This window comes from Alteraurantiacibacter palmitatis (assembly GCF_037154115.1).
Classification (GTDB): domain Bacteria; phylum Pseudomonadota; class Alphaproteobacteria; order Sphingomonadales; family Sphingomonadaceae; genus Alteraurantiacibacter; species Alteraurantiacibacter palmitatis.
The window spans coordinates 115,343-342,044 of the sequence record NZ_JBANRO010000001.1; the positions used below are offsets into that span (position 1 = coordinate 115,343).

Consider the following 226,702-nt stretch of genomic DNA (forward strand, 5'->3'; position numbering starts at 1 on the left):
GGAGCTGCCCTGGCCGTCGCCGCCGGGCCAAGAGGTCAGCGTGGGAAACCAGACGCGCAGATTGGTGCTGTTGTCGATCGTGAACGACAGGTTCTGGCCATAGAGCGCGCAGTCGTTGTTCGACATGACCGTGCCGGTGGCAGTCACCGCCACATTCGGTTCGCGCGAAGCGTTGTTGCCGGACACGAAATTCTGGTCGAACGATGTCGGCGTGGAATTGGGATCCTGTATCCAGTTGCCGGTGTAGGGCGTGTTGAAATTGGCCACGCGCGATTGCACCGTCATCGTGTTGATCAGATGCGTCACGGGCAATTGGCCCAATGTCGTGAAATTCGGGTTGGTGACGAACAGTTCCGATCCGTTCACCGTCTGGCTGTAGGGCACAAAACCATAGCGCACGCGTGTGCGCGTGTTGCCGGCCATGGCCGCTGCAATCGCATCATAGAAATCGATCGTTGCCGCCCGCAGCGAGACAATCTTCTGCACGCCGCCGATCGTTTCGGTCATCGACCCGGTTACGTCGAGCACGAAGACCACGTCGATATTGGGCACCTGGATATCGGCGCTGCAATTGACAGTAATCTGCTTGTCGCCAAATCCCAGAAAATCCATCACGATCATCGGGATGGTCGTGCGCGCGGTGCCGTCCAGTTTGCCTTCGGCGTCCGCCTGCGCGCTGAACTGCGTGCCGGTGGCCTGGTAATCTTCCGGATCGAAATTGAAATTGAACATCGCCTCTGCCCGGGCACGGGCGGTGGAGGTGTAGGTCACCGTCGTCATCGCCTTGCGACCGGCGAGCACGCCAGAATCGCAGGCGGCCTGAAGCCGGCTCTTGGCGAGGTAAACGCGGCTGATGTCGATGCCGCTGCCGGCAATGGTGATCATGGGAATGATCGCAGCCGCCGTCACGGCAAGCATATTGCCGCGCCTGTCGCGCAGCAGGCGGTTCAGAAAGCGGGATTGTGTGCGGGAACCAACAGACAAGCTCGCCTAACTCCCCAAGGTTGTTGCCAAGCCAGCCCGAAATTTGCGCAATCGGCGGCTCATTAGTGGGGATATCGGATTAGGTGGTTGATATTTCGTAAATTGCCCAAGCCGGAACCACCATTTCGCCGGAAGTACTCCTTAGTTTTCCAGAATTTCCAGAAATTGCGTAACACCACCTAATGATTGCGCTATCATCAGAAATTTGCATTTATTTTCAACGGCTCGGATGCTTGGTTAGCTGAACTTAAGCATCAGCGTCAGCCTTTCGTTAGGATTCCGCTGGCATGATCATGGTCATGCGCAATCGGTCTTTTATCAACGGGATAGCTCGCTCCATATTGCGGGATACCACCGCAGGGGTGACGACCATCGCCACGCTGGCCCTGCCGGTCGTGGTGGGGTCAGCCGGGCTCGTTTTCGATCTCAACCGGGGATACCAGGCGCGGATGATCGCGCAGCGCACCGCCGATCTGGCCGCGCTGGGCGCAGCAATGGCCTACAAGACCGGCAATAATGTGCAGATTCTGACGCCTACTGCGCGCGACATCACCCGCGCCAACGGGATTAAAGGCGCGACGGTCAATGCTGTGCTGGTGGACAATTATCCCACGCCGAACAAGCAGTCGGTCAAGGTCACCATCGACCAGGAGCTGAAGTATTATCTTGCTTCGGTGTTGGGCTTTTCCGGCACATTTGGCGTTTCGGTCGAGGCCTATGCGGGCCTTTCGGGCGGGGTGAATGTGGCCGCTCCGTGCTATCTGGCCCTGTCCAGCGGGGCTTCCGCCTTGCGGGTGGAAGGCGGCGCCACGATCACCGCGCCAAACTGCACCGTGGCGGCCGTGGGCGGCATTCAGCAGATGGGCACCAAGATCGAGGCTGCGGATGTGGTTTCGGGCACGGGGAATATCACGGTCGACTGGGGCAGCCTGATCGTCAATTCCATCCGCTATGCCGGCAGTTTCAGCGCGCCGGTCTGGAACGCGAATGTGCCGCCGGCGTCCAAACGCATCAACCAGCCCACCACGCTGCTCGACCCATGGGCCAACCATACCGAGCGGGTCGCGGCGGTGGGGCAGCTGGGCTATACCGATCCGATCCCGAACCTGACCAATCCCACCACGCCGGGCGGGCCGACGTGGAACATGACCTACAGCCCCAACAGCCCGGCATCCGCCTACCGGGTGGGGACGACGAACAACTATGTCGTTCCGCCGGGCAACTACACGATCGGGCAGCTCAATGTGGCGGGCGGCATAAATGTGACGTTCCAGAACGGATCGAACATCACCGTTGCCAATGGCGTGAACATCGGCGGCGGCTCCACGGTCAATTTCGGCAATTCCAACCTCTATGTGAATGGCGGCTTCAACAGCGGGTCGAACGGCGTGACCATCGGCAATGGCGATCTGTGGATCGGCAGCGGCACGGTGATCTTCGAAGGCACCAATGTGAAGGGCGATGGCAATGTGGTGATCAACTCCACCATCTCCATGGGCGGCGGGCAGAGCATGACGATGGGCCGGGGTGATCACCGTTTCCGCCGCGTCACTCTGGCTGGCGGCGGCCGGATGCGGCTGGGCGCCGGGGATTTTCAGGCGAACCAGGGCGTGTTCATCGATGGCGACAGCGAGCTGGCCTTGCTGGGCGATGGCAATATCCTGATCGGCCCGCACACCGATGGCAATGCCATAAAGATGAACGGATCGGCCCGCTTTTTCATGGGCAACGGCACATTCAGCGCCAACGGCCATATCGATACGCAGGGCGGCAGCCGGCTGGTGTTCGGCACAACGACCAACCATTACATCAACGGCAATCTGCTGGTGCGCGGATCGGTGCTGTTCGGAAAGGGCCGCTACACCATCAACGGCCGGTTCGAAAACGGCACGGGCGGCACTGTGTGGCCCTATACCTCCGCCTGGGCGAGCCGCACCTATGGCAATACGTTGCAGGGCGAAAGCGTGTCGGGCTTCGACATGGCGGGCATTGATGTGACGATGATCCTCAATGGCGCCCTCAATCTGGGCGGCGGGGCCAAGACCAAGATGTTCGCGCCTACTTCCGCCACGGCAACGCCCGGCGGCGGGATCGCCGAATTGCTGCTGAGCAGCCCCACCAACCAGCCAACCAACTGGGTGGCGGGTTCCAGCTTCCTGCTGGCGGGCGTGGTGCATCTGCCCAATTCGGCCGTGACGATGAGCGGCGGAAACACCACGCTTTCGGGCAGCCGGTGCTTCTCGCTGATCGCGCTCACGATCCTTGTCAGCGGGGGATCGCAGACGGGCACGGCCTGCACCATCATGAACAATTCGGTCGAAGGGCTGGTGGGCTAGACGAGGGATTGCCGCATCCACCCCAATTCAGGGCAAGGGAAAGGAAATACTAACCATCCATCGGTTAGAAATCGCCGTATGTTCAAGCGTTTCCTCTCCTGCCTGCGCAAGGATCAACGCGGTGTCGCCGCGGTTGAATTTGCCTTGTGGACGACCCTGTTCTTCTTTGCGGTGATGGTGGCGCTGGATTTTGGCAGCTATTATATGCACCGCGGCAAGCTGAGCACGGCGGTGGGGGCGGCGGCGGTTTCGGCCTATAACCAGCCCAACAATGTCGCGTTCAATTCGATGCAGGGCTATGTCCGCTCGCTCAGCGGGTTCGCCGATGCCACGGTGACGAACAGCTGCAACGGCGTGGCGGGAAGCTGCACCAATCTCAACCGCACCTGCGCCTGCCTCAAGAACGACGGCACCTTTGTCGCGGCGGCGTGCAACACCAGTTGCAGCGGCAGCGGGGTCACCGCGGGATCGCGGGCGGGCTATTACTACACCATCACCGCCAGCGCGCCCTTCAGCCCGATGATCATTCCCGACAGCGTGCTTGACGGCAGCACGATGTCGCAGCGCGCCACTGTCAGGTTGAACTGAGATGCTGCGCGCGCTTCTTCGCAACGATACCGCGGCCACGCTCACCGAATTTGCGCTGCTGGCGCCGGTGTTCTTCGTGTTCCTGTTCGGCACGATCGAGGGAAGCCGCCTGTTGTGGATGCAGCAGACGCTGGAAACCGTTGCCTATTCCACCGCCCGCTGCGCCTCGGTCAGCGCCACCTGCGGGGCGGTGCAGGGGGCCAAGCAGTTTGCCGTGGCCCGCGCCGCCGGTTACGGGGTGACGATTACGGCCGCCGATGTGACGGTGCAGAATAATGTGACCTGCCGCGGCTTTCCCGCGTCGAACCGCACCAGCATTACCATTCCGATGAATTCGGTGATGGCATCGCTTGTGCCGGTATTCCCCGAAAGCATCACTGCCGAAAGCTGCTATCCGGTGCTGACCCCGCCCGCGTGATTTGCGCGATTACGCCCCGCTCTGAACAGGCGAGGCGATCAGCAGGCGCGCACCCTCGCGCACATCCACATCCTCCAGCCGTTGCGCCAGCGCACATTGGCCGGGCTGCACCGAGGCACCCGCCACGCTGACCATCCCCGCCAGCGGAATGACGAGCAGTTTGCCCTTGTGCCGGTCGGCAATCCCTGCGGCGGGCTGCCCTTCCATCAGGTCAAGCCGGAAATGCGGCCCGTCCACCAGCGCGGCGCTGCCGTTGCGCGGAACGCGGCGACGCAAGGCCGGATCGTGCCGCGTCCCATGCGCCACCGCGATGCCTGCATCCAGATGCAATTCGCGCGGACGCCCGTAATCGAACAGGCGATAGGTGATATCCGAGTTTTGCTGAATCTCGACAATGCCAACCCCGGCACCGATCGCATGGACGGTGCCAGCGGGAATGTAGAAAAAGTCGCCGGGCGCGACATCATGCCAGGTCAGCAAGTGCTCGATCGATCCGTCAAGCGCAGCGGCACGCATGGCCTCGGCATCAAGCGGGGCATCAAAACCCACGCCCAGTTGCGCACCGGGCTGCGCGTCGATCACCAGCCAGCATTCCTCTTTGCCCTGCCGCCCCAGCCCGGCCGCCTCGGCCTGATCGTCATCGGGGTGAACCTGGACCGAGAGCTTTTCGGAGGTGAAAATGTACTTCACCAGCAATTCCGGAAGATCAGACGGCGGCTGAAACCAGATTTCGCCGATGCGCTGGCCCGCCGGACTGGTGAACGGCGCGGGCAAGAGGTCGCGTCCCCAGGGCTTCTCGACCGTGATGGTGGGCAGCGTCATCGCGGGATCCTGACAGTGTCGCGTGGGATGGCAACCGGAGAGGGCCGCCCGTCCTGCGCAGTCATAGCGGATGCGAGGAGCAAACCCAAGGTTTCCCGCGCAAAATATGCAGAAAGGCCCGGCTGCGCCATGCAGGCAGCCGGGCCTTCCCATCCGCCGGTGGCGCGCACGCGATTCGCGCCATCGGCCCGCAAGCCTGTTGTCAGAACCTTTTGGTCACCCCCAGCCGCACCTGGCGCGGTTCCACGATCCGGCTGTTGATGCCTGCGACCCCCTCAGCCGGTTCGCCGGGAAAGCGCGTTTCGTAGAAATAGGTGATGTCGCGGTCCTTGCTGTCCAGCGCGTTGAGCAGTTCGGCATGGAACTCAAACCCGCCCAGCCGGCGCGGCGTCCAGGCCGCGCGCAGGTTGAGCAAGACGGTCGGATCGGAGCGCACCGAATTGTCCTCGATCAGCGCCGCCGGGCCGAGGTAACGCAGCCGCGCGGCGGCGTTGAATTCGCGGAAGATGGCCGACACGCCCAGCTCGCCCGCGCTGTCGAGCGCGCCGGGGAGGTAATTCTCGCCATCGGGCAGGCCGACAAAGCGCGCCCGGCTGCCGGTCCACACGGCATCGACCGCCAGCCAGTTGTTCGGCTTCCAGAAGGCGGTCAGCTCGTATCCGCGCCGTTTGCTGGGGTCGTTCGGCTCCACCGCACCTGCATCACCGACATAGATCAGCTCGCTTTCGATGCTGCTCCACCAATAGACCGCAGTGAAGATCAGCCCGCCGCGCTCGAACCGCAGGCCTGCTTCCTGAAAATCGCCTTCGACAAGGCCGGGGGCGGGCGTGTCGGGATTGGTCACGCCGCGCGCATCGTTGGAATGGAAGCCCTCGCCGTAATTGGCGTAGAGCGCGATGCCATCGGCAATCTCGACATTCGCGCCGATCTTCAGGCCCAGCGCGTTGTCCGACACCTTGCCATCCCAGCTGTCGGCGCCTTCCAGCGCGCGGGTCGTGAAGCCGTACCAGTCGCTGCGCACGCCGCCTATCAGCATCAGCCGTTCGACCGGCTGCCAGATCATTTCCGCATAGGTGCCCAGCGATTCCTCATCTGCGGAGAACGCGCCCACGGTGAATTCCTTCACCCCGTCAATCGTCTCGTCGAGGCCCACGCGGGCGATATCGTCATACCGCCCCTCGGCCCCCACGCGCAGCGACAGCGTGTCGGAAAGGCGCGCGGTATGTTCGATTCGCCCGCCATAGGTCCACAGATCGCTATACTGGCGCACCTGGTCGCCGTTCACCGGATCATCAAGGAAGAAGGTGAAGTTCGACAGCAATTCCCAGTCGTAGCGCTGGACATAGCCGGTGATGCGCCAACTGTCGGACTGGTAGTTGGAGGTAAGGATATAGCGGCGGGTGAAGCCGTTCTGCGTGCCATCGAGCGTGCAGTAGGAATCCTCACACAGCGGGGTGCCGATCACGCGTTCAGGGATCTGTTCGGTGGGGTTCCAGCTGGCATCGAACAGGTTCAGCGAAATCTGGAAATCACCCTTGCCCAGCGGCGCGGAATATTTGAGGAGGCCCGAATAGGCCTCGAAATCCTCGGGCAGTTCCCAGGGCCCGTCATTCAGCTTTACCTGTCCGACGGCCAGCAAATCGCCCGTGCCCAGCGATACCGATCCGCCCGCCGCCAGCCGGCGATAGCCATAGGCGCCCACCTGCAAGGTGGCGAAGGGGGCGAGCTGGTCATGCGTGGTGATGAAGCTGGAGCCGACAAAGCTGAAATCGCCGGTGTCGGCGCGGTAGGGCCCCTTGCGGTAGTCCACCCGGCGCACCGTTTCGGGGATCAGGCCGTTGACATCAAGATAGCCCTGCCCATGCCCGTGCGTGCGGAAATTGAGCGGCATATCATCGACATAGACCGAGTAATCGGTGCCGTGATCAAGGTTGTAGCCGCGCAGGAAGAACTGGTTGGCCTTGCCCCCGCCCGAATGCTGGGTGGCGATCAGGCCGGGGGTCGATTCGAGGATCTCGCCGGGTCGCAGCAGCGGCCGCACTTCCAGATCGGCCCCGGCCAGACCGCCCTCGCTGGCGGCGACGGCCTGTCCGATGCGTTTTTCGCCTCGGCCATAGACATAGATCACATCGCCGGTCACCTCGTCGCGCACAATGCCGATATTGTTGGCTTCATCTTGCTGTTCGTCCCGCCCGGTCTCCTGCGCCATGACGGAGTGGAGAGGCACGGCGCAGGAGAGGGCGGCCGCACCGGCCAGAAGCACGATGCGGAGGGAGAGTGACGAGGGATGCGGAAAGGCAAGGCTTGACAAGATTGTGTCCTGACTGATCTGCTTGGTGTTGCGAACGAATTGCAGGATGCGGTTAGGGCCGACAGGTAATTTACGGTAATCGGCCCGTTACAAGGGCGTTACACGGGCGCATCTGGAAGGATCGGGACAGGCGGGTGAGCACGACAGGCAGCGACACAGACGGAGCCGATCCCTTCTGGCGGGAAGTCGAGCGGCTGCGCGCGGCGGGCGTGGTGGGACACAGCGGCCGTCTGCGCGAAGTGTTCGATTACCTTGCCCAGCGCGGGCCCGATGCCGGTTCCGCCACGCAGGCCGAAATTGCGCAGGACGTTTTCCGGCAGGCCGAACCCGACGCCGAGGATGCCACCGTGCGCGTTTATATCCACCGCCTGCGCAAGAAGCTGGAGGATCATTACCGCACCCATCCCCCGCAGCCGGGCGCGCCGATGCTGGAGATCCCTTCGGGCATATACGCGCTGCAACTGGCCGGGGCAGAGCAGGAGCAGAGCGGGGCAGAACAGGTTTCAACGCACTTCGCCGCGCCTTCAGGAAGCGCAGGCAGCCGCGCCCTTCCGCGCTCTTGGCTGGCCTTTGCCGCGCTTGCCCTTCTTGCTGCATTTCTGGGCGGTCTGCTGCTCAGCCGCGCTTCTGCGCCAGTCCCCAATGCCTTGTGGCAACCCCTGATCGAATCCGACCGGCCCGTGCTGCTGGTGCTGGGCGACTATTATCTGTTCGGCGAGATTGACCCGGTGCGCCCCGAAGAAGGTCGCCTGATCCGCGATTTCCGCGTCAATTCGGCGGAAGATTTGCTGCGGATGCAGGAAGCCGATCCCGCGCGCTTCGGCATGGCGGAGGATGTGGGCCTCAATTACCTGCCCTTCCAGACCGCCTTCGCGCTGGAACAGGTGGCGCCGCTTCTGGCAGCTTCGCAAAAGGACGTGCGCGTGATCGCGGCAAGCGAACTGACATCGTCCATGCTGTCCAGCCACGATGTCGTCTATATTGGGCTGTTGTCAGGCATGGGGTTGCTGGAGGAAATTGCCTTTGCCGGCAGCACCTTGCGCATTGGCGACAGTTACGATGAAATCGTGGACCGCGAGACCGGACAGATCTGGACCAGCGACGAGGCGCGGCGGCTCGCCTCGCCGGCCTTCTACCGCGATTACGCCTATGTCGCGCGGCTGCGCGCGCCGGGCGGGGCGCTGGTGATGGTGGTGGCGAGCGAGCGTATCACCGGCCTTCGCGGCGTGGGCGCGATCGTTGCCGCGCAGGACATCGGGCGCGAACTTTCCGGGCCTGCCGCCGCGCCCGCCTTCGAGGCCCTGTTCCAGGTGACCGGGCAGCAGGGGGCCGACCTTTCGGACCGGTTGATCCTCGCCCGTGCGCGGCAATAATCGCCGCCGAAATCCGCCACGGCGGCTTAGGCCGTCACCCCGGCCTTTCGTTAGCTTGCCATTCACCCGGGCGATCCTACATTGGGCGTCTGAAAGGACATTCCTGAAATGAGCGACAACCGCGAACCCGACAACACCCCCAACCCCTGGATGAAGAGCCTGATGGTATGGGGCGGCATCTTTGCCGGCCTTTTGCTGCTGGTCTCGGTGTTCGGCAATTCGGGCGCGCCGGCGGGAACGCAGATCACCTATTCCGATTTCCGCGCCAAAGTTGCCGAAGGCACCGTGGACCGGGTGGAGATCGGGCCGGACAAGATCGTCGGCAATTTCGGCAATGGCGAACCGTTCACAACGGTTCCGGTGGGCAACGATCCCTCGCTCACCACGCTTCTCGATGAAAACGGCGTCGAATATTCGGGCGCCGCGGCGCAGGAAGGCAATGTCCTTCTCTATATCCTGATCCAGACGCTGCCATTCCTGCTGATCCTCGCGGTCGCCTTCTTCGCGCTGAAGCAGGTGCAGAAGGGCGGCGGTGGCGGTGCGATGGGCTTTGGCAAGTCCAAGGCCAAGCTGCTGACCGAAAAGCAGGGACGCGTGACCTTTGACGATGTCGCCGGCATTGATGAAGCGCGCGAGGAATTGCAGGAGATCGTCGAATTCCTGCGCGATCCGCAGCGATTCTCCAAGCTGGGCGGGCAAATCCCCAAGGGCGCGCTGCTGGTGGGTAGCCCCGGCACCGGCAAGACGCTGCTGGCCCGCGCCATTGCGGGCGAGGCGCGCGTGCCGTTCTTCACCATTTCGGGTTCGGACTTTGTCGAAATGTTCGTGGGCGTGGGCGCCAGCCGCGTGCGCGATATGTTCGAACAGGCCAAGAAGAACGCGCCCTGCATTGTCTTTATCGACGAAATCGACGCGGTGGGCCGCCACCGTGGCCACGGCCTTGGCAATTCGAATGACGAACGCGAGCAGACCCTCAACCAGCTGCTGGTTGAAATGGACGGGTTCGAGGCGAACGAAGGCATCATCATCATCGCTGCCACCAACCGCCCCGATGTGCTCGATCCGGCCCTGCTGCGCCCCGGCCGTTTTGACCGGCAGGTGGTGGTGCCCGTGCCCGATGTGGACGGGCGCGAGAAGATTCTGGCAGTGCACATGAAGAAGGTGCCGCTGGCCCCCGATGTGAACCCGCGCGTCATCGCGCGCGGCACGCCGGGCTTTTCCGGTGCGGACCTTGCCAATCTGGTGAACGAGGCCGCCCTGCTGGCAGCCCGCCGCAACAAGCGTCTGGTCGCCATGCAGGAGTTCGAGGACGCCAAGGACAAGGTGATGATGGGGGCCGAGCGCAAGTCCATGGTGATGACCGAGGACGAAAAGCGGATGACCGCCTATCACGAAGCCGGCCATGCCCTCGTTTCGGTGAACGAGCCGGCCTCCGACCCCATTCACAAGGCGACGATCATCCCGCGCGGCCGCGCGCTGGGCATGGTGATGCGCCTGCCGGAGCGGGATAACTATTCCTACCACCGCGACAAGATGCACGCCAATCTGGCGGTGAGCATGGGCGGGCGCGTAGCCGAGGAGATCATCTTCGGGCACGACAAGGTGTCCTCAGGCGCCTCCTCCGACATTCAGTATGCCACCAATCTGGCGCGCAACATGGTCACCCGCTGGGGTATGTCGGATGCGCTGGGCCCGCTGCTGTATGAAGAAGCGCAGGAAGGCTATCTGGGCTATGGCGGCAGCCAGCGCACCATGCATTCGGCGGAAACCAACAAGCTGATCGACGCCGAAATCCGCAAGCTGGTGGAAGGGGCCCATGCCCGCGCCACCGAGGTGCTGAAAGCGCAGGAAGACAAGCTGCATCTGCTGGCCAATGCGCTGCTCGAATACGAGACGCTGACCGGGGACGAGATCAACCAGCTGCTTGAGCATGGCAAGCTCGACCGGCCCAGCGAACCCAAGGGGCCGGCGGTGATCCAGCCGGTTCACGGCAGCGCCATCCCCAAGGCAGGCAAGCGTTTTGGCGGAGGCGAAGCTCCGGCCGGGGCGTAAAGGGCCACAGCCAGCTTCAGAAGGGAAGGCGGGCGGGGGCACACTGGTGTTTCCCGCCCGTTTCCTGTTGCACGATCACTCCGCCAGCTTGCGCTCGATCGCGGTCCACAACTGGCCGAAGGCGCGCGCGGCCGGGCTGGCGGGGGCAAAATCGCCCACGGCGCGTTGCAGCACGGCGCCCTGTTCCACCACGCTGGCCTGCGGGATGGCGGGCCATGTCGGGTTCGCCTCGCGCGCTTGCCGGTGCAGGTTTCGCCGAAGGTCGAGCATGGACAGCACGGGCAGGATCGGCGGCTGCACCTTGGCCTGCGTGCGGATCTCATGCGCCACCATATCCAGCGCGCGGGCAGAGAGCGGCGATGGCGGCAGCGGAACAATCACGACATCCGCCGCGCGCACGACCTGCGCGCTCACTTCGCTGAGCACAGGCGGGCAATCGAGAATGATGCGGTCATACCGCTTGGACAGCGCCTCGGTCAGCTTGGCCAGCCGCCGCTTCTTGCCGATGCGCGCCAGGACGCTGTCCAATTGCCGCAGGCTTTCATCGGCGGGCAACAGGTCAAGCCGGTTGACCCCCGAAGGGCGGATAAGGCGGGCCGGATCGGCATCGCGGTCGAAGATGGATTGCGCTTCCCGCCCGGCGCGCGGCTCCACGCCGAAGAGGAAGCCTGCGCCTCCTGCCGCGTCCAGATCCCACAGCAATGTGCGCCGCCGCGACACGGCTGCCGAAAACCACGCCAGATTGGCCGCGATGGTGGTTTTCCCCACCCCGCCTTTCACGCTGTAGACCGCGATCACTGCCATTGCCGTTTTCCTTGTCGTGACTGGGCCGCGTTGGGACGTCCAGACTGCCCGCGCAGGCTGGCAAGGGCAAGAACGAGCTTTACCGGCCCGTTTGCGCACACACGAAAAGGGCCGCGCCAGTGCGGCACGGCCCCTTCGAAAGTCGGATTGGCAAGTGATCAGCCGTCGTAATCGCCGCCCAGCGAACTGGTGCGCGCCGGCGCTGCCGCCGACAGGCGCATCGCCTCGGCCGACTGGCTGAGCGAGCCGATTTCGTCCGCCTCATCCTCTTCATCGGGCAGGAAGTTCTGCATCGACTGGATCAGCGATTCGCGCAGATCCTTGGGGCGGATCGTCTGTTCAGCGATTTCGCGCAGGGCCACCACGGGGTTCTTGTCGCGGTCGCGGTCAACGGTGAGTTCCGCACCGCCCGAAATTTCGCGCGCACGCTGGGCAGCCAGCAGGACGAGATCGAAACGGTTGGGAACCTTGTCGACACAATCTTCGACGGTAACGCGCGCCATGGGGGCACTCCAATTCTGAGTCAGCTTTTCGCAGGAAAGCGCGGCAGATAAGTGAGGCCGCTTTCCACGTCAAGGTTTTCCCCTTCGGCCCACCTGCTATGGACAATGTGATGGAAGAGATACAGCCAGCCAGCGGGCCGTTCCGCGACCCTTCGCCGTTCACGGTGGAGGCGGCAGGGCACAGCATCGGCTTCTATGCGGGCGGGCCAGACCGGCTGGCGCGGCTGTTGCGCCTGGTGGACGAGGCGCAGGATAGCTTGCGAATCGTCTTTTACATCTACGAGCCCGACGAATCCGGCACGCGCCTGCGCGATGCGCTGGTGGCGGCGGCGCGGCGCGGCGTGGCGGTGACGCTGATCCTCGACGGGTTCGGGGCCAGTGCCGATGCTGCCTTCTTCGCCCCGCTGACCGAGGCCGGGGGGCGTTATGTCTGTTTTCAGGCGCGCTGGTCGCGCCGCTACCTGATCCGCAACCACCAGAAAATCGTGCTGGTGGACGGACGCATCGCCATGCTGGGCGGGTTCAATATTGCCGACAGCTATTTCGCATTGCCCGAAGGCGACGCCTGGTCGGACCTTGCCTTCACCGTCGAAGGGCCGGTGGTGGCGCGCATCGCCGACTGGTTCAGCGAACTGGAAAGCTGGAGCGAGGCGGAGAAAGGCCAGTTCCGCGCCATCCGCCGATCGGTGCGTGAATGGGATGCCGGGCGCGGGCCGGTGCGCCTGCTGGTGGGCGGGCCGACACGTGGCCTGTCCAGCTGGGCGCGGGTGGTCAGCGAAGACCTGATCTATGGCAAGCAGCTCACCATGATCATGGCCTATTTCTCCCCCCCGCGCCGCCTGCTGCGCCGCATCCGCCGCATTGCGCAAACCGGCGATGTCGCGCTGCTATTCCCCGCGCGCTCGGACAATGCCGCCACTGTCGGGGCCAGCCGCCTGCTGTATCGCAAGCTGATCCGCGCAGGCGCGCGCATAACGGAATTTACGCCGTGCAAGCTGCATTCCAAACTGATCGTTCTGGATGATGCGGTTTATCTGGGCAGCGCCAATCTCGATATGCGCAGCCTCTATCTCAATCTGGAAATCGTGTTGCGGATTGACGATGCGGCGCTGGCAAAGCGGATGCGCGCATTCGCGGCCCATTACATCAAGGCTGGGCAGGAGATTACGGCCCAGGTCCACCGCGCGCAGGGCGGCTGGTTCACCCGGCTGCGCTGGCTGGCAAGCTGGCTGCTGGTGGCGGTGATCGATTATTCGGTGACGCGAAAGCTCAATCTGGGGCTGGCCCCCAAAGGCGGCGATCAGCCGTAATCGTCCGCGCCGTAGTCGCCTTCGGCAAGGTCGGAGAAGCGGGTGATCTTGGCTTCGAACTTCAGCCGCACGCGCCCGGTGGAACCGTGGCGCTGTTTCGCCACGATCAGTTCGGCCAGACCGAAGATCTGGTCCATCTTGGCGCGCCATTCATTATATTTGGCCTCGTCGCTCGCATCCGGCTCGCGGTTGCCGAGGTAATAATCCTCGCGGTAGATGAACCAGACCATGTCGGCATCCTGCTCGATCGAGCCGGATTCGCGCAGGTCGGACAGCATGGGGCGCTTGTCGTCGCGCTGTTCGACCGCGCGGGACAGCTGCGAGAGCGCGATCACCGGCACGTTCAGTTCCTTGGCCAGCGTTTTCAGGCCGCGGCTGATTTCCGAGATTTCGTTGACGCGGTTGTCCTGGCTGCGCTGCGAGCCTTGCAGCAATTGCAGATAGTCCACCACGATCAGGCCGATATCGTGCCGCCGTTTCAGCCGCCGCGCGCGGGTGCGCAGGGCGGAGATGGAGAGCGCTGCCGAATCGTCAATGAACAACGGCAGATCGTTCAGCCGCTGGCTGGCGCGCGAAAGTTCGAGGAAATCCTCGCGGCTGATCTTGCCCATGCGCAAGGCTTCGGAGGGGATGCCCGATTGTTCGGCCAGGATGCGCGTGGCGAGCTGGTCCTTGCTCATTTCCAGGCTGAACACCGCCACGCCCGCGCCGGTGGATTTGGCGATCCCGTCCTCGCGGTCGCGCTTGAGCCGGGCGGCGCAGTTATAGGCGATATTCATGGCGAGCGAGGATTTGCCCATGCCGGGGCGGCCCGCCAGGATGATGAGATCCGAATCGTGCAGCCCGCCGCATTTGGCATTGATCGAATCAAAGCCGGTGGTCTTGCCCGCCACATGGCCGCCCGAATTGATCGCGGCTTCGATCAGGCCCAGCGCCTGCCGGCTGGCGACGCCAAAGGCTTCCGCCTCGTTCCCGCCCGATGCGCCTTCGGCCACGCGATACAGCGCCGCCTCGGCCTGTTCGATCTGGCGCATCGGTTCCACCTCGTCCGAGGTGTCGAGCGCATTTTCCACCAGTTCGCGCCCCACGCTGACCAGTTCGCGCAGCAGCGCCAGATCATAGATTTGCTGCGCCAGTTCGCGCGCGGCCAGCAGGCCCTGCCCATCGGCCGTAAGCCGGGCGAGATAAGCGGTGCCGCCCAGCTGCTTCAGCGCCTCGTCTGTCTCGAAATAGGGTTTGAGCGTGACCGGGGTGACCACCATCTGCCGGTCCACCAGCGCCAGCACGCGGTCGAAAATGCGCGCGTGGACGGGGGCGAAGAAGTGATCGGGGCGCAGGGCCACGCTCAGTTCCTCCAGCACGCGGTTGTCGATCAGCACCGCGCCCAGAAAGGCGGCCTCTGCCTCCAGATTGGCGGGGAGCGCGCGCCCCGTGGGTTGCGCATCATTGCCAGTGTCGGCCGCGTGCGGGCGGATCAGCAGATCTTCATCGGTCATGTTTTACTGATGCGCCTGCTGCCCGCGCATCGCAAGGTGCCAGCAGGCATCGGGCGCGCGCTGCCCCTGTGGATAGCGGGGATGAGCGAACGCATGACAGGTGCATTTCGCGTTTGCAGCAAGGCAGGCGGTCTGCGAAAAGTTCGGGGCCATGACCGCCCCTTCACCCAACCGCATTGCTGCCATCACGCTGGACGAGGCGACGATCCTTGTCCGCAGCGATCTGGTGGAGAGTGAACGCGAAGTGGCGCTGCGCGATCTGGTGGAGGCCAATGCCTTTGCCCCCTTGCGCGCCCTTTCGCGCGGGCATCAGGGGCCGTGGCGCCTGCATCTGTCGGTGATCGATGGCAAGCTGGCGCTGGGCATCAGCGATGGCGCGGGCGCGGATGCGGGCACGATCGGGCTGGGCCTTGCCCGGCTGAAGCGGGTGATCCGCGAATATTTCGCCATCTGCGATTCGTATTACAAGGCGCTGCGCAAGGCGACTGCGAGCGAGATCGAGACGCTCGACATGGCGCGCCGGGCGATTCACGACCGGGGCACGCGGCAATTGCTCGAAATCCTTGAAGACAAGGTCGAAACCGATTTCGATACGGCAAGACGCCTGTTTACCTTGATCTGCGTGCTGCATATCAGGGCGTGATTGCGGGCGGGTGGGCGCGCGGGCGGGAAGGGCGCAGGTCTTACAAGAGATATGGGCAGGAAAAGGGTATTCCCCTGGCGCTGGCGCCTTGCCGCCATGGTGCTGCTGGTTCTGGCCGGCGGCGGCATCTGGCTGTGGTGGCAGGCGCAGCACTGGACGCCTTCGCGCAATGACTTTCCCACGCAGGGCGTGCTGGTGGGCGCAGGTGATGGGCCGGTGGATTTTGCCTCGCTGGCGGCGGTGGGCGCCAATTTCGCCTATATCGAGGCGAGCCGCGGAGCCGAGGCACGCGATGCAATGCTGTCGGCCAATCTGCGCAGCCTGATGGCGGGCGCATTGCCGTTTGGGGTGGTGCACCATTACGACCCCTGCGTTCCGGCCGAGCGGCAGGCCGCCAATTTCGTGACCGTGGTGCCGCGCGATGGCCGAATGCTGCCGCCGGCCATCGCGCTCGACAAGCCCGCGCGCAGTTGCGACGATCCGGCCGTGGAAGCCGGGGTGGAAAGCGAGCTGACGACATTCCTCAACCAGGTTGAGGCGCATACCGGCCAGCGCGCCGTGCTGATGCTGTCCGAAGGGTTTCAGCAGGCGCATCCGATTGCCAGCCAGATCGAACGTAATCTGTGGCTGGAGCGTGCTTTCCTGCCGCCCGATTATGCGGGGCGGCCCTTCACGCTGTGGACGGCCAATCCGCGCCTGTGGACCGAAGCGAGCGCGGGGCCGCTGCGCTGGGTGGTGGTGCAGCCATGAGGGAAGATTACGCCGATCTTGTGCAGCAGGCGCAGCGCGCGGCGGAAACGGCCCATGCGCCCTATTCGCGCTTTCGCGTGGGCGCGGCGCTGCTGTTTGCCGATGGCGCGGTGGTGACCGGCGCGAATGTGGAGAACGCCAGCTATGGCCTGTCGCTGTGTGCCGAAACGGTCGCGGTGGCACGCGCGCTGAGCGAGGGGCGGCGCGGCGGGCTTGTCGCCGTGGCGGTGACCTCGCCTGATGCCGATACGATCAGCCCGTGCGGCCGCTGCCGGCAGGTGCTGAACGAACTGGCTGCGCTCGACCGCGCCGATCCGCTGGTGATCGGCGCTGGCGAAGGTGGCACGCGGCAATGGCGGCTGTCGCACCTGCTGCCCGATGCCTTCGGGCCGGATGCGCTTTCCGGAAAAGAGGGCGAGGGCTAGGCCCGCTCCTCCAGCCATTCAAGCAGCGCGCCCAGACAATCGCGGCCCAGCGCCTCGCACCTCTCCGGGCTCCATCCCTGTTCGGGATCAGGCAGCGGGGCGTGATCCTTGAACGGCATTTCCAGCGTCATTGCCACGGCACCGAAGCGCTCAGCGAGCTGGTTGGTGCTCATCGTCAGGTTCGCCTTGCCCGGCGCGGCTGTGGGATAGCCGAGCTTTGTCTGAAAATCGGGGGTGCGCCTCTCCAGGATGGCGCGGTAGCGGGCGTAGGCTGCGCCCTGCGCGTCAGTCCATGAAGGAATGCCTTCGAACCCGGCGAGGAAATTGGCGGCAATCGCCTCATCCCCGTGGACATCCATGGCGAAATCCACCCCGGTCGCGTCCATCGCCTCGCGGATCGCCAGCACTTCGGGTGAACGTTCCGCGCTGGGGCTGGCCCATTCGCGGTTGAGGTTTACCCCGGCGGCATTGGTGCGCAGATTGCCGCGCACCGACCCATCGGGGTTGCAATTGGGCACAATGTGAAAGCGGCAGAGCTGGCGCAGGCGGCGCGCCACCGGATCAGAGGCATTGCAGAGCATATCGAGCGCGCCCTGCATCCACCATTCGGCCATGCTTTCACCCGGATGCTGCCGGGCATAGAGCCAGACCTGCGTCTGGCCTTCGCCCATTTCGAGGCAATCGATCGTCCGCCCGTCAAGCGACAGGCCCAGCACGCGGTGGCTGACGCCTTCGCACAGTGCCGCTTCGGCCACCAGATCCTGATGCATCTCCCACGAAAAGGGCGCGAAATAGGCAAACCACGCCAGATCGCCCGCCGGTTGATAGCGGATGGTCAGCGTGCCGCCGTCCTCCGCTTTGTCGTATGAGGTGTCGGCGCGGCCCCAAAGGCTGCGGTCTTCGGATACGCAGGCGCGGTAACCGGGCCAGCCTTCGGGATAGGCGGACGCGGCAAGCCCGGTGATCTTCAGTTCCAGCATTCGCCCGGCGCAATTGCTGACCCGGAAATGGAACCACTGGAAAAAGTCGCTGTTGCTGTCGCGCCGGATGGAAAGGCGCGCGGCGGTGCCGGAAATGTCCTGCACCGCGATATTGCCCGAATCGAAAGCGGCGTTGATGGCGATGTCACTCACTGCACGGTCACCGTTTCGCCCGAATTGCCGGGAAATCCGGTGAACAGCGCGTCGATCGCGCGTGCGGCGGCAGCGGCGGGGTCGGCCAGCGGGCTGTTGGCGGTGGCGGTAAAACTGGCGCGGCCTTCCCACAGGTTTGCTCCGCCCGCAGCGGGGCGGATGGCAACAGAAACCAGCGTGCTCACCTCGTCCGGCTTGGGGCCGGACAGGTCGATCCCCACGCCAAGCCCCACGCCCGAGCCATACGAGCCGGTGCTCGCCCCGCCACCCACGCTGACCGGGCCGCGCCGTTGCAAAGGCTGCGCGACATTCTGGCTGAGCGAGAGGATCGCCACCTGCGTGCCGCCCTGCGCCACCACGCGGTAGCCCAATTGCTCCAGCTCGGCGGCAAGCTGGGTGCGGAACAGGCCAAATTCGAGCGATTGCGGATCGAACCCGGATGCCGGTTCAATGCTGATCGTGCCGCGGCCAAGTTCGGCCGGCGCCGTGCCGACAAAGCGCGTGACTTCCACCGGGGAGGCCCAGGGGCGGGCGGCACAGGCGCTGAGCGCCAGGGCGGCAATTGCGGCAATGCCGATGCGGATAAGGGCGGCGGTGTTTGCGTGTCTCACGGGTTAATCCTTGCTTTGCATCTTGTTGATAGTGCTCTGCCCCATGAGCACGAACCTTCCTGTCCTCGTCACCGGCGGGGCCGGCTATATCGGCAGCCACGCGGTGCTGGCGCTGCGCGACCGCGGCACGCCTGTCGCGGTAATCGATAACCTCTCCACCGGGTTCCGCTTCGCCATACCGCAAGGCGTTGCGTTCTACCAAGGGGACATTGCGGATGCCGATCTGCTGGCGCGCATTTTTGCCGAACAGAAAATCGGCGCGGTGATGCATTTTGCAGGATCCATCATCGTGCCCGAATCGGTAGAGAACCCGCTGAAATATTACCACAACAACACGGCCAAGAGCCGCGTGCTGATCGAGGCGGTGGTGAAGGCAGGCGTGCGCCACATGATCTTTTCCAGCACGGCGGCGACTTACGGGATTCCCGCCACCTCGCCGGTGCATGAAGATGTGCCCAAACAGCCGATCAACCCCTATGGCTGGTCCAAGCTGATGACCGAACAGATGCTGGCCGATACCGCCGCCGCGCACGCCTTCAATTACTGCGCGCTGCGCTACTTCAACGTGGCGGGCGCGGACCCTGCGGGGCGCAGCGGACAATCCACGGCCGGGGCCACGCATCTGATCAAGGTGGCGGTCGAGGCCGCGCTGGGGAAGCGTGACGGCGTGGCGGTGTTCGGAACCGATTACGCCACGCCCGATGGCACGGGGGTGCGCGATTACATCCATGTCAGCGATCTGGCCGCCGCACACGTGCTGGCGCTCGATGCGCTGCTGGAGCAGCCCGAGCGTTCGCTGACAATGAACTGCGGCTATGGCCGGGGGTTCTCGGTGCTCGAAGTGCTCGACGCGGTGGACCGGGTGACGGGCGGAAAGCTCACGCGCTCCATGCAGCCGCGCCGCGCGGGCGATCCCGATTCGCTGGTGTCCGACCCCTCGCGCATCAAGGCCACGCTGCCGTGGGTGCCGCGCTTTGCCGATCTGGATGTGATCGTGGCCCATGCCCTTGCATGGGAGGAGAAGCTGGGCGATCTGCGTGCCCGAGACCGGGAGCAGCAGCGCGACGCGGCGTGAGCGAAGCGCCGCCTTTGCTCGCTTGACTTTCGAAGGGTGCTTGCGTAACCGGGCGCCCAGATATCCGGCATCGGAAGCTTCTTCCGGTGCCGCTTGTTTTTCAGGAACTGAACCCATGAAGATCGTCAACAGCCTCAAGTCGCTCAAGGATCGTCACCGCGACAACCGCCTGATCCGTCGCCGCGGCCGGGTCTATGTGATCAACAAGACCAACCGCCGCTTCAAGGCCCGCCAGGGCTGATCTGGCGATGACAGGCCTGCGAATCCATCGCGGGGCCGGTCTTTCGAAAAGCCCCCGCCACCACGGGGGCTTTTTCCATGCCTGAACTGCGCCCGGTCGCTGTGGTGTGGGATGTGGGCCGCGTCCTCTATCACTGGGATCTGCGGCACCTGTTTGCCAAGCTGATTCCCGATCCGGCAGAGCTGGAATGGTTCGTGACCCATGTGGTGACGGAAGAATGGCATTTCCAAAGCGATGCGGGCCGCCCGCTGGCGGAAATGGTGCCGGAATTGAAGGGCCGCTTTCCCGAACACGCCGCGCTGATCGACGCCTACGCCACCCGTTTCGTCGAAACGCTTCCCTATGCGGTGGACGGCACACACGCGCTGGTCGAGCAACTGGCGGCGCGCGGCGTGCCGCAATTCGCGCTGTCCAATTTCGGCGCCGAGTTCTGGGCGATGTTCCGCCCCACGGCACGCGTGTTCGACCATTTCGCGCAGCTCGTCATTTCGGGTGAGGAGAAATGCGCCAAGCCCGATCCGGGCATCTATGCCGTGCTGGAGCAGCGCTGCGGTATTGACCCGGCGACGCTGCTGTTCGTGGATGACCGGGTGGACAATATTGCCGCCGCCCGCGCGCGCGGTTGGCACGGCCATGTTTTTACCCATGCCGACCCGCTTGAGGCGGAATTGCGCGCCCACGGCCTGCTGGGCTGAAAGGCGACAAGAAAAGGCCCCGGCGAGTGTGTCGCCAGGGCCAGGGAATCCGCCGTGATGGGGTGGCGGATGGAGAGAGCGGGATAGCGGTCACCCGTTGCAGCGCGCCAGATCGGCTTCGGCCAGCGGTGCGCCTTCTGCTTCGAAACGCACGATCTGGCCCATCTTGCGGTTCACCTCGCGGCAGGCGCGCAGCGCGCGGGTGCCGTTGACCGGCGCGGTGCAGCGCGTGCCCTCGCAACGCCAGACAAGCCCGCCGGCCACCACATTTGCCGATGCGGCCGGGCTGGCCAGTTCGGCCACATAGATGCGCGCGGGCGCCTGCGCTGCAATTGAAGCCGGTGCCAGCGCCGCGCCAATGGCCAGCGCCGAAAATGCCGCGATACGGGGGAGGGGGGACATGGGGGACTCTCCTGTCAAGTTGCGTTGAAAAACTGGTTTCGAATGGCTACTTAATTTGACAGGTTTTGAAACGCAACTGGAAATGCGAATATTTTTGGCATTGCCGCAGATGGCTGTAGGAAGGCGAGAGCAAGTGGGACGGATGCATGGGTGAACTGCGCGAAGAGTTGCGGGATATCAGCGATTGCGGCCTGCCGCAGGCGCTGGAAGTCATGGGCGAACGCTGGTCGTTCCTGATCCTGCGCGCCGCCTTCAACGGCTTCATCCATTTCGAGGAGTTTTCCAGCGAACTGGGCATTGCCCGCAATATCCTGTCCAACCGCCTGTCGCGGCTGGTCGAGCACGGCGTGCTGAGCCGGGAGCCCTGCGCCGCGGACAAGCGCAAGATCGAATACCGCCTGACCGAAAAGGGCATAGACCTGCTGCCCGCCATGCTGGCGCTGCGCCAATGGGGCGAGAAGCACCGCAACATTGCATCCGATCTTGTATTGGTGGATGCCCAGAACGGCCAACCGGTGGCCCCCATCGCCATCCGTGCCGCGGACGGGCGCGAACTGGGATGGCACGATCTGGCCTGGGCGCGGCGCGAGGATGTGGGCAAGGCACGGGGCGGCTGCTGTTAAACGCAGCCGCGTGCGAGCCGCTTACGCCCAGGCCATATGCTCGATCAGGATTTTCGCGCCCAGCCCTACCAGCACCACACCGCCCGCACCCTCTGCCAGATGGCCGAAGCGGCCGCCAATGCGCGACGCGAACCAGTAGGCAGGCACACAGACCGCTGCGGTCACGCAAGCAATCACCGCGCAGGACAGCCACACCGGCAGGCCGAACAGATCCAGCGTCAGCCCGGCAGCGGCAGCGTCGATACTGGTCGCAAAGGCGGCGACAAGCAGAACAACCAGATGGTTGCGCCGCTCCGCTCCGCCGTCCGAGAACGCCCCGTTCTCGTCCCCTTCCTCGTCCCCGTCCTCGCGGAAAGCGGCAAACAGCATCCGCACCCCCAGAAAGGTGAGCAGGGCAAAGGCGATCCAGTGATCGACCGCCGCGATATAGGCCATGAACAGCGCGCCCAGCGCCCATCCGGCAAGCGGCATGATCCCCTGCGCCGCGCCAAAGGCGAGACCCGTTTCCAGCGCGCGCACGAGATTGTGCGGCCCGGCCGCTCCGCGCGCGATCGAAACGGCAAAGGCATCGGCGGACAGCGCCAGCGCAAGAAGGAACAGCGGCAACATGGGCGCGGCCCTTAGCAGCTTTTACAGATTGCGATACATCACCAATGCATCGGCCATTTCGCCGTTCGGCAGGCGGAACGCGCCGGGCAGGCGGCCCACGACCTGCATCCCCACATCCTGCCACAGATGCACCGCCGCATGGTTGGTGGCGACCACCAGATTGAACTGCATTGCGGCAAAACCCATCGCCCTGGCCCGCGCAAAGCTGTCCAACGCCATGGCCCGCGCCAGCCCGCGCCCGCGCGCATCGGGGTGCACCATATATCCGGCATTGGCGACATGATCGGCGGGGCCGGTCGAATTGGCTTTAAGATAATAGGTGCCGGCCATGCGGCCATCCACTTCGGCCACGAACACCGTCTTGTCCGGCGCGAACCAATAGGCGAGGACATCGGCGCGCGAAGCTGCGGGGTCAACCGGATAGGTGCGCCCTTCGCGCACCACCGGTTCCAATATTGCCCACAAGGCGTCCTCGTCCTGCGGCAGACAGGCTAGGCGGATTGTCAACTCAGCCATGGCGCGGAGCATGGCCTGGCGGCAGGAAGAAGCCGGCAAACAGGAGGCCGAATAGAAAGCCGCCCAGATGCCCCTCCCACGCGATCAGCATCCCCGTTCCGCCGAGGAAAAAGGGGATGGCGAAAATGGCGATCAGGATCAGGTTGGCCTTCACGAAATCCCAGATGCGCCGCGCCAGCGCCCGGCTGGTGACGGGCAGGAGCGAGCCGTTCCCATCGAGCCGGGACATGAAGCCGATCATCCCCGAAATCGCCCCCGATGCGCCCACCGCCGGTATCACGCCGCCCGGATTGATGGCCACATACAGCAGCGCGCCCGCCAGCCCCGCCAACAGGTAAAAGGCATAAAAGCGCAAGGCCGCAGCCCCCAGCGGCCCGCCGGTCACCACGTCGCGCCCGCCCATTGTCAGCACCAGCAGCGGGGCAAAGCCTGCCAGCACCGCGCTGTTCATCCCGATATGCAGGATATTGGCGTGCGCAAACATATGCAGCAGCAAGGTATCCCAGCGCCCATGTGCCAGCGCCTGCGCGGAAATGCCCCATTCGCGCATATCGCCGCCCTGCGGCAGATGCCACAGCCACGCCGCCCAGATTAGCGCCAACAGCACAAACCCCGGCGCGTGGAGGCGGCGCGGCAGATTCATGCGGGGTGGGCCAATCCGCTTGCCTGCGCGCGGGACCGAGACAGTCGGGCGTTCGGAGGGCCGTTCTGATGTGTAGTGCGGATCGTCAGGCACGTGGCGCCTGCCTGCGGTAGCTCAGCGCCTCGGCCACGTGCAGCCGCGTCACCGCCTCGCTCCCCGCCAGATCGGCAATGGTGCGCGCCACGCGCAGCATCCGCGTGTAGGACCGGGCGGACAGGCGCATTGCCGCGCTGGCCTGCATCAGCAAGGCACGGCCTGCCTCGTCTGGTGTTGCGTAAGCTTCCAGCGCTTCGCCTTCCAGTTCGGCATTGGAGCGGATACCGCGCGCCGTTTGCCGCGCACGGGCAGCAGCCACGCGGGCCGCCACCTCGGCGCTGCCCTCGGCGGGCGGAGGCAGCGCCAGATCGACGGCGGAGACGGGATCGACCTCGACATGAAGATCAATCCGGTCGAGCATCGGGCCGGACACGCGCATCTGGTAATCGGCGGCGCATTTGGGCGCGCGGCTGCAGGCCAGCGCCGCATCGCCCAGATGGCCGCAGCGGCACGGATTCATCGCCGCCACCATCTGCACCCGCGCGGGGAAGGAGACGTGCGCATTGGCCCGCGCCACATCGACGCGCCCTGTCTCCAGCGGCTGGCGCAGCGAATCGAGAACGGCGCGCTGAAATTCGGGAAGTTCATCAAGGAACAGCACGCCCAGATGCGCCAGGCTCACCTCGCCCGGCCGCACCCGCAGGCCGCCGCCGGTCAGCGCGGCCATGCTGGCCGAATGGTGCGGCGCGCGGAAGGGGCGGGTGCGGCTGATCCGCCCGCCTTCCAGCGTGCCGGCAACGCTTGCCACCATGCTCACTTCCAGCGCTTCGGCGGGGCTTAGCGGGGGGAGAATGCCGGGAAGGCAGCTTGCCAGCAGGCTTTTGCCCGCACCCGGCGGCCCCACCATCAGCAGATTGTGTCCGCCCGCCGCCGCGATTTCCAATGCGCGTTTGGCGACCTCCTGCCCTTTGACCTGCTTGAGATCGGGGCCGAAGCCCGCCTCCTCCACTTCGCCAGGGGCCGGATCGGGCAGGCGCGATGTGCCTTTCAGATGGCCCAGCAGGCTGACAAGATCGGGCGCGGCCAGCACCGGCACGCCGCTGGCCCAGCGCGCCTCCGCCCCTTGCGCGGCGGGGCAGATCAGGCCGAGTTCGGCTTCTGCGGCGTGCATGGCGGCGAGCAGCACACCGGGCGAGGCGACAATGCGCCCGTCCAGCGCCAGTTCGCCCACGGCCAGAAAATCCGCGAGCTGTTCGGCATCGGCCACGCCCATCGCCGCCAGCAGCGCCAGCGCAATCGGCAGGTCGTAATGGCTGCCTTCCTTGGGCAGATCAGCAGGCGACAGGTTGATCGTGATCCGCTTGGGCGGCAGCGCCAGCCCCATTGCGGCAAGCGCGGCCTGCACCCGCTCGCGGCTTTCGCCCACCGCCTTGTCGGGAAGGCCAACGATGGCAAAGCGCGGCATCCCGGCGGCCACCTGGCACTGCACTTCCACCTCCCGCGCGTCGAGGCCCAGATAGGCAACCGTTCTGACAAGCGCGATCAAAGCCAATTCTCCTGAACTCACCTGCCTGATAGCGCGGCCAGAGGTGATGTCGAGCGCCCATGTCGCGCAGCAAGCATGGTAAATCGCGCAAAAACCGCGTTTGTTTACGCTTGCGAAGGGGCGCGGGCGCACTCGTGGTTTCATGCGCTGCCTTGTCCTCCTGCTTGCCGCCTTCGGTCTGGGTGTGCCCGCCCCTGCGGTGGCGCAAACCTATGTGTATGAGGAGGTGGTCGAGAGTTGGGTGGATGTCGCTGCATCCCGCTTTGTCTCGCCGCAATTGGCGATGGTGGAGCAAGGCGCGTTGGCTGCCTTCGGCCCTTTCCGCGTCGTGAGCGAGAGCCGGGCCGCACTGGTCGGCATTACTGACGAGAACAGCCCTGCGCAGTTTGCCGCGATGATGGCGGCCTATCCGGGGATTGTCACGCTGGACTTCATTGAATGTCCCGGCACGCATGATGACCGGGCAAATCTGGCGCTGGGCCGGATGATCCGCGCACGCGGGATCGCTGCCGTGGTGCCTGAAGGCGGATCGGTGCGGTCGGGCGCGGTGGAACTGTTTCTGGCCGGAGCCACGCGTCAGATTGCCGACGGGGCCGAATTTGCCGTTCATGCATGGCTCGATGATCGGGGGCTGGGCGCATGGGATTACGCACCCGATTCGCCGGAACACCAGAAGTATCTTGCCTATTACCGCGAAATGGGGATGGCCGCCGAAGATGCCGCGCGCTTCTATGCGATGACCAATTCGGTGCCGTTCGAAACCGCACTGTGGCTGGACGGGGTGGAAATGCGCGGCTGGATCGGAATGCCTGCGCAATCTGTGGCAGAAGCGCCGCGCCTCGCCTATGCCGATGTCCCGCTGGCCGAGCCTGTCCGGCTTGACTTGGAGATGGCTCTCAACTAATCGCGCCCGTCTGTGATGGTCGCCCGTGCCGGCGGCCCGATTTGTTTTGGATTTAAGGGAACCGACCCATGAAGCGCACTTTCCAGCCGAGCAACCTTGTGCGTGCTCGCCGTCACGGCTTCTTCGCCCGCAAGGCTACTCCGGGTGGCCGCAAGGTGCTGCGCGCCCGTCGTCGCCGCGGCCGCAAGACGCTCTGCGCCTGATTCGCGTGTCGCTTGCCCCTTTGGGCAAGTGATTCTGCGCCATTGGCCAATCATGCAAACGGGTCGCCCTGTGCGGCCCGTTTTCTTTTGTCGTGATTCTTTCGTATCCGGGGCCGCGTGACGATCAGTGTTCTCACAAGGCGGGCGGATTTCCTTGCCGCCAATCGGGGCTTGCGCAATGCGCGGCCCGGATTCGTGCTGTTGACGCGCCCGAATGACGGGCGCGGCATCCGCTTTGGCATCACCGTGACCAAGAAGATCGGCAACGCCGTGGTGCGCAACCGGATGAAGCGCCGTTTCCGCGAATTGCTGCGCGATGCGCTACCCACCGAAGGCCTGCCCGATCACGACCACGTATTGATCGGGCGCGAAGGCGGGGTCGAGCGCGATTTTGCCCGGCTGCGGCTGGAACTGCACCACGCGCTGGCCGACGCAGCGGCAGGCAAGGGTGACAAGGCGCGATCCCCGCGCCCACGCGGACAACAGGTGCGCCGGTGAAGCAGATCCTGATTCTCATCGCCCGCTTCTGGCAGCTTGGCCCCAGCCGCATCCTCCCGCCCACCTGCCGCTATCAGCCCAGTTGCAGCCAGTATGCGATCGAGGCGCTGCAAAAGCATGGTGCAATCAGGGGTGGATGGCTGGCGGTTAAGCGTCTATTGCGCTGCCACCCCTGGGGGGGGCATGGCTACGACCCGGTGCCGTGACGGCTCGGATGGATCACTAGCGGACGGAAAAGACAGACCTTGCAGAACCAGCGTAACATCATCCTCGCCGTGGTGCTGAGCCTTGCCTTGATCCTGGGATGGGATCTGGTGATGACCCGTTTCTTCCCGCCGCAGGTGGAAGCCCCCGTGCAAACGGCAACGCAAACCGTGCAGGGGCCGTCGGGCGAGCAGATCCCCGCCGATGCACCCGATCTGGTGCGCGACCTCGATGCCGCGCTGGCCAGCGCCGGCCGCATACCGATCGACGCGCCAGAGATCGCCGGCTCGATCAATCCGGTAGGCGCGCGGGTGGACGATATCGTTCTCAAGACGCACCGCACCAGTGTGGCGCGTGACAGCGGCCCCATTCGTCTGTTCGCCCCCCATGGCACGCAAAGGCAGCATTTCGCCCGCTTTGACTGGGTGGGCCAGGGCGTGAAAGTGCCCGATGCGCAGACCGAATGGACCGTGACCAGCGGCGACCGGCTGACGCAGGAAACGCCCGTCTCGCTCAGCTGGGACAACGGGCAGGGGCAGATCTTCGGCCTGACTTTCGCGATTGACGAGCATTATATGCTCACCGTCACGCAGACGCTGACCAACCGGGCAACCGGTTCGATCGCGGTGCGCCCGCGCGGCATTATCAACCGCACCAGCGTGGGCGCCGATCGCAGCACGTTCAACGTCCATTCCGGGCCGATCGCCGCGCTCGACAACACGGTGAATTTCGATTGGGATTACAGCGAAGTCACCGAAAACAACGGGCAGGTGAACCTCCCCGGCCGCCCGGACTGGGTGGGCTTTACCGACATCTACTGGATGAGCGCGCTGATCCCGCAGCCCGGCCTTGCCACGCAGGCAAGCTTTGCCGAAGCCGGGCGCGACCGCTATGCCGCCGTGCTGCTGTATGACACGGTGACAGTGCCCGAAGGGCAGATGGTCACATACACCAGCCGCCTTTTTGCCGGCGCCAAGGAAAGCAATGTCCTGCGCGCCTATGAAGCCGAAGGCGTGGCGCGCTTTGGCCTCGCAATCGACTGGGGCTGGTTCCGTTTCATCGCCTGGCCGATGTGGTGGCTGCTGACGCATCTGTTCAATCTGGTGGGCAATTTCGGTCTCGCGATCATCTGCCTCACGATCATCGTGCGCGCGATCATGTTCCCGATTGCGCAAAAGCAGTTCGCCAGCATGGCCGCGATGCGCGCGGTGCAACCCAAGATGAAGGCGCTGCAGGAACGCTACAAGGACGACAAGCCGCAGCTGCAACAGCAGATGGCCAAGCTGTACAAGGACGAGAAGATCAACCCGCTGGCCGGATGCCTGCCGATCTTCCTGCAAATCCCGATCTTCTTCGCGCTGTACAAGGTGTTGCTGCTGGCGATCGAGATGCGGCACGAGCCGTTCTATCTGTGGATCAAGGATCTGTCCGCGCCCGATCCGGCCAAGATCCTCAACCTGTTCGGCCTGTTGCCGTTTGATCCGCCGGGTTTCCTCGGCATCGGCGTTCTGGCGGTGATTCTGGGCCTGACCATGTGGTTGCAGTTCAAGCTGAACCCGGCCGCGATTGATCCGGTGCAGCAGCAGATCTTCATGATCATGCCGTGGGTGCTGATGTTCGTGATGGCACCTTTTGCCGCGGGCCTGCTGCTTTACTGGATCACCTCCAACATCCTGACGCTGGGGCAGCAGAAATATCTGTATTCCAAGCATCCGCAGCTGAAAGCGCAGGCGGAAAAGGATGCCGCCGATCGCGAGCGTGCCGCCACACGCGACAAAAAGGCGTGAGGCGGAGATTGTGAGCGAGAGTGACGATCCGCACGACGCCGATCTGACAGAAGAAGCGCGCCGTCTGTTTGCGGGCCGCGTGGAGTTCCTGCTCTCCGCTCCCTCGCTGCAATTCCTGCCCGATGCTGATTTCCCGGAAGTCGCCTTTGCCGGCCGGTCCAATGTCGGCAAAAGTTCGCTCATCAACGCGGTGACGGGGCGCAAGTCCATCGCCCGCGCCTCGGTCACGCCGGGCCGCACGCAGGAGCTGAACTTCTTCGAAGTGGGCGAGCCGACGCAGTTCCGGCTGGTGGATATGCCGGGCTACGGCTTTGCCAAGGCGCCGGTGAAAGTGGTGGAACGCTGGCGCAACATGGTGCGCACCTTCCTGCGCGGCCGGGTGCCCTTGAAGCGCGCGCTGGTGCTGGTCGACAGCCGCCACGGGCTGAAGGACACTGACCGCGAGATGATGAAGATGCTGGACGAGGCGGCGGTGGGCTATCGCCTGGTGCTGACCAAGGCGGACAAGGTGAAGGCGAGCGAGCTGGCCGCAGTGGCGCAGAAGGTGGCTGAGGAAGCGCGCAAGCATTCCGCCGCGCATCCCAATCTGCACATCACCTCTGCCGAAAAGGGCATGGGGATTGCAGAGCTGCGCGCCGCGATCCTGGCTGACATCCGCAGCTGAGCCGCGCCTGGCCGCAATGGAAAAGGGCGCCCCGAAGGACGCCCTTATCAAGAAGCCCAAAATTCAAAACTTAAGAGCGGCCGCCGAACAGCCAATCCCAGAAACCACGGCTCATTGCCCGTCTCCTTTGTTAGACGGGTTTGCAATGCATTAACCAAGTTTGTTTGTAAAGTTTAAACCATGTTCTGGCGTCGAATTTCCGGTGCAAGGCGCTGGAAATGGTCAATTTCCTCCAATGTGACGGGGCGGGATATGCCAAAGCCCTGCGCAACCACGCAGCCCATCTCGCGCAGAATCGCCAAAGTAGCCTCGTCTTCAACCCCTTCGGCCACCACGATGATTCGCATTTCCCTGCCCAGTGCCAGCACGCTGCGCAGGATGGCGGCGGCCTTGGGATCGTCCTTGATGGCCGAGGTGAACAGGCGATCCACCTTGATTTCGGTAAAGGGCAGGCGCAGCAGCGCTTCGAGGCTGGCTGCCCCCACACCGAAATCGTCCATCGAAATCTTCGCGCCCAGCGCACGCAGTTCGCCAAGGATCTCGGCGGCGCGCTCGTGATTCGAAATGCGATAGGTCTCGGTGATCTCCAGGGTCAGCAATTGCGGGTCAAAACCGGTTTCGGCGAGTGTCTCCTGCACCATGCGCACGATGTCGCGTTCATGCACCAGCGTGGCCGAGATATTCACCGCAACGGGGAGCGCGGTCCCCTGTGACGCCAACCGTGTGCCGGCAAGGCAGGCCTGCGTCAGGACATGGCGCGTCAGATGGCTCATTCGTCCGGCATTCTCGCACTGGCGGATGAAGTGATCGGGCGGGATCAGACCCTTGACCGGATCGCGCCAGCGGACCAGCGCTTCCACCCCTACCAGTTCGCCGGTCTGCACCAGCACCTTGGGCTGGAAGATCGTGTAGATCTCGCCATTGGCCAGCGCGGCATCGATCCGGGCCTGCAGCGAAATGCTCCAGATCAGATCCTCGTCGCTTGCCAGTTCGGCAATCACCACCGGTTCATAGGTTTCGGTCGTGCGCTCGGCCGCTTCCACAGCCGCTGCAAGGCGGCGGCTGACCGCAGGGCTGGGCGTGATGTCGACGCCGAAGGTGATGCCGACATCGACCTGGGTATTTCCAACCTGAAGCGGAGACGCGAACAGGGCCCGCAGGCCCTCAAGATGTTCGCGGATGAGCGCCGGTTCCTTTTCGGGGAACGTCCAGGCAATCGAATGGCCTGGCCCCAGATAGATGGTCGCGTCCTTCTTCGCCGCTTTCAGCCGGGTCACGATGCGCAGGATATACTGGGCATGGAGATCGGTCGGCAGCGTTTTGCGCACTTCTTCGAAACGGTGGATGCGGGCCACGATAATGGCTGGCACCGTGATGGCGGTGTCCTTGTTGGTTTCAAGAGCGGCAAAGGTGGGCAGGCCCGTGTCGCTGTCGACCATGCGGTAATTGCGGCGCCACTTGGCCCATATCCGCATCGCGCCAAAGAGGGCCAGCAGAACCAATCCGCCCACGATGCTCATCATGATCCCTTGCAGGGCAGCGATATACAGCGCCACCGGCAGGGAGAATATAAGTGCCGTGTAAGCAGCATAGCGAAACCGGGCCACGGAAATCTTGGCGATCAGCATTAGCAGGACGAGCACCACAAGCGCCGCGACCTGACTTTCAATATTCTGGAGGAAGCCTGATTTCAGCGTTTCGGCAGCGTAGATGTCGCCATAGGCACCGGGAACGTCGACTTCGCCGGGAATGTTGAAAGCGTGCCGGTCTTTGGGGTCGGCATTGCCGATAACCACGTCCTTGCCGGCAAGTTCAACCGGAAGTTCGCGGCGAGAACCAAGGGGCCCGGTTGCCTGGACCAGTTCGGAAAAGCGATAGCTGGGTATGGACGAGCGGCGGAAGCCGTAGTTTATGCGAAACTCGCCCTGTGTCCTGCTGATGCCGGCAAGCGACGCAGCCACACTGGGCAAACGGTATCCATTGCCTTCGAGTGAATAAGGCATATCCCAAGAAAAGCCGAGCATATTGCGCCAGCGGTCTGCTCCTACCGTGGGGACGCCCGCACCGATCGCAGAGGCCGGGGGAACAAGCGCGCGATCCCCGTCCATACCGCTTACCATCGATTCAACGATAAACGCCCGTCCCTCATACGCCCGCAGCGCCTCGTTCAGCCGGCGGTCGGCTGCGGGGGACGATGGTGCGTCGAGCTGGGTGGAAACATAGACCCGATCCACCCCGGCTTCGCGCAGACGGTCGAGCAGGCTGGCAAGTTCGGTGCGCCGGTTCGGATAGGCCGGATCGCCCAGATCAGCGGTGGAACCCACAAAGGCGATGTCGCCCGACGCATCGAATTGCGCCACGCGCGCCTGCATGGTCCAGTTGAGCTGATCGAGCGGAAGAAGCAGGGTCGACATCGCCAGCACAAGCGCAATGATCCCTGCCCAGGAGGCATGGCGGATCCGCTCCGAGGCGCTGTTGCGGTCCCTGCCGGGGGTCATGGTGTGCCTTGCGTTTACCCTTATTGCCGGTTCGCGTAGCCGGAGTTGCGCTTTTCTAGGGGCTGGATGGTAAACAAACCCCTTAACCGGGCTTGTGCGTGGAGTGACCGGTTAACCTTTGCCCAGGCTTAACCTTCGCCGTTCAGGCTCGACAGGGAATGGGTGAACGGGTAGGCCTGCCCTTCCACTAACCCGCCGGCACCGGGAACCACGCATGAAGCTGATTATCGGCAACAAGACCTATTCCAGCTGGAGCTTGCGCGGCTGGCTGGCAGCCAGGCAATCGGGCCTGCATTTTGAAGAGCTTACCGTCCATATCGACGGGGATGACTGGCAGGCGATGAAGCGCGAGCAGGGCGAATTCCGGCCCTCTGCCGGCAAGGTTCCGGTGCTGTGGGATGGCGATGTGGTGGTGTGGGACAGCATGGCCATCATGGAATATCTGAGCGACAAGGTGGGGCGTGATCGCTTCTGGCCCAAGGACGATGCCGCCCGCGCCATGGCCCGTTCGATGGTGGCGGAAATGCATTCCTCCTACCTCCCGCTGCGTCGCCAGTGCCCGATGAACATCCGCCGCCGAATCGAGATCGAGCTGAATGACGAGACGCGCGCCAATATCGTGCGCATCCTTGGCCTGTGGGCCGAGGCGCGGGCGCGCTTCGGCAAGGGCGGGCCGTTCCTGTTCGGCACTTTCTGCGCCGCCGACATCTTCTATGCGCCCGTGGTCAGCCGCTTCATCACCTATGGCATCGGTGTGCCCGGCTTTGCGCAGGCCTATATGGAAGCGATCTGGGAGCATCCCTGGATGCAGGAATGGGTGAACGGCGCGCTGGCCGAAGAATGGCAGATCGCACAATTCGAGGTGAGCGCCGACTGATGGCCGATCCGGTTGACCTGACAAAGCGGCTGATCGCGTGTGAAAGCGTGACGCCGGCCACCGGCAGCGTGTTCGATTGCCTCGAAGCCATGCTGCTCCCGCTGGGCTTTGCCGTGCATCGTTTCATCGAAGGCGTGGGCGAAGAAGCGAGCGGCGCGGGGCCGGTTGAAAACCTGTTTGCCGTGCGGCGCGGCCCTGCGGGATCGCGCCATTTCGCCTTTGCCGGGCATCTGGATGTGGTGCCGCCGGGCGAGGGATGGACGGGGGACGCCTTTGCGCCCGAAGTGCGCGGCAATCTGCTCTATGGCCGGGGCGCGGTGGACATGAAGGGGGCGATCGGCTGCATGGTTGCCGCCGTGGCGGACATTCCGGCTGACGCGGGCACGATCGGCCTGATCATCACCGGGGACGAGGAGGGCGTGGCGCTGTTCGGCACGCGCGCGCTGATGGACCGGATGGCCGAATTGGGCGAGGCGCCCGACCTCATCCTGGTGGGCGAGCCGACCAGCGTTCACCGCCTGGGCGACATGATGAAGATCGGCCGCCGGGGCTCGCTCAATTGCTGGTTCGTGGTGGAGGGGCGCGAGGGGCACGTCGCCTATCCGCATCTGGCCGACAATCCGCTGCCGCGCCTTGTCAGCCTGCTGGCCGATCTCAATGCGATGGAACTCGACGAAGGCACCGACTGGTTCCAGCCGAGCAACCTCGAAATCACCGATATTGCGGTAGGGAACAAGGCCACCAATGTGATCCCCGCCCGCGCCACGGGCCGCATCTCGATCCGTTTCAACGATCGGCATTCGGGCGCTGGCCTTGTGGCACGGCTGGAGGAGATCGCCGCACGGCACGGGGCCATCGCCCGCCCGGTCATTTCGGGCGAACCCTTCCTGACCCCGCCGGGCGACTTTTCCGCGCTGATCGCCGATGCGGTCGAGGCCGAGACCGGCATCCGCCCCGAACCTTCGACCAGCGGCGGCACTTCGGATGCCCGCTTTCTCAAGAGCATTGCGCCCGTGATCGAGTTTGGCCTGTGCAACGCGACCATGCACAAGCGCGACGAAGCGGTGGCGCTGGAGGATCTGGCCGTGCTGGCGCGCATCTACCGCCGAATCGCGCTGGCCGCGCTGGCGGCCTGAGCGGCGGGCCTACGACAGACCGCGCATGACACGATCCGCCCGCCTCTGTTAGGCTGGCGCAAACGGCCCTGACCTTGAAGGAATTGCCATGCTGCGCAAATGGTTTGCCACCCCCTTGTGGAAGCGCGTGATCGCGGCATTGGTGCTGGGCATTGCCACCGGCTTCATCTGGGGGCCGGAAGCGGAAAGCATCAAGTGGATCGGCGATGCCTTTGTGCGTGCGATCCGGATGCTGGTGGTGCCGCTGGTGTTCCTGTCGCTGGTGGCGGGCGTGGCCTCCATCGGGGACTTGCGAAAGCTGGGCGCGGTCGGCTGGCGGGCCATGCTGCTGTTCGTGGTGACGGGGCAGATCGCCGTGTGGCTGGGGCTGGGGCTGGGCACGTTGTTCGCGCCGGGCAGCGGGCTGGATACCACTGCGCTCAACCCCGGCCCGGTGCCGGAACCGGCCACCACCAGTGCGGTGGACATGGTGCTCTCGATCATTCCCGATAACCCGGTGGCGGTTATGGCGGATGGGCAGGTGCTGCCGCTGATCGTGTTTGCGCTGCTGGTGGGAATCGGCATCGTCATGGCGAAGGAGCAGGGTGAGCCGCTTGCCCGCCTGTTCGACAGCGGCGCGGTCGTGATGCAGAAGGTCACCGGCATCGTGATGGAATTGACGCCGTTTGGCGTGTTCGCGCTGATGGCGTGGGTGGCGGGCACGCTGGGGCTGGATGCACTGTCGGCGCTGGGCCAACTGGTGTTGCTCAATTATCTGGGCTGTCTGCTGATCATCGGGCTGATGTATACGGCGATTGTGCGCCTGTTGGCGGGCCTGCCGGTGATCGCCTTTTTCCGCGGCATCGTGGACGCGGCGGCGGTGGCCTATTCCACCGCATCGTCCAACGCCGCCCTGCCGGTGACCTTGCGCTGTGCGCAGCGCAATCTGGGCGTCAGCCGCCCGACATCGAGCTTCGTCATCTCGCTGGGCGCGACCATCAACATGGATGGCACCGCGATGTATCTGGGCCTTGCCACCATCTTCGGCGCACAGATTTTCGGCGTGGACCTGACTTTTGCCGATTACCTGCTGATTTCGGTGCTGGCGACGGTGGGATCGGTGGGTGCGGCGGGCATTCCGGGCACGGGCCTGATCATGATGGCGCTGGTGTTTGGCGCGGTGGGCGTGCCGCTGGAAACCATCGCCTTTGTGGCGGGCGTTGACCGGATCATGGACATGATGCGCACCGCCACCAATGTGACCGGCGACAGCGCGGTGACCGTGGCGGTTGCCACCATGACGGGCGAGATCGACCGCGCCGAGATGATCAGCGCGGACGATATCTGATCAGCGCGGCTGCCCGGTCAGTTCGATCGGCACGAAGGGGCCAAGCCCGCAGGTCACCCCGTCAATCCCGTTGCCGGTAATCACGCGGATCATATCCAGACGGCACAATTGCCCGGTCGATACCTGATAGGCAAAGCGCCGTTCAAACCCCAGCGACCCGCAGCGCGCGGGCAGGGTGTTGCGGTAAATCGTGTTGTTCCGCATATGAAAATCGATCGTGTAATCGTCATGCACCTGCGTGCGTTCGATCCGGTCAAGCGAGACGCAGTTGACCGGCTCGCCCACGACTTGCGCTTGCGGCGCGCGGATCACGTCGCGCTCATCGGCCGCCTCGCCTCTGGCGCAGGCTCCCAACGTGAGAAGGGCCAGAGCGGCCAGCGATGCAGTGGCAATGCGTGCAGTCATGTCCATGTCCTCCTATGCCCCATAGGACGGAGTCAGGGTACCGGAACCTTTGCCGCAGCTGTTCGAGGTGCGGCGGTCTTGGGCTTGTACCGGCACAGATCGGCCAGTTTGCAGCGCCAGCATTCGGGCGTGCGCGCCTTGCAGACATAGCGGCCGTGCAGGATCAGCCAGTGATGCGCGTGGAGGCGAAAGGGGGCGGGGACGCGCTTTTCCAGCTTCGCCTCCACCTGATCGGGCGTCTTCCCCCTTGCCAGCCCCGTGCGGTTGCCGACGCGGAAGATGTGAGTATCCACCGCAAAGGTTTCCTGCCCGAACCAGCAATTGAGCACGACATTGGCGGTCTTGCGGCCCACGCCGGGCAGGGTAACCAGTTCCTCGCGCGTGGAAGGCACTTCGCCGCCGAACCGCTCCACCAGCAGGCGGGCCATTTCCATCACATTCTTCGCCTTGGAATTGAACAGGCCGATGGTCTTGATGTGCTCGCGCAGCCCCTCTTCGCCCAGATCGAGCATATCCTGCGGTGTCTTTACGCACGCAAACAGCTTGGCGGTGGCCTTGTTCACCCCCACATCAGTTGCCTGCGCGGACAGGGTGACCGCGACAAGCAACTGGTAGCAATTGCCATATTCCAGCTCGGTCTGCGGCGCGGGATCATCTTCGGCCAGACGGCGGAAGAATTCGAAGATTTCGTCCCTTGTCATGGCAGCGGCTTACAGTCCCAGCACCTCGGCCATGGAATAGCGGGCCGGCGGCTTGCCAATCAGCCAGGCGGCGCCTTTCACCGCGCCATGGGCAAAGATCATGCGGTTTTCGGCGCTGTGGGAAAGGGTGATGCGTTCCTGATCGCCCGCCAGGATCACGCTGTGTTCACCCGCCACCGTGCCCCCGCGCAGCGCGGCAAAGCCGATGGCGCCCGCCGCGCGCGCGCCGGTATGGCCGTGGCGTCCGCTTGTCGTATGACTGGCCAGATCAATGCCGCGCCCGCGCGCCGCCGCCTCGCCCAGCAGGATGGCGGTGCCGCTGGGCGCGTCCACCTTCATGCGGTGATGCATCTCGACAATCTCGATATCCCAATCCGGCCCCAGCCGCGCGGCGGCTTCCTGAACCAGATGGGCGAGCAGCGTGACCCCCAGCGAGGTATTGCCCGTTTGCAGCACCGGCACTGCGCGCGCGGCGTTTTCGATGGCGGCGTGGTGGGCAGCTTCCAGCCCCGTGGTGCCGATCAGTATGGGGATGCCCGCCCCAATCGCCGCGTGCAGATTGCCTTCCAGCGCAGGCGGCGCGGAAAAATCCACCAGCACATCGCTGCCATCCGCCAGCCGCGCGACATCCTCGCCCCGGTCCACCCCGCCAGCAAGCTGGTGCCCCGCCGCCGCGATCGCATCGCGCAGCGCCTGCCCCATGCGCCCTTCGCTGCCGATAATCCCGATGCGTGCCATTTGAAAAATCCCTTTCTTCCTGCTTCATGGTGCCAATGAACGATATCCGCAACATCGTGATCCTGACCGGCGCGGGGATAAGCGCCGAAAGCGGCCTCAAGACCTTCCGCGCCGATGACGGTCTGTGGGAAGATCACCCGGTAGAGGAAGTCGCCACGCCAGCGGGTTTCGCGCGCGATCCCGATCTGGTGCAGCGCTTCTACGACGAGCGGCGCGCGCAGGTGATGGCCGCCAATCCCAATGCCGCGCATCTGGCGTTGGGGCGGCTCGACAGCGAATGGCGGCCCGAACGGCAAAGGGGCAACCTGCTGATCGTGACGCAGAATATCGACGATCTGCACGAACGCGGCGGTGCGCGCCGCGTGCTGCATATGCACGGGGAAGCGCTGTCGGCCTGGTGCACCACCTGCGATGCCCGCCACCCCTGGCGCGCGACTTTGCGCAACGGCCCCCCGTGCCCGGATTGCGGGATGGCGAGCTTGCGCCCCGACATCGTCTGGTTCGGGGAAATGCCCTATCAGATGGAGCGGATTTACCGCGCGCTTGCCGAGGCCGATCTGTTCGTCTCCATCGGCACCAGCGGCGCGGTCTATCCCGCGGCCGGTTTTGTGCAGGAGGCCGCGCGGGCGGGTGCGCGCACGCTGGAACTCAATCTGGAGGAGAGCCTGGGCAGCCGCTTCTTTGACGAGACACGGCTGGGCAAGGCCAGCGATCTGGTGCCCGCTCTGGTCGAGGAATTGCTCGCTCAAGCCTGATAGGCGGCGAGGAATGGCTCCAGATGCGCGCGATAGGGGGCTGCCGCGCCAATGCCCATCGGGCTGATCGGCTGGCGCACCTGCATCACGCTGGAGGTGGTGACGGCGCGGGTATTGCGGTGCGGGGCATAGACGGCGGGTTCGTCTGCCAGCCCGCAATGCGCCAGCAGGCGCGGGATGGTGCCCGCCGGATCGCGTGCCAGATCTTCGTAGCGCAGGACAAGCAGGCGATCCCCCAGCATATCCTGCCATCGCCGCCGCAAATCGTCCTCCAGCCGAAAGTGGTGGGCCATATCTTCCTGCCGGAAACGCCAGCGGAAATCGCCGTTGAACCAGTTGCGCAGGCACGACCAGGCGCAATCAAGCGGGTCGCGCACCAACCATACCAAAGGTGCCTGCGGCAGCAGCGCGGCGATGACGCCCATCATGCGGCTTGCTCCGATGGTTTTGTCTACCGCCCGCGCGCCGGGGGAAAAGCGTTCGTCCAGCCAGCGATGCCACAGGCGCGCCAGATCCGGCGCCGGATGCGCCTGAAGATGCGCCTTCACCGCATCGCCCGATCGGCCGCCTATATCCTGCACGAGAAGGCTCACCCGGTTGATTTCTGCCGCACCGGCAATGGTGCTGTGGCTGGTGAGGATTTGCGCTGTCAGCGTCGTGCCGCTTCGTGGCAGGCCGGTTACGAACAGGGTGCGGTCGGTCGGTTCCGTCTGCGTCCGGGCCAAGGCGGTCAGGCTGGCTGGATCAAATCCCGCAACGCTTTCGGCAGCCTCCTGCGCGGCCTGCCCGGCATCATAGGGGGCGGTGCGCCGAGCGAGTTCCGCGCTCTGGGCAAAGCAGGCAAAGGCCCGGTCATGCTCGCCCCGTTCCGCGAGCATCTTGCCCATGGCCTGAGCAAACAGGATGGCGTTGGTTTCGGAAAGGCCAGCATATTGTGCGCTTGCCATCGCAAGACGATCTGCCAGCACTTCCTCCTCGGCAAAGTTTACCAGTGTCGCCAGCGACAGCCAGCTGGGGGCCGAATGAGGGCGCAGGCGCACCGCTTCCTCCAGCAATTGGCGGGCTGTCTGCGGGTCGCCGCAATACAGCTCGGCCGTGCCGCGGCTATGCGCCAGGGCTGCCGGATCAAGCTGGCCGGCGGGAATCCCGCGCATGATGTCCAGCGCTTCGCCCCACAGGTCCATTTGGGCCAGCAGATGTGCGGCATTGTAGAGATTGGCAGCGCTGCGCCCCGTCTGGTCCAGATACAGGGCCATTAACCGCCGGGCCAGCGCGACTTCCGCCTGATTGCCCGCAATCCGCGCCAGCGCCAGCCATTGCGGTCCCATCGACGGGGCCAGGTTTTCCAGCTGGAGCAACAGCGCGACGATCCGGTCGCGTGCACCTTCAGCCAGCCTATCCCGCAAGTCGGCCAGCAGGCGCAGCGCCTGCGCCTGTTTGTCCTGTCCCGAACTGTGTTGCCTTGGCGGGGTCGGATTGCGGGAGTTGGCCAAGCGGTAAACCGGTTTCCAGTGGATCCAGATCAAGGCTCTTGCTTGCCGATAACAAGGCGGCAAGCCCGCAAATGTCGTAATTTGTCTCAACCGGTCGCAATTCCCCCTTGCACCGTTAGAAAGCTAACGGCACAATCTGACACATTGGGAAGCAAATGAGAGCACCGCGCACCAAAAGCAGCGGGCCCATTCATTCGGGGAGGGGGACAATTCGGACAGTGGTCGACAGGCGCGCCGATGGAAATGCTGTGGCGCGGCAGGGGGATTATCCCTTCGCCATAAGGGCCCAGTTCCTGCGCGAATGGCAGGACGGCGTTATGCCTGGCCAGGTGCCGGGTTTCGAGCTTATGCCGGACACTCCAGACACAGGGGAAACACCCCAGGCTCGCAAGAAGGCGTGGCGACAGGCCGATCTCAAACGCGCGATCGGTGCGGCCCGGCAGGCGGGCTTGCAGCAATACAGGGTGGAAATCGGCCCCGACGGGACGATCGCCATTGTGGTCGGGGCAGCCTCTCCCGATGGCGCGGTGGAGGCCTTCCGGCAGGATTGAACCCCCTGCCGGAAGGGCACTTGCGACGCCTTATCCGGCGTTGGCGATGAATCCGTGCATCCGCAGCCAGGCGGCGAAGGCTTCGAACCAGCCGGTGCTGGTGGTGGTCTTGGGATACATCCCGAAGCCGTGGCCGCCCTGTTCGTAATAGTGGAATTCCACCGGCCGCCCGGCATCGCGCCAGCTTTCCACCAGGCCAAACCCGGTATTGGGGAACAGCGGATCGTCCACCGCCAGCGCAATGAACAGCGGCGGCGCATCAGCGGCCACCGCCTGCGCGTTCATCGGGCCGTAGATATTGCCGAGGAATGCGGGTCGCGCCTCAGCCACACCCTCCTGTGTCGCCATGGTGAGGCGCGCACCGGCGGAAAAGCCGATCATGCCGATCTTGTCAGGATCCACGCCCCATTCGGCAGCACGTGACCGCACCAGGGCAAAGGCAGCCCGCGAATCTTCCAGCTGCGGTTGCAGGGCGGCCAGCGCCTCTGCCGGGGTGGCGGGAGCAGGGCGCGGTTCGGGCCGCCAGTTGGCAAACACCTCCAGCGCTTCCGGCGTCTGGTTGAGGCGGTATTTGAGCACGAAGGCCGCCACGCCCCGATCCGCCAGCGCGCGGGCCACGTCCCAGCCTTCATTGTCCATCGACAGCGTGCGGAAGCCGCCGCCCGGTGCGACGATCACCGCCGCGCCAGTGGCCTTTGCCGGATCGGGCAGGAAAGGGGTGAGCGTTGCCTGCACCACATTGCGGGCAAAGCGGCTGCCATATTGCATATGCCAGCTTTCCGCAGCGGCAGCGCCGGGAAGCGTGCCTGTGCCAAGCGGGATGGCGGCAGGCTGATCGGGGATGGCAATCGCGGTCATCGCGTCATCCTGCGCCGCCACGGGCGCGGCGGACAGGGCCAGCGCCAGCGGCAAGAGCGCCATTCCAGTGCGGCGCAAGGCCTTGGCAAACAGCATCGAATCCTCCCTTGTTTTCAAGCAGGAGGCAGTATTACTCCGACAAATAGCCGGGTCAACCGCTGTGCTCAGCCGTGCGGCCCGCAGGCGCGGCAGGAGGGATCCTTGGCGATGCGCAGGCTGCGCATACCCGGTTTCAGCCCGTCGAGCAGATGCAACTGCCCCCATTGCGGATCGCCCATCGGTGCATCGCCCTTGACCGCCAGCAGCACGCGGATGGCCTGCAGCGCGGCAAAGGTCGCCGTCCAGCCCGCCATGGCGCCCAGCATCCCGTCTTCGGCGCAGGTGTCGCAATCCTCCGCATCGAAAGCATCGCCGACATAGCAACGGTAGCAGGGGCTTTCGGGCAGATGGCCCGCAAAGGCGCCGACCTGCCCCTGAAAGCGCCCGACCGCAGCGGACAGCAGCGGAACCCCGGCGGTCACGCAGGCATCGGATACGGCGAGGCGGGTGGCGAAATTGTCCGTCCCGTCGAGCACCAGATCGACGCCTGCCAGCATGGCGGGCGCGCTGGCGGGCGTGATGCGCGCATCGCTGATCGTCACGTCCAGCGCGCGGTCGAACCCGGCCACCCATTGCCGCGCGACCACCGCCTTGCCGTGGCCGATATCGCGCTCGGTATAGATCGTCTGGCGTTGCAGATTGCTGGCATCGACCGCGTCATCGTCCACCAGTGTCAGCCGGCCGATCCCCGCCGCGGCGAGATATTGCAGCGCGGGCGCGCCAATCCCGCCCAGCCCCAGCAGCAGCAGGTGCGATTCCGCCAGCGCCGCCTGCCCCGCGCCGCCCAGTTCGGGCAGCACGATATGCCGGGCAAAGCGTTCCAGCCTTTCGGGCGAAAGCGGGCGGTCGGTGGGCAGATTCATGCACAGCCTGTTGGCAGGCTGTGGACGCGCTGTCGATAGCCGTGCGCGCGGGCCGTCTACTGCGGTCGGGACGCCCGATTCACACCCGGTTCGTTGACCCCGATCGGCAGACTTGGCACGACAGCGCGGTTCACGCCCGGCTCGTTCACTCCGATCGCCCCCGCTGCGGGTGGAGGGGGAGCCTCTGCCGCCTCAACCGATTCGGCCGGTGCAGCATGGCTGGTGTCCGTGGAACCGGCCTGCGCGCCGCTATCGGCCGAAAGGCGCGCAACGCCTCCCTTGCCCACCACATAGCCGCGGTTATTGCCCTGCGCCGTGCGGGGCTGTTTGGTGGTCCGCTTTCCCTCGGTTACAGGCGATTGCGCGTTTGCCGCTTGCTGTGCCGAAGCAGGAGCCGCCAGTGCCAGGCTGGCGACAAGTGCGAAAAGCGCGTGCATTCTCATCCCCAATACCTCCGCTTTACCGATTATGCCGAGACGGTGGATTTCGCCACAGATGCGCTGAATTGCAGATGAATTCCGCCCGCACAGGGAGGTGGGGAAGCGTCGGTCAGCTTTCCAGCTGGCGCAGCAGGCTGCGCACATCGCCATCCATATCGGCATCGCGCTTGCGCAGATCCTCGATCAGCCGCACTGCGTGGATCACCGTCGAATGGTCGCGCCCGCCGAACTTGCGCCCGATTTCCGGATAGCTGCGCGGGGTGAGCACCTTGGCCAGATACATCGCCACCTGCCGCGGCCGCACCACGGCGCGCGCGCGCCGCTTGGAGGACATTTCCGCCCGGTCGATCCGGTAGAAATGGCAGACCGTGCGCTGGATCTCGTCAATCGTGATCCGGCGACGGTTGGCCGACAGGATGTCGGTCAGCTGCTCCTCGGCCAGTTGCAGGCTGACTTCCTGACCCGTGAGCTGGGCATAGGCGACCAGCTTGTTGAGGCCGCCCACCAGTTCGCGCACATTGCGGTTGATGGTGCGGGCCAGGAATTCGATCACATCGCCCGGCACATCGAGCGGGGCAAAGCGCGTCAGCTTGGATTCGAGGATCTGGCGGCGCAGTTCGATATCGGCAGGCTGGATATCGGCCACCAGACCCATCGACAGGCGGGACAGCAGGCGCGGTTCCACCCCGTCCAGCGCCTGCGGCGCCCGGTCGGCGGCAAAGACCAGCCGCTTGCCTTCGGCCAGCAGCGCATCGATCGTGTAGAGCAGTTCTTCCTGCGCGCTCGCCTTGCCGATGATGAACTGGATATCGTCCACCAGCAGCAGGTCGAACCCGCGCAGGCGCGACTTGAACTCCATCATCTCGTTCGATTTCAGCGCCTGCACGAACTCGACCATGAAGCGTTCGGCGCTGCAATAGAAGATGCGCGCGCGCGGATGCGCGGCGAGGTAATCGTGGCCGATCGCGTGCAGCAGATGCGTCTTGCCTTGCCCGGTCGCGGCCTTGAGGTAGAGCGGCGAGAATTGCGGCTTTTCCGCCTTGGCCATCCGTTCGGCCGCATTCTTGGCCAGCACATTCGTCGTGCCGGTGACAAAGGCGGCAAAGGTCAGCGAAGGGTCAAGCCCGACCGACGCAGTGAAGCCATCGTCGCCAATCGATTCCATCGCCAGCGTGGCATCATTGGCCGCGCGGTGGCCGAAGCCGTCTTCGCCGCGCAGATCAAGATCGGCCAGCTTGCGGCGGCCCGGATGCACCTTGATCGCGACATGGCGCACTTCGCTGCGCGCGATTTTCCACGCCAGCGAAAGCCGGTCGTGAAAACGGTCATTCACCCAATTGGCGGAAAAATCGGTGGGCAGGAACAGTTCCAGCGTGCCGGTCGCCTTGTTGAACGAGCCCAGCTGAATCGGCCGGATCCATTGCGTGAACAGCTGGTGGCCCAGATCCTTTCGCAGCCCCTGGCTGATATCGGCCCAGTCTGCCGCCAGATCCAACGCTTCCTGTTCTTCCATCTTCAATGCTGTCCCGTCACGCTGTGTTGGATAGGCTGCCGTCTGCTGGCGCGGTTGCGCGTCCGAATCGGAGGTGGGTCCACTCATCGGTGTGCCGGCGCACCTGCCAGCCGCGATCGGGTTCGTTCCTCCCACGGGAAGCGAAGTTCCGGTTTGCGGTCCCCTGCGAATCATAGCTGCCTTCAAGCCCCCAAATTTCCCTGCGATGCACGCCTGTGCAACGCCCCCGCTGCCTGTCCAAACCGTTTGCGCCAGCGCCCGATTGGCCCCTGTGCGCAGACACAACTTTCCCGTCCCGAAACGCCGCATGGGCGCATCAGTCCATCGATCCAAAGTCTCAATTGTAGATGGCCAGAACGAAAGCGTCCGGCCGAAAGCCTGTTATGGAGCAGCCGCGAAATGGGGCAAGGGGCGTGGTGTAAAAAAAGCTAAATATAGGGAGTTGACTCGAAGCAAACCCGCAGGCGTCCGTTCAAGTGCCTGATTCAGCGCAAAAGTTTTGTGACAGTCTTGCGAATCGCGAGAATACCTAGGGTTGCCGCACTGCGAAGGCGCTGCGTGCTGCGGATGCGAAAAGGGCCGGCGGCAAAAGCCCCGGCCCTTATCGCTTGCTGTTCCGAATCTGTTCCGCCCGGACGCTGCCGGGCAGGCGAATCGGCAGCCGAATTACAGCGCGGCGATTCGCTTGGACAGGCGGCTCAGCTTGCGGGCCACCGTGTTCTTGTGCAGCACGCCCTTGGCCACGCCGCGCGCCATTTCGGGCTGCGCCGCCTTGAACGCTTCGGCAGCGGCGGTCTTGTCCCCGGCGGTGCAGGCCGCTTCCACCTTCTTCACGAAAGTGCGGATGCGGCTGATGCGCGCGCCGTTGATTTCGGCGCGCTTTTCGTTGCGACGGATGCGCTTTTTGGCTTGCGGCGTATTGGCCATGTTCGTCCTTGTGTCGGGCCGCGAGGCGCGGCCGCTGTCGTGTCTGAATGAATACGGGTTCAAGCGGTTACCCGCCCGGAAAGCGCGCGCCTTAGCCGTGAGGCGGCGAATCGTCAACTCGTTTGGGATATTCCGGCTCCGCGGGCATTGGCCCACCCTATTTTTGGCACCTGGGGCAATACCAGGTGCTGCGTCCGCCCTGCACCACGCGGCGGATGGTGCCGCCATCCCCTGTCTGGCACGGCTCACCCTCGCGGCCATAGACGGCAAAGCGCGTGGCGAAATAGCCCAGTTGCCCATCGGGCCGCGCGTAATCGCGCAAGGTGGAGCCGCCATCTGCGATCGATTGCAGCAACACGTCGCGGATCGCGGGCACCAGCCGGGACAGGCTCGCGCGGCTGACTGTGCCGCCTGCCTTGAGCGGCGAAATGCCGGCACGGAACAGCGCTTCGCACACATAGATATTGCCAAGGCCTGCCACCACGCGCTGATCGAGCAGAAGCAGCTTTATCGCCTGCTTGCGGCCCGCCAGCGCGGCGCGCAGATAATCGGCGGTGAGCGCATCGCCCAGCGGCTCGGGCCCCATCGTCGCAAAGGCAGGCCAGGCCTCCAGCCGGGCGGTCTCGACCAGATCGACATAGCCAAAACGCCGCGCATCGTTGAGCGCAAAGCGGTGCTGCGCGGTTTCGATCAGCAGGTGATCGTGCTTCTCATCCACTTCCGGGTCGATCCGCCAGCGCCCGCTCATCCCCAGATGGAAGATGAAGGTTGATCCGCGATCCGTGTGGATCAGCCCGTATTTTGCGCGGCGCGACAGGCCGGTGACCACCGCGCCCGTCAAAACCTGCCCAAGCCCGGCGGGAAAGGGAAAGCGCAGATCGGGCCGGTTCACCTGCACGCGTTCAATGCGCTGCCCATCCAGAAAGCGCGCCAGCCCGCGCACGGTGGTTTCGACTTCGGGCAATTCGGGCACGGGGCTTCCCTTGGGCGGACAGGCGGAACAGGCAGGGCGGGCGAGGGCGACCTTTATCACTCTTTGATCGCGCGGCAATTGCCCCTAAGGCACCTCTCTATGAGCACAGATGCGCCCGATACCGTGTCCTTCGGATATGAAGACATTCCCGCCGCCGAAAAGGCCGCCCGCGTGGGCGAGGTCTTTGCCAATGTGGCCGCCAAATACGACATCATGAACGATGCCATGTCCGCCGGTATGCACCGGTTGTGGAAGGACAGGTTCGTGCGCCGGGTCAAACCGCAGCCGGGCGAGGCGATCCTCGACATGGCGGGCGGCACGGGCGACATCGCCTTTCGCCTTGCCGAAGCGGGCGCCGAAGTGGTGGTGGCCGATATCAACCAGGCCATGCTGGATGTGGGGCTGGAACGCGCGATGAAGCGCGGCATCACCGATCTGGTCTGGTCGTGCCAGAACGCCGAAAGCCTTGATTACATGGACCGGCAGTTCGACGCCTACACCATCGCTTTCGGCATCCGGAACGTAACGCATATCGACAAGGCATTGGCCGAGGCGCACCGCGTGCTGAAATATGGCGGGCGCTTCTTCTGCCTCGAATTCTCCACCATGACATGGCCCGGCGCGAAGGAAGCGTATGACTTCTATTCGCACAGGATCGTGCCGCAGATCGGCAAGGCCATCGCGCAGGACGAGGACAGCTACCGCTATCTGATCGAATCGATCCGCCGCTTTCCGCCGATGGGCGAGTTCGAAGGCATGATCCGCGCCGCCGGTTTCGCCAATACGCGCGTTGAACCGATCATGGGCGGGCTGGTTGCAATCCATTCGGGGTGGAAGGTGTGAGGCAGGCCGCGCACGCATGACCCGTCCTTCCACGCATATATTGCGGCTGCTCGGCTGGGCCCGCACGCTGGCCCGGCACGGCGCGCTGCGCGGGATCGAGCGTGATCCCAACACGCCGGCCCCGGTGCGCCGCCTTGTGCGCATCGCCCGTTTCGGCACGCGCCAGCCCGCCGTGCCCGATTACGCATCGGCCTTTCGCGCCATCGGCCCTGCCGCCATCAAGCTGGGGCAGACGCTGGCCACCCGGCCCGATCTGGTGGGGGATGAAGCGGCGCGCAATCTGCTGAGCCTGCAAGACAGCCTGCCGCCCGTGCCGTTCGACCAGATCGCCGCGCAGATCGAGGCGAGCTTTCAGCGCCCGCTCACCGATCTGTTCGCGCATATCGATCCCGATCCGGTGGGCGCGGCATCGATTGCGCAGGTGCACAAGGGCGTCACCACCGATGGCCGCACCGTGGCGATCAAGGTGCTGCGCCCCGGCATCCGGGAGAAATTCGCGCGCGATATCGCCACTTACGAATGGGCCGCTGCGCATCTGGAAGCGCTGGGGGGCGAAGCGTCGCGCCTGCGCCCGCAACTCACCATTGCCAATTTCAAGCGCTGGACCAACCGTGAACTGGACTTGCGGCGCGAGGCGGCTTCGGCATCCGAACTCGCCGGGGTGATGCGCGCCATTCCCGATTACCGCGTGCCCGACATTGATTGGGATCGCACCTGCGGCAAGGTGATGACGATCGAATGGATCGACGGGGTCAAGATCAGCAATATCGACGCGCTGAAAGCCGCCGGGCACGATCTTCCCGATCTGGCGCGGCGGCTGGTGCTGGCCTTCCTGACGCAGGCGATCAGCGCCGGGTTCTTCCATGCCGATATGCATCAGGGCAATCTGTTCGTGAAGGCCGACGGCACCATCGTCGCCATCGATTTCGGCATTATGGGCCGGATCGACCGGCGCGCGCGGCAATGGCTGGCCGAGATTCTCTATGGCCTGACCACCGGCAATTACCGCCGCGTGGCCGAAATCCATTTCGAGGCGCAATATGTGCCCAGCTACCATTCGGTAGAGGAATTCGCGACCGCCCTGCGCGCCGTGGGCGAACCCATGCGCGGCAAGCCGGTGTCCGAACTCTCGGTGGGCGCGATGCTGGACGGGTTGTTTGCCATCACCCGCGATTTCGATATGCAGACCCAGCCGCATCTGCTGCTGCTGCAAAAGACGATGGTGATGGTCGAAGGGATCGCCACCCAGCTCGATCCCGACATCAATATGTGGGACGTGTCCGCCCCGTTCGTGCGCAGCTGGATCCGCGACGAATTGGGGCCGGAAGCCGCGATTGCCGACCGCATCAAGACCGATACCGAAACGCTGCTGCGCGTGCCCGCCCTGATCCGCCGGCTGGAAGAAATGTATCCGCCCAAGGGCGGCGCGCCCGAACCGCCGCCCGTGCCCGATATCGAATTGCTGTGGGAGAAGCGGCGCGTGCCGCAGCGGCGCTGGCCGGGCTATCTGCTGGCAGCGGTGCTGGGGGCAGGCGCGCTGTGGGGCGCCATGGCGCTGGGCTGGATCGCCTGATCCGGCAGCTTCGCGTGCCAAGGCAAAGGCTTGGCAAATGCCGGGGCAGGGTGCAGGAAAGCCTATCTTAACCAAGATGCGCCAAGCATCGCGCGCAGATGAAGCCGGAGGGGCCGGGTAAGGACATGGACAAGCCACGCGTGCTTCTTGTGGTGGGCGGCGGAATCGCCGCTTACAAGAGCTGCGAACTCGTGCGCCTGATCCGCCGGGGTGGGGCCGATGTCACCTGCGTGCTCACCAATGGCGGCGCGCAATTCGTGACGCCTATGGCGCTGGCTGCTCTCAGCGGCAATCAGGTGCACACCAGCCTGTGGGATCTGAAGAACGAGGCCGAAATCGGGCACATCCAGCTCTCGCGCGAGGCTGACCTTGTCGTCGTGTGCCCCGCCACCGCCGATCTGCTGGCCAAGATGGCGGCGGGCATTGCCGATGATCTGGGCACCACGCTGATATTGGCGACCGACAAGCCGGTGATGGCGGTGCCGGCCATGAATGTGCGGATGTGGCTGCACGAGGCGACGCAGCGCAATGTCGCCTGGCTGGCCGACAGCGGCGTCAAGGTCATGCTGCCCGACGAAGGCGAGATGGCCTGCGGCGAATACGGCCCCGGACGCCTGCCCGATCCGGAAATGATCTGGCTCGAAATTGCCGACATTCTGGGCCTCGATCCCGGACTTGAGCCGGGCAGCGCCAGCCACGATGCCATTGCCGCCCATTTGCGCCGTCTGGCGGAGGAAGAGGCTGCCGAGGAAGACGCGGACGAGGATTTCGCTCCCGTCGATCCGCTGGCGGATGCACCCAAGACGAAAGCGGGCGGTCTGGGCGGCCTGATCGGCAACCTGATCCAGCGTTCGACCACGCGCCGGATTGCCGAGGACGAGGCCACCTATTCCGATATGGAGGATCTGCCCGAAGCGGCGGAACTCGATCCCGACTATATCGGCCCCGATCTGCCCGAACCCGATCCGTCGCTTGGCCCGGTGCTGGCAACCAAGGGCAGCGCCGTTGCCGCGCCGCCGACCGACCGCGAGGCGATCAACCACACGGTCAATCTGCGGCAGGCCGCGCCCCAGCCTTTCGAAGGCGAGGAGGCTGCCATTCCGGTCGTGCCGCTGGCCGAAATGCCTGTTGCCGCCCCTGCGCCCGCCATGGCCAAGGCCGCGGCGGAACCCCCCGGCCTGCCCCCTGCCTTCGCCGCGCTGGCGCATCAACCGCTGAAAGGGCGGCACCTTCTCATCACTGCCGGCCCCACGCATGAGGCGATCGACCCGGTGCGCTACCTCGCCAACCGTTCCTCCGGCAGGCAGGGCTTTGCCATTGCCGCGGCGGCGGCAGCGGCAGGGGCCAGGGTGACGCTGGTATCCGGCCCGGTGCATCTGCCCACGCCCGCAGGCGTCACCCGCATTGATGTGGAGAGCGCCGAGGAGATGGCGCAGGCGGTAAAGAAGGCGCTGCCCGCCGATTGCGCGATCATGGTGGCCGCTGTCGCCGATTGGCGCCCGCGCGAATATCAGGGCGAGAAGATCAAGAAGCGCGGCAGCGCGCCGCCCGCACTGATGCTGACCGAAAATCCCGATATCCTCGCCATGGTGGCGGCCAGTTCCAAGCGTCCCGATCTCCTGATCGGCTTTGCCGCCGAAACGCAGGACGTGGTCGAAAATGCGCGCAGGAAGCGCAAGAGCAAGGGCGTGGACTGGATCGTGGCGAACGATGTGTCCGGCGAAGTGATGGGCGGCACGCGCAATGCGGTGCACATCGTGCGCGAACGCCGCGTTGAAGATTGGGAGGAAATGGACAAGGACGAGGTCGCCGGTCGCCTGATCGCCGAAGTCGCCGACCATCTGGAGGCGGTGCATGGCTGATCAGGTTCCGGTAAAGATCCGCCGCCTGCCGCACGGCCACGGCCTGCCTCTGCCCGAATATGCCACGGCCGGCGCGGCGGGAATGGATGTCGTTTCGGCAGAGGCGCTGATCCTGCGGCCCGGAATGCGCCACGCGGTCGCCACCGGCTTTGCCGTAGCCATTCCAGCGGGTTACGAGATTCAGGTGCGCCCCCGCAGCGGCCTTGCGCTGAAGCACGGCATCACCGTGCCCAACACGCCGGGCACGGTTGACAGCGATTACCGGGGCGAGGTGAAGGTGATCCTCATCAACCATTCCACCGACAATTTCCCGATTGCGCGCGGCGACCGGATTGCGCAGCTGATCGTTTCCCCCGTCACGCTGGCGCGCTGGGTGGAGGTAGAGGAACTCGACGACACCGCACGCGGGGCGGGCGGTTTCGGCTCCACCGGGGGGCATGGGGCGCTTTAGCCCCTCCTCACGCTTACAATCCGCGCATCCATCGCAGGAAGGGGCCGGACAGGCTCTCGTCCGCGCTGCCGATGCTGGCGCCTTCGGTCATGTGGTTGTGGTCTTTCAGGTAAAGCATCGTCGGGCAGTTGAGACGGCTGCCTGTAGCGCACAGCGTCTGTTCGGCATCGCGGGCAAAATCGTGGAACAGGTCGGGGTCATACTCGGCCCAACCCAGCATCAGTGGGATCGTGCTGGCGCCCAGCCGGGCCAGCACCGGGGCCGTGGTCTGCAAATCCGGATCGGTGCCGTAATAGGGGTGGGGGTTGCCCCCCATCGCGCGCGCATAGGCAGGCGAAAGGAGCAGCGCGCCTTTCACGCCTGCGGCTTCCGGCCCCTGCCGGTCGGTATGCTGCACATAATCGGCCACGATCGACGCGCCGGCCGAATGGCCCCACAGGAAGATCCGGTCGGGATCGCCGCCGTGCTGCGCGATATTGGCGCGCACCCATTGGATCGCGGCGGCCAGATCGTCGCGCGCGGCGGGCCAGGGGTTGGCAGGTGCGAGGCGATAATCGATATTGACGCCCACCATGCCGTTGCGCGCCGCCCATGCGGTGGCGCTTTGCGGGTAATAATCGCCCTGCTTGCTGCCCCCGGTAAAGCCGCCGCCGTGGACATAGATGAGGACGGGCCGCATCTCGCCCGCGGCGGCCGCGTTGAAAGTGTAGAGATCGAGCTTTTGCAGCGGATCGGGGCCATAGGCGATGTCGGTGGTCATCGTGACATCGGCGTAGGGCGGGGGCGGCACCAGAGGTGCGAAGATGGCGAAACTGGCCGGGTCAATCACCTTGCCTGCCGCGCGGATTTGCGCGGCCTGTTCTTCGGGCACGCCCGGCCACACGGTCTGCGCCTGCGGTTCCTCGCTTGCTGGCTGGCTGCACGCGGCCAGCACGGCAAAGGCTGCGGCCACGCCAATTGCCCTGATACCTTTCATCACCCGGTCTCCTTCTCTCCACCGGGCAGACTGGCGCAGTTTGCGCACAAAGGAAAGGCGGGCCTCCCCGGATAGGAAGGCCCGCCCTCGTGATTCCCAGGAGCTACCGGGAACGCGTGAAGCGCAAATGGGTCAACGGCGCTGGTCGCGCTGCACCGGCTGATCTTCGGGTGCGATCGAAATGCGCACCGTCTCGCCCGAATTGCCGGGGAAGTCGGTGAACATCGCTTCCACCAGATTGGGCACCAGATATTGCAGGCGGTTGGAGGTCGAGACCGCTTCGGCCTTGCCTTCGAACAGGCGCTGGCCGGTGGCGGCGTCGTCGATCTTCAGATCAATCCCGCTGGTATACACGGTGGTGCTTTCCACTTCGCTGTGGCCAAAGCGGCTGTCAAAGAAGGGGTCGTACCAGCCATAGCCCCAGCGGCTGTTGGGCAGGTAAGCCACGCGCGTATTGCCGAGCCGGTCGCGGTAGACGAAGGGGCGGTAGCTGAACCACGGATCGTAGAACGGATCGCGGAATGTGCTGGGGCGCGAACGGATACGCTCGCGGCCATTATCGACCCCGTAATCGAAACGCACCAGCAGGCTGGCATCTTCGGGCCGCGCGGCCTGCGCATAGCCCAGCCGCGCCATCTGCGCCTCGACATAATCGGCATAGAGCGCAAATTCCAGCCCGCCCGCCAGTGCCGGATCATCCGCCACGACATAGAAGCTCTGCCCCGCAGGTGCCGGAAGCTGTGATTCGAAGCGGCTGACATCGGCGCGGAAAGGTGTGGCACAGGCCGCCAGACTGCCCGCCATCACTGCTGCGGCGGCCAGTTTCAATCCTGTGCCCATGCCTGCCTTCAGCGTTGCGGCAAGCGGTTGAAAAAACGTCGACATGGCACCCATTCCTGTTCTTGCGAGCGGCCTTGCCTAATAGCGGCAGAACGCACGCAATTGTTCCAATATGCGCAAGCGTTTAGCAAGTGCTGGCTGAACCGCGATTGAATGGATTGCGAAACGAAACCCTTGGCCGCGCGCGGGCCTTATCCCCGAACGAGGCCAAGTGCATCGTATGCCGCTTTCAGCGTGGGCAGGCCGATTTCCCGTGCCCGCGCCGCGCCGCGCGCCAGTATGGCGTCCAGCGCCTCGCGATCAGCCTTCAGTTCCACAAAGCGGCGCTGGATCGGCCCCAGCGTTTCCACCACCAGTTCGGCCATGGCCGGCTTGAACGCGCCAAAGCCCTGCCCGCCAAAACGCGCCAGCACATCGCCCGGCGTGGAGCCTTCGAGCGCAGCATAGATCGAGACAAGGTTGAGCGCTTCGGGCCGCCCCTCCAGTCCGGCAAGTTCGGAAGGCAGCGGTTCGGGATCGGTCTTGGCCTTCTTGATCTTCTTCGCCATCTCGTCCGGATCGTCGGCCAGATTGATCCGGCTCATGTCCGATGGGTCGGACTTGCTCATCTTCGCGGTGCCATCGCGCAAGGACATGATGCGCGCGGCTTCGGGCGGGATGATCGGTTCAGGCAGGGTGAAGACGGGCGCATCTTCGGTGCAGAAATCGTTGTTGAACTTCTGCGCGATGTCGCGCGCCAGCTCCAGATGCTGCTTCTGGTCGTCGCCCACGGGCACGTGGGTCGCCTGATACAGCAGCACGTCGGCGGCTTGCAGCACCGGATAGGTGTAAAGCGCGACGCTGGCGCCTTCGCGGTTCTTGCCCGACTTGTCCTTGAACTGCGTCATCCGGTTCAGCCAGCCCATGCGCGCCGTGCCGTTGAGCAGCCATTGCAGCTCCGCATGAGCAGGCACCTGCGCCTGGTTGAACAGGACAGAGCGCGCCGGATCGATCCCGCAGGCGACCAGCGCGGCGGTCATTTCCAGCGTGGCGGCACGCAATTGTGCGGGATCGTGCGGCATGGAAATGGCGTGCAGATCCGCCAGGAAGAACAGGCACTGTTCCCCATCGGCAAGGCCATCCTGCATCGCCGCCCAATTGCGGATCGCGCCCAGATAATTCCCCAGATGGAGCGAGCCCGTGGGCTGGATACCGGATACGACGCGCATGGATTTCACCTGTCCGAAAATGCGTAAAGGGTTGCAAGCGGCCAGATCAGGCCGGACGACGCTTCAACTGGGCAATCGTCTGCTTGTCAACCACGCCCAGCAGCACGGCTGCCAGCAGATAGACAACGCCGCCCGCTGCCACCAGCGCGGCCACCGCGCCCACGCGTTCCAGCACCCCGCCCGTGTAATAGGGATCGCCCAGCGGCATGGCGAACCACAGCGCCGCGCCCATCACCGCGCTGGCCAGCGCAGTGCGGCCGATGCGGCCCAGCGAAAGCGCGGTGACCCGGTAATGCCCCTTGGTCGCCAGAATGGCGTAAAGCGCGCCCGCATTGCACCACGCGGCGAGCGATCCGGCAATCGCCAGACCCTGCACGCCCAGACGCGGCACCAGCAGGAAATTGAGCGCGATATTCACCAGCAGCGATCCGCCGGCGGTGTAAACCGGGGTGCGCGTGTCCTTGCGCGCGAAGAAGCTGGGGATCAGCACTTTCACCAGCACATAGGCCGGCAGGCCGATCACCAGCCCCGATACCACCGCGCCGGTCGCCATCGCATTGTCCAGCGTGAACGCCCCGCCCGCGTAAAAGGCGCGGGTGAAGGCGCTGCCAGCGATGAACAGCGCGACCGCGGCAGGCAGGGTGAGCAGCAGCGCCAGTTCCACCGCATTGCCTTGCAGGCGCGCGGCTTCGTCCGGCTTGTCCTGCGCGACAAAGCGGCTGAGCGAAGGGAGGATGGCGGTGCCCAGCGCGATGGCGATAATGCCCATCGGCATCTGGTTCAGCCGGTCGGCCATTGCCAGGAAGGTGTAGGACCCATCGGGCAGGGTGGCGAGGAAGAACAGGTCGATGAAGCGGCTGATCTGATACACGCCCGCCCCCAGCACGGCCGGGCCGATCAGGATGAAAAGTTCCTTCACGCCGCCGGTCATGCGCGGGCGGGCAAGGCGGATGCGAAAGCCGTGGCGCGCGGCGAACCAGCCCAGCCAGATGAGTTGCAGCAGGCCCGAAACGGTGACCGCCACGCCCAGCCACATCCCGACATTTTGCCTGAGATCGGCCGAATCCGGCTGCGCAAAGCCCCAGAGCAGCACCGTTACCATGCAGACATTGAGCAGGATCGGTGCCGCCGCGGCCGCGGCAAAGCGCGACAGCGAATTGAGCACGGCGGCAAACACCGTGGCGAGGCTCATGAAGGCGAGATAGGGGAAAGCCAGCCGCGCCATCAGCACGGCAAGGTCGAACAGTTCGGGGTCGCCCTCCATCCCCTCATTCGCGAACAGCCCCGCGATCCACGGCATCGCGATCAGCGCCAGCGCGGAAAACACGATCAGGATGGGGATCAGCACCGCCATCACCTCGTCGGCGAAGCGGCGCGCTTCGGAAAGGTCGCCATCCGCGCCCATGCGCCGGTTGAACAGCGGCACGAAGGCGCTGGCAAAGGCGCCTTCGGCAAACAGGCGGCGGAAGATGTTGGGCAATTGGAAGGCCAGCTGCCAGGCATCCGCCACGCCGCCCGCGCCCAGCACGCGGGCGAGCAGCATATCGCGCGCAAAGCCGAAGATGCGGCTGACCATGGTCAGCCCGCCGATCGTGCCGACATTGCGGACAAGGCTCATGCCTGGCGCGCCCGGCTCTGCCCGTGCCGCCTCAGGCGTTCGCGCCTGCGCCCGCTTCTGCGGCCTGCTTGGCCTGCAATTGCTGGACATACAGGCCGTTGAAATCGATGGGGTCGAGCAGCAGCGGAGCAAAGCCCGCGTCGCGCACCGCATCGGCAATCACCCGGCGGGCAAAGGGGAACAGGATGCGCGGCGCTTCGGCATAGGTGAACATATGCATCTGGTCCTCGGCCATGTTGCGCATACCCACCAGGCCGCAGAAGGCCAGGTCCACAATATAGGCGACGCCCTGTTCGGTCTTGGCGGTGGCGGTGATTTTCAGTTCCACTTCGCTCACCTCGTCGCTGATCTTGCGCGCGCCGATGTTGAACTGCACGTCCATCTGCGGGGCGCCGGTCCATTGGAAGCTTTCGGGCGCCTTGGGATTTTCCACCGACAGGTCGCGCACATACTGGCTGATGATGCCGGCCACGGGCAGCGTATCGGCGCCGTTGGGCACCGGCTGGTTGCCATCGCGGTTGGTCAGGACGTTGCCTTCTTCGGCCATGGTCGGATGCTTTCGTCAGCTGGCCGGGGACATCGGATCGCCCGGCGGGTTGAGATATCTGTCTGGGGCGCGCGCCTAGCACCGGTGCGCTGCCACCGCAACGGGGCGCGCGCGGTGCAAGGGGCAAAACCACACAAAGATAGTGCCGGATAAATGTTGCCGTGATGGGACGCACCAGCGCCAAATTCGCCCCTTTGGGCGTTGCGGATTTGTATTTCATTCCCATCTTTGCCACTATTACGGCACGCGCGGGACGGATTGATGCGCGGTGGCTGAATTGCCCCGCTCCCCCCGCTTCAGCGAAACGGGAATTGCCTGTGGTTTTTGAGATTGTCATCCTCGCCATGATCGCCGCCTTTCTGGGGCTGCGGCTCTATTCCGTGCTGGGCCGCCGGGCCGAGCATGAGGAGGAGATCGTGCCCGGCAATTTCGAACGCAGCGATGACGCGCGCCGCATGGCGCCGCCCGCCCCGCTGGCCGAAGCCCCGCGCAATGAGCGGCAATTGTCGGGCTTCCCGCCTGCGGTGGAGCGGGGCCTGCGCGAGATTGCCGCAGCCGACCGCCGGTTTGACCTGATCGGCTTCCTCGAAGGCGCGCGCGGCGCGTATCAGATGGTGCTCGAAGCCTTCTGGCGCGGCGACCGCGAGGAACTGGCCGAATTGTGCGACCGCGATGTCTATGACAGCTTCGTTGCCGCCATTGCCGAGCGCGAGGTGGCCGGACACACGCTCGACAACCGGCTGATCCGGATCGAGGACAGCGCGGTGCATTCGGCGGTGCTCGACGGAAACATCGCCCGCATCGCGGTGCGTTTCGTGGCCGATATCGCGGCTGTCACCCGCGACGCCGATGGCAATGTGGTGGCCGGTTCGCTCGATGATGCGGTGGAAAGCCGCGATGTCTGGACCTTCAGCCGCGATGTGCGCTCGTCCAGCCCCGCCTGGCTGCTGGTCGAGACCGACCAAGGCTGATCTTCAGGCAGACAGGGGGCTGGCCCGTGCCGGATACCGACCGGGATACCCACAAGGCCGTGCGTCCTTGCATCGCTGGCAGGTTCCGCTTCGGCGCGGCTGTGGCTGTGCTGGCCCTGTTGGCAGGCTGCGTCAGCGTTGGTCCATCCCCTGCGCCGCCGCCATCTGCGCCACCTGCCGCGACCGCTGCCTTACTGGGTGTCGCGCGCGGCCCCGCGATCGCCAGCTTGGGTCTGCAACCGCGCGACAGCGCCGGCGCGCTCGATGCCTTTCACCTGTCCTGCCCCGTCTTGCTGCGCCGCGCGGATGACAGCGGGCTGACCCGGCCCGAAGACTGGCGCGAGGCCTGCACCGCCGCCGCCACCTGGCCGCGCGCCGATGCCGCCCGCTTTTTCGAGGTTCATTTCGAAAGCGTGGTGGTGGGCGACGGCGCGGCCTTTGCCACGGGCTATTTCGAGCCGGAAATCGCCGGATCACGCACACGCCGCCCCGGTTTCGAGGTGCCGGTTTACGGCCTGCCGCCCGATCTGATCCGGTGCTGGCGGGACGACACGCCGCAGAGCGAACGCACAGGTCGCGCGCCTTTGGGCCGGCTGGACGAGCGGGGCATCTGCGTCCCCTATTACACCCATGCCGAGATCGCCGATGGCGCGCTGGCCGGGCGCGGGCTGGAAATCGGCTGGGCGGCCGATCCGGTGGAATTCTTCTTCCTGCAAATCCAGGGATCGGGCCGGCTGCTGACCCCCGAAGGCGAGGTGATCCGCATCGGCTATGCCGGGCAGAACGGCCATTCCTATACCGGCATTGGCGCCTTGATGCGCGAACGTGGCCTGTTGGGCAGCGGGCCGGGGCAGTATGCGGGATCGATGCAGGGCATCATGCAATATATCCGCGAAAACCCGCAACAAGGCCGCGCCCTGATGCGCGAGAACGAGAGTTTCGTGTTCTTCCGCGTGCTCGAAGGTGATGGCCCGCTGGGCAGCATCGGCGTGCCGGTGCGCGCGGAAAGCTCGGTCGCGGTCGATCCGCGCTTCGTGCCTTACGGTGCGCCGGTGTTCCTTTCCACCGACCGGCCCGAAGCGCGCGGGCTGTGGGTGGCGCAGGATACCGGCGGCGCAATCCGCGGGGCCAACCGCTTCGATACCTTCTGGGGCGCGGGCGAACGGGCGCGCGACGTGGCAGGCGGAATGAGCGCGCGGGGCCAGGCCACGCTGCTGCTGCCACGCGGCACGCTGGCGCGGCTGGGTGTCCGATGAGGGGCGTGCGATGAGCCGCGCGCCGCGCGGTCTTTCGCCGGAAGAAGCCGATCTGTGGGCGCGGCTGGCGGCAACGGTGAAGCCGCTGCATCCGCGAAAGCCCGCTCCGCACCCTCTTGCCCCGCAGCCTGCGCTTGCCGCGCCGCCGGCCAAACGGGTGAAAGGCCGTATCCCCGCGCCTCTGGTTCCGGCTGCACCAAAGCCTGCGCCGCCTGTCCTGCCGCCGCCGGGCGAAGGGCTGGATTCGCACTGGGAGCGGCGGCTGGCGCGCAATGCGATGGAGCCGGATTTCACGCTCGACCTGCATGGCCACAATCTGGAACAGGCGCATCGGCGGCTGGATGACGGATTGGTGCAGGCCAAGGCCATGGGCGCGCGGCTGGTGCTGCTGATTACCGGCAAGCCCCGGCCGGTGGACGCCGCCGACCGCGCGGAAATGCGCGGGGCGATCCGTGCCAAGGTGCTCGACTGGCTGGCCGCCGGCCCGCATGGCAGCGACATTGCCGCTGTTCGCCCCGCACAGCGCAAGCACGGCGGCGAGGGCGCGCTCTATCTGGTGCTGCGCCGCCGCCGCTGAGCGTCACGAAAAAGGCCCCCGGCATTGCTGCCAGGGGCCTCCTCAGGCAAGCGAAACGGAGCCTTTTCGCTTACTTGTGGTATTTGGCGTAAGTCAGGTCGAACCGGTCGGCATCCATCACCTTGGCGAACGCCTTGGCAAAGTCCTTCACGAACTTTTCGCGGCTGCCATCCTCGGCATAGACTTCGGCCACCGCGCGCAATTGCGAGTTGGAACCGAAGATCAGGTCCGCACGGGTGGCGCGCCACTTTTCCGCACCCGACTTGCGGTCGCGGCCGACATATTCCTCCTCGCCGCTGTCATCGACCACGCTCCAATGCGTGCCCATGTCGAGCAGGTTGACGAAGAAATCATTCGACAGCACGCCGGGGCGGTCAGTCAGCACGCCCTTGCCGCTATTGCCCGACACCGCGCCCAGCGCGCGCAGGCCGCCGACCAGCACGGTCATTTCCGGCACCGACAGGCCCATCAGATTGGCCCGGTCGATCAGCATATCCTCGGTCTTCACATCGGCCTTGGTGCGCAGATAATTGCGGAAGCCATCGGCAAAGGGTTCGAGCACTTCGAAGCTTTCCACATCGGTCTGCTCCTGCGTGGCATCGCCGCGCCCGGTGGTGACATCCACTTTCACGGCAAAGCCGCCATCGGCCGCCGCCTTTTCCACCGCTGCGGCACCGGCCAGCACGATGGCATCGGCCATCGACAGGCTGCCGCGCAGACCGTCCAGCGTGGAGAGAACCTTGTCCAGTTCCTCCGGATCGTTGACCTTCCAGCCGCGTTGCGGTTCCAGCCGCACACGCGCGCCATTGGCGCCGCCGCGGTGGTCCGAATTGCGGTAGGTCGAGGCCGAGGCCCAGGCCGCCTTCACCAGTTCGCTGACCGACAGGCCGCTGGAAAGCACCTTGGCCTTGAACGCCTCCACATCCGCTTGCGAAGGCGTGGTTCCGGCGGGCACCGGATCCTGCCAGATCAGGTCTTCGGCCGGAACTTCCGGGCCGAGGTAACGCACCTTTGGCCCCATGTCGCGGTGGCACAGCTTGAACCAGGCGCGGGCAAAGGCATCGTCGAGCGCGGCCTGATCGTCGCGGAAGCGTTCGGAAATCTTGCGGTATTCCGGATCGCGCTTCAACGCCATGTCGGCGGTGGTCATCATGGTTGGCACGCGCTTGGCAGGGTCGCGCGCGTCGGGGGCCATGTCCTCGTATTCCTGGTTGATCGGCTGCCACTGATATGCACCGGCAGGCGACTTCACCAGTTCATAGTCATACTTGAACAGCAGGCGGAAGTAATTGCCGCCCCACTGCGTGGGCGTATTCGACCATGCGCCTTCGATGCCGCTGGTGGTGATGTGGCCCTTTTCGATCTCTTCCGGATCGGTCAGCCAGCCAAAGCCCATCAGTTCGAGCGCTTCGGATTCGGGCGCGTTGCGGAAGGTGGGGGCCGGGGCCGCGCCGTGCGCCTTGCCGAAGGCGTGGCCGCCGGCGGTCAGCGCCACGGTTTCCTCGTCATTCATGGCCATGCGGGCGAAGGTTTCGCGCATATCGCGCGCCATGCCTTCCCAATCATGCGGATTGCCCTGCGGCCCTTCGGGATTGACATAGATCAGGCCCATCTGGATTGCGGCCAGCGGGTTGTCGAGCGCCTTGCCTTCCTTGGGGTTGATGCGGGTGGGAACACCTTCGTTCACCCACTGCTCTTCGGTGCCCCAATAGACGGTTTCCGGCTCGTACACATCCTTGCGGCCGCCGCCGAAGCCGAAGACCGGGCCGCCCATGCTTTCGATGGCGACATTGCCCGTCAGGATGAACAGGTCAGCCCAGCTGATGTGCTGGCCGTACTTCTTCTTGATCGGCCAGAGCAGGCGGCGCGCCTTGTCGAGATTGCCGTTATCCGGCCAGGAATTGAGCGGGGCAAAGCGCTGCTGCCCGCTGCCCGCGCCGCCGCGCCCGTCGCCCGTGCGGTAGGTGCCGGCCGCGTGCCACGCCATGCGGATGAAGAACGGGCCGTAATGGCCGTAATCGGCGGGCCACCAATCCTGGCTGTCGGTCATCAGCGCGGTGAGATCGGCCTTGAGCGCGTTGTAATCGAGCGCGTTGAACGCTTCGCAATAATCGAAATCCTCGCCCATCGGGTCAGCCGACTTGCCGCCTTGCGTCAGGATTTCCAGATTCAGCGAATCGGGCCACCAATCGCGGTTGGTGCGGCCCAGCAGGCTGCGGGTCTGGGTGCTGCCGTGGAACGGACAGCCTCCTGAAATAGAACCGGTTTTCGCGTCCATCGTGGTCTCCTCTCAACAGCGGGACTTGGCGTCCCTGAATGGGGTAGGCCACGAAGATGGCGGCTGTATGATAATCCGTCCAGTCGATTAAATGACAGACATTGATCGACTGAGCCGTTTAGTTGAGAGGTCTGGCCGATGCGCGCCGCCGCCAGACACGCGAAAACCGCAAAGGCTGCCGGGGCGGCCTTTGCGGTTCGCTGGGGTTCTGCCGGAAACGGCTGACGGGCGCGGATTATTCCGCCGCTTCGGCCAGTTCTTCCACGCTTTCGGTGCGGATCAGGTAATCGAAGGCCGACAGCGCCGCCTTCGAGCCTTCGCCCATCGCGATGATGATCTGCTTGTATGGCACGGTGGTGCAATCGCCCGCGGCAAACACGCCGGGAATGCTGGTGGCGGCCTTGTGGTCGATCTCGATTTCGCCTCGGGCCGACAGGGCAATGCCGCTGTCCCTCAACCATTCGGTATTGGGCACAAGGCCGATCTGCACGAACACGCCTTCCAGATCGATCCGGTGTTCGACGCCCGAATTGCGATCCTGATAGACAAGGCCGTTCACCCGTGCGCCGTCGCCGGTCACTTCGGTGGTCTGCGCGGATGTGAGGATGGTGACATTGGGCATTGACCGCAGCTTGGCCTGCAACACCGCATCGGCGCGAAGCGCGCTGTCAAATTCGATCAGCGTGACATGGCCGACAATTCCGGCCAGGTCGATCGCGGCCTCGACACCCGAATTGCCGCCGCCGATCACCGCCACGCGCTTGCCCTTGAACAGCGGGCCGTCGCAATGCGGGCAGTAGGCGACGCCCTTGTTCTTGTAGGTCTCCTCGCCCGGCACGCCCAGATTGCGCCAACGCGCGCCGGTGGACAGGATCAGCGTGCGCGCCTTGAGCATCGCACCGTTGGAAAATTCGACCGTGTGATAGCCGCCGGGCTGGCTGGCGGGGACGAGGCGGCTGGCGGTGACCAGCTTCATCACGTCGATAGCGTATTCGCCCACATGGGCTTCCAGCTGGGCGGCCAGTTTCGGCCCTTCGGTATAGGGGACGGAAATGAAGTTCTCGATCCCCAGCGTGTCCATCACCTGCCCGCCGAAGCGTTCCGCCGCGATGCCGGTGGCAAAGCCCTTGCGCGCGGTATAGATCGCCGCCGACGCGCCCGCCGGGCCGCCGCCCACCACCAGCACGTCCATCGGTGCCTTTTCGGCAAGCTTCGCCGCAGCGCGCGCTTCGGCGCCGGTATCCAGACGGCCAAGGATTTCCTCCACGCCCATCTTGCCGCTGGCGAACATCTCCCCGTTCAGGAAAGTGGCGGGCACGGCCATCACGCCGCGTTCCTCCACTTCGGCCTGGAACGAACCGCCTTCGATCAGCGTGGCGGAGACGCGCGGATTATACAGCGCCATCAGCGTCAGCGCCTGCACCACATCGGGGCAGTTGTGGCAGGACAGGCTGAAATACATCTCGAAAGCATAGTCGCCATCCAGCGCGGCGATCTGCTCCAGCACTTGCGGATCGACCTTGGGCGGGTGGCCGCCTGCCCACAGCAGAGCCAGCACCAGCGAAGTGAATTCGTGCCCCATCGGCAGGCCGGCAAAGCGCACCGAGCGCGACGGATCGCTGGCGCGGCGGATTTCAAAGCTGGGGCGGCGCGCATCGGTGCCGTCAAACCGCGCGGTGACAAGGTCGTGCAGGCCCGCAATCTGTTCGATCAGCGCGCGGGTGTCGGCACTGCGCTTATCGTCGCCAAGGCTGGCGACAAGCTCCACCCCCTCGCGCAAATTGCCGAGATATTGCTGCAATTGCTGGGTCATCGTCGCATCGAGCATCGCGGGTCTCCGGTCAGAAAGGGGGGGAAGGGGGTAGAACGGCCCGGAGGCATCCGGGGTGGTGGAGGGGGATAGACGCCTCCGGGCCGTTCAGGCGACCCGTCGGGGGGCGACGGGAACGCGTCAGGTGATCAAGCGCTGCGGCTTAGATCTTGCCAACCAGGTCGAGGCTGGGGGCAAGCGTTTCGGCGCCTTCTTCCCAGGCGGCCGGGCAGACCTGGCCGGGGTTGTTGCGGACATACTGCGCCGCACGGATCTTGCGGGTCAGTTCGTTGGCATTGCGGCCCACGCCTTCGCAGGTGATTTCCATGATCTGGATCACGCCATCGGGATCGACCACGAAGGTCGCACGATCAGCCAGGCCCGAATCTTCGCGCAGCACGCCAAAGTTCTTGGTCAGCACATGGTTCTGGTCGCCCAGGAAGGCGTATTGCAGCTTGCCGATCTTCTCGCTGGTGTCGTGCCACGCCTTGTGGCTGAAATGCGTGTCGGTGGATACGGCATAAACCTCCACGCCCAGCTTCTGCAGCTGTGCGTAATGTTCGCCCAGATCTTCCAGTTCGGTCGGGCAGACGAAGGTGAAGTCGGCCGGATAGAAGAAGAACACCGCCCACTTGCCGGCGATGTCGGCTTCGGTCACGTCGAAGAAGTCCTTGCCCGCCTGAAAGGCGGTGGCTTTGAACGGCTTGATGGTGCTGCCGATGATACCCATTGTTTTCGCTCCGTTTGATGGCCCGCAAATGCTGGCCGGTTACAATTCCGAAGCCGCAGATAAGCATTGATGCAGCGCAACAAAGCCGATTGATGCGATGGAGATGATCGAAATAATCGATCACCTCCGTAAAAGTTTCGAAAAGTGCAACAGGTGTTGCGTTTTTTGCAGCGCTGGCGCAGCTTCACCGCAAGGAACCGCGCACGATAGCGGTCGGGGGGAGGGGTAATGCAGCCAGCCACGGCGCTTGCGCGGCGACGCGCGGAAACACGATTCCGGCCAAGCTTTTCGCTGATCCTGATCCTTGCCATGTGCCTGTTCGTGTTCGGCGGGTTCGGGATGCATTCGGCGCTTCCTGCGCTGCGCGGCGACTTTCCGCCGGCTCCGCCCATCGTGCATCTGCACGGGGCGGTTTATGTCAGCTGGATGCTGCTGCTGGTGGTGCAATCAGCGCTGGTGAATACGGGCCGGGTGAAGCTGCACCGCGCATTGGGCCTGTGGGGCATTGCCCATGCCAGCGCGATCATGATGCTGGGCCTGTTCCTGCAACTGATCGCCAGCCGGGCAGGCATGGATGCGGGGCGCGATCCGGGGACGGATGGGCTCTATCTGGGCCTGCTCGCCTTTGCGGGCTTTTCCATCCTCTTCGCGCTGGCCATCCGCAATGCGAAGGTGAGGCCGCAGGTCCACCGCTCGCTGATCCTGCTCGCCATGCTGCCGGTGTTGCCGCCGGGCGTGAACCGCTTCTGGTTCCGCGCGCTGGAGCTTGACGATCCGATCCCGACCTTCTGGCTCTACCTCACGCTGTGGAGCATGGCGGCGGCAATCCTGTGGAACGAGCGGCGCAGCACCGGCCGCATCAGCGGGGCGACACTGTTCGGGGCAGGCTGGATAGTCGCACAAGGTGCCGTTCACGAAGCCGTGGTGGGCAGCGCATGGTTCGATGCCATTTCACGCGCCGTGCTGTCGCTGGCGGTTTACCGCTGAACCATCACCTGCCCGATCACCCGCATTGCGCGCGGTGAAGCAGCTTGTGGTCGGCCAGCACCAGCGCCATCATCGCTTCCACCACGGGCACGCCGCGAATGCCCACGCAGGGGTCATGCCGCCCCTTGGTGCGCACATCCACCGCGTCGCCCGCGCTGTTGATGCTGGGCACCGGGGTCAGGATCGAGCTGGTGGGCTTGAACGCCACACGGCAGCGCACCGGCTGGCCGGTGGAAATGCCCCCGGCAATGCCGCCCGCATGGTTGGCCAGAAACTCAGGCTTGCCATCGGCGCCGGGTCGCATCGGATCGGCATTGGCCTCGCCGCTGAGGGTGGCGGCGGCAAAGCCATCGCCGATTTCGACGCCCTTGACCGCGTTGATCCCCATCATCGCCGCCGCCAGATCGGCGTCCAGCTTGGCATAGATCGGCGCACCCCATCCGGCGGGCACGCCGGTTGCCTCAACCGTCACCACCGCGCCGATGGAGGAGCCGGCAAGCCGCGCCGCGTCCACGATGCGCGCCCATTCCTCTGCCGCGACGGGATCGGGGCAGAAAAAGGGGTTGGTGCCAATCAGGCTTTCGTCAAAGCGGGCATAATCGATGGCATGGGGGCCGATCTGTTCGACCCATGCGCGCACCCGCACTTCGGGGATGACCAGCCGCGCCACCGCTCCCGCTGCGACACGCGCCGCGGTTTCGCGCGCCGATGACCGCCCGCCGCCGCGGTAATCGCGGTGCCCGTATTTCGCGTCATAGGCGTAATCGGCATGGCCGGGGCGATAGCTCTGCGCGATTTCGCCGTAATCCTTGCTGCGCTGGTCGGTGTTCTCGATCATCAGGCTGATCGGCGTGCCGGTGGTGCGGCCTTCAAACACGCCGGACAGGATTTTCACCTGATCGGGTTCGCTCCGCTGTGTGGTGAACTTGCTGGTGCCGGGGCGGCGCGCGTCGAGGAAGGGCTGGATGTCGCTCTCGCTCAGCTTCAGACCGGGCGGGCACCCGTCCACCACCGCGCCCAGCGCGGGCCCGTGGCTTTCCCCCCAGGTGGTGAAGCGCAAGACGCGGCCAAAAGTGTTCATGCTCATGGGCATCCCCATTACCCAAACCGCGCGGCGTGTCGAGCGGGCGCTTTCCTACACTGCGCGAGAAGATGCAGGGCGATGGCGGGCAGTGGGCCTTTGCGAAACGAAGCGAACGATGCAGGTGTCAACTTCGCAAGATGAAGGGAAGTATTGGGAAAGAAATGATAAAACGCGGCAATCGGCAACCGTTACGATGTCAACTTCGTCAGCTTTGCACCGAAAGGTCGAAAAGGGTGGCACAATGCGGGCGCCCCTCTGGCAAATCGGCGCGGTTTCAGGCAGCACTGGGGGCATGATCGCAAGACTGAAAGGCGTGCTGGACGAAGCGGGGCCGGATTGGGCGGTGATCGATGTGGGCGGCGTGGGCTATCTGGTGCATTGCTCGGCGCGCACGCTCGACGCGCTGGGGCCGGTGGGCAAACCGTGCCAGATCTTCACCGAATTGCAGGTGAGCGAGAACGATATGCGCCTGCTGGGCTTTGCCAGCGCGGGGGAGCGGGACTGGTTCCGCCTGCTCACCACGGTGCAGGGGGTGGGCAGCAAGGTCGCGCTGGCGATCCTGTCCGCGCTGTCGCCGGGCGAAATCCGCGATGCCTGCGCCGCGGGCGATGCGGCGATGGTGGCCCGCGCGCAAGGTGTGGGGCCGAAGCTGGCAGGGCGCATCGTGAACGAGCTGAAGGATAAAGCGGGCGCGCTTCCGGGTGGCGGAGCCGTGGCAGGAGTGGCCGCCGCGCCCAGGGGATCGGCCAGCGCCGATGCCGTTTCCGCGCTCCAGAATCTCGGCTTCAAGCCGGGTGTCGCGGCGAGCGCGGTTGCCGCCGCGCTGTCCGAACTGGGCGAGGATGCGGGCGAAGGTGATCTGATCCGCGTGGCGCTGCGAAAGGCGGCGGGGTGATAGGCGTAACATCGCGCCGCACGGCCTAGGCCGAAATCCGCTGAAATCTGTGCACAATTAGGCCTTTAGTCCGCTTGCCGAAACAATTGGTAGCGCTATCATGGAAAATCGAATCGGGCCAACCCGATCGCGTGAGGAAGGAGCAGGATGATGACGGGTATGGATCGCCGCGGCGTGATGGCCATGGGGCTGGGGATGCTTGTGGCCGGGTGCGGCGGAAGCTCCGGAACGCCGACTCCGTCGCCCGCACCCACGCCTGCACCGACCCCGGCGCCCACGCCAACTCCCACGCCCACGCCCACGCCTGCGGTTTCGCTCGCCACGGCGGCGGTGGCGAAGGGATTGCGTTTTGGCAGCACCTTTGCCTGGTCCAATCCCGGCGCGGATGCCGGCTCCTTCGCCAATCCCAATTACGCCCGCCTGCTGGAAGCCGATTGCAACGTGCTGGTGCCCGAAAACGAGCTGAAATGGGAAGCCATCCGCCCCTCCTCCACCACCTACAATTTCACCCGCGCTGATGCCATGCTGGCCTATGCCGAATCCAAGGGCATGGCGATGCGCGGGCATACGCTGTTGTGGTATGTGGCCGAGCGATTCCCCGTCTGGCTGCGCGATTTCAATTACGGCGCCAATCCGCGGGCCGAGGCCGAGCGGCTGGTGCGCGAGCATATCGAGACTGTCTGCCGCCATTACGGCAACCGCATCACCAGCTGGGATGTGGTGAACGAGGCGATCGATCCGGCCACGGGCAATATCCGCACCAATCATGGCCTCTCGCAGGCAGTGGGCGGCGATGCCAGCCTGCTTGACCTTGCCTTCCGCACGGCGCGGGCCGAACTGCCCAATGCGGAACTGGTCTATAATGATTACATGGATTGGGGCACGCCAACGCACCGCAATGGCGTGCTGCAATTGTTGCGGGGATTCAAGGATCGCAATGTGCCGGTGGATACTCTGGGTATCCAGTCGCATATCGGCTTCTATTCCAGCGGCACCGCGCAGAGCATTGTCGATTTCCAGCGACCCGCGATGAAGGCCTGGCTGGATGACATCGTGGCGCTGGGATACAAGATCAAGATCACCGAAATGGACATCAACGACCAGCGCCGCGCAGGCACCATCGCGCAGCGCGATGCCGATGGGGCGGTGCTGGCCAAGGGCTGGCTCGACCTGCTGCTGTCCTATCCCGAATGCAACGAGATCCTGTTCTGGGGAATGTCGGACCGTTACAGCTGGCTCCAACAGTTCGAAAGCCCGCGCCCGGATGGCACGATCCTGCGCCCCTGCCCCTATGACAACAATTTTGTCGCCAAGCCCATGCGCCAGGCGGTGCTGGATGCGATCAACGCCGCGCCGGTGCGCCCGGCATCGACGCGCATCTGAGGTAACGGGGCATAGCTGCGGACGCGGTGCCGGGCGGGCTTGCTGGCGCGCGGCCCCTCGCATAGGTTGGCCCACGTGGAACAGCCTGACAGCCTGATTAGCCCTGCGCGCCAGCCGGATGATCCGGATGCGGCCCTGCGCCCCAGATCGCTGGGCGAATTTGTGGGACAGGCCGCCGCGCGCGACAATCTGCGCGTCTTTATTGATGCGGCGCGCGGGCGGGGCGAGGCGCTGGACCATGTGCTGTTCTTCGGCCCGCCCGGCCTTGGCAAGACCACGCTGGCGCAAATCGTGGCGCGCGAACTGGGCGTGGGTTTCCGCGCCACCAGCGGCCCGGTGATCGCCAAGGCGGGCGATCTGGCCGCGCTGCTGACCAATCTGGAACCGCACGATGTGCTGTTCATCGACGAGATTCACCGCCTCAACCCGGTGGTGGAGGAGGTGCTTTACCCTGCGATGGAGGACCGCGCGCTCGACCTCATCATTGGCGAGGGGCCATCGGCGCGCAGCGTGCGCATCGACTTGCCGCCGTTTACGCTGGTGGGTGCGACCACGCGGCAGGGGCTTCTCACCACGCCCTTGCGCGACCGCTTCGGCATCCCCGTGCGGCTGCAATTCTATACCGAGGATGAACTGGTGCAGGTGGTGGCGCGCGGCGCGAGCCTGCTGGGAATGGCCATGCATCCCGCGGGCGCGCGCGAGGTTGCCCGCCGCAGCCGCGGCACGCCGCGCGTGGCGGGGCGGCTGCTGCGCCGTGTGCGCGATTTTGCCAATGTGGCGGGGCAAAGCGAAATCACCGCCGATCTTGCCGATGCAGCGCTGACCCGGCTGGAAATCGACCAATTGGGCCTTGATGCCATGGATCGGCGCTACCTCTCCATGATCGCGGATATCTATCGCGGGGGGCCGGTGGGGGTGGAAACGCTCGCCGCGGGCCTGTCCGAACCGCGCGACACGGTGGAGGAGGTGATCGAGCCTTACCTCATCCAGCTGGGCCTGATTGCCCGCACTGCGCGCGGGCGCTGCCTGAATGCGCGCGGCTGGGAGCATCTGGGCCTGAATCCGCCTGCTGCCCCGCCGCCCGATTCGCCGTTCCCCCAGCAAGGCAAGCTGTTTGATCCCGGCAAATAGGCTGGCAGGGCAGCACCGGCGTTAACGCCTGTTGGCGAATGGGGCGCTTTCGGTTCCATTGTGGGACAAAGCGCCGCGAAGCCACCGGTTAGGCTGCAAAAACCCGCTCTTGCGCGTGGTTAACGGTCGCTTTGCCATTGCCGATAGCAGGCAGAACGGTCTCTTTGGCAATCTTGGAAGACCCATCTGGCTGCATCTGCGGCGGGTGCGGTTGCAGGGAAACGCAAAGAGAGACTGGCATGTCGGTAAGAATGGCCCTTGCGAAATTGTCGGCGGCGGCGGCGGGCACGGCGCTGGCGGCGGGCGGCGCGGTCCATGTGGCAGAGCCGCAGGCAGCGACCGTCAGCTACAAGTCGGATGCGCGCAGCAGTTCGACCGGCCTCACCTATGTCAAGGATCGCCCGGCCGCGCGCACCGTGCCGCAGCGCGAGACGCGCCGCATCCGCCGGGTGGTGGAAGTCGAGCCGGAACCGGAACTGGCGCTGCTGCCCTTGCCGCCATTGCCCCTGCCACAGGAAGGCGGACGGGTCAGCGGCGGCGGCGGCCAGCCGATCATCATCGGCGGTTCGGGCGGCTGGGGCGGCGGCTTTGGCGGCGGATTCTTTGGCGGCTTCTTCGGCGGCAGCGGCGGCGGGGCCAGCGTCAACCTGTCAACCACCACCTCGACCTCGACAAGCGGATCGTCGGGCACGACCGGTTCGAGCGGTGACATCACCATCATCATCGACAATTCGAGCACCGGCTCGTCCACCTCCACCTCTTCGGGCGGCAGCGGCGGATCGTCGACCAGCACCACGACCGGCGGCGTGTCCACCAGCACGGGCGGTGTATCGACGTCGACCACGACAGGCGGCGTATCGACCAGCACGGGCGGTGTATCGACCAGCACGGGCGCGATCACCAGCACCACATCCACCACTTCGGGCAATGTCACCAGCTCCACCGGCGCAGTGTCCTCGTCGAGCGGGAATGTCTCCAGCTCCAGCGGCAATGTCTCCAGCTCGTCGGGCAATGTCTCCAGTTCGAGCGGGAATGTGTCGAGTTCCAGCGGGAACGTCACCAGTTCGTCCTCGTCCTCCAGCTCGTCGAGCTCCTCCAGCTCCAGCTCGTCCTCCTCGTCCTCGTCCTCTTCGGGTGGCGGTGACGGGACAAGCGGGGGATCGTCGGGCAGCAGCGGGTCTTCGGGGTCCAGCGGCTCCTCGTCCTCCTCGTCGGGCGGATCGGGCAGCAGCAGCGGGTCGTCCTCCAGCTCAAGCTCCTCCTCCTCGTCGAGCAGCGGCTCCTCGTCCAGTTCGGGCAATATCACCAGTTCGACCGGGTCGTCCTCTACCGGCAGTTCCTCGTCGAGCAGCAGCAGCTCGTCCTCGTCCTCGTCGAGCAGCAGTTCATCTTCCTCGACCAGCAGCAGCACGTCGGGCACATCGGGCACGACTTCGGGCACGCAGGTGCCGGAGCCGGGCATGATGCTGCTGTTTGGGGCGGGCGCGGCAGCCGTGTTCCTGCGTCGCCGCCGGAAGGGCGAAACCGGGGAAGGCGGCACGCGCGAAGCGGCCTGATCGCCTCGCGCATCAGCGACATCAAAAAGGGCGGCCCCGCACAGGAGCCGCCCTTTTTCGCAGGCGGAGTTGGTAATGGACGGGCGACCCGAAGGCCGCCCCCCTTCGCGTCAGCCTTATGCCGCCAGCTTGCGCAGCACGTAATGCAGGATGCCGCCGTTGAGGTAATATTCCAGCTCGTTCGCGGTATCGATGCGGCACCTGGCGGTGAAGCTGAAGGTGGCCCCATCGGCACGGGTCACATCGACCACCACATCCTGCTGCGGCTTGATGCCGGCAAGGCCGCGAATGGTGAAGGCATCGTCGCCCTTCAGACCCAGCGTCTCGCGGCTTTCCCCGTCGGCAAATTGCAGCGGCAGCACGCCCATGCCGATCAGGTTCGAACGGTGGATACGCTCAAAGCTTTCCACGATCACCGCGCGCACGCCCAGCAGGGCCGTGCCCTTGGCCGCCCAGTCGCGGCTGGAGCCGGTGCCGTATTCCTTGCCGCCGATCACGACCAGCGGCGTGCCGTCCTCCTTGTGCTTCATGGCCGCATCGTAGATCGCCATGGTCTCGCCCTTGTAGGAGGTCACGCCGCCTTCCACGCCGGGCACCATTTCGTTCTTGATGCGGATATTGGCGAAGGTGCCGCGCATCATCACCTCGTGATTGCCGCGGCGGCTGCCATAGGAATTGAAGTCCTCCTTCGCCACCTGATGGCCCAGCAGGTAACGGCCCGCCGGACTGTCCGCCTTGATGCTGCCGGCCGGGCTGATGTGATCGGTGGTGACGCTGTCGCCCAGGATCGCCAGCGGCTTGGCCTCGACAATGTCGGTCACGGGCGCGGGCGTCATGCCCATGCCTTCGAAATAGGGCGGGTTGGCGATATAGGTGCTGCCCGGCTTCCAGGCATAGGTGTCGCTGGCATCCACCTTGATCGCCTGCCAGTGCGCATCGCCCTTGTAGACATCGGCATAGCGGCTCTCGAACATGGCGCGGTCAATGCTGGAGGCGCGCAGATCGGCGATTTCCTGCGTGGTGGGCCACAGATCGGCCAACATCACGTCCTTGCCATCCTGATCCTGCCCGATCGGCGTGGTGGTGATGTCCTCGGTCACCGTGCCCTTCAGCGCATAGGCGACCACCAGCGGCGGGCTGGCAAGGAAATTGGCCCGCACATCGGGCGAGACGCGACCTTCGAAATTGCGGTTGCCTGACAATACCGATGCCGCGACGATATCGTTGCCGTTGATCGCCTTGCTGATCGGTTCGGCCAGCGGGCCGGAATTGCCGATGCAGGTGGTGCAGCCATAGCCGACCAGATCAAAGCCGATGGCGTCCAAATGCTGCTGGAGGCCCGCCTTGATGAGATAATCGGTGACCACCTGCGATCCGGGGGCCAGCGACGTTTTCACCCAGGGCTTGGGCTTGAGGCCCCGCTCGTTCGCCTTCTTGGCGACAAGACCCGCGGCGATCAGCACATCGGGGTTGGAGGTGTTGGTGCAGCTGGTAATCGCGGCGATCACCACATCGCCATCGCCAATGTCGTGATCCTTGCCGTCCACCGCCACGCGCGTCGGGGCGGATTTGCCATAGGCGGTGGACAGGTCGGAATTGAACAGATCGTCGACCTCCGGCAGCGCGACCTTGTCCTGCGGGCGCTTGGGCCCGGCAAGGCTGGGCACCACGCTGCCCATGTCGAGATGCAGCATGGAGGAAAAGACCGGCTCATTCTCCGGCGTGAACCACATCCCTTGCGCCTTGGCATAGGCTTCGACCAGCGCGATGGTTTCTTCCGGGCGGCCCGTCAGGCGCAGGTAATCCAGCGTCTTGTCATCAATGCCGAAAAAGCCGCAGGTGGCGCCATATTCGGGGGCCATGTTGGCGATGGTGGCACGGTCGGCCAGCGACAGCGCGGACACGCCGGGGCCGAAGAATTCCACGAACTTGCCCACCACCTTGTGCTGGCGCAGCATCTGCACGCAGGTCAGCACCAGATCGGTGGCGGTCACGCCTTCGCCCAGCGCACCGGTCAGCTTGAAGCCGACGACTTCGGGGATCAGCATCGACACCGGCTGGCCCAGCATCGCGGCCTCGGCCTCGATCCCGCCCACGCCCCAGCCCAGAACGCCCAGGCCGTTGATCATGGTGGTGTGGCTGTCGGTGCCGACGCAGGTGTCCGGGTAAGCGACCAGTTCACCGTTCTGATCTTCGCTCGACCAGATGCCCTTGGCGATGTTTTCCAGGTTCACCTGATGGCAGATGCCGGTGCCCGGCGGCACGGCGTAGAAGTTCTGCAGGCTCTTCGCGCCCCATTTCAGGAAGTCGTAACGCTCGGCATTGCGCTCATATTCCAGCGCCATGTTGTTTTCGAACGCCTTGGGATGGCCGAATTCGTCCACCATGACCGAGTGGTCGATGACGAGGTTGACCGGAACCAGCGGATTGATCTTGGCGGTATCGCCGCCCAGCCTGGCAATGGCATCGCGCATGGCGGCAAGATCCACCACGCAGGGCACGCCGGTGAAATCCTGCAACAGCACGCGCGCGGGGCGGTACTGGATTTCCTCCCCCGTGACGGGGTTCTTCTGCCAGTCGGCAATCGCCTGAATATGGCCCCGGCCCACGGTAAAGCCGCCATCTTCGAATCGCAGCAGGTTTTCCAGTAGCACCTTCATGCTGAACGGCAGGCGGCTGACATCGCCGATTGTTTCCGCGGCCTTTGCCAGCGAATAGTAAGCGTATGTTTTCCCGCCTACTTGCAGGGTGCTGCGGGTGGAAAGCGTGTCCGATCCGACCTGGGTCATAGAATGCCGTGTCCTTTGCCGATGCCGCCGATGGGCTGTTGCTGTTTGGGCCGCCTTGCTACAGAGGTGGCACCCATGCCGCGCGACTGCGCTTTTGGTCGCCCAAGGTCAAGGGGTGGGGGCGGCTGCGCGCATCACAAGGCGGGTTTTTGCGAGGGCCGGAAGGCAAGTTTGGCGTTGGTGGGACAGGGTTTGCTGGGGCAGCCATGATTATCGGTCGGTCAGAGGAAACGCGCCCCATATTCGGCGTGTGGCGCATGGCGTTGGCGCTGGTGCTGGCGGCGTTTCTGGGGGCCGCGCTGGGGCTGGCGTGGCAGAACTTCGGCGCGGCGGACGAAGAGGCTGCGCAAAGCGGTGATGTGGTCGAGGAACTGACAGAGGAGGACGAGGCCGCCGAGGCGAGGGCAGAGGAAAGCTAGGGCTTCGGTTCCAATTCCGCGCCCAGGGCCGACGCGTCCGCAGATGCGCCCACCTGTCCGCTGTGGCGGCGCGGGGCGGCAATCCAGCATCCCGCCACGATCAGCACCGCGCCGGCCAGCGTCGTCAGCCGCACCTCCTCGGCAAACAGCAGCCATCCGAACAGCGCTGCCCAGGCAAAGCCGGAATATTCCACCGGCACCAGCACCTGCGCTTCCGCGCGGGCATAGGCCCATGCCAGCAACAGCAGGCCAGCCGTGCTGAGCAGGGCGGCGGCTGCGATCCAGCTCCAGGTGGCGGAGCTTTGCGGCCATGTCAGGAACATCGGCGCGGCCGGCAGCAGCACCAGCGTCAGCAGCGCGCTTTGAAAGGTGGCGATTTCCAGCGGCGCGGCGACCTGCGCCTGCTGGCGTTGCAGGATCAGGTTCCAGGCGTAAAGCACCGCTGATACCAGCACCAGTGCGATACCGGTGGCGGCATCCTTGCTGAGATTGGCCGCGGTGATCCGCCCGCCCACGATCACCACCACGCCCGCCATGCCCAGAACGGCTGCCGTGATCGCCTTGTTGCCGACCTTTTCCTTCAGCACCAGCGCCGCCAATGCCAGCGCGATCAGCGGGCTGATGAAGGACAGCGCAATCGCCTCGGCCAGCGGCAGATGCACCAGCGCGGAAAAGAAGGTGAGCGCGGTAAACGCCCCCACCAAGCCGCGCGTGATATGCAGCTTCAGCGTGGGGCCGGATGGCCAGCGCAAGGCGCGCTGCAATGTCCACGCGCTGCCCGCCAGCGCAAAGCCCATGCCCCCGCGCACCAGCAGGGTGGAATAGGCGCCGATCGCGAGCGAGGCCGATTTCATGAAACCGTCCATCAGCGTCAGCAGCGCAATCGCCAGCAGCGTGGCGAGGAAGGGCAGCAGCATGGTAGCACGCGGGGCGGCAGGTGACATGGACGCGCCTGTAGAATGGCCGCGCTGCAAAGGCCATGGCGATTGCAGTGAAAGCCCTGCGCCTTGCCAAATGCAGGCGGCAAGGCCAGACTTGGGGCCATGCTTGATCCCCTTCGTTCTCTTGGCGCGCTCCTGGCCCTTCTGGGGGCTCTTGTGTCGCTGCCGGTTGCGGCGCAGCGGCTGGCGTTCGAGCCGGTGCTGGAACGCGACGGCGTACAGGTCATGGCCGCCCAGTGGGAGCCGGGGACGATCCGCCGCACGGTTCCGCCGCGCGTGGCGGGCGATATGTCCTGGCCCCTTGCCCGCGCGCAGGCGCTGCGCCGCGCGATTGATGATGTGGCGATGGAGGGGCTGGACCCGGCGGAATACCGGCCCGATCTGCTCGAAGCCGCCATGGCCGCAGGCGAAGGCCCGGAACTTGACCGGGTGGCAGCCACCATTTTCGGCTGGCTGGTGGCGGATTACCGCGACGGGCGCACGCCCTTGTCCGCGCGCACCTCCTATCTGATGGAGGATCCCGACGCTGCCTTGCTGCCCACCGATGCGCTGATGGAGCGCGCGCTCGCCACCGGCGATATTCGCGGGACACTGGCATCGCTGCTGCCCAGCCATCCCGATTACGCGGCGCTGCGTGCGCATTTGTCGATCACTCCGGCGGAAGATACGGCACGGCTGAACCGCATCCGCGCCAATCTGGATCGCTGGCGCTGGCTGCCGCGCGATCTGGGCGGCCTTCACCTGCTGGTCAATGTGCCCGAATTCATGCTGCGGCTGAATGTGAACGGCGAAATGATGCGCAGCTACCGCGTGATTGTGGGCCGTCCCGGCCGCAGCGCCACGCCGATGATGGCCGAAATGGTGGAAGGGGTGATATTCAACCCCAACTGGACCGTGCCGCAATCGATCGTGGTGGGCGAAGGTTTGGGCAACCGGGTGCTCAACAACCCGGCATGGGCGCGCAGCATGGGCTATACCGCCACACGTCTGCCCGGCGGCGGGGTCAGCGTGGTGCAGGCACCGGGGCCGCGCAACGCGCTGGGCCTGATGAAGCTGGATATGCCCAATCCGCACGCGATCTTCCTGCACGATACGCCCAGCCGCAACCTGTTCGGGCAGGAAGTGCGCGCGCTGAGCCACGGCTGCGTGCGGGTGCAGGACGCGCTGGAACTGGCGGTGACGCTGATCCTGCTGGGCGAAGGCACCACCGCGCATGAGGCGATGCGCATATCCGCCAGCGGACAATTGACGCGCGTGCCGCTGGCCAAGCCGATTCCGGTCTATCTCGGCTATTTCACCCTGCGCGTGGCGGATGATGGGCAATTGACCGAATACCGCGACCTCTACAACCGCGACGGGGCGGTGCTGGCGGCGCTGGCGCAGCGGCGGGTGCGCGCTATCTAGGCACCTCGGCGTTGACGCTTTCCGCTGAATCGCGGCCGAATTCGGCATCCTCCTCGGCCATTGCCGCCCGGCGCTGGGCAATCGCGGTTTCGAAATCGACCGCAGCTTGCGGCGGCATGGCGACATCTGCGCCATCGGGCCCGATCCCCAGCCTGTCGGCAAACAGCAGCCGCCCGCCGGAAAGCTGGTAGAGCGCACTCTGCAACTCCTCCGGCCCCACGGCAAAGCAGCCGTTTGATCGGCCCAGCCGCCCCCAGCGCGCCACATGGGCGGGGGTGGCGTAATCGGCCGCGTGCATCACGATGGCGCGGGGATAGGCCTGATCGTTGCTTGGCTCCAAACCTTCGAGCCGCATCGAGGTGCCAAAGCGGCCCTGATACCATTCCCACGATACATAGGCGCCCCGGCTGGTGGCCCAGCTGTCGTGCAGGTTGGAAAAATCGTTGAGCCAGCCATCATGTTCCGGGTCGGACCCGCTGCCATGCGCGACCAGCAGGCTGCGCACCGTGCCCGCTTCCAGATTGGCGATATGAAAGCGCGGGGCAGAGGAATGCACGCCGAAATCGGCAATCGCGGCGACATCGCGCCGCCACAGCGCCGCGCCGGCCCGCTCCACCTCCTCGCGCGCAATGGCGAGGATGCGGCGGGTGCGCGCATCGGGCGCGGGCTGGGCGGCTACGCGCAAGGGTGCCGCCAGCGCTGCCGCCCCGATGGAAAGCCGTCCAAGGAAAGTCCTGCGGTTCACCTTTCCCATATAGGCCAGCTGAACGCGATTTGCAGCTACCGCTTCATCGCCGCAATCGCGGCGAGGCTGGCGGCCCGGTAGGCGCCGTTATCGTGCCGGTGCGTGCCGACGAAATGGACAAAGCCTGCATCAGCCGGCCAGGCCTCGTTCCAGTAATTGAGGTAGCGGGCATAGGGCAGCGGCACCACGCCCGGTTCGTTGGCAAGATGGAAGTTGGAGGCAATCTGCTCCGTCCCCCAGATGAAGGTATCGTCCCGGCCCAGCAGCTTTTCCATCTCCGCCAGGAAGGCGGCGGCCAGATCGCGCCCCGGCCCGCCTGCGGAAAAGCCGGTAAAGCCCGAACAGCCGCGCAAGTATCGCCAGCCCTGCGGATTGGCGAGCGTGGCGAGGCGCGATTCCACGCGCGTCTGCACATGGCCGTCCTGCGGGCCATCGGGATAGAGCGCGCGGGCAAAATCGCCCAGTGGCAGCGCGCCGATTTCCGCATCCCCGCCGCCCAGCAGGCAGAAACTGCGGTTGCGCGAAATCGCGTCCACCACTTCGGGCACCGGCCCCACCGTCACCGTGTCGCTGTCGAGCTGGATCCAATATTCCGAAACGCGCCGGTCGAGGATGGTCAGCAACCTCTCCCATGTCCCGCCCGTGGGGAAGGGGTGGGTTCGCACATCGGCAATGGCGAGGATTTCCGGATCGCCGCAATGCTGCGCCAGGATGGTGCGGTCTGCCGCGGTCAGCGTGCCATCGTCCAGAATGACCACGCGCCCGCGCCGGAGCTGGCCCCACAGGCTTTTCACCGCGACCAGATAAGGCAGCAGCACCGCGGTGCCGATCATCGAAAAGATGACCAGCCCATCGCGCCGGGGCACGATGGGGGGCGTGTCGAGCACGCCGATCACCGCCTCGTTATGGCGGCCTGCCTGCTGCTTTGCGCGCCAGCGGTGGGGCAACAGGTTGGGGGGGATCAGGCCAGAGATGATGGGGGCCATGTTCATTTCGGGAATTCCTGTGTCATTTCAACCACCCAGCACCATCTGCCCGTCGGCCACGCGCACTTCGCGGAACGTGCCCAGAAAGGACTGGCCGAGCAGTGAGATATCGAGGCCGCGCGGGATGATGACGGCGGGCACATCGGCTGCCTCGTGATTGCCCAGCGCGATCTGTCCGATCACCACCGGCACCCCGGCCACCGGCCCGCTGGCCCCGCGCGCGACAATGCGGACATCGTCCTCGTTCCAGACAAGCCCCATGGCTTCGGCATCCGCGCCCGTCAGCGCCACAACGCTGGCGCCGGTATCGACCAGCATCCGCACATCCTGCCCGTCCACGCGCACATCGGCGTAGAAATGCCCGTCCGCCGCGCGGGCGAGCACCGCGCCATCGGACGAAAGCGAAGTTGCCCCCCGCGATGCGGCGAGGGAAGGAAGGGGCTGCGGCGTGGTCGCGCTCATGTCCGCCGCCACATCGTCCGGCTGCGGCGGAAGCATCAGCCCAACGGCCACGCCAACGACCATGATGGCAAGCAGGGACAGGCGCAAATCCATGCCTCGGCATAGGGCAATGCGGGTTACCGGCGCGTAAAGCGCCAGCCTTGTCTGTTCAGCCCTTGGCCAGCGCGGCCAGCGCGTCGCCATCCACCCGCATCACGGTCCATTCGTCCATCGGTTTTGCGCCCAGCGTCTCGTAAAAGCCGATAGCGGGCGTGTTCCAGTCGAGCACCCACCATTCCAGCCGCGCGCAGTCGCGTTCCAGCGCCAGCGCGGCCAGATGGCGCAGCAGCGCCTTGCCCAGACCCGCGCCGCGGGCGGCGGGCCGCACATAGAGGTCTTCGAGGTAGATCCCCGGCTTGCCTTCAAAGGTGCTGAAATTGTGGAAGAACAGCGCGAAACCCTGCGGCTCGCCATCCACTTCGCCAATCAGCACCTCGGCATAGGGGCCATGCCCACCATTGGGGCCAAACAGCTTGGCGGCCAGCGTCGCCTCGTCGAAGCGCACTTCGTGCGCCAGCTTTTCGTAATCGGCCAGTTCGCGTATCAGCGCGGCGATCAGCGGCATATCGGCCACCGTGGCGGGGCGGATCGTCAATGCCATTCGGAAGCGCCTATTCCGCCGCTTCGGTTGCCTTGCCCGCGTCGGTCATATTCGCCTCGATCTCGGCCGCCTTGGCTTCGACAAGGCGCACGATGTGTTCGACCATGTCGGCGTCCTGCACATGGTGATCGGTAACGCCCGAAAGATAGACCATGTGCTTGCCCGCGCCGCCGCCGGTAATGCCGATATCGGTTTCGCGCGCTTCGCCAGGGCCGTTGACCACGCAGCCCAGCACCGAAAGGCTGAGCGGGGTCTTGATGTGCTGCAAGCGTTCTTCCAGCGTCTGCACCGTGCGGATCACGTCAAAGCCCTGCCGCGCGCAGGACGGGCAGGAGACGACGCGCACGCCGCGGGTGCGCAGGCCCAGGCTTTTGAGGATTTCAAAGCCGACGCGCACTTCCTGTTCGGGTTCGGCGGACAGGCTGACACGGATCGTATCGCCAATGCCTGCCCACAGCAGATTGCCGATGCCGATCGAGCTTTTCACCGTGCCGCCGATCAGGCCGCCGGCTTCGGTAATGCCCAGATGCAGCGGGCAATCCACCGCTTCGGCAAGGCCCATATAGGCCGCGACCGCCAGGAACACGTCGCTGGCCTTCACCGCCACCTTGAATTCGTGAAAATCGTGATCCTGCAACAGCTTGATATGGTCGAGCGCGCTTTCCACCAACGCTTCGGGGCAGGGTTCGCCGTATTTTTCGAGCAGATCCTTCTCAAGGCTGCCCGCATTCACCCCGATGCGGATGGCGCAGCCATTGGCCTTGGCCGCGCGCACGACTTCGGCCACGCGTTCGCTGCTGCCGATATTGCCGGGGTTGATGCGCAGGCAGGCCGCGCCCTTGTCGGCGGCTTCCAGCGCGCGCTTGTAATGGAAATGGATGTCCGCCACGACCGGGATTTTCGCCGCACGCGTGATCTGGTCGAAATGGCGGGTCGATTCCTCGGTCGGGCAGGATACGCGGATGATGTCCGCGCCCGCATCCTCGCATCTGCGGATCTGGTCGATGGTCGCCGCGATATCCTCTGTCGGCGTGTTCGTCATCGTCTGCACGGTGATCGGCGCATCGCCGCCCACGGGGACTTTGCCGACCATGATCTGGCGGGACTGGCGGCGCGCAATATCACGCCATGGTCTGATGGAGGATGACATGAGCGGTGATATAGGCACAGCCGCGCGCGGGGGCAATCGGGCCGAGTGGCCGTGCTGCTAAAGAATTGAGCGCAGCAGCCCTCCGCCCCTGCTGTTCTCCTCCTCCACCGCTGGAATGGCAGCAAGGCATCGCTCTAGCGTTTCGCGGCCATAGGCAGCACAGCCCGCCGCCTGCACCTGCGCCTCGGCAATCGCCTCGCGCGCCACCAGCAACTGGACGCGCTCCACTGCGAATTCGCGGACGCCATGCCGTGCCTCGGCTGCGTCCAGCGCGTGTGCGGCGCCCTCGTGATCGCCTTGCATCACCAGCACCTTGAACAATTCGCGGCTGGCGAGAGGGCCTGCATCGGGTGCCGCCACGGCCCGGCGAAAGGATTCGGTGGCGGCTGGCAGATCGCCAGCGCGCAGCCATGCCAGCCCGTCGACCAGGTGAAAGCGCGTCAAGGCAACGCGGGCGGGATCGACTTCGGCCAGCGCCGCGCGCGCGGCGGGCACGTCTCCGCGCGCAAGCGCCAGCGTTGCTTCCTGCGCGGCGCGGTCAGGTGCGCTTTCGCGGGCATAGGCAGCGCTGAGATCCGCCACGCTCGGCAGCGCATCGGGGCCGGCAAGTCCGGCTGCCAGTTCATCGCTCACAAGTTCGGGCAGCGGCTGGTAATGGCGCTGCATATACTGGGACACGCCCGTCATGCGGCGGTCGGCGCTGAAATAGGCGTGCACCTCTTCGCGATTGACGCGCCGCTGGAAAATGCCCAGCACCCAGCGGCCCAGCCCCTGCAAAAGCGAACCTTGCACGCCGCGCATGAAGCCTGACAGATTGCCGGTGCTTGCCAGTGTGCGCGTCTGGTCGGCAATCGCGCGGTTCGCGGCCTGCATTTCGGAATTGAGGTGATCGAGGCCCGCGCGAAGCTGGCCGCGCACCGAATTGTCATAGGTTCGGGTAAGACCCATCCAGCCCGCGCCGGAATCGGGATTGAGCCAGGCAGCCGTTTCCGGAAACTGTTCCCCATGCCGACGCATCAGGTCGGCCGCCATGAAGTCCGCCAGCGATTCCTGTTCGCGCCGATAGGGGGCCACGGCAAAGCGAAACAATTCGGTCTGGATCAGCGGCGACAGGCCGCTGGCCGCCCCCAATGTGCTGGTCGCCTGCAGATTGGCGCGCGCCAGATCGGGCGATATCTGGCGGGTCAATCCTTGCATCTGCGAGGATAGCACCAGCGCGCTGTTCACCGCGCCCGTGATGTTGATCCCTTCCTCTCGCTCCGCATACAGCGCCGGATGGTTGAACAGGACGTGCGCATATTCATGCGCCAGAATGAAGCCGAGTGCCGAGCTGAACTCCTCCTGCGATGCGCCATGCCGTTCGAACAGCTGCGCCAGCATCCCGGTGGTGATCACCACAAGATCGTTCGACGGGGTGAAGGCATCCAGCGTGGGGGTTACCTGCAATTTGAGCTGCGGCACCACGTCAGGACGCGGGCCGACACCTGCCAGCGCATTGATATAGACCTGCAGCAATTCGCGCGTTTCGGTATAGGTCTGGTCGTCAATGCCCATGTCCCGGCTTTCGGGAGCCGAGGTGCTTACCGGTGCCAGGCCGGCACTGACGGGGGCAATGTTCAGCCCCTGCGCCACGACTGTTGCGTCATAGCTGTCGAGCACGCGGATTTCCGGAATCTGCGGGCGGCCGCCGCCCAGCAGAGGCAGTTGTGCCTGCGCCGGAAAAGCGGCGACGGCAGCGCAGCACGCTGCCGCGGTCAGAAGGGACATTTTTGCACGCTTCATCTGGCTCGCACTCCTTGGCGGTTGGACGGCAGGGGATCAGCGTCGGGGCGGGCACTGGGCCGCCGGGCACATCCGGACAGTGCCGGCCCCCGGAACCCCGGCTTCACGCTGCTGCCCCACATTGCAGGTGCAGGTCACCGCAAAGCTGCTGCGCCGCATCAGCACATTGCGTCCGTCCAGCTCGAATTGCGCGTAGCCGCCGCAGACACGCACCGAAAAGCTTTCCGGCAAGCGACTGCGCGCAATTGCTCCGGCGGGCACAATGGTGTTGCGCCCTTCGCGCCGCTGCAGCTCGAACACCGGGATTTCATCCAGCGCGAAATCCGTGCGGGCCACGGTCTGCGTGGTGCATTGTCCGCCGGGTTGATCTGCAGATTGCGCCTGCGCTGTCGGGGAAAACGCCGTAGCAGGAGCCAAGGCGGAAGCGGCGAGAGATGCAAAGCCGATCGCCCACGCCGCTGCCGGGCCGCGCAATTGCTGAATTCTCATGGCTGCGTCTCCTTCACCGATTTGCACGAAAAGCGTCCGATGATCATCAAGGCCAGTGCGCCGAGGCCCGAAGGGGCAAGCGTGGTCAGAAAGACGAAGGCGAGTGGCCAGCGCGCGATGAGCGATACGGCGAGCAGAGAGAGGCCCACTCCCGCCAGCAGGACGATGACAAGGCCGGCCGTCACCCGGCGCACTTCGCGGCTTCCATCCGGCAATTCGCGCGTGAGCGAGAAACGGTTCGACCTGCTGAGCATGAAAAACAGCAGCAGCAGGGTCAGCATTGCGGCAACCTGCATCAGATCGTGCAGGTCAATCCCGGCCAGCGTGCCGGGCACCAGCGGCACTTTCCCTGCAAACCCCACCAGATTGTCCAGCGCCATGGCGTGCACCGCGATGCCGGGCACCTCGTTATAGAAGGGCGCGGGCCAGCGATCGCTGCCCGGCATATCCGCGCCCACCATCACCACTTTCCCGCGCAGCGCGCTATCCAGCGAACCTCCGGCATCAAGGCCGCTCAATATCGCGGCGACAGGCAGCGTATCGTGAAAGGAACAGCGTTCGGCAATGTTGTCCTCAGTCCGCGCGGCCTGTTTGCGCACGGCGGCGCTCCACAGCACATTCGCCAGATTGCTCCACGGCCGCTCCGAAGCGGGGCAGGTCGCGCGCAGATCCCGCGGATAACGCAGCAATTGGCGCGGCGTATTGCCCATCCCCCAGCTGAGGTAGAAGGTCTTGTCCTCCAGCTCAGCCAGCCGGCCGACGCAATCGATGTCCGCAAGCGCGGGATCGGTGGTGCACAGGTGGCGGAACAATTCCACTGCCGCCGGGGAAATGCGATGTCCCGACAGGGTCCGGCGCGTGCCCGATCCGGAATACTGGAAAATGTAGTCGTAATAGCCGTTGACCGGCAGGGACAGATCAACCTGGTGGATCTGGGTCAGCGGGCGCAGCAGCAGGTGATCGGCAACCGGCCCGATATATACCGCGATGCCCTGTTGTTCGATGGCGCGCAGACCCTCGGCCAGCGCCACGACTTCGGCGGGTGGGGCAGGCTCGATCCCCATGAACAGGCCGGCTTCCATTTCGTCCCGGTCGGCAATTCGCGGGCGCTGATAGGTGAAATCGAGGAAGATGGCGCTCGGGCGGTAACGCGCGATCGCCTGCGCCAGTTGCAGCTGCGCAGCGTAGCTCAGCGGCAGGCCGTCGGCACCCAGCGCATCGAGGCTGGCCTGGTCGAGCAGCGCCAGGGCAATGCGATCCCGCCCCATATCGCCTGTGCGGGCGGTGTAGAACGGCCCGGTGAAGGTGTTTGCGGTCTTGGCTATGGCCGTATCGGATGCTTCATCCAGCCCGAAACTGTTGAGAATTTCCGCCAGCGTCAGCACGGCCAGCAGGAGAAGGGAAATCGCCAGCGCGTTTCGTTCGATCCGCAGCCGCCATTCGCCCAGCTGCCGCAGGAAGGCCACCAACGCTCTTGCAAGCCGGCTTTGCCGCAATACGGCAAACTGTTGATTCGCCCATGCCCCCATAATTGGAAGGATGACCTAGTCAGCAAGTATCGCAAAACGAAAAATTAACCCTCTGGTCAACCCGTTGCGCGCGGCAAATCGGGCATTAAATATCATCAAATACAATTACATAGATCGCATCGGGTTGTCTAACGCCAAAGCTGGCGATGGCGCTGTGCGGTTGAATCCCATAGGCTGGGCACCGGGGCGCCGGGAATCGGGGGACACATGGAACAGCACGCGGGCAATCTGCTGCATGACGGGGTGCTGATGCTGGGCTTTGCCCTGGCTTTCGTGCTGCTGTTCCGCCGCCTGGGGCTGGGCGCAACGCTTGGCTATCTGGTGGCGGGCGTGATTATCGGGCCGCAGGTGCTGGGCCTGGTGGGCGGGGCGGAAGAAAAGGTCGCCTTTGCCGAACTGGGCATCGTGATGCTGCTGTTCATCGTGGGGCTGGAACTGAACCCTGCGCGCCTGTGGCGGATGCGGCACGAGATTTTCGTGCTGGGCGGGGCGCAGGTTGCCGCCTGCGGGCTGGCGGTGACGGCTACCGTGCTGGCGCTGACCGGCTTTACCGCCGAGGCCGCGCTGGCGATCGGCCTGCCGCTTGGCCTGTCCTCCACCGCGCAGGTGCTGCCCATGCTGCAATCGGCCGGCCGCCTCAAAACCCCGTTTGGCGAGCGCGCCTTTGCCATCCTGCTGTTTCAGGATCTGTCGATCATCCCGCTGTTGACCATCGTGTCCGCGATGAGCCGCAACCCTGCCGACGCGGCCGGCCCCACCGGCTTCATGCTGGCGCTACTGACCGTGGTGGCGATTGTCGGGCTGGTCGCTGCCGGGCGTTTCCTGATCCGGCCGCTGTTCCGCCTGATCGGCGGTCTGGGCGAACGGGAACTGTTCGTGATGGCCGCCCTGTTCACCGTGATCGCCAGCGCGCTGGTGATGGAACTGCTGGGCCTGTCATTGGCGCTGGGCGCCTTCATCGCGGGGGTGATGCTGGCCGATACGCCATACCGCCACGAGTTGGAGGCGGATATGGAGCCGCTGCGCGGTCTGCTGCTGGGCCTGTTCTTCCTCGCCGTAGGGATGATGCTCGACCTTGGGGCCATTGCCGATCGGCCCGGCACGGTGATCGGCTTTGCGGTGCTGTTGATCGCCATCAAGACCGCCATCATCACAGCGCTGGGCCTGTGGATGAAAATGGCCTGGCGCAGCGCGCTGGCGCTGGGTCTGCTCTTGAGCCAGGGGGGCGAATTCGCCTTTGTGCTCTACACCGCCGCGCAGAAAGCCCTGCTGATCTCCGATACGGCGGTCAGCGTGTTTGGCGCGGTGGTCACGCTGTCGATGGCGAGCACGCCGTTCCTGATGATGTTTGCGCGCCGCTTCCGCGCTGCGCCCGTCACCGCCGCCTTGCCGGGTGCGGAAGGCGTGCCGCAGCCCGTATTGCCGCGCGACCTGTCGGCCCGCGCATTGGTTGTGGGGTATGGACGCTTTGGCCAGACCACGGCCCAGGTGCTGGAAGCGGCAGGCATTTCGGTTACCCTGATCGACCGCGATCAGGAACGCATCGATATTGCGGCCGAGTTTGGCTTCACCGTCTATTACGGCGATGGCACCCGCCTTGACCTGCTGCGTCAGGCGGGCGGGGCGGATGCGCAGCTGATCCTGTTCTGCATCGACAAGGATCAGGTGGAGCCCGATTACATCGAGGCCGTGCAGAAGGCCTTTCCACAGGCGGCGATCTATGTGCGCGGGTATGACCGGCGCAGCGTGATGAAGCTGGCCCATGCCCCGCAGCGCTATGTCCTGCGCGAAGTGCACGAATCGGCGATCCGGATGGCCTTGCTGGGACTTGATGCGCTGGGCCTTTCGGAAAGCGATATCGACCGCGCCGAAGACCTGTACCGCCGGCAGGACCGCGAACGCCTGCGCGCGCAGATCAGCACCGGGGATTTGCGCGCAGCGCGTTACCGCCTGCCCGATCCCGAAGGCGGTTAGGCGCTCATCCCGCGCAAGGGCGGAAGGGCATCGGTATCGGCCGGCATGGGGCGAACCTCGTGCGGGGCGATGTCGGGCTCATCCTCCCCATCGCTTATGCCCAGCAAATGTTGCTGTGCGGCGACCACGGGCAGCGGGCGGGCGAAGAAATAGCCCTGCCCGAAATCCACCCCCAGCGCCGCCATCGCCGCGCGCTCCTCGATCGTCTCGATCCCTTCGGCCACGACCTTGCAGCCGATATCGCGCGACAATTGCACCAGCGCGCCGGTCAATGCGCGGCGGGCCGGGTCGCGGTGGATGTCGCGGGTCAACGCCATGTCCATCTTCAGGATATCGGGCTTCAGATCGACAATATGCCTGAGGCCCGAATAGCCGGTGCCCACATCGTCAATGGCAATGCGCACCATCTCCTTCAGCCGCACCAGATGCCGGCCGAGCACGGCGAAATCGGTGACCTGCTCCTGCTCGGTCACCTCGATCACCAGCTTGGCCCTGTCCACGCCTTCCAGCGCCTTTTCGACCGCGCCCGACAGGATGGTGGACGGCGAGACATTGACGGCGGCATATTTGCCCGGCGGCAGATGGCCGATGGTTTCCAGCGCCGCGCGCACGGCGGCCATTTCCAGTTCGACACCCAGGCCCACGCGGTTCGCATCGTCGAACCAGGTATCGGGCCCGCGCCTTGTGGTGTTGGGGAAACGCGCCAGACATTCCACGCCCACTGGCTCTCCGGTATCGAGCGCATGGATCGGCTGGTGGAAGATCGTGATGGCGTGCCCGTCGAGCATTTCGGTAATTCGCGCGCGGGTTTCCTGCAACTCCAGATCGTCGTTCAGGCTTGATTCGATCCGTTCCGCGGCCAGGCTGGCAAAGGCGCGCAGCACGTGCATATCGCGTTCGCCCAGCGATCGGTCGGGCTGGCGGCCCACCGCGCAGAAACTGCCCCACACCCGCCCGTCGGACAGGCGCAGCGGCAGATTGAGGTGGCAGCCCACGGGCAGGAAATCGGTAATCGCCAGCGTCTTGGCAAAGGGGTGATCGGATGCGTCCTGAATCAGTTCGGGCAGGCGGCCTTCGAGGATGTGCCAGCAATAGCTGTTCTCGATCGGCTCGCGGAAACCGGCGCCCATCGGCAGTTGCAGATCGGTGCTGACATGGGTGAGTTCGCGCTGCCCGCCATCGACATAGCGCGAGACAAAGGCGATCTCGACCCCCAGATGGCCGCGCACCGCCGCCAGCACGCGCTCCAGCGATTCGTCGTGCAGCAATTCGTCGGCCAGTGGCCCGGTGGGAATACCGGGCGCGGGCAACTGGATTTCGGCAACGGCCATGCAATGTCCCCGGATGTTGTGGGGCAGGCGATGCCGCAAATTCGCTAAATCGTCGTTAACCCAGCGCTCCCGGCAATAGCTCAGAGACGCAGTTCGAGAAGGAATTCCTCGTCCCGCTGCTGGCCCACCCAGAAATCGATATCGGCGATCTTGGCAAAGCCATACCGGGCATAGAAGCGCTGCGCGCCAAGGTTTTCCGCCCAGACCGACAATTGCACCGCATCCGCGCCGGTTTCGCGCGCATGGCTAAGCGCCCAATCCATCAGCTCCGCACCGATCCCCCGCCCGGTCGCATCGGGTGCGGTGTAAAGCTGGCACAAGGCCATGGGCCGCGCCGCATCGGAATGGTGCGCGTAGGCGCTGGGCTGGCGCATCTTGCAAAAGCCCAGCAGGCGGCCATCGCCTTCGTCCACCGCCAGGCAGTGCGAATAGGCGGGATCGGCAATTTCGCCTGCCACCTTGGCCGGGTCATAGGCGGCAGCGAGGAATGCGTTCAGATCCTCTGCCCGGTAAAGATGCGCGAAGGCGGCGCAGAAACTGTCGCGGCCCAAATCGGCCAGCGGCACGGCATCGGCAGGGGTGGCGGGGCGCAGGATCATGCGGAAAACTTGTCGGCCTTGCGTTTGCCGAACCTCATGCCGCGTTCCAGATGGGCGCGCAAGGCGGCGTAAAAGGCTTCGAGAAATTCGCGTTCATGCCCCGCGCCCGCATCCCAGCCGATCTTGCGGCAGATCGCCTGCATCACCTCGCGCATGGCATCGGGGTTGTTTTGCCGCAGCACGCCTTCCAGCACCTGCAATTCATGCTCGCCGTAAACCGCCAGTTCCGCCTCGCCAAAGCGGTAATCGCGCGCGCCGCTGCTCACCACGGACAAGGCAGAGGCCAGCTTCATGCGCGGGGCTTCCACCACCCATGTCCCCGCCACCAGATCGCCGGCGCGCAAGCGATCCTTGTTGAACAGCGGGAACAGCATGAACACCAGCAGCCACACGGTTGCCGCCCAGCCCATCACCCCGTCATTCGGCCCGTCGCTGTCGATCAGGCTGATGAGGAACACGACCGGCAGGAACAGTTCGATATCGCGCAGCAGATTGCGCGCGATCACCGCCTCTGCGGTCAACCGCCCGCCATCGCGCGCGGCCACGCGGATGCCGATCAGCCGCTTGCCCGGCGTCGCCCCGCGCGGGCCCAGTTCGAACCAGAGGAAGTAGCCATAACGGGCCAGCCAGAAGGCGAGGATGATGAGCACCACCACCAGTTCGACCGCCGGGCTGGGCGTGCCTTCGAACATGGCCTCCAGCGCGCCAAAGCCGATTGCCGCCAGCGCCAGGATCACCGCCAGCGCGCCGAGAAACAGGAAGATCAGATCCAGCACTAGCGCCCCTGCCCGCGCGCCCCATCCGGCAATGGTCAGCGGCAGGCTCAGCCCTTCGGGCGTGATCAGGTCGCGGCTGCGCCGCGCTTCGCGCAATTGGCGTTTGGCCTGCATGGCGGCGGCGCTGCTCATGCCGCGTGCTCGCCCGCATTGGCGGGTCGGCGCGGCATCAGCAGGAAATAGGCCAGCCACAAGGCCAGCATCCCGATGCCGATGGTCAGCCGCGCTTCGGAGGTTTCCACCAATTGCCGGGCGTAACCTTCCAGCAGCCCCGCCACCACCAGCATCAGCACACAGCCCGCCATCACCACCGCCGCGCGCCGTCCGCTGGCCGAGGCCGCCGACAGGATCGACAGCTTGCCGGGGAAGGCCATCGACCGCCCGATATGCAGCCCCGCCGCGCCCGACAGCAATATGGCGAACAGCTCGGTCGTGCCGTGCACGCTCAGCCACGCGGCAAAGCCGAAACTGAGGCCGCCCTGATGGAACAGCCACAGCATTGCGCCCAGCATCGCCATATTGTGCACCAGCAGCAGCAGCGTGGGGATGCCAAAGGCAAAGCCCAGCGCAAAGGCGAGGATGCATACGCCCGAATTGTTGGAAAACAGGCTGGCGGCGAAGATCGCCAGCCCCTCGGCCCCCTTGGTGCCCTCCAGCGATTGCGCCAGCATTTCGGGGCTGGCACCGGGGTGGCGTCCGCCCGCCATGCCATCGGGCACCAGCCGGTAATACCATTCGCTATCGCCCGCCACCAGCAGCCAGCCAACCAGCGTGCCGGCCACCATCACCGCGAGCGCAATGCAGATATCCAGCCACAGATCGCGCACAGCCGCGCTCCACCCGCCGCCGAAAAAGCCGCGCAGCCAGCGCAGAAAGCCGGTGCGCGGGCCATAGACCTGAAACCATGCCCGCCGCACCAGCGCTTCCAGATAGGCCAGCGTTGCCGCATCGAGCGAGGTTTCGCGCGCCACCGCCAGGCTGGAGGCGGCCTTGCGGTAGAGCACGGGCAGGTCGAGCAGGTCATCATCGGCAATGCGCCGCAGCCGGTTCTTTTCCAGCGCGGTGACAATTGCATCCAGCCTTTGCCAGTCGGTCTGCCGCTCCAGCCGGAACCGGTCGGAACGCAAGGTCGCCGCCTCGATTGCGGGCGGCGGGGCGGCCTGTTTGCGGGTGAAAAGGTTCAGCGCCATCAGCCCACAGCCTCCAGCCTTTTGGCTTCCAGATAGCGGTCGATCAGGCGGTAGCCGACCTGCTGCCACGGCGCCTCGATCACATCGACGCCAAGCCGGCGCAGGCGTTGCAGCACGATGGCGCGCTGGTGCGCCAGACCCGCGGCGGCAATCGCGGTGGCGACATCGGCCACGCTGGCGGGCGTCGTGGCAGCAAGGTCTTCCAGTTCGGAATCGCGCAAGGTGACGAAGATGACGAGGTGGTGCCGCACCAGCCGCTCCACACTTTCCACCATCAGTTCGGCCGATGTGGGATCGGTAAAATCGGAAAACAGCACGATCAGCGACCGCCGTCTGAGCCGCGCGGTGAGCGTGGCAAGCGCCAGCGTGAAATTGGGTTCGCGCGGCACATAATCCAGCTCTGCTGCCGCCGTCTGCAAGCGGTAGAAACTGCGCGTTTCGGTCACAAAAGGCGTCAGCACGCTCGGCCTGTCGGCAAAGCCGAACAGGGCTACCCGGTCCCCGCCCTTGAGCGCGACATAGGCAGCGCTGAGCGCGGCGGAAATTGCCCGGTCGATGCGCGGCAGGCCGTCCAGCGGCTCCACCATGGCCTGCCCGCAGTCAAAGGCGAACACGATCTGGTTGTCGCGTTCGGCCTCGTTTTCGCGGGCATAGAGCGCGGTGTGGCGGGCGCTGGCTTTCCAGTCGATCCGGCGGCGGTCCATCCCGGCTTCGTATTCGCTCAGCGCCTCGAACTGCGTGCCTTCGCCCCTGATGCGCCGGGCGATCAGGCCGAACTGGGCATCGCGCAGGAAGGTTTGCAGCGCGGGGGAGCGGGTGGGCGAAAGATCGGGCCAGATGCGCACCCCCTGTTCCAGATCCCGCCGCACCTGCTGCGTGCCAAGGCCAAGCGGCCCGTGCCAGCGCAGCCACAGCGCGTGAACCTGCCCCGGCCCGCGGCGTGCGGGGGTGATTGTGCCCGTGCCTGAAAAGCGCCCCGCTTCGTCCATTGGTTCCAGCGCGAAACTGCACGCGCCGCCATCGCCCAGCCGGGCGTCAAAACCGAGGGCAGCTTGCGGCGCGCGGGTTGAGCGGTGTCCGGCAATCTGCGCCTTTACCGTCAGCGGCAGGGGCTGGCCCACTTCGCCATCGCGCGGCACATCCAGCGCCAGATCCACTAGCCGACCTGCCAGCCATCCGTCCACCACGGCCAGCACCAGCAGCGCCAGCCCTGCCGCCGGCGCGACGATCCACGCGGCGGGCGCGGTCGCGGCCACCACCAGCGCCACGGGGGCGAGCAGCACCAGCAGCGCCAGCAGCCGGCCCGATGGCACGATGGGAATGGCAGAAAGGCGGAAAGGCGGCGTCACCTCAGCGCGGTGCCTCGGTCTCGTCCACCAGCGCGGCGACCAGATCCTCTATCTGCCGCCCTTCGATTTCGGCGGCGGGCGACAGCAGCAGGCGGTGGCGCAAGGTTGCGGTGGCCAGCGCCTTCACATCGTCGGGGATCACGTAATCGCGCCCTTCAAGCGCGGCGCGCGCGCGGGCGGCATTGGCGAGCAGCACGGCGGCGCGCGGCGATGCGCCGCTGGCAATATCGGCATGGCCGCGCGTGGCGCGCACCAGCCGCACGGTGTAATCAACGATCTCGCGCGCCAGCGTCACCTGCGACAGGCTGGCCTGCGCCTCGGCAATGCGCGCGGCATCGGCCACCTGCGTCACGCCGAAATCCTCCAGCCGGGGCGGGCCGGACAGATTGCCGAACCGCTCCACGATGCGCGCTTCCTCCTCCATGCTGGGATAGGGCACGATCAGCTTGAAAGCGAAACGGTCCAATTGCGCTTCGGGCAGGGGATAGACGCCCTGATTTTCGATCGGGTTCTGCGTTGCCACCACCATGAACTGGTCGCCCAGGCTGTAGGTTTCCCCGTCCAGCGTCACGCGGCGTTCCTGCATGGCTTCCAGCAGCGCGGCCTGCGTCTTGGGCGGGGTGCGGTTGATCTCGTCCGCCAGCAACAGATCGCAGAACACCGGCCCGCGTGTCAGGGTGAAGGTGCTGGTCTGGAAATTGAACAGGTTGGAACCGAGGATATCGCCGGGCAACAGATCGGGGGTGAACTGGATGCGCCCGAAATCGAGGCCCGTCGCGCGGCTGAAACACTGCGCAAGGAAAGTCTTGGCGGTTCCCGGCGGGCCTTCCAGCAGCACATGGCCCCGCGCCACCAGCGCGATGAGAAGATGCTCGACCGCTTCCTCCTGCCCGACGATGGCCTTGGCCACTTCCGCCCGGATCGCCTCTGCCAGCGCGCGGGTATCCTCCAGCGTCATGCTCATTTTTCCAGCATCCTTTCGATTGATCTGAGTGTTTGCGCCCCGCGCAGGATTTCGGCCGGGCGGCGCGCGGTGCGCAAGGCTGCGGCGGCAGCGGCAAAACCCGCCCCTTCAAGTCCGCGCGCGTGCAAGGCGGCGTCAATGGCAGCTTCGCGCGCCAAGGAATCCTGTTCACGGATGTTGAGCGCGCCCGCCAGCCGCGCAGCCACCAGCGCGGCATAGGGCGCACCCAGCAGCCGCCAGCGGCGCGCGCGTTCGATCAGCGCGGCGGAATTGCGCGCCAGTTGCGCCTTGCCCGCGCGCATGGCGGGCGCCTGTGCCAGCGGCGGGCCAAAGCGGCGGAAGGCGCGCCAGCCCACCACCAGCATTGCCAGCAGCAGGCAGAGCGTGGCGGCCAGGAAAGGCGGGCGGAACGCCAGCGTCAGCAGGTTCTCGCTTGCGCCAAGGCCGGGCATGGTGAGGTCGAAGACGATGTCCACATCCTCGCCCTCCATCGCCAGTTCCACCAGCGCCACGGCAGCGCGGGCGCGCACTTCATCGGCCATGCCGTAATTGTTGAACAGATCAGGTTCGGCCACCACGATCAGCGGAAACAGATCGCCATCCTGCCCGTCTTCAGCTTCCTGAGAGAAGGCAACGCCCGCAGCCTCGGCCAGAGCAGGATGCCAGCCGCCCCGGTTCCAATATCCGGCCAGAAGATCGCCTTCGGCATCGGTGATGAGCGGGAACAGTTCATCATTCGGCAATTCGGTGATCGCCTGCACCAGTTCGCTGGGGAACCGGCCCGACAGGCCCAAGCCTTGCCAGCCCGCACTCTCGCCCGTTGCCAGCGTCAGGGCGGCAAGGCTGGGCACCTGGCTGAACCATAGCGCCGTGTAACCGGGCGCCAGTTCCACCCATTCGTCCCGCGTGCCTTCGGGCGCGTTGTCGGGCAGAGGGCGGCTTTGCCATTTGGGCAGGATCACGATGGTCGGCCCGGTGGTGCTGCGCGCCCACAGCACGTCCTCCAGCCGCTGCGGATCGGTGGTGGTGCCGGGGGTCAGGATCAGCAGATCCTCCACCGCGTCGGCATCGGATGGCGCGCGGGTCAGCCGCACATCATGCCCGCGCCGTTCCAGCAATTGCACAAGGCCGCTATAGCCATCGAGCGCGTTGGAGCGGCCATGTGCGGTCACAGCCATGCGTTCGCCCGTCCAGCCTGCGCCGATGGCGTAAAGGAACAGCAGGAAAGCCCCGCCGCCCACCAGCAGCAGGCCCAGTACCGCCTTGGCGGAGAACGGGTTGGCCCGCCGCGTCATGCCCGCGCATCCCGGCGGATTGCGGTATAGCCCAGCGCAAACTGGGCATAGGCGGCGCGCGCTTCGTGCCAGTCGTCCGCCGAAAGCTGGCGCAGAGCGAACAGGCTGCGTTCCACGCGCGCGGCGATGGTGGCAAAGGCGTGGCGCGCCGGATCGGGCAGGGCGGGCAGGCCCGCCAGTTCGCGTGCGGTGACAGAAGGGGGCACCAGATCGGGCCGCGCCTCGGCAATCTGTGCGACCGAGCGTTGCAGCAGCAGATGTGTTGCCTCGTCAAAACGGCCTTCGCTGGCGAGGCGGTCGGCCTCTTCCAGCAATTGGCGCGCGTGAGACTGATCGGGCCGGAAATCGGCCTCGCCGCCGTCGCATTCCCGTTTCGTGAACGCCGCGCCCCGCACCGCACGCCACACGGCCAGAAGCAGTATGGCGGCAATCAGCGCGATCAGCACCCACATCACCACATTCCAGTTTTCCGCCACGGCACGGCCCACGGGGCCAAGCACCCAGGCGACCCATTCGAACAGGTCGGCCAGCCAGCTTGATCCGGTATCGGGCACATCGATAGGTTCGATCGGGACGGGGGCGAACTGAATATCGCCATCGGCCCGCATGGCAGCCCAATCGCGCGAAAAACCGCTGTCTTCCGGAAGGTTGGCTGCCGCAGGTCTGCTCACAGCTTGCGTGGTGGCATGGCTGGCCGCGCAAAGCAATTGCCCGCCGGACAGGCCGGGCCCTTAGCCCGGATTGCGCAAGGCGGCTTCTGGCCGCAATATAGAGCGCATGACCCAGATCGCCCCCGCTCAGCACCTGCCCCAGATCCCCGCCGAGGAAGCCGTGCGCCGCGTGCTGGTGGTGGGCGGGGGATCGTCGGGCTGGATGGCGGCGACGATGCTGGCCACTTTCCTGTCGAAAAAAGTGCGGGTCGAACTGGTCGAGAGCGAGGCGATCGGGATTGTCGGCGTGGGCGAGGCGACGATTCCGCCGATGCAGCAATTCAACCGCGCCGTGCAGATTGACGAGCGCGCCTTCATGGCCGCGACGCAAGGCACCTTCAAGCTGGGGATCGAGTTTCACAACTGGGGGCAGGTGGGTGACCGCTATCTCCACCAGTTCGGCCGCCCTGCGCGTGAACTGGACGCGGTGGTGCCGATGCATCACTGGTGGTTGCTGGGGCGGCTGGCAGCGGCTGCGGACGGCAAGCCCTATCCCGAATTTGACGATATGTTCATGGCCCGCGCTGCCGCGCGGCTGGATCGCTTCGCACTGGCCGGACAGCGCAAGGACTTGCCCGCCAACCGCTACACGCACGCCTATCACTTCGACGCGCATCTCTATGCCGTCCATTTGCGCAAGATCGCGGAAAGCCGCGGCGCGGTGCGGACCGAGGGGCGCATTGTGGATGTGGAGCGCGCTGGGGAAAGCGGCTTTGTCTCCGCCGTGGTGCTGGAAGACGGCCGCCGGCTGGAGGCCGATCTGTTCATCGATTGCACCGGCTTTGCCAGCCTGCTGCTGGGCAAGGCGCTGGGTGAACCGTTTGACGACTGGAGCCGCTACATCCCCTCCGACCGGGCGCTGGCGGTGCCATCCGCGCGACCCGAAGGCGGCATCCGCCCCTACACGCAAGGGATCGCGCATCCGGTGGGCTGGCAATGGCGCATCCCCTTGCAGCACCGCACCGGCAATGGCCATGTCTTCGCCTCCGCCTTCTGTTCGGAAAGCGAGGCGGAAGCGCGCCTGCTCGCCAATCTGGAAGGCGAGGCGCTCGCTGATCCGCGGCTGATAAAGTTCACCACCGGCCGCCGTCAGCGCGCCTGGGTGGGCAATGTGGTGGGCCTGGGCCTGTCATCGGGCTTTCTGGAGCCGCTTGAATCGACCAGCATCCATTTCGTCCAGTCCGCGCTCGAACGGCTGGTGGAACTGTTCCCCACCCGCGCGATGGACCCGGCGCTGCGCGACGCCTTCAACCGCCGAACCGCGCAGGAATGGACCGATGTGCGCGATTTCATCGTGGCGCATTACCATCTGAGCGCGCGCGACGATTCCGAATTCTGGCGCTATGTCCGCCATATGGAGATACCCGACAGCCTTGCCCATACATTGGAGGTGTGGCGCGCGCGCGGCGTGCTCGATGTCTCAGGCGGGCATCTGTTCCAGTTGGGAAGCTGGTCGTCCGTATTGATCGGGCAGAGGTGCCTGCCGGCCGGGGTGCACGCGCTGGCAGACCGGGCAAGCCCCGAATACGCAGCGGAGCAGATGCGCCGGATCGCCAGCGAATGCCGCGCGGCGGCGCAGAGCCTGCCCGCCCATGCCGACTTCCTGCGCGATTACTGCACGGTGCAGATGGCTTGAGCTGATCAGCCGCGCGACCGAGCCGAGCGGTATGTCCCCAGCATCCGCACTTCCTTGGCGTGGAAAGCGAGTTCCTCCAGCGCGCGGTCGACACCCGGCTCGCCCGGCGCGCCCACGATGTCGCAATAGAACATGGTGGCGGCAAAGCTGGCGCCCTTCTGGTAGCTTTCCAGCTTGGTCATGTTGACGCCGTTGGTCGCGAAGCAGCCCAGCGCCTTGTACAGCGCGGCAGGGACATTGTTCACCTCGAAGATGAAGGTTGTGATTGCCTGCTTGCCGGCCAGCGTTGCGGGGTCGAGCGGCTCGCGCGCGAGCACGACAAAGCGCGTGGTGTTGTCGGCAGCGTCCTCCACCCGGTCGGCCACGATGGCAAGGCCATAAAGGTCTGCCGCGATGGCAGGCGCAATGGCAGCGAGCGTGGGATCGCCCGTTTCCTTCACAAAGGCCGCCGCGCCCGCCGTATCGGCATAGGCCATCGGCACGATGCCCCGTGTCCGCAGGAAATGCCGGCTCTGTCCCAGCGCCTGCGGGTGCGAATAGGCGGCCTGGAACGGCCCCTGGCCCAGGCCCATCAGCGCGTGGTGGATGGCAAGGAAATGCTCGCCCACGATAGAAAGCCCGCTTTCGGGCAGCAGGAAGTGGATATCGGCCACGCGCCCGTGCTGCGAATTTTCAATCGGAATGATCGCCGCGCCTGCCGCGCCGCTCTTTACCGCGTCCAGCGCATCCTCGAAGCTGAAGCAGGGCAGCGGCAGGCATTCGGGCGCGTATTCCAGCGCCGCGCGGTGCGAATTGGCGCCGGGCGCACCCTGAAAGGCCACGGCGCGTGCCGGATCGGCCGCGGCGGCGGCACGCATCTTTTCGACCAGTTCGAGCGCGGGGGCAGGGAAGCTTTGCATGGGGGCAAGCGCCTATCGCCCGCAAGGCAGGGCGACAAGTGCTAATGATCGGCAATTCCCGCTACCGCTTTATGGGCATAGGGCCATGATCGCACTTGCGCCTTGCCGCTTGCCTTACTAGAGCGCCCGGAAACGGGCTTTTGCCTTCTGGTTCACTCTGGCAGATGATTCATCCATGACTGACCGTCTCAATACCATTTTCGGCTGGCTGTTGTTTGCCGGTGTCGTTGCGCTGCTGCTGCGTTTCGTGGTGGGCCTGATCATTCCCGATCCCGAACGGCCGGAAAATCTGGGCTATGTGATCGAAGGCGTGGAAGCCGGCGGTGCAGCCGAAGGGCCCTCGCTCGCGGCTCTGCTGAACACCGGCGATGCGGCGGCGGGCGCGGCCAGCTTTGCCAAGTGCGCGGCCTGCCACACGATCGAACAGGGCGGTGCCAACGGTATTGGCCCCAATCTGTGGGCGATCATGGGGCAGCCGGTGGGTCAGCATATGCCCGGCTTTGCCTATTCCACCGCGCTGTCGGGCCATGGCGGCAACTGGGATTTTGAAAACATGGACGCCTGGCTGAAGAGCCCGCGCGCCTTTGCCAACGGCACCAAGATGAGCTTTGCCGGCCTGTCCGATCCGCAGGAGCGGGCGAATATGATCCTGTATCTGCTGTCGATGGGTGGCGGCCCGGCAATCCCGCCCCCGCCTGCGGCTGAAGAACCCGTGGCAGAGGAAGCGGCTGTCGAAGGCGAGGCAGCAGAAGAGGCGGCCGATGCGGCTGCGGAGGGCGCTCCGGTCGCCTGATTGCAGGCTTTGCCAGAGAGATGAAAAGGCCGGGGTTTACCCGGCCTTTTTCGTTTGATCGGCCTGTGCGGCTATCACCGGTGCCACGTCATCGGGGGCGGAGCGGCCCTTGAACCCTTCCGCGACGACATACCATTCGCTGCTGCCTTTGCGGCTGGCCGGCGGCTTGGCGTGTTTCACGCTGCGGAAATGCGACTTCAGCAGCGCGAGAAGCTCGGTATCGGTTCCGCCTGCCAGCACCTTCGCCACAAAGGCCCCGCCGGGCGCGAGGTTTTCGATCGCGAACCACGCGCCTGCTTCCACCAGCGCCATGGTGCGCAGGTGATCTGTCTGCTTGTGACCCACCGTGTTCGCCGCCATGTCCGACAGCACCAGATCGGGCGGCCCGTCGAGCGCCGCGGTCAGCAGGCCGGGCGCCTTGTCGTCCATGAAATCCATTTGCAGGATGGTCACGCCATCCAGCGGCTCTGTCTCCAGCAAGTCGATGCCGACAATGCCTGCCCGCGGGGCAAGCTTGCGCACGACCTGCGCCCAGCCGCCCGGCGCAATACCCAGATCGACCACGCGCGTGGCGCGCTTCAGCAGGTCGAACCTTTCGTCCAGTTCGATCAGCTTATAGGCGGCGCGGCTGCGATAGCCATCGGCCTTGGCGCGCTTGACATAGGGATCGTTCAACTGGCGTTCGAGCCACTGGGTCGAGCTTTGCTTGCGCTTGCGGTTGCTTTTCAGCCGCCGCGTCGAATCCTGTCCTGCGCGCGCCATTACGGTATCTTTCGGCCAAAGGCGGACGCGTTGCGCGCGCCGGCCAGATCGGTTGTCATCAGCGATCGCAATATGCCCTCGCGGATACCGCGATCGGCCACGCCCAGCCGGGCCGCGGGCCATATGTCGAGTATTGTTTCCAGAATGGCGCAGCCCGCCACCACCAGATCGGCCCTTTCGTGGCCGATGCAGGACAATTGCCGGCGCTCCTCCGGGCCCATGGCCGAAAGGCGGGCGGAAATCATGCGCATCGCCTCGGCCGGAACGATCAAGCCGTCTACGGCGCGCCGATCATACTGAGGCAGGTCGAGATGCAGGCTGGCGAGGGTGGTGACCGTCCCGCTGGTGCCGAGCAGCCTGAGGTCAGACGCACGGTGCGGGGCCAGCCGTTCGGCAAAGGGGCGGAAGCTGTCATGCACCAGCGCCTTCATCCGGGCGTAGCGGGCAATGCGGTCGATCGGATCCGTGCCTTCCTCTCCCACAGTTTCGGACAGCGAGACAACGCCCCATGGCACGCTCTGCCAGTCGAGGATGCGCGGCGGCCCCGCCACAATTCCGCGGCGCGCGGCCTTGTCCGGCTCGATCAGCACCAGTTCGGTGGAGCCGCCGCCAATGTCGAATATGACCGCTGGGCCGGGGCCATCTTCCAGCAGGATGTGGCAACCCAGCACGGCAAGGCGCGCCTCCTCCTCGGCGCTAATGATATCGAGCGCAATGCCCGTTTCGGCGCGCACGCGGGCAATGAATTCGGCGCCGTTTTCCGCCTGCCGGCAGGCTTCGGTGGCAACTGAGCGGGCAAGGTGCACGTTGCGCTTGCGCAGCTTGTCGGCGCAGATGCGCAGCGCACCCACTGCGCGGTCCATCGCAGCCGGGCTCAGCCGCCCCGATTGCGCAAGCCCTTCGCCAAGGCGCACCACGCGGCTGAAGGCGTCGATCACCACGAAGCCATCGTCGCACGGCCGCGCGATCAGCAGGCGGCAATTATTGGTGCCAAGGTCGATTGCGGCATAGGCCTGCCGCAAGGCGGGGGGGCTTTCCGGCGTGACCGCGGGCCGGACAGCCACCTGCGGAGCGCGCGGAGCGGCGGTCGGCAGCGCGAAGGGGCCTGGGGGCAGGGGACGTCCGCCGGCACCTTTGCTGGGCTTGGGGCTGGCCTTGCCGAACCTGCTTTTGCCGGTATGCGGGCGCTTCTTGCCGGGTTTGGCGGAAGGGCGCGCACCGCGCCTGCCCCTTGGTCCACCGGCCCTGTTGTTGCGGCCGTCCGGCGGAATCTGATCCGCCATGAAATACTCACTTGCTCTGCAAAACCCGCCACATCCGAGCGGAACCTGCCCCGTGGTTACCCGATGTGGCCCCTACGGGCAAGCAGGCTGAGGCGCGGGGCCATTGGGAACCCCTTGACGCGATGGGGCACGCATTATAGAGGCGCGCGCTCCATTGCCCCGTCGTCTAATGGTAAGACTACGGATTCTGATTCCGTCTATCGAGGTTCGAATCCTCGCGGGGCATCCATCTCTCCCTCTTTATCGGCTTGTGCTGCCTTGCCACGGCAAAGCGCGCTCCCTAGGTCAGCGGCGTAATGAGTGGAGATGATGCCTTGGATATGCCTGCGGACCGCCCCGAAGATGGTGATAACGAGCTGGGCGAACGCAAGTTCTATCCCGCCAAGAAGGAAGCCGATTTTGCCGAGAAGGCACCGGCTTCCACCGCGCAGACGCGGCATCCTTCCTATCGCCTCGCCTTTCGCGACACCGACTTCCTGCTGCGCGAGGAACTGCGGCCAGTCCGCTTTCAGCTCGAACTGCTGAAGCCGGAAATGATCCTGGAGGAGGCGCGTATCGGCTCCACATTGGTGATGTATGGATCGGCCCGCATTCCCTCGCCAGAGCAGGCGGAAAAGATGCGCCAGGGGCTGGGCTACCTGTCCGATCGCGAACGGACGGTGCAGGAAAATCTGATCGCCAAGGCGAAATATTACGACGAAGCCTACAAGCTGGCGCGGATGGTCAGCGAAAAGGGGCTGGTGGACAAGGGACAGCGGCAGTTTGTCGTCTGCTCAGGCGGCGGCCCGTCGATCATGGAAGCAGCCAACAAGGGTGCGAGCGACGCAGGGGCCGAAACCATCGGTCTCAACATCGTGCTGCCGCATGAGCAGGCGCCCAATCCCTATGTGACGCCCTATCTCTCGCTCAATTTTCATTACTTCGCGCTCAGGAAAATGCATTTCCTGATCCGTGCGCGCGCGGTGGCGATCTTCCCCGGCGGCTTTGGCACCTGCGACGAATTATTCGAGCTGCTCACCCTGGTGCAGACGGGCAAGATGAAGCCGGTGCCGATCATGCTGTTCGGCCGCCAGTTCTGGAACCGGATCATCGATTTCGAGGGGCTGGCGGAAGAAGGCACGATCAGCCCGGCCGATCTCGACCTCATCCACTGGTGCGAAACGGCGCAGGAAGCCTGGCAGCATATCTGCCAGTTCTACAAGCTGAGCGATCCGATCATGGGTTGCGACTGATCGCTTAGCGCACGGCCTGATGGCCCATGGGGCCGTGGCCTGACCCGTATCCCGGCGCGGCCTCCATCGCGCGGCGCACGAACTGCCGCGCGTTTTCAATCGCGTTCTCCAATTCCTGCCCCTGCGCCAGCAGCGTGGCAATGGCACTGGCGAGCGTGCAGCCGCTGCCATGCGTGTGGCGCGTCTGTATGCGCGGGCCTTCCCACATTACCGGGACGCGGCCGGGGCGGTGCAGAACGTCCTCTACCGTTGGGCCTTCGGCATCGCCGCCCTTCGCCAGCCAGGCGATCCCCTTGGCATCGAGCGCCGCCGCGCCGCCCAAAGCGGCCAGTTCGGGCACGTTGGGCGTGGTGAGCGTGGCAAGATCCATCAGCCAGTCGAACACATCGCGCGTCGCCTCGTCTGCCAGCACGCTGCCGCTGGTCGCCACCATCACTGGATCGAACACGATGGGGCAGGGCAGATCCTCCAAGCGGTCGGCCACTACCTCGGCAATGTCGGCGCTGCCCAGCATTCCGATCTTCACCGCGTCCACGCCGATATCGGTCATGCAGGCATCCATCTGCGCCGCGACCAGATCAGGCTTCAGCATTTCCACGCCGGTCACGCCGCGCGTGTTTTGCGCGGTAACGGCGGTGATTGCGGTCATCGCATAACCGCCCAGCATGGTCACGGTCTTGATATCCGCCTGAATCCCCGCGCCGCCCGAACTGTCCGATCCGGCGATGATCAGGATGCGGGGCGGGCGGGTGGTCATGCCTTGAATCGGCGAACAGTGGAGGGTGGATGTGCGGCATGATGCCGCCGCGCGCGGGTGGGCCGATCCAGCAATTCGCCCCCGCAATTGGGGCACAGCTCGTCCAGCGCATCGGCGCAGGCTGCGCAGAAGGTGCATTCAAGGCTGCACATGAAGGCACCGGGCGCCTCGGCAGGCAAATCCGCGCCGCAGCCTTCGCAATCGGGGCGCATCTCCAGCATCAGATGGCAGCTTCCACCGCGCGGCAGATATCGTCCACCACGCGCGTCACCAGCGCTTCGTCATCGCCTTCGGCCATCACGCGGATAAGCGGTTCGGTGCCGCTCTTGCGGATGACCAGCCGCCCGCCGCTGCCCAGATCGGCCGCGCCATCGGCAATCGCCTGGCGCACGCTGGCAACTTCCAGCGGATCGCCCGCCTCATAGCGAACATTCTTGAGCAATTGCGGCACACGGTCGAACAGATGCAGCAATTCGCTGGCAGGCTTGCCGCCGCGCACCAGCGCGCACAGCACCTGCAAGGCGGCAATCGTGCCATCGCCCGTGGTGGCGTGATCGGTCAGGATCATATGGCCCGACTGTTCGCCCCCCACATTGTATCCGCCGCGCCGCATCTCCTCCAGCACATAGCGGTCGCCCACCTTGGTGCGCACCAGATCAAGGCCTTGTGCGGCCAGATGCCGTTCAAGCCCCAGATTGGACATGACGGTGGCCACCACGCCGCCGCCACGCAACTGCCCGCTTTGCGCCATGGCGGTGCCGATCAACGCCATGATCTGGTCGCCATCCACTTCACGGCCCTTCTCGTCGATCACGATCAGCCGGTCGGCATCGCCGTCCAGCGCAATGCCGATATGCGCGCCGCTTTCCACCACCTGCGCCTTGATCGCGGCCAGATCGGTGGAGCCGACGCCGTCATTGATATTGGTGCCGTTGGGAGAGACGCCCATGGCGATCACTTCCGCCCCCAGTTCCCAGATCGCGGTGGGGGCCACATTGTAGGCCGCGCCATGCGCGCAATCGACCACGATCTTCAGGCCATCGAGGCGGATATCGTCGGGCACCGATTGCTTGACCGCGTGAATATAACGGCCGCGTGCGTCATCAATGCGGCGGGCGCGGCCGATATGGTCGCCCTGCGCCAGTTCCTGATCGCGCGCCATTTCGGCTTCGATCGCTTCCTCGTCCGCATCGGACAGTTTGTAGCCATCGGGGCCGAACAGCTTGATGCCGTTATCGGCAAACTTGTTGTGGCTGGCGGAAATCATCACGCCGATATCCGCGCGCATTTCGCGCGTCAGCAGCGCCACGGCGGGCGTGGGCAAGGGGCCGGTCAGGATCACATCCATGCCAACGCTGGTAAAGCCGGCGGTCAGCGCGTTTTCCATCATATAGCCTGACAGGCGCGTATCCTTGCCGATCACCACGCGGTGTTTGTGCGACCCGCGCAGGAAATGCTTGCCCGCCGCCTGCCCCACTTTCATCGCGGTAGCGGCATCCAGCTTGCCGGCATTGGCGCGGCCCCTGATGCCGTCGGTCCCGAAAAGCTTGCGCGCCATGGATATTGTATTCCTTTTTCCCCTGACAGGATTCTTGGCGCTTGCAATGCCCAAGGTGAACACCAATGTCACCCCCGCAATCGGATGGGCAACCAAAGCGCGCCCCGCGCGTTAGGGCATTATCCCGCCGCATGGCTTCAACACTGGCAAGGATTATCCCCCATGGCTTTCGAACTTCTCGCGCTGCCTTACGACACCGAAGCGCTGGCCCCGGCTATCAGCGCGGAAACGCTGGGTTTTCACCACGGCAAGCACCACAAGGCCTATATCGACAAGACCAATGCCGCGATTGAAGGCACCGATCTTGAGGGCAAGAGCCTGGAGGATGTGATTGCAGCTGCGCGCGGCAGCAATCAGGGCCTGTTCAACAACGCCGCGCAAAGCTGGAACCACGGCTTCTACTGGCATTCGCTGGCCCCTTCCACCAACGGCCCCAGCGGCGATCTGGCGGACAAGATCGACGAAGCGTTCGGCTCGCTCGACGAACTCAAGAAGCAGCTCAAGGATCGCGGTGCGGGCCATTTTGCCAGCGGCTGGGTGTGGCTGGCGGAAAAGGGCGGCAAGCTGTCGATCGAGGAAACGCATGACGGCGATACGCTGGTCGATCAGGGCTTCAACCCGCTGCTCACCGTGGATGTGTGGGAACACGCCTATTATCTCGATCACCAGAATGCCCGTCCGAACTATCTGGCGGCGGTGATCGACGATCATCTGAACTGGGATTTTGCGGCCGATAATCTGGCCCGTGGCAGCGCCTGGACCTATCCGGCCTGATCTTTCCGCTTACGGCAAAGGGGCCCGCCGTGCTGAAACAGGCGCGGCGGGCCTTCCTGTCTAGCCAAGGGGATTGGTCGAATCCCGGCAGCTTTCGTAAACCCGGCCAATCGCTTCGCGCGCTCCGGATACGTTGAATTCGATCGATTGCGGCGCGCCGTCGACGGGGGTCAGCCGCACTTTCAGATTCTGGACATCGGCCAGCCTTTGCAGGAATGGCGGCAATTCCTGATCGCGCCGGGTGTTCACCGCCTCCACCGTGAACTGATAGTATCGCCAGCGCCGGGTAACGGGTGGGCCGTTGTCATATTGCAGCTGAATATCGCGGATGTTGGCCCGGGTGCTCGGCGCGCCGAGCGCGGCGGGCGTATATAGAACGGCAAAGACGCTGCGTTCGCCTGGCGCATTGCATTTGAGGATCAACTGACGGCCATCAGGCGTCTGCACGCCCGCCTGAAGCACGCCTGCCTCATCCTCGAAATATCCCCAGGCGCTTTCCTGCGCGCTGGCGCCGACCGAAACCGCCATGGCGGCCAGTGCAAGCGGGATGGCGGTAGCGAATTTTGGCATCATCATGGGTTCCTCTCCACACATGGTGTTCCCTCTACCCGTTGCGGGCGCCCGGCTTTTGCCGGTGCGGCAGGTGGATGGACCCGGATTGTCTGCCCGCCATCACGGATGACGCAAGTGTATCGGCATCGTTACCAAATGCAATGATTGCACCCGATCAGCGCTCTGCGTCGGTCAATTCCAGCACATTGGCGGCGAACAGCGGCTCGCCAAACAGAAAGCCGATCAGATTGGGCTTGCCGAGGTGATCGACCAGCGCGGTAAGCGCCAGCAAGATGGGCACCGAAAGCAGCGCGCCCGTCACCCCCCAGATCCAGGTGAAATAGGACAGGGCCAGCAGGATCATCACCGGGTTCATGGTGAAACGCGCACCCAGCACTGCCGGGGTCAGCACATTCGATTCCACCGTATGCAGCCCCAGATAGGCAGCAGCAGGCAAGAGGCCGATCAGTGCCACATCGGCCGAGCCGAGGCCGAACAATGCGAGCAAGGCGGTCATCAGCAGCGGGCCGACATAGGGAATGAAGTTGAGCAATGCGGCAAGCCCGCCCCACATCACGGGCGCATCCAGTCCCATCGCCCACGCGCCCAGCGCCACGATCACCCCCACGCCCAGATTGATCACGCCCACCGTCAGGATATAGGCAGCCACCCGGTCCTGCACATCGCGCATGACCCGCGCGGCCTTGAGGCTGGCATCCACCGGGCTGCGCTGGCCGGAGAGGCGACGGCGCAGCCGCACCCGCGCCTCGATCATGAAGAAGGCGAGCAACAGGGTGAGCAGCACCTCCAGCAGCACGGTGGGTGTGGCAAAGGCCAACTGCTCCAGGATACTGGGCCCGGCCAGCACGACTTCACGCCCCTTCTGTTCGCCCACGATCGCGGCAATCTGTTCGTTGAGCTGGGTCACCCAGGACAGGCTGCTGCGCAGCTGGCTGAAATGATCGCCCACGCGTGCGATCATGGCGGGCGCCTGATCATACAACGACACCGCCGGGCGCAGCACCGCAGTCAGCGCAAGCCCCAGAATGCCGATAAACACCAGCATTGCGCACAGCGAGGCGAGGAAATTGGGCAGGCCCCAGCCCGCCAGTCTGTCTGCCAGCGGGGACAACAGGATAGTCAGGATGATGGCCGCCACCAGCGGCAGGAAGACCACCGCGCCGATCGACAGGACAAAGGGCAGAGCAAGGAACAGGCCGACGGCGATCAGCATGACCAGTGCCGAAATCAGCCGCAGCTCCTGTTCGGCCAGCGCGGTTGCGCGGCGGCGAGGTGCTGGTCTCGGAACTGGCCCTGTCGCGGGCCCCGCAGCTGGACCTGCCGGTCTTGCGCCTTTGCTCTCACCCCCGGAACTCATCACCGCGCTGCCTTACTCCGGATCAGGCCGTGACCCGACCTTCCCGCACCTGTTTCCGCGACCTTGATGGCGCGGTGCCAGTTTACATTCAAGGGAGGGATCAGCGAAGATGTGCGGACAAACCGTTTCCTGCGGCCACCATTTCCAGTTCGTCCATGATGGCGCGATGCGCGGCAGGATCGCTGCTGGCGCGGTCGGGAACGGTTCCGTCCTCGATCATGCTGGCCAGCGTGGCGCGGGCGCGGCCCACGCGGCTCTTGATCGTGCCCACTGCACAGCCGCAGATTTCCGCCGCTTCTTCGTAGGAAAAGCCGCCTGCGCCAACCAGCAGCAAGGCCTCGCGGCGTTCAGGCGGCAGGGTGAGCAGCGCGCGGTGCAGGTCGGAAAGGTGGAGCGGCCCTTCCTGCCCGGCAGGTGCGATCAGAATGCGTTCGGCCACCGTCTCGTCATACTCGCCGCGAAAGCGGTTGCGGCGCATATCGGTCAGAAAGACATTGCGCAGGATCACGAAGGTCCAGGCGCGGATCGACGTGCCCGGTTCGAACCTGTCCTGCGCGGCCCAGGCCTTGAGCAGCGTTTCCTGCACCAGATCATCCGCCATGTCCGGTCGGCCACACAGGCCGCGCGCAAAGGCGCGCAGATGCGGCACGACATCGGTCAGTTGCTGCTTGAAGGCGCGCTTGTCCTCAGCCGTGCGGCTGGACGAAGCACCGACGCCTGCGCGCGCGGCCGGAAGAGGCGCGCTCATTTGTCACCGTCGGCATCGAGGCTGGCGAGAAGGGCCAGCATATCATCGGGCAGCGGTTCGTTCACGACCGAATCGTAGATGTTGCGCAGACCATCGGCCCATTGGGGCGAGGGTTGGTCACCTGCACCCTTGCCGCGGCCACGCCGCCCCTGTTTGGCCTTTTCACTCATGTGCTGTTGCATCAAATACCCGTTTTGCCCTCGGCAAAGCTTGCCTCCAACCTTGCCCTGCTGCAAGTGCACAAGGACAAGGCTGGGGGCCATGTGATCATTTTGCTCGAAAGTTGGAACGAAATCGCCGCAATCCGGTTCCCGCTCATGAATTGCTTTTTCACGCGCGCGATTGATCGTGCAACGGGCAGGCCATGGCATAGGTGATCGCAGTGTGCGTCAATCGGGCGCGCGGGACGGAGTTTTCAGGTGGACGGGCGGATTGTGAGGCGCAGGAAAGCCAACAAATGGCTTATCGCTTATCCGCGCGCGCTGCCCGTGGGCATCTTCATCCTTGTGGCCGCAATCACCGTTCTTTCCATCTTTGCCATTGAAAAAAGCGAGGCTGACCGGCTCAACGCGCAGCTGACCAGCCGCACGGTCGCCATCGCCTCGGCGCTCGAACGGCGGGCCAATGCCAGCAGCGCTTATCTGCGCGCAGGCGCCGCCATGCTTGCCTCGCTCGACGCGGTGGAGCGGGACGGGTTTCGCCGGTTCGTTTCCGAATTGCGGCTCGATTCCGATTACCGCGGCGCTGACGGGATCGGTTGGGCAATGGTGGTGCGTCCGGGCGAGGAGGAACGTTTTGAGGCGATCCTCAACGAAGGATCACCCGTGCCGCTCCGGATGTTTCCCCGGCCATCGGGCGATCTTCCCTATTCGGTGCCGGTCACCTTCCTGCAGCCCGATACCGAACGCAACCGCCGCGCGCTGGGGTTTGATATGTATTCCGAGCCCGTGCGCCGCCGCGCCATGCTGGCGGCGGAACGCAGCGCAAGCCCGGTGGCGAGCGGGAAAGTCGTGCTGGCACAGGAGGTGGAGCAGGACAGACCCGGTTTCCTGATATATATGCCCGTGTTCGAGGCGGCTCCCGGTGGGCGACGTCTGAAGGGCTTCATCTACAGCCCCTTCAATGCCGAGGATTTTCTGGCCAGCGGGCTGGCGCTGGAGGAAAGCGGCGAATTCGGCGTCAGCTTTTACGACGGCAGTGTGAGCGAGGAAAACCTGATGGCCAGCACTCTGCCCAATGCGCAGGACAGGGTCACCATGCCCGGAGTGACCGTGCCGATCGCCAATTCGCCATTCATACTACAGGTGACGCGGCGGCCTGTCGGTGTCCTGACCGGCCTTTCAATGGCCACGCTGATCTTCGGTCTGCTGGTGGCCAGCCTGTTGATGTTGCTTGTGCGTATGCTCACGCGTCAGGCAATCGAGGACGAGCGCTCCTTGGTCTGGTTCGAGGAGCAGGCATCGATCCGCAATTCGCTGACCCGCGAACTCAATCACAGGGTGAAGAATACGCTGGCGAATGTGCTTTCGATCATCGCGCTCACGCGCCGCCGGGCCGACGATGTGGACGATTTTGCCACCTCGCTCGACGGACGCATACGCGCGCTTTCCGCCACGCACGATCTGCTCACGCGGTCGGACTGGGGGACGACCCCGGTAGCCGAAGTGGTGCGTGCGGAACTGCGCCCCTATGCGCACGAGGCGGACCGCGTCGTCGACATGGGAGGGCCGCCGGTGGAACTGGCCCCCAATGATGCGCTGTCGCTGGGGCTTGCGATCCACGAACTGGCCACCAATGCCGCCAAATACGGCGCCTTGAGCCAGCCGGGAGGACGGGTCAGCGTGATGTGGGAACTGGCTGCGCCGGAACTGGTGCGGGTGGACTGGCAGGAAAGCGGCGGCCCGCCTGTGCCCAAGCAGCGCGGGCGCGGTTTCGGCACCGATCTGATCGAGAGGATCGTGGCGCATGAACTGCGCAATCCGGTGAAGCTGGATTTCGATCCCGGAGGCGTGCGTTGCCGCCTGTTGATCCCCGTGCGCCAGCGCAGCGAATTCGCTATCCGCGCGGCTGCGGCCCAGCTGCCCTAGACAGCGAAACGCCCCCGTTCCGGCTGGCGGAAGGGGGCGCGGCGCTTCTTTGGCTGGTTCGCGTCAGGCGAACAGCGAGGTATCAATCGGCAGGCTGCGCACGCGCTTGCCGGTAAGGGCAAACAGCGCATTGGTCAGCGCCGGGATCACGGGGGGCAGGGCCGGTTCGCCCAGCCCCGTGGGCGGATTGTCGCTCAGCACGAATTCGGCATGGATCGTGGGGGTCATCGGCATTCGCGGCAGCTGGTAGTTGTGGAAATTGGACTGCTTCACCGCGCCGCCCTCGATCTCCACCGCCAGTTGCAGCGCCTGGCCGATCCCGTCGATGATCGATCCTTCGACCTGGTTCATTGCACCGTGCGGGTTGATGATATGCGCGCCCACATCGCCCGCGCACCACACATTGTGGACAACCACCTGGCGGCGGGCATCGAGGCTGGCCTCCACCACTTCCGCGAAATAGCCCTGATGGCTGTAATAATAGCCAAAGCCCAGCGCGTGACCTTCTGCCACCGGCTGGCCCCAGTTCGCCATTTCCATCACCTTGCGCGTGACAGCGCGCACGCGGCGCGGGTCGAACCCCGCCTGCGGCCCGGTAAAGCCCATGACGGTGCCTTCCGGCTCTGCCCCTTCGAGAATGTCGAGCAGCAGCGTCGGCAGATCGCGGCCCGTGGCGTGCGCGACTTCATCAAGGAAGCTCTGGAACACAAACGCGACCGCGTTGGAGGTGGGCGCACGCAGCGCGCCCATCGGCACGGCGGTGCGCATCTTGGTCTGTCCATAGCGGAGATTGGGCACGAACTTCGCCGGAAACTCGTCCGCCGGCATGGCCGCGGGGTTGAACGCACCGCCATTGATGTCGAAGGTGACGAAGTGGTCTTCCAGCCCCACGATCTTGCCATCGGCATCAAGGCCTGCGCGCAATTTGTGCCAGCCTGCGGGGCGGTAGAAGTCCGAACGGACATCGTCCTCGCGGCTCCAGATCAGCTGCACCGGGGTGCCGGGCATCCGGCGGGCAATCGCGGCCACCTGCACCATGTAATCGTTGTTGAGCCGCCGGCCGAAACCGCCGCCCATGCGGGTAATGTTCACCTTCACCTTGTCCGGCGAAACACCCAGATACTGCGCCACTGCCATCTGGCCTGCTTGGGGCAGCTGGCTGGGCGCCCACATTTCCATCACGCCGTTTTCATGCAGCAATGCGGTGCAGTTCATCGGCTCCATCGCCACATGGGCGAGGAAGGGATAGGCGTATTCACCCTCGATCACCTGCGCGGCCGAGGCAAGAGCTGCGTCCACGTCGCCCTTGCTGGCAAACACTTCCTGCGGGTTGCCCGCTGCCATCGCGGCGCGGGCATCGGCATCGTATTTTGCGGTGGAGTGTCCGGCCCATTCGCCATTGTCCCACTGCGGATTGAGCCGTTCACGCGCCTTGTTGGCCAGCCACCAATTGCGCGCGATCACGGCCACGCCGTCCACCAGTTCATCGGCCTTGCCATTGCCTTCGATCACGAAGGCATCGATCACGCCGGGCGCCGCCTTGGCGGCAGCGACATCGGCCGACACCAGCTTCGCGCCGAACACCGGCGCGCGTTCATAAGCGGCATAGACCATGCCGGGCAGCTGTGTATCGACGCCGAAAATGCCTTCCCCGCGCACGATCCTGGGGCTGTCGATCCCGCCGATGGCGCGGCCGATGATGCGGAAATCGGATGCGTTCTTGAGCTGCACGGCATCAGTCGCCGGGACGGGCAGAAGCGCCGCATCGCTCGCCAGTTCGCCGTAAGTGGCGCGGCGGCCCGATGCGCGGTGCACCACCACCGAAGGTTCGGTGGTCAGTTCCGCCATCGGCACGCCCCAGCGGGCAGAGGCCGCGCCCAGCAGCATGGCGCGCGCGGCGGCACCCGTCTGGCGCATGGGGATCCAGTTCATCGGCGTGGCAAAGCTGCCGCCGGCAATCTGCGGGCCGTATTTCGCGGCATCGGTGTGGCCCTGCACGATCTGGACCTGGTCCCAATCGGCATCCAGTTCCTCGGCAATCAGCATGGGCAGCATCGTCTTGATGCCCTGGCCGATTTCGGGATTCTTGCCGACAATGGTGATGACATTGTCCGGGCTTATCGTGACAAAGGCGTTGAGCTGCGCGGACGCTGCCTCGCCCGCTGCCGCATGGGCCGCGACCGGGAAGCTGGCCGACATCGCCAGCCCGCCGCCAGCCAGCGCGGACACTTTCAGGAAAGCGCGGCGGCCCAGCTGCGGCCCGCCCTCTTGCGTCAGGTCCTTATACATTGACCACGCCCTCCTTCGCCACTTCGGCAATTGCGCGATGGATGCGCGTGTAGCAGGCGCAGCGGCAGATATTGCCCTGCATCGCGCCTTCGATCTGCCGGTCGGTTGGGTTGGGGTTGTTGGTGAGCAGCGCGGTGGCCGTCATCAGCTGGCCCGCCTGGCAATAGCCGCACTGCATCACATCCTCGTCCAGCCAGGCCTTTTGCAGCGCCTGACCGACCGGGGTCTTTTCCAGATGTTCGATCGTGGTGACCTGCCGTTCCCCGATGGAACCGATGGGCAGCGAGCAGGAACGCGCGGCCTGCCCGTCCACGTGCACGGTGCACGCGCCGCACATCCCGATGCCGCAGCCAAATTTGGTGCCGACCATGCCCAGTTCCTGGCGCAAGACCCACAACAGGGGCATTTCGGCGGGCGCGTCAATCTCGCGCGTTTCGCCATTGATAGTGACCGAAAAGGCCATGCAGCGTCTCCCGATTAAACCAGCGCGCGAAAATCAGGACGGCGCGCGAAATTGATCCTGTCCGATTGGCAGGATACCCCGTGGAGCACCTTATGCCAAGTGGGCCAAGGGCCATGCGCCTGCATCAATGTGTCGCAGGTGCATCCGCGCCGCGATCATGCCGCCGCCCGATGGCAAAGCCCAGCAGCGCCCAGATGCCCGCCACCGCCATCCCCGCAAAGCCCACCACGCTGAGCGAGGCGACCGCGACGATGCCGGTATAGACCCAGCCCGAAATCAGGTCGCCGCCGCGATAGACCAGCGTGTCGATGGCGTTTTTGGCCTTGTATTTGGTCTCGGCATCGAGCGGCGCGAACAGCATTTCGCGGCCCGGCCGCACCAGCGCATATTCCCCCACGCGCCGCACGATCATCACGAAAGCGAGCACCGGGAATGTTGCCGCCATAGCGAGCAGGCCAAAGCCAAACATCATGATGGCCGGAACCGCCACCAGCAGCACCGTCACCCCCAGCCGCCGCGCCAGCCGCCCGGTAAAGAACAACTGGATGCCAATGGTCAGTGCCTGCACCACCACATCCAGCGCGGCAAACACCTGCGTCTGCTGCGCGCGATCAGGGAAGGTTGCCTCCACAATCCGCGCCTGTTCGAAATAGAGGAAAGTGGTCGCCGTGGTCAGCAGCAGCACGAAGGCGGAAATGGAGAGGAGATAAGGCGAGCGCGCGATCAGCGTCAGCCCCGCCCAGACGGACCCTGACATGCGTGGCGGGGGCGGGCCATCCGAGCGCGGACCCATCCGCTCGCGCCAGGCCAGCAGGCGGCGCACGAATACCAGCGTCGTCAGCAGCAGCGCGGTGGAAATCAGCAGCAGACCCGGTTCCCCCACCGTGCCGACCAGCAGGCCGGAAATCAGCGGGCCCGCCAGCCCGCCAAGGCTGGCCCCGGCGGCGATCTGCCCGAACAGGCGGTGGCCGCGGTCGCGTTCGAACATGTCTGCCATCAGGCTCCACGCGATCGAGATGACGAACAGGTTCATCACCGACAGCCAGACGTAGAAGGCGCGCGCGATCCACACATTGTCCGGGTCCAGCGCCAGACTGGCGGAAAAGCCCGCCATCACCACCGCCGATGCGGAATAGAGGATCGGCAGGAGCCGTCGCCGTTCCATGCGGGAGGCAACCCAACCGTAGAGCGGCACCACGACCAGCGTGGCTACGAAGGTGCCGGTCCACAGCCACTGGATATTGTCGACGCCGCCAGCAATCGCGAAGGTCTCGCGCACGGGGCGCAACATGAAATAGCTGGCGAACAGGAAGAAGAACAGCGCGAAGCCATCGGCCACCGCCGGCACTTCCTCCCGTTCGGCAACGATCAGGCGGGCAAGGCCCCTGATAGGGGCCGCCCCGTCAAAGGGCGTCAATGAAGGCTTCCATCGTCGCGCGCAGCGCGGCATCGGGCAACACGCCGGTTGCCGCGCCAAGATTGTCCTGCGCGTAATCCACCCGGTCGGTGCCGGGAATGGCGATGGGGCGGCAGGGGTGCGAGATGATGTATTTCAGGAACACCTGCGCCCAGCTTGTCGCGCCGATGTCTGCAGCCCAGCCGGGCAGTTCCACCCCTCGTGTGGCGGAAAACAGCCGTTCGCGTCCAAAGGGAAGATTGATCATCACGGGCAGGCCCAGTTCCTGCGCCAGCGGCAGAATGCGTTCGGCGGCGCTGCGGTTGTCGAGCGCGTAATCGATCTGGATGCAGCCGAGCGGCTCGCGCCGCATCACCGCCTCGAATTCCTCATATTGCGGCTTGAAGGAGGTGGTGATGCCCACCGCGCCAATGCGCCCGGCTTCCTTCGCGCCGCGCAGCAGGGCCAGCTGGTTATCGAGATCGCGCAGATTGTGCACCGCCACCAGATCGAGGAAATCGGTCTGGAGGTGCGCAAAGGACTGCTCCAACTGCGCTGCGCCTTCTTCTGCGCTGCTCGCGCCCACTTTGGTGGCAATGTAAAGCTGGCTGCGCGTGCCGGTTTCGGCGATCAGGCGGCCCAGCACTTCCTCTGCCCTGCCATAGGACGGCGCGGTATCGATCACCCGGCCGCCCAATTCGGCAAAGCGGGCAATGGTGGCGCGAAGGGGAGCGTAATCCTCCTCGGTCTGCGGGTCCTGGTAATTGCGCGCGGTGCCCATGCCCACCAGCGGCACGTCGCCTGCCGGAAGCAGTGGACGCATATTGTATCCCGCCTGCGCCAGCGCGGCGTGGCCCAGAAGCGTGCCGGACGCAGCAGCGAGCACAGGGGCAACGGCAAGGCCCGCCAGAAATTCGCGACGATCAAGAGCCCGCATCAGCTTCTCCTCGTGGTCAACCCGTCCAAATGTAGCCTAGCATTGCGACCCAATCGCAAACCAGTCGCATTTTGTCGCAACGAAAAGGGCCGCCTTCCCATTCAGGAAAGCGGCCCGTTCATGCAGCGGCTGGCACCGCCTTATTCTTACTTGAACGGATTGATCGGCTGGATCGTGCCGTCTTCGTTGAAGGTCAGCGGGGTCATCTTCACGTTGCGCAGGTGGGTTTGGCCCGAAAGCTGCGTGTCGTGATACGACAGATACCACTGGCCGTTGATTTCAGTGATCGAGTGGTGCGACGTCCAGCCCTGCACCGGTTCCAGCACGCGGCCGCGATAGGTGAAGGGGCCATAGGGCGATGTGCCGGTGGCATAGACGACAAAGTGCGTGTCGCCGGTGGAATAGGTGAAGTAGTAGGTGTCACCGCGCTTGAACACCCACGCGCCTTCGAAGAAGCGGCGTTCGTTGTCGCCGCCCAGGATCGGATTGCCCTGTTCGTCGAGAAGCATCACTTCGCGCGGGGTTTCGGCAAATTCCAGCATGTTGTTGGCCATACGCGCAATGCGCGGCATGATCGCGGGCTGATCGGGCTGGCGCAGATCGTCCACCGTGCCGTTGGGATCGTACACGCCGTTCTGCCAGCGCTGGAGCTGGCCGCCCCAGATGCCGCCGAAATACATGTAATGGGTGCCATCGCTGTCGCGGAACACGTTCGGATCCATCGAATAGCTGCCCTGAATGGGCTGCGGCTGCGCGGTGAAGGGGCCCACCGGGCTGCTGCTGGTGGCAACGCCGATGCGGAAGATGTCTTCCTTGTCCTTCGCCGGGAAATACAGATAGTAGGTGCCGTCCTTGTAGGCGGCATCAGGCGCCCACATCTGCCTGCCGGCCCATGGCACATCGGCAATGTCGAGCGCGACCGGGTGCACCGTTACCGGGCCACCCACGCGGTCCATCGACAGCACCTGATAATCGCGCATGTTGAAATGGCTGCCCAGATCATCTTCCGGGATACCCGATTCCACGTCGTGCGAGGCGTAAATGTAGATTCGCCCGTCTTCCCACACATGGGTGGAAGGATCGGCGGTGTAGATTTCGCTGACCAGCGGTTCATCGCGGAACTGCGGGCCGGCTTCGGTTTCTACCGTGGCCGCTTGCGAGCAGGCGACTGCTCCGAAAGCGATGATAGCGCTACCAATTGCAAGGAAACTCTTTCGCACCAGTCTCTCCGTTCGCTTCTTTTGGGGATAGGCAGGTTATGCGGGATTGCAGCCGCGCTGTCAAAGGTCTGCCGACTCATACCGGCCAGATGGCCTATGCAAGAGGCGATTCTGCCCGCTTTTCATCGATTTTCCACGGCAGCAGCCACGCCTCGCCCCCATGCACGCCTGCCAGAGGCCGTACGCCGAAAACCGCCCCGATCCTGTCTGGCACAAGCACGTCGACCGGTGGGCCGTCTGCCACGATCTGCCCCCGGTGCATCAGAATCACCCGGTCGAGAAAGCGCGCCGCCAGCGGCAATTCCTGCAATACAGCCAGCACGCCCGCCCCGGCCCGCGCACGGGCGCGCAGCAATTCCATCACCGCCAGCTGGTGCCGGGGATCAAGGCCAGCGACCGGCTCGTCCGCCAGCAGCAGCGGTGCTTCCACCGCCAGCGCGCGGGCCAGCAGAACGCGCGCCTTCTCTCCGCCGGAAAGGACATGGGCCGGGCGCGTGGCGATCGCGGCGATACCGGTTTGCACCATTGCCGTTTCCACCGCCGCCTTGTCGGCCGTGGAAGGCGGGGCAAGCGCGCGGCGATGGGGATAGCGCCCCAGCGCCACCACTTCGCGCACGTGCAAGGCCCAGGCGATGGTGCGATCCTGCGGCAGATAGGCCAGCCGGCGCGCCTTGTCCCAGGGGTCGATCCGGTCGAGGCGGTGGCCGTCCAGCAGCACCTCGCCTTCCGCCGTGGCTGTGCCGACACCGGCCAGCGCACGCAGCAGAGTGGATTTGCCCGCGCCGTTCGGGCCCAGCAGGCCCACCAGTTCCCCCTGGTCGAGGCGCAGGGAAACCCGGTCGATAATCGGACAGGTGCCCGCGCGCACGGTTACTTCGCGTGCCTCCAGCATCAGCCCGCTCCCCCGCGCGAGCGCAGCACCAGCCACAGGAAGAACGGCGCGCCAACAAGCGCGGTCACCACACCCAGCTTCAGCTCCGCACCCGGCGTCACCAGCCGCACCGCGATATCGGCAAGCAGCAGAAGAAGGCCACCGCCCAGCGCGCTCATCGGCACCAGCACAGCCGGGCGGTGGCCCAGCACGGGTCGCAGCAGGTGCGGCACGACGAGGCCGACAAAGCCGATCACGCCCGCTACGGCGGTTGCCGCCCCTGCGCTGAGCGCGGTCCCCAGCACCACTTGCCAGCGCAGACGAGCCAGATCGACGCCAAGGCTGGTGGCCGCCTCTTCGCCAAGCGTCAGCACGTCCAGTGCGCGCGCCGCCAAAAGCAGGAGGACAAGGCCGGCAAGAATGAAAGGAGTGGCAAGGGCGACATGGAGCAGCGACCGGTCGGTCAGCGAACCCATGAGCCAGAACACGATCTCCTGCGCGGCGAAGGGGTTGGGCGACAGGTTCAAGGCCAGCGCGGTGAGCGCCCCCGCAAGGCTCGACAGGGCAACCCCCGCCAGGATCAGCGTCAGGGTGGAGGCCCGGCCCGCCAGCACATACAGCAACCCTGCCGCCAACAGTGCGGCTCCTGTGGCCAGCACAGGAAGGGCCAGCGGCACGGCCGAGGAGAGACCGGTATAGAGCGCGATCACTGCTCCCAGGGCAGCGAAGGCCGAAACGCCAATCACGCCCGGTTCGGCCAGCGGATTACGCAGGAAGCCCTGCAAGGCCGCGCCCGATGCGCCCAGCGCCGCGCCGATCAGCAGTGCGAGCAGAGCACGCGGCAGACGGATTTCGCGCATGATCAGCATGGCGGCATCGCCGTGCAATTCCGTCCCCGGCACGAACAGCGCCGCAGGATGGACAGCCACCGGCCCCAGCGTCAGCGAGGCGAGGAAGGCCAGCGCCGCCAATGCAGCAAGGATCGCGCCGATCAGGCGTGGCGTGCGGATCATGCGTCAAGCCCATGCCGCGCAGCCACCAGCGCCTCCAGCGCCCGCAGCGTGCGCAGATTGCCGCAGGCGGTATAGCGCGACGGGGTCGCCAGCACTTCGGCATCGCGCAGCAAATGGCGCATGGCCGGATGGCGCACGGTTTCCTGCGCCAGTGCGGGCGCAGTGGCGGGATCGCCCAGATCAATCACAGCGGGCGGGGTGTGCAGAAGCTGTTCAAGCGAGACCTGCCGCACGCCGTCCCAGCCCAGATGCTGCCCCAATGTGCGGAATCCTGCGCGATTGGCCACCTCTGCCAGCAGTGTGCCGTCTCCCGACGAAAAGCCGTTGGCGGCATAGTCTGCGTAAAGCGGCGGGTCTTGCGGCACGGGCGGCACGGCGGCAAGGGCAGCTTCCACTTCGCGCACCATCGCGGCACCGCGTTCCTCCTCCCCCACGGCGGCGGCGAGGAGGCGGATATTGGCGGTGATCGCGGCGAAATCGGTTTCGGGGGCCAGTTCGACCACAGGATAACCCAGACGCCGCAGCATCGCCACCGCCTGCCGCGCGCTGAATGTGCCCGCCAGCACGAGATCGGGCCGCAGCGCGATCACCTCCTCGGCCGTGCCGCGGGTAATGGGCAGCCGCTGCGCTTCGGCCGCCATGGCGGAGTAATGCGGATCAGCGGCAAGATGCGTGACCGCCGCGATGCGGGCAGGGTCCACCAGTTGCATCAGCAGTTGATCGGTGCACAAATTCAGCGAGACAATGCGCACAGGGCGGGCCGGCAGGGGCGGGGAAGCGGCCGCCTTGCCAAGGGGGGCGGGCAGCAGGATTGCCGCGGCAAGGGCCAGCCCGATTGCCGCTGCGCCTGCCGCAATGCCCGCAATCCGTCGCACAGCAATCCCCGTCAATCCGGTCAGGGCAAGACCACCCTCAGGCCAGCATAGGCTGCCCGGCCCGGCGCGCCATAGCTGATCGCCTGCTGATAGGTTTCATCCAGCAGATTCTCTACCCGCGCGGTCACTTCCAGCCGGTCGGATACCCGCCACGAACCCGCCAGTCGCAGCAACACAAAGGGGTCAAGCGGCGTCTTGGCGGCCGCGAAATCGACAAAGAAGTTGCGGAAATCGGTATCGAGCATCCGGCCATTATACACCGCGCCCAGGGCGATGCGGCCTGCGCCGATCTGCGCATCGGCATCGAGGCTTGCCTGGCGGCGCGGGCGACGCACTTCGCGCGTGCCATCCGGATCGCGTGCAGACAGGCGGGTGAAACTGCCCGACAGGCCAAACCAGCCCAGATCCATCCGCCCGCTCACCTCCACGCCGTGGCGGCGGCTGCGGCCGGCATCGTTCACCACGGTCGGAAACAGGCTCACGATCTCGTCGCGCAAGGTGGCGGTGAACCAGGTGACATCGAGCAGCAACCAATCGGCCACGTGCTGCTCCACTCCGATATCGAAACCGCGCGCCTTTTCGGGCCGCAGATCGGGATTGCCCACGAAAGTGCCGGGGTTGAAGCCGAATTGTTCGGTGAAGGTGGGGTTGGTGACCCCGGTGCCAAAACTGCTGTGGAGCCGTGTCCCGGTGCCGAGAAGCTGCCACGCGGCGGTGAGCGCCACGGTGGTCGCATCGGCAAAATCGGCGTTATCGTCATGCCGTGCCGATGCGCGCAGGAACAGCTGGTCGAACAGGTCCACCCGGTATTCCGCGCCCAGCCCGGCCATGCTGCGGCGCTGCACGGGAATCTGTTCGGGCGCGAAAGGGAAAGCGTTCCGGTAGCGCTCGCTTTCGTAATCCGCGAACAGGGTGATGCTGTGCGCCGCATCGCCGCCACCGCTGGCAAAGGCATAAGCGCTGCGCGCGGAAAGCCGGATTCGCGCACCCCGATCACCGAAGAAATCGGTGCCGTCCGCCCCGCCCGTCAGCCGCCCGAACGTGTAGCTGGCCGAAAGTGCAGTGCTCCACCCCTCCAGCGGAGCAAGGGTGAGCGTCGCGCCAGCCGCGATGTCGCGCGTGTTCGAATAGCTGCCATCGTCCACTGCCAGCCCTTGCAACGGCCCACCGGAAAAATCGAACCCGTCGGTCTGCGTGCGCTTGTCCACCACCCGCAGCAGCGCGTCCACCCGCGCACCCGGCGCCATTTGCGCGCCGCCGCGAAGGGTGAGACTGGCGTTGCGATCGCCGTCCGCCTCGGTTCCGATCGCCGCCGCGCTGATCCCGTCAGTGCGGCGATACTGGGCCGTGGCGGAAAGGAAGGTCTCGCGGTTGCCGAGTGTGGCTGCAGCACGGCCCATTGCGGTGCCGAAGCTGCCCGCCTCTATCCCCGCCTCGAACGCCGGGCCATCACCGCCGCGCGTCAGGATATTGATGACGCCGCCCAGCGCGTTGGAGCCGTAAAGCCCCCCCTGCGGGCCGCGCAACACCTCGATCCGGTCAATGGCGCCGGTGAGCAGGGTGGAGAAATCGAATTCGCCATTGCCGACAGGGGCCACTTCGATCCCGTCGATCAGCACCAGCGTGTGGTTACCCTCTGCCCCGCGGATACGAACCTGAGCGAGCTGTCCTGTTCCACCTGGCTGGCTGACCGCAAGACCCGGCACGGTGCGCAGCAGATCGATCACATCGGCATCGCCGCGCTGCACGATGTCTGCGTTCCCGATTACGGTCAGCGAACTGCCAATTCGCGGTGCGGGCACGGGCAGGGCGCTGCCGGTGACCACAATCGGCTCCTGCTCCGGCGCGGTATCCTGCGCGGCGGCTGGAAGCGTCGCCATGGTGAGTGCCAGCAGGGCAGGGATACAGGCGGCAGGAAGTGGGGAAAGGCGCATATGCTTAGAGAAACATCCTGAGGGCAGTTGCGCCGCCCTAAACAGGATATTCAATTGAAATTCAAGGGGATCGCTGATGCACAGGCGCCTGCGCCCATTCGGTGTGCCTCGTGTTACACGATCCGCGCAAAGCCTGCCACGCCGCCGGGCGTCGCGTCGACCGCGGCAGCGCGGGTCGAGGCGGCAGGTGCGGCAGTCTGACCCTGGCCGCAGAACACCGCTTCCATCGTCTGGACACACGACATCACCCGGTCATCCGCCAGCGCATACCACACTTGCTTGGCTTCCTTGCGCGTATTGACCAGTTCGGCACGGCGCAGCTCGGCCAGTTGCTGGCTGAGGGCGGGCTGGGTGATGCCGGTGATTTCGCCGATTTCGGCGACGGTGCGTTCGCCGCGCAGCAGGCAGCTCAGGATCATCAGGCGCAGCGGCTGGGCGTAGACACGCAGGCGTTCCGCCACATCGGCGGCAATGTCGCGGTTTTCGAATATCGCGGTCATGGCAATGTGCGGCAGAACCAGTCCGCCTCCTTGTTGGTGGCTGCTGCACCGTCAGGTGGCGGAGCAAGGAGCGGATCGCCCGGCTGCCACCCGGCGGGGGCAAAGCCCTTGCCATCCTCCACCGCTTTCAACGCGGCGACGAGGCGCAGCATTTCCTCCGCGCTGCGGCCCACATTGTGCGGATAGGTGGTGATCGCACGCACAACGCCCGCCGGATCGATGAAATAGGCCGACCGCATCGCCATGGCATCGGGGCTGGAATGGTCGATCATGCCATAGGCCTGCCCGATCGCCATGCTGGGGTCTTCGATAATGGGAAAGCCGATGGGGACGCCAAATTGATCCTCGATCGCCTTGACCCATGCAAGATGTGCGTAGAGACTGTCCACCGACAGACCGATCAGCGCACAATCGAGCGCATCGAATTGCGGTTGGAGCCGCGCCAGCGCCACAAACTCGGTCGTGCAGACCGGCGTGAAGTCTGCTGGGTGCGAGAAAAAGACCACCCAGCGCCCGCGTTGCGAAGACAGCCGCACCGGCCCCTTGGTGGAGCGGGCGATGAAATCGGGCGCCATGTCGCCAATGCGCAAAGGCCGGGCAGGGGAAAGGGCGGGCGTGTCTGTCATGTCGTCGGGCTTCTCATCCAGTCTCCTTGCCAAGCATGGGGACTTGACGCAATGGCCCTACAGGATTACATAGTTTATGTAAATACTATTTCATAGGAGAGTGTCATGGCCGATTCTGCTGTTGCCAAGGCAGCCGCCCAGATTGCCGCTGCGCAGGCTGGCGTGCCGCAGATCAAATCTTTCTTCGATCCGGCGACCTTTACGGTCACCTATGTGGTGCACGATCCGGAAACAAAAATGGCTGCGATTATCGACAGTGTGCTGGATTACGATCCGGCATCGGGTCGCACATCCCACGCCTCGGCCGATCAGGTCATTGCCTATGTCGCGGATAAGGGGCTGACGGTCGAATGGCTGCTGGAAACGCACGCCCATGCCGATCACCTTTCCGCCGCGCCTTATCTCCAGCGCAAGCTGGGCGGGAAGATCGCCATCGGTGAACATATCACCACGGTGCAGGACGTGTTCGGCAAGTTGTTCAATGCAGGCGAGGAATTCCGCCATGACGGGTCGGATTTCGACCAGCTGTGGAAGGATGGCGACCAGTTCAAGATCGGCAATCTGAATGTCACCGTTCTGCACGTGCCGGGCCATACGCCGGCCTGTATCGCCTATGTCATCGGTGATGCGGTGTTTGTGGGCGATACGATGTTCATGCCCGATTACGGCACGGCGCGGGCGGATTTCCCCGGCGGCGATGCGCGCACGCTTTACCGTTCGGCGCGCCGCATTCTGGAGCTGCCGCCCGAAACGCGGCTGTTCATGTGCCACGATTACCTGCCCGCCGGACGCACCGACTATGTCTGGGAAACGACGGTAGAGGCGGAACGTGCGGCCAATATCCACATCCATGACGGGATCACCGAGGACGAGTTTGTCGCCATGCGCGAGGCGCGGGACGCCACGCTCGATATGCCGCGCCTGATCCTGCCATCCGTGCAGGTGAATATGCGCGCCGGCCATTTGCCGCCGGCAGAGGAGAATGGCGTGACTTACCTCAAGATCCCGGTGAACGCGGTATGACCCTGCCCGGCTTCCCCCATGTCATGCCGCTGGAAGGCTTTGCCGGCGGCCTGTTGATCGGCCTTTCCGCAGCGGTGATGCTGCTGGGGCTGGGCCGCATCGCGGGCGTCAGCGGCATGGCCGCCCGCGCCACCGGCATTGCCGATACGGGCGCGCCGCGCGGCCTTGCCATCGCCTTTGTCGTGGGATTGCCGCTGGGCGCGCTGGTTGTCTCGCTGCTGGCGGGCGGGGTGGAGGTGACATTCCCGTCATCCATCTGGCCGCTGGTGATCGGCGGACTGCTGGTGGGCTTTGGCACAAGACTTGGGTCGGGTTGCACCAGCGGCCATGGCGTGTGCGGCCTGTCGCGCCTGTCGCGCCGGTCGATGGTCGCGACCGGCCTGTTCATGGCGAGCGGATTTGCAACCGTCGCCGTGCTGCGCATGGGAGGTTTGCTGTGAAACAGAACCTGATCGCTTTGGCGGCCGGCCTGCTGTTCGGCGCGGGCCTTGCCTTTTCGGGCATGGCGGATCCCGCGCGGGTGCAGGGCTTCCTGGACCTGTTCGGGGCGTGGGACCCCACGCTTGCCTTCGTGATGGGCGGGGCGATGATCCCCATGGCGCTGGCCTGGATGGTGCAGCGGCGGATGGCAAGCCCGCTGGCCGTATCCAAGTTCAGCCTGCCGGGCACCACGCAGCTTGATCGCCCGCTGGCGGTTGGCGCGGTGCTGTTCGGCATGGGCTGGGGGATTGCCGGCCTGTGCCCCGGCCCGGCGATTGCCGATCTGGCGATCGCGCCAACCGCTGTGCTGCCTTTCGTGGTTGCAATGGTGGCAGGCATGGCGCTGCACCGGATGCTGCCTTCGCAACATTAGTCACATTGGCGCCGAAACGGGTGCCGGATTGGAACGCGAGATGCCTATCAAGTCGATTACGCCCGACTTTTCCGTGACCGAACAGGTCAGCGCCGACGATCTGCGCCGCGCCGCCGCGCAGGGGTTCAAATCGGTGATCTGCAACCGGCCCGATGGCGAAGCGCCCGACCAGCCGCGCGCCGCCGATCTGCAGGCGGTGGCGGAAGGGCTGGGGATGCAGTTCCGCCATATCCCCGTGGTGCCCGGCGCGATTACGGACGAGGATGCCGCGCAGATGGCACAGGCGCTGGCCAATATGCCCGCGCCGGTGCTTGCCTTCTGCCGCACGGGCGCGCGTTCCACCAAGCTGTATGAAATGGTGCAGGCATCGCGCGCACCTGCCCCTGGCGGCCAGAAGACTTATGATATTGTCATTGTCGGCGGCGGCAGCGCGGGCATTGCCACCGCCTCCAGCATCCTGCGGCGGCGCAAGGGCCTGTCCATCGCCGTGATCGAGCCGAGCGAGGTGCATTATTATCAGCCCGGCTGGACGATGGTGGGCGCGGGCGTATTTTCCGCCGAATTCACCCGCCGCACCGAGAAATCGGTGATGCCGCGCGGGGTCGAATGGATCAAGCAGGCCGCATCGGGCTTTGCGCCCGAAAACAACCAGGTGCTGCTGGAAGATGGCAGCGCGGTTGCCTACCGCGTGCTGATTGCCTGCCCCGGCATCAAGCTGAACTGGGATGCGATCGAAGGGGTTGCCGAAACGCTGGGCAAAAACGGCGTTACCTCCAATTACCGCTATGACCTTGCCCCCTATACCAACCGGCTGGTGAAGGACCTGAAGCGCGGGCGCGCGCTGTTTACCCAGCCACCCATTCCGATCAAATGCGCCGGCGCGCCGCAGAAATCGATGTATCTGTCGTGCAGCAAATGGGAAAAGGCCGGCGTGCTGCGCGATATCGACGTGCAGTTCCATACCGCGGGCGCGGTGCTGTTCGGCGTTCCGGCCTATGTCCCGGCGCTGATGGAATATGTCGAGCGCTACAACGCGCACCTCAATTTCGAATCGAAGCTCGTCGCGGTGGACGGCGCGCGCAAGGTCGCCACTTTCGAGCAGAAGCGCGGCGATGAAGTTGTTCGCGTGGAAGAACCTTTCGACATGATCCATGTGGTGCCGCCGCAAGTCGCGCCTGATTTCGTGGCAACCAGCCCGCTCGCCGCCGCCAGCGGCTTTATCGAAGTGGACGAGGCAACCTTGCGCCATGTCCGCTATCCCAACGTGTTCGCGCTGGGCGATGCGTGTTCCGCGTCCAACGCCAAGACGATGGCGGCGGCACGAAAGCAAGCGCCGGTGGTTGCCGTCAACGCGCTGGCCGCGCTGGATGGCAAGGAACCTGTGGCTGATTACGATGGCTATGGTTCCTGCCCGCTGACGGTGGAAAGCGGCAAGATCGTGCTGGCCGAGTTCGGTTATGGCGGCAAGCTGCTGCCCAGCTTCCCCAATTGGCTGATCGACGGGACGCGCCCTTCGCGCCTGTCGTGGCTGCTGAAGGATACCATCCTGCCGCCGGTGTATTGGCACGGTATGCTGAAAGGGCACGAATGGATGGTGAAGCCGCACCGGATCGGCGCCTGAGATGAACGGTTCGGGGGCAGGCGGACTGGCGCGTTATCTGCCTATTCTGGACTGGGGGCGCAGCTATAACCGCACCATCCTGACCAGCGACCTGGTGGCGGCGATGATCGTCACCATCATGCTGATCCCGCAGAGCCTTGCCTATGCCATGCTGGCAGGACTGCCGCCTGAAGTGGGCCTTTACGCCTCGATCCTGCCGATCATGGCCTATGCCCTGTTCGGCACCAGCCGGGCACTGGCGGTGGGGCCGGTGGCGGTTATCAGCCTGATGACGCTGACTGCGGCGAGCAGCATCGCCCCGCCCGGAAGCCCCGAATTCATTGCCGCCACGCTGATCCTGGCGCTGCTTTCGGGTCTGATCTTGCTGGCGATGGGCATTTTGCGGCTGGGGTTCCTGGCGAACCTCCTGTCCCACCCTGTCGTATCGGGCTTCATCACCGCCAGCGGCATCATCATTGCCACGAGTCAGGTGAAATCGCTGCTGGGCGTGCAGGCCAGCGGGCAGGCCATGCCTGAACTGGTGAGCACGCTTGTCACGGCGATCCCGCAGACGAACCTGCCCACGCTGGTGATCGGTGTTGCCGCGACTGCCTTCCTGTTCTGGGTGCGCAAGGGCCTGAAGCCCCTGCTGATCAAGGCTGGCCTGCCCGCGCGGCCTGCCGATCTGCTTGCCAAGGCCGGGCCGATTGCGGCGGTGGCGGTGTCCACGCTGGCCGTGATCGCGTTCGATCTGGAGGCGCAGGGCGTGAAAGTGGTGGGCGACATCCCGCAAAGCCTGCCGCCCTTTACCGTGCCGCTGTTCGATGCTGAATTGTGGGGGCGGCTGGCGATCCCGGCGCTGCTGTTGTCGATCATCGGCTTTGTCGAAAGCGTGTCGGTGGCGCAGACATTGGCCGCCAAGAAGCGCCAGCGCATTTCGCCCGATCAGGAACTGATCGGCCTTGGCGCGGCCAATGTCGCGGCGAGCTTTTCGGGCGGCTACCCGGTGACGGGGGGCTTTGCCCGCTCGGTCGTCAATTTCGATGCAGGGGCCGAAACCCCGGCGGCGGGCGCGTTCACCGCTGTGGGCATCCTGATCGCGGCGCTGTTCCTGACCCCGTTGCTCGCCTCGCTGCCCATTGCCACGCTGGCGGCGACGATCATCGTGGCCGTGCTGAGCCTGGTTGATTTCAAAACCCCGCGCGAAGTGTTCCGGTATTCGCGCGCCGATTTTGCGGCGATGATGGCGACGATCCTTGTCACACTTCTGGTCGGGGTGGAGCCGGGGGTGATCGCAGGCGTGGCCTTGAGCCTCGCCCTGTTCCTGTGGCGCGCCTCGCGCCCCCACGCCGCGATTGTGGGACGGGTGCCGGAGACCGAGCATTTCCGCAATGTGAAGCGGCACAAGGTCTTTACCGATCCGCGCGTGCTGACCATCCGCATTGACGAAAGCCTGACCTATCTCAATGCCCGCTGGCTGGAGGAGTTTGTGCTGGAGCAAGTGGCCGAAGCGCCTGAACTCAAACACCTGATCCTGATGTGTTCGGCAGTGAACGCGATCGATGCATCCGCGCTGGAAAGTGTGGAGGCAATCAATCACCGCCTGTCCGATGCGGGGGTGACGCTGCACCTGTCCGAAGTGAAGGGCCCGGTGATGGACGCGCTGGAACGCAGCCATTTCCTCGATGCGCTGACGGGCCGCGTCTTCCTGTCGCAGAACGCCGCTTTCGATGCGGTGGTGGCGCAAGCCAATGCCGAGGAGGCAGCGAACGGTGAGCCCGATCCGCTGCTGGCAAGAGGCATGATATGAACAGGGTCGGGGATACCGCAATGGGGCTGGGCTTGGCGCTTGCCCTGTCCTCGTGCGCGACCGTGCCAGGCGCAGCGCCCGACATGGCGCGTGCAGGTGCAATCGCTGACCAGTTCCAGCAACGCCTGTCACTGCAATTGGTGACCGCGCTGCGCGAAGGCGGGCCGGTTGCCGGGATCGAGGTCTGCGCGCAGCAAGCCCCGACAATTGCGGCAGCGCTTTCGGCGGAAACGGGTGCGGAGGTGCGGCGCATATCTTTCGCCCCGCGCAATCCGGCGGCTGAAGTGCCCAACCATCTGGTTGCCCCGTTAAGCGATTTACAGGCGCGCCCGCTGGATGACGAGGGCCGTCCCCGGATGATCGGCTGGATCGAGGGGCGCGGCGATGCGGCACGGCAAGTGACGCTGCGCAGCGTGGTAATGCAGGATCAACCCTGCGGCACCTGCCACGGTCCCACTATCGCGCCGGATGTGCAGGCGGCGCTTGACCGGCTCTACCCGGCGGATCGGGCGACCGGTTTTTCGGCGGGGCAATTGCGCGGGGCGATTGTCGTGAGCCAGCCGATTTCCGCTGCGGGCGCGCCGGATATGGCCCGATGATCGAAGGCTGGCCCCATCGCAGACTTCAGTTACAGATTTGGAAGTATAGATTACATTAATCGTGTAATTGATGTTGAGCCGACTCGGTAATGGGTGCATGGAGGGCCGGACGAACCGCGAAAGGAAATCCCATGACGCTGCATATCGGCGATATCGCCCCCGACTTCACCACGCAGACCCAGTTCGGCCCGTTCAGCTTTCACGAATGGGCGGGCGATTCCTGGGTTTTCTTCTTCAGCCACCCGGCCGATTTCACCCCCGTCTGCACCACCGAAATGGGCCGCACCGCGCAGCTTGCGGGCGAATTTGCCAAGCGCAATGTCAAGCCGCTGGGCCTGTCCACTGATACGGCGGAAGAGCATCTGGCGTGGATTGCGGATGTAAACGACACGCAGAACACCGATCTGCAATTCCCGATCCTGGCCGATGCCGATCTGTCGGTGGCGCGGCTTTACGACATGATCCACCCGCATCAGAGTGAAACCGCGGCGGTGCGTTCGGTTTTCATCATCGACCCAGCCAAGCGCATCCGCCTGACGATGACCTATCCGATGAGCGTGGGGCGCAATTTTGCCGAGATCCTGCGCGTGATCGACGCGCTGCAGACCAGCGACACCTACCCCATTGCGACGCCGGCGGACTGGGAAGTGGGCAAGGACGTGATCATTCCGCCGTCCATCAAGGACGAGGAAGCAGCCAAGCTCTTCCCGCAGGGTTGGAAGGAATTCCGCCCCTATCTGCGGACAACCAAGCTGGATTGACGCTTTCGGCAAATCGCCCGGCCTGCCTGATGCAGCCGGGCGATTTTCCGTGGACGATGTGATAAGAGAAATCAGGGATCAAAAGGACGCAGGCCATGATGATCGAACAGGAATGGGCCATTGTGCTGGCGCGCATCCAGTTTGCGTTTACCGTCAGCTTTCATTTTCTTTTCCCGGCCTTTTCGATCGGCCTCGCCAGCTATCTGGCGGTGCTGGAAGGGCTGTGGCTGAAAACGGGGAAGGGCGTTTACGCCAATCTCTATCGCTACTGGCTCAAGATCTTCGCCGTCGTGTTCGCCATGGGCGTCGTCTCCGGCATCGTCATGTCCTACCAGTTCGGCACCAACTGGTCGGTATTTTCGGACAAGGCCGGGCCGATCATTGGCCCGCTGATGGCTTATGAAGTGCTGACCGCCTTCTTTCTCGAAGCGGGCTTCCTTGGCGTGATGCTGTTCGGCATCAACAAGGTGGGGCGCAAGCTGCATTTCGTGGCGACTTTGGCGGTAGCCGTGGGCACATTCATTTCCGCCTTCTGGATCCTGTCGGTGAACAGCTGGATGCAGACGCCGGTCGGCTATGAAATCGGCGCCAACGGGCAGTTCCTGCCCGGAGACAGCTGGTGGACGATCGTGTTCAATCCCAGCTTCCCCTATCGCCTGGTGCACACGCTGCTGGCGGCTTACCTTACCACGGCCTTCATCGTGGGCGCGGTGGGGGCGTGGCACCTGCTGAAGGATCGCGCGAATGAAGGTGCGCGCAAGATGTTTTCGATGGCGATGTGGATGGCGGTGGTAGTCGCCCCGCTGCAAATCGTCGCGGGCGATTTCCACGGCCTCAACACGCTGGAGCATCAGCCGGCCAAGGTGATGGCGATAGAAGGCCATTACCAGAGCCACCCCGATGGCGCGCCGCTGATCCTGTTCGGCATCCCCAACAGCGCGGAACAACGCGTGGATTACGCCGTGCAGATTCCCAAGGCGTCCTCGCTGATCCTCAAGCACGATCCTGATGCGCCGCTGGCCGGCCTCGACACCATTCCCGAAGCTGATCGCCCCCCGGTGGGCATCGTGTTCTGGGCCTTCCGCATCATGGTGGGCATCGGTTTCGCCATGCTGGGCATCGGTTTGTGGAGCCTGTTCGCGCGGTGGCGGGGCAGACTGTATGATTGGCCGCTGCTGCACCGCTTTGCCGTGGTGATGGGGCCATCCGGGCTGATCGCCGTGTTGGCGGGCTGGGTGGTGACCGAAGTGGGCCGACAGCCTTTCACCGTCTACGGCCTGCTGCGCACCGCCGAAAGCGCCTCTCCGCTCGATGCACCCGCCGTGGCGGCGTCGCTGGCAGCTTTCGTAGTGGTCTATTTCGCCGTGTTCGGCATGGGCATCTGGTATCTGCTGCACCTGATGAAGAAGCCTCCGCAAGCGCACGAGCCGGCGCTGGAGGACGCGCCCATTCGCACCGCCGGCATCACGCCTGCCCCGGCTGTTCTGGAAGGAGAACCGGCATGATCGACCTGACCGTGATCTGGGCCATCATCATCGGCTTTGCCATCGTCGCCTATGTGGTGATGGACGGGTTCGACCTTGGCATCGGCATCCTGTTTCCCTTCTTCAAGGTGGGCAAGGACCGCGACACCGCAATGAACAGCATCGCGCCGGTGTGGGACGGGAACGAGACATGGCTGGTGATGGGCGTGGGCGGCTTGCTTGCCGCCTTTCCGCTGGCCTATGCCATCATCCTTCCCGCGCTTTATGCGCCGATGATCGCCATGCTGCTGGGGCTCGTGTTCCGGGGCGTGGCGTTCGAATTTCGCTGGCGCGATCCGGCGCACCGCGCGTTCTGGGATCGGGCCTTTACCACAGGTTCCGCAGTGGCGACCTTTGCGCAAGGTGTGGCGCTGGGCGCGCTGTTGCAGGGGATCACGGTGGAAGGCCGCGCCTATGCCGGCGGCTGGTGGGAATGGCTTTCCCCCTTCAGCGTGCTGACCGGTATTGGCCTGATGGTGGGCTATGCCCTGCTGGGCGCGTGCTGGCTCAACTGGAAAACCGAGGACGCGTTGCAGCGGCAGGCGGTGACCTATGCCGGGCGGCTGGGCATTGCCCTGCTGCTGATGATCCTGGCGATCAGCCTTGCCACGCTGACGCTGGAGGCGCGTTACCTTGACCGCTGGCTCAGCTTCCCCGGCGTGCTGGCGACCGCGCAGGTGCCGCTCGCCACATTGATCGTCACTTTCCTGTTCTACCGCGCGCTGCGCCGTGGGCGGGACGCGCAGCCGTTCTTCTGGGCGCTGGCGCTGTTCGGCCTGTGCCTCGTGGGGCTGGGCGTGTCGATCTGGCCCGATGTGATCCCGGCGCGCGTCAGCATCTGGGAAGCCGCCTCCCCGCACCGCAGCCAGGTGTTCATGCTGGTGGGCGCCAGCATCATGATCCCCATCATCCTTGCCTATACCGCCTGGTCGTACTGGGTGTTCCGCGGCAAGGTTGGCCACGACGGATACCACTGATGCGTGACGGGCTGAAACGGCTGGGCTGGTTCGTCGCCATCTGGGCCTTGAGTGTGCTGGCGATCACCGCGGTGGGTTATCTGATCCGCGCGGTCATCGCCCCCTGATCCGACTTTGCCCGCCGGCAAGGCCGAGCCTTGCACCGGGTGGGTGGGTGGGTGTTCAGGCAGTGCCGCTCGTCAGCTCCATGCGGATTACCGCGGCGAGGCCGGTTTCCCGCCGCTCCAGGGCAAGATCCGCATCCAGCGCCGCTGCCAGATCGCGTGCCATGGCAAGGCCCAGGCCCGAGCCGGGCTTTGCCGGGTCGAAGCGGGAACCGATGGCAAAGGCCTGCGTCATCTGTTCTTCGGTCAGTCCGGGCCCGTCGTCCGAAATCGCAAGTGTCACGCTGTCCGCTTCGCGGTGCAGGGTAACCGTCACGTCCCGTTCGGCCCATTTGCCCGCATTGTCGAGCAGGATCGAGAGCAGTTCGGTCAGATTGACGGGATCGGCCGGCAATTCCACCGGGTCGTCGAAACCACGCAGGGAAAAGCGCTTGTCCGGATGCAGCCGCTCCATCGCGCGCAGAACCGGCAGCAGCACCTGCGGCAGTTCGGCGCGCTCGCCCGGAAGGCGCGGGGCGGCGACCAGACGGGCCCGGGCAAGCTGGTAATCGATCTGCTGCTGCATCCGCTGCGTCTGATCCAGCAGAACCTGTGCCGATATGCGCGAGGCCGGCTCCTCCGCCATGCGTTCGGCCTCATCAGTGATGACCGCCAGCGGCGTGCGCAGCGAATGGGCAAGATTGCCCGCCTGCACCCGCGCCCTGTCCACCAATTGCCCGGTCTGATCGATATAGGCGTTCAGATCGTTCACCAGCGGGGCGATTTCCGAGGGGTAGGTGCCCGCAAGCACCCTGGCCTTGCCGCCGCGCACGGCGTTGATTGCCGCAGCCAGACGGTCGAGCGGCTTCAGGCCGAACAGCACCAGCGCAAGACCGGTCGCCATCAGCAGCAGGGCGAGCGTGCCGAGCCACACGCTGAGTTCGCGGGTGAAGGCGGTGATATCCTCGTCCAGTTCGCGCTGATCGGTGGCGATGACGATATGCACCAGCTCTCCCGCCGGGCCGGGTTCGATCATGCCATAGGTGATCGCCGGCCCGGTCGGCCCGCTCTCGATGCGGTGCACGATCTGGGGCGAATGGGCGACGCGCTGGTCAAGTTCGCCGCGTATCATGGATTCCGATTTGAGCGGCGGGTGGCCGCGTACCGCCACTTCCCAGTAGAAGCCCGACAAAGGTTCCTCATACCGCGGATCGGACAGGGGCCGCACAAGGTAGGGCGCACCGTTTTCATCCAGTTCGGTCAGGCGCGCCAGTTCGCGCACATGGACTTCCAGTTCCTCGTGATAGGCTTGCTCGATATGCCGGGTGAACACCTGCGTGGCGGTGAACCAGATGCCCAGAATACCGATCATCACCCACAGGCCGATGGCCAGCATGAATCGCAGCCGCAGGCTGCCGAAGGGCGGCAGGGACACGCTCACCGGTTGAGCCGGTAGCCAAGGCCGCGCAGCGTGGTGATGCGGTCGCGCCCGATCTTGCGGCGCAGGCGGCCCACCAGCACTTCCACCGTGTTGATTTCGCGTTCGGTATCCAGATCGTAAAGGTCTTCCAGAATGTCGCCTTGCGCCAGCACATGGCCGGGCCGGCGCATGAACAGGTGCAGAAGGCTGTATTCGCGCCGGCTGAGTTCGATGGGCTGTTCGGCCAGCCGCACGGTGCGCGTCAACGGATCGAGCGAGAGATCGCCGGCCACGAGCTGCGCGTTTCGTGTGCCTGCTTGTCTTCGGTGCAGCGCGTTGAGCCGCGCCTGAAGTTCCTCGAACCGCACCGGCTTGACGACGAAATCGTCCGCCCCGGCGTTCAGCCCTTCCACCTTGTCCTGCCATGTGCCGCGCGCGGTCAGGATCAGGACGGGGCAGGTGACACCCTGCCGCAGCCAGGCCCGCAGGAGGTCGAGCCCATCGCCATCGGGCAGGCCGAGATCGAGAACCACAGCGCTCAGCCGATCCATATCGGGCCAGTCCACCGCTTCGTCCCAGCTGCTCGCGAGATCCACGGCATAGCCCGCGCGGCGCAGGCGTTCGCCCAGCCGTCGGCCCAGTTCGGGATCGTCTTCAACCAGCAGCAAGCGCATCACCAGTCCTCTGTGTATTGGGACATAGGGCCCTCATGCGGCGCGAAACTGACAAGAAGCTGGCAGGATGACAAGTTGCTGTCAGCTTGGTTGCGCACATTCCCGGCATGACACCGCGCCACTCGATCCGCTTCTCCCGCAGCCGCATCGCCTGTGCCTGCGCGCTCCTCGTCCTCTCCGCTTGCGGCTCCGGCTCTCCGGAAGCAGAGGACGCTGCCCCTGATCCAGCCGCTTCGTCCGCCTTGACGGTGGAAACCGCGCAAGCTGTCGCCGCGCAAGGCGTGCCGCTTGCCCGTGTGCCGGGGCAGGTCACTCTGCCACCCGAAGCACGCGTTGCCGTGACCGCGCCCTTTCCCGGCGCGGCCGTGCGCGTTTTTGTGATCGAGGGGCAGGCGGTGGCAAGAGGGGCTCCGCTGGCGCTGGTGCGCGCGGCCGAGCCGGTGACGATTGGCGCGGATATCGCACGGGCCCGCGCCGAGGTGGGTCTGGCCCAGGCGCGGGCGGCGCGGATGCACCAGCTGGCGAGCGAAGGGATCATCGCGCAGGCACGCGCCGACGAAGCCGAGGCCGCGCTGGTGCAGGCGCGGGCGACACTTTCCGAAGCGCAGCGCATGGCGGCGATGTCGGGCACTGGCGCCGACGGCATGATGACCCTGCGCGCGCCGATTTCCGGCCGCGTGGCCCATGTGGGCGTCGAAACAGGCGGCGGGGTGGATGGCATGAACGCACCCTTCGTGATCGAGGCGGCAGGGCCGTTTCATGTCGATCTGCAATTGCCCCCGCGACTGGCCGCGCAGGTCCGGCCCGGAATGGCGGTGGAGGCGCTGCTTCCGGCGCTGGACGGCGGCGAACCGCTTACGATTGGGGGACAGATCATTTCGGTTGCGCCCTCGATTGATCCCCAGACGCGCTCGGTCATGGCAAAGGCCAGCATCAGCGCGGCGCCGGGCCTTGTCGCCGGGCAGAACCTGATGGTCTCGATCACTTCGGCGGGCGAGGGACGCGGCGTATCCGTCCCCTCGCGCGCGGTCACGCGGATCAATGGCGCGGATCACGTGTTTGTCCGCGACGGCGCGGATTATGTGCCCCGGCCCGTGACAGTTGTTGCCAATTCGGGTGGAACCGCGGTGATATCGGAGGGACTTGAGGCCGGAGAAACGATCGCCACCAGTTCGATTGCCGAGCTGAAATCGGCAGCGGCGGAGTAGCCCGGCCATGCTTCGCAACCTGATAGACAAGGCGCTGCAACTGCGGCTTGCCGTGCTGGCCCTTGCCGCGCTGCTGGCCGGTCTGGGCGGGTGGTCCTTCGCCAATCTGCCGATCGATGCCTTTCCCGATATCAGCTCCACGCAGGTGAAGATCATCCTGCGCGCACCCGGCATGACGCCCGAAGAGGTCGAAAGCCGGGTGATCACGCCCATCGAGATGGAGATGCTGGGCATCCCGGATCAGACTGTCCTGCGCTCGGTCGCCAAATATGCGATTGCCGATGTCACCATCGATTTTGCCGACGGGACGGACATCTACTGGGCGCGAAGCCAGGTGGCCGAGCGGCTCAATTCCGTCATGGGCGATCTTCCCGATACGGTGGAAGGGGGGATGGCGCCGATCTCCACCCCGCTGTCGGATATGTATATGTTCACGCTGGAAGGGCCGCAGGCACTGGCCGAGAAGCGCCGGGTGCTTGACTGGGTGATCCGTCCGGCATTGCGCACCGTGCCCGGCGTCGCCGATGTCAATTCGCTGGGCGGCTTTGTCGAGACGTTCGAGGTGGTGCCCGACAATGCCGCGCTGGCGGCAGCGGGCCTTTCCACCGCCGATCTTTCCGCCGCGATCGAAGCGAGCAACCGCAATGATGGCGCGGGCCGGCTGGTGACGGGAGAGGAGGCGCTGATCGTGCGCTCCACCGGCGCCATCGCCACGCTGGATGATCTGGCGAACACCGTTGTCCGGGCGGATGGTGCCGGAATGGTGCGTCTTGGCGATCTGGCGCAGGTGCGCACCGGCAGCCTGACCCGTTATGGCGCGGTGACGCGCAACGGGGAAGGCGAAGCCGTGCAGGGTCTCGTCATCGGCCTGCGCGGGGCGGATGCCAGCGAAGTGGTGAAAGGCGTGCGCGAAAGGCTGGCCGAAATCGGGCCCAGCCTGCCAGACGGCATGGAAATCGTCCCCTTCTACGACCGCTCGGATCTGATCGGGCGGGCGGTATGGACGGTGGAAAAGGCGCTGCTGGAAGCCACGGTGCTGGTGGTGATCCTGCTGCTTCTGTTCCTGGGCGATGTGCGCGCGTCGGTCATCGTGGCGCTGTCCCTGCCGATGGCCATTCTGCTGACCTTCATCTTCATGCGATCCATTGGCCTGACCGCAAACCTGATGAGCCTGGGCGGGCTCGCCATCGCCGTTGGCATTCTGGTCGACGGGGCGGTGGTGGTGGTGGAAAACGTGGTCGAACGGCTTTCCGACAAGACGCACGCGCGCATGGGGAAGGCCTACAACATCCTGCTGGCAACGGTGGAAGTGGCAAAGCCCGTGGCCGCGGGGCTCGCCATCATCGCCATCGTGTTCCTGCCCCTGCTGACGCTGGAAGGGCTGGAGGGCAAGCTGTTCTCGCCCGTGGCAAAAACGATCGTGCTGGCGCTGGCCTCGGCGCTCGTGCTTTCGCTCACGCTGGTGCCCGTGCTTGCCTGGTATATGCTCAAGGTGAAGGAGGGGCATCACGAACCCTGGCTGATGCGCCAGCTTTCGCCGCGCTACAGTTCGCTGCTGGATGGGGCTTTTGACCGCAGGAAGCTGGTCTTTGCCATTGCAGGCACAGGGCTCGCGCTGGCTGGCGTTTCCTACACTCTCACGGGCAAGACCTTTCTGCCGGTGATGGATGAAGGATCGGTGGTCATGCAGCTCAGCAAGCTGCCTTCGGTCTCGCTCGACCATTCGATTGCGGGCGACCTGGCGGTGCAGCGCGCCATTCTGGACGACGTCCCCGAAGTGCAGGCGATCATTGCGCGGGTTGGTTCGGACGAGATCGGGCTCGACCCGATGGGCCTCAACGAAACCGACGCCTTTCTGCAACTGGCCCCGCGCGAGGAATGGCGGGTGTCCGACAGGGATTGGCTGGTGGATCAGCTGCGCGCAGTTCTGGCGCGTTTCCCCGGTATCGAGCCGGGCTTTACGCAGCCGATTGAAATGCGCACCTCCGAAATGCTGACCGGCGCGCGCGGCGATCTGGCGATCAAGCTGTTCGGCCCCGATCTGGCCGAACTGTCGCGCCTGGCGGGCGCAATTCAAGCGCGGCTCGAAGCCATTCCGGGCACGAGCGAGGCGATGACCGTGGCGAATGATACGGTCGACTATTTGCAGGTCGATATTGATCGCGTGGCCGCCGGCCGCGTGGGGATGCCGGTGACGGACTTGCAGGATTTGCTCCGCGCGCAGGTGGAAGGCGCGCGGGCAGGCGTGGTCGCTGATGGCATCCGCCGCGTGCCGATCGTGCTGCGGGGCGAAGGCACCCTGGCCGATACGCCGCAGGCCTTTGCCGATCAGGTCTATCGCTCGCCCAGCGGGCAGCTTGTGCGCGCCAGCGATGTCGCCCGCGTGGCGGTGACTGAAGGGCCGGTGAAGCTGGAACATGAAAACGGCAGCCGCTTTGCCTTAATCCAGGCCTTTGTGTCGGGCCGGGATCTGGTGGGCTATGTCGAGCAGGCGCGCGGCGATATCGAAGCGAATGTTCCCTTGCCTGCCGGATACCGGTTGGAATGGGGCGGGCAGTTCGAAAACCAGCAGCGCGCCAGCGCGCGGCTTGGGCTTGTCCTGCCGGTTTCGGTGCTGATGATCTTTGGCGTTCTGTATTTCACGCTGGGATCGGTGCGCGCCTCGCTGCTGATTCTGGTCAATATCCCCTTCGCAATGGTCGGCGGGATGATCGCGCTCGCTGTGTCGGGCGAGTATCTCTCGGTGCCCGCGTCGGTCGGGTTCATCGCGCTGGTTGGCATCGCCGTGCTCAACGGCCTGGTCATGGTGAGCTATTTCCGCCAATTGCGCAGCGAAGGCGTCCCGCTGCATGAAGCGGTGCGCCAAGGGGCGGAGCGGCGCCTGCGGCCCGTGCTGATGACGGCGACCATCGCGGCGTTTGGCCTGGTTCCCCTGTTGTTTGCCACCGGGCCGGGCTCTGAAATCCAGAAACCGCTGGCGATTGTCGTGATCGGCGGCCTGGTCACCGCCACAATGCTGACGCTCATCCTGCTGCCGATCCTGTACGAGATGTTCGGTGAAAGCGCAGGCGAGCATGAGGAAGAAGCAGCCGGAGGGATTGCGGCATGATCTGGCGTCATCTCCTCGTTCTTTCTGCCGCCGCTATCGTGCCGGTGCCGGCCATGGCCGAACCCGGCCTGCCCGATGCGGCGCAAGTGGCCGCCGCGCTGGACGCGCATCCTTCGGTCATTGCCGCAAGGGAGCGTGTGTCGGCCGCGCGTGCCAGTGCCGATGCGCGCGCCATCGGCCCGCACGAATTCACCTTTTCGGGCAGCTATGTCCGGCGCGACATCGACCGCGAGGGACGTTTTGACGAGTTCGACACTCAATTGACCCGCAGCTTCCGTCTGCCGGGCAAGGCCCGGTTGGACCGGGCAATCGGCCAGCATGAAGTCGAGGCGGCCGAGAACCTGGCCGAGGACGTGCGCCATCAGGCCGCGCTGGTGCTGGCCGGGCATTGGTGGGACTGGCTGGAAGCATCCGCCGCAGCGCGTGTCGATGCGCAGGCGGTGAGCAATCTGGAACGCGCGCTCGCAGCGATCCGCCGCCGTGTCGAACTGGGTGATGCGGCGCTGCTCGATGCCGATCTGGCAGAGGCGGCGCTGGGTCAGGCGCAGATCATGGCCACGCAATCCGCTGGCGAGGCGCTGCTCGCCCGCGGGCGGCTGGAAACGCATTTCCCCGCGCTTGCCTTGCCGCCCGAAGCCCCGGACGTGCCGCAGCCTGAAGCCGAGCCCGCCATGCTGGAGGCCTTGCGCGATCTGGTGCTGGCCAACAGCCACGAAATCGCCGCCGCCGAAGCGCTGGCGCGTGCCAGCGGTGCCTCCGCCGAGCGGGCGCGGCTGGAACGGATGGCCGATCCTTCCGTCGGCATTCGTCTTTTTTCCGAACGCGGCGGCGAGGAACGCGGCGCGGGGCTGGTCTTTTCGGTTCCGCTGGGCGGCGGACACAGGGCCGCGCTGGCAAACGAAGCGGCCGCGAATGCCTCCGCCGCGCAGGCCGAGGCGACATTGGCCCGCTTCACGGTCAGAGAGACCGCGGATGCGGATTTGGCGCAGGCCAATCTGCGGATCGCCGCCTGGCGGCGCGCGCGGGCGGCGCTGGATGCGCAGATGTCGGCGTTGCAGCGCCTGCGCCGGGGGCATGAACTGGGCGAGATCGACCTCTCCGACCTGCTGCTGGGGGAAAGGCTGACGCACGAGGCATTCCGCACCGAAGCCGTGGCGCGCGCGCAGGCGCTGCGCGCCATCACCCGCATCCGCATCGACAGCCACGCGTTATGGCTGGCAGATTAGCCGCGCAGGCGCAGGCGCGATTTTCTCCTGTCTGGGCAAGATAATGGCACGCTGGCCGGCGCGCCATCTGCGACAAATAGCGTATATGGCGGGGTGGCGGGCGACCCTACGACCGGATCATGACCCTCCTGATCGGCACCGCCCGCAATCCGGGCCGCTTCCGCCTGCGCTCTGCTTCGCTTCCGCTTCTGGCGCTGGCTTTGCCATATCCCCACGCCGCGCAGGCACAGGTCAGCCGGACAGAGGATAACGCGATCACCAATGCCGACGATGCCTTTGGCCAGTCCGTCGGCAATGAACGTGTCGGCCTCTACGGCGCGGACGATGTGCGCGGTTTCAGCCCGACCGAAGCAGGCAATGCCCGGATCGAGGGGCTGTATTTCGCGCAGGCCTCCTCTCCGGGCGGACGGGCCATTTCGGGCAACATGATCCGGGTAGGCCTGTCGGCACAGGGCTATGCCTTCCCCGCCCCCACCGGGATTGTCGATTACACGCTGTTTCGCAATTTCGGCGGGCTGGGCGCGAATATGCGGCTGGAATACGGGCAATACGGATCGCCCATCCTGCTGGCCGACGCGCAATTGCCGCTGGGCGCGGATGCGGGCGTCACCCTGTCGCTCAATCTGCGCGAACAGGAACGCCACGAAGGTGGGCGGGCGAACAATATGGGCCTTGGCGCAACAATTGCCGCGCGTCCGTGGGAAGGCGCGCAGATCATCGCCTTCGCTTCGGAATTCCGTTTCTGGCATGACCCCGCGCCGCCGGTATCGTTCCCCGATGGCGATTTCCTGCCGCCCGAATACAAGCGGCGCGAATTGCTGTCGCAGCCATGGGCGCTGCGCGATAACCGAAACACGCTGTTCGGCGCGGTGGCCAAGCTGCCTTTTGGCGAATGGCGTGTGGATGTGGGACTGTTCCAGTCCGGGCGGCGTGTGCCGGAAACCTATTCGGATCTGCTCACCCGCCTGCGCCCCGATGGCACCACGCCCGCGCGCGTGATCGTGGCCAATGGCAACAACCGCGACGATGTGACATCGGGCGAACTGCGCGTGACGCGCAGCCTTGTGACAGGGCCGATGGCGCACAAGCTGATCGTCAGCGCGCGCGGCCGTGTGGGTGAGCGGGTGTTCGGCGGGCCCTTGCGGATCAATCTGGGGGAAAGCACGCTGCTGGAACCCGATTTCCGCGCCGAGCCGACCTTTACTCTTGGGCCGGAAAATCTCGACAAGGTGCAGCAGGGCAGCGTGGGTTTCGCGTGGAGCGCGACGGTGCCGGGCCGGTTTTCGCTGGACGCATCGGTGACGCAATCGAAATACCGCAAGAATGTGGATTTCGCCTCGCCCACGCGCGAGGATGTGCGCGTGCGCGACACGCCCACAACAGGCAGCCTGACCGGATCAGTGTTCCTGACGCGCAATCTGGTGCTGTTCGGCGGTCATGTGCGCGGGTTCGAGGAGGCGCTGGTCGCCCCTGAAGCTGCCGTCAATCAGGGCGACGCGCCGCCTGCCTTGCGCACGCGCCAGACCGATCTTGGCATTCGCTATGCCTTTCCGGGAAACATCCGGCTGGTGGCGGCGCTGTTCACCATTTCCAAGCCCTATTTCAACCTCGATGAGAACCAGGTTTTCCGCGAGCTGGGATCCAACACCAATCGCGGCGCGGAATTGAGCCTGGCGGGGCAGATCCTGCCGGGCCTCAACATCGTGGCAGGGGCGGTGCTGATCGATTCGCGAATCACCAGCCCACTTGTCGATGCGGGCCAGATAGGCAGCCGACCCATCGGAACGTCGCGCCGCCGCATGATCTTCGATGCCGACTGGCGGCTGGACGGCGGCACCAGTCCGCTGTCCTTTGATATCAGCGTCATCGGCCTGTCCGCGCAGGTGGGCAATGCGGCGGGCACGCTGATGGCTCCTGCCAACACCACGGTCGATCTCGGTATGCGCTACCGCTTCAAATTGGCGGGGGCCAATGCGCTGCTGCGGGCGCAGGTGAACAATGTCGCCAATGTCTATGGCTGGAACGTGTCCGGCAGCGGGGCCTTCCAGTATCGTCCGCGCCGCCATGGCAGTGTGGCGCTGATCATGGATTTGTGAACCGGTCAAAGCCGTCCGGGCATCTGTTTCGCCAACCGTGGCGTTACAATGAATTACAATTTCCACGCCTCTTTGCGGTTTGACCGGCTTGGCAAGCGCGGCCGGGCGATGCATCCTCCCCTTTGAAAAGATGCGGGACGCAAAAGTCCTGCCGGAGGGGAGAATTGTGATGCGCAAGCGGCTGGGCCAGCATCTGTTGGCGTTGCTTGTTCCTGTTTTGCTGACAGGTGCTGCCAGTTCGGGCGTTGCGGCCCAGACCAACGACATTCACGCCGGCCAACACGACCACGCGGCAGACGCTGCCCCCGCACCATCCGCGCCCACGCGGACCGTCCGCTGGTCCGATCCTGCCGCCTGGCCCGATGGCCGGGTTCCTGGGGCTGGCGAAGCGGTCACTATCGGCCGCGGCGTTGCCATGCTGCTCGATACCCAGCCGCCCGCGCTGCGCAGCCTGACGATCGAGGGAAGCCTGACCTTCTCGGACGAACGCGATCTCGAACTGACGACCGACTGGATTTACCTGCGCGGCGGGGCGCTGCACATCGGCAGCGAAGCCGTGCCGCACACGCGCAATGCGACCATCACCCTGACCGACACCGTGCCGGGCGAAGACATCAACACGATGGGGGATCGCGGCATCTTTCTTATGGCGGGCACGCTCAGCCTGCATGGCAACCGGGATCACAGCTGGACGAAGCTGGCCCACACGGCGCAAGCCGGCGTCACGCAGATCGACGTGCTCGACGCGCGCAGCTGGCGCGTGGGTGACGAAATCGTGCTCGCTTCCACCGATTTCGACCCAAGGCAGGCGGAAAAGCGCACCATCACGGCTGTTTCGGGCAACAGGATTACGATCGACCGCCCGCTGGAATATATGCATTTCGGCGAGGTGACCTTCGGCGTCGACCAGCGTGGCGAGGTCGGGCTGCTTACCCGCAATATCCGCATCCGCGCTTCGCAGGATGCCGAAAGCAGCTATTTCGGCGGACACATCATGGCGATGATCCGCTCGGAAGTTCGGGTCTCCGGTGTCGAACTTTCCCGCATGGGGCAGCATCTGACGCTGGCGCGCTATCCCATCCACTGGCATTTGCTGGGTGAGGGGGAAGGGCAGTACTTCCGCAATTCCGCGATCCACGACACCTATAACCGCTGCGTCACGGTGCATGGCACCAACAATGTGCGCGTGGAAAACAACGTCACCTTCAACACGGTGGGCCACTGCTTCTTCCTCGAAGACGGGATCGAGACGGGCAACCGCTTTGTGCGCAATCTGGGCATCCAGACCAAATGCCACCCGACGCTGCCCTGCGTGCCGACCAATCTGGCGCCGGGCCGGGGCATCGGCACGCCTTCGGGCCAGCGGTCCGAACACGTCCTGATCCCGTCGGACAATACGGTGACGACCTTCTGGATCACCAATCCGGACAATATCTTCATCGACAATGTGGCGGCGGGTTCTGACGAAATCGGCTTCTGGTTCGCGCTGCCAGTGCATCCGACCGGCGCATTCGAGGGGTCGGAACTCAGCCGCAACACCTGGCCGCGCCGCACCCGCGTGGGCGAATTTCGCGGCAACACCGCGCATTCCAATTTCGACGGGTTGATGTTCGATCGCGGCCCCAACCCAGATGGCACCTTCAGCGTGGGCGGCAGCAATTACCATTTCCCCACCATTGATCCGGCCGATCCCAACAGCGAGCCGCTGGTGTCGCATTTTGCCGATTTTACCGGCTACAAGAACCGCAACGGCGCGGTCTGGGGGCGCGGCGAACTGCACCTGTTCACCAATCTGCGCGTGGCGGATAACGCCATCGGCTTCACCCATGCGGCATCCGCCGTGGGCCGCGCGCCTTACACATCCAAGGTGGTGGATTCGATTTTCGTGGGGGAAAGCGCAAATATCGGCAATCCGCGCACGCCGGCCGAAGTGGCCTATGGCCGCAGCCTGCCCAGCGAGCACGCCGATTTTCCCATTCGCGGCTATGAATATTACGATATGCGCCATGATGTGGAAAACACCACCTTCATCAATTTCCAGCCCAATGCGCAGCGCGATGCAGGGGCGGTATCCTACCTCATGTATACCAGTTTCGGCATGAGCACGGAAAACGCGATCCAAGGTGCAAGTTTCGTCAATTCCAAGCGTGTCAGCTTCCCCCCGGTGGTGCGGCGCTGGGCGTCCGATTTCGGGCGGCAGAATGCGTGGCGCGGCGCGGCCTTCCTTGATCGGGACGGGTCGGTTGGCGGGGTGCCGGGCGCCTATATCGTGATCGACAACGGCATTGCGTCTGACGAGGACGCCTGCGAAATCCGGCCCGATTGGGGCGCGGCGGTGTGCCGGGGCGATTTCGGCCGCTTTGGCGTGGGCGGCAATTTCGGCTTTGGCAGCGAGCCGATTCCCGACCCGGTGATGATGAGCCGGGGTGGTCGCCGCTTCGAATATACCGGCGAAACCACGATCCGCAGCGGGGCCGAAGTGAGGTTGGAAACAGCACGGCAGGCGCTGTCGCTGTCCTTGCGCGAAATGGACAATGGCTCATGGGTGATTTTTGAGCTGCCCGGCTTCACCACCCCCGCAGGCGGCGTGGAGGCCGCCAGCCTTGCCGATCTGCGCGCGGCCACGCAGACCGCCTATTACAAGGCGGACGGAACGCTGTGGGTCAAGCTGGTGGTGGATAACGGGGCGGGCCTCAACGTCACCATCGGCCGGCCCGGCGCAGGCGTCAGCACCGTGGGCACCGGCCCCGGCGGCGCGTTTCAGGCCGGCGCCAGCCTGGATGTGAGCCGGTCGTGAACGGATGGTCTGATGGTGCTTACAGGACTCGAACCTGTCATTTAAAGTATTGATTGATAGAAAAACTCAATCTTTCGCTTCACTAGGATCGGCACTCAATCACAGCCAGAAGGCCACGGCAGCAGCGAGGCTTACGGCTGACAGGAAGTTTCTGGCGAGCTTGTCATAGCAGGTGGCAACCTGGCGGACCCGAAGGGCGGCGAAGCCAACTCCTTGAGGCGGCCGAACATGGCCTCGACCCGCCAGCGGTCCTTGTAGCGGCGTTCGTCATATTGGATCGGGCGCTTGCGGTTGCGGCGACCGGGGATCACCGGGATCTTTCCCTGATCACGCAAGGCAGCCCTGATGCGGTTTGCATCATAGCCACGGTTGGCGATGATACGCTTCATGCCGATGGTCTCGCCGATCAGCAGGTCGGCTCCCTTTCACATCCGAGGTGTTGCCGGGCGTCAGGACGAGGCGGAGTGGTCGCCCGAGGACATCGACGAGCGCGTGGATCTTCGTTGTCCTGCCGCCACGCGAGATGCCAAGGGCATTGGCCCGCGCCCCCCTTTTGCGCCACCGGCAGAACGGTGGGCCTTGATGTAGCTGCTGTCGATCTGGCCGGTTTCCGCGATCCAGCCTTCCTCGGTCAGAGCCGCAAGGATGCCCGTCCAGATGCCCCGCCTACTCCACCGGTTCCAGCGATTGTAGACCGTCGTCGAAGGGCCGTATTCAGCGGGGCAATCCGCCCAGCGGCCACCGCACTTGAGCATATGAACAATCCCGGAGATAACCCTGCAATCATCGACCCGCCGCGCTCCGGGCTGGTTCTTCGGCAAGTGCGGCTCGATCGCAGCCCAAGCCTCATCCGACAACCAGAACAGCGAACGCGACATTCCAAACAGCCTCCTGCACAGTAGAGGTTCCCTGAATCAGGGTGTGCTCAAAGGTTCAAGCGGCTGATTGGGTTTGGACCCTAGACTGACAGCACCCCCGCTGCGTTACGCCGGTTTCGCCACGCAGAACGGGCAATTGGCCGCCCAGTGATCGGGCAGGATTTCCTCGAAAGGTGGCGCGTGCGTCTTCATCCACTCGTCATGGGTAACGGGGCTGCGCGGCGCGAAGACGCAACCTTGAGGCGGGTTGAGCGGGGATGGCAGATCACCGTGCAGGATGATGCGCGACCGCTGCCGCTCTGCCCTGGGATCGGGCAGGGGAATCGCGCTCATCAGCGCCTTGGTGTAACTATGCAGCGGTCGCTCGACTATCGCCTCCGCGCTGCCCAGTTCGACGATATGGCCCAGATACATCACCGCGATGCGATCCGCCACATAGCCCACCACCGACAAATCGTGCGAAATGAAGATCATGGTGAGGCCCATTTCGCGCACCAGCCGCTTGAGCAGGTTCAGGATCTGCGATTGGATCGACACGTCGAGCGCGGAGACCGGTTCGTCGGCGATGATCAGCCGGGGTTCGGGTGCCAGCGCGCGGGCGATGGCGATACGCTGGCGCTGGCCGCCCGAAAACTCGTGCGGATAGCGCTTCATCTGGGCCGGGTTCAGCCCCACCGTGCGCAGCAGTTCGGCAATGCGGCCGCGCATCTCGTCACCGCGCAGATCCGGGTGCCGTGTGCGGATCGCCTCCGCCAGCGTGTCCATCACGGTCATGCGCGGATTGAGCGAGGCGTAGGGATCCTGGAAGATCATCTGGAAGTTCATGCGCGTATGCCGGATGTCCTTGTCCGAAATCGCGCTCAGTTCCTCGCCTTCCAGCCAGATCTCGCCCGAAGTCGGCCGGATCAGCTGCATGATCGTGCGGCTGAGAGTGGATTTGCCGCAGCCCGATTCGCCCACCAGCCCAAGGACTTCGCCCTTGCGGATCACCAGCGACACGCCATCCACCGCCTTCACCACGCCCTTGCTGGTGCGGCTCCAGAAGGTGCGGCCCATGTCGAAATGGGTGCGCACATCGCGCAGCACCAGGAAATCCGTGGCGGGATTGCCGAGGGGCGCGCTCATACAGCGTCGCTTCCTGCCGGCACCAGATCGTCGGTCTCCAGCTCTTGCGGCAAAACGCTTTCGATCGGGGCGCTGCTGTCGCAGGAATGGCAATCGGCATGGCAATGGCCATTGCCCAGATCGCGCAGCAGCGGGGTGTCGGCATCCGGCCCGGTCAGCTTGGGATAGGGGCAGCGGGGATAGAAGGCGCAGCCGCTGATCGGGCGGGCAAGGTCCGGCGGCAGACCGGGGATGGTGAACAGCTTCTGGCCCTTCTTCTGCAAGGACGGGATCGTCTTCTGCAGCGCGCGGGTATAGGGGTGGCGCGCTTCGTAGAAGACCTGCTCCGTCGTGCCGCTTTCCATGATCCGCCCGGCATACATCACATTGACCTTGTCGCAGGTGCCCGCAACCACGCCCAGATCGTGCGTGACCAGGATCACCGCGGTGCCCAGCTTTTCCTGCCGCTGGCGGATAATCTCCAGAATCTGCGCCTGCACCGTTACGTCCAGCGCGGTGGTCGGCTCGTCCGCGATCAGCAGGTCGGGATCGGTGATCAGCGCCATGGCGATCATCACCCGCTGGCGCATCCCGCCAGAAAATTCGTGCGGATAGCTGCGCACCCGGCGCGAGGCTTCGGGAATGCCCACTTCCTCCAGCGCGGCAATCGCCTTGTTCAGCGCGGTGCGATCGTCGATATCGCCGTGCGATTGCAGCGCCTCGACCAGCTGGGTCGAAATGCGCAGGTACGGATTGAGCGAGGTCATCGGATCCTGAAAGATCATGCTGATGCGTTTGCCCCGCACGCTGCGCAATTGCGCCGGGGTCATCTGCAACAGGTCCTGCCCGTCGAACATGGCGGTGCCGCCCTCGATCCGGCCGGGCGGCTCCGGGATAAGGCGCAGCAGCGAATAACAGGTGACCGATTTGCCCGATCCGGATTCGCCGACAATGCCCAGCGTTTCGCCGCGATCCACGGTAAAGGACACGCCATCGACCGCGCGCACCACGCCGTTGCGCGTGTGGAAATGCGTGGTGAGGCCGGATACATCGAGCAGGGCCATGAAGGGTCAGTCTCCCGCGCTCTTGGGATCGAGGGCATCGCGCAGGCCATCGCCAAGGAAATTGAGGCAGAACAGGGTGAGCGCGAAGAAGAAGGCAGGGAAGATCAGCAGCCAGGCGAAGATTTCCATGTTCTGCTGCCCTTCATTGATCAGCACGCCCCAGCTGGCATCGGGCGGTTGCACGCCCAGGCCCAGGAAGCTGAGGAACGCTTCCAGCAGCATCACCGCCGGCACGGTCAGCGTGGCGATCACGATCACCGGGCCAAGGACGTTGGGGATGAGATGGCGCAGGATGATGCGGCGGTTGCTGAGGCCCAGCGAGATCGCCGCTTCGACAAATTCCTGCTTCTTCAGGTCGATCACCCCGGCGCGCACGATCCGCGCCATTGTGAGCCATTCCACGCAGCCGATGGCGATGAACATGAGCCACAGAGACCGTCCGAAGGCGACCATCAGCAGGATCACGAAAATCGTGAAGGGCAGGGCATAGAGCAGATCGACAAAGCGCATCATCGCCGCATCGACCTTGCCGCCGACATAGCCTGCGGTCGCGCCATAGATCACGCCGATCAGCAGCGAAACGCTGGTCGCCACCAGCCCCACCAGCAGCGAGATGCGCCCGCCTTCCATTACCCGCACCATCAGGTCGCGGCCCAATGTGTCGGTGCCGAACCAGTGTTGCGCCGATGGCGGCGCTGCCCCGCTGAACAGGTTCTGCGTCTGGCTGTCATAGGGCGAGAGCCACGGCCCCACCACGCAGAACAGGCAGATCAGGATGAAGACGAACAGGCTGCCCAGCGCGAGCTTGTTCTTGCGCAGCCGCGCCCATGCATCGCTCCACAAGGAGGAGCCCTGCTCCAGCTGCTCAGGGACAAGCGGAGCCGGCGTCAGCGGCAGCTTGGATGCAAGGTCAGCCATGTTTCAGCCTGGGATTGAGGGCCACCTGCGCAATATCGACCAGCAGGTTCATCACCACGATCAGCGCGGCGAACAGCAAGGTGAGGCCAAGGATCAGGAAATCATCCCGGTTCAGCGCGCCGCGCACGAACCACTGGCCAAGGCCGGGCACCTGAAAGATCGTCTCGACCACGAAGGAGCCGGAAATGATGCCTGCCAGCGCCGGGCCGAGGAAGGTGATCGCGGGGATCAGCCCGCCTTTCAGGCAGTGCCGGAAAATGATCCGGCGTTCGGGCACGCCCTTGGCCCGCGCGGTGCGCACCCAGTCCTGGTTGAGCATTTCCAGCATCCCGCCCCGCGTCAGCCGGGCGAAATAGGCGGCATAGACCAGCCCCAGCGTGGCGGCGGGCAGGATCCAGTAATTGGGGCCGAACCACCCGGCCACCGGCAACCACCGCAAGGTGATGCCAAACACCAGCGCCAGCAATGGCCCCATGACAAAGCTGGGCAGGCAGATGCCGACCATCGCCGCCGACATGGGCACATAATCAAGCCAGGTGTTGCGCCGCACTGCGGCCACGATGCCTGCCGGGATGCCCAGCGCCAGCGCAATCAGCAACGCCATGCCGCCCAGATGCAGCGAGACAGGTAACGCCTCCGCAATGATGGCGGTGACCGACCGGTTGGCATAGACCGCGCTTGGCCCGAATTCACCCTGCAACATATTGACCAGCGCGACCCAGAACCGTTCGAGCGCCGGCTTGTCATAGCCATAGAACGCCTCGATCTGGGCGAGGATTTCGGGCCGGATCGCGCGTTCCGAACTGAACGGGCTGCCCGGCGTCATCGCCACGAGAAAGAACGTCGCGGCATAGATCGCCAGCAGGACAAGCACCCCCTGCAGCAGGCGCAAGGCAATGATTTTCAGCATGGGGCGACCCCGAACCCGTCGGCCATCGCGCGATCAGCCCGCGCGCAGCGAGACATATTTGTAAGGATGGTTGTCGAGCAGTTTCGGCTCCCACCCCTGCACGCGCGGATCCTTCAGATAGACCCGCGTGTACCAGTAGATCGGGATGATCGGCATTTCGTCCAGCAGGATCGCCTCGGCCTGGCTGAGGATCTGCATCCGCTCGTCTTCCGCCTGCGCCACGCGGGCGCGGCGGATCAGCGCATCGTATGCGGCATTGCTCCAGCCGGTGTCGTTATTGCCGTTGCCGGAGGTAAAGATGTCGAGGAACGAGGTGGGGTGCACATAATCACCGATCCAGCCCGCGCGGCTGATGTCATAATTCAGCTGCGACTGGCTATCGAGATAGACTTTCCATTCCTGGTTATAGATGCCGACATCGATGCCCAGCTTGTCCTTCCACATCGCCTGCAAGGCCTGCGCGATCTTGCGGTGCGATTCGGAGGTGTTGATGAGGATTTCAGCCGAAGGGAAGCCGCGGCCATCGGGATAGCCGGCCTCTGCCAGCAGGCGCCTGGCCTCATCGGGATTGTATTGCACCGCTGTGGATGCGGGGTAGCCGGCAATGCCCGATGGGGTGAAGCCGGTGGCGGGTGCCTGCCCGCCCTGCGTCACGCGGTCGACCAGCAGCTGCTTGTCGATCGCCAGCGCCAGCGCCCGGCGCACGCGCACATCGTTAAACGGCGGGCGGGTCGTGTTGATGCGGTAAAAGTAGGATCCGAGATAGGGCTCGATCCGCAGCTTGTCGGGCATTTCTGCGCGGAAGCTGGGAATCTTGTCGGGCGAAACGGTGTGGGTCAGATGCAGCCGCCCGTCGCGGAACATCGCTTCTTCGGTGCCGACATTGTCGATCGGGAAGAAGCGGATGCCGTTCAGTTGCACTGTTGCGGCATCCCAGTAATCGGGGTTGCGTTCGACTTCGATCACCTGATTGGTGACCCATGTCTTGAGCTTGAAGGGGCCGTTGCTGACATAGTTTTCCAGCGTCGACCAGCCGCTCTGCCGGTCGGTCATGCCGCCATGCTCTTCCACCGCGCGCGGGTTTACCGGCAGGAAACTGGTATGCATCAGCATACCGAGGAAATGCGGCGTCGGGCCCTCCAGCGTCACTTCCAGCGTGCGATCATCGATGGCACGCACACCGACCTGGCTGAAATCGGTGGTGCGGCCAGCATGGAAATCCTCTGCACCCCGGATGACATAGAGCATCTCGGCATATTCGGCGCCCAGCGCGGGGCTGAGGATGCGCTGCCAGGAATAGACGAAATCGCCCGCCGTCACCGGATCGCCATTGGTCCACTTGGCATCGCGCAGGTTGAAGGTCCACACGGTATAGTCGGCATTGCTTTCCCAGGTTTCGGCCATTCCGGGGGCGGGCGCCAGATCGTCATTTGGATCGGGCGCCACCAGCCCTTCCATCAGCGCGCGCAGCAACTGCGATTCCGGCACGCCCGTTACCAGTTGGGGATCCAGCCCCTTGGGTTCGGAGCCGTTGCCGATCAGGAGAATGCCCTCCTCCACCGCCCGGTCGGCTTCGGTAGGGCCGCCGCAGGCCACCAGCAGGGAACAGCACAGAGTGGCAAGCGCGCCGCGAAAGAATCTGGTTGCGTTCGATATCATCATGCCGGCGATCATGGCGCTATTGCCGTTCCGTGACAAATGCTGATTTCTTCTTCGGCGCAGCTATTCGCCGTTTTATCCGGGATTGATGGCCTGAGCGGGTGCCGGGCGCGGGCCAGCTCCGCCAATCAGAGCCGGGAAGCGGCCCGCCCGGCAGCATCACGGCACTTTTAGAGCGGGCGGCGGCTGGCGGCAGGCACCGGATTGCCCAGCGCGCCCTGCGCCGCATAGGGCATACCCCACAATTCGCCCTGGCTGAGCGGCTCGGCGGCGCGGGCCGCGCCCACCGGCAGGGTCGTCAATGGCAGGGTCGTCAACGGCAGGGCAATCACAGTCCCGCTGGCAAGAAACGCGCGGCGCGACAGCATCATCCGATCACCCAGTGATAGAGCATGGCTCCCTCGGGCGATGCCTGCGGCCGCTCGCTCGCGACAAAGGCATGGCCGGCATCGCGGGCGAGGATTTCGCACACCAGCCGGTCGCTCCACAAGGTCAGGCCTTCGATGTGTTCGCCTGCATCCAGCAGGCCCGCCAATTGCACGCGCCAGGCAAGGCCAAGGTCGTGATCGCGCGGATCGAGCGTCGCTGCACCCCGTGCGGCCCGGCGTTCAGCCAGATGGGCGGAAAGACCGAACCGGGCATCGAACACCACCAGCGCGGGGCCTTTGGCGCTGGCAGCCAGCGCCTGTCCGGGCAGAGTGGCGGCGGCGGCAAGTGCGCTGCCTGCGGCGAGCACATCGCGGCGGGTGAGGTGCACAGAATTTGCGGCGGTCATTGGCCGGTCTCCAGATAACGGGCAATTGCGGCCAGTTCCGCATCGCCCAGCTCGGCGGCGCGGATCTGCGGCATCGAGCCGATGCCCCGGCGCACCACGGCCATGGTATAGGCAGCAGGCAGGCTGGCCCGGTTCTGCAGCAAGGCCTGCCCTTGCGGTACGCGGCGCGCCAGCACACGGGTGCCAAAGCCGCCTTCAAGGTGACACAGGCCGCATTTTTCGGCAAACAGCGCCTCGCCCGGCGGTGGACTCGACAGATCGGCCTGCGCCTGCGCGGGAAGCTGCGCCAGTGCAGCCATCGCGGCCAGAAATGCGCCGATCAGAGTGGCGCTGCTCGCCCGTCGCGTCATCGCCCGGCCTCCCGGTAGCGGCGCGGCCAGATGCCCATCTTGCCCGGCGCGATGATCCCGGCCGGATCGACCGCGTCCTTCACCTTTTCGTTCCAGCGCAGCAGCGCGCCGTTATTGTAGCTGTAGCTGGCAGCCACCTCGTCATAGAACAGGGTGTGGGTGCGGTATTCGCCCCACCCATTGGCGGCGGCCACATCGATCAGGCGTACGAACAGGTCGTTGGCGCGCACGCACATGGCCTCGTCGGTGCGGTTGAACAGGATCATGGTGATGTGGTTGAGATAGCGCTGCCCGGCGGTAAAGCCGCCATAGTAATCGAACCCGGCATCCTCGAACATGGCGCGCACCGTGGTGTATTGCTTCCACGCCTCGGCCCCGGAAAAGGCTGAAACCGGCGAGAAGGTGAGATGTCCGCCCGGCCCGCCGAGCCAGTCCACCACGCCCAGCGCGCCGAGGGAGGGCACCGGATGGCCTGAATTGCGCAGATCGCCGCCGTTCCATTCACTTTCGACGAATTCGGCATCCACCGCGCCCGCAAAGGCGGCGCGCACCTTGCGCGCGTTGATGGCGTTGATTTCCGGGTCACCGAACAGGCGGATTGAAAAGTTCCAATGGCCGATCCCGGCGCGAAGGCGCGCGGCTTCCAGCACGTCCGCCGGCATGGCGCCGCTGCCCTGGTAATGCTCCGACCGGGGGCCGCGTGTCGCCAGGTTGCGGATGACATTGCCGAACGAGGGGTTGGCCTGCACGGTGCCATCCAGCTTGAGCGGGCGCAGCGCGTCGATCGCCGGGGGCAGGTCGGCAACGCGCGGCAATTGCATCGCCAGGTTCACCGTCTGGCGCGGGGCCGGCATCAGCCACAGGCCCATGCGGGTGACGATGCCGAAATTGCTCTGCATGAAGGCCGGATCCCATGAAGGGCCAAAGCCATAGGGAAAGCCGTGCCAGGTGCCGCTGCCTTCCAGCGCGCCCATGCCGGTTCGCAGCAGGCTGCCATCGGCGGTGACCACTTCCATGCCGCACACCTTGGAGGCGTGCTCGCCATAGGGTGTATAGCCCACGCCGCGTTCCAGCGCGTTGCCCAGCACGCTGCCCCAGGTATGCGCCGGGGCTGAAATCCACAGCGGAATGTTGTTGTCGACGAGGTAGTGATACAGGTCGTCGAAACCCACGCCCGGCTCCACCACCACATAGCCCATATCGACATTGCATTCGAGGATCCGGTTCATCCGGATCATGTCGAGCATCACAACGCCCGGCAGGCGCGGCGCCGCGCCGCCATAGCCGAAGTTCTTGCCCCGGCTGATCGGCCACAAGGGCACGCCCAGTTCTGCCGCGATGCGCACGATCGCCTGCACTTCCTCGGTCGAGGCCGGGGCAACTGCGGCCACCGGCGCATAAGTGGCTGGATCGCGCGGGGCCATCGCATCGGCATAGGCTGCCTGCGCTTCAGCCCCCTGCCAGACATTGTCCGGCCCGACGATGGCGGCAAAGGCTGCCAGCGCGCGCGACAGCGTGTCAGGGGCAATGGAGATCATACCGGCAGCACCCAGTCGGGCACCCAGTTGCCGTGAATCTGCCCCGGTGCGCGGAACGGCAGCTTCACCCGCGCCAGCGGCCCGGCGGCAAGGTTGGCGGTATCGCCGATGACAAGCTGCGATTTCATGTCAGTGTAATCGGTCGCAAAGGCCATCACCCAGCCATCGCCTTCGGGCGCATCGGGCGAGCGGGGGGCGAAGGCGATTTCCGATACGGCCAGCGTCTCGCCGCAATGCATCGCCTCGACCGTGCCGGTGGCAAAATCGAACCGGGCCAGCGCATTGCTGGGCGGGCGCGGGCCCATCACCGCGGCATCATAGGGCATCGCCGGGTGCGCGGCGCTGAGGAAGCCATAGCGGAACGGGTGGCCGCAGTAGCGCTCGTCGATGCGCGAAAGCGCGCCCGCCCATTCGGGAAACAGCACCTCCTCGCGCCAGCCATCGGCCGGGCGGGCCAGATCGATCACATATTTGCGGATCGTGGTGCGCGCCTTTGCCGGATCGAACGGCTTGCCGTGGACATCGGGGAAGAAGGGGAAGGGATTGGAATCGCTCACCGCCGCGATCAGGGCGATGACCCCGCCATCATCGCTGGCCGAGAAAGTGTGGACCATGGCCATTTCCGGCCCGGCCACCCACACCACATCGCCATTGCCACGGCGCGGCATCACGCCGATATAGCTGGGCACGGTGCCGTCCCAGCCCCAATGGACCTTGCCGGCGCGCAGCCGCTCCATCCCGGATACCATGCCGTAGACCGGGATGAGGATGAAGTTCTGCGAAATGGCGATGTCGTGCACCATCGACAGATAGGGCGCGGCGATTCGGCGCTCGCTCGTCACCCTGCCGTCGGGCGCGATCGTGTAAACCCAGATGGCATTGCTGGCCAGGCCCTCGGCCTCGTAACCATAGGTGATCATCTCCCCGGTCTGGCCGTCCACCTTGGGATGCGCGGTGAAGGTGGGTGCGCTGTAGCCTCCGCCAAAATCGTGCGGGCCGATGGTGGCGAGCGTGGCGGGATCGACCTCGTAAGGCAGCGCGTCTTCCTTGAGCGCCAGCAACCGTCCGGCAAACACGATGATGTTGGTATTGGACACCGTGCCCGAAATTCCGGTTGCTTCCGGCTCGTCGGTGAAGGGGTTGCGGTAATAGCCGAACAATTGCCGACGGGCGGCCTTGTTGGCGAGATAACGCGGCGTTTCCACGAAACGGGCGGCAAAGTCGCACGAACCATCGGCAATGCGGAAGGCACTGGCGATGCCATCAGCGGCGAAGGGCGAATCGTCGGGGAACTTGGGCGGATATAGCCATTCTGCCCCGACCCGGAAAAAGGTGCCCTTCAGCCCGGCCGGGATCTCCCCCACCACTTCGCAATCGTGCACTTGCGATGCAAAGCGTGCCGGTTCCATCGGCCCCTGCAGGGCCGGGTGATTTGCATAGGTGAGTGCCACGCTAAGCCTGCCTCGTCCCCATCCCCTCAAGAGCCCTTGCCCTCGTTTTCCGCGCCATCTTGACACGCTGGCCGGGTTTATCAACACAAGCTGCAAGCGTTTGCAGAAATTTCTGATCGAGGATTTGACCTTGCGCCTGAGTGCCGCCCCGCGATGACCGGTTCCGCCGCCACCGGCCCGTTGCTGCCGGGCCTTGATCCGGCGGCCTTCGCTGCGGCGCTGGCGGATTTCCGGGTGGCGGTGGGTGCGCAGTGGGTTTTCACGAGCGAGGCGGACCGGGCCAGCTACCTCGACCCCTTCGCCATTGGCGACCCGCAGGCCCATGCTGCCGCCGCTGCGGTGGCGCCGGCCACCACCGACGAACTGGCGCTGGTGCTGGCTGCCGCCAACCGCCACGGCGTGCCCGTCTGGCCGGTGTCGATGGGCAAGAACCTCGCCTATGGCACCGCCGCCCCGGCCCTGCGCGGCAGCGTGGTGCTCGACTTGAAGCGCATGAACCGCATCCTCGAAATCAACGAGGAGCTGGGCTATGCGCTGGTTGAGCCGGGGGTCAGCTATTTCGACTTCAAGGCCGAGCTTGACCGGCGCGGCAGCAGGCTGTGGATGAGCGGCGCCGCGCATTCATGGGGCAGCGTGATGGGCAACGCGCTCGAACACGGGGTGGGCTATACCCCTTACGGCATCCACGCCGAGACGATCTGCGGCATGGAAGTGATGCTGGCCGATGGCTCGCTGGTGCGAACGGGGCTGGGTGCCATTGCCGGTTCGCGCGAATGGCAGGTGTTCAAATGGCCGTTCGGCCCCAATTGGGACGGCCTGTTCACCCAGTCGAATTTCGCCGTGGTCACCAAGATGGGCATCTGGCTGATGCCCGAACCCGAAGCCATGGCCGGTTTCACCATCAGCGTGCCCGCCAAGGGTGATCTGGCGCAGCTGGTCGATACCCTGCGGCCCCTGCGGCTGGATGACACCATCAACGCCACTTACACCATCGCCAATGCCTGGCGGCAGAGCACCGCCGGGATGCAGCGCGCCGAGCTGTGGCAGGGCGCGGGCGCCATTCCCGAGGAGGTGGTCGCGCGCCATCTGGCTTCGCGCGGGCGCGGCTGGTGGAACGTGATCTTCAATGTGTTCGATCATGTGCCCGGCGGGATCGACTTGCGGATTGCCAAGATCCGCCAGCACTTTGCGGCCCATATGCCGCAGGCCACCATCACCCACACAAGCTGGAAAAAGGGCGAGCCGCAGCAGCCCTGGATGCGGCAGGAGGTGAGCCTCGCCCCCTTCGCCATCGTTGACTGGCGCGGCTCACCGGGCGGGCACAGCGATTTCGGCCCGGTTGTGGCCGCAGTGGGCGAGCGGGTCACACAGGTCTATGACCTGATCGAGCGGCGCTTCATCGAACACGGCCTTGACCCGTGGGTGGGTATGTTCGGCATGGGCGGGCGGGCGCTGATCTTCGTGGCCGATATGCTCTACAAGCGCGACGACCCGGAAATGACCGCCGCCTGCCAGCGTCTGTTCCGCACACTGTGCCGCGAGGTCGCGGAGATGGGCGTGGGCCTATACCGCGCGCACATCACCTTCATGGACGATGCCGCAGCCATGCACACATGGGGCGCGGCGCAGGATACTTCCGGCGGCGGGGCGGGGGCCTTGCCCCGGCTCAACGACCGGGTGAAAGCGCTGCTCGATCCGGGCCATATCCTTGCCCCCGGAAAGCAGGGGATCGGGAGCCGGCGGCCATGAAGGGCCGCTTGATCGCAACGGTGGTGCGGGCGTTGTGCCTCACCGGGATCGGGTTCGGGGCCGGGGCAGGGGTCGTGGCCGCGCAGGATCGCGCCGCGCCTGCGCCCGTTTCTGCCGCGGCGCTGCCGCGCACCGGCGAACAGATATTCGCGGCCAAATGCGTGTTCTGCCACGATGCGACCGGCTGGGGCACCCGCTCGCTGGCGCGGCGCACGCCGCCCGGCCAGTCCGAATTGCTGAACCGGCAGGTTCTGCCGCCGGCGCTGGTAATCCACGCGGTGCGGCGCGGGATCGGTTCGATGCCGCAATTCACCCCGACCGAAATCAGCGACGAGGAACTGGCGATCCTCGCAGCCTGGCTCGACGCGCGTGGCCGCCCGGCTGCATCGGCACCCTGAGGCGCCCAGACCGGTGGCTCACGCGCTCAGCGCTGCTCCGGCGGTGTCCAGGGCGAGACAGTGTAATAGGGCGCTTGGTAGAAGGTTGCCACCACTGCCGAAATGCACCCGTCATTCACCTTGAACGCTTCCAGCAGGCCCCAGCTTTGCGGTTCCTGAAAGATCGAGGTGGCTTCGCGTCCGTCTGTCAGGAGGTAGGTGTCGAGCTGGCCCTTGTGGTCGATGAAGCCGCGCGCCAGCGCCACCTGCCGCTCTTCGTCCACCAGCACGATCTCGCGCCGCACACGGTTGTTGAAGGCATAGCGGCCGGATTGGAAATCGGCCTTTACCTGCGAAAACAGCAGGCCGTTTTCGCGCCTTGTGGTGCTGTCGAAGAAACACGTCCCGCGGATTTCCCCGTCGTTGAGCTGCAGGGTGTCGAAATAGCCGTGGGCGTGGGCGATCAGCTGATCGCGGGTGGATCGCGCGGCCACCGGCACGATCTGGTCGATGATCGGCTCGTGGACATAGTCTTCCACCTCCGCGATGGGGGTGGGCGGGCTGGACAGGTTGCGCCGCGTGGAAATGATGTGTTCCACCTCGGTAATCTGTCCGCCTTCCACCTTCAGCCGCACGGCAAGGAAACCGGGCACGCGCCGTTGCCGGATGGCGGTGAACACTGCCACCGTGCCCATGACCGGGTCCGACAGCACCAGCGCCGGGCCGACATCCTCGGTCACGGTATCCCAGGTGCCATCGGGGAACGGCATCTCGATATTGTTTTCGGTGTAGCGGACATTTGGCGCGAACGGCGCCAGCGAGGGGTCATGCGCGAGATAGGCCGCGCGGTATTGCGCCATGATCGCTTCGAGGCAGGTCTTGCTGCACGCCTCTGCCTGCGTCTGGGCAAGGCCCGGCTGCGCGCCGGGCATGGCGGACAGCAAAACGATCCCCGCCATGGCGGCAGCCAGCCGCTTATGTGTGAAGGCCATGCCGTGTCTCCTCTCTCGCAATCCATCCCTCCGGGTGGAATTACAGCACTTCGCAATAGTCGATGGTGACAGACTTCGGGCCTGCCGGACGGCCAATCCCGATGAAGAACAGGCCCAGCACCCAGCTGTGGCGGCTGCGGACATCGGCATCCACCCAGCTCGTCACCCGGAAGTAACCATCGGGCCGCTGGTAACCCATATTGTGCAGGTAGACCCATTCGCCCGCCTCGTCGCGCAACAGCACATAGCCGCGGTGGTCGATCACGCCGTCGCCGCGCTGCAGCGAATATTCGCCTGCCCCTGTGGGATAGACCGTGCCGGTGATCCGCCCGCTGACGCTGCCTCCGGCAATGCGGTGGTAGATGCGCCCGCCGCGCGGGGTCTGCATCTGCGCCTGTTCGTCATATTCCAGCGTGACCGAAAAGGCCGGCGCAAAGCCGACATCGGCCACCAGCGCCGGGTCGCGGTCGGTGGGAATTGCCAGATTAGCCATCACAGCACCTCGTAATAGGTAAAGACCGTGCGGTCCGGGTCCATGCGCCTGAGGCCATGGCCGATGAACAGCGTGTGGTTCATCCAGTCATGCGGGCTGTCGGCGGGTGCATCGAAAAAGGGCGAGGTCCGCATCCGCAGGGGCACCTCGCTGTCCGCCGGCGCGATGAAGTCCTGCGTTATCCGCTCCCCCTCGGCCAAAGGCGGCAGGCGGCGGTCGAGCGCGGTGGACGGGTCCCAGCCCACCCGGCGCATATAGCCGCGGTTGTTGATGTAGATCAGATGCCCGTCGCTGGCGCGGAACATATAATGCGCGTCAAGCGGGCCGCCGCCGCCGCCAAAATCCGCCCCGCCATAGGGCACCACTTCGCCTTGCAGGCGCGGGCCCCAGATGTCGCCGCCGATCGCAGGCACGAAAGCGCGCCGGTAAGGCGCTTCGATCGCCACGCGCTCCTTGAAGAATACGCTGACCGAAAAGGCCCAGCGATAGCGCACCCCGGCCATTTCGCGCACGGGCGGCAAGCCGGCCGCGCCATTGGCTGCGCCATTTGTCCCGCTGGCCTGTGGCTGTCCCATGGCTGCGGGTGCCGCCGCAGCAAAGCCTCCGGCTGCCGCGAGGCCCAGCAGCAGCTCGCGCCGGTCAAGTCCGTTCCCGCTCATGCCTGTCCTCCCCTTGCGGCGCCCACGGGCGCCAGTTCCTCCGCTTCGTACCAGTAGCCGTGCACCTGCGTTGCCGCGCGGAACGGCAGGAAGACCCGCGCCAGCTCTCCCTCGCCCAGCCGCTGCGCGTCCACGATCACCAGTTCGGTGCGCATTTCGGCAAGGTTGGATGCCGTGCCGATCAGGTAGCCGTCGCCTTCGCTGGTGCTGCCCCTGCGCGGCACAAAGGTGCATTCCTGCAAGGCGTGGGTATCGCCCGCAAAGAAGCGGTCCACCTGGCCGGTATGCATATCGAACCGGCCATAGCTGTTGGTGATGCGCCCGCGCGCATTGCCCGCCCGCGCCTCGTCGAACGGCCGGTCGGGATCGGCAAAGCTGGTGAAGCCATAGCGCGTGGGCAGCGAGTTGAAGCGGTGGTCCACTTTCGCCAGATCGCCCACCGGCATGGGGAACAGGATCTCCTCCTCCCACGCATCGCCGGGGCGGGAAAGGTCGAAGGTCAGCTTGCGGAAGAAGCAGACGGCCTTCGACGGATCCCATGGCGAGCCATCGACATTGGCGAAGAAGGGGAAGAAATTGCTTTCGTAGAACGGGGCCAGCAGCGTCACCTTGTCGCCTTCACTGGTGGCGTTGAGCACGTGCATCATGCACCGCTCCGGCCCGCGGAACCATCTGAGATCGGACCCGTCGCCATCGCGCCGCATGATCCCCACCATGCTGGGCAGCGTGCGGTCCCAGCCCCAGTGCACCTTGCCCTGCGCCAGCCGCTCCATGCTGGTGGTGTAGCCGCCGAAGGGGAAGATGATGTGATCCTGGCTGATGGCGAAATCGTGGATGATCGAAACATAGGGCACCTTCACCCTGATCTCGCGCGTGACAGTGCCGGCGCGGTCGATGAAATAGACGAACAGGTCATCGCTCGCCGGGCCGGTGGCTTCATAGCCGAAGGTGATCATCTCGCCGGTCAGGGGGTCGACCTTGGGGTGGGCGGAGAGCGTCTGCGAGAGGATGCGCCCGCCAAAATCGTCAAACCCGATCGTGTCCAGCGTCACCGGATCGAGTTGCAGCGGCAGCGCGTCTTCCTTCAGCGCATAGAGCTTGCCCGCATGGGCCATGGGCGCGGTGTTCGATACGGTGGAATTCATCGTCCGCACCGCTTCGTCATTGGTCAGCAGGTTGCGGTAATAGCCGAACTGCTGGCGGCCCGGGGCCAGGTTCGACAGGTAGCGCGGCGTCTGGATGAACCGCCCGCGATAGGACACGCGCCCCGACTTGAAACGAAAAGCGCTGACATAGCCATCGGAATGCAGCGCGGCATCGTCGGGGAACTTGGGGGGATAGAACCACTCGCCCCCCACCCGGACGAAGGTGCCGTCCATGTCCGCCGGGATCGTGCCTTCCACCTCGCAATCGGCCACTTCCCCCTCGAAGCGCTGCGGGGCGAAAAAGCCCTGTGCCGCCGGATTGTTGAAACGCTGAACCATCTTGTTTTCTCTCCCCCCTCCCGCACCGCTGGCGGGAAACCCCAGTCAGAAAAACGGATCGAAATTCCGCACGGTCTCCTCGTCCACCATCGCTGCTGCCCCTGCGGGCACGCGATAGCCGGCGGGCGGCTGCCACGCGGGCAGGCTGCCCGATGGATCGATCAGCGGCTGGTCGCCCAGGAACGCCACAACGGGCGCTGCGGCCGCAAATCCCACGGGCTGTGATGCCGGAACCGGCGGCAGGCCAAGCCCCGCGCGGGCCCATGCGCGTCCGCTGGCAAGAACCGGCAGGGCCACGGCAGCAAGGCCCGCCATCGCCAGGAGGCTGCGCCGCGAACACGGCAGGTTGCGGGCGCGGTGCATGGGCTGCTTCTCCCCCTCAGGCATCGAGCATATCCGCCATCGCCGCGCGCACAGCGGCGGACGGATCTCCCTCGATGCGGCATTGCTCGTCGAACACCATCACATTCTGGCTCGCAAGGTCGAACCGGCTCCACTCGGGCACATCGGCCAGCCCGCTGTCGGGCACGCCGGTATGCGCAAATCGCGCCCAGGCCGCGCTCATCCGGGCCGCCAGAAGCTCCGGCCCCGGCCCTTCGCCAAGGACAGCCGTCCCTGCGCGCGGGGTATTGAACAGCAGGTTGGCTTCCAGCGTATGCAGCGCGCCCAGCTTGCCGCCCAGCGCCGGGCTCTGGAAATCCAGCCGGTAGACGAAGCTATCGGCCCCGCCATGCGTGTCGGCGGCTGCGGCGCGGCGGCTGGCCTGCGCCATGACAGGCAGCATGATCGAATAGTCCGAATGGGCCTGGATCCACAGACGCGAAGGGCTCGCCTTGGGATAGGCCTGCCGATAGAGCGCCAGCAAGCCAGCCGCCCGCTCGCCAAACAGGCCCTGCATCCGCGTTTCCAGCCCGCTTTCGTCGAGCGTGAACCCGGCCGGGTCGGCGCCCATGAAAAAGCTCATTTCCTGCGCGTTCCAGCCCAGCACCATCGGGATGGCGCGGGTCTGCGGTGCGGGTTGGGGGGCGAAGGGATGCTGCACCAGCAGGTCGCCATCAACCACGGGAGCGAAGCACGGCAGGTCAATGAAGCGGCTGGCACGCATCTGCGCTGCCACGCTGTGATAGGCGGCCAGCAGCCGGGCGGCAGGCACTTGCTGCAAGGCCCTGACGTCGCCCTGTGGCAGATCGAGCGCGGCGAACAGCGCGTGGGTGGCACGGCGGGCCTGCTCCACTTCCATGAAGCGCAGGGCCGGTCCGCTCTGCGCGGCAGCCCGTTGCACCATTCCGGCTGCCGCAGGGCTTGCCATCAGGAAGGCCGCCTTCATGCCTCCGCCAGACGTGCCGAACACCGTGATCCGCTCCGGGTCACCGCCGAAAGCCGCGATGTTCTGCTTCAGCCAGCGCAGCGCGGCGATGATGTCGAGCATCCCGGCATTGCCCGAATGGGCAAAGTCCGCATCAAAGTCGCCCAGCCAGGTGAAGCCAAAGGCATTGAGCCGATGGTTGAGCGAGACCACCACCACCTCGCCGCTGGCCGCCAGCGCCGAACCATCGATCGTCGATCCGCTGCCGCCGTAGAAAAGGCCGCCATGCAGCCAGACCATCACCGGGCGGCGCACCTGATGGCCCAGAGCGGCAGTCCAGATGTTGAGGAACTGGCAGGCCTCGTCCTCGGGCAGCGGCGGAGGGGGTGGCGGTGCGCCTTCCGGCCGGGGAATTTGCGCCGTGATGACATAGGGCGGGCCCGGCGGCGGGCTGGCATTGGTTTGCGGCGCGCTTGCCCCGAATTGCCTTGCCGCGCGCACACCAGCCCAGCTTTCCGGCGGCTGGGGCGGCATGAATCTCTGCGCGCGGGCATAACGCACCCCGCGAAAGCTTGCCACTCCATCCGCGTCGAGAAGGCCGGCCAGCCTGCCTTGCGCGGTTTCGACTACCGGTTCGCCCATCTGCGCCCAACTCCTTCCCGGCATCGCGGCCAGGCTGGTGGCAGCCAGCACGCCGGCCATTGCCTGCCGCCGGTTCACGCTGGCGAGCTGTGCAAAGGATTGCGCCTGCCGGCTGCCCCGCGCGCAGGAATCCTTCGGTGATTGCCGCCGTGCCACCCTTGCCCTGATCCTTCCCGGCAGCGAGGCTAACACGTTCGGCGCGCGGATGACAATTCCCATCATCGGGATTTTTAGGGACAGTCTCGTGCAAGCTTGCCCAACAGGCTGAACGGACGCATAAGTCCGCCCGTCATGGCAACCGCAAAGTCACTCCACGCCGGGAAGGGCAAGGCGCCGCGCAGCGATGGTGACCCGCCCAAGCCCCAGCGTGGCAAGGGCCGGCCTGCCAATGGCGGTGTCGGGCGCGAAGTGATCATCGCCGCCACCCGCCGCCTGCTGGCCGAATTGCCGCCGTCGCAGATCACCATCTCGTCGGTAGCGCGGGAAGCCGCGGTCGATCCCGCGCTGGTCCGCTATTATTTCAAGGACCGCCCCAATCTGCTGCTGCAAGCGGCGCTGGCGATGATCGGCGAGGTGCGGGTGCGCGAGCAGTCTCCCGGCGATGTGGTGGATTTCATCCGCGAGAGGGTAGCGAGCAATTTCGAATTTTCGCGCTCGTCCCGATATCTGACCCGCCTGATGATCGACGAACTGGCGGCATCATCTTCCGCCGAGGTTCGCGAGACCTACCGCCAGGTTTCCGAGGACGTGGTGAAACGCTATGGCGAGGCGCTCAATGCGCCGAACAGCCCGCTGCGCCCGGGCGTCAATCCGTTCTTCTTCCATATCACGCTGGTGGCCATTTCCGATTTCTACTCGAAGGCCGGCCCGCTGCTGCGCATCCACCTGCCCCCCGGACAGAGCGAGGCGGACCAGGAGCGGGAGTATCGCCAATTCGTGATCGATCTGCTGATCGAAGGGCTGAAGGCCCGCGGCTGACGGTCTTGGGCCGCACCTCGGGGATGGAGGTGCGACAGATCGTTTGCATTCGAGTTTCGAAAAATCGCGCCGGCGGGCGAATTTTGCTTGTCGCAAAACGCCAAACCGCGCATTAATTCCCACATGGGGGATATACTGGTTCCGCGCCTGCCGGAACAGGGGGTTCTCCCGTGACAAATCGACATGGCGCCTCCGGCCGAAAAAAGAGCATCGGTGGGCCGGGGCAAGGGAGGGGAAAACCTATGAATTTGAGAGCAATCTGTCTGACGACCTCGGCGCTGGCGCTGGTCAGCCCGACATTCGCCTTTGCCCAGGAGGCTGAGGAACAGAGGGGAGACACCATCGTGGTGACGGCCCAGTTCCGCGAGCAGAACCTGCAGGACACCCCGCTGGCGATCACGGCGGTGAATGCCGAAATGCTGGAGGCGCGGAGCCAAACCAACATTTCGCAGGTCGCCAACCAGGCGCCTTCGGTCACGCTCAAGCCCAATGGCGCAGCCTTTGGCCCCTCGCTGATCGGCAATATCCGCGGCATCGGCCAGATTGACTTCAACCCGGCGCTGGAACCGGGCGTGGGCCTGTATGTCGATGATGTCTATTATGCCACGCTGACCGGCTCGGTCCTGGATCTGCTCGATCTGGAGCGTGTGGAAATCCTGCGCGGCCCGCAAGGCACGCTGGCTGGCCGCAACTCGATCGGCGGCGCGGTGAAGCTGTATTCGCAGCGCCCCCGCGGCGACAATAGCGGCTCGATTTCCGCCGCCTATGGCAGCCGCGACCGCGTGGACCTGCGCGCCAGCTTCGATGCGAATCTGGCCCAGGGCATCGACCTGCGTCTTGCCGGTGTGTCGAAAAAGCAGGGCGGCTATGTCGAACGGCTGGACTTCGGCTGCGTCTACCCCGCCGGGGGCGGTGCGCGCCTTCCGGCCAACGCCCCGCTGAACCCCGGTGCGGAGATCAACCCGGCGGTCGGCGGCATCCCGATCACCCTGGCTCCGGGCGCGGGCTGCGTCTTCAACCGTGAAGGCGATGTGGACTATATGGGCCTGCGCGGTCAGCTGCGCTTCCGACCCAGCGACAGGGTGGATATCAACATCATCGGCGATTACACGATCGATGATCGCTGGCAGACCGGCACGGTGCTGCTGGAAGGCCGTTATCCCAATGGCGTGCTGGCCAGCCCGATCTACCCGCTGCCGGCGAACCCGCCTTACAACACCGCCACGCCGCCGACGCGTGACATCAACCCGTTCGGCCCCGGCATTGCCTATGACACCCGCTTCATTTGCGGGCGCTATTGCAACTTCGGAACCTACACCAATCTGGCCGACGGAGCGCTGCCGACCGATTCGGCCAACGGGCGCATCAAGTTTGAAGGCTGGGGCCTGTCCGGCTCGATCGATGTGGAGCTGTCGGACAATCTGGCGCTCACCTCGATCACGGCCTACCGCGCCTACACGTCGGAATTCTCGAACGACAACGACGCGTCGCCCATGGCGCACTCGGTCGGGTCCGGCCCGCTGACTTTCCGCTTCTTCAGCCAGGAACTGCGCCTGAACGGTGCCTTTGGCGCCAACAACGAAGTCGAATGGACGCTGGGCGGCTATTACAGCGACCAGCGCTCGGTCTACACCTCGTTCCAGGGCCTGCGCAGCAGCGGCCTGAGGTTCTTCCAGTCCGACCCGGTGGACGCCGACAGCAAGGCCGTGTTCGCGCAAATCGGCTATACCCCGATCGACGACCTGACGATCAACGCCGGCATCCGCTACACCGAAGAATCGAAGACGTACAACTATGTGCGCCTCAGCCCCGAAGGCGGGCTGCTCGGCCCGCCGCTGGGTCCGCTCAACGGTCAGTCGGGCACGGCCAGTGCCGAGAAGTTCGATTACCGGATTGCCGCGCAATACCGCTGGTCTGACACATTCATGACCTATGCCCAGTATGCCACCGGCTTCAAGGGCGGCGGCATCAACCCGCGACCGTTCTTCCCGCAGCAGGTGCTGCCGTTCGGCCCGGAAACGCTGGAGAGCTGGGAAATCGGTTTCAAGAGCGATCTGTTCGACCGGATGCTGCGCTTCAACGTCGCCGCGTTCCTCGGCAATTATGACGATATCCAGCTCAGCCTCAACAATTGCACTGTGCAGGCCGGTGTCGGCTTCGGCGCACCTTGCGCCCTGCCGACCAATGCCGGTGATGCGCGGATCAAGGGCGTCGAGGTCGAAACGACGCTGCGCCCTGTCGATGGCCTGCTGATCGATGGCTCGCTCTCGTATATCGACTTCGACTACCGCAGCTTTGCCACCTTCGGGACAGCCACGGTGGGCGGTCCGGGCAACCTCAACGGCCCGCAGTTCGGCGACTATCCCGGCTTCACTCCGCGCTGGAAGTGGGCCGTGGGTGTCCAGTACGAGATCGACCTGGGCAATTCCGGCTCGATCACGCCGCGTTTCGACCTGGCCTATCAGGGCGATATGTATGCCAATGGCACCAACCGCTCGACCAACCTGATCCCGGCCTACGAGCTGGCGAACGCCCGGCTTACCTGGCGCAATGCCGAGGGAGATCTGGAGATCGCGGGCGAAGTGACCAACCTGTTCAACCAGTATTATTTCCTCACCAAGTTCGACCAGACGATCGCGGGCCAGGGTTATGTCACCGGCCAGCCGGGCCGTCCGCGCGAATGGGCGCTGAGCATGAAGAAGCGCTTCTGATCGCAAGGCCAATCGGGGGCGCCAGCGTTCCCGAACGGATCACCAGGTGCATGAGGGGGGCGGGGCAATCCCGCCCCCTTTTCCATACCGTGGCAACGGCGTGCGCCATTCGCGCGGGGGACGGCCAAATCGGCCATTCGAGGCCAAGGTGCCGCCAGCCGGACAGTGCCCTGCCGATGTAATCAGCGGCTGGCTGCTTCCAGCAGGTCGGCTGCCGCGTCCCGGTCCTTCTGGCGCGCCTTCTCGCTCAACCCGTCCCACGGCTGCAAGTCGGGATGCAGCTTCCGGCCATCGTCGCGCAGGCCATCACCGGCAGGCGCCCACCCGGCCAGGAGCCGCTCGGCGCACCAGCGGTTGTGTTCCATCCGGGCGAGCGCTTCGGCCAAGTCCTCACCATTCAGGCCGCTTGTCTCAGCATCCCACAGCTTGATGGCACGGTGATCGGCAGCCGCCCGGTTTGCCGCAACAAATGTTTCGGGCAGATCCTGCCAGCGCCCGCTTGCTGGCGCGGTTCCGCCGTCACCGAACCGCTTGACATACCGTTCGTGGATCCGGGCTGCCTCCCTGTCCTGCGGGCGGTCCACCAGACTTTGCAAGGTCAGTCCGGCGCCAGGAATGATGGGAGGCCGGAAGCGCAGGGAATCGCCCGCGAAAAGCGGGGCAATGGCGCTGGCGCCATGCAGAACCGGCTGAACCGGTGGCGGATCGGCATGAATCTGCCGCAGCCGGGCGGCCAAGGCAAAACCGGCGGCAACGGTGGCATCGGTAGTGACCGCATCCACCAGATGGCAGGTGATGCGCGCATCGGCCACGGCCTCAGCCGCGCCGACCACTTCGACCAGCGGCTGCTCCTCTTGCGTGAACACATCGCGCGCGCAGGCGGAAAGGTGGGACAAGGCCTCGGGCAGGGGCGCGACCCTGTCGGCCCAGATCACGCGCGGTGGCCCCAGGCGGATGGACCAGAACTGGCGCAGCGTCACTTCCGCAGCCCATCCCAATGCGGCGCTGTCGCCCCACAGGCAGATCGTAACCTGACGGTAGCCACGCTGTATCGCCAGTTCCGCAAGGCCCGCATCCGTCACCATCGCGCGCATGGCCGTGCAAGCCAGTGCATGGGGGCGCAGCCTTACGGCCTTGTCCAGCATCAGTTCGGGAATATGCAGCATGGCCCGGTGCAGGTCTGCCGATTGCACGGCAAGGTGAATCTCGCGGTTGCCGGTGGTTCCCCCGCCGCGCAGGTCGATGGCCCTGGCGATGTTGTCTGCATCCGATGGCATCCACACGGCCAGATTGCTGGCCCGGTCGAGCGATGCAGGGGGCTGGGCGCGGCAGATCACGCCGGCGCAGCCAAGGCGGACCAGGCGATCCTCCTCGTCCACCACGCTCGGATCCACCAGCACCACGACCTCGCCTGCCTCGGCGCTGGCCAGCGCCAGCGCGTCCGCACTGCCCCTGTCACCAAGCAATACGCCATGCCCGCGCGCCCCGTGTCGCAGCGCCATTTCGGCCAGGCCCACCAGCACCCGGCGGCGCACCAGCCAGATCACGCCGATCACCGGGACCAATGGTCCCACGACCCGGACAAGCGCCTCGGACCAGTGCAGCGTATCGGCGAGCAACAGGCTGTGTTGCGGCACAAGGTAGATGAATACCGCGTAGACATAGTCCAGCAGGTTCAACCCGGTAAGCGGAATGTCCGCCTGCTGGTGCCGCGCGGCAACGTTGATCATGGCAAGCGCGGCCGTCGCCAGCACCAGGGCGACGAGCAGCGCAAACCTCTGCCAGCGTCTTGGCGACCATGCCTGGCGCACACACCAGCGGGCAAAGCGGGCGCGGCGGTTAGGCGTTTCTGGCATAGGCGCCCCCCTCTGTCGTCAGCTTGCGCACGCTCTCCGCGATGGCCGCGGCACTTGCCGGGAGGCCTGCGGAGGCACGGGGCAAGTGGCTGGTTTCCGGATGCGGTGGCGCAGGATCGATGCGAATAACCGGCACGCCGCGCGCGAGCGCGTCGGCCACCACTTCACCCGTGCCGCCGGGGCCGCGGGGCGCTTGCCCATCCCACACGGCGATCAGAAGATCAGCTTCCCGCACCAAGGCGCGGCCAAGCGCCGCATAGCGGGCATCGGGATCATCGTGGTCATCGCCAGCGCGCCCGGCCGGCAGCCAGTCTTCGGGTGACGAGACAGCCGCGGCCTTGCCTGCCAGCTCGGCTATGGCGGCGGTGGCGGCACCAATCTGGGCCTGCGTCATGGCAGCTTCTGCCCCCGCATCGGCCTGGCGCTGGTGGAGGGCGGCCTGGGCAATGCGGGTGTAGTCGTTCAGGCCAAACGGCAGAATGGCATGAAGCTGCCAGTCATCGGCAAGAAGGGCAGCGCGTGCAGCAATCTGGTCTGCTCCGGGCGCAAGAGCGCTGATCACGCGCGGCTTGGCCGCCGGTTCTCTCGAAGCCGGGCAGCCGGCCTGCACGCGGGAGCGGATCTCATCCAGCAGGGCCGAGATACGGCTCACCAGCGGGGCATGAAGGCGGGGGGCAATTGTCCGGTGCCCGGTGATCGCAACCGAAAAAGCGGCGCTTGCGCCGGGGTGTGCCGGCAGCCGGGCGGGAGCCTGATCCTGTGCCAATGCGGTGCCCTCAGGCCTTCGGGCAAATGCCCGATTCGCCAGCGCTTATGTTGCCAGCGTCAATGCAGTGTGCATAGTCTGGCCGCGACGGAAGCGGGGGGATCATTGTGCCAGTACTGAAATGGACAGTGATGGTCTCGAGCACCTATCTCGACCTCCTCCCCTATCGAAAGGTGGTGATAGAGGAGATTGAAAGAGCGGGTATGCTCCACTGCGGGATGGAACAGGAACCTGCCCCGGACAAGGATGTCATCGCCGTTTCTTGGGACATGGTGGACAAATGCGACATCTTCATTTGCCTGATTGGGGCACGCTATGGCTTTCGGCCCGAATGCAAGGATCGCAATCCTGATGGTCTGTCGATCGTCGAACTCGAACATCGACGTGCAAAGGAGTTGGGCAAACCGCGCCATTATTTTCATCTGAACGGAGAGATGCGCTATTCTCCCGAGGCGCTCCAGTGCCTCACGGCGGAAGTGCGCGAAGGTCTGGACGGCCGGCTCGTCTCCTTCATGAAGGATGTCCACAACGCTGTCACGCCGGTGGCAAGCATCGAAGCCTTGGGCAGAAATGTCGGAATTACCTTGCGCACGGCGCGTGAAAAGCTGGAAGCGGCTGCCCGCGCGTCCAGCCTTGCACCATCGGCCATCGACGCTTTTGCCAGCGCCGGTCAACGCAAGGTTGCGACCGGGCTCGTTGCGCTGAATGCCCCCTATCCCATGAAGTCCAAACTGGTTGGGCGCAGGCGTGAACTGGCCCTGCTCGATGCGTTCGCGCAAGACGCCGATTACGGCCTGCTGCTGATCCAGGCGATCGGCGGCATGGGGAAAAGCCGGATGCTGTGGCACTGGGCAGACCGGCACGCCCCCAATCTGGGGTGCGAATGGGCAGGCATCTTCTGGTACAGCTTCGACGAGAAGGGCGCGACCTTGAAGAACCTGCTGGTCGAAGCACTTTCCGAGATAACCGGCACGAGCAAGGCTGATCTGGAAGAAAAGCCCTTGGTCGAACTGGGAAACCAGTTGTTCCGGAGTATCGACAAGGAGCCGTTTCTGCTCATTCTCGACGGGATGGAGCGGCTGCTTGGGCAGTATGACACTCTTGGCAGGGAAACACAGGCGGAAGGTGAGCACGCCGGTTCGCCTGACCGTTCGGGCAGACAGGGTGACGAATGCATCGACCCTGATGATGACGTCATTCTCCAGCGTCTTGCCCAATCCAGGAAGAGCAAGATTGTCGCGTCCTCCCGGATTTTCCCGCGCGCCCTGACCCAAGGGTTCACCAGGCGGAGCCAGGCACCGATCGCCCGCGTCAAGCGAGAGCCGTTGGATGGACTGGAACCAGAGGATGCGGCCCAATTGCTGCAAATCCTTGGAGTGCATGGCGATGTGAAGGCCATGGAGGAATACCTGGAGCACAACTTCCAGGGCTTTCCGCTCGCGATTCAGGTAATCCCCGGCCTGATCGAGGATTTTCTTGAAAATGAGTCCCGCGGTATCGGTGAGGAGCCAGACCTCGACTTTGACCAGTGGGTCAAACACAAGAGTGGCGGCCAGCGACCCGAACTTGTCTCCGGCGCCGTTTCCGAAAAGGTCGAGGCGTTGTTGCAGGTCGCCTTTGAGGCGCTTGAGGATGATGATGCCAGACTTCTGGCGGCCATGGCCCTTTGCAACAGCGGCTATCAGCCCGAAATTTTGCAGGCGCTCAATCCGCATCGCCCGGCTGACCTGCGCGAAAACCCGGCCTGGCCCGATTCAGCCGAAGGAAAACAGGCCGCCGCAAAATTGCGGCAGATGCTCGACCGGCTGAGCAAACGCGGCCTTGTGCAGCGCGAGCCGGAAACGGGAGCGCTGGGTATGCATCCGGCGATCCGGTCGGTGGTGTGCGAAGGATCGCGCTTTGCCGAATTCAAGCAGTGGGGCGCGCAGCGTGTAGCCACCGCCTTTGACCGCTATGCCAGCAATCCGCGCCAGGAACTTGCCAGCCGGGAAGATCTTGGGCGGGCGATTGATTGCGTCGTGGCCTATGCCCTGATCGGACGGTTGGATCGCGCCATCGAACTGTTTACGGGCGGCCTGTCCTATGCCCTGCACCGGTTGGGGGCGCTGGATGCCAGCACCAAATTGCTGCGGCTGTTCATGACCGACGATTTCAACAATTTCCGCGATGATTTTCCCGCCCCCATCCGCGCATTCCTTCACAACGAGGCCGCCATTCTGCTGCACCGCAGCGGAGACAGCGAGGCGGCGCTTGATCGCTATCGGCGGGCGATTGCGATCAGTGCAGAGCAAGGGAATGTCAGAGGCGCGGTGACAAATCTGCGCAATCTGACGGTCGATCTGATCGCAGCGCACAGCTTTCGTGAGGCACAGGCTGCGGCTTCGTTGGGCTTTCGGGTCGCTGCGGAAAGCGGGATCGACGAAAGCCTTGGCTGGGCCCTGGCGATCGAGGCCAACTTGCTCACCAGACGCGGAATGCTGGACGAGGCTGAAGCCAAGCTCAACAGCATACCGGCCATTGGCAAGGACTGGAGCTTCGCGGAACAATTTCGGGCCGAATTGCAATCGGAGCACATCCGATGGCGCATTGCCAGCACTACGCTTGATCTGCCCAGTGCCGAATCTGCGCTGGATGAGCTGCGAAAATCGGGCCAGACCGACTATATAAGCGATGGCCTCTGGATGGTCGGGGAATGGCTGCAGCGGCAGGGTGGCAGGCAAAGCCATGAATTGGCCGAGGCGTTGCTGTCCGAAGCGATCAAGCAGATGCGGCGGACCGGCCACACCGATGCACCCGCAGCAGAAGCGCAGCGGGCTATCTCGCTCATCGCCCTGGGGCGGGCAGACCATGCCCGGCATATTGCCGGGGCAGTCGAAGCGCGAGCTGCAAAACATCCTCTGATCCTTGCGCGGCTGTATTTTGATTTGGACGATCCGGCAAAGGCGCGCGACTTTGCTCTGGCCGGCTACCGCAAAGCCTGGGCCGAAGGGCCGCCCTATTGCCATGCCCGGCAGCTGGCCGATTGCCGCGACCTGCTGGCCCGGCTGGGCGAACCTGAACCAAAGCTTCCCGGCTATGACCAATCGGACGACGTGCCTCCACCCTATGCCGACGAGGTGGAAGGCCTTATTGGCCGGCTGAAGGAGGATCGCGCCAAGCGAGAAGACTTCCTCGCCACGGTTGGCTCCAGTCTCGCCAAGTCAGGAGCAACAGGCTGGCATATGCCGCCCCTGCTGCCGCAGGCATGGCAAGACGAAACAGGCGACACTGCAGGCAACCTTCTGGCCCGGATATTTGGCTGGAAGGAACCCTTCGATGTTCAGTCAGACTTTCCCAGGAAGCGCCAAGTCGACCGTGTTCGCGCCGCAAGGCTTGCCTGCTATTCGGATGCCACGCTGGTGGAACTGCAGGGTTATGCTGACGATGGCCGTCCCGGCCTTGCTTCGTTCATCCTTCACGACAGGGGAATTGTCGTTCTTGACGGAACGTCCCCGCCGATCCACGATTTCAATGCTGCCTCGCCGCCGGACTTCTCCACCGACACCGCACGGCAGGATTACATCCAACTGTTCATGAACCACGTGTGCGGAACCGAAGGCCGCTTCCAGTTGGTGGGTGACCGCCAGACGCTGGCCCGGCGGCTGCGCGACAGCGCCCAGATCGAGGAGCTGGCGGACAGGCTGCAGCCTCTCACCCAGATCGGCGAGGAGCGGGACGATGTCGGCGCACACTACCGCTATGTTGCCACGGTGCTCTATTCCAACGCCTTGTTCCGCGCCGAATTGCGGCTGTCAGCGTCGGGCATGATCGAGATGGTCGATGACGAACCGCTTGCTGGCGATCTGGACGTCCGGCTCGAAGGCAGGGATGGCGTGCTGGTGGTTGAAAGCAAGCCGGGCAGCGATCAGGACGCCTGATCCTTCCAGACCTTGGCGTGCAAGGGATCGGGCAGGGCTGCACGCTCCTCGCTTTCGCGGCGGCGGCGTTGGTTCTCCTCCTCCAGGCGCCGCAGTTCCTCGATGAAGGAATTGCCCGCAGGTGGCGCCTCCCCAGGCACATCCGCAGCCGGAACGGGGGGCGTGGGTGGAGGCGGGGGCAGCAGGGTGACCCTGGGTTCCGGCTCGGGCATGATCGGCTGGTCCGGATCGTGATATGGATTGGCATCGAAGAGGCCGGCAAAGGGCGGGTCGGTCAGATAATCCGGCTTCCTCGCCCTCATGGCCCGATCCCCGGCGATCTGGAGCAGCATCTCGCTGTTATCAAGGTCAAGGACGGCCTGGGCATCGCCGAAACCGGTGAGCTGGGCCATCGCCCCTGCCGCCATCAGGTTGAGCGCGCCAAAGCACTGCACAACGCGGCAATTGTTGACCATCGTTTCCCAGTCATTGGGATAGAGGCGCCGCAACTGGCTGACATCCTGCCACAGGCTCCAGCATTGCAGGCCATATCCGCGCAGCAGCGTGACCGCCTGGCGCAATTGCGGCAAGGTGCCCAACTGGGCCGCTTCGTCGAGGATGAAAAGGGTGGAGCGTGCCGGTTTGCCGCGCCGCCGGGTGATCAGCGAGATCAGCGCCATTACCCAAAGCCGCAACAGGCGGCCGTGGCTTTCCATCATATGCGGCGGCAGAACAATGTAGATCGACAGCGGATCACCGCGCGTAACCGCATCAAGATCGAAGGTGCTGGTTTCGATCGCCCTTTCAATCAGCGGGCCGCGCAGGAAATCCACGCCATCCTGTGTCATCGACAGAATGGAGCCGAGCCCTTCGGTCGCGCTGGATTGAAGGACCGAGGCCGCCAGCCGTGCTTCGGGATGCGGGCTGGCAAGCATTTCGTTGGTGGCTTGGCGAAATTGCGGCTCCAGCCGCTGTTCGGCCATGACATCGGCCAGGAAACCGCGCGCCTTGGCAAAGCTGCGTTCCCCTGTGCCGGGACGGCTTGCCAGATGCAGAAAAATGCCGGTGAGCAGGTGCTGGGCACGCTGGTACCAATACTGGTTTTCCGGATCCGCCTTCCCGTCGATCATCGCGTCCGCGAACATGGTTGCCAGATCCACCGCGCCTGCACTGTGCGCATCGATCAGGTCGAGCGGATTGAAACCGCCTGCCGGTTCACCGGTGATGCCCATCGGATCGAGCACGACCACCTGCTGGCCCATGTCCCGCCGCCGCCGGGCGGTGACCGCCACGTTTTCGCCTTTGGGGTCGATCACGATCACCGGCCCTTCATGGCGCAGCAGCGCCGGGATGATGCAGCCGCGCCCCTTGCCGGTGCCGGTGGGGGCAATGGTGATTATGTGACCCTCGCTCTCCAGCAGGATCGGGTCAAGCCAGCCCTTGTCGGGGGTGAGTTGCGGATTGCCAAAGCTGAAGCCTACAGGCTGGCGGCGATGTTCCTGCTCCAGCGACCAGCCGACCAGCAGGCCCGGTTCGGGCAGGTCTTCCGGCAACCGCATGGCAACCGGGCGATCGACCGGCAGGCCGGTAGTGTGGGCTGCAGGGGCGTTGGGAAAGGGCATCATGCGGCATCCTCCTGCCTGGCGGGGTCAGCTTCTGGTTCGGGCGGGACATTGTCGAGTTCGGTCGGATCGGGGGCGGCGATCTGCAGCACCCCGTTGCGCCAGATGGGCACTGCACCGGGGATCACCCCGAACAGCGGCGCGTCGTCGATCATTTCGACCAGCACGGCCGCGTTGACCCGAAAACGGGCGGCAAAGAAGCGCGAGGCATAGGCGATCGTGGCGTCCGCATTCCAGCCTTGCCCGTCTGGGGTAATTGCCAGCGGCCGGGCGATCTGCGCTGCGGCATGGGCGGCATGGGGATTGCTTGCGCTGCGTAGAATGGGAAAGCCTGGCCGCATCGGGTAGAATGCCCCTTCGGTTCCGTTGACCGAGGCGCAGAAGAGGCGGAACAACTGCTCTGCCTGTGCCGCCGTGTCGAGCCGCAGCGCACCTTCGGCATTGAGATCATGGAACGGCGTGGAGGCACCTTCCAGAGGCAGGAAGCGGTTGGGTAGCCAGATAAAGGCACCCGTTGCACGCCAGTTTTCGAGCTGGCCCGCGAGGTCGTATTCCACCAGAATGCCCGCGCGCACACAGGCCAGCGGCAAGACCCTCACGGCCAGCACGCGCCCTTCGGCCAACCCCCAGCGATCGCTCAGCCGCGCCCCGGCATAGCGGGTCATCAGTTGCAGGGCATCCTGCCCGCGCAAGGTTCGCCACCTGCCCGGGACCAATGGCAGGAAGGGCCAGTCATGCGGGCGCAGGGCAGCCGGCAGCAACCGGCGCCAGCCGCGTCCCGAGGCGGGCAGTGACTGGCTTTGTATTGATGCATCCGTCACGACTGCCCCCCGCTTGGCGCGGTATGCTAGTTTATTCGTGGTGGAGAGTCTTGGGCCAAATCAGGCACCAGGTCGCGCGCCAGGTCACGCGTATATGTTTGCGCGCTTCGCCGCACCGGCGGTTTGCCCGCATCAGGGCTTGTTGAAGGTCGCCCACTTGTCCGGTTCGGGCAGGTTTTCGCGGATATCGTCTGCCGGGTTGGGATCGATCCCCGCGCCCTGTCGGTGCAGATGCGCCTTGGCGATCATGTTCGCGGTGATCGGCGCGGCGATGAACAGGAACAGCGTGATCAGCAGTTCATGCGCTGAAAAATGCCCTACGAACACGGGAAAGTAGATCATCGAGGCGATCAGGATCCCGCCCACGCCCAGCGTGGTTGCCTTGGTCGGGCCGTGCAGCCGCGTCATCAGCGAGGGCAGGCGCACCAGCCCCCACGATCCGACCAGCGCGAAAACGCCGCTCATCACGATCATGAGCGAGATGACGATTTCGGCAAGCAGTTCCATCCCCGGTTACTCCACAATATCGCCGCGCAGCAGGAACTTGGCATAGGCCACCGTGCCGACAAACCCCACCATCGCCAAGAGCAGCGCGGCTTCGAAATAGAACGCGGTCCCCTCGTAGATGCCGAACAGCACGATCAGCGCGATGGCGTTGATGACCATGGTGTCCAGCGCCAGGATACGGTCGCCGCGCGTGGGGCCGGCGAACAGGCGCCACACGGTGAGCAGGATGGCCAGCGAGATCATGGCAAAGCCGGCGAAGATGGCGATGGCGATCATGCGAAAATCCTCATCAGGCGCGCTTCGTAACGCGATTTGATCCGCGCGACTTCCTCCTCGCGGTTTTCCACGTCCAGCGCGTGGACCAGCAGCATCCGCCCGTCGGTGGACACATCGGACGACACCGTGCCGGGCGTCAGGCTGATCGTGCCCGCCAGCACGGTGATCGCCTCGGGTTGCCGGACATCGAGCGGGATCACCAGCCAGCACGAGCGCAGATCCCGGTTGCGCCGGAACAGGATCAGCCAGGCGACATGGAAATTGGCGACGAAAATGTCCCAGATCACCACCAGAACATAATCCACCATGGCCCAGCTCCATTTGAGGCGCGGCTTGCCGCTCCAGTAGGGGGAGGTGAACAGCGGCACCAGCACGCCCACCGCGCAGGCCATCACGATGGTGCCGGGCGAAATGGTGTTCGCCAGCAGCACCCAGACAATTGCCAGCATGGCGCTGAGGCCGGGATGCGGGAAAAGCCGTGCGATCATGGGCGGTCACTCCCCTGGGGCAGTTCCGGTTGCAGCACGGCGCCGATATAGGCTTCGCGGGCGAAAAGCTGCTGGGCGGTCGCTTCGGCAAAGCGGGTGGCAGGGCCGGCAAGGGCGGCCAGCGCCACCAGCACAGCGAAGATGCCCCATGCGGGAAGCGTGGCGGCCTTGCCTGCGGTGGGGTTGCTCTGCGGCTCCCCCGCGCTCTTCCAGAACAATGCGCTGCCTGCGCGGGCAAAGCCGATCATCGCGAGGAAGGTGGTGCCAAGGATGGCCGACCAGATCCACGGCGCGGCGTCTGCCTCAGCCGTGGCGGAAAGGATCATCAGCTTGCCAATAAAGCCCGCCAGCGGCGGCAGGCCGACCAGCGCAACCGCCGTCAGCAGGAACAGCAGCGATATCTGCCCCATGCCCGCAAAGCGCGCGCCTGCCTCCAGCCGGTCATCCAGCGGCCCGCGCGCCCGCGCGACACAGTCCGCCACCAGAAACAGCATCGCGCTGGCAAAGGTGGAATGGGGCAGATAGTAGATCGCCGCCGCGACCGAAGCGGGCGTGAAAAGCGCCATGGAGGCCAGCAGCGTCCCGGTCGAACCGATCACCGCAAAGGCCGCGAGACCGCGCAGCCGCCGTGCCGCAACCAGCCCGACAAAGCCGATCGTCAGGCTGACAAGCGCGGCAGGCAGCATCCAGCCAGCCGGTGCCCACGCTGCTGCGCCCGCATCCTCTCCGAACATCAGCGTGGTCGTGCGCAGGATCGAATAGACGCCCACCTTGGTCAGGATAGCGAACAGTGCAGCGACCGGGGCCGAGGTGTTGGCATAGGCGCGCGGCAGCCACAGATGCAGCGGCAGCAGCGCGGCCTTGAGCGCGAAGACCGCGATAAGCACCTGCGCGCCGGTGCGCAGCAGCGCCTGATCCTGCGCCGGGGCATTGGCGATGCGCACTGCCATATCGGCCATATTGAGCGTGCCGGTGACGCCATAAAGAAGGCCCACCGCCACCAGAAACACGGTCGATCCCACCAGATTGACGACGACATACTGCACGCCCGCCTGCAACCGTTCCGACCCCTGTCCGTGCAGCATCAGGCCGTAGGATGCGATCAGCAGGATTTCGAAGAACACGAACAGGTTGAACAGGTCGCCCGTCAGGAACGCGCCGCTCAGGCCCAGCAACTGGAACTGGAACAGCGGGTGGAAATGCCAGCCGCGCCGGTCGAGATCAGTCAGCACGGCGTGCAGCATGACCGCTGCGGCAAGGATATTGGTGACCAGCACCATCAGCGCCGACAAGCGCTCGAGCACCAATACGATACCGAAGGGGGCCACCCAATCGCCCAGCGCATAGGTGCGGATCGTGCCGTCGGCGGCAAGGGCGAACAGGGCGACCGCGATGCCAAGCTGCACCAGCATCGCGCCCAGCGACACATAGCGGCCCAGCCGCGTCAGGCGCGGGGTGCGCAGCAGCAGAAACGCGCCGATGACCGCCGGCAGCAGGATGGGAGCAAGGATCAGGTTCATCACACCTCGTCCCCGGCATCGGGGTGCTGTCCCCCGTCATCGGGCAGCCCATCGACATGATCGGTGCCGGTTTCGAGATAGGCGCGCAGGGCGAGCACAACGACCAGCGCCGTCATCCCGAACGCGATGACGATGGCGGTCAGCACCAGTGCCTGCGGCAAGGGATCGGTATAGGTGGCCGCATCGGCAGACCAGATCGGCGGCTGATCGATCACCAGCCGTCCCATCGAAAACAGGAAGGCGTTGATCGCATAGGACAGCATGGCAAGGCCCAGCACGACCGAGAATGTCCGGCCGCGCAGCGCAAGGTAAATGCCCGCAGCCGTCATCACGCCAATCGCGCTGGCGACCAGAAATTCGACGCTCATGGCTGTGCCTCCGGTTCGCGCGTGGGATCAATGTCCATGGCTTCCTTCGTCGTCTCCAGCTTCTCGGCGCGCTGGGCGATATTGGACAGCTGCCCCAGCGCCAGCAGCACCGCGCCCACCACCGTCAGCGCCACGCCGATGTCGAACAGCAGCGCGGTTGCCAGTTCGACTTCGCCCACCACGGGGAAGTGGAAATAGTCGAACGCACTGGTCAGGAACGGCCCGCCAAAGGCCAGCGAGCCAAGGCCCGTGGCCGCCGCAATCAGAACGCCGAAGGCAATCAGCGCGTGGCGTTCGGTGCGGCGGCGTTCCTCCGCCCATTCAAAGCCCGACGCCATGAACTGGATCAGCATGGCAATGGCAAACACCAGCCCGGCGATGAAGCCGCCGCCGGGCAAATTGTGCCCGCGCAGGAAGATATGCAGCGCCACCACAATGGCGATCGGCAGGATCAGGCGGCTGGCCACCACCAGCATCATCGGGTGCCGTTCGGGCGAGCGGACGATGTCGGGTATCCAGGCGAGCAGGCGTGCGCCCGATGCGCCGCGCGTGGCGGTTTGGAGCAGCGCGTAAATCCCCAGCGCCGCGATCCCCAGCACGATGATCTCGCCAAAGGTGTCGAACCCGCGAAAATCCACCAGCGTCACATTGACGACATTGGTGCCGCCGCCGCCGGGCTTTGATTGCGCCCAGTGGAAAGCCGAAATCGGGTCATTCGGCGCGCGGGTCATCACGGCATAGGCCAGCCAGCCCACCCCGCCGCCCGCGCCGATCGCCAGCAACCCGTCGCGCACCCGGCGCACGCTGGTGCCGGTGGGCACGGGCATCTTGGGCAGCAGGTTGAGCGCAAGCAGCAGCAGCAGGATGGTCACCACCTCGACCGAAATCTGCGTCAGTGCCAGATCGGGCGCCGAGAGATAGACAAAGCCCAGCGATACGATCAGCCCCACCACGCTGATATAGATCAGCGCCAGGAAGCGCTTGCGTTCCGATACGACCACCGCCACCACCCCGGCAATCAGCGCCAGCCAGGCGATCACTGTCACGGGCGAGGCGGGCAGTGTGTCGCGCGTGCCGGCTGCGTGGCTGCCCCCGCTCATCCCCTCGATCCCCAGCGCCAGCGTGGCGAGGAAGAAGACGAACAGCGTGCGTTGCAGCGAGCCGTTATTGATACCATCGCTGATCCAGCGGCAGAACTGCACCAGCGCGGCAATGAAGCGTTCGAACATATCCTTTGCCACGGGCACGGGAAGGCGCTGCCAGATGCGTTCCGCAAGGCCAAAGCGCCACAGCACCAGCGCGCCGCCCGCCACGGCCAGCACGCTCATCAACAGGGCGGCGTTGAAGCCGTGCCACAGCGCCAGCTTGTAGGCGGGCGGCTCTGCCCCGATCACTGCGCCTGAAACCGCCTGCACCAGCGGCCCCGCCAGCGTCTGCGGGAACAGGCCGATCAGGACAACCAGCGCCACCAGCAAGGCAGGCGGCCCCCACAGGCCCACGCCCGGATCGTGCGGGGATTTGGGATAATCGGTGCGGCGCGGGCCAAAATAGACATGGACGATATAGCGGAACGAATAGGCGGCAGAAAGCAGCGCCGCCAGCGTGACCAGCACCGGCACCAGCCACGCGCTGCCCGCCCACCCGGTTTGCGCCGCCTGCTCCAGCATCATCTCTTTCGACAGGAAGCCGTTCAGCGGCGGGATTCCCGCCATTGACAGCGCCGCGACAATGCCCAGCGTGGCGGCAATCGGCATCAGATGCAGCAGCCCGCCCAGCCGCCGTGTGTCGCGCGTGCCCACCTCGTGATCGACGATCCCTGCATTCATGAACAAGGCCGCCTTGAACGTGGCGTGGTTGAGGATGTGGAACACCGCCACCATCGCGGCCATCGGCGTGCCAAAGCCCAGCAGCATGGTCAGCAGCCCCAGATGGCTGACCGTGGAATAGGCAAGCAGCGCTTTCAGATCGGTCTTGAACAGCGCGATGCCTGCGCCCACCAGCATGGTGACAAGGCCGGTGGTGGCGACAAGGTAGAACCACAATTCGGTGCCCGCCAGAACGGGCCACAGCCGCGCCAGCAGGAACACACCGGCCTTCACCATGGTGGCGCTGTGCAGATAGGCGCTGACAGGGGTGGGCGCGGCCATGGCCTGCGGCAACCAGAAGTGGAACGGGAACTGCGCCGATTTGGTGAAACAGCCGATCAGGATCAGCAGCAGCGCCACCGGATACAGCGGCGATGCCTGAATAACTTCGCCCGATGCCAGAATTTCGGTCAGTTCAAACGAACCGGCAATATTGCCCAGCACCAGCATGCCCGCAATCAGCGCAAGACCGCCGCCGCCGGTAACCGCCAGCGCCATGCGCGCGCCCTGCCGTCCTTCGGGCAGGTGCCGCCAGAAGCCGATCAGCAGGAAGGAGGACAGGCTGGTCAATTCCCAGAACACCAGCAGCAGCAGGATATTGTCCGACATCACGATGCCCAGCATCGCGCCCTGAAACAGCATCAGGAAGCTGAGGAACCGCGCCGAAGAATCGGCCGCCGCGAGATAGAAGGCGGCATAGATGATGATTAGCAGCCCGATGCCCAGGATCAGCCCGGCAAACATCAGCCCCAGCGGATCGAGGAAATAGCTGACATTCAGCCCGATGGCGGGAACCCATTCAAACCGGGCCGAAATCTCCTGTCCGGCCAGCACGGCGGGCGCCTTTGCCAGCACCAGCAGCAGCGCGGCGAGGCTGAAGCTGCCGGCAATGGCGGCGTGCGCCGCGCGCGGCGCGCGCGCGGCCAGCGCAACCGCCAGCGATCCCAGAAACGGGAGCAGCGAAATCAGGATCAGGTCCAAAGGTCAGCTCCCCCAGGCAGGCCGCGGCGCTGCAACCGGACACAATCGCGCCTATGCCATGCTCGTCCAGCCGATGGTGAACGCGCCATTTTGACAGAAGGTTCCCGGATTTCGAATCCGCGCTCTTGCGAGGCTGCATATGGGTAACAGGGTCGGGGCGACATGGTGTCCTGGCTCTGTTTCGGAGTGTTCGGGCGTTGGTTCTGCCTGAATGATTGGGGCATTGGTGTCAAAGGGAATACGCCCGCTTTAGGCTTCCCGGCCTAGGCTGGAAAGCGGCAGGAGGCGCGGCCTTCTGGCGAGATGCGCCCTTGGACGGGGTTGCCAGAAAATGCTTCGTGCTGCATCGCAGCAACACAGGCCTCGGCCACTCAGCCCTTGAAACCATCTATGTGGAAATGTGCCCCAGCCATGAGCCGAAAGTTGCGCCAGCCTGTTCCCCTCCTGACTTTCGCAGGTGGCGCAGCCCTGATGTCGCTGCCTGCTGCGGCGCAAGGTGTTGATGCCAATGCCATTGCCGATGCGAGCGATGCCTTTGGTCAATCAGTGGGCAATGAACGGATCGGCATCTATTCCGCCTTCGAAGTGCGCGGCTTTTCCCCTGTTGATGCGGGCAATACGCGAATCGAGGGGCTGTATTTCGCGCCTATCGAAACACCGCCCGGCCGCCTGATATTGGGCAACCGGGTGCGCGTGGGGCTGACCGCACAGGGCTATCCCTTCCCCGCGCCGACCGGGATTGTCGATTACGATCTGACCGCCGCCGAACCGGGCGAACTGGTCACCCTGTCGCTGGAGCGAGCGCAATACGGATCGCTGGTGGGCAATCTGGATGCGCGCGTGGCGCTGGCCGATGATGTCACCGGCTATGCGGGCGGGGCGATCCGGCGGCAGAACCGGCACGAAGGCGGCACGTTCAAATCGCATATCCTGACAGGCGGCCTCACCTGGCGGCCCTATGAGGGCGCGGCGCTGACCGGCTTCTGGGGTTACACCCGCCTGTATGACGACGAGGCCGCGCCGACCGTGTTCCTGGGCGGCGATTACCTGCCCCCGCGCATCACCCGTCGCCAAACGATCGGGCAGGAATGGTCAAAGCGCGACAGCAACCAGTCCGTGGGCGGGCTGGTGGCGCGGCTGCCGCAGGGGAACTGGCTGTTCGAGGCGGGCCTGTTCCGGGCGGAGCGGCAGGTGGATTTCAACTTCACCGACATCTTCACCGCCACCCGGCCCGATGGCACCACGCCCGACCGGGTGATGGTGATAGATGCCGACAATCACGACCGGCTGAGTTCGGGCGAATTGCGTGCCGCGCGCGTATTCGGCACGGCCAGCCTTGCCCACCGCCTGACCGTCAGCCTGCGCGGCAAGCGCGGCAACCGCGTGTTCGGCGGGGCGCAGCGCGTGTCGCTGGGGGAAAGCACGCTGCAATTTCAGGATCTGAAACCGCAGCCGGTGTTTGCCTTTGGCCCTGACGATGCCGATCGCAGCGCGCAGACAACCTTCGGCGTCGGTTATTCGGTGACGCGCCCCGGCCTGTTCGCGGTGGATATGGCACTGTCCGCCTCGCGTTACAGCAAGACGATTGATCTCGCATCAGCTTCGGCCCCTGCCACCACGCAGGACGAGCCGGTGACCGGCAGCCTGACCGCGAATGTCACGCCGCTTGAAGGTCTGACCCTTTACGGCGGATATGTGCGCGGCTTCGAGGAGATTCCCGCCGCGCCCGCCAATGCCAGCAATCGTGGTGAAGCACCACCCGCGATCCGCACCAACCAGGCTGATTTCGGCCTGCGTTATGCCGTGCTGCCGGGCATGACGCTGGTGGCGGGGGTGTTCACCATCACCAAGCCCTATTTCAATGTCGATGATGCGCTGCTGTACCGCGAATTGGGTTCGCTCAGGAACCGGGGGGCGGAGTTCTCGCTGTCGGGCCATCCGCTGCCCGGCCTTTCGGTGGTGGCAGGCACGGTGCTGCTCGATGCCTCGGTCAGCGGAGAGCTGGTGGAGGACGGCACGATCGGCCCGCGCCCGATCGGCAGCATCAGACGACGCAGCAGCGTCAATTTCGACTGGCGGCCCGATGGCGGCGCAAGCGCGCTGTCGTTCGATCTGAGCGTGGAAAGCCTGTCGGGGCGGATCGCCAATGCCCGCAACACGCTGGCCGTGCCGCCATCGGCCACGGTCGATGTCGGGATGCGCTACCGTTTTGCGCTGGCCCATTCGCGCGCGCTCTTGCGCGTGCAGGTGGCCAATCTGTTCGACAATTACAGCTGGCGCGTGTCGGGCAATGGGTCGCTGCTCTACACCCACAACCGCCGCGTTCTGGCCGAATTGCGGCTGGACCTGTAGCCGCGCTCCCTGCGCGCTGTTGCTTTTGATAACCATTCGCAACAAATCGCTTGCAATGCGAAACGAGCCCTGCTTTTGAAAGCGCCAAGGGCGACTCCGGCTGGCCGGTTGGCGGCATGGCGGGCAGGCCCTGCGAGGAGGAATAGCAATGGCGCGTTTCGGGATGATGGGGGTGGTGCTGGCGGGCCTTGCCACGCTGGCGGGGTGTTCGGGCACGGGTGATCAGGCAGCGCAGGAAGGCGGGGTGCTGAACCTTTATACCGCGCGCCATTACGACAGCGATCAGGCGCTGTATGACCGGTTCAAGCAGGAGACCGGCATTACCGTCAATGTGATCGAGGGCAGCCCGGATGAACTGGTGGCCCGTATGACCAGCGAAGGCGCCAACAGCCCGGCCGACCTGTTCGTGGCCGCCGATGCCGGCGCGCTGTGGCGCGCGCAGCAGGCCGGGCTTTTCCAGCCGGTGACGTCCGAAACGCTGAACAGCCGCATCCCCGCCAATCTGCGCGAGCCCAGCGGCCTGTGGTACGGATTCGTGCGCCGCGCTCGCGTGGTCGCCTATGATCCGGCCAAGGTGCAGCCGGACGAGATCGACGATTACGCCGACCTTGCCAGCCCGCGTTTCCGCGGCAAGCTGTGCGTGCGTTCGTCCGACAGCGTTTATAACCTCTCGCTGGTGGGTGCGCTGATCGAAGCCTGGGGCGAAGAGCGCGCGGGCGAATGGGTGCGCGGCGTTGTTGCCAACATGGCTCGCCCGCCCGAAGGCGGCGACCGCGACCAGATCCGCGCGGTGGCGGCCGGCGTGTGTGAAGTGGCGCTGACCAACAGCTACTACTACATCCGCATGGCAAACAGCGATGACGCGGCCGACCGCGAAGTAACGCAGAAGGTCTCGCTCGGTTTCCCCAGCCTCAATGGCGAGGGCGCCCATGTGAACATTTCGGGCGGCGGCGTAGCAGCAAACGCGCCCAACCGCGACAACGCGATCCGTTTCCTCGAATTCCTGGCATCGCCGGAATCGCAGACGTATATCGCGGCGAACAACAACGAGTTCCCGGCATCGCCCGATGTGCCTGCTCCTGCGCCGGTTGATGCCTATGCGAACTTCACCGCCAATCCGATGTCGGTGGCAGCCTTTGCGGCACGCCAACCGCAGGCGCAATCGCTGATGAGCGCAGGCGGCTGGCGCTGATCGCTTCACCTTCTCTTGTTCCTACACAAGGCCTGAGGCTGCCATCCCCGCTGGCGGGGATGGCAGCCCTTGCCGCGTTCATCGTCCTGTTGCCGCTGGCAGGCGTTGTGCTGGCCGCATTGGGCGGCAGCGGCACGGCGGATATCGCAGCGCGTGATCTGACGCGCTACGCGCTGACATCGGCCTGGCTGGCGCTGCTGGTGGGATGCGCCACGGCAGTGATCGGCACGCTGGCCGCGTGGCTGGTGGCGATGCACGCCTTTCCGGGCCGGAGCTTCTTCGCCTGGGCGCTGGCGCTGCCGCTGGCCGTGCCCGCCTTTGCCATGGCCTATTCCTATGCCGACCTGCTCGACGTGGCGGGGCCGCTGCGGATCTATATGCGGGCGGAACTGGGCTTCGATATGCCCTTTTCCACCATCCGCAGCATTAGCGGGGCAGCGTTCATCCTGACGCTGGCGTTTTATCCTTACGTCTTTCTCGCCATGCGCGCGGCGTTTCTGAACCAGTCTGCCGCCGCGCTGGAAGCCGCCGCCATGCTGGGCTGCAATGGCTGGCAGGCGCTGCGGCGCGTGGCCTTGCCGATGGCGCGGCCGGCATTGGCGGCAGGTGTGGCGCTGGCGATGATGGAGGTGCTGGCGGATTTCGGCGCGGTGCGCTTCCTTTCGGTGCAGACTCTCACCACGGGTATCGTGCGCGCCTGGACGGTCTATGGCTCCACTGTCAGCGCGGCGCGCTTTGCCCTGCCGCTGCTGGCGGCGGCGGCGCTGCTGCTGTGGCTGGAGCGTTCGGCGCGCAAGGGGCGCAGCCATGATGGAGCCCGCGCGCGCTGGCGCGCGATCGAACGGCAGAGACTCCCCGGCTGGCGCGGCTGGAGCGCCAGCCTGTTCTGCGGCCTGTTGCTGACGGCGGGTCTGCTGCTGCCGGTGGGCTGGCTGGTGTGGAATATGTTCGGCCTGTCGCCCGATTGGGCGCGGCTGACGCAGGCGTTGCGCCACAGCCTGTTGCTGGCGGGCGGCGGCGCGGCGCTGACGGTGCTGCTGGCAACATTGCTGGCGCTGGGCACCCGCCGCCTGCCGGTGGCCGCGCGTCTGGCCAGCCTTGGCTATGCCACGCCCGGCGCGGTGATGGCGATCGGCCTGCTGGCGCCGGCGGGCTTTGTCTGGTCGGTGGTGCAGGGATCGGGCGTGGCGATTGCCATCGCGCTGCTGCTGCTGGCCTATGCCGCGCGGTTGATGGCCGCCGCGCTGGAGCCGATCGATGCCGGGCTGGCGCGGGTATCGCCTTCGATGATGCAGGCGGCGCGCACGCTGGGCCGCACCGAAGTGCAGGCCGCCGTGGCGGTGGACTTGCCGATCGTGCGCGGCACGTTGCTGACCGCCGGGCTGATCGTGTTTATCGACATCCTGAAGGAACTGCCCGCCACGCTGATCCTGCGGCCGTTCAATTTCGATACGCTGGCCGTGTTGGCGCACCATTATGCCAGCGACGAGCGCCTGCCGCAGGCGGGGCCGCCATCGCTGATGATCCTGGCCGTTTCGCTGCCCACGGTAATCTGGCTGACACGGCGAATTGCGCAGGCGCGCCCCGGCCATTAGAGCGCGCGGACATGGACGATCATCCCATCCTTTGCCTGCGCGGTGTGACCCGCCGCTATGGCCTGCGCGACGTGGTGCAGCAGGCCAGCCTTGATCTGGCAGAGGGCCGGATTGCCTGCCTGCTTGGCCCGTCGGGCTGCGGCAAGAGCACGATCCTGCGGCTGATCGCGGGGCTGGAGCCGGTGGACGAAGGCGAGATCCGCGTTCACGGCGAGACGGTGGCGAGTGCTGGCGCCAGCGTCCCGCCCGAACAGCGCGGCATCGGCCTGGTGTTTCAGGACAATGCGCTGTTTCCGCACCTGTCGGTGCGCGACAATGTGGCCTTCGGCATCCGCAACCAGCCCGCAGCGGTGCGCCGGCAGACGGTCGAGGCGTTGCTGGCCCGGTTTCAGGTGGGGCATCTGGCCGACAAGTTCCCGCACACGCTTTCGGGCGGTGAACAGCAGCGCGTGGCGATTGCGCGGGCGCTGGCTCGCGAGCCTTTCCTGCTGCTGCTGGACGAGCCGTTTTCCAGCCTCGACGGGCATTTGCGCGCGCAGGTGCGCCAGTCGCTGATTGCCGATCTGCGCGCCGTAGGCACCAGCGTGTTGATCGTCACGCATGATCCGGACGAAGCGATGCTGATCGCCGATCAGCTCATCCTGATGGCCGAGGGGCGCATCCTGCAAAGCGGGGCGCCGGGCGATTGCTATGACAACCCGGTGTCGCTGGTCGCTGCCCGGCTGCTGGGCGATGCCATGGGCATTGATGTGGTGGTGGCTGGCGGCGGGGCGCAAACGCCGTTCGGCCGGGTAGCCGCGCCCGACCTGCCCGATGGCCCGGCGCAATTGGTGCTGCGCCCGGACGATCTGCTGGCGGTCGTCAACTCGATCCATCCCGGCATTGACGGACAGGTAACTACGCTTCGGCGGGTGGGCGCAGCGCGAACGGCCATTGTCGCCTGCGATCTGGGCGAGATTGCGGTTCCCTTGCCCGGCGCGCCGCTTGCGCAAGGGCAGGCGGTGCGTCTGCATTTGCGATCCGGGGCAGGGCGGATCGTTCCGCTGACCTGAAAAGAACCAAGGCCCCTCCCGCTGAGGCGCGGAAGGGGCCTGAGAGATGGAGCGTTCTGCGATCAGAAGCTGAAGGCGACGCCTGCGCTGATGACCCACGGATCCAGCTTGTGGCGGCTTTGCAGCGCCACGGCATTGCCCGCGCGGAAGGTGGCGGTGGTGTCCACGAAATAGCGCTTGGCATCGACGCTGAGGCCGAGGCCGCTGTCGTTCAGCGGCACATCAAAGCCGGCCTGAAGCGCAAAACCCAGATCATCAGACAGGTTCACATCGGTCGCGCCCAGTGCGGCGGCATCTGCGCCCACGCCTTCGGAGAAGATGAAGAAATGCGTCGGGCCTGCGCCGACATAGGGCTTGAACCCGCCGCCCAGATCAAGGTGCAGCTTGGCGGTGACGGTGGCGGGCAGGATGATGGCATTCTCGATCAGCCGCGCGCCGTTCAGGCCGCCGGTGCCGCGCACATCGTGCGGGGTGATGCAGCAGATCGTTTCGATCGAGAAATTGGGCGACAGGAAATATTCCACCGCCACGGTCGGGATCAGGCTGTCGGTCGCGCGGGTCTGCGACAGGGCGGGCAGGCCGATAGTGTCGGTGTCGACGCGGGTGATCTTGCCATCGGGCAGCACGGCGGTGCCCATCGCCTTGAACTGGATGGTGCCCGCATCCTGCGCCTGTGCCGGGGCGGCAAGCGTCAGCGTAGCGAGGGCGAGCGGAAGGGCAGCGCCGCCAAGGGCGCGGAAACAAAGTGCAGTCATTGGGGGGACTCCTTGGAGTTGACCTCCCGCCATGCCCCTTCTCCCACAGGGGGAGAGGAAGGCATGGCGGGCGGCGTAGTGGCCGGCTGACCGAACCCTGGGGAGGGGGTGGGGGAAGGGGCCCGGTCAGCCGTGCCAAGGCTGTGAGTGTGCCGGCTTAACCCGAATAGGGCAGCGAGGAGTGGTGCAGCACGATGCGCAGATTGCCCTCGCCATCGCGGACATAGCCCCAGGTCTTGTCCACAACGGTTTCGTTCCCGTTGGCGTCGAAGATGTGAACATTGCCCATCGAAATCGCCGTGTTGCCGGTGATCACGATGCTGGCATTCTCGATGCGGAAGCTGCGCCAGCCCTTCAGCGCGAAGCCGGTGTCGGGATAGGCCGAATTGCCCCCCACGAAATAGGCCAGCGCCCCGTCACGCGTGGTGCGGAAGGTCTGCGGTGCCACGGTCAGCGTCGGCTTGAACAGCACCGGGCCCATCTTATAGGCATAGGCGCTGTCGAGCACCTGCTCGGCAAGGCGGGTCGCGGCGGCATGGCCGTTGGTGTCATATTCGGTGGCGATGGCGACCAGCGCCTGCCCCCACGCCTGCTGCGCGGCTTCCACTTCGGCGACGGTGATCGGAGCGTAGACTGCGGTGTGGTGCGCGCTCTGGGCAAAGGCAGGGGTGCCGATGGCCAGGCTGCCGCCCATCAGGGCCACAGCGGCAAGGGCGGAGCGAAAACGGCGAGACAGCATTGCAAACCCTTTCGTGATCAAACTCTCATCCCCTAGCAATTGCAGGGGATCGGCAGGGCGCGGTCTGCCCTGCCTGTGCCGCCAAAATATGGGCAGCACGCGGCGCTTCCCATCCGCCGCGTGGCGCGCTGACGGGCCTAGGCTGGATGGCCTATGCGCTTTGCGCCTGACGGGTTAGAGTGCGCGCATGGCCCCACCTGCCAAACCTCTTGCCGCCAACCAGGCTCGCATTTCCGATGCCGCATCATCCGGTGCCGTTGCCGGTTCCGGTGCCGGTGCCGGGGCCGTGCCTGTCCTGTTGCCCGGCCAGATCGAAACCGTGGCCGAGCTGCGCGACCTCTACCGCGCGGCAGAGGCGCGGGCGGCACGGCTGCGCCTGCTATCAGAAACCGGGCGTGATCTGGCGCAGGCTGGGGTTGATGCCGGGGAGGAGGCGTTTCAGGCCGCGCTGGACACGTGCGCGCGGCGGCTGGCCCATTTTCTGGGCTGCGGCGGCGGGCAAATATCGCTTGCCTTGCCCGATGGGGAAGAAACCGCCGCAATTCCCGTCCTCGCGCCGGGCTTGGGCGGAGTGGCGCTGGCCTGGCTCGTTATACCGGGTTTCACCTCGCCCGACACGATCCGCGATGCAGAAGACCGCGAAGCGGTGCAGATGCTGCTGCAGCTGTTCGGCGCGGCGATCGACCGCAGCCGCCGCGAGGCGGAGCGTTCGCAATTGCTGGAGCAGTTGCAGGAACGCGAAAGACGGCTGGAATATCTGGTGGGCCGCATCTTCTTTGCGCAAGAGGAGGAGCGGCGCCGCGTCTCGCACGAATTGCATGACGGGGTGGCGCAAAAGGCCACCGCGCTGTTCCGTATGCTGGAAGGCGATCCTGCTGCGCCCGGCAGGCTGGCTGGCATTGCCCGTGAACTGGTGAGCGAGCTGCGCGAGGTCATCGGCGGCCTGCGCCCCACCATCCTTGACGATCTGGGCCTGCCCGCCGCCCTGCGCGCCCTGGCTGCGGGGCTGAAAAGCGAAGGCTTTGCCGTGGAGCAGGACATTGCCGAGGGCGCGCCGCGCTGGCCCCCCAATCTGGAAACCGCCTTTTTCCGCGTGGCGCAGGAAGCCATCTCGAACATCCGCAAGCACGCCGGCGGCCCGTGCCGGGTCAAGGTCGCGCTGATGGCAGGGGAGCAGGACGCCGAATGGCGATTGCTGGTGCGCGATCACGGCACTGGCGGGCAGGGCGGTGAAGCAGGGGCTACGGGGCGCAATCCGGCTGATCCGTCCGCCGCGCCAGGTGAACACATCGGCATCGAGGTGATGCGCGAGCGGATGGCCGCCATCGGGGGCAGCCTGTCCTGGCGCTTCCTGCCCGGCGGCGGGGTGGAGGTGCTGGCGACGCTCCCGCGCCACCGGCTGTCCATCCTTCCCGAACCGCACGTGCCCCAGGAAAACGCATCAGGAGAATCCGCATGATGACCGTATCCGCGTTGGAACAGGACGATGCCGCCACTCTGCCGCGCATCCTCATCGTGGACGATCACCCGCTGGCGCGTGAGGGCCTGCGCGCGGTGCTCAGCGCGGGCGGGTTTGACGTGGTGGCCGATGTCGGCACGGGCGAGGAAGCGGTGGAACTGGCCGAGCGGCTGGTGCCCGATGTGGTGCTGATGGATCTGCGGCTGGGGCCGGGGATCGACGGGCTGGAAGCCACGCGCCGCATCACCGCGCTGGGTCTGCCGGTGCGCGTGCTGATGCTGACATTGCACGATATGCCCGGCTATGTGCGCGAGGCGCTGGTCGCGGGCGCATCGGGCTATGTGCTGAAGGATACCGGCATTGCCGAATTGCGCACCGCCGTGGCGCAGGTGCTGGCGGGGCAAGGGGCCATCCCGCTCGACCTCATCGCCTCGGCCATGGATGGCGGCGCTGAGGACACGGCCGCTGCCGCCCGTCACCGCCGGCAGGCAGAGGCGCTGGGCAGCCTGACCCAGCGCGAACGCGAGGTGCTCGATCTGGTGGCGCTGGGGCAGACCAACAAGGAAATCGCCCGCAGCCTGACGATCAGCCCGGCAACGGTGAAGGCCCATGTCGAACGCATCATCTCCAAGCTGGGGGTGAGCGACCGGACTCAAGCCGCCGTTGTCGCCACCCGCAGCGGGTTTGCGGAGTGACGCGCTTGTCGGCCCGTCCGGCACGTATCATGCGCCATTGGGCAAATCAGCCGCTGGCCTGGAAAGGGCTGGTGGTGGTGGCGCTGCCGCTGGCGGTGCTGATCGGCGCATTGGGATCGCTCTATATCTCCAGCAGGGTGGAGGCGCAGGCCGAAAGCGATGTGCGCCGCGCCTTCGCCATCCAGCGCGACACCTACCGCGTCCACGCGCTGCTGGCCGAAGCGGCGGCAGGCGTGCGGGGCTACCTGCTGACGCGCGAGGAGCGCTTTCTGGAGCCTTACCGCAAGGCGGAGGCGGATCTGCCCGCCACCATGGCGCGGCTTGATGCCGATATACGCGACGCCGAAGTGCGCGCCCGGTTCGAGCGGGTGCAGGCGCGCACCGCGCAAAAGCGCGAAGGGCTGGCGACGCTGGTGGCGCTGGCCGACAGCCCTGGCGATCCGGCCACGCGCGCCGCCCGGATCGAGGCGGCGCTGGCCGCGAACAAGGTGGTGCTCGATTCGATGCGCGCGGAAATCGACAATATCCAGCGGCGCGAGGCGGTGCTGCTCGACCAGCGGCGGGCGCGGGTGGAAAGCGTGCAGCGCAACTTCCTGATCCTCACCGTGATCAGCGCGCTGGTGGGGCTGCTGGGAAGCCTTGCCGCAGTCTATCTGTTCTCCACCGGCATCGTCCGCCGCGTGCGCCTGCTGGAAGGCAATGCCGAACGGCTGGCGCGCGGCGAGGAGCTGGGGCCGTTTCCCGAAGATGCGGACGAGATCGGCCGCCTTGCGCGCCGCCTGTCTCTCGCCAGCCAATTGCTGCGCGCGCGCGAACAGGATCTGCGCGAGAGCGAGGAACGGTTCCGTCTGGTGGTCGAAGGGGTGCAGGACTACGGCATCTTCGCGCTCGATCCCGATGGGGTGGTGGCAAGCTGGAATCTGGGTGCACAGCGGATCAAGGGTTGGCAGGCGCAGGAAATCCTCGGCCACCATTTCAGCCGCTTCTACCCGCCCGAAACGCGCGATTACCTGCCGGGTCGGATGCTCGACATGGCGCGGCAGGGGGGAACCGCAGAGGACGAAGGCTGGCGGCTGCGCAAGGACGGCAGCCGCTTCTGGGCTAATGTGGTCATCACCGCGCTGTATGACGATGCCGGCCAGTTGCGCGGCTTTGCGAAGGTGACGCGCGACATCACCGAACGCCGCCGGACAGAGGAGGCGCTGCGCCAGGCGCGCGAGGAGGCGATCGCGGCCAATCTGGCAAAAAGCGAATTCCTGTCGCGCACCAGCCACGAACTGCGCACGCCATTGAGCGCGATTCTGGGTTTTGGGCAATTGCTGGAACTGGACGAGGAGCAGTTCGATACGCGCCACCGCGCCGCGATCGGGCAGATCACCAAGGCAGGCCGGCATCTGCTGTCGCTGATCAACGATCTGCTCGACATTTCCAGTATCGAGGCGGGCGGGTCGGAGCTGGAGCTGGAGCGGGTGGATATGGGCGAGATGCTGGCCGAGATGCACGCGCTGGCGTTGCCGATCGTGGCCGAAGCGGGCCTCGATTTCCGGCTGGAGCCCGATCCCGGCCCGCTTGCCGCCACGGCTGACCGGCGGCGTCTGACGCAGGTTATACTCAATCTGGTTGCCAATGCTGCAAAATATAACCGCGATGGCACGTTTGTGCGGCTGGGTTGCCATGTGCTGGATGGCGAGGCGGTGGTGGAGGTGGAGGATGACGGCCCCGGCATCGCTGCTGCCGATGTGCCGCGCCTGTTCACCCCGTTCGACCGGCTGGGACAGCAAAGCCGGATGCGCGTGGACGGCTCCGGGCTGGGCCTTGCCCTGTCGCGCCGGCTGGTGGAGGCGATGGGCGGCCAGATCGCCTATGCGCCGGGTCGCAAGGGCGCCTTGTTCCGCTTCACCCTGCCGCTTGCCGCCCGCCCGGCGGACGAGGACAAGGCCATGCGGCCGCGCAAAGCAGCTCGGAAGGCCGCAACCGCCAAGTCACATAATCCGGTGGAGACAAACGCAAAATGATGGCGCAGCCCGTTCAGCGCGAGGAACTCCTCGCGCGGCGCATTCTGGCAATTGATGATGAGGAGGCGAATGTCCTCCTGCTCGCCAGCCTGCTCGAACGCGAAGGCTATGGCGATGTGCATTACCTGACCGATCCGGCGCGCGCGATGGAGACGTTCCTGGCGTTGCAGCCGGATATCGTCCTGCTCGACCTGATGATGCCGGGGGTGGACGGTTTCCAGTTGCTGGAAGCCTTTGCCCGCCATGCGCGCGAGGACGACTTCCGCCCGATCCTGGTGCTCACCGCCGACACAACCTTGCAGGCGCGCAGGCGGGCGCTGGCGCTGGGAGCGAAGGACTTCGTGGTCAAGCCCTTCGACATCATCGAGGTGAGCCTGCGTATCGCCAACCTGCTGGAAACGCGCATTCTCTACGAGCGGTTGCGCCAAAATCCTGCTGCGAATCAGACCTGAGGCGGCGTCAGGTCAGCCAGCCGCCCGCAGGCCGGCATCTGCCGATCGCCCGACATCAGCCAGTTTTCAAGCGCATCGAGATCCAGTCCGGCATCGGCACGCGTGGGCTGGCGGCTGAAGGTGGCAAATCCATCTCCCCCGCTCGCAAGGAAATTGTTCACCGCCACGCGGTAGCTCGCCTGCCTGTCGATGCCGCGTCCCTCATGCTCGATTTCCAGCACACGCTGGCCCGGTGGGCGGCTGCGGTCAAAGCGGATGCGGATATTGGCGGATGGGGCCAGCAGGCCGAAACAGGGCCGCGCCAAGCCATCCCCGCAAAATTGCTCCTCCAAGACATTGTACAGATCCGCCCCGGACATCTCCAGCACCTGCAGCGTGTTGCCAAACGGCTGCATGGCAAAGATCTGGCCATAGGTAATCTGCGGATCGTAGCCGTTGGGAAAGCGCGTCCGCACGCCGCTGATGTTCATGAAGGCCATGTCCGCGCGCCCGCCGGTCCTTTGCCGTGCGGCGTGCAGTTGGGCATCGGCGACCAGATTGGCTTCCACCGGTTCGATGCACGCCTCGGGTGTTCTGGCATCCGAATCGGCCGGGGGTGTCAGCGTGCCCACCACGCGCGCGGCCATCGGGGCCGCTGCTGCGGAATAACGGGCCACCAGCTGGTCAATCACCGCATTTTCACCCGCCGCGCCGTTCACCGGCACATTGCGCGCAGTGGCAAAAGCGACCGCGCGGCTTACCGGATCGAAGGAGAGACGGATATCGGTAACGAAACTGCCATAGCGTCCGGCGCTTGTCAGGACGCGCGCGCTGGCTTCCATTCCGGCCCCCGGACGGGGGAGATGGCAAATATAGGACTGATGCGTGTGGCCCGAAACAACGAGGCCGATCTCCGGGATCAGCTCCTCCAGGATCGGCACGACCGGCCCGGACAGGTTGGGGCAGGCGGAAATGTTCTGTGCCGGGTCCACCCGTGCGCCTTCGTGGATCAGCAGGACAACCGTATCGGCGCCCTGGTCAAGCAGTTGCCGGGCCAGCCGGTTGGCGGTCTCCGCCTCGTTCAGAAAGCGGTATCCCGCAGTCTGAGAAGGGGCAACCAGCGTGGCCGTGGCGCGCAAGGTCAGGCCGACAAAGCCGATCCGTGCCGGGCCAACAGCGCGGATCACGCCGCCGGGAAACAGCGTCTGCCCGGCCTCATCCACCGTATTGCCTGCCAGATAGGTAAAGGCTGCGCCGTCAAACGGTTCCAGCGCGCAAGGGGTGCGCAAAGTGTTCTGTTCGCACCCGCCATTCTGGATGCGGCGCAGTTCCGCAATGCCGCGATCAAATTCGTGATTGCCAACCGCCGCCACATCAAGCTTCATCAGGTTGAGCGAGGCAATGGCCGGTTCATCAAGGAAATTGGCCGAAACAAAGGGCGTGCCGCCAATCAGATCGCCAGCGGCCACCGATACGCTATGCGCTTGCCCTGCGCGAAGCGCTTCCATCGTGGCGCCCAGCCGCGCCGCACCGCCCAGCACTTCGCGCACCGTTTCGCCCTCCGCGCTATAAGCCGTGGTGCCAGTGGGGATTTCCAGATTGCCGTGAAAATCGTTGATCGCCAGGATCTGCAGTTCCACCGAGGCCGGAACGGCGCGATCCGCCAGTTGCGGCGAAGGCGTGCCTGCACAGGCGGCAAGCGCCAGGGTCGACAGGGCGCTCAGGATTGTGGCGGCGGGAATTTTCATCATCATCCAGTCTTGCACAATTGCCGGCGAAGGAAAGGCCGCAGCTCCCGTTCGGAACTGCGGCCTTGCCCTGATTTACACCGTGCCCACCATCAGAAGCTGTAGCTTACGCCAACCTTCAGCCGCCAGACCGACGACGAGACGTTGATCTGGTTATCCAGTTCGAAATCCGGATTGAAAGCGGTGAAGATGTAACGGCCCTGCGCGTCAACCCCGCTGACGGTGGCCACATCCTGCCGGCCCGCGAAATCCCGGCGGCGGTGGATGTTGGCGTCCTTGTCGAGGAAGTTCAGGAAGTTGTCGAAGGTGGCAAACAGGCGCAGCCGATCCTGCGCCACCCCGGTTACCGAACCAAGGAAGGGCACTTCCTGCGAGAAGGACAGGTCCAGATCGTAATACCAGTCGTTCGTGCAGGTGTTGCGCGGAATGCTCGTGCCGATGAACTTGCGCGCGCACTTAAGCCCGTCGATGAAGGCAACCAGTTCCTGCACTGCTGCCACGTTGGAGGTGGGCGAAATGTTCGGATCGTTCACCCCGGTTGGCAGATAGGCCAGCACATTGTCCGCGCCCGACACGCTGTCGTTGAAAATGCCGCTGCCGGTAAAGGTGAGGCTGTAGGGGCGGCCCGACCGCGCGATGAAGCTGATGCCCAGCCGCGTGGCGTAATCGGCAAAGAATTCCTCGCGGAAATTGAGCTGCGTGGTCAGATTGTGGCGGCTGGCATAATAGCCCGGCGATGCTGCCGGATCCTGCCGGTCGAATGCTGCCGTCAGATCGTAATTCGAACCGGCGGTGGAATTGTACATATTGCGCCGGTCGCGCGCATTGGTGAACGCATAGCCCACATTGAAATAGGTGGATCCGTTTTCCGTGAACACGCCGCCGTCAAATGTCTTCGAAACGATAGCCGAAGCGATGTAGCTGTTAAAGCTGCGCGCATTGGTCAATTGCAGTTCGTCATCGCGCGAGGTGTTGAAACACGCCGCCGTGACACCCGAAAAAACGGGGGCAGGCGTCAGATCGGTCAGCACCGCGTTGCACCCCGCCACAGTGGGGTCGATCGCGGCATAGATGGGACGGCCATCGATGGTGAACCCGTTCAGGCCGCGCGCCGGGTTCGGGATCTGCGACAGGTCCACGATCGTCAGCGGATTGCGGTGGTGGCTGTAGATGAAGTCGAGATTGACGTTCCAGTTGCTCAGGAACCCGGTGGGCGCCAGATCAAACGGCGAGGAGAAGCCGAAATTGGCGCGCTGCACCGAAGGCTGGGTGATGTTCGGGCTGATCGACTGCGTATCACCCAGGCCTGCCGCCGCACGCGCAATGCCGGCGGCGCGGAAGCAATCGGGCAGGCCCGTGAACTGGCCGTTGACCACCACGTCAACGGGACCGGCGGGGCAGGGCGCGTCCCTCAGCGTGCCAGTGGCAAAGCCGCGGCCATCGTTCTGAAAGGCATTGCCAAACCACACCACCGGATCGCCGCCGGAAAATACCCCTACGCCCGCGCGCATCTGCGGCGCAGTGAAGGGGCCGAAATCGGGCGCATCCCAGGTCAAGGCCAGCCGGGGCATCACGATGGGATCAAGATCATCAAACCCGACTGCGTTGCTGAAGCCATAACGGGCACGGAAATTGGGATTGTCCTTTGGCGCGCCGCCCGAATACCAGTCCACACGCACACCGGCCACCGCGCTCAGCGCGCTGGAGATGGTCCATTCATCCTGGATGAAGGCGGAATGGATGGTGCGCGAGAACGCTGCCGCCGCATCTGTCACGACCCCTGAGGCCGAGAAATTGCCATCCGCACCGATCGCTGTGCCTGCCACAAGATTGGCCGCGGTGGGGTTGGTGATGGTGCCGTTCGACAGGATCCCCTCGCGCAGATTGGCAAGGCTGCTGAAATACAGCGTGCCGGTAGCATTCTGGACGAACAGATTGGCCAGATTGGCATGGTTGACTTCAAAGCCAAACTTCAGGCTGTGATTTTCCATCTCGTAGCGGCCGATGAAACGGAACGCATCGACATCGGTCGTCAGGTCATTGGCCGCACGCGAGAAGCCCGGCCCTGCCAGCAGCTGGCCGCTGCGGCCGTTGTTGGTCACGCCCACCACGATACGCGGGATGGGGTTGGCATCCTGTGCTTCGCCGCCGCCAACCGGATCCTGCACGTCGACCACTTCGGAACGCGAATAGCGGATTTCGGTGCTGAAGCTGTCGCTCCATTGCGAATAGAGGCGGCCTGAATAGTAATCCGATTTCGTGCCGCTGAAATAGAAGGTGTTGAGGCCCGCGAGGCGCGCATTGGTTGCCGAAGTGCTGATGTCATCGGCGCGCACGCTGGCTTCTTCCAGCCGCTGATAGGTCAGTTCCAGCCGGTGATCTTCGTCGATCTGCCAGTCCAGTCGGCCGAAATAGCGATCGTTCTTGAAATCGCGGCTGGTGACAAGGCCGCCCGTTTCGATGCCGTAGATATCGCTCAGGATTTCGGTGAATTCGTTGAAATTGGCAAGCGTGATTGCAGGCAGTTCATTGGCGTAACCTGCACCTGCGGGGCCATCGTCCTGCGACTGGCCGGCTTCCTGATGTTCATAGGCGCCGAAGAAGAACAGGCGGTCCTTGATGATCGGCCCGCCCAGATAGGCGCCCCAGCGCTTGTCCGGGGTGATGCGGCCTACGGGGCGATCCGCCACCTGGTTGCCGCGCATCCCGTCATCGGCATATTCGAAGAAGCCGCCGCCGAAAAAGTCGTTCCGGCCCGATTGCGTCACCACATTGATCGCGCAGCCGGTGAAATTGCCATATTCCACATCAAAAGGCGCAAACTGCACCTGCGTTTCACGGATCGCATCGAACGGCAACGGCGTGGAGCTGCGCGAGGAGAAGCCGGTGTCGTTCAGGCCGTAGATATCGCCCTGGCTGATCCCGTCCACGGTGAAGGCATTGCCGCGGTCATTTCCACCAAGGCAGGAAATGCGGTCCACACCCGAACCGCCATCGTCACGGTCCAGGCTGACGCGCGGGTCGAAGCGGATGATGTCGCGGATGTCGCGGTTGAAGCTGGGGGCAGCGGCGAGAAGCTCACCGGAAAAGCTGGTGCCGGGGCCAACGGCCAGTTCGACCAGCCGCACACGCGCGGCCGACACCACGATCATCCCGCCGCCGCTGGAAAGCGAAAAGCCAAGGCTGGTATTGCCCTGGAGCGAGGTGGTCACGCCTTCAAGCGTCTGCCCTTCGAAGCCATCGGCATTGGCGGTGACGGTGTAAGGGCCACCCACGGTCAGGTTGCTGATGGTGAAGGAGCCGTTCGTGCCGGTGGTGAGCGTGCGGGTGGCGCCGGTGCGGGTATCGGTTACGGTCACGCGAGCGCCCGCGATCGGCATTCCGCTGTCGTCGTTCACCGTGCCCTGAATGCCGGACGTGATCTGCTGCGCAGCTACCGGACTGGACACCGCCATGGCGGTCGCAAGGGTGGCAAGGCTGGCGGCAAGATAATGGCGGATATGCATGGGGGGTTCTGCTCCCGTCGGTTGACGTAAAGGGGGGGGTAAGACGGGGGCCGGTTAGGCAGTGCGTGTGACGCTTCCAAGTCGCTGGCGAACACATTTCGGCCGCGTCGGTGTCACATTTCACTTTTGTTTCCTTTGAAACAAAAATGAAATATTGCGCTTTTTTTCGGTATGTTGCGGCATTGCAACACGTCCGATGGCCGGCTTTTTCGCAAATGCGAAGCGATACGGGAGCGGCCTGTCCCGCCGCCAGGACGGATGTGGGGCGATTCGCCCTGGCAGTGCCGGGCAAAGCGGCTTTTGTCAGCCGGGCAGGAACAGGCCTGCCAACGCCGCGCTCATCAGATTGGCCAGCGTGCCCGCCGCCAGCGCCTTCATGCCCAGCCGTGCGATAACCGGCCGCTGGTTGGGAGCAAGCCCGCCCGTTACCGCCATCTGGATGGCGATGGAGCTGAAATTGGCAAAGCCGCACAGACTGAAGATCACGATCGTCCGGCTGCGCTCGCTCAGCGCGTCCGACGACAGCGCCTGCAAATCGATAAAGGCGACAAATTCATTGAGCACCACCTTGGTGCCGAACAGGCCGCCTGCCAGTTGCGCTTCCTCCCACGGAATACCAAGCAGCAGCATGACGGGCGCAAGGACATAGCCGAGCAAGCCCTGAAAGGTGAGATCGGGATAGCCGACCCATCCGCCTGCCCAACCCAGCAGACCATTGGCCAGCGCCACCAGCGCCACGAATGCCAGCACCATTGCCCCCACGGCTGCGGCCAGCTTCAGGCCTGTCTGCGCGCCTTGCGCGGCGGCCTCGATGATATTGGCAGGGCGCGATTCCCCGTCGAAACCTTCGGCGGCGACGACTTCGTGCGGCCGTTCACCACCTTCGACCAGAGCGGCTGGCCCTTCGGCGCTGATCCGCGCTTCGGGCAGTTCCACGAGGTCGATGACTCGGTGCGCCGGGCGGTGTTCGTCGGGCATGATGATCTTGGCCATCAATATGCCGCCCGGAGCGGACATGAAGGTCGCCGCCAGAAGATAGGGCAGATATTCCGCGCCCAGCAGCCCGGCATAGGCGGCAAGGATCGTGCCCGCCACGCCCGCCATGCCCACGCTCATCAATGTGAACAGGCCCGACGGCGCCATCCGCGCCAGATAGGGGCGCACCACCAGCGGGCTTTCCGACTGGCCGACAAAGATATTGGCCGCCGCGCCCAGCGCTTCCACCCGGTCGATTCCCGTCAGCCACCCAATCGCCCCACCCAGCCAGCGCACCAGCCGCTGCATCACGCCGATATGGTAGAGGATGGATACCAAGGCGGCGAAAAAGATGATCACCGGCAGCGCGCCCAGTGCAAAGGTATTGGCGAGCGGATTGGCATCGGGCGATCCAAGCAGAAATGCCGTGCCCGCATTGGCATAGGACAAAAGCGCCGCCACCCCGTCGGCCAGCGCCTGGATGAAAGCCCGTCCGCCCGAGGTGCGCATGATCACCAGCGCCAGTCCCGCCTGAAGCGCGAAGGCTGCTGCGACCACGCGCAGGCGAATGCGCCGCCGCGCGGTGGACAGCAGAACCGCAATGGCAAGGATGGCGGCAATGCCGATCAGACTGATGGCTTGGGGGTTCATGACGCCTCCGCACGGGACAAGCGCGACCAATCGCGGTTGGGGTGAACGCGGTCAATTGGCAAATGGGCGTGCTTTTGCATTTTGCCCGGACGCTTGCGTGCGATAGCAAGCGCCGATGCACGACGATCCCATGCCGCAAGCCCCGCCTGCCATTCCGCGCCCGTTGTTCCTGTTCGGCCTGCTCTATGGCGGGATGACCTGTATCGCCGGCGTTCTGGGCGCAAAGCAGGTGTCCATCGGCCCGCTGGCGGTGGAAGCGGGAATTTTCCCCTTTCTGATGCTGGTGGCGATATCCAGCGCGGTGACGCAGCTTTACGGGCGGGCTTCGGCAGATCGGCTGGTGCGTTACGGCTTCGTGCCGCTGCTGACCGCCATTTTCCTGACCTTCGTGGTGCTGCAATTGCCCAGCGACGAGGGGATGTACGCACCCGCGAAGGAGGCGTTTCCCATCATTCTTGGGCAAAGCTGGCGGCTGATGGTCGCGGGCATCATTGCCTATGGCGTGTCGATGACGCTGAACGTGTTGATCTTTTCCCGCCTGGCGGAAGTGGCCAAGCGGCGGTTTGTGGGGGTGCGCGCGGCCGTTGCATCCGTCATCAGCCAGGTGGTCGACACGCTGATATTCATCACCGTGGCCTTTTACGGCGTGCGCCCGATCGCCGAATTGCTGATGGGGCAGGCGCTGGCCAAGGTGGCGCTGTCGATCGTGTTGTTGCCGATGGTGATCCGCGCATTGCTGATCGTGGCGCAGCAGATGGAGGCGCGGCCGGCCTGATCGCGGCCCTGCCTAATCCACCGTGGGCAGGATGGCGGCGATTTTCGCCACGATCTCGTCGATCTGCGGCTTTTCGATGATGAGCGGCGGGGAAAGGGCAATGATATCGCCCGTCACCCGGATCAGCAGCCCTGCATCAAAGGCGCGGTGAAACACTTCCATCGCGCGCTTGGTGGGCGCGCCGGGGCGCGGTTCCAGCTCGATTCCGCCGATCAGGCCGATATTGCGGCAATCGATCACGTGACGCGCGCCGCGCAGCGAATGGATCGCATCGGCCCAGTATTCCTCCAACTCGATAGCGCGGGCAAACAGGCCTTCGGACTGGTAGATGCCCAATGTCGCAATCGCGGCGGCGGCGGCGAGCGGGTGGCCCGAATAGGTGTAGCCGTGAAACAATTCGATCCCCGGCGCGGCGGATTGGAGGATTGTGTCGTGCACCTCGCGCCGCACCGCCACCGCGCCCATCGGCACCGCGGCATTGGTGAGCCCTTTGGCGAGCGTGATGATATCGGGCGTCACGCCCAGCCGCTCTGCCCCGGTGGCGCAGCCGATGCGGCCGAAGCCCGTGATCACCTCGTCGAAGATCAGCAGGATATCGTGGCGGTCGCAAATGGCGCGCAGCCGTTCCAGATAGCCGACCGGTGGGATCAGCACCCCGGTGGAGCCTGCCACCGGCTCCACAATCACCGCCGCAATGGTTTCCGCGCCGTGCAGCGCCACCAGCCGTTCCAGATCGTCCGCCAGTTCCGCGCCGTGCAGCGGCTGGCCCCGGCTCCATGCATTGCGCGCAGGGTCATGCGTGTGGCGCAGGTGATCCACGCCCGTCAGCAGCGTGCCGAACTGGCGGCGGTTGCCGACAATACCGCCCACCGAAATGCCGCCAAAGCCCGTGCCGTGATAGCCGCGCTCACGCCCGATCAGGCGTGTGCGCGTGCCTTGCCCGCGCGCCTTCTGATAGGCGAGCGCGATCTTCAGCGCGCTGTCCACGCTTTCGGAACCCGAATTGGTGAAGAAGATGCGGTCCAGCCCCTCGGGCATCAGCAGCGACAGGCGCGACGCCGCCTCGAAGGCAAGCGGGTGGCCCAGTTGGAATGTGGGCGCAAAGTCGAGTTGGCCGGCAGTGTGGCGGATCGCCTCCACAATCGCCTCGCGCCCATGTCCGGCATTCACGCACCACAGGCCGCCGGTTCCATCAAGCACCTGATGCCCGGCAGCGGCGGTGTAATGCATCCCCTTGGCCGCCACGAACATCCGCGGATGTTCCTTGAAGAAGCGGTTGTCAGTGAACGGCATCCAGAAGGCGGAAAGGTCATTGGGTTCGGTCACGGCAAGGCTCCGGCGCGGGCGTTCAACAGCGTGCGCGAACCATATCGCCCGGCCCGCTGCGCCGCCAACAGGTTCAAGCGCCCGCGACCCATCGGAAAAGCCGATAGGGTGCTTGCGCATAAATATCTGTGGCGATTTCAGGCGAAACCGGACAGTATGGCATCTGCATTACAAGCCAATAAGGCCGTCAACGGTCAGCAGGAGGAACATTCGCACCCGGCTACGGCATTGCCGCGCACGGGGGAGCAATGGCAACAAGGGGTCCGCAGATTGTCATGCAGGCCGAAAGATAAATGAGGGTTTTCATGAAATTGCTCAAGATCGCGGCACTGGCCGCACCGCTCGCCCTGATGCCCGCGCCCGTTCTGGCGCAGGATGATGAAGAGGCCGCTGGCCCGTGGGAAGTCGATGGCGAAATCGCCGCGTTTTCGGACTACCGTTTCCGCGGTGTCTCGCTGTCGGGCAAGAACCCGCAATTGACCGCCGAACTGGCCGTTTCGCATGAATCGGGCTTTTATGCCGGCGTGTGGGGTTCCAATGTGGACCTTGGCAGTGGCAATGACGAGCTGGAAGTTGACCTGTATGGCGGCTGGACCACCGATCTGGGCGGGCTGACACTGGATGTCGGCGCCTTGTATTACTGGTATCCGGGCAATGACGGCTTCGATTATGCCGAGATCTATTCCTCGATCGGCACCACCGTGGCCGGCGCCGACCTGACGCTGGGCGTTGCCTATGCCCCCAGCCAGGGCGCACTTGGCAATACCGACAACATCTATGTCTATGCCTCCACCGAAATCCCGCTGGGGGATTCGCCCTTCTCGCTGTCGGGCACGATCGGCCTGGAAGATGGCGCGTTCGGCAACAGCAAGGTGGACTGGCTGGTGGGCCTGAACATGGAAGTGACCAGCGGCATCACCGCCTCGGTCGCCTATGTCGACACTGCCCGCGCGGGCACCAATCTGGGCGATCCGACGGCGGTTGTCTCGCTGGCGTTCTCGTTCTGACGAAAGGGGCGGGGGCGGGCCTTCGGGCGCTGCCTCCGCCACCGCCACCGCCACCGCCGCGCAACCGGACAACCGATCATGACCAACGACATCGCTGCCTGGATACGCGAACGCGGCATTGCCGAGGTCGAATGCATCGTCCCCGACATGAACGGCATTCAACGCGGCAAGGTGCTGCCCGCGAACAAGTTCCTGAAAAGCCTGACCGACCGGACGCTGCGCATTCCCGGCAGCGTGTTTGCGGTGACGGTCACGGGCGACTACCCCGAAGATATTGACGGTGTGGTGCCGTCCTTCGATCCCGATGTGGTGCTGGTGCCCGATGGGGATACGCTGCGCGAGGCGCCCGGCTTCAAGACGCCCACCGCCTATGTCATTGCCGATGCGTTTGACGGGGCGGGCAAGCCGTTCGAAATCGCGCCGCGCCATATCCTGAAAAAGGTGCTGGCGCTGTATGCCAAGCGGGGGTGGCAGCCGGTGATCGCGCCGGAGCTGGAATTCTACCTCGTTTCCAAGAACCTCGATGCCGATTTTCCGCTGGTTCCGCCCACCGGCCGTTCGGGCCGCGCGGAAACGGGCAGCCAGCCCTATGGCCTGGAAGCGCTGAGCGAGTTCGAGGACATTATCGAGCACACCTATGACTGGTGCGAGAAGGCGGGCCTCAACATCGACACGATGATTCACGAGGCAGGCGCCGCGCAGCTCGAAGTCAATTTCGAGCATGGCGACCCGCTGGCGCTGGCGGACGAGGCGATGCTGTTCAAGCGGATCGTCCGGCAGGTGGCGCTGGAACACGGCGTCTATGCCACCTTCATGGCCAAGCCCATGTCCGACCAGCCCGGCAGCGCGATGCACATCCACCAATCGGTGCTGGATGCCGAAACGGGGCGCAATGTGTTCTCCACCGCCAATGGCCGCGACAGCGCGCTGTTCCGCAGCTATATTGCGGGGCTGGCCCGCCTGCTGCCGCAGATTTCGCCGCTGTTCGCGCCCAATGTGAACAGTTTCCGCCGGATGCGGCCTGATACCGATGCGCCGATCAATGTGCAGTGGGGCAGCGACAACCGATCCTGCGGCCTGCGCATTCCGGTGTCGGATTCCAGGAACCGCCGTATCGAGAACCGCCTGCCCGGCGCGGATGCCAACCCCTATCTCGCCATCGCCGCCTCGCTCATCTGCGGCTATATCGGCATGGTGGAACGGATGCAGCCGCCCAAGGCAATCACCGGCAACGCCTATAACCGCGCCCGCACGCTGCCGCGCACGCTGGAAGGCGCGCTGGACCGGTTCAGCCATTGCAAGAAGGTGCGGGAATATCTGGGCGCCGATTTCTTCGAGGTGTTCCACGCCATCAAGGATGCCGAGCTTTACGCTTACCAGTCGGTCATCTCCTCGTGGGAGCGTGAGCATCTGCTGCTGAAGGTGTGAGCCGTGCAGCCTTACCCGCCGTCCTTCTACGCGGCGAGCGCGAACCCCTTCACTCCGCGGCCCAGCCTTGCCGGAGAGGTGCGTTGCGATGTGGTGGTGGTGGGCGGCGGTTATGCCGGCCTGTCAGCAGCTCTGCACGCGGCAGAAGCGGGCTTTTCGGTAGTACTGCTGGAGGCGGAGCGGATCGGCTTTGGCGCATCAGGCCGCAACGGCGGGCAGATGATTCCCGGCCTGCGCTGGAGCGCGGCCGATCTGGTGCAGAAGTTTGGCCGCGATTCCGCGCGCAGCCTGCTTCAGCTTGCCAATCTCGCAGGCGACCGGGTGCGCAGCCGCATCAACCGCCATGGCATTGCCTGCGACTTGAAGTCCGGCCATTTTCAGGCGGCGGCCAAGCCATCGCACCTCGAAGCCATGAAACGCGAAGTAGAATTGCTGCACGATTTGCTGGGATATGAAAGTGCCCGGATTGTGGATCGAGCAGGTGTGCAGGCGTATGTCGGCAGCGCTATCTATTACGGTGGGTTGTATGATGCGGATGGCGGGCATCTTCACCCGCTCAACTACGCTTTAGGCCTGGCTCAGGCTGCATTGGATGCCGGGGTGCGCATCTTTGAGGATTCGCGTGCGCGGGCGGTGGAGGACGGCGCAAGGGTTGCGGTGACAACCGATAGCGGCCGGGTGGTGGCGGATTTTGGAGTGCTCGCCTGCGACACCGCAATGGGCGAAATTGACCCGCAACTGGGCAGGATGACGATGCCGGTCGCCAATTACAATGTCGCCACCGTGCCGCTGGGGCCCGATGTGGCGGCGGCGCTGATCCCCACGGGCGCGGCGGTGGCGGACAGCCGTTTCGTGCTCAATTACTACCGCCTGTCCGCCGACAACCGCCTGATCTTTGGTGGGGGCGAGAAGTATACGCCCGCACCGCCGCCCGATATTCCCGCCTTTGTGCGCCCGTATCTGGAGCAGGTTTTTCCCCAGCTTGCCGGGGTGCAGATCGACTATGGCTGGGGCGGGCTGGTTGGGGTCAGCTTCAACCGCTTGCCGCAGATGGGGCGGCGCGGCAATGTGTTCCACGCGCATGGCTGGTCGGGCCACGGCGTGCTGCTGACCACGCTGGCCGGGGAATTGATTGCCGAGGCGATGCGCGGCACGGCGGAACGTTTCGACCTGCTGGCGGACTTGCCGGGCAAGCCTTTTCCCGGCGGGCGGCTGCTGTGTCACCCGCTCTATGTCGCCGGGATGCTCTATTACGCGCTGAAGGACCGCCTGTGATTACCGATGCCGCCGTTGCCGCCGTGATTGCCGAGGAAACCGCGCTTTTCACCGCCGCCAATCCGCGTTCGGCCGATCTTGCCCGGAAGGCCGCTGCGCACTGGCACCGGGGCGTGCCGTTCCACTGGATGCTCGATTGGGGCACGCCGTTCCCGCTGTTTGTCGAACGGGCAGCTGGGGCTGAACTGTGGGATGTGGACGGGCACCGCTTCGACGATTTCTGTCTGGGCGATACCGGTTCCATGTTCGGCCATTCCCCGCCGCCCATTGCCGAGGCGCTGGCCCGGCAGGGTGCGCGGGGGCTTACCTATATGTTGCCGGGAGAGGACGCCGTGGCCGTGGCCGACGCGCTGGCAGAGCGGTTCGGCCTGCCCTTCTGGCAAGTCACCTCCAGCGCCAGCGAAGCCAACCGCGCGGTCATCCGCTGGTGCCGGGGCATTACCGGGCGGGACAAGATCCTGGTGTTCAACGGCTGCTATCACGGCGCGGTGGACGATGTGTTCGTCGATCTGCGCGACGGCGTGCCCGAATTGCGCCGCAGCCTGGTGGGGCAGGTCTATGATGTGCGCGAGCATACGGTGGTGGTCGAATTCAACGATCTGCCCGCGCTGGAAGAAGCACTCGCTACCGGCGACATCGCCTGCGTGCTGACCGAACCTGCGCTGACCAATGTGGGCATGGTGCTGCCCGATGCGGGCTATCTGGAAGCGATGCGGGCGCTTTGCACAAAGCACGGCACGTTGCTGGTCTTCGATGAAACGCACACGATTTCGAGCGGTTACGGGGGGCACAGCGCAACCTTCGGCCCGATGCCCGACCTGTTCGTGCTGGGCAAGCCGGTGGCGGGCGGGGTGCCTTGCGCCGTCTATGGCTTTTCTGCCGAAGTGGGCGCGCGAATGGAGCGCTGCCGCGCCGAGGGCGAGACGGGCCATTCGGGCATCGGCACCACGCTGTCCGCCAATGCCCTGGCGATGGCGGCGATGCGCGCCTGTTTGACGCAGGTGATGACGCGCGAAGCCTATGCCCATATGCTCGCGCTGGGCGACCGGCTGGCCGAGCGCGTGGCACAGGTCATTCGCGCCAACGGCCTCGAATGGCACGTGGCGCATATCGGCGCGCGGGGCGAGTTCATCTGCGCCAGCAATGCGCCGCGCAACGGGACAGAGGCGCGCGCCGCGATGCAGGGGCCGCTGGAACGCGCGCTGCATCTCTTCCTCATCAATCGCGGCGTGCTTATCGCGCCGTTCCACAATATGACGCTGGTCAGCCCCGCCACCCGCCCGGATCAGGTGGAGCGACTGGCGCACGTTCTCGACGATTGCCTCAAGACCCTGATCGGAAAATCTCAATGACCAAGCCGCCCTTCAGCTCGAACTCAATCGCTTCTGTTGACGAGGCGCGCGCCTTCTTTGCCGCGCATCCCGATGTGGACGCGGTGGACATCATCTTCACCAATCTGTCGGGCGTCCCGCGCGGCAAGCGGCTGCGCCAGCACGAAGTGATCGCGGTGTATGAAACCGGGCGCTTTCTGCCCGGATCGGTGCTGGTGGTGGATATTACCGGCCGCGATACCGAGGAGACAGGGCTTGTCTGGGAAGATGGCGATGCCGACCGTTATGTGCGCCCCGTGCCCGGCACGCTGGTGCCCGCGCCGTGGCTGGGCAAGGGTGCGGCGCAGTTCCTGACCAGTTTCTACGAGCTGGACGGCACCCCCAACGATCTCGACCCGCGCCATGTGCTGGGCCGGGTGGTGGACAGCTTTGCCGACCGCGGCCTGACCCCGGTGATGGCGGTGGAGCTGGAGTTCTACCTTGTCGATGTGGAAGGCGGGCGGGTGCTGCCTGCGCGCGGGCAGGTTTCCGGCTATCGCGGCGCGGATATCCAAGTCTATGGCCTTCGCGAATTGCAGGATTTCAAGCCCTTCTTCGATGATCTTTACGCCGCCTGCGATGCGCAGGGGCTGCCGCTGGAGAGCGCGATCTCCGAATTCGCGCCGGGGCAGTTTGAGCTCACCCTGCGGCACAAGGCCGATGCGCTGCGCGCCACCGATGATGCGGTGATGTACAAGCGGCTGGTGAAGGGTGTCGCCATGAGCCACGGCTTTGAAGCAACCTTCATGGCCAAGCCCTTTGCCGACCAGGCGGGCAACGGGATGCATCTGCATATCTCGATGAATGACGATGCCGGCACCAACGCCTTTGCCAGCGAAGACCCCGAAGGCACGCCGATGCTGCGCCACGCCATTGGCGGGATGAAGGCGCTGCTGGCGGACAGCATGGCGATTTTCGCGCCCAATGCGAACAGCTACCGCCGCTTCCGCGCCAATTCCTATGCCCCCGTCGCGCCCACATGGGGGGTGAACAACCGCACGGTATCCTTGCGCGTGCCCGCTGGCCCGCCCTCCTCGCGCCATGTCGAACACCGCGTGTGCGGCGCGGATGCGCATCCCACGCTGGCGAGCGCGGCAGTGCTGGCGGGGATGCTGCACGGCATTGCCAACCAGATCGATCCCGGCCCGGCGGTGGTGGGCAATGGGTATGAGCATCCCGAAGCCAAGGTGAAGCTGCCCAACAACTGGGCCGCCGCGATCGACGCCTTTGAAGCCAGCGCGGAAATGAACCGCTACCTCGGCGAACGCTTCGTGAAGAACTACGCCACCGTGAAGCGGGTGGAGATGGCCAATTTCATGGCGCAAGTGACCGAGGCCGATTACGACTGGTATTTGCGCAACGCGTAGTTCCGTTGTGCTCCCCTCCTGCTTGCGGGAGGGGTTGGGGTGGGCCTTACCGCCGGTGGTTTTGCGCGGTTTCCAGAAACAATTGCACCGGGCCGGAATGGCGCGACAGCCGCCGCCAGCCAATCCCGATATCGACCGTGGGCAGGCTTTCGCGGGTTCGCTTGGCGAGGATGCGGTCGCCTTCCAGTGTCCAGGGCCGGTAAACCAGATCGGGCATCAGCGTGATGCCTGCGCCCGTGCCGACCAGGCTGCGCACCCCTTCGACCGAGGAGGTGCGGTAGGCGACGCGCGGCGGATGGTCGAAATGCGCCCAGATGCCTTCGACCAGCCCTTCCAGCTCGTCGAGGGAAAGCATCACCACCGGATCGTTCTCCAGCTGTGCCAGTGACAACCCATCCACTTGCGCCAGCGGGTGGCTGGGCGCGAGCCAGGCGCGGCATTCGCTGCGCAGCAGCACTTCGAAATCGATCGCGCTGCGCTGTTCCAGCGTGGAAACATTGAGCAGCGCCAGATCGAGCTCGCCCCCCACCAGCATATGTTCGATATAGGGGCGTTTGTCCTCCACCAGGCTCACCTCGATCCGGGGATAGAGGCGGCGGAAGTGCGAGAGCAGATCGGCGAAGAAATAGCCTGTGACCAGCGGCGTTGCGCCAATGCGGATGCGGCCTTCGGTCTGGTCTTCCCCCTGCGCCACGCCCACCGCCAGATTGTTGACCGAATCAAGGATCGCGCGGGCATTGCGCAGGAACTGGCTGCCTTCGCGGGTGAGCGAGACGCCCTTGGCATGGCGGTTGAACAGGGTAAGGCCGGTTTCCAGTTCCAGCGTGCGGATCGCGTCGGTCACCGCGCTTTGGGAAATGCCCACTGCGTTCGATCCGCCGGATACCGAGCGGGCTTCGGCCACGGCGATGAAATAGCGGAGCTGGCGCAAAGTGATGTTCATGGGCGTGCATCTTCTAGCAAGCGGATTTTCCGATAGCTATCGTTTTGCATAATCGACTGGCGCGCGCGCGGAATCAGGGCATTCTTCGCAATTGTGCACTTGCAGCAATGTCAGGCTGGGGTAGCATCACGATTCGACTGCGCAGGGACTCGCCACTGTTCCGCATCCGGTTTCGGGCTGGCATCTGAAGTTTCTGGCGCCAACAACAAGGGGCCTGTCGTCATGAGCAACTCCAGGGACATCACCATCGACATCCGGCAATTGCAAATGGGCCGCCGCTCGCTTCTGCAGGGGCTGGGCGTGGCCGCAGTCGGCATCAGTTTCGGCGGGCTGGCCGCGTGCAGCGATTCCGGTGGCGGCCTTGCCAGCACGGGCGAGGAGGCATCGCTCAACTTCTACAACTGGGACACCTATATCGGCGAAACCACGCTCGACGACTTCCGCGAAGCGAGTGGCATCACCGTGAATATGAGCCTGTTCGCCACCAATGACGAACTGTTCGCCAAGCTGCGCGCGGGCAATCCGGGCTATGATGTGATCGTTCCGTCGAACGACTTTGTCGAACGCATGGTGCAGGCCGAACTTGTGCAGCCGCTCGACCACACGCTGATCCCCAACATGGCGAATATCGACCCCAGCTTCATCGATGTCAGCTATGATCCGGGCCGGGTCCATTCGATGCCGTATACCTGGCTGGCGCTGGGAATCGGTTACCGCAAGTCCAAGGTTTCGAGCGTGCCCGACAGCTGGAAGGTGCTGTTCGACTCCAACGAATATGCGAACCGCATCGCGCTGCTTTCCGAAGCGGGCGATGTCATGCGACTTGGTGCGAAATATCTGGGCCATTCGGTGAACGCGATCACCCCCGAAATCATTGCGCAGGTGGAAGCGATGATGATCCGCCAGAAGCCGTTCATCCGCACCTTCCACGAGGATAACGGGCAGGATCTGCTGCTGTCGGGCGAAGTGGATGTCGTGATGGAATATAATGGCGACATCGCGCAGATCATGACCGAGGATGACGATATCGATTTCGTGATTCCCAAGGAAGGCAGCCAGCTCAATTCCGATAATCTGTGCATTCCGGTGGGCGCGCCGCATCCCAAGAATGCGCATATGTTCATCAACAATCTGCTCGACGGGGAAGTGGGCAAGAAGATCACCGAGACGATCCTCTATCCCACGCCCAATGCGGCGGCCAAGGCGCTGATGCCGGCGGATTATGCCGCCAATCCGGTCATCTTCCCGCCTGCCGACCTTCTCGCCAAGTGCGAATACGCGGCCTACAACGCCACCAACCAGCCGCTTTACGAGGAAGCCTTCACCCGCATCCGCGCGGCCTGATCGCACCTGATCGCCTGCGCCTTTTCCTGACAGGCCCAAGGGGGGAACCGGATGGAGAACTGGAAAAATGCCAAGGGCGTGTTCGCGGCGATTGCCGCGGCCCCCATGGCATGGCTTCTGGTCTTTTTCCTGTTTCCCCTTGCGCTGGTCTGGCTTTACAGCTTCGGCACCAATACCAGCCTGACCGAAATCGAGATTTCGGGCACCTTCTCCAACTACGCCCGCGCGCTAGACCCGCTTTACCTGGGCATTTTGTGGAAATCGATCCTGGTGGCGGCGGCCACCACGGGCATCTGTCTGGTGGTGGGTTTTCCCGTGGCGCTGGCCATCGTGTTCGCGGCGGACAAGTGGAAGCCGTGGCTGCTGCTGGCGATCATGTTGCCGTTCTGGACCAATCTGCTGATCCGCACCTATGCGCTGATCGCGGTGTTGCGGCGCGAAGGCTATGTGAACCAGACGCTGGGCTGGCTGCACGAGCATTACGGCAATCTGATGGTGCTGGTGGGCCTGCCGGCCCCCGGCGCTTACGAGCCGCTGGAACTGCTTTACAACAATTTCGCGGTGATCTTCGGCCTTGTCTATGTGCACCTGCCGTTCATGGTATTGCCGCTTTATGCCGCGCTTGACCGGATGGACAAATCGCTGATCGAGGCGAGCCTTGATCTGGGCGCGGGCCATGTGCGCACATTGCTGACGATAGTCGCGCCGCTGGCCGCGCCGGGCATTATTTCGGGCGTCATTATCACCTTTGTGCCTGCCTTGGGCGCCTATCTGACGCCTGATCTGCTGGGCGGGCCGGACAGCCAGATGATCGCCAATGTGATCGAGCGGCAGTTCAAACGCGCGAATGATTGGCCGTTTGGCGCGGCGCTGTCCTTCCTGCTGATGTATGCAACCTTTATCGCCATCGCCATTCAGGCCATGAAATCGCGCCAGGCGGAGAGGCGGCAATGATCTTTCGCAAACGGCGCACGCCGATTGCCCCGCTCGAATATTCGCGCCGCACATCGATGCGGCTGTGGGTGGGGCTGGTGCTGTTCTTCCTCTATGCGCCGCTCATCACGCTGATCGCGTTCAGTTTCAACGACAGCCGCCGCAATATCGTGTGGCGCGGTTTCACGCTCGATTACTACGAACGCGCGCTGAACAATGCCAGCCTGATGGAGGCGCTGCTCAATTCGCTCACCATTGCCGCGCTGGCAACTGTGGTCAGCGTGGTGCTGGGCGCGCTGGCGGCGGTGATGCTGTGGCGGTTCCGCTTTCCGTTCAAGGCGGGGGCGGAAGGCGCGATGGCCTTGCCCATCGTGGTGCCCGAAATCTGCCTTGGGGTCGCATTTCTGGTGTACTTTGCCCGCATCGGATTCCCCTCCAACCTGCCCTGGCCGCTCAATCTGGGGCAGATCACGATTGCGCATATCACCTTCTGTTTCCCCTTCGTGGCGATGGTGGTGCGCAGCCGCCTGACCAGCTTCAACCGCGAGGAGGAGGAGGCCGCCAAGGATCTGGGCGCGAGTGAATGGCAGACCTTCCGCGACATCCTGTTGCCACATATGAAGCCGGGCCTCATCGCAGGCGCGCTGCTTGCCTTCACGCTCAGCCTTGACGATTTCGTGATCACCTTCTTCACCAGCGGGCCGAATACGATCACTTTCCCGGTGAAGGTCTATTCAATGGTGCGCTTCTCGGTCACGCCAGAGGTAAACGCGGCATCGGCCATGGTCATCGCCATCACCGTCATTCTCACCACGATTGCGCTCAAGCTGCAAAGCCGCATGGGCCAGATCACCCAAAGGCACTGAGGCCATGGAAACCAAGCAGCCGATCATCCAGATCAAGAATGTCTCCAAGCGGTTCGGCCCGGTCACCGCGGTGGACAATGTCAGTCTGGATATCATGCCGGGGGAATTCTTCGTGCTGCTGGGGCCATCGGGCTGCGGCAAGACCACGCTGCTGCGCATGATTGCCGGGTTCGAAATGCCAACCGAGGGGCAGGTGATCATCGATGGGCAGGACATGGCGCGGGTGCCGCCCAACAAACGGCCCGTGAACATGGTTTTCCAGTCCTATGCCGTGTTCCCGCATATGAGCGTGGCAGACAATGTCGGCTACGGCCTGAAAATTGCGCGCGTGGGCGCGGATGAGGTCAGGACACGCGTGGCCGAGGCGCTGGAACTGGTGAAGCTGGATGGCTTTGCCGACCGGATGCCCAACCAGCTTTCGGGCGGGCAGCGGCAGCGCGTTGCGCTGGCGCGCAGCCTGGTGATGCGGCCCAAGGTGCTGCTGCTGGACGAACCGCTCTCCGCGCTCGACGCCAAATTGCGCGCGCAGATGCAGTTCGAGCTGGCGGATTTGCAGGACGAGGTGGGCATCACCTTCGTCACCGTCACCCACGATCAGGACGAGGCGCTGAGCATGGCGGGGCGCATCGCGGTGATGAACAAGGGCGAAGTGGCGCAATTGGCCACGCCGTCCGACCTCTACGAATTTCCGGCCAACCGGTTTGTGGCCGATTTCGTTGGCTCGGTGAACCTGTTTGAAGGCAAGCTGACGCTGGACGAGCCGGACCGTGCGGCAGTGGATTGCCCCGGTCTTGGCAAGGTGTGGCTGAACCACGGCGTCACCGGCCCGCATGGGGCGGATGTGTGGGTGGCGATCCGGCCGGAGAAGATCTACCTCCATGTGCCGGGAGACGGGAAGGCGGTGCGCGGTGCGGCCGAAGATGCGCCCGACGGCTACAATTTTGCGCGCGGCACGATCAAGGGGATGAGCTATCTGGGCGATATCACCCTGTTCGACATCAAGCTGGAAAGCGGCGCGCTGCTGCGTGTCTCGCGCCCCAATCTGTCGCGCCGCGACCAGGAGGATTTCACCTGGGACGACAAGGTGTCGATGCACTGGCGCGCGGACAGCCCGGTGGTGTTGCTGGGGTGAGCGGGGGCGCTGTTCATCGGGAAAACCGATAGCATTCGCTTTCCCTTTCCTATTTCTCCGGAACGGGCGGCGGGCCTAGGGTTTTCGAAGTGAATCCCAATGTCCGGAAAGCGGAAATGATCGACAGCCACAGCCAGTTTATCGGCGGAAAAGCCGCACATGGCAGCGAATCGCCCGAAGCGGTGTTCAATCCAGCCACCGGCGAACAGATCGCCAATCTGCCCAGTGCCAGCCGCGCACAGGTGGATGCGGCCGTGGCGGCGGCGCAGGCGGCCTTTCCCGTCTGGTCCGCGATGACTCCGGGCGACCGTTCGCGCGCCATGCTGAAAATCGCTGACCGGATTGAACAAATGGCCGACGATTTCGCCGCGCTGGAAATGCTCAATTGCGGCAAGCCCGTGGGCACCGTGCGCGCGGTGGATGTGGGCAACACGATCGACGTGTTCCGCTTTTACGCTGGCGCGGCGCGCACCGTGCCGGGGGTTCCGGCGGGGGAATACCGCAAGGGCCACACATCGATGCTGCGGCGCGATCCGCTGGGCGTGTGCGTGGGCATTGCGCCGTGGAATTATCCGCTGATGATGGCGGCGTGGAAAATCGCGCCCGTGATTGCGGCGGGCAACACCATCGTGCTCAAGCCCTCCGAACACACCCCGCTCACCGCGCTGAAACTGGCCGAGGTTTGCGCCGAATTCCTGCCTGAAGGCGTGGTCAATGTCGTGACCGGCAGCGGGGCCAGTGTGGGCGCGCAATTGGTGGCGCACCGCGCGGTCCGGATGGTGAGCCTTACCGGCGATGTGGCAACGGGGCGCAAGATTCTGGAAGCAGTCGCCCCCACGATCAAGCGCACCCACTTCGAACTGGGCGGCAAGGCGCCGGTGATCGTGCTGGCCGATGCGGACATTTCCGCTGCGGTCGCCGCGATTGCCGAAGGCGGCTATTACAATGCCGGGCAGGATTGCACCGCGGCGTGCCGCGTGTTCGCGCATGCCAGCGTATACGACCGGCTGGTGGCTGAACTGCAAAGTGCGGTGCAGAATATCGCCATGGGCGATCCCGCCGATCCTGCCACGCAATTGGGGCCGCTGATTACCCCGCGCCAGCGCGATCGGGTGGACGGCTTTGTCGCCCGTGCCGCCGCCGATACCGATGCGGAAATCGTGACCGGTGGATATGTGCCCGATGGCCCCGGTTTCTTCTATGCCCCCACGCTGGTGGCGGGTGCCGGCCCGGCGGATGAGATCGTGCAGAAGGAGGTGTTCGGCCCGGTCGTTTCGGTCACCCGTTTTGGCGAGGATGAGCAGGTGCTGGGCTGGGCTAATGACAGCGAATACGGCCTCGCCAGTTCGGTCTGGACGCGCGACGTGGGGAAGGCAGCGCAATTTGCCGCGCGTCTCCAATATGGCGTGACATGGATCAACACCCATTCGGTCAACGCCACCGAAATGCCGCATGGCGGGGTGAAATCGTCGGGCTATGGCTCGGATCTGTCGATCTACAGTCTGGAGCATTACATGACCACGCGCCATGTGATGATAAAGCACTGATCCGATGACGAATGCGCGCCCGGTTCTTGGAGTGATCGCCTGCCAGCGGCAGGTCGGCACCGAGCCTGCGCAGGCGGTGATCGAACGCTATATCCGCGCCGCGATGCGCTATGCCGATGTGGCAGCCCTCATCATCCCCAGCCTGCCCGATCTGATGAGCGCGGACGAGGTGGCGGGGCGGCTGGATGGCGTGCTGCTGACGGGCAGCCCGTCCAATATCGGCCCGCATCATTACGGCGAGGAGGCAGGAGAAGGCCCGTTCGATCCCGGCCGGGACGAGATTGCGCTTGCCATGGTGGATGCGATGGCTGCGCGCGGCCGCCCGGTGTTTGGCATTTGCCGGGGTTTTCAGGAAATCAACGTGGCGCTGGGCGGCACATTGCGGCGAGATGTCTCCGCCAGTGACGATCTGCTGCGCCACCATGCGAGCGATGGCGTGGCGTTCGATGCCATGTTCGATCATGCGCATCCCGTCTCCCTTAATCCCGATGGCGTGCTGCACCGTGCGCTGGGCAAGGCACAGCTCACCGTCAATTCGGTGCATTTTCAGGGGGTGGGCCGGCTGGCCGATGGGCTGACGGTGGAGGCGACCGCGCCCGATGGGCTGGTGGAGGCCTATTCCACCACCATTGGCAATGCGCCCGTCATCGCGGTGCAATGGCATCCGGAATGGCAGCCGGAAAACAACCCGGACAGCCAGGCCTTTTTCCGCCTCATGGGCGACACATTGCGGGGGATATGATGCCCATTATGCGCACCAACCGCTTTCTGGCCCGGATCGGCTTTTCGCCCTGAGAGGGCGCTGCGCCATCCGTTCCCCCAGATTCAATTTTCCAAGGAAGACATCATGCCCGGCAATTACGATATCGCGGAATTGAAGCGCCTCGACGTGGCGCACCATTTGCCTGCGCAGCAGGACTACAAGCTGATCGAGGATATGGGCGGCAGCCGCATCGTCACCCATGCCAGCGGTTGCTATATCCACGATGGCGACGGCAACCGCATCCTTGATGGCATGGCGGGGCTGTGGTGCGTGAATGTGGGTTACGGGCGCGAGGAGCTGGCCGATGTGGCGGCGGCGCAGATGCGCGAACTGCCCTTCTACAACACCTTCTTCAAGACGGTGACGCCGCCCACCGTGCTGCTGGCGCAGAAGATCGCATCGCATACCGCGCCGAAACCCGGCGACAAGTTGCAGCACATCTTCTTCAACGCCAGCGGTTCGGAAGCGAACGATACCGTGTTCCGCATGGTGCGCCATTACTGGAAAGTGAAGGGGGAGCCCAAGCGCACCGTCTTCATCAGCCGCTGGAACGCCTATCACGGCTCCACCGTTGCGGGGGTGAGCCTGGGCGGCATGAAGTTCATGCACGAACAGGGCGATCTGCCCGTGCCGGGGGTTGAACACGTGCGCCAGCCTTACTGGTTCGGCGAAGGCTTCGGCACCGATCCCGTCCAGTTTGGCAAGGATTGCGCCGCCGCGATCGAGGAGCGGATTCTGGCCGTGGGGCCGGAAAATGTCGCTGCCTTCATCGGTGAGCCGGTGCAGGGCGCGGGCGGGGTCATCATCCCGCCGCCGGGCTACTGGCAGGAGGTCGAGGCGATTTGCCGGAAATACGGCATTTTGCTGGTGGCGGACGAGGTGATCTGCGGCTTTGGCCGCACGGGCGAATGGTTCGGCCACCAGACTTACGGCTTTACCCCCGATATGGTGGCGATGGCCAAGGGGCTGTCGAGCGGTTACCTGCCCATCAGTGCCACCGCCGTTTCCAGCGACATTGTCGAGGTGCTGAAAACCGGCGGCGATTTCGTCCACGGCTTCACCTATTCGGGCCATCCGGTTTCCGCCGCGGTTGCGCTGCGCAATATCGAGATCATCGAGCGCGAAGGGCTGGTGGAACGCACCCGCACCGATACCGGCCCCTATCTGGCCGAAGCCTTGCAGCGGATTGCGGGCCATGAACTGGTGGGCGAAGTCCGCTCGATCGGCCTGCTCGGCGCGGTCGAGATCGTGAGCGAGAAGGGCACCAACGCACGCTGGGGCGGCAAGGAAGGCAATGCCGGGCCGGTGGTGCGCGATATCTGCATCAGGAACGGCCTGATGGTGCGCGGCATCCGCGACACCATCGTGATGTGCCCGCCGCTGATCATCACGCATGACGAGATTGACGAGATGATCGCCATCATCGCCAAGTCGCTGGACGAGGCCTTGCCCGCCCTGCGCGAAATCGGGGAGTAAGGCCGGTGATCGTTGGAACCGTACGCGAGATCAAGAACAACGAATTCCGTGTGGGCCTGACGCCCGAAGCCGCGCAGGAACTGGTCGCTGCCGGGCACGATGTGCTGGTCGAAGCAGGCGCGGGGCAGGGCATCGGCGCGGGCGATGAAGCCTATGCCAAGGCCGGCGCGCGCATAATTCCCACGGCGGCCGAGGTCTTTGCCACTGCCGACATGATCGTGAAGGTAAAGGAGCCGCAGGCGGGTGAACGCGCCATGCTGCGCGAGGGCCAGGTGCTCTTCACCTATCTCCACCTCGCCCCCGATCCCGATCAGGCGCATGACCTGATCACAAGCGGCGCGGTCTGTATCGCGTACGAAACCGTCACCGATGCCAGCGGCGGCCTGCCTCTGCTCAAACCCATGAGCCAGGTGGCCGGGCGCATGGCGATCCAGGCGGGGGCGACCGCGCTGGAAAAGGCCAATGGCGGGCGCGGGGTGCTGCTGGGCGGGGTGCCGGGGGTCTTGCCCGGCAAAGTCGCCATTATCGGCGGCGGCGTGGTCGGCTTCAACGCAGCGCAGATGGCGGCAGGGCTGGGCGCGGATGTGACGATCCTCGATCGCAGCGCCGAAGTTCTGGAGCGTCTGGGCGTTCATTTCGAAGCCCGCGCCAAAACGCGCTTTTCCAACCGCGCCAATCTGGCGGCCTGCGTGGCAGAGGCGGATCTGGTGATCGGCGCGGTGCTGATCCCCGGTGCCGAAGCGCCCAAACTGGTCAGCCGCGAAATGCTGTCCACCATGAAGCCGGGCGCGGTTCTGGTGGATGTGGCGATCGACCAGGGCGGCTGTTTTGAAACCAGCAAGCCCACCACCCATGCCGAGCCGACCTATGTGGTCGATGGCATTGTGCATTATTGCGTGGCCAATATGCCCGGCGCCGTTGCGCGCACCAGCACCTATGCGCTGGGCAATGTCACGCTGCCGCACGTGCTGAAACTGGCCGGATTGGGCTGGCGCGAGGCGCTGAAGCGCGACAAGCACTTGTTGGCAGGCCTGAATGTCGCGCACGGCAAGGTGACCTGTGCGCCGGTGGCAGAAGCGCTGGAACTGCCCTTTACCGATCCGGCGGACGTTTTGGGCTGATGCGGCGCATCGGGCACTATATCGGCGGGCGCGACATCGCCTCGCCCGCCGGGCGGCAGGCGCCGGTGTTCAATCCGGCAACGGGCGAACAAAGTGCCAGCGTGTCGCTCGCCTCCGCTGCCGAGGTGGGTGCGGCAGTGCGCTCCGCCGCGGCGGCCTTTCCCGGCTGGGCTGCCACCCCGCCCTTGCAGCGGGCGCGCATCCTCAACCGCTTCCTGCGCATATTGGAGGAGCGGACGGGTGAGCTGGCGGCCATCATTACGGCCGAACATGGCAAGGTGCTGTCCGATGCGCGCGGCGAGGTGCAGCGCGGGCTGGAAGTGGTCGAATTCGCCACCGCTGCGCCGCAATTGCTCAAAGGCCAGATCACCGAAAATGTCGGCCGCGATGTGGACAGCCACGCGGTGCGCCAGCCCTTGGGCGTGGTGGCGGGGATTACCCCGTTCAACTTTCCCGCCATGGTGCCGATGTGGATGTTCCCCGTGGCGCTGGCGGCGGGCAATTGCTTCATCCTGAAGCCGAGCGAGCGCGATCCTTCCGCCTCGCTGCTGATCGCGCGCTGGCTGACCGAGGCGGGCCTGCCCGCAGGCGTGTTCAATGTGGTGCAGGGCGACAAGGAGGCGGTCGACGCGCTGCTGACCGCGCCGGATGTCAAGGCGATCAGCTTCGTCGGCTCCACCCCGATTGCCCGCTACATCTACGAAACCGCCGCGCATCACGGCAAGCGCTGCCAGGCGCTGGGCGGGGCGAAGAACCACATGGTCATCCTGCCCGATGCGGACATGGAACAAGCCGCCGATGCGCTGATGGGCGCGGCCTATGGCTCTGCCGGGGAACGCTGCATGGCCATTTCCGTGGCGGTGCCGGTGGGCGCGGAGACGGCGGAGCGGCTGGTGGAGATGCTCGCCCCCCGCGTCGCCGCGCTGAAGGTCGCCCCCGGCACCGATCCGGAGGCCGAGATGGGCCCGCTGATCACCGCCGCGCACCGCGACAAGGTGGCCGGCTTCATCGCCAGCGGGGAGGCGCAGGGGGCCCGCCTGCTGGTCGACGGGCGCGGCCTTTCGATGCAGGGGCACGAGGGCGGCTTTTTTCTGGGCGGCACGCTGTTCGACCATGTGACGCCGGAGATGGATATCTACCGCGAGGAGATTTTCGGCCCTGTCCTGTCCGTGGTGCGGCGCGATAGTTTTGAGGACGCGCTGGCGCTGGTGAACGGCTGCGAGTTTGGCAACGGCACATCCATCTTCACCCGCAATGGCGATGCCGCGCGCCGCTTTGCCGCAGGTGTCGAAGTGGGCATGGTGGGCGTCAATGTGCCGATCCCCGTGCCAATGGCTTTCCACAGTTTCGGCGGGTGGAAAGCCAGCCTGTTCGGCGACCATCATATGCATGGCGAGGAGGGCTTCCGCTTCTACACGCGCCTGAAAACGGTAACCACGCGCTGGCCCAAGGGCGCAGGCGGCGGGGCGGATTTCGTCATGCCCACCATGCGCTAGGTTTGGGCGTTAGCGCAGGGCGGGACTTCCCAAGCGCGCCCGACCGCCCTATTCCCCGCGCCGGGGCAGAACGGCAAGGGTGATGGAAGACAGCAAGTCCGGCAGCGGGCTGGAACAAGCATTTCTGGAAAACCGCGCGGCTTTGCTGCGCTTTCTGCACGCGCGCGGTGCGGGCGACGCGGCAGAGGATTTGTTGCAGGAGGTCTGGCTGAAAGTCGCCAGCGCCCCCGCCGGGCCGGTGGGTGCGCCGCTGGCCTATCTTTATGCCGTGGCCAACCGATTGATGATCGACCGCTACCGGTCTGCCCGTGCGGCAGCTTCGCGCGAGCATGAATGGACCGCGACCCAGTTCGACATCGCCACGGGCCGCAGCGACGCGCCTGATGCCGAAAGGCTGGTGGCCGCGCGCCAACTGGCCGCTCTGGTCGAGCAATTGCTGAACGATCTGGAACCGCCGCGCGTGGCGCAGGTGTTTCGCCGGCACCGTGTGGACGGCGTGGCGCAGCGCGATCTCGCTGCCGAATTCGGCGTGAGCCTGAGCACGATCGAGGCTGATCTGCGCAAGGCCTACCGCGCGCTGGCCGCTTTTCGGGAGGCGCAGGATGAGGTTTGAGCGCCATGTCTCCGTCTTATCTGCGTGAAGGGACCGCATGATGCAGGCAGATGAGCAGATCCGCGACCAGGCGCTGACCTGGGCATTACGCACCGGCGATCCCGCTTTTGCGGATTGGGAAGGCTTCACCGCGTGGCTGGAGGCCGATCCTGCGCACGCCGTCGCCTATGACGCGGTGGCAGGTGCCATAGCCGACGCAGCGCAGGTGCTGGCGGCGGCTCCTGCCAATGATGACGCGCCCCTCCTGCCTGTCACCCGCCGCCGCTGGCTGGGCGGGGCGATTGCTGCCGCGCTGGCTGTGGTCGCGCTGGTGGGCGTGTGGAACCGGCCGGGCGGAGCGGAACTCTACGAAACCGCCCCGGGCGAAACGCAGCTGATCGCGCTCGCCGATGGCAGCACGATTGAGCTGGCGGGCGGCACCGTGCTGGAATTGCCCGAAGGCACTGCCACACGCGAAGCCGTGCTGCGCGAAGGGCAGGCACTGTTCACCATCGTGCACAACGATGCCGATCCCTTCGTGCTGATGGCCGGAGCTGACCGGCTGGTCGATGCGGGCACGGTGTTCGATGTGAAGCTGGGCAGCGGCGGGTTGACGCTGGGCGTGTCTGAAGGGGCGGTGATCTACAATCCGGCAGCGGCCAATCTGCGGGTGGATGCGGGCAATGGCCTTGTCGCGCGCCCCGGAAGCGCTCCGGTCGTTGCCGCGCTTGACCCGCAACTCGTGGGCGAATGGCGCGAAGGGCGGCTGACCTTCGACATGGCCCCCCTGCCTGAAGTGGCCGAAGACCTGACGCGCGCCACCGGCATTGCCTTTACCGCGCGCGACGGGGGGCGTGGCCAGAGGATTTCGGGCAGCATCCTGCTGGCCCCCGTCATCGCCAATCCCCGCAGTCTGGAGGGGTTGCTGGGTGTGCGCGTCAGCCCGCGCGGGCAAGGGTGGGAGATTGCGGGACAATAGGCCATGCGGCGCGCGATCCACCGCCTTTGCAGCCTTGTTGCCCTGACCATGCTCGCCGGGGCAGGGCCTGCCTTTGCCCGGCCCGTGCTGGTGGACAGCCCGGCAGGCCAAGCCGGACGCGCGGCGATTGCGCTGGCGCGGCAGACCGGCGGCAGCATCGTGATTGCCGACCGCGCGCTGGCAGAGCGGCGCGTGCCCGCCATACGCGGCCGGATGGAACCGCACGAGGCCGCGCGGCGGCTGGCGCAGGCATCGGGCGGGCGGCTGGTGCGCGCCGGCGATGGCGCGTGGCGGATCATTCCCGCCGCGCCCGCGGCGGCGTCGCGTGCCAATGCCGCGCCGTCACCTCCCGTGCGCAGCGCCCCGCCGCCAGTTGAGGAACCACCTGCCGAAGCGGCACCCGGACAGATCGTCGTCACCGCCAGCAAGCGCGATCTCTCGCTCGATCAATATGCAGGCCAAGCCTCCTTCCTGCCGGGCGAGGAATTGATATTCGGCGGGGTTGGCGGGACGGAGCGGATCATGCAGCGCCTGCCCACGCTATCCTCCACGCATCTGGGCAGCGGACGCAACAAGCTGTTCATTCGCGGCATTGCCGATTCCAGCTTTACCGGGCCGACACAGGCCACGGTGGGGCAATATCTGGGCGATCTGCGCCTCACCTATAACGCGCCCGATCCCGATCTGCGCCTGTCCGACATGGAACTGGTCGAGGTGCTCGAAGGGCCACAGGGAACGCTCTACGGCTCCGGCTCGATGGGCGGGATCATCCGCATGGTGCCCAATGCGCCGGAACTGGGCGTCACCTATGGCGCGGCCATTCTGGGCGGATCGCAGACCTGGCACGGCGCGGCCGGAATGGACGCCAATCTGGTGCTGAACCTGCCTTTCCTGGTGGACGATGCGGCGCTGCGCATCTCGCTCGATACGGCCAGCGAGGGTGGTTACATTGATAAGCCGTTGCTGGGGCGGCGCGATGTCAACCGCACGCAGATTTTCGGCGGGCGCGCCACCTTGCGTTATGAAATCGCGCCCGACTGGACGGTGGACCTGATGGGCGTGGCGCAATCCACCCGCGCGCAGGACAGCCAATATGCCGACCGTGATGGCCCGCCGCTGACACGCTCCAGCGCCGTGGAAGAAGGGGCCGATGCCGATTACGCGCAGGGCCAGCTCGTCCTGTCGGGCAGGCTGGGCGATGTGCGGCTGCGTTCCACCACCGGGATCGTGGGCCAGCAACTGGAGGAGAAATACGAGGCGACATTGCCCGGCGGCCCGCCGCGCCGGTTCGTGCAGATGAACGATACCAGCATGGTCGCCAACGAAACGCGGTTGTGGCAGCCGCTGGAAGATCGCTTTGGCTGGGTGCTGGGCGTCAGCTACACGCACAACACCACGCGGCTGACCCGTGCGCTGGAAGGAGAGGGGCAGCGCGCCGCATCCACCGGTGTGCTGAACGAAGTGCGCGAATTCACCACCTACGGCGAGGTCAGCGCCCTGCTGTTCGATGCGCTCGTGGCAAGCGCGGGCGGGCGTTTCACCCATGCGCGGCTTGGCGGCGAGGGCGAGGATGTGGCCCCGCAATTGCTGGCGCAGATTGCCTGGATTACCGCCGCGCGGCGCGAAAGCGCGTTTCTGCCCGCCGCTTCGCTGCTGGCGCGGGTGACGCCTGCCACGCAGCTTTACCTGCGCTATCAGCAGGGGTTCCGCCCCGGCGGGCTGGCGATCGAAGGGCCGCTGGTGCGCCGCTTCGAGAATGACCGCAATTCCACCTTTGAGCTGGGCGTGCGGCACGGCACCCCCGGTTCCTCTCCCTTCGAGATGGCGGCCAGCCTGTCCTACACCACCTGGCGCGACATCCAGGCCGATTTCATCGATGCGGGCGGCTTTCCCAGCACCGCCAATATCGGCGATGGCGAGGTGTGGACCGCCAGCTTCAGCGCCGGGTGGCGCATAACGCGCGCGCTGCGGGTGGATGCGGGCATCACCTATAATGACAGCCGGGTGGACCAGCCGCGGCCCGAATTTTCAACGCTGCGGCTGACCGAAGTGCCCAATGTGGCGCGCGTGGCGGGCCGGGTGGGCGTGGAATATGCGCAGCCACTGGACAATGGCTGGGACATCGCCGCGCGCGGCTGGGCGGGCTATGTGGGCAAATCGCGGCTGGGCATCGGCCCTGAACTGGGCGATCCGCAGGGCAATTACCTCGACAGCGGTCTGACCGTGCGCCTGGGAAGGCCCGACCTGGGCGTGACGCTGGGCGTGACCAATCTGGCGGACGAAGTGGGCAACCGCTTTGCGCTTGGCACCCCCTTTGCGACCGGCCGCGACCAGATCACTCCGCTGCGCCCGCGCACGGTGCGGCTGGGGCTGGACGCACGTTTTTAGGCAAAATTGCAGGCTGCGGCCAAGGCTGCGGGTGGACGGCTCCGTCTTCAGGGCAACCCTACCCTGAAAAGGATCAGCATTCATGCATCGTCACCTGCTTGCCACCTCTGCCATGGCCGCCGCTCTTGCACTGCCCGCTTTTGCTGGCAGCGCCGCGGCGCAGGACATTACCACCGCGCGCACCACGCCTGCGGCCACTTCCACAATTGCCAATGGCGCACCGGGTAATCTGCGCATCACCTCCACCGGATCGGTGACCGTGAGCGCGGGCACAGCGGTGACGCAGGACAGCAACCACACCGTGCTGAATGAAGGCACGATCCGCATCAGCAATGCCGATAACGCCGTTGGCATTGCCGCCAATGCGGGCACGAACGGCACGATCACCAATACCGGCACCATCACGGTGGACGAGAACTACACCGCCACCGATGGCGACAATGACGGCGATCTGGACGGCCCCTTTGCGCTGGGCAGCGGGCGTTACGGCATCCGCACGCTGGGCGCGCATAGCGGCGCGATCACCAATACCGGCACGATTACGGTGGAAGGCAACAATTCCTACGGCATCGCGCTGGGCGGCACGCAGAGCGGCAATGTCATCAATAACGGCACCATCAATGTGCTGGGCAACGACACGGTGGGCATTGCGCTCAACGATGTGGCAGGCAATGTCCGTATAGCCGGCACTGTTACCGTGCGGGGCGAGGATGCCATCGGCGCGCATCTGGCAGGTGATATCACCGGGCGGCTGGAACTGCAGGGCACGCTGGCCGCGACCGGCTACCGCAATACCACCGCGCCCAGCAATACCGCCGCGCTCGATGCGGATGATCTGCTGCAGGGTGGCCCCGCGCTGCTGGTGGAGGGCAATGTGACCGCCGGCATCGTGGTGGCGGTGCCGCCGCGCGATGCCGATGCGAACAATCCGGACGAGGATTCGGACGGCATCCCCGATGCCAGCGAAGGCAGCGGCCAGATCCAGTCCTTCGGCGCCGCGCCTGCCATGGTGATCGGCGCGACCGATCGGACGGTCGCCATCGGCCCGCTGGCGGGCACGGCCACGCAATACGGCCTGCAAGTGGATGGCACGGTGCGCGGCGCGGGCGTCTATAGCGGCGTTTCGTCCACCGGCATCCAGATCGGCGGGCGCGGCGGCAATGTGACCATCGCCAACGGCATCGGAATTGCCGGAACGGTGGGCGCGACCGCGGTCAATGCCAACGCCACCGGGCTGAAGATCGGTGCAGGCACACAGACTGCGCTGATCCATGTGACCGGCACGGTGGAGGCATCGGCCAACAACGCCGCCAGCGCCTCGGCCACGGCGATCCGCGTGGAGGCGGGCGCGAATGTCCCGACCATCCGCAATGCGGGCCGGGTGCGGGCGACCGTCGGCGCAGACGGCACCGCCACCGCGATCATCGACCTGTCGGGCAATGTCACGCTGATCGAGAACAGCGGCCTGATCGCCGCGACCGGGGCCACCGCCACCTCCACCCGCAATGTGGCGGTGGATCTTTCGGCCAATACGACCGGGGCCACGCTGCGCCAGACGGTTGTGGGGGCGGGCATCACCGCGCCTTCGATCGAAGGCGATGTGAAGTTTGGCACGGGCAACGACCTGTTCGACCTTGCCGACGGCACCTACAAGGGCACGGCCATTTTCGGCGGCGGCAGCGATCGGCTGACGCTGAGCGGCGATGCCGTGTTCACCGGCACGGCGCGTTTTGGCGCCGGAGTGGATACGCTGAGCCTTGCCGGCACATCGGTCTTTTCGGGCGCCGCAGATTTTGGCGGCGGGGCCGATATCCTCACCCTGGCGGGCACGGCACGCTTTTCGGGCACGCTGGCCAATTCGGGTGGCCTGGCGGTGACGATGACGGGCGGCGTGCTCGATGTCACCGCCCCTGCCACCATCGCCTCGCTCAATGTCAGCGGCACATCGGTGCTGGTCGCCACGCTCGACAAGGATGCGGGCGAAGGCACGTTCCTGACCGTGGCGGGCGAAGCCAGCTTCGGAACGGGCGCGCAACTGGCGCTCCGCGTGGCCAATCTGGACGACGCGGAGGGCACCTATGCCATTCTTCAGGCAGGCACGCTGACCGGCGCGAACAATCTGCAGATCACCAACACCACGCTGCCTTTCCTGTTCAAGGCGACGCTGGGCACCGATACGCTGGCCAACCGCCTTTCGGTAACGATTGCGCGCCGCAACGCGACCGAACTGGGCCTTAACGCGGCGCAGACCAGCGCCTACAGCGCCATCTTCGCCGCCTTGCAGCAGGATGCGCAGATTGAGGATCTGTTCCTCGCCACCACTGATGCGGATGGCTTCCGGCGGGCGGTGAACCAGATGCTGCCCGATCACGCGGGCGGCACTTTTGACGGCCTGAGCCTGGGGCTGCGCACGCTGGCCCGGCAGCAGGCAGAGGCGACCGGCCCGGTCTATTCGCTGGGTGGGCTCGACATCATCCTCAACGCGGCCGTTTGGAACGGCGGCAAGGATGCGGCCGCAACCGCGGGGTATGATCTGTCCGGGCTGGGCGCATCGGCGGCGGCGGAAGTGGATACGGGCCTTGGCGCTGTCGGTCTGTCGCTGGGCTGGATGTTCAGCGATTACGACCAGGGCACCGATCTCGCCTCGGTCTATTCGCACAGCTATGAACTGGCGCTCTACTGGCGCGGCCAGTGGGATGGCTTCTCCGCCTTTGCGCGCGGTTCTGTCGGCAAGGCCAATTTCAAGGGTGAGCGCATCCTGCGCGGCACGCTGGGCACCACACAGGTGGAACGCACCGCCACGGGCGACTGGAGCGGCACCTTCACCAGCGCCAGCGGCGGCGTCTCCTACGAAACTGGCGGCATCTTCTTCGTGCGGCCCGCGGTCAGTTTCGATTATCTCAGCCTGTCCGAAAAGGGCTTTACCGATACCGGAGGCGGCAAGGCGCTGAACCTGACGGTCGACAAGCGGTCAAGCGATGAATTTGCCGTCAATGGCGGGGTCACGGTGGGGATCGACTTCACCGGCACCGGCCCGCGCGATGCCAACTGGTTCCGCGTGGAAGGCGAAGGCGGCTGGCGCGAGATCGTCGGCGGATCGCTGGGTGCCACCACCGCGCGCTTTGAAGGCGGCACCGCCTTCACCATCACGCCGGAAGACCGCGAAGGCGGCTGGTTTGCCCGCGCCCGCGCGGTGGGCGGCAACCGCATCTTCGAACTGGGCGGCGAACTGGGCGCGGAACAGCGCAACAGCGATGTCGCCCTGACGCTGCGCGGAACCTTGCGCATGGGCTTCTGACGGGGCTTCCGATAGCCGCGAGCCGGTCGCAGGGCTTGCGGCGGGGGTTCCCTTTGGCTTCATCAGGTGCCAAGGGAACCCCCATGGCCCGATCCGCCTTTGTCCGCGAAGATGCCGATACCCGGCGGCACAGCCTGATCCAGGCAGCGGCCGCGTGTCTGGCGGAACAGGGCGCGCGGGGTGTTTCGGTGCGGTCGATCTGCGCGCGCGCCGGGGTTTCGGCGGGCCTGTTGACGCATTATTTCGACGGAATTGGCGATCTCATCCTGGCGACATACCGGGACACGGGCCGCAAGGTGGCCGATGCGGTTGCCCGCGCAGTGGCCGATGCGGGCGATGACCCGCGCGCAAGGCTGGAAGCCTATGTCACCGCCAGCTTTCGCCCGCCCGTGCTGGATCCCGAATTACTCGCCACCTGGCTCGCCTTCTGGAGCCTGATGAAGAGCGATCCCCAGGTGGCCGAGGTGCATGGCGAACTCTACGCCGATTTCCGCCGCGGTCTGGAAACGCACTTGCGCGAATATTGGGGCAAAGGCGCCGCCGATGACGAGGTGCGGCTTGCCGCGATTGCCATCAATGCGCTGGTCGATGGGCTGTGGCTGGAACTGTGTCTCGATGAACGCGGACCGTTCAGCCCGGCCGAGGCGGAGAAGTTGGCGCTGACTTGGCTCGATGCCATGCTGGCGCGGCGATCAGCCGCCTAGCAACCGGCCCAACAGGCTGCGGTCGGCCAGAATGGCGGCAGCCGCGTTATGCCCCGGCGCACCGGTCACCCCGCCGCCCGGATGGGTGCCTGCACCGCACATATACAGTCCCTTCACCGGCCCCCGGTAGGATCCATGGCCCAGCATCGGGCGCGCGGCCCAGAGCTGATCCAGCCCCATATTGCCGTGCATGATGTCCCCGCCAACAAGTCCGAACTTGCGTTCGAGATCGCGCGGCGAATGGATCTGCCGTGCGATCACGCTGGCCTTGAAGCCAGGCGCGTGCGCCTCGACGGTGTCGATGATGCAATCGGCCGCTGCCTCGCGCTCGTCATCCCAGCTTCGCCCATCAGGCAGTTCGGGCGCGAATTGCTGGCAGAACAGGCTGGCGACGTGCTGGCCCGGCGGGGCAAGGCTGTCGTCCACGGTGGAGGGAATGAGCATTTCGACGATGGGTCGTTTCGACCAGCCATAGCGTTTGGCGTCGAGGAAGGCTTCATCCATGTAATCGAGCGTGGGGGCGATGATGATGCCGCTCTGGTGGTGTTCGCCGGCTTCCGGCAGGCAGGAGAAGCGCGGCAGCTCGCTCAGCGCCACATTCA

The 226,702-nt window shown here is 65.1% G+C and carries 202 protein-coding genes, 1 tRNA gene and 1 pseudogene (2 of these 204 cut by a window edge); 93 read left to right on the plus strand and 111 right to left on the minus strand.

What is annotated here, in order from left to right; translation table 11 throughout:
* Positions 1-918: the 5' portion of a Tad domain-containing protein gene (locus tag WFP44_RS00375; RefSeq protein WP_336924353.1), read on the minus strand. Its footprint begins 1,098 nt before the window's first position; only the first 918 of its 2,016 coding nucleotides appear in the window; it begins with the start codon at positions 916-918; the stop codon falls past the left edge of the window.
* Positions 919-1,325: 407 nt separating this feature from the next.
* Here WFP44_RS00375 and WFP44_RS00380 point away from each other — a divergent pair, with 407 nt between their 5' ends.
* The 3 genes from WFP44_RS00380 (at position 1,326) to WFP44_RS00390 (ending at position 4,326) form a co-directional block, all read left to right on the plus strand.
* Positions 1,326-3,320, plus strand: coding sequence for a pilus assembly protein TadG-related protein (locus tag WFP44_RS00380; RefSeq protein ID WP_336924354.1), 1,995 nt, complete (start codon positions 1,326-1,328; stop codon positions 3,318-3,320).
* 78 nt (positions 3,321-3,398) lie between these two features.
* Complete coding sequence (locus tag WFP44_RS00385) at positions 3,399-3,908, plus strand: TadE/TadG family type IV pilus assembly protein (protein ID WP_336924355.1); 510 nt, start codon at positions 3,399-3,401, stop codon at positions 3,906-3,908.
* A gap of 1 nt (position 3,909) precedes the next feature.
* A complete protein-coding gene (locus WFP44_RS00390; protein WP_336924356.1) occupies positions 3,910-4,326 on the plus strand; it encodes a TadE/TadG family type IV pilus assembly protein in 417 nt (138 codons plus the stop codon).
* Between the two features lie 9 nt (positions 4,327-4,335).
* On the opposite strand, the gene WFP44_RS00395 is transcribed toward WFP44_RS00390, so the two are convergent.
* Both WFP44_RS00395 and WFP44_RS00400 read right to left on the minus strand, forming a co-directional pair.
* Complete coding sequence (locus tag WFP44_RS00395; RefSeq protein WP_336924357.1) at positions 4,336-5,148, minus strand: class I mannose-6-phosphate isomerase; 813 nt, start codon at positions 5,146-5,148, stop codon at positions 4,336-4,338.
* 202 nt (positions 5,149-5,350) lie between these two features.
* Entirely contained in the window at positions 5,351-7,411 is a 2,061-nt protein-coding gene (locus WFP44_RS00400) for a TonB-dependent receptor (protein WP_336924358.1), read from the minus strand.
* A gap of 182 nt (positions 7,412-7,593) precedes the next feature.
* On the opposite strand from WFP44_RS00400, the gene WFP44_RS00405 reads away from it, so the two are divergent.
* On the plus strand, positions 7,594-8,832 hold the full coding sequence (locus tag WFP44_RS00405; protein ID WP_336924359.1) for a helix-turn-helix domain-containing protein: 1,239 nt from the start codon (positions 7,594-7,596) through the stop codon (positions 8,830-8,832).
* A gap of 108 nt (positions 8,833-8,940) precedes the next feature.
* Complete coding sequence (ftsH, locus tag WFP44_RS00410; RefSeq protein ID WP_336924360.1) at positions 8,941-10,884, plus strand: ATP-dependent zinc metalloprotease FtsH; 1,944 nt, start codon at positions 8,941-8,943, stop codon at positions 10,882-10,884.
* Positions 10,885-10,959: 75 nt separating this feature from the next.
* Here ftsH and WFP44_RS00415 read toward each other — a convergent pair whose 3' ends face one another.
* Complete coding sequence (locus tag WFP44_RS00415) at positions 10,960-11,688, minus strand: ParA family protein (RefSeq protein WP_336924361.1); 729 nt, start codon at positions 11,686-11,688, stop codon at positions 10,960-10,962.
* Between the two features lie 158 nt (positions 11,689-11,846).
* Entirely contained in the window at positions 11,847-12,191 is a 345-nt protein-coding gene (gene rpoZ, locus WFP44_RS00420) for a DNA-directed RNA polymerase subunit omega (RefSeq protein WP_336924362.1), read from the minus strand.
* Between the two features lie 98 nt (positions 12,192-12,289).
* Here rpoZ and WFP44_RS00425 point away from each other — a divergent pair, with 98 nt between their 5' ends.
* Positions 12,290-13,501, plus strand: coding sequence for a phospholipase D-like domain-containing protein (locus WFP44_RS00425; RefSeq protein ID WP_336924363.1), 1,212 nt, complete (start codon positions 12,290-12,292; stop codon positions 13,499-13,501).
* Here the strand turns inward: WFP44_RS00425 and WFP44_RS00430 are convergent.
* Positions 13,492-14,997: a replicative DNA helicase gene (locus WFP44_RS00430; RefSeq protein ID WP_336924364.1), complete on the minus strand. Its 1,506-nt coding sequence runs from the start codon at positions 14,995-14,997 to the stop codon at positions 13,492-13,494. The two genes, WFP44_RS00425 and WFP44_RS00430, sit on opposite strands and share 10 nt — an antisense overlap.
* Positions 14,998-15,148: 151 nt before the next feature.
* On the opposite strand from WFP44_RS00430, the gene WFP44_RS00435 reads away from it, so the two are divergent.
* The 3 genes from WFP44_RS00435 to WFP44_RS00445 are packed head-to-tail and all read left to right on the plus strand — an operon-like array spanning position 15,149 to position 16,815.
* Positions 15,149-15,640, plus strand: coding sequence for a UPF0262 family protein (locus WFP44_RS00435; RefSeq protein ID WP_336924365.1), 492 nt, complete (start codon positions 15,149-15,151; stop codon positions 15,638-15,640).
* 51 nt (positions 15,641-15,691) lie between these two features.
* Entirely contained in the window at positions 15,692-16,390 is a 699-nt protein-coding gene (locus WFP44_RS00440; RefSeq protein WP_336924366.1) for a glycoside hydrolase family 25 protein, read from the plus strand.
* Positions 16,387-16,815 carry a cytidine deaminase gene (locus WFP44_RS00445; RefSeq protein WP_336924367.1) on the plus strand — a complete coding sequence of 143 codons (429 nt, stop codon included), beginning with the start codon at positions 16,387-16,389 and terminating at the stop codon, positions 16,813-16,815. Before WFP44_RS00440 ends, WFP44_RS00445 begins: the two co-directional genes overlap by 4 nt.
* Here the strand turns inward: WFP44_RS00445 and WFP44_RS00450 are convergent.
* Both WFP44_RS00450 and WFP44_RS00455 read right to left on the minus strand, forming a co-directional pair.
* Complete coding sequence (locus WFP44_RS00450; protein WP_336924368.1) at positions 16,812-17,948, minus strand: M14 family metallopeptidase; 1,137 nt, start codon at positions 17,946-17,948, stop codon at positions 16,812-16,814. The two genes, WFP44_RS00445 and WFP44_RS00450, sit on opposite strands and share 4 nt — an antisense overlap.
* Entirely contained in the window at positions 17,945-18,559 is a 615-nt protein-coding gene (locus WFP44_RS00455; protein WP_336924369.1) for a hypothetical protein, read from the minus strand. The genes WFP44_RS00450 and WFP44_RS00455 overlap by 4 nt, the downstream gene beginning before the upstream one ends.
* Before the next feature lie 43 nt (positions 18,560-18,602).
* Here WFP44_RS00455 and galE point away from each other — a divergent pair, with 43 nt between their 5' ends.
* From galE to WFP44_RS00470, 3 genes are all read left to right on the plus strand, one after another.
* Positions 18,603-19,634, plus strand: a complete 1,032-nt coding sequence (gene galE, locus WFP44_RS00460; protein WP_336924370.1) for a UDP-glucose 4-epimerase GalE — start codon at positions 18,603-18,605, stop codon at positions 19,632-19,634.
* Positions 19,635-19,749: 115 nt separating this feature from the next.
* On the plus strand, positions 19,750-19,875 hold the full coding sequence (gene ykgO / locus WFP44_RS00465; protein WP_336917792.1) for a type B 50S ribosomal protein L36: 126 nt from the start codon (positions 19,750-19,752) through the stop codon (positions 19,873-19,875).
* Between the two features lie 77 nt (positions 19,876-19,952).
* Positions 19,953-20,570, plus strand: coding sequence for an HAD family hydrolase (locus WFP44_RS00470; protein WP_336924371.1), 618 nt, complete (start codon positions 19,953-19,955; stop codon positions 20,568-20,570).
* A gap of 90 nt (positions 20,571-20,660) precedes the next feature.
* On the opposite strand, the gene WFP44_RS00475 is transcribed toward WFP44_RS00470, so the two are convergent.
* Entirely contained in the window at positions 20,661-20,972 is a 312-nt protein-coding gene (locus WFP44_RS00475; protein ID WP_336924372.1) for a DUF8200 family protein, read from the minus strand.
* 146 nt (positions 20,973-21,118) lie between these two features.
* Between WFP44_RS00475 and WFP44_RS00480 the strand changes: the two genes are divergently transcribed.
* A complete protein-coding gene (locus WFP44_RS00480) occupies positions 21,119-21,595 on the plus strand; it encodes a winged helix-turn-helix transcriptional regulator (protein ID WP_336924373.1) in 477 nt (158 codons plus the stop codon).
* A 21-nt stretch (positions 21,596-21,616) separates the two neighbouring features.
* Here the strand turns inward: WFP44_RS00480 and WFP44_RS00485 are convergent, their stop codons facing one another.
* From WFP44_RS00485 to WFP44_RS00500, 4 genes are all read right to left on the minus strand, one after another.
* A complete protein-coding gene (locus WFP44_RS00485) occupies positions 21,617-22,204 on the minus strand; it encodes a manganese efflux pump MntP (protein ID WP_336924374.1) in 588 nt (195 codons plus the stop codon).
* A 21-nt stretch (positions 22,205-22,225) separates the two neighbouring features.
* Entirely contained in the window at positions 22,226-22,720 is a 495-nt protein-coding gene (locus tag WFP44_RS00490) for a GNAT family N-acetyltransferase (RefSeq protein WP_336924375.1), read from the minus strand.
* Positions 22,713-23,363, minus strand: coding sequence for a rhomboid family intramembrane serine protease (locus WFP44_RS00495; protein ID WP_336924376.1), 651 nt, complete (start codon positions 23,361-23,363; stop codon positions 22,713-22,715). The genes WFP44_RS00490 and WFP44_RS00495 overlap by 8 nt, the downstream gene beginning before the upstream one ends.
* 85 nt (positions 23,364-23,448) lie before the next feature.
* Positions 23,449-24,945: a YifB family Mg chelatase-like AAA ATPase gene (locus tag WFP44_RS00500; RefSeq protein WP_336924377.1), complete on the minus strand. Its 1,497-nt coding sequence runs from the start codon at positions 24,943-24,945 to the stop codon at positions 23,449-23,451.
* Positions 24,946-25,087: 142 nt separating this feature from the next.
* Between WFP44_RS00500 and WFP44_RS00505 the strand changes: the two genes are divergently transcribed.
* From WFP44_RS00505 to yihA, 6 genes are all read left to right on the plus strand, one after another.
* Positions 25,088-25,849 (plus strand): alpha/beta hydrolase, encoded by a 762-nt coding sequence (locus tag WFP44_RS00505; RefSeq protein ID WP_336924378.1) that lies wholly within the window; start codon positions 25,088-25,090, stop codon positions 25,847-25,849.
* Between the two features lie 68 nt (positions 25,850-25,917).
* Positions 25,918-26,052, plus strand: coding sequence for a 50S ribosomal protein L34 (gene rpmH / locus WFP44_RS00510; RefSeq protein WP_130005632.1), 135 nt, complete (start codon positions 25,918-25,920; stop codon positions 26,050-26,052).
* 117 nt (positions 26,053-26,169) lie between these two features.
* Positions 26,170-26,550 (plus strand): ribonuclease P protein component, encoded by a 381-nt coding sequence (gene rnpA, locus WFP44_RS00515; protein WP_336924379.1) that lies wholly within the window; start codon positions 26,170-26,172, stop codon positions 26,548-26,550.
* The gene (gene yidD, locus WFP44_RS00520; RefSeq protein WP_336924380.1) at positions 26,547-26,756 is read left to right on the plus strand and encodes a membrane protein insertion efficiency factor YidD; all 210 of its coding nucleotides are present in this window, start codon (positions 26,547-26,549) and stop codon (positions 26,754-26,756) included. Before rnpA ends, yidD begins: the two co-directional genes overlap by 4 nt.
* Positions 26,757-26,795: 39 nt before the next feature.
* Entirely contained in the window at positions 26,796-28,541 is a 1,746-nt protein-coding gene (yidC, locus tag WFP44_RS00525) for a membrane protein insertase YidC (RefSeq protein WP_336924381.1), read from the plus strand.
* A gap of 10 nt (positions 28,542-28,551) precedes the next feature.
* Positions 28,552-29,205 carry a ribosome biogenesis GTP-binding protein YihA/YsxC gene (gene yihA, locus WFP44_RS00530; protein WP_336924382.1) on the plus strand — a complete coding sequence of 218 codons (654 nt, stop codon included), beginning with the start codon at positions 28,552-28,554 and terminating at the stop codon, positions 29,203-29,205.
* 173 nt (positions 29,206-29,378) lie between these two features.
* Here the strand turns inward: yihA and WFP44_RS00535 are convergent, their stop codons facing one another.
* A complete protein-coding gene (locus tag WFP44_RS00535; RefSeq protein ID WP_336924383.1) occupies positions 29,379-31,703 on the minus strand; it encodes an EAL domain-containing protein in 2,325 nt (774 codons plus the stop codon).
* Between the two features lie 214 nt (positions 31,704-31,917).
* Here WFP44_RS00535 and WFP44_RS00540 point away from each other — a divergent pair, with 214 nt between their 5' ends.
* From WFP44_RS00540 to WFP44_RS00550, 3 genes are all read left to right on the plus strand, one after another.
* A complete protein-coding gene (locus WFP44_RS00540) occupies positions 31,918-32,580 on the plus strand; it encodes a glutathione S-transferase family protein (RefSeq protein WP_336924384.1) in 663 nt (220 codons plus the stop codon).
* Complete coding sequence (gene dapE, locus WFP44_RS00545; protein ID WP_336924385.1) at positions 32,580-33,716, plus strand: succinyl-diaminopimelate desuccinylase; 1,137 nt, start codon at positions 32,580-32,582, stop codon at positions 33,714-33,716. Before WFP44_RS00540 ends, dapE begins: the two co-directional genes overlap by 1 nt.
* Before the next feature lie 88 nt (positions 33,717-33,804).
* Positions 33,805-35,043 carry a dicarboxylate/amino acid:cation symporter gene (locus WFP44_RS00550; protein WP_336924386.1) on the plus strand — a complete coding sequence of 413 codons (1,239 nt, stop codon included), beginning with the start codon at positions 33,805-33,807 and terminating at the stop codon, positions 35,041-35,043.
* Here the strand turns inward: WFP44_RS00550 and WFP44_RS00555 are convergent, their stop codons facing one another.
* From WFP44_RS00555 to dapB, 3 genes are read right to left on the minus strand one after another with little or no spacing between them, the layout of a single operon-like run.
* Positions 35,044-35,448 carry a DUF6491 family protein gene (locus WFP44_RS00555; RefSeq protein ID WP_336924387.1) on the minus strand — a complete coding sequence of 135 codons (405 nt, stop codon included), beginning with the start codon at positions 35,446-35,448 and terminating at the stop codon, positions 35,044-35,046.
* 32 nt (positions 35,449-35,480) lie between these two features.
* Positions 35,481-36,149 carry an endonuclease III gene (nth, locus tag WFP44_RS00560; protein WP_336924388.1) on the minus strand — a complete coding sequence of 223 codons (669 nt, stop codon included), beginning with the start codon at positions 36,147-36,149 and terminating at the stop codon, positions 35,481-35,483.
* 9 nt (positions 36,150-36,158) lie between these two features.
* Positions 36,159-36,887 (minus strand): 4-hydroxy-tetrahydrodipicolinate reductase, encoded by a 729-nt coding sequence (gene dapB / locus WFP44_RS00565; protein ID WP_336924389.1) that lies wholly within the window; start codon positions 36,885-36,887, stop codon positions 36,159-36,161.
* A 35-nt stretch (positions 36,888-36,922) separates the two neighbouring features.
* Between dapB and WFP44_RS00570 the strand changes: the two genes are divergently transcribed.
* Positions 36,923-37,642 (plus strand): NAD-dependent deacylase, encoded by a 720-nt coding sequence (locus WFP44_RS00570; protein ID WP_336924390.1) that lies wholly within the window; start codon positions 36,923-36,925, stop codon positions 37,640-37,642.
* On the opposite strand, the gene WFP44_RS00575 is transcribed toward WFP44_RS00570, so the two are convergent.
* On the minus strand, positions 37,633-39,168 hold the full coding sequence (locus WFP44_RS00575; RefSeq protein WP_336924391.1) for a tetratricopeptide repeat-containing sulfotransferase family protein: 1,536 nt from the start codon (positions 39,166-39,168) through the stop codon (positions 37,633-37,635). The two genes, WFP44_RS00570 and WFP44_RS00575, sit on opposite strands and share 10 nt — an antisense overlap.
* 185 nt (positions 39,169-39,353) lie before the next feature.
* Here WFP44_RS00575 and WFP44_RS00580 point away from each other — a divergent pair, with 185 nt between their 5' ends.
* Positions 39,354-39,686 carry a hypothetical protein gene (locus tag WFP44_RS00580; RefSeq protein ID WP_336924392.1) on the plus strand — a complete coding sequence of 111 codons (333 nt, stop codon included), beginning with the start codon at positions 39,354-39,356 and terminating at the stop codon, positions 39,684-39,686.
* Between the two features lie 30 nt (positions 39,687-39,716).
* On the opposite strand, the gene WFP44_RS00585 is transcribed toward WFP44_RS00580, so the two are convergent.
* From WFP44_RS00585 to mutM, 6 genes are all read right to left on the minus strand, one after another.
* Complete coding sequence (locus WFP44_RS00585) at positions 39,717-40,640, minus strand: alpha/beta hydrolase (RefSeq protein ID WP_336924393.1); 924 nt, start codon at positions 40,638-40,640, stop codon at positions 39,717-39,719.
* 68 nt (positions 40,641-40,708) lie between these two features.
* Positions 40,709-41,506, minus strand: coding sequence for a HesA/MoeB/ThiF family protein (locus tag WFP44_RS00590; protein ID WP_336924394.1), 798 nt, complete (start codon positions 41,504-41,506; stop codon positions 40,709-40,711).
* Positions 41,507-41,562: 56 nt separating this feature from the next.
* Complete coding sequence (locus tag WFP44_RS00595; protein WP_336924395.1) at positions 41,563-41,943, minus strand: hypothetical protein; 381 nt, start codon at positions 41,941-41,943, stop codon at positions 41,563-41,565.
* Positions 41,944-42,055: 112 nt separating this feature from the next.
* Positions 42,056-43,459, minus strand: coding sequence for a chromosomal replication initiator protein DnaA (gene dnaA, locus WFP44_RS00600; protein ID WP_336924673.1), 1,404 nt, complete (start codon positions 43,457-43,459; stop codon positions 42,056-42,058).
* A gap of 666 nt (positions 43,460-44,125) precedes the next feature.
* Complete coding sequence (gene rpsT / locus WFP44_RS00605) at positions 44,126-44,386, minus strand: 30S ribosomal protein S20 (RefSeq protein WP_336924396.1); 261 nt, start codon at positions 44,384-44,386, stop codon at positions 44,126-44,128.
* Positions 44,387-44,543: 157 nt separating this feature from the next.
* Positions 44,544-45,359: a bifunctional DNA-formamidopyrimidine glycosylase/DNA-(apurinic or apyrimidinic site) lyase gene (gene mutM / locus WFP44_RS00610; protein ID WP_336924674.1), complete on the minus strand. Its 816-nt coding sequence runs from the start codon at positions 45,357-45,359 to the stop codon at positions 44,544-44,546.
* Positions 45,360-45,458: 99 nt separating this feature from the next.
* On the opposite strand from mutM, the gene WFP44_RS00615 reads away from it, so the two are divergent.
* The 4 genes from WFP44_RS00615 (at position 45,459) to dut (ending at position 50,088) form a co-directional block, all read left to right on the plus strand.
* Positions 45,459-46,202 carry a class I SAM-dependent methyltransferase gene (locus WFP44_RS00615; protein ID WP_336924397.1) on the plus strand — a complete coding sequence of 248 codons (744 nt, stop codon included), beginning with the start codon at positions 45,459-45,461 and terminating at the stop codon, positions 46,200-46,202.
* Between the two features lie 16 nt (positions 46,203-46,218).
* The gene (gene ubiB, locus WFP44_RS00620) at positions 46,219-47,775 is read left to right on the plus strand and encodes a 2-polyprenylphenol 6-hydroxylase (RefSeq protein ID WP_336924398.1); all 1,557 of its coding nucleotides are present in this window, start codon (positions 46,219-46,221) and stop codon (positions 47,773-47,775) included.
* Between the two features lie 125 nt (positions 47,776-47,900).
* Positions 47,901-49,637, plus strand: coding sequence for a bifunctional phosphopantothenoylcysteine decarboxylase/phosphopantothenate synthase (locus WFP44_RS00625; protein WP_336924399.1), 1,737 nt, complete (start codon positions 47,901-47,903; stop codon positions 49,635-49,637).
* Complete coding sequence (gene dut / locus WFP44_RS00630) at positions 49,630-50,088, plus strand: dUTP diphosphatase (RefSeq protein ID WP_336924400.1); 459 nt, start codon at positions 49,630-49,632, stop codon at positions 50,086-50,088. Before WFP44_RS00625 ends, dut begins: the two co-directional genes overlap by 8 nt.
* A gap of 13 nt (positions 50,089-50,101) precedes the next feature.
* Here the strand turns inward: dut and WFP44_RS00635 are convergent, their stop codons facing one another.
* The 5 genes from WFP44_RS00635 to secB form a co-directional block, all read right to left on the minus strand.
* Positions 50,102-51,064, minus strand: a complete 963-nt coding sequence (locus WFP44_RS00635) for an alpha/beta hydrolase (protein ID WP_336924401.1) — start codon at positions 51,062-51,064, stop codon at positions 50,102-50,104.
* 132 nt (positions 51,065-51,196) lie between these two features.
* Positions 51,197-51,904 carry a DUF4136 domain-containing protein gene (locus WFP44_RS00640; RefSeq protein ID WP_377923129.1) on the minus strand — a complete coding sequence of 236 codons (708 nt, stop codon included), beginning with the start codon at positions 51,902-51,904 and terminating at the stop codon, positions 51,197-51,199.
* Positions 51,905-52,095: 191 nt separating this feature from the next.
* A complete protein-coding gene (gene trpS, locus WFP44_RS00645) occupies positions 52,096-53,112 on the minus strand; it encodes a tryptophan--tRNA ligase (RefSeq protein WP_336924402.1) in 1,017 nt (338 codons plus the stop codon).
* A gap of 46 nt (positions 53,113-53,158) precedes the next feature.
* On the minus strand, positions 53,159-54,730 hold the full coding sequence (gene murJ / locus WFP44_RS00650; RefSeq protein WP_336924403.1) for a murein biosynthesis integral membrane protein MurJ: 1,572 nt from the start codon (positions 54,728-54,730) through the stop codon (positions 53,159-53,161).
* A gap of 31 nt (positions 54,731-54,761) precedes the next feature.
* Positions 54,762-55,277 (minus strand): protein-export chaperone SecB, encoded by a 516-nt coding sequence (secB, locus tag WFP44_RS00655; RefSeq protein WP_336924404.1) that lies wholly within the window; start codon positions 55,275-55,277, stop codon positions 54,762-54,764.
* A gap of 317 nt (positions 55,278-55,594) precedes the next feature.
* Between secB and WFP44_RS00660 the strand changes: the two genes are divergently transcribed.
* The 3 genes from WFP44_RS00660 (at position 55,595) to WFP44_RS00670 (ending at position 58,081) form a co-directional block, all read left to right on the plus strand.
* Positions 55,595-56,248, plus strand: coding sequence for a Tim44/TimA family putative adaptor protein (locus tag WFP44_RS00660; RefSeq protein ID WP_336924405.1), 654 nt, complete (start codon positions 55,595-55,597; stop codon positions 56,246-56,248).
* Between the two features lie 101 nt (positions 56,249-56,349).
* Positions 56,350-57,504: a murein transglycosylase A gene (gene mltA / locus WFP44_RS00665; protein WP_336924406.1), complete on the plus strand. Its 1,155-nt coding sequence runs from the start codon at positions 56,350-56,352 to the stop codon at positions 57,502-57,504.
* A 10-nt stretch (positions 57,505-57,514) separates the two neighbouring features.
* Positions 57,515-58,081 carry a Smr/MutS family protein gene (locus WFP44_RS00670; protein ID WP_336924407.1) on the plus strand — a complete coding sequence of 189 codons (567 nt, stop codon included), beginning with the start codon at positions 57,515-57,517 and terminating at the stop codon, positions 58,079-58,081.
* 70 nt (positions 58,082-58,151) lie between these two features.
* On the opposite strand, the gene katG is transcribed toward WFP44_RS00670, so the two are convergent.
* The 3 genes from katG to ahpC form a co-directional block, all read right to left on the minus strand.
* Complete coding sequence (katG, locus tag WFP44_RS00675) at positions 58,152-60,359, minus strand: catalase/peroxidase HPI (protein ID WP_336924408.1); 2,208 nt, start codon at positions 60,357-60,359, stop codon at positions 58,152-58,154.
* Between the two features lie 235 nt (positions 60,360-60,594).
* Positions 60,595-62,187 (minus strand): alkyl hydroperoxide reductase subunit F, encoded by a 1,593-nt coding sequence (gene ahpF / locus WFP44_RS00680; RefSeq protein WP_336924409.1) that lies wholly within the window; start codon positions 62,185-62,187, stop codon positions 60,595-60,597.
* A 145-nt stretch (positions 62,188-62,332) separates the two neighbouring features.
* Positions 62,333-62,899 (minus strand): alkyl hydroperoxide reductase subunit C, encoded by a 567-nt coding sequence (ahpC, locus tag WFP44_RS00685; protein WP_336924410.1) that lies wholly within the window; start codon positions 62,897-62,899, stop codon positions 62,333-62,335.
* A gap of 228 nt (positions 62,900-63,127) precedes the next feature.
* Here ahpC and WFP44_RS00690 point away from each other — a divergent pair, with 228 nt between their 5' ends.
* Entirely contained in the window at positions 63,128-63,886 is a 759-nt protein-coding gene (locus tag WFP44_RS00690; protein ID WP_336924411.1) for a hypothetical protein, read from the plus strand.
* Between the two features lie 16 nt (positions 63,887-63,902).
* Here the strand turns inward: WFP44_RS00690 and aroC are convergent, their stop codons facing one another.
* Positions 63,903-64,973 carry a chorismate synthase gene (gene aroC / locus WFP44_RS00695; RefSeq protein ID WP_336924412.1) on the minus strand — a complete coding sequence of 357 codons (1,071 nt, stop codon included), beginning with the start codon at positions 64,971-64,973 and terminating at the stop codon, positions 63,903-63,905.
* 289 nt (positions 64,974-65,262) lie between these two features.
* On the opposite strand from aroC, the gene ruvA reads away from it, so the two are divergent.
* The 3 genes from ruvA (at position 65,263) to ruvB (ending at position 68,379) form a co-directional block, all read left to right on the plus strand.
* Entirely contained in the window at positions 65,263-65,865 is a 603-nt protein-coding gene (ruvA, locus tag WFP44_RS00700; RefSeq protein ID WP_336924413.1) for a Holliday junction branch migration protein RuvA, read from the plus strand.
* A 147-nt stretch (positions 65,866-66,012) separates the two neighbouring features.
* Positions 66,013-67,248, plus strand: coding sequence for an endo-1,4-beta-xylanase (locus WFP44_RS00705; protein WP_336924414.1), 1,236 nt, complete (start codon positions 66,013-66,015; stop codon positions 67,246-67,248).
* A 75-nt stretch (positions 67,249-67,323) separates the two neighbouring features.
* The gene (gene ruvB / locus WFP44_RS00710) at positions 67,324-68,379 is read left to right on the plus strand and encodes a Holliday junction branch migration DNA helicase RuvB (RefSeq protein ID WP_336924415.1); all 1,056 of its coding nucleotides are present in this window, start codon (positions 67,324-67,326) and stop codon (positions 68,377-68,379) included.
* An 88-nt stretch (positions 68,380-68,467) separates the two neighbouring features.
* On the opposite strand, the gene WFP44_RS00715 is transcribed toward ruvB, so the two are convergent.
* Complete coding sequence (locus WFP44_RS00715) at positions 68,468-68,668, minus strand: hypothetical protein (protein ID WP_336924416.1); 201 nt, start codon at positions 68,666-68,668, stop codon at positions 68,468-68,470.
* A 96-nt stretch (positions 68,669-68,764) separates the two neighbouring features.
* On the minus strand, positions 68,765-69,841 hold the full coding sequence (locus WFP44_RS00720; RefSeq protein ID WP_336924417.1) for a hypothetical protein: 1,077 nt from the start codon (positions 69,839-69,841) through the stop codon (positions 68,765-68,767).
* On the opposite strand from WFP44_RS00720, the gene WFP44_RS00725 reads away from it, so the two are divergent.
* Positions 69,840-69,935: a hypothetical protein gene (locus tag WFP44_RS00725; RefSeq protein ID WP_336924418.1), complete on the plus strand. Its 96-nt coding sequence runs from the start codon at positions 69,840-69,842 to the stop codon at positions 69,933-69,935. The genes WFP44_RS00720 and WFP44_RS00725 overlap by 2 nt on opposite strands.
* Positions 69,936-70,051: 116 nt before the next feature.
* On the opposite strand, the gene acnA is transcribed toward WFP44_RS00725, so the two are convergent.
* Complete coding sequence (gene acnA / locus WFP44_RS00730; protein ID WP_336924419.1) at positions 70,052-72,724, minus strand: aconitate hydratase AcnA; 2,673 nt, start codon at positions 72,722-72,724, stop codon at positions 70,052-70,054.
* A gap of 206 nt (positions 72,725-72,930) precedes the next feature.
* Between acnA and WFP44_RS00735 the strand changes: the two genes are divergently transcribed.
* The gene (locus tag WFP44_RS00735; protein WP_336924420.1) at positions 72,931-73,143 is read left to right on the plus strand and encodes a hypothetical protein; all 213 of its coding nucleotides are present in this window, start codon (positions 72,931-72,933) and stop codon (positions 73,141-73,143) included.
* Here WFP44_RS00735 and WFP44_RS00740 read toward each other — a convergent pair.
* A complete protein-coding gene (locus tag WFP44_RS00740) occupies positions 73,140-74,060 on the minus strand; it encodes a DMT family transporter (protein WP_336924421.1) in 921 nt (306 codons plus the stop codon). The genes WFP44_RS00735 and WFP44_RS00740 overlap by 4 nt on opposite strands.
* A 126-nt stretch (positions 74,061-74,186) precedes the next feature.
* Between WFP44_RS00740 and WFP44_RS00745 the strand changes: the two genes are divergently transcribed.
* Positions 74,187-75,488: a L,D-transpeptidase family protein gene (locus WFP44_RS00745; RefSeq protein ID WP_336924422.1), complete on the plus strand. Its 1,302-nt coding sequence runs from the start codon at positions 74,187-74,189 to the stop codon at positions 75,486-75,488.
* Here the strand turns inward: WFP44_RS00745 and WFP44_RS00750 are convergent.
* From WFP44_RS00750 to WFP44_RS00785, 8 genes are read right to left on the minus strand one after another with little or no spacing between them, the layout of a single operon-like run.
* Positions 75,481-76,242 carry a murein L,D-transpeptidase catalytic domain-containing protein gene (locus tag WFP44_RS00750; RefSeq protein WP_336924423.1) on the minus strand — a complete coding sequence of 254 codons (762 nt, stop codon included), beginning with the start codon at positions 76,240-76,242 and terminating at the stop codon, positions 75,481-75,483. The two genes, WFP44_RS00745 and WFP44_RS00750, sit on opposite strands and share 8 nt — an antisense overlap.
* 26 nt (positions 76,243-76,268) lie before the next feature.
* On the minus strand, positions 76,269-77,225 hold the full coding sequence (locus tag WFP44_RS00755) for a hypothetical protein (protein WP_336924424.1): 957 nt from the start codon (positions 77,223-77,225) through the stop codon (positions 76,269-76,271).
* A 21-nt stretch (positions 77,226-77,246) separates the two neighbouring features.
* The gene (locus WFP44_RS00760; RefSeq protein WP_336924425.1) at positions 77,247-77,774 is read right to left on the minus strand and encodes a retropepsin-like aspartic protease family protein; all 528 of its coding nucleotides are present in this window, start codon (positions 77,772-77,774) and stop codon (positions 77,247-77,249) included.
* A gap of 55 nt (positions 77,775-77,829) precedes the next feature.
* A complete protein-coding gene (locus tag WFP44_RS00765; RefSeq protein ID WP_336924426.1) occupies positions 77,830-78,321 on the minus strand; it encodes a GNAT family N-acetyltransferase in 492 nt (163 codons plus the stop codon).
* A gap of 10 nt (positions 78,322-78,331) precedes the next feature.
* On the minus strand, positions 78,332-79,471 hold the full coding sequence (gene ispG / locus WFP44_RS00770; protein WP_336924427.1) for a flavodoxin-dependent (E)-4-hydroxy-3-methylbut-2-enyl-diphosphate synthase: 1,140 nt from the start codon (positions 79,469-79,471) through the stop codon (positions 78,332-78,334).
* 57 nt (positions 79,472-79,528) lie between these two features.
* On the minus strand, positions 79,529-81,238 hold the full coding sequence (locus tag WFP44_RS00775; RefSeq protein WP_336924428.1) for a M48 family metalloprotease: 1,710 nt from the start codon (positions 81,236-81,238) through the stop codon (positions 79,529-79,531).
* Between the two features lie 51 nt (positions 81,239-81,289).
* Complete coding sequence (locus WFP44_RS00780) at positions 81,290-81,742, minus strand: hypothetical protein (RefSeq protein WP_336924429.1); 453 nt, start codon at positions 81,740-81,742, stop codon at positions 81,290-81,292.
* Positions 81,739-83,208 (minus strand): CHASE2 domain-containing protein, encoded by a 1,470-nt coding sequence (locus WFP44_RS00785; RefSeq protein ID WP_336924430.1) that lies wholly within the window; start codon positions 83,206-83,208, stop codon positions 81,739-81,741. Before WFP44_RS00785 ends, WFP44_RS00780 begins: the two co-directional genes overlap by 4 nt.
* Before the next feature lie 270 nt (positions 83,209-83,478).
* Between WFP44_RS00785 and WFP44_RS00790 the strand changes: the two genes are divergently transcribed.
* Positions 83,479-85,245, plus strand: coding sequence for a monovalent cation:proton antiporter-2 (CPA2) family protein (locus WFP44_RS00790; RefSeq protein ID WP_336924431.1), 1,767 nt, complete (start codon positions 83,479-83,481; stop codon positions 85,243-85,245).
* Here the strand turns inward: WFP44_RS00790 and WFP44_RS00795 are convergent.
* From WFP44_RS00795 to WFP44_RS00830, 8 genes are all read right to left on the minus strand, one after another.
* The gene (locus WFP44_RS00795) at positions 85,242-86,576 is read right to left on the minus strand and encodes a sensor domain-containing phosphodiesterase (protein WP_336924432.1); all 1,335 of its coding nucleotides are present in this window, start codon (positions 86,574-86,576) and stop codon (positions 85,242-85,244) included. The genes WFP44_RS00790 and WFP44_RS00795 overlap by 4 nt on opposite strands.
* An 80-nt stretch (positions 86,577-86,656) precedes the next feature.
* Positions 86,657-87,175: a GNAT family N-acetyltransferase gene (locus WFP44_RS00800; RefSeq protein ID WP_336924433.1), complete on the minus strand. Its 519-nt coding sequence runs from the start codon at positions 87,173-87,175 to the stop codon at positions 86,657-86,659.
* Positions 87,172-88,083, minus strand: coding sequence for an RDD family protein (locus tag WFP44_RS00805; protein WP_336924434.1), 912 nt, complete (start codon positions 88,081-88,083; stop codon positions 87,172-87,174). Before WFP44_RS00805 ends, WFP44_RS00800 begins: the two co-directional genes overlap by 4 nt.
* Entirely contained in the window at positions 88,080-89,141 is a 1,062-nt protein-coding gene (locus WFP44_RS00810; RefSeq protein ID WP_336924435.1) for a stage II sporulation protein M, read from the minus strand. Before WFP44_RS00810 ends, WFP44_RS00805 begins: the two co-directional genes overlap by 4 nt.
* The gene (locus tag WFP44_RS00815; protein WP_336924436.1) at positions 89,141-90,490 is read right to left on the minus strand and encodes a DUF58 domain-containing protein; all 1,350 of its coding nucleotides are present in this window, start codon (positions 90,488-90,490) and stop codon (positions 89,141-89,143) included. The genes WFP44_RS00810 and WFP44_RS00815 overlap by 1 nt, the downstream gene beginning before the upstream one ends.
* 1 nt (position 90,491) lies before the next feature.
* Positions 90,492-91,454 carry an AAA family ATPase gene (locus WFP44_RS00820; RefSeq protein ID WP_336924437.1) on the minus strand — a complete coding sequence of 321 codons (963 nt, stop codon included), beginning with the start codon at positions 91,452-91,454 and terminating at the stop codon, positions 90,492-90,494.
* On the minus strand, positions 91,451-92,749 hold the full coding sequence (locus WFP44_RS00825) for a DUF4350 domain-containing protein (protein WP_336924438.1): 1,299 nt from the start codon (positions 92,747-92,749) through the stop codon (positions 91,451-91,453). The genes WFP44_RS00820 and WFP44_RS00825 overlap by 4 nt, the downstream gene beginning before the upstream one ends.
* Complete coding sequence (locus WFP44_RS00830) at positions 92,746-93,420, minus strand: hypothetical protein (RefSeq protein ID WP_336924439.1); 675 nt, start codon at positions 93,418-93,420, stop codon at positions 92,746-92,748. Before WFP44_RS00830 ends, WFP44_RS00825 begins: the two co-directional genes overlap by 4 nt.
* A gap of 106 nt (positions 93,421-93,526) precedes the next feature.
* On the opposite strand from WFP44_RS00830, the gene WFP44_RS00835 reads away from it, so the two are divergent.
* On the plus strand, positions 93,527-95,095 hold the full coding sequence (locus WFP44_RS00835; protein WP_336924440.1) for a tryptophan halogenase family protein: 1,569 nt from the start codon (positions 93,527-93,529) through the stop codon (positions 95,093-95,095).
* Between the two features lie 5 nt (positions 95,096-95,100).
* Here the strand turns inward: WFP44_RS00835 and WFP44_RS00840 are convergent, their stop codons facing one another.
* The gene (locus WFP44_RS00840; protein ID WP_336924441.1) at positions 95,101-95,994 is read right to left on the minus strand and encodes a prephenate dehydratase; all 894 of its coding nucleotides are present in this window, start codon (positions 95,992-95,994) and stop codon (positions 95,101-95,103) included.
* Positions 95,995-96,169: 175 nt separating this feature from the next.
* Between WFP44_RS00840 and WFP44_RS00845 the strand changes: the two genes are divergently transcribed.
* Positions 96,170-96,787 (plus strand): c-type cytochrome, encoded by a 618-nt coding sequence (locus WFP44_RS00845; RefSeq protein WP_336924442.1) that lies wholly within the window; start codon positions 96,170-96,172, stop codon positions 96,785-96,787.
* Between the two features lie 36 nt (positions 96,788-96,823).
* On the opposite strand, the gene WFP44_RS00850 is transcribed toward WFP44_RS00845, so the two are convergent.
* Positions 96,824-97,549, minus strand: coding sequence for an RlmE family RNA methyltransferase (locus tag WFP44_RS00850; protein ID WP_336924443.1), 726 nt, complete (start codon positions 97,547-97,549; stop codon positions 96,824-96,826).
* The gene (locus WFP44_RS00855) at positions 97,549-98,832 is read right to left on the minus strand and encodes a Ppx/GppA phosphatase family protein (RefSeq protein ID WP_336924444.1); all 1,284 of its coding nucleotides are present in this window, start codon (positions 98,830-98,832) and stop codon (positions 97,549-97,551) included. The genes WFP44_RS00850 and WFP44_RS00855 overlap by 1 nt, the downstream gene beginning before the upstream one ends.
* Before the next feature lie 155 nt (positions 98,833-98,987).
* Between WFP44_RS00855 and WFP44_RS00860 the strand changes: the two genes are divergently transcribed.
* Together WFP44_RS00860 and WFP44_RS00865 are read left to right on the plus strand one after the other, a co-directional pair.
* Positions 98,988-99,061 (plus strand) — tRNA-Gln (locus WFP44_RS00860).
* 91 nt (positions 99,062-99,152) lie between these two features.
* Entirely contained in the window at positions 99,153-100,064 is a 912-nt protein-coding gene (locus WFP44_RS00865; RefSeq protein ID WP_377923128.1) for an LOG family protein, read from the plus strand.
* A 4-nt stretch (positions 100,065-100,068) separates the two neighbouring features.
* Here WFP44_RS00865 and thiD read toward each other — a convergent pair whose 3' ends face one another.
* From thiD to glmM, 3 genes are read right to left on the minus strand one after another with little or no spacing between them, the layout of a single operon-like run.
* Positions 100,069-100,821 (minus strand): bifunctional hydroxymethylpyrimidine kinase/phosphomethylpyrimidine kinase, encoded by a 753-nt coding sequence (thiD, locus tag WFP44_RS00870; protein ID WP_336924446.1) that lies wholly within the window; start codon positions 100,819-100,821, stop codon positions 100,069-100,071.
* Positions 100,818-101,042 (minus strand): DUF1272 domain-containing protein, encoded by a 225-nt coding sequence (locus WFP44_RS00875; RefSeq protein WP_336924447.1) that lies wholly within the window; start codon positions 101,040-101,042, stop codon positions 100,818-100,820. Before WFP44_RS00875 ends, thiD begins: the two co-directional genes overlap by 4 nt.
* Positions 101,042-102,379 (minus strand): phosphoglucosamine mutase, encoded by a 1,338-nt coding sequence (gene glmM / locus WFP44_RS00880; RefSeq protein WP_336924448.1) that lies wholly within the window; start codon positions 102,377-102,379, stop codon positions 101,042-101,044. Before glmM ends, WFP44_RS00875 begins: the two co-directional genes overlap by 1 nt.
* A 162-nt stretch (positions 102,380-102,541) precedes the next feature.
* On the opposite strand from glmM, the gene WFP44_RS00885 reads away from it, so the two are divergent.
* Positions 102,542-103,153 (plus strand): superoxide dismutase, encoded by a 612-nt coding sequence (locus WFP44_RS00885; protein WP_336924449.1) that lies wholly within the window; start codon positions 102,542-102,544, stop codon positions 103,151-103,153.
* Between the two features lie 60 nt (positions 103,154-103,213).
* Here the strand turns inward: WFP44_RS00885 and WFP44_RS00890 are convergent, their stop codons facing one another.
* The 4 genes from WFP44_RS00890 to WFP44_RS00905 all read right to left on the minus strand — a co-directional run bounded on the left by WFP44_RS00890 (position 103,214) and on the right by WFP44_RS00905 (position 106,202).
* On the minus strand, positions 103,214-103,729 hold the full coding sequence (locus tag WFP44_RS00890) for a hypothetical protein (protein WP_336924450.1): 516 nt from the start codon (positions 103,727-103,729) through the stop codon (positions 103,214-103,216).
* Between the two features lie 151 nt (positions 103,730-103,880).
* A complete protein-coding gene (locus tag WFP44_RS00895; RefSeq protein WP_336924451.1) occupies positions 103,881-104,939 on the minus strand; it encodes an AI-2E family transporter in 1,059 nt (352 codons plus the stop codon).
* A gap of 244 nt (positions 104,940-105,183) precedes the next feature.
* Complete coding sequence (locus WFP44_RS00900; RefSeq protein WP_336924452.1) at positions 105,184-105,831, minus strand: sigma-70 family RNA polymerase sigma factor; 648 nt, start codon at positions 105,829-105,831, stop codon at positions 105,184-105,186.
* Positions 105,828-106,202 carry a NepR family anti-sigma factor gene (locus tag WFP44_RS00905; RefSeq protein WP_336924453.1) on the minus strand — a complete coding sequence of 125 codons (375 nt, stop codon included), beginning with the start codon at positions 106,200-106,202 and terminating at the stop codon, positions 105,828-105,830. Before WFP44_RS00905 ends, WFP44_RS00900 begins: the two co-directional genes overlap by 4 nt.
* 63 nt (positions 106,203-106,265) lie before the next feature.
* Here WFP44_RS00905 and WFP44_RS00910 point away from each other — a divergent pair, with 63 nt between their 5' ends.
* Entirely contained in the window at positions 106,266-107,918 is a 1,653-nt protein-coding gene (locus WFP44_RS00910; protein ID WP_336924454.1) for a CHASE domain-containing protein, read from the plus strand.
* A 63-nt stretch (positions 107,919-107,981) separates the two neighbouring features.
* On the opposite strand, the gene WFP44_RS00915 is transcribed toward WFP44_RS00910, so the two are convergent.
* The 11 genes from WFP44_RS00915 to WFP44_RS00965 form a co-directional block, all read right to left on the minus strand.
* Positions 107,982-110,207, minus strand: a complete 2,226-nt coding sequence (locus WFP44_RS00915; RefSeq protein WP_336924455.1) for a xanthine dehydrogenase family protein molybdopterin-binding subunit — start codon at positions 110,205-110,207, stop codon at positions 107,982-107,984.
* Positions 110,200-110,670 carry a (2Fe-2S)-binding protein gene (locus WFP44_RS00920; protein ID WP_336924456.1) on the minus strand — a complete coding sequence of 157 codons (471 nt, stop codon included), beginning with the start codon at positions 110,668-110,670 and terminating at the stop codon, positions 110,200-110,202. Before WFP44_RS00920 ends, WFP44_RS00915 begins: the two co-directional genes overlap by 8 nt.
* 124 nt (positions 110,671-110,794) lie before the next feature.
* The gene (locus tag WFP44_RS00925) at positions 110,795-112,087 is read right to left on the minus strand and encodes an NTP/NDP exchange transporter (protein WP_336924457.1); all 1,293 of its coding nucleotides are present in this window, start codon (positions 112,085-112,087) and stop codon (positions 110,795-110,797) included.
* Positions 112,074-113,003 (minus strand): aldo/keto reductase, encoded by a 930-nt coding sequence (locus WFP44_RS00930; RefSeq protein ID WP_336924458.1) that lies wholly within the window; start codon positions 113,001-113,003, stop codon positions 112,074-112,076. Before WFP44_RS00930 ends, WFP44_RS00925 begins: the two co-directional genes overlap by 14 nt.
* 146 nt (positions 113,004-113,149) lie before the next feature.
* On the minus strand, positions 113,150-114,226 hold the full coding sequence (locus WFP44_RS00935) for a glycoside hydrolase family 43 protein (protein WP_377923127.1): 1,077 nt from the start codon (positions 114,224-114,226) through the stop codon (positions 113,150-113,152).
* Positions 114,227-114,317: 91 nt separating this feature from the next.
* Positions 114,318-115,115: an ABC transporter ATP-binding protein gene (locus tag WFP44_RS00940; RefSeq protein ID WP_336924459.1), complete on the minus strand. Its 798-nt coding sequence runs from the start codon at positions 115,113-115,115 to the stop codon at positions 114,318-114,320.
* Complete coding sequence (locus WFP44_RS00945) at positions 115,115-116,107, minus strand: FecCD family ABC transporter permease (RefSeq protein ID WP_336924460.1); 993 nt, start codon at positions 116,105-116,107, stop codon at positions 115,115-115,117. The genes WFP44_RS00940 and WFP44_RS00945 overlap by 1 nt, the downstream gene beginning before the upstream one ends.
* Positions 116,104-116,997: an ABC transporter substrate-binding protein gene (locus tag WFP44_RS00950; protein WP_336924461.1), complete on the minus strand. Its 894-nt coding sequence runs from the start codon at positions 116,995-116,997 to the stop codon at positions 116,104-116,106. Before WFP44_RS00950 ends, WFP44_RS00945 begins: the two co-directional genes overlap by 4 nt.
* 5 nt (positions 116,998-117,002) lie before the next feature.
* Complete coding sequence (locus tag WFP44_RS00955) at positions 117,003-118,862, minus strand: TonB-dependent receptor plug domain-containing protein (protein WP_336924462.1); 1,860 nt, start codon at positions 118,860-118,862, stop codon at positions 117,003-117,005.
* 167 nt (positions 118,863-119,029) lie between these two features.
* Positions 119,030-119,416 (minus strand): ArsR/SmtB family transcription factor, encoded by a 387-nt coding sequence (locus tag WFP44_RS00960; protein WP_336924463.1) that lies wholly within the window; start codon positions 119,414-119,416, stop codon positions 119,030-119,032.
* Entirely contained in the window at positions 119,413-120,042 is a 630-nt protein-coding gene (locus tag WFP44_RS00965) for a peroxiredoxin (protein WP_336924464.1), read from the minus strand. The genes WFP44_RS00960 and WFP44_RS00965 overlap by 4 nt, the downstream gene beginning before the upstream one ends.
* Positions 120,043-120,147: 105 nt before the next feature.
* Here WFP44_RS00965 and WFP44_RS00970 point away from each other — a divergent pair, with 105 nt between their 5' ends.
* The 10 genes from WFP44_RS00970 (at position 120,148) to WFP44_RS01015 (ending at position 129,295) form a co-directional block, all read left to right on the plus strand.
* Complete coding sequence (locus tag WFP44_RS00970; protein WP_336924465.1) at positions 120,148-121,065, plus strand: MBL fold metallo-hydrolase; 918 nt, start codon at positions 120,148-120,150, stop codon at positions 121,063-121,065.
* Complete coding sequence (locus WFP44_RS00975) at positions 121,062-121,505, plus strand: YeeE/YedE family protein (RefSeq protein ID WP_336924466.1); 444 nt, start codon at positions 121,062-121,064, stop codon at positions 121,503-121,505. The genes WFP44_RS00970 and WFP44_RS00975 overlap by 4 nt, the downstream gene beginning before the upstream one ends.
* Positions 121,502-121,918, plus strand: coding sequence for a DUF6691 family protein (locus WFP44_RS00980; RefSeq protein WP_336924467.1), 417 nt, complete (start codon positions 121,502-121,504; stop codon positions 121,916-121,918). Before WFP44_RS00975 ends, WFP44_RS00980 begins: the two co-directional genes overlap by 4 nt.
* Positions 121,919-121,958: 40 nt before the next feature.
* Positions 121,959-123,539 (plus strand): bifunctional protein tyrosine phosphatase family protein/NAD(P)/FAD-dependent oxidoreductase, encoded by a 1,581-nt coding sequence (locus WFP44_RS00985; RefSeq protein ID WP_336924468.1) that lies wholly within the window; start codon positions 121,959-121,961, stop codon positions 123,537-123,539.
* Position 123,540: 1 nt separating this feature from the next.
* On the plus strand, positions 123,541-125,328 hold the full coding sequence (locus tag WFP44_RS00990) for a SulP family inorganic anion transporter (protein ID WP_377923119.1): 1,788 nt from the start codon (positions 123,541-123,543) through the stop codon (positions 125,326-125,328).
* Complete coding sequence (locus WFP44_RS00995; protein WP_336924469.1) at positions 125,325-125,927, plus strand: c-type heme family protein; 603 nt, start codon at positions 125,325-125,327, stop codon at positions 125,925-125,927. Before WFP44_RS00990 ends, WFP44_RS00995 begins: the two co-directional genes overlap by 4 nt.
* A 131-nt stretch (positions 125,928-126,058) precedes the next feature.
* Positions 126,059-126,688, plus strand: a complete 630-nt coding sequence (locus WFP44_RS01000) for a peroxiredoxin (protein WP_336924470.1) — start codon at positions 126,059-126,061, stop codon at positions 126,686-126,688.
* Between the two features lie 98 nt (positions 126,689-126,786).
* The gene (locus WFP44_RS01005; RefSeq protein ID WP_336924677.1) at positions 126,787-128,193 is read left to right on the plus strand and encodes a cytochrome ubiquinol oxidase subunit I; all 1,407 of its coding nucleotides are present in this window, start codon (positions 126,787-126,789) and stop codon (positions 128,191-128,193) included.
* Positions 128,190-129,188, plus strand: a complete 999-nt coding sequence (gene cydB, locus WFP44_RS01010) for a cytochrome d ubiquinol oxidase subunit II (RefSeq protein ID WP_336924471.1) — start codon at positions 128,190-128,192, stop codon at positions 129,186-129,188. Before WFP44_RS01005 ends, cydB begins: the two co-directional genes overlap by 4 nt.
* Positions 129,188-129,295 carry a DUF2474 family protein gene (locus tag WFP44_RS01015; RefSeq protein WP_336924472.1) on the plus strand — a complete coding sequence of 36 codons (108 nt, stop codon included), beginning with the start codon at positions 129,188-129,190 and terminating at the stop codon, positions 129,293-129,295. Before cydB ends, WFP44_RS01015 begins: the two co-directional genes overlap by 1 nt.
* 55 nt (positions 129,296-129,350) lie before the next feature.
* Here WFP44_RS01015 and WFP44_RS01020 read toward each other — a convergent pair whose 3' ends face one another.
* On the minus strand, positions 129,351-130,706 hold the full coding sequence (locus tag WFP44_RS01020) for a sensor histidine kinase (protein ID WP_336924473.1): 1,356 nt from the start codon (positions 130,704-130,706) through the stop codon (positions 129,351-129,353).
* Positions 130,707-130,708: 2 nt separating this feature from the next.
* Positions 130,709-131,365, minus strand: a complete 657-nt coding sequence (locus WFP44_RS01025) for a response regulator transcription factor (protein ID WP_336924474.1) — start codon at positions 131,363-131,365, stop codon at positions 130,709-130,711.
* A gap of 107 nt (positions 131,366-131,472) precedes the next feature.
* Between WFP44_RS01025 and WFP44_RS01030 the strand changes: the two genes are divergently transcribed.
* The 5 genes from WFP44_RS01030 (at position 131,473) to WFP44_RS01050 (ending at position 141,801) form a co-directional block, all read left to right on the plus strand.
* Entirely contained in the window at positions 131,473-132,573 is a 1,101-nt protein-coding gene (locus tag WFP44_RS01030; protein ID WP_336924475.1) for an efflux RND transporter periplasmic adaptor subunit, read from the plus strand.
* 7 nt (positions 132,574-132,580) lie between these two features.
* Positions 132,581-135,682, plus strand: coding sequence for an efflux RND transporter permease subunit (locus tag WFP44_RS01035; RefSeq protein WP_336924476.1), 3,102 nt, complete (start codon positions 132,581-132,583; stop codon positions 135,680-135,682).
* Positions 135,679-136,908, plus strand: a complete 1,230-nt coding sequence (locus tag WFP44_RS01040) for a TolC family protein (RefSeq protein ID WP_336924477.1) — start codon at positions 135,679-135,681, stop codon at positions 136,906-136,908. Before WFP44_RS01035 ends, WFP44_RS01040 begins: the two co-directional genes overlap by 4 nt.
* Before the next feature lie 119 nt (positions 136,909-137,027).
* Positions 137,028-139,004, plus strand: coding sequence for a TonB-dependent receptor domain-containing protein (locus tag WFP44_RS01045; protein WP_336924478.1), 1,977 nt, complete (start codon positions 137,028-137,030; stop codon positions 139,002-139,004).
* A gap of 169 nt (positions 139,005-139,173) precedes the next feature.
* Positions 139,174-141,801: a G8 domain-containing protein gene (locus WFP44_RS01050; RefSeq protein ID WP_336924479.1), complete on the plus strand. Its 2,628-nt coding sequence runs from the start codon at positions 139,174-139,176 to the stop codon at positions 141,799-141,801.
* A gap of 99 nt (positions 141,802-141,900) precedes the next feature.
* Here WFP44_RS01050 and WFP44_RS01055 read toward each other — a convergent pair.
* The 11 genes and pseudogenes from WFP44_RS01055 to WFP44_RS01105 all read right to left on the minus strand — a co-directional run bounded on the left by WFP44_RS01055 (position 141,901) and on the right by WFP44_RS01105 (position 152,448).
* Positions 141,901-142,679 (minus strand): annotated as a pseudogene (locus WFP44_RS01055) (IS5 family transposase).
* 105 nt (positions 142,680-142,784) lie between these two features.
* Entirely contained in the window at positions 142,785-143,804 is a 1,020-nt protein-coding gene (locus WFP44_RS01060; protein ID WP_336924480.1) for an ABC transporter ATP-binding protein, read from the minus strand.
* Entirely contained in the window at positions 143,801-144,847 is a 1,047-nt protein-coding gene (locus WFP44_RS01065; protein WP_336924481.1) for an ABC transporter ATP-binding protein, read from the minus strand. Before WFP44_RS01065 ends, WFP44_RS01060 begins: the two co-directional genes overlap by 4 nt.
* Positions 144,848-144,853: 6 nt before the next feature.
* A complete protein-coding gene (locus tag WFP44_RS01070; protein ID WP_336924482.1) occupies positions 144,854-145,765 on the minus strand; it encodes an ABC transporter permease in 912 nt (303 codons plus the stop codon).
* Positions 145,758-146,675 carry an ABC transporter permease gene (locus WFP44_RS01075; protein WP_336924483.1) on the minus strand — a complete coding sequence of 306 codons (918 nt, stop codon included), beginning with the start codon at positions 146,673-146,675 and terminating at the stop codon, positions 145,758-145,760. The genes WFP44_RS01070 and WFP44_RS01075 overlap by 8 nt, the downstream gene beginning before the upstream one ends.
* A 33-nt stretch (positions 146,676-146,708) precedes the next feature.
* Positions 146,709-148,337 carry a peptide ABC transporter substrate-binding protein gene (locus WFP44_RS01080; RefSeq protein ID WP_336924484.1) on the minus strand — a complete coding sequence of 543 codons (1,629 nt, stop codon included), beginning with the start codon at positions 148,335-148,337 and terminating at the stop codon, positions 146,709-146,711.
* Positions 148,338-148,504: 167 nt separating this feature from the next.
* Positions 148,505-148,705 carry a hypothetical protein gene (locus WFP44_RS01085; RefSeq protein WP_336924485.1) on the minus strand — a complete coding sequence of 67 codons (201 nt, stop codon included), beginning with the start codon at positions 148,703-148,705 and terminating at the stop codon, positions 148,505-148,507.
* Positions 148,702-149,109 (minus strand): hypothetical protein, encoded by a 408-nt coding sequence (locus WFP44_RS01090; RefSeq protein ID WP_336924486.1) that lies wholly within the window; start codon positions 149,107-149,109, stop codon positions 148,702-148,704. Before WFP44_RS01090 ends, WFP44_RS01085 begins: the two co-directional genes overlap by 4 nt.
* Positions 149,106-149,459: a c-type cytochrome gene (locus WFP44_RS01095; RefSeq protein WP_336924487.1), complete on the minus strand. Its 354-nt coding sequence runs from the start codon at positions 149,457-149,459 to the stop codon at positions 149,106-149,108. The genes WFP44_RS01090 and WFP44_RS01095 overlap by 4 nt, the downstream gene beginning before the upstream one ends.
* Positions 149,456-150,997 carry an FAD-binding oxidoreductase gene (locus WFP44_RS01100; RefSeq protein ID WP_336924488.1) on the minus strand — a complete coding sequence of 514 codons (1,542 nt, stop codon included), beginning with the start codon at positions 150,995-150,997 and terminating at the stop codon, positions 149,456-149,458. The genes WFP44_RS01095 and WFP44_RS01100 overlap by 4 nt, the downstream gene beginning before the upstream one ends.
* The gene (locus tag WFP44_RS01105) at positions 150,994-152,448 is read right to left on the minus strand and encodes a carotenoid oxygenase family protein (RefSeq protein ID WP_336924489.1); all 1,455 of its coding nucleotides are present in this window, start codon (positions 152,446-152,448) and stop codon (positions 150,994-150,996) included. The genes WFP44_RS01100 and WFP44_RS01105 overlap by 4 nt, the downstream gene beginning before the upstream one ends.
* A 153-nt stretch (positions 152,449-152,601) precedes the next feature.
* On the opposite strand from WFP44_RS01105, the gene WFP44_RS01110 reads away from it, so the two are divergent.
* Positions 152,602-154,197 (plus strand): FAD-binding oxidoreductase, encoded by a 1,596-nt coding sequence (locus WFP44_RS01110; RefSeq protein ID WP_336924490.1) that lies wholly within the window; start codon positions 152,602-152,604, stop codon positions 154,195-154,197.
* Positions 154,194-154,595 (plus strand): c-type cytochrome, encoded by a 402-nt coding sequence (locus WFP44_RS01115; protein WP_336924491.1) that lies wholly within the window; start codon positions 154,194-154,196, stop codon positions 154,593-154,595. Before WFP44_RS01110 ends, WFP44_RS01115 begins: the two co-directional genes overlap by 4 nt.
* A gap of 26 nt (positions 154,596-154,621) precedes the next feature.
* Here the strand turns inward: WFP44_RS01115 and WFP44_RS01120 are convergent, their stop codons facing one another.
* Genes WFP44_RS01120 through WFP44_RS01145 form a run of 6 tightly spaced genes read right to left on the minus strand, consistent with a single transcriptional unit; the run spans position 154,622 to position 160,210 of the window.
* Complete coding sequence (locus tag WFP44_RS01120; protein WP_336924492.1) at positions 154,622-155,566, minus strand: DUF8021 domain-containing protein; 945 nt, start codon at positions 155,564-155,566, stop codon at positions 154,622-154,624.
* A gap of 40 nt (positions 155,567-155,606) precedes the next feature.
* Positions 155,607-156,059 (minus strand): DUF3237 family protein, encoded by a 453-nt coding sequence (locus WFP44_RS01125; RefSeq protein ID WP_336924493.1) that lies wholly within the window; start codon positions 156,057-156,059, stop codon positions 155,607-155,609.
* Positions 156,059-156,718, minus strand: a complete 660-nt coding sequence (locus WFP44_RS01130) for a DUF3237 domain-containing protein (protein WP_336924494.1) — start codon at positions 156,716-156,718, stop codon at positions 156,059-156,061. Before WFP44_RS01130 ends, WFP44_RS01125 begins: the two co-directional genes overlap by 1 nt.
* Positions 156,715-158,202, minus strand: coding sequence for a carotenoid oxygenase family protein (locus tag WFP44_RS01135; protein WP_336924495.1), 1,488 nt, complete (start codon positions 158,200-158,202; stop codon positions 156,715-156,717). The genes WFP44_RS01130 and WFP44_RS01135 overlap by 4 nt, the downstream gene beginning before the upstream one ends.
* A gap of 45 nt (positions 158,203-158,247) precedes the next feature.
* On the minus strand, positions 158,248-158,565 hold the full coding sequence (locus WFP44_RS01140; RefSeq protein ID WP_336924496.1) for a hypothetical protein: 318 nt from the start codon (positions 158,563-158,565) through the stop codon (positions 158,248-158,250).
* A gap of 16 nt (positions 158,566-158,581) precedes the next feature.
* Positions 158,582-160,210, minus strand: coding sequence for a carboxylesterase/lipase family protein (locus tag WFP44_RS01145; RefSeq protein WP_336924497.1), 1,629 nt, complete (start codon positions 160,208-160,210; stop codon positions 158,582-158,584).
* Positions 160,211-160,441: 231 nt separating this feature from the next.
* Between WFP44_RS01145 and WFP44_RS01150 the strand changes: the two genes are divergently transcribed.
* Together WFP44_RS01150 and WFP44_RS01155 are read left to right on the plus strand one after the other, a co-directional pair.
* A complete protein-coding gene (locus WFP44_RS01150) occupies positions 160,442-161,128 on the plus strand; it encodes a TetR/AcrR family transcriptional regulator (RefSeq protein WP_336924498.1) in 687 nt (228 codons plus the stop codon).
* Between the two features lie 242 nt (positions 161,129-161,370).
* On the plus strand, positions 161,371-163,839 hold the full coding sequence (locus WFP44_RS01155; RefSeq protein WP_336924499.1) for a TonB-dependent receptor: 2,469 nt from the start codon (positions 161,371-161,373) through the stop codon (positions 163,837-163,839).
* A 182-nt stretch (positions 163,840-164,021) separates the two neighbouring features.
* On the opposite strand, the gene WFP44_RS01160 is transcribed toward WFP44_RS01155, so the two are convergent.
* Positions 164,022-165,695 (minus strand): RyR domain-containing protein, encoded by a 1,674-nt coding sequence (locus tag WFP44_RS01160; protein ID WP_336924500.1) that lies wholly within the window; start codon positions 165,693-165,695, stop codon positions 164,022-164,024.
* Positions 165,679-166,347 carry a hypothetical protein gene (locus WFP44_RS01165; protein ID WP_336924501.1) on the minus strand — a complete coding sequence of 223 codons (669 nt, stop codon included), beginning with the start codon at positions 166,345-166,347 and terminating at the stop codon, positions 165,679-165,681. Before WFP44_RS01165 ends, WFP44_RS01160 begins: the two co-directional genes overlap by 17 nt.
* A 221-nt stretch (positions 166,348-166,568) precedes the next feature.
* Here WFP44_RS01165 and WFP44_RS01170 point away from each other — a divergent pair, with 221 nt between their 5' ends.
* Positions 166,569-170,378, plus strand: a complete 3,810-nt coding sequence (locus WFP44_RS01170) for a DUF4062 domain-containing protein (protein ID WP_336924502.1) — start codon at positions 166,569-166,571, stop codon at positions 170,376-170,378.
* On the opposite strand, the gene WFP44_RS01175 is transcribed toward WFP44_RS01170, so the two are convergent.
* The 8 genes from WFP44_RS01175 to WFP44_RS01210 form a co-directional block, all read right to left on the minus strand.
* Positions 170,366-171,982 carry a type IV secretory system conjugative DNA transfer family protein gene (locus WFP44_RS01175; RefSeq protein WP_336924503.1) on the minus strand — a complete coding sequence of 539 codons (1,617 nt, stop codon included), beginning with the start codon at positions 171,980-171,982 and terminating at the stop codon, positions 170,366-170,368. The genes WFP44_RS01170 and WFP44_RS01175 overlap by 13 nt on opposite strands.
* Complete coding sequence (locus tag WFP44_RS01180; RefSeq protein WP_336924504.1) at positions 171,979-172,644, minus strand: hypothetical protein; 666 nt, start codon at positions 172,642-172,644, stop codon at positions 171,979-171,981. Before WFP44_RS01180 ends, WFP44_RS01175 begins: the two co-directional genes overlap by 4 nt.
* A gap of 288 nt (positions 172,645-172,932) precedes the next feature.
* On the minus strand, positions 172,933-173,307 hold the full coding sequence (locus WFP44_RS01185; RefSeq protein ID WP_336924505.1) for a Na+/H+ antiporter subunit G: 375 nt from the start codon (positions 173,305-173,307) through the stop codon (positions 172,933-172,935).
* Positions 173,308-173,313: 6 nt separating this feature from the next.
* Positions 173,314-173,583 carry a K+/H+ antiporter subunit F gene (locus tag WFP44_RS01190; RefSeq protein WP_336924506.1) on the minus strand — a complete coding sequence of 90 codons (270 nt, stop codon included), beginning with the start codon at positions 173,581-173,583 and terminating at the stop codon, positions 173,314-173,316.
* Positions 173,580-174,071 carry a Na+/H+ antiporter subunit E gene (locus WFP44_RS01195; protein WP_336924507.1) on the minus strand — a complete coding sequence of 164 codons (492 nt, stop codon included), beginning with the start codon at positions 174,069-174,071 and terminating at the stop codon, positions 173,580-173,582. Before WFP44_RS01195 ends, WFP44_RS01190 begins: the two co-directional genes overlap by 4 nt.
* Positions 174,068-175,591, minus strand: coding sequence for a monovalent cation/H+ antiporter subunit D (locus WFP44_RS01200; RefSeq protein ID WP_336924508.1), 1,524 nt, complete (start codon positions 175,589-175,591; stop codon positions 174,068-174,070). Before WFP44_RS01200 ends, WFP44_RS01195 begins: the two co-directional genes overlap by 4 nt.
* Positions 175,591-175,959, minus strand: coding sequence for a Na+/H+ antiporter subunit C (locus WFP44_RS01205; RefSeq protein ID WP_336924509.1), 369 nt, complete (start codon positions 175,957-175,959; stop codon positions 175,591-175,593). The genes WFP44_RS01200 and WFP44_RS01205 overlap by 1 nt, the downstream gene beginning before the upstream one ends.
* A complete protein-coding gene (locus tag WFP44_RS01210) occupies positions 175,956-178,805 on the minus strand; it encodes a monovalent cation/H+ antiporter subunit A (protein ID WP_336924510.1) in 2,850 nt (949 codons plus the stop codon). The genes WFP44_RS01205 and WFP44_RS01210 overlap by 4 nt, the downstream gene beginning before the upstream one ends.
* A gap of 471 nt (positions 178,806-179,276) precedes the next feature.
* Between WFP44_RS01210 and WFP44_RS01215 the strand changes: the two genes are divergently transcribed.
* From WFP44_RS01215 to WFP44_RS01230, 4 genes are all read left to right on the plus strand, one after another.
* Positions 179,277-181,157, plus strand: coding sequence for a TonB-dependent receptor domain-containing protein (locus WFP44_RS01215; protein WP_336924511.1), 1,881 nt, complete (start codon positions 179,277-179,279; stop codon positions 181,155-181,157).
* Between the two features lie 148 nt (positions 181,158-181,305).
* Complete coding sequence (locus WFP44_RS01220) at positions 181,306-182,349, plus strand: extracellular solute-binding protein (RefSeq protein ID WP_336924512.1); 1,044 nt, start codon at positions 181,306-181,308, stop codon at positions 182,347-182,349.
* A 59-nt stretch (positions 182,350-182,408) separates the two neighbouring features.
* Positions 182,409-183,944 (plus strand): ABC transporter permease, encoded by a 1,536-nt coding sequence (locus tag WFP44_RS01225; RefSeq protein WP_336924513.1) that lies wholly within the window; start codon positions 182,409-182,411, stop codon positions 183,942-183,944.
* Between the two features lie 11 nt (positions 183,945-183,955).
* Positions 183,956-184,996, plus strand: coding sequence for an ABC transporter ATP-binding protein (locus WFP44_RS01230; RefSeq protein WP_336924514.1), 1,041 nt, complete (start codon positions 183,956-183,958; stop codon positions 184,994-184,996).
* Between the two features lie 62 nt (positions 184,997-185,058).
* Here WFP44_RS01230 and WFP44_RS01235 read toward each other — a convergent pair whose 3' ends face one another.
* Both WFP44_RS01235 and WFP44_RS01240 read right to left on the minus strand, forming a co-directional pair.
* On the minus strand, positions 185,059-185,751 hold the full coding sequence (locus WFP44_RS01235; protein WP_336924515.1) for an OmpW/AlkL family protein: 693 nt from the start codon (positions 185,749-185,751) through the stop codon (positions 185,059-185,061).
* A 157-nt stretch (positions 185,752-185,908) separates the two neighbouring features.
* Complete coding sequence (locus WFP44_RS01240) at positions 185,909-186,445, minus strand: hypothetical protein (RefSeq protein WP_336924516.1); 537 nt, start codon at positions 186,443-186,445, stop codon at positions 185,909-185,911.
* A 232-nt stretch (positions 186,446-186,677) separates the two neighbouring features.
* Here WFP44_RS01240 and WFP44_RS01245 point away from each other — a divergent pair, with 232 nt between their 5' ends.
* From WFP44_RS01245 to WFP44_RS01260, 4 genes are read left to right on the plus strand one after another with little or no spacing between them, the layout of a single operon-like run.
* Entirely contained in the window at positions 186,678-187,949 is a 1,272-nt protein-coding gene (locus WFP44_RS01245; RefSeq protein ID WP_336924517.1) for a sensor histidine kinase, read from the plus strand.
* On the plus strand, positions 187,946-188,644 hold the full coding sequence (locus tag WFP44_RS01250; RefSeq protein WP_336924518.1) for a response regulator transcription factor: 699 nt from the start codon (positions 187,946-187,948) through the stop codon (positions 188,642-188,644). The genes WFP44_RS01245 and WFP44_RS01250 overlap by 4 nt, the downstream gene beginning before the upstream one ends.
* A gap of 29 nt (positions 188,645-188,673) precedes the next feature.
* Complete coding sequence (locus tag WFP44_RS01255) at positions 188,674-190,659, plus strand: ATP-binding protein (RefSeq protein ID WP_336924519.1); 1,986 nt, start codon at positions 188,674-188,676, stop codon at positions 190,657-190,659.
* Positions 190,656-191,111 carry a response regulator gene (locus WFP44_RS01260; protein ID WP_336924520.1) on the plus strand — a complete coding sequence of 152 codons (456 nt, stop codon included), beginning with the start codon at positions 190,656-190,658 and terminating at the stop codon, positions 191,109-191,111. Before WFP44_RS01255 ends, WFP44_RS01260 begins: the two co-directional genes overlap by 4 nt.
* On the opposite strand, the gene WFP44_RS01265 is transcribed toward WFP44_RS01260, so the two are convergent.
* The 3 genes from WFP44_RS01265 to WFP44_RS01275 form a co-directional block, all read right to left on the minus strand.
* Positions 191,102-192,844: a bifunctional metallophosphatase/5'-nucleotidase gene (locus WFP44_RS01265; RefSeq protein WP_336924521.1), complete on the minus strand. Its 1,743-nt coding sequence runs from the start codon at positions 192,842-192,844 to the stop codon at positions 191,102-191,104. The genes WFP44_RS01260 and WFP44_RS01265 overlap by 10 nt on opposite strands.
* An 86-nt stretch (positions 192,845-192,930) precedes the next feature.
* Complete coding sequence (locus WFP44_RS01270) at positions 192,931-196,344, minus strand: TonB-dependent receptor (RefSeq protein ID WP_336924522.1); 3,414 nt, start codon at positions 196,342-196,344, stop codon at positions 192,931-192,933.
* 303 nt (positions 196,345-196,647) lie between these two features.
* Positions 196,648-197,970 carry a NupC/NupG family nucleoside CNT transporter gene (locus tag WFP44_RS01275; RefSeq protein WP_336924523.1) on the minus strand — a complete coding sequence of 441 codons (1,323 nt, stop codon included), beginning with the start codon at positions 197,968-197,970 and terminating at the stop codon, positions 196,648-196,650.
* A gap of 130 nt (positions 197,971-198,100) precedes the next feature.
* On the opposite strand from WFP44_RS01275, the gene WFP44_RS01280 reads away from it, so the two are divergent.
* A complete protein-coding gene (locus WFP44_RS01280) occupies positions 198,101-198,745 on the plus strand; it encodes a queuosine precursor transporter (protein ID WP_377923126.1) in 645 nt (214 codons plus the stop codon).
* 12 nt (positions 198,746-198,757) lie between these two features.
* On the opposite strand, the gene aptA is transcribed toward WFP44_RS01280, so the two are convergent.
* The gene (gene aptA / locus WFP44_RS01285) at positions 198,758-200,191 is read right to left on the minus strand and encodes an omega-aminotransferase AptA (protein ID WP_336924525.1); all 1,434 of its coding nucleotides are present in this window, start codon (positions 200,189-200,191) and stop codon (positions 198,758-198,760) included.
* A gap of 185 nt (positions 200,192-200,376) precedes the next feature.
* Here aptA and WFP44_RS01290 point away from each other — a divergent pair, with 185 nt between their 5' ends.
* The 5 genes from WFP44_RS01290 (at position 200,377) to WFP44_RS01310 (ending at position 206,518) form a co-directional block, all read left to right on the plus strand.
* Positions 200,377-201,078 carry a TorF family putative porin gene (locus WFP44_RS01290; protein WP_336924526.1) on the plus strand — a complete coding sequence of 234 codons (702 nt, stop codon included), beginning with the start codon at positions 200,377-200,379 and terminating at the stop codon, positions 201,076-201,078.
* Between the two features lie 78 nt (positions 201,079-201,156).
* Positions 201,157-202,506 (plus strand): glutamine synthetase family protein, encoded by a 1,350-nt coding sequence (locus WFP44_RS01295; protein ID WP_336924527.1) that lies wholly within the window; start codon positions 201,157-201,159, stop codon positions 202,504-202,506.
* A gap of 3 nt (positions 202,507-202,509) precedes the next feature.
* A complete protein-coding gene (locus tag WFP44_RS01300) occupies positions 202,510-203,781 on the plus strand; it encodes an NAD(P)/FAD-dependent oxidoreductase (RefSeq protein WP_336924528.1) in 1,272 nt (423 codons plus the stop codon).
* Positions 203,778-205,133: an aspartate aminotransferase family protein gene (locus WFP44_RS01305; RefSeq protein WP_336924529.1), complete on the plus strand. Its 1,356-nt coding sequence runs from the start codon at positions 203,778-203,780 to the stop codon at positions 205,131-205,133. Before WFP44_RS01300 ends, WFP44_RS01305 begins: the two co-directional genes overlap by 4 nt.
* Positions 205,130-206,518 (plus strand): glutamine synthetase family protein, encoded by a 1,389-nt coding sequence (locus WFP44_RS01310; RefSeq protein ID WP_336924530.1) that lies wholly within the window; start codon positions 205,130-205,132, stop codon positions 206,516-206,518. Before WFP44_RS01305 ends, WFP44_RS01310 begins: the two co-directional genes overlap by 4 nt.
* A 46-nt stretch (positions 206,519-206,564) precedes the next feature.
* Here the strand turns inward: WFP44_RS01310 and WFP44_RS01315 are convergent, their stop codons facing one another.
* Positions 206,565-207,461, minus strand: coding sequence for a LysR family transcriptional regulator (locus tag WFP44_RS01315; RefSeq protein WP_336924531.1), 897 nt, complete (start codon positions 207,459-207,461; stop codon positions 206,565-206,567).
* A gap of 222 nt (positions 207,462-207,683) precedes the next feature.
* On the opposite strand from WFP44_RS01315, the gene WFP44_RS01320 reads away from it, so the two are divergent.
* From WFP44_RS01320 to WFP44_RS01385, 14 genes are all read left to right on the plus strand, one after another.
* Positions 207,684-208,805, plus strand: a complete 1,122-nt coding sequence (locus WFP44_RS01320) for an ABC transporter substrate-binding protein (RefSeq protein WP_336924532.1) — start codon at positions 207,684-207,686, stop codon at positions 208,803-208,805.
* A gap of 51 nt (positions 208,806-208,856) precedes the next feature.
* Positions 208,857-209,759 (plus strand): ABC transporter permease, encoded by a 903-nt coding sequence (locus tag WFP44_RS01325; protein WP_336924533.1) that lies wholly within the window; start codon positions 208,857-208,859, stop codon positions 209,757-209,759.
* A complete protein-coding gene (locus WFP44_RS01330; protein ID WP_336924534.1) occupies positions 209,756-210,604 on the plus strand; it encodes an ABC transporter permease in 849 nt (282 codons plus the stop codon). The genes WFP44_RS01325 and WFP44_RS01330 overlap by 4 nt, the downstream gene beginning before the upstream one ends.
* A 4-nt stretch (positions 210,605-210,608) precedes the next feature.
* Entirely contained in the window at positions 210,609-211,736 is a 1,128-nt protein-coding gene (locus WFP44_RS01335) for an ABC transporter ATP-binding protein (RefSeq protein WP_336924535.1), read from the plus strand.
* A 116-nt stretch (positions 211,737-211,852) separates the two neighbouring features.
* Positions 211,853-213,283: a gamma-aminobutyraldehyde dehydrogenase gene (locus WFP44_RS01340; protein WP_336924536.1), complete on the plus strand. Its 1,431-nt coding sequence runs from the start codon at positions 211,853-211,855 to the stop codon at positions 213,281-213,283.
* Between the two features lie 4 nt (positions 213,284-213,287).
* Positions 213,288-214,025 (plus strand): gamma-glutamyl-gamma-aminobutyrate hydrolase family protein, encoded by a 738-nt coding sequence (locus tag WFP44_RS01345; RefSeq protein WP_336924537.1) that lies wholly within the window; start codon positions 213,288-213,290, stop codon positions 214,023-214,025.
* Between the two features lie 105 nt (positions 214,026-214,130).
* Entirely contained in the window at positions 214,131-215,522 is a 1,392-nt protein-coding gene (locus tag WFP44_RS01350; protein WP_336924538.1) for an aspartate aminotransferase family protein, read from the plus strand.
* 5 nt (positions 215,523-215,527) lie between these two features.
* Positions 215,528-216,643, plus strand: coding sequence for an alanine dehydrogenase (gene ald, locus WFP44_RS01355; protein WP_336924539.1), 1,116 nt, complete (start codon positions 215,528-215,530; stop codon positions 216,641-216,643).
* A complete protein-coding gene (locus tag WFP44_RS01360) occupies positions 216,643-218,139 on the plus strand; it encodes a CoA-acylating methylmalonate-semialdehyde dehydrogenase (protein ID WP_336924540.1) in 1,497 nt (498 codons plus the stop codon). The genes ald and WFP44_RS01360 overlap by 1 nt, the downstream gene beginning before the upstream one ends.
* 82 nt (positions 218,140-218,221) lie before the next feature.
* On the plus strand, positions 218,222-218,752 hold the full coding sequence (locus WFP44_RS01365; RefSeq protein ID WP_336924541.1) for an RNA polymerase sigma factor: 531 nt from the start codon (positions 218,222-218,224) through the stop codon (positions 218,750-218,752).
* A gap of 37 nt (positions 218,753-218,789) precedes the next feature.
* Positions 218,790-219,710 (plus strand): FecR family protein, encoded by a 921-nt coding sequence (locus tag WFP44_RS01370; RefSeq protein ID WP_336924542.1) that lies wholly within the window; start codon positions 218,790-218,792, stop codon positions 219,708-219,710.
* A 3-nt stretch (positions 219,711-219,713) separates the two neighbouring features.
* Positions 219,714-222,098, plus strand: coding sequence for a TonB-dependent receptor (locus WFP44_RS01375; RefSeq protein ID WP_336924543.1), 2,385 nt, complete (start codon positions 219,714-219,716; stop codon positions 222,096-222,098).
* 82 nt (positions 222,099-222,180) lie between these two features.
* Entirely contained in the window at positions 222,181-225,396 is a 3,216-nt protein-coding gene (locus WFP44_RS01380; RefSeq protein WP_336924544.1) for an autotransporter domain-containing protein, read from the plus strand.
* A gap of 83 nt (positions 225,397-225,479) precedes the next feature.
* Positions 225,480-226,100, plus strand: a complete 621-nt coding sequence (locus WFP44_RS01385) for a TetR family transcriptional regulator C-terminal domain-containing protein (protein WP_336924545.1) — start codon at positions 225,480-225,482, stop codon at positions 226,098-226,100.
* Here WFP44_RS01385 and WFP44_RS01390 read toward each other — a convergent pair.
* Positions 226,089-226,702 carry the 3' portion of a phytoene desaturase family protein gene (locus WFP44_RS01390; protein WP_336924546.1) on the minus strand. 994 nt of this gene lie beyond the right edge of the window, so 614 of the gene's 1,608 nt are visible here — the last part of the coding sequence; the start codon falls outside the window, past its right edge — the gene reads right to left on this strand; the stop codon is at positions 226,089-226,091. The genes WFP44_RS01385 and WFP44_RS01390 overlap by 12 nt on opposite strands.

What these genes read in the sequence shown, in the direction of transcription:
- WFP44_RS01365 (WP_336924541.1), top strand. Translation starts at nt 218,222, where the DNA reads ATGGAAGACAGCAAGTCCGGCAGCGGGCTGGAACAAGCATTTCTGGAA.
- WFP44_RS01085 (WP_336924485.1), bottom strand. Translation starts at nt 148,705, where the DNA reads ATGATGCTGTCGCGCCGCGCGTTTCTTGCCAGCGGGACTGTGATTGCC.
- WFP44_RS00825 (WP_336924438.1), bottom strand. Translation starts at nt 92,749, where the DNA reads ATGACGCGGCGGGCCAACCCGTTCTCCGCCAAGGCGGTACTGGGCCTG.
- WFP44_RS01205 (WP_336924509.1), bottom strand. Translation starts at nt 175,959, where the DNA reads ATGAGCGTCGAATTTCTGGTCGCCAGCGCGATTGGCGTGATGACGGCT.
- WFP44_RS01370 (WP_336924542.1), top strand. Translation starts at nt 218,790, where the DNA reads ATGATGCAGGCAGATGAGCAGATCCGCGACCAGGCGCTGACCTGGGCA.
- WFP44_RS01225 (WP_336924513.1), top strand. Translation starts at nt 182,409, where the DNA reads ATGGCAGCCCTTGCCGCGTTCATCGTCCTGTTGCCGCTGGCAGGCGTT.
- WFP44_RS00585 (WP_336924393.1), bottom strand. Translation starts at nt 40,640, where the DNA reads ATGCTGTTTGCCAAGGCCTTGCGCCGCACTGGAATGGCGCTCTTGCCG.
- WFP44_RS00615 (WP_336924397.1), top strand. Translation starts at nt 45,459, where the DNA reads ATGAGCACAGATGCGCCCGATACCGTGTCCTTCGGATATGAAGACATT.
- WFP44_RS00990 (WP_377923119.1), top strand. Translation starts at nt 123,541, where the DNA reads ATGAACGGTTCGGGGGCAGGCGGACTGGCGCGTTATCTGCCTATTCTG.
- ykgO (WP_336917792.1), top strand. Translation starts at nt 19,750, where the DNA reads ATGAAGATCGTCAACAGCCTCAAGTCGCTCAAGGATCGTCACCGCGAC.
- WFP44_RS01385 (WP_336924545.1), top strand. Translation starts at nt 225,480, where the DNA reads ATGGCCCGATCCGCCTTTGTCCGCGAAGATGCCGATACCCGGCGGCAC.
- WFP44_RS00790 (WP_336924431.1), top strand. Translation starts at nt 83,479, where the DNA reads ATGGAACAGCACGCGGGCAATCTGCTGCATGACGGGGTGCTGATGCTG.
- WFP44_RS01110 (WP_336924490.1), top strand. Translation starts at nt 152,602, where the DNA reads ATGACCGGTTCCGCCGCCACCGGCCCGTTGCTGCCGGGCCTTGATCCG.
- WFP44_RS00845 (WP_336924442.1), top strand. Translation starts at nt 96,170, where the DNA reads ATGACTGACCGTCTCAATACCATTTTCGGCTGGCTGTTGTTTGCCGGT.
- WFP44_RS00505 (WP_336924378.1), top strand. Translation starts at nt 25,088, where the DNA reads ATGCGCTGCCTTGTCCTCCTGCTTGCCGCCTTCGGTCTGGGTGTGCCC.
- WFP44_RS01040 (WP_336924477.1), top strand. Translation starts at nt 135,679, where the DNA reads ATGATCTGGCGTCATCTCCTCGTTCTTTCTGCCGCCGCTATCGTGCCG.
- WFP44_RS01005 (WP_336924677.1), top strand. Translation starts at nt 126,787, where the DNA reads ATGATCGAACAGGAATGGGCCATTGTGCTGGCGCGCATCCAGTTTGCG.
- WFP44_RS01245 (WP_336924517.1), top strand. Translation starts at nt 186,678, where the DNA reads ATGGCCCCACCTGCCAAACCTCTTGCCGCCAACCAGGCTCGCATTTCC.
- ahpF (WP_336924409.1), bottom strand. Translation starts at nt 62,187, where the DNA reads ATGCTCGATGCGACGATGACCCAGCAATTGCAGCAATATCTCGGCAAT.
- WFP44_RS00385 (WP_336924355.1), top strand. Translation starts at nt 3,399, where the DNA reads ATGTTCAAGCGTTTCCTCTCCTGCCTGCGCAAGGATCAACGCGGTGTC.
- WFP44_RS01150 (WP_336924498.1), top strand. Translation starts at nt 160,442, where the DNA reads ATGGCAACCGCAAAGTCACTCCACGCCGGGAAGGGCAAGGCGCCGCGC.
- WFP44_RS01310 (WP_336924530.1), top strand. Translation starts at nt 205,130, where the DNA reads ATGACCAAGCCGCCCTTCAGCTCGAACTCAATCGCTTCTGTTGACGAG.
- WFP44_RS00445 (WP_336924367.1), top strand. Translation starts at nt 16,387, where the DNA reads ATGAGGGAAGATTACGCCGATCTTGTGCAGCAGGCGCAGCGCGCGGCG.
- WFP44_RS00885 (WP_336924449.1), top strand. Translation starts at nt 102,542, where the DNA reads ATGGCTTTCGAACTTCTCGCGCTGCCTTACGACACCGAAGCGCTGGCC.
- WFP44_RS00850 (WP_336924443.1), bottom strand. Translation starts at nt 97,549, where the DNA reads ATGGCGCGCGCAGGACAGGATTCGACGCGGCGGCTGAAAAGCAACCGC.
- secB (WP_336924404.1), bottom strand. Translation starts at nt 55,277, where the DNA reads ATGGCCGAAGAAGGCAACGTCCTGACCAACCGCGATGGCAACCAGCCG.
- WFP44_RS01265 (WP_336924521.1), bottom strand. Translation starts at nt 192,844, where the DNA reads ATGATGATGAAAATTCCCGCCGCCACAATCCTGAGCGCCCTGTCGACC.
- WFP44_RS01015 (WP_336924472.1), top strand. Translation starts at nt 129,188, where the DNA reads ATGCGTGACGGGCTGAAACGGCTGGGCTGGTTCGTCGCCATCTGGGCC.
- WFP44_RS01045 (WP_336924478.1), top strand. Translation starts at nt 137,028, where the DNA reads ATGACCCTCCTGATCGGCACCGCCCGCAATCCGGGCCGCTTCCGCCTG.
- WFP44_RS00780 (WP_336924429.1), bottom strand. Translation starts at nt 81,742, where the DNA reads ATGAGAATTCAGCAATTGCGCGGCCCGGCAGCGGCGTGGGCGATCGGC.
- WFP44_RS00920 (WP_336924456.1), bottom strand. Translation starts at nt 110,670, where the DNA reads ATGGCCTTTTCGGTCACTATCAATGGCGAAACGCGCGAGATTGACGCG.
- dnaA (WP_336924673.1), bottom strand. Translation starts at nt 43,459, where the DNA reads ATGGAAGAACAGGAAGCGTTGGATCTGGCGGCAGACTGGGCCGATATC.
- WFP44_RS00475 (WP_336924372.1), bottom strand. Translation starts at nt 20,972, where the DNA reads ATGTCCCCCCTCCCCCGTATCGCGGCATTTTCGGCGCTGGCCATTGGC.
- WFP44_RS01135 (WP_336924495.1), bottom strand. Translation starts at nt 158,202, where the DNA reads ATGGTTCAGCGTTTCAACAATCCGGCGGCACAGGGCTTTTTCGCCCCG.
- katG (WP_336924408.1), bottom strand. Translation starts at nt 60,359, where the DNA reads ATGGACGCGAAAACCGGTTCTATTTCAGGAGGCTGTCCGTTCCACGGC.
- dut (WP_336924400.1), top strand. Translation starts at nt 49,630, where the DNA reads ATGGCTGATCAGGTTCCGGTAAAGATCCGCCGCCTGCCGCACGGCCAC.
- aptA (WP_336924525.1), bottom strand. Translation starts at nt 200,191, where the DNA reads ATGCGCAAGCACCCTATCGGCTTTTCCGATGGGTCGCGGGCGCTTGAA.
- WFP44_RS00875 (WP_336924447.1), bottom strand. Translation starts at nt 101,042, where the DNA reads ATGCTGGAGATGCGCCCCGATTGCGAAGGCTGCGGCGCGGATTTGCCT.
- WFP44_RS00735 (WP_336924420.1), top strand. Translation starts at nt 72,931, where the DNA reads ATGATTATCGGTCGGTCAGAGGAAACGCGCCCCATATTCGGCGTGTGG.
- WFP44_RS00750 (WP_336924423.1), bottom strand. Translation starts at nt 76,242, where the DNA reads ATGGGAAAGGTGAACCGCAGGACTTTCCTTGGACGGCTTTCCATCGGG.
- WFP44_RS01000 (WP_336924470.1), top strand. Translation starts at nt 126,059, where the DNA reads ATGACGCTGCATATCGGCGATATCGCCCCCGACTTCACCACGCAGACC.
- WFP44_RS01090 (WP_336924486.1), bottom strand. Translation starts at nt 149,109, where the DNA reads ATGACCGCCGCAAATTCTGTGCACCTCACCCGCCGCGATGTGCTCGCC.
- WFP44_RS01155 (WP_336924499.1), top strand. Translation starts at nt 161,371, where the DNA reads ATGAATTTGAGAGCAATCTGTCTGACGACCTCGGCGCTGGCGCTGGTC.
- WFP44_RS00840 (WP_336924441.1), bottom strand. Translation starts at nt 95,994, where the DNA reads ATGCAAAGCTTCCCTGCCCCCGCGCTCGAACTGGTCGAAAAGATGCGT.
- WFP44_RS01345 (WP_336924537.1), top strand. Translation starts at nt 213,288, where the DNA reads ATGACGAATGCGCGCCCGGTTCTTGGAGTGATCGCCTGCCAGCGGCAG.
- WFP44_RS01330 (WP_336924534.1), top strand. Translation starts at nt 209,756, where the DNA reads ATGATCTTTCGCAAACGGCGCACGCCGATTGCCCCGCTCGAATATTCG.
- WFP44_RS00955 (WP_336924462.1), bottom strand. Translation starts at nt 118,862, where the DNA reads ATGGCGACGCTTCCAGCCGCCGCGCAGGATACCGCGCCGGAGCAGGAG.
- WFP44_RS01380 (WP_336924544.1), top strand. Translation starts at nt 222,181, where the DNA reads ATGCATCGTCACCTGCTTGCCACCTCTGCCATGGCCGCCGCTCTTGCA.
- WFP44_RS00590 (WP_336924394.1), bottom strand. Translation starts at nt 41,506, where the DNA reads ATGAATCTGCCCACCGACCGCCCGCTTTCGCCCGAAAGGCTGGAACGC.
- thiD (WP_336924446.1), bottom strand. Translation starts at nt 100,821, where the DNA reads ATGACCACCCGCCCGCCCCGCATCCTGATCATCGCCGGATCGGACAGT.
- WFP44_RS00905 (WP_336924453.1), bottom strand. Translation starts at nt 106,202, where the DNA reads ATGCCATGGCCTGCCCGTTGCACGATCAATCGCGCGCGTGAAAAAGCA.
- WFP44_RS00765 (WP_336924426.1), bottom strand. Translation starts at nt 78,321, where the DNA reads ATGGCATTGACGATCCGCCCCGCCACGGTGGCCGATATGCCGCTGATC.
- WFP44_RS01035 (WP_336924476.1), top strand. Translation starts at nt 132,581, where the DNA reads ATGCTTCGCAACCTGATAGACAAGGCGCTGCAACTGCGGCTTGCCGTG.
- WFP44_RS01080 (WP_336924484.1), bottom strand. Translation starts at nt 148,337, where the DNA reads ATGATGATATCGAACGCAACCAGATTCTTTCGCGGCGCGCTTGCCACT.
- WFP44_RS00890 (WP_336924450.1), bottom strand. Translation starts at nt 103,729, where the DNA reads ATGATGATGCCAAAATTCGCTACCGCCATCCCGCTTGCACTGGCCGCC.
- WFP44_RS01060 (WP_336924480.1), bottom strand. Translation starts at nt 143,804, where the DNA reads ATGAGCGCGCCCCTCGGCAATCCCGCCACGGATTTCCTGGTGCTGCGC.
- WFP44_RS01230 (WP_336924514.1), top strand. Translation starts at nt 183,956, where the DNA reads ATGGACGATCATCCCATCCTTTGCCTGCGCGGTGTGACCCGCCGCTAT.
- WFP44_RS00495 (WP_336924376.1), bottom strand. Translation starts at nt 23,363, where the DNA reads ATGAATCTGCCGCGCCGCCTCCACGCGCCGGGGTTTGTGCTGTTGGCG.
- WFP44_RS01260 (WP_336924520.1), top strand. Translation starts at nt 190,656, where the DNA reads ATGATGGCGCAGCCCGTTCAGCGCGAGGAACTCCTCGCGCGGCGCATT.
- WFP44_RS01070 (WP_336924482.1), bottom strand. Translation starts at nt 145,765, where the DNA reads ATGGCTGACCTTGCATCCAAGCTGCCGCTGACGCCGGCTCCGCTTGTC.
- WFP44_RS01325 (WP_336924533.1), top strand. Translation starts at nt 208,857, where the DNA reads ATGGAGAACTGGAAAAATGCCAAGGGCGTGTTCGCGGCGATTGCCGCG.
- WFP44_RS01130 (WP_336924494.1), bottom strand. Translation starts at nt 156,718, where the DNA reads ATGAGCGGGAACGGACTTGACCGGCGCGAGCTGCTGCTGGGCCTCGCG.
- WFP44_RS01375 (WP_336924543.1), top strand. Translation starts at nt 219,714, where the DNA reads ATGCGGCGCGCGATCCACCGCCTTTGCAGCCTTGTTGCCCTGACCATG.
- WFP44_RS01180 (WP_336924504.1), bottom strand. Translation starts at nt 172,644, where the DNA reads ATGACCCGCTATGCCGGGGCGCGGCTGAGCGATCGCTGGGGGTTGGCC.
- ahpC (WP_336924410.1), bottom strand. Translation starts at nt 62,899, where the DNA reads ATGGGTATCATCGGCAGCACCATCAAGCCGTTCAAAGCCACCGCCTTT.
- WFP44_RS01340 (WP_336924536.1), top strand. Translation starts at nt 211,853, where the DNA reads ATGATCGACAGCCACAGCCAGTTTATCGGCGGAAAAGCCGCACATGGC.
- WFP44_RS01250 (WP_336924518.1), top strand. Translation starts at nt 187,946, where the DNA reads ATGATGACCGTATCCGCGTTGGAACAGGACGATGCCGCCACTCTGCCG.
- WFP44_RS01290 (WP_336924526.1), top strand. Translation starts at nt 200,377, where the DNA reads ATGAAATTGCTCAAGATCGCGGCACTGGCCGCACCGCTCGCCCTGATG.
- WFP44_RS00775 (WP_336924428.1), bottom strand. Translation starts at nt 81,238, where the DNA reads ATGTCCCTTCTGACCGCGGCAGCGTGCTGCGCTGCCGTCGCCGCTTTT.
- WFP44_RS00690 (WP_336924411.1), top strand. Translation starts at nt 63,128, where the DNA reads ATGCAGCCAGCCACGGCGCTTGCGCGGCGACGCGCGGAAACACGATTC.
- WFP44_RS00415 (WP_336924361.1), bottom strand. Translation starts at nt 11,688, where the DNA reads ATGGCAGTGATCGCGGTCTACAGCGTGAAAGGCGGGGTGGGGAAAACC.
- nth (WP_336924388.1), bottom strand. Translation starts at nt 36,149, where the DNA reads ATGACAAGGGACGAAATCTTCGAATTCTTCCGCCGTCTGGCCGAAGAT.
- WFP44_RS00535 (WP_336924383.1), bottom strand. Translation starts at nt 31,703, where the DNA reads ATGACCCCCGGCAGGGACCGCAACAGCGCCTCGGAGCGGATCCGCCAT.
- WFP44_RS01095 (WP_336924487.1), bottom strand. Translation starts at nt 149,459, where the DNA reads ATGACGCGACGGGCGAGCAGCGCCACTCTGATCGGCGCATTTCTGGCC.
- cydB (WP_336924471.1), top strand. Translation starts at nt 128,190, where the DNA reads ATGATCGACCTGACCGTGATCTGGGCCATCATCATCGGCTTTGCCATC.
- WFP44_RS00480 (WP_336924373.1), top strand. Translation starts at nt 21,119, where the DNA reads ATGGGTGAACTGCGCGAAGAGTTGCGGGATATCAGCGATTGCGGCCTG.
- rpsT (WP_336924396.1), bottom strand. Translation starts at nt 44,386, where the DNA reads ATGGCCAATACGCCGCAAGCCAAAAAGCGCATCCGTCGCAACGAAAAG.
- WFP44_RS00900 (WP_336924452.1), bottom strand. Translation starts at nt 105,831, where the DNA reads ATGAGCGCGCCTCTTCCGGCCGCGCGCGCAGGCGTCGGTGCTTCGTCC.
- WFP44_RS00485 (WP_336924374.1), bottom strand. Translation starts at nt 22,204, where the DNA reads ATGTTGCCGCTGTTCCTTCTTGCGCTGGCGCTGTCCGCCGATGCCTTT.
- WFP44_RS00725 (WP_336924418.1), top strand. Translation starts at nt 69,840, where the DNA reads ATGATGCTGCTGTTTGGGGCGGGCGCGGCAGCCGTGTTCCTGCGTCGC.
- WFP44_RS00985 (WP_336924468.1), top strand. Translation starts at nt 121,959, where the DNA reads ATGCCTATCAAGTCGATTACGCCCGACTTTTCCGTGACCGAACAGGTC.
- dapB (WP_336924389.1), bottom strand. Translation starts at nt 36,887, where the DNA reads ATGGCACGCATCGGGATTATCGGCAGCGAAGGGCGCATGGGGCAGGCG.
- WFP44_RS00440 (WP_336924366.1), top strand. Translation starts at nt 15,692, where the DNA reads ATGGGCAGGAAAAGGGTATTCCCCTGGCGCTGGCGCCTTGCCGCCATG.
- WFP44_RS01175 (WP_336924503.1), bottom strand. Translation starts at nt 171,982, where the DNA reads ATGATGCCCTTTCCCAACGCCCCTGCAGCCCACACTACCGGCCTGCCG.
- WFP44_RS01185 (WP_336924505.1), bottom strand. Translation starts at nt 173,307, where the DNA reads ATGGAACTGCTTGCCGAAATCGTCATCTCGCTCATGATCGTGATGAGC.
- WFP44_RS00395 (WP_336924357.1), bottom strand. Translation starts at nt 5,148, where the DNA reads ATGACGCTGCCCACCATCACGGTCGAGAAGCCCTGGGGACGCGACCTC.
- WFP44_RS01235 (WP_336924515.1), bottom strand. Translation starts at nt 185,751, where the DNA reads ATGACTGCACTTTGTTTCCGCGCCCTTGGCGGCGCTGCCCTTCCGCTC.
- WFP44_RS00805 (WP_336924434.1), bottom strand. Translation starts at nt 88,083, where the DNA reads ATGAGCAGCGCCGCCGCCATGCAGGCCAAACGCCAATTGCGCGAAGCG.
- WFP44_RS00540 (WP_336924384.1), top strand. Translation starts at nt 31,918, where the DNA reads ATGAAGCTGATTATCGGCAACAAGACCTATTCCAGCTGGAGCTTGCGC.
- WFP44_RS00740 (WP_336924421.1), bottom strand. Translation starts at nt 74,060, where the DNA reads ATGCTGCTGCCCTTCCTCGCCACGCTGCTGGCGATTGCGCTGCTGACG.
- WFP44_RS00555 (WP_336924387.1), bottom strand. Translation starts at nt 35,448, where the DNA reads ATGACTGCACGCATTGCCACTGCATCGCTGGCCGCTCTGGCCCTTCTC.
- WFP44_RS01025 (WP_336924474.1), bottom strand. Translation starts at nt 131,365, where the DNA reads ATGCGCTTGCTGCTGGTTGAAGACGATCCCGAACTGGGCCGACGGCTG.
- WFP44_RS01255 (WP_336924519.1), top strand. Translation starts at nt 188,674, where the DNA reads ATGCGCCATTGGGCAAATCAGCCGCTGGCCTGGAAAGGGCTGGTGGTG.
- WFP44_RS01050 (WP_336924479.1), top strand. Translation starts at nt 139,174, where the DNA reads ATGCGCAAGCGGCTGGGCCAGCATCTGTTGGCGTTGCTTGTTCCTGTT.
- WFP44_RS00745 (WP_336924422.1), top strand. Translation starts at nt 74,187, where the DNA reads ATGCTTGATCCCCTTCGTTCTCTTGGCGCGCTCCTGGCCCTTCTGGGG.
- WFP44_RS01160 (WP_336924500.1), bottom strand. Translation starts at nt 165,695, where the DNA reads ATGCCAGAAACGCCTAACCGCCGCGCCCGCTTTGCCCGCTGGTGTGTG.
- WFP44_RS00705 (WP_336924414.1), top strand. Translation starts at nt 66,013, where the DNA reads ATGATGACGGGTATGGATCGCCGCGGCGTGATGGCCATGGGGCTGGGG.
- WFP44_RS00425 (WP_336924363.1), top strand. Translation starts at nt 12,290, where the DNA reads ATGGACAATGTGATGGAAGAGATACAGCCAGCCAGCGGGCCGTTCCGC.
- rpoZ (WP_336924362.1), bottom strand. Translation starts at nt 12,191, where the DNA reads ATGGCGCGCGTTACCGTCGAAGATTGTGTCGACAAGGTTCCCAACCGT.
- WFP44_RS00720 (WP_336924417.1), bottom strand. Translation starts at nt 69,841, where the DNA reads ATGCCCGGCTCCGGCACCTGCGTGCCCGAAGTCGTGCCCGATGTGCCC.
- WFP44_RS01065 (WP_336924481.1), bottom strand. Translation starts at nt 144,847, where the DNA reads ATGGCCCTGCTCGATGTATCCGGCCTCACCACGCATTTCCACACGCGC.
- WFP44_RS00470 (WP_336924371.1), top strand. Translation starts at nt 19,953, where the DNA reads ATGCCTGAACTGCGCCCGGTCGCTGTGGTGTGGGATGTGGGCCGCGTC.
- WFP44_RS01320 (WP_336924532.1), top strand. Translation starts at nt 207,684, where the DNA reads ATGAGCAACTCCAGGGACATCACCATCGACATCCGGCAATTGCAAATG.
- WFP44_RS00835 (WP_336924440.1), top strand. Translation starts at nt 93,527, where the DNA reads ATGACCCAGATCGCCCCCGCTCAGCACCTGCCCCAGATCCCCGCCGAG.
- WFP44_RS01220 (WP_336924512.1), top strand. Translation starts at nt 181,306, where the DNA reads ATGGCGCGTTTCGGGATGATGGGGGTGGTGCTGGCGGGCCTTGCCACG.
- WFP44_RS01350 (WP_336924538.1), top strand. Translation starts at nt 214,131, where the DNA reads ATGCCCGGCAATTACGATATCGCGGAATTGAAGCGCCTCGACGTGGCG.
- WFP44_RS00895 (WP_336924451.1), bottom strand. Translation starts at nt 104,939, where the DNA reads ATGCTGATCGCCGTCGGCCTGTTCCTTGCTCTGCCCTTTGTCCTGTCG.
- WFP44_RS00755 (WP_336924424.1), bottom strand. Translation starts at nt 77,225, where the DNA reads ATGAACATGGCCCCCATCATCTCTGGCCTGATCCCCCCCAACCTGTTG.
- WFP44_RS01140 (WP_336924496.1), bottom strand. Translation starts at nt 158,565, where the DNA reads ATGCACCGCGCCCGCAACCTGCCGTGTTCGCGGCGCAGCCTCCTGGCG.
- WFP44_RS01270 (WP_336924522.1), bottom strand. Translation starts at nt 196,344, where the DNA reads ATGCATATCCGCCATTATCTTGCCGCCAGCCTTGCCACCCTTGCGACC.
- WFP44_RS00435 (WP_336924365.1), top strand. Translation starts at nt 15,149, where the DNA reads ATGACCGCCCCTTCACCCAACCGCATTGCTGCCATCACGCTGGACGAG.
- ispG (WP_336924427.1), bottom strand. Translation starts at nt 79,471, where the DNA reads ATGTCATCCTCCATCAGACCATGGCGTGATATTGCGCGCCGCCAGTCC.
- WFP44_RS01115 (WP_336924491.1), top strand. Translation starts at nt 154,194, where the DNA reads ATGAAGGGCCGCTTGATCGCAACGGTGGTGCGGGCGTTGTGCCTCACC.
- WFP44_RS01315 (WP_336924531.1), bottom strand. Translation starts at nt 207,461, where the DNA reads ATGAACATCACTTTGCGCCAGCTCCGCTATTTCATCGCCGTGGCCGAA.
- WFP44_RS01125 (WP_336924493.1), bottom strand. Translation starts at nt 156,059, where the DNA reads ATGGCTAATCTGGCAATTCCCACCGACCGCGACCCGGCGCTGGTGGCC.
- WFP44_RS01145 (WP_336924497.1), bottom strand. Translation starts at nt 160,210, where the DNA reads ATGGCCGGCGTGCTGGCTGCCACCAGCCTGGCCGCGATGCCGGGAAGG.
- acnA (WP_336924419.1), bottom strand. Translation starts at nt 72,724, where the DNA reads ATGACCCAGGTCGGATCGGACACGCTTTCCACCCGCAGCACCCTGCAA.
- WFP44_RS01275 (WP_336924523.1), bottom strand. Translation starts at nt 197,970, where the DNA reads ATGAACCCCCAAGCCATCAGTCTGATCGGCATTGCCGCCATCCTTGCC.
- WFP44_RS00640 (WP_377923129.1), bottom strand. Translation starts at nt 51,904, where the DNA reads ATGGGCACAGGATTGAAACTGGCCGCCGCAGCAGTGATGGCGGGCAGT.
- WFP44_RS00820 (WP_336924437.1), bottom strand. Translation starts at nt 91,454, where the DNA reads ATGAGCATGACGCTGGAGGATACCCGCGCGCTGGCAGAGGCGATCCGG.
- WFP44_RS00995 (WP_336924469.1), top strand. Translation starts at nt 125,325, where the DNA reads ATGAACAGGGTCGGGGATACCGCAATGGGGCTGGGCTTGGCGCTTGCC.
- WFP44_RS01120 (WP_336924492.1), bottom strand. Translation starts at nt 155,566, where the DNA reads ATGGCCTTCACACATAAGCGGCTGGCTGCCGCCATGGCGGGGATCGTT.
- galE (WP_336924370.1), top strand. Translation starts at nt 18,603, where the DNA reads ATGAGCACGAACCTTCCTGTCCTCGTCACCGGCGGGGCCGGCTATATC.
- aroC (WP_336924412.1), bottom strand. Translation starts at nt 64,973, where the DNA reads ATGAGCATGAACACTTTTGGCCGCGTCTTGCGCTTCACCACCTGGGGG.
- WFP44_RS01295 (WP_336924527.1), top strand. Translation starts at nt 201,157, where the DNA reads ATGACCAACGACATCGCTGCCTGGATACGCGAACGCGGCATTGCCGAG.
- WFP44_RS00595 (WP_336924395.1), bottom strand. Translation starts at nt 41,943, where the DNA reads ATGCACGCGCTTTTCGCACTTGTCGCCAGCCTGGCACTGGCGGCTCCT.
- ubiB (WP_336924398.1), top strand. Translation starts at nt 46,219, where the DNA reads ATGACCCGTCCTTCCACGCATATATTGCGGCTGCTCGGCTGGGCCCGC.
- trpS (WP_336924402.1), bottom strand. Translation starts at nt 53,112, where the DNA reads ATGCGCGTCGTATCCGGTATCCAGCCCACGGGCTCGCTCCATCTGGGG.
- WFP44_RS00940 (WP_336924459.1), bottom strand. Translation starts at nt 115,115, where the DNA reads ATGCTGGAGGCACGCGAAGTAACCGTGCGCGCGGGCACCTGTCCGATT.
- WFP44_RS00635 (WP_336924401.1), bottom strand. Translation starts at nt 51,064, where the DNA reads ATGAAAGGTATCAGGGCAATTGGCGTGGCCGCAGCCTTTGCCGTGCTG.
- WFP44_RS00550 (WP_336924386.1), top strand. Translation starts at nt 33,805, where the DNA reads ATGCTGCGCAAATGGTTTGCCACCCCCTTGTGGAAGCGCGTGATCGCG.
- WFP44_RS00930 (WP_336924458.1), bottom strand. Translation starts at nt 113,003, where the DNA reads ATGCGGGCTCTTGATCGTCGCGAATTTCTGGCGGGCCTTGCCGTTGCC.
- WFP44_RS00570 (WP_336924390.1), top strand. Translation starts at nt 36,923, where the DNA reads ATGAACGATATCCGCAACATCGTGATCCTGACCGGCGCGGGGATAAGC.
- WFP44_RS00965 (WP_336924464.1), bottom strand. Translation starts at nt 120,042, where the DNA reads ATGACAGACACGCCCGCCCTTTCCCCTGCCCGGCCTTTGCGCATTGGC.
- WFP44_RS00800 (WP_336924433.1), bottom strand. Translation starts at nt 87,175, where the DNA reads ATGATCCTGCGCCCCGCCACCCCTGCCGATGCCGTGCCGCTGGCCGAT.
- WFP44_RS00625 (WP_336924399.1), top strand. Translation starts at nt 47,901, where the DNA reads ATGGACAAGCCACGCGTGCTTCTTGTGGTGGGCGGCGGAATCGCCGCT.
- WFP44_RS00760 (WP_336924425.1), bottom strand. Translation starts at nt 77,774, where the DNA reads ATGGATTTGCGCCTGTCCCTGCTTGCCATCATGGTCGTTGGCGTGGCC.
- ruvA (WP_336924413.1), top strand. Translation starts at nt 65,263, where the DNA reads ATGATCGCAAGACTGAAAGGCGTGCTGGACGAAGCGGGGCCGGATTGG.
- WFP44_RS01100 (WP_336924488.1), bottom strand. Translation starts at nt 150,997, where the DNA reads ATGATCTCCATTGCCCCTGACACGCTGTCGCGCGCGCTGGCAGCCTTT.
- WFP44_RS00795 (WP_336924432.1), bottom strand. Translation starts at nt 86,576, where the DNA reads ATGGCCGTTGCCGAAATCCAGTTGCCCGCGCCCGGTATTCCCACCGGG.
- dapE (WP_336924385.1), top strand. Translation starts at nt 32,580, where the DNA reads ATGGCCGATCCGGTTGACCTGACAAAGCGGCTGATCGCGTGTGAAAGC.
- WFP44_RS01240 (WP_336924516.1), bottom strand. Translation starts at nt 186,445, where the DNA reads ATGGGCGGCAGCCTGGCCATCGGCACCCCTGCCTTTGCCCAGAGCGCG.
- WFP44_RS01030 (WP_336924475.1), top strand. Translation starts at nt 131,473, where the DNA reads ATGACACCGCGCCACTCGATCCGCTTCTCCCGCAGCCGCATCGCCTGT.
- WFP44_RS00970 (WP_336924465.1), top strand. Translation starts at nt 120,148, where the DNA reads ATGGCCGATTCTGCTGTTGCCAAGGCAGCCGCCCAGATTGCCGCTGCG.
- WFP44_RS00945 (WP_336924460.1), bottom strand. Translation starts at nt 116,107, where the DNA reads ATGATCCGCACGCCACGCCTGATCGGCGCGATCCTTGCTGCATTGGCG.
- rpmH (WP_130005632.1), top strand. Translation starts at nt 25,918, where the DNA reads ATGAAGCGCACTTTCCAGCCGAGCAACCTTGTGCGTGCTCGCCGTCAC.
- WFP44_RS00855 (WP_336924444.1), bottom strand. Translation starts at nt 98,832, where the DNA reads ATGGCGGATCAGATTCCGCCGGACGGCCGCAACAACAGGGCCGGTGGA.
- WFP44_RS01195 (WP_336924507.1), bottom strand. Translation starts at nt 174,071, where the DNA reads ATGATCGCACGGCTTTTCCCGCATCCCGGCCTCAGCGCCATGCTGGCA.
- WFP44_RS01335 (WP_336924535.1), top strand. Translation starts at nt 210,609, where the DNA reads ATGGAAACCAAGCAGCCGATCATCCAGATCAAGAATGTCTCCAAGCGG.
- WFP44_RS00430 (WP_336924364.1), bottom strand. Translation starts at nt 14,997, where the DNA reads ATGACCGATGAAGATCTGCTGATCCGCCCGCACGCGGCCGACACTGGC.
- WFP44_RS00975 (WP_336924466.1), top strand. Translation starts at nt 121,062, where the DNA reads ATGACCCTGCCCGGCTTCCCCCATGTCATGCCGCTGGAAGGCTTTGCC.
- WFP44_RS01280 (WP_377923126.1), top strand. Translation starts at nt 198,101, where the DNA reads ATGCCGCAAGCCCCGCCTGCCATTCCGCGCCCGTTGTTCCTGTTCGGC.
- WFP44_RS00960 (WP_336924463.1), bottom strand. Translation starts at nt 119,416, where the DNA reads ATGACCGCGATATTCGAAAACCGCGACATTGCCGCCGATGTGGCGGAA.
- WFP44_RS01190 (WP_336924506.1), bottom strand. Translation starts at nt 173,583, where the DNA reads ATGATCGCCATCGCCATCTTCGCCGGCTTTGCCATGATCTCGCTGGCC.
- WFP44_RS00390 (WP_336924356.1), top strand. Translation starts at nt 3,910, where the DNA reads ATGCTGCGCGCGCTTCTTCGCAACGATACCGCGGCCACGCTCACCGAA.
- WFP44_RS00915 (WP_336924455.1), bottom strand. Translation starts at nt 110,207, where the DNA reads ATGTATAAGGACCTGACGCAAGAGGGCGGGCCGCAGCTGGGCCGCCGC.
- WFP44_RS01200 (WP_336924508.1), bottom strand. Translation starts at nt 175,591, where the DNA reads ATGAACCTGATCCTTGCTCCCATCCTGCTGCCGGCGGTCATCGGCGCG.
- murJ (WP_336924403.1), bottom strand. Translation starts at nt 54,730, where the DNA reads ATGAGCCTTGTCCGCAATGTCGGCACGATCGGCGGGCTGACCATGGTC.
- WFP44_RS00670 (WP_336924407.1), top strand. Translation starts at nt 57,515, where the DNA reads ATGAGCCGCGCGCCGCGCGGTCTTTCGCCGGAAGAAGCCGATCTGTGG.
- WFP44_RS01075 (WP_336924483.1), bottom strand. Translation starts at nt 146,675, where the DNA reads ATGCTGAAAATCATTGCCTTGCGCCTGCTGCAGGGGGTGCTTGTCCTG.
- WFP44_RS00810 (WP_336924435.1), bottom strand. Translation starts at nt 89,141, where the DNA reads ATGGCGCTGAACCTTTTCACCCGCAAACAGGCCGCCCCGCCGCCCGCA.
- WFP44_RS01215 (WP_336924511.1), top strand. Translation starts at nt 179,277, where the DNA reads ATGTCGCTGCCTGCTGCGGCGCAAGGTGTTGATGCCAATGCCATTGCC.
- ftsH (WP_336924360.1), top strand. Translation starts at nt 8,941, where the DNA reads ATGAGCGACAACCGCGAACCCGACAACACCCCCAACCCCTGGATGAAG.
- WFP44_RS00865 (WP_377923128.1), top strand. Translation starts at nt 99,153, where the DNA reads ATGCCTGCGGACCGCCCCGAAGATGGTGATAACGAGCTGGGCGAACGC.
- WFP44_RS01360 (WP_336924540.1), top strand. Translation starts at nt 216,643, where the DNA reads ATGCGGCGCATCGGGCACTATATCGGCGGGCGCGACATCGCCTCGCCC.
- WFP44_RS00490 (WP_336924375.1), bottom strand. Translation starts at nt 22,720, where the DNA reads ATGGCTGAGTTGACAATCCGCCTAGCCTGTCTGCCGCAGGACGAGGAC.
- glmM (WP_336924448.1), bottom strand. Translation starts at nt 102,379, where the DNA reads ATGGCGCGCAAGCTTTTCGGGACCGACGGCATCAGGGGCCGCGCCAAT.